The 229,318-nt window shown below is 54.9% G+C and carries 225 protein-coding genes, 3 tRNA genes, 4 rRNA genes and 1 riboswitch (1 of these 233 cut by a window edge); of the genes, 147 read left to right on the forward strand and 85 right to left on the reverse strand.

All coding sequences use genetic code 11. The annotated features are described in order from the left end of the window. Positions 1-105: 105 nt before the first annotated feature. The 9 genes from dgcN to AAGR08_RS00045 all read left to right on the forward strand — a co-directional run bounded on the left by dgcN (position 106) and on the right by AAGR08_RS00045 (position 10,410). Positions 106-1,113, forward strand: a complete 1,008-nt coding sequence (gene dgcN, locus AAGR08_RS00005; RefSeq protein WP_345827807.1) for an N-acetyltransferase DgcN — start codon at positions 106-108, stop codon at positions 1,111-1,113. A 1-nt stretch (position 1,114) separates the two neighbouring features. Next, positions 1,115-2,080: an N-acetyl-D-Glu racemase DgcA gene (gene dgcA / locus AAGR08_RS00010; protein WP_345827809.1), complete on the forward strand. Its 966-nt coding sequence runs from the start codon at positions 1,115-1,117 to the stop codon at positions 2,078-2,080. Between the two features lie 18 nt (positions 2,081-2,098). Continuing rightward, complete coding sequence (locus tag AAGR08_RS00015; RefSeq protein WP_345827811.1) at positions 2,099-3,961, forward strand: ABC transporter ATP-binding protein; 1,863 nt, start codon at positions 2,099-2,101, stop codon at positions 3,959-3,961. A 21-nt stretch (positions 3,962-3,982) separates the two neighbouring features. Next, a complete protein-coding gene (locus AAGR08_RS00020) occupies positions 3,983-5,524 on the forward strand; it encodes a glutathione ABC transporter substrate-binding protein (RefSeq protein WP_345827813.1) in 1,542 nt (513 codons plus the stop codon). A 119-nt stretch (positions 5,525-5,643) separates the two neighbouring features. Beyond that, positions 5,644-6,573 carry an ABC transporter permease subunit gene (locus AAGR08_RS00025; protein ID WP_345827815.1) on the forward strand — a complete coding sequence of 310 codons (930 nt, stop codon included), beginning with the start codon at positions 5,644-5,646 and terminating at the stop codon, positions 6,571-6,573. Then, a complete protein-coding gene (locus AAGR08_RS00030; protein WP_345827816.1) occupies positions 6,573-7,457 on the forward strand; it encodes an ABC transporter permease subunit in 885 nt (294 codons plus the stop codon). The genes AAGR08_RS00025 and AAGR08_RS00030 overlap by 1 nt, the downstream gene beginning before the upstream one ends. Before the next feature lie 2 nt (positions 7,458-7,459). Beyond that, positions 7,460-8,518 (forward strand): P1 family peptidase, encoded by a 1,059-nt coding sequence (locus tag AAGR08_RS00035; RefSeq protein ID WP_345827817.1) that lies wholly within the window; start codon positions 7,460-7,462, stop codon positions 8,516-8,518. A gap of 86 nt (positions 8,519-8,604) precedes the next feature. Next, complete coding sequence (locus AAGR08_RS00040) at positions 8,605-9,426, forward strand: M55 family metallopeptidase (protein ID WP_345827818.1); 822 nt, start codon at positions 8,605-8,607, stop codon at positions 9,424-9,426. Between the two features lie 147 nt (positions 9,427-9,573). Next, on the forward strand, positions 9,574-10,410 hold the full coding sequence (locus tag AAGR08_RS00045; RefSeq protein WP_345827820.1) for a fumarylacetoacetate hydrolase family protein: 837 nt from the start codon (positions 9,574-9,576) through the stop codon (positions 10,408-10,410). A 76-nt stretch (positions 10,411-10,486) separates the two neighbouring features. Here the strand turns inward: AAGR08_RS00045 and AAGR08_RS00050 are convergent, their stop codons facing one another. The 6 genes from AAGR08_RS00050 to AAGR08_RS00075 all read right to left on the reverse strand — a co-directional run bounded on the left by AAGR08_RS00050 (position 10,487) and on the right by AAGR08_RS00075 (position 17,163). Further along, entirely contained in the window at positions 10,487-11,998 is a 1,512-nt protein-coding gene (locus tag AAGR08_RS00050) for a serine hydrolase domain-containing protein (RefSeq protein WP_345827821.1), read from the reverse strand. Further along, positions 11,995-12,735 carry an ABC transporter ATP-binding protein gene (locus AAGR08_RS00055; protein ID WP_345827823.1) on the reverse strand — a complete coding sequence of 247 codons (741 nt, stop codon included), beginning with the start codon at positions 12,733-12,735 and terminating at the stop codon, positions 11,995-11,997. Before AAGR08_RS00055 ends, AAGR08_RS00050 begins: the two co-directional genes overlap by 4 nt. 98 nt (positions 12,736-12,833) lie before the next feature. Next, the gene (locus AAGR08_RS00060; RefSeq protein WP_345827824.1) at positions 12,834-13,661 is read right to left on the reverse strand and encodes an ABC transporter ATP-binding protein; all 828 of its coding nucleotides are present in this window, start codon (positions 13,659-13,661) and stop codon (positions 12,834-12,836) included. Next, entirely contained in the window at positions 13,662-14,561 is a 900-nt protein-coding gene (locus tag AAGR08_RS00065; protein ID WP_097095698.1) for an ABC transporter permease, read from the reverse strand. It abuts the gene before it with no gap. Beyond that, positions 14,558-15,568: an ABC transporter permease gene (locus tag AAGR08_RS00070; protein WP_345827826.1), complete on the reverse strand. Its 1,011-nt coding sequence runs from the start codon at positions 15,566-15,568 to the stop codon at positions 14,558-14,560. Before AAGR08_RS00070 ends, AAGR08_RS00065 begins: the two co-directional genes overlap by 4 nt. After that, the gene (locus AAGR08_RS00075; protein ID WP_097095700.1) at positions 15,568-17,163 is read right to left on the reverse strand and encodes an ABC transporter substrate-binding protein; all 1,596 of its coding nucleotides are present in this window, start codon (positions 17,161-17,163) and stop codon (positions 15,568-15,570) included. Before AAGR08_RS00075 ends, AAGR08_RS00070 begins: the two co-directional genes overlap by 1 nt. 188 nt (positions 17,164-17,351) lie before the next feature. On the opposite strand from AAGR08_RS00075, the gene AAGR08_RS00080 reads away from it, so the two are divergent. Further along, positions 17,352-18,407, forward strand: a complete 1,056-nt coding sequence (locus tag AAGR08_RS00080; RefSeq protein WP_345827829.1) for a dipeptidase — start codon at positions 17,352-17,354, stop codon at positions 18,405-18,407. A gap of 2 nt (positions 18,408-18,409) precedes the next feature. Further along, the gene (locus AAGR08_RS00085; protein ID WP_345827831.1) at positions 18,410-19,324 is read left to right on the forward strand and encodes a LysR family transcriptional regulator; all 915 of its coding nucleotides are present in this window, start codon (positions 18,410-18,412) and stop codon (positions 19,322-19,324) included. Between the two features lie 86 nt (positions 19,325-19,410). Here the strand turns inward: AAGR08_RS00085 and AAGR08_RS00090 are convergent, their stop codons facing one another. After that, complete coding sequence (locus AAGR08_RS00090) at positions 19,411-20,763, reverse strand: MFS transporter (protein WP_097095703.1); 1,353 nt, start codon at positions 20,761-20,763, stop codon at positions 19,411-19,413. Between the two features lie 173 nt (positions 20,764-20,936). Then, positions 20,937-21,839 carry a GntR family transcriptional regulator gene (locus AAGR08_RS00095; RefSeq protein WP_345827833.1) on the reverse strand — a complete coding sequence of 301 codons (903 nt, stop codon included), beginning with the start codon at positions 21,837-21,839 and terminating at the stop codon, positions 20,937-20,939. 135 nt (positions 21,840-21,974) lie between these two features. Here AAGR08_RS00095 and AAGR08_RS00100 point away from each other — a divergent pair, with 135 nt between their 5' ends. The 3 genes from AAGR08_RS00100 (at position 21,975) to AAGR08_RS00110 (ending at position 24,595) form a co-directional block, all read left to right on the forward strand. Beyond that, positions 21,975-23,003, forward strand: a complete 1,029-nt coding sequence (locus AAGR08_RS00100) for a zinc-binding alcohol dehydrogenase family protein (RefSeq protein WP_345827835.1) — start codon at positions 21,975-21,977, stop codon at positions 23,001-23,003. A 145-nt stretch (positions 23,004-23,148) separates the two neighbouring features. After that, positions 23,149-23,224: riboswitch (Fluoride riboswitch) on the forward strand. An 89-nt stretch (positions 23,225-23,313) separates the two neighbouring features. Then, on the forward strand, positions 23,314-23,691 hold the full coding sequence (gene crcB, locus AAGR08_RS00105) for a fluoride efflux transporter CrcB (RefSeq protein ID WP_097095706.1): 378 nt from the start codon (positions 23,314-23,316) through the stop codon (positions 23,689-23,691). Positions 23,692-23,797: 106 nt separating this feature from the next. Continuing rightward, positions 23,798-24,595, forward strand: a complete 798-nt coding sequence (locus AAGR08_RS00110; protein ID WP_345827837.1) for a sugar phosphate isomerase/epimerase family protein — start codon at positions 23,798-23,800, stop codon at positions 24,593-24,595. Here AAGR08_RS00110 and AAGR08_RS00115 read toward each other — a convergent pair. The 3 genes from AAGR08_RS00115 to AAGR08_RS00125 all read right to left on the reverse strand — a co-directional run bounded on the left by AAGR08_RS00115 (position 24,592) and on the right by AAGR08_RS00125 (position 27,148). Beyond that, positions 24,592-25,197 carry a prolyl oligopeptidase family serine peptidase gene (locus tag AAGR08_RS00115; protein WP_097095708.1) on the reverse strand — a complete coding sequence of 202 codons (606 nt, stop codon included), beginning with the start codon at positions 25,195-25,197 and terminating at the stop codon, positions 24,592-24,594. The two genes, AAGR08_RS00110 and AAGR08_RS00115, sit on opposite strands and share 4 nt — an antisense overlap. 11 nt (positions 25,198-25,208) lie before the next feature. Next, the gene (locus AAGR08_RS00120; RefSeq protein ID WP_345827840.1) at positions 25,209-26,150 is read right to left on the reverse strand and encodes a glutathione S-transferase family protein; all 942 of its coding nucleotides are present in this window, start codon (positions 26,148-26,150) and stop codon (positions 25,209-25,211) included. Between the two features lie 98 nt (positions 26,151-26,248). Continuing rightward, on the reverse strand, positions 26,249-27,148 hold the full coding sequence (locus AAGR08_RS00125; RefSeq protein WP_345827842.1) for a LysR family transcriptional regulator: 900 nt from the start codon (positions 27,146-27,148) through the stop codon (positions 26,249-26,251). A gap of 264 nt (positions 27,149-27,412) precedes the next feature. On the opposite strand from AAGR08_RS00125, the gene AAGR08_RS00130 reads away from it, so the two are divergent. Beyond that, complete coding sequence (locus tag AAGR08_RS00130; RefSeq protein ID WP_097095711.1) at positions 27,413-28,537, forward strand: GNAT family N-acetyltransferase; 1,125 nt, start codon at positions 27,413-27,415, stop codon at positions 28,535-28,537. Here the strand turns inward: AAGR08_RS00130 and AAGR08_RS00135 are convergent. Further along, complete coding sequence (locus tag AAGR08_RS00135) at positions 28,534-30,366, reverse strand: ABC transporter ATP-binding protein (protein ID WP_345827843.1); 1,833 nt, start codon at positions 30,364-30,366, stop codon at positions 28,534-28,536. The two genes, AAGR08_RS00130 and AAGR08_RS00135, sit on opposite strands and share 4 nt — an antisense overlap. A 64-nt stretch (positions 30,367-30,430) precedes the next feature. Here AAGR08_RS00135 and AAGR08_RS00140 point away from each other — a divergent pair, with 64 nt between their 5' ends. Continuing rightward, entirely contained in the window at positions 30,431-30,925 is a 495-nt protein-coding gene (locus AAGR08_RS00140; RefSeq protein WP_345827844.1) for a GNAT family N-acetyltransferase, read from the forward strand. A gap of 73 nt (positions 30,926-30,998) precedes the next feature. On the opposite strand, the gene AAGR08_RS00145 is transcribed toward AAGR08_RS00140, so the two are convergent. The 4 genes from AAGR08_RS00145 to AAGR08_RS00160 all read right to left on the reverse strand — a co-directional run bounded on the left by AAGR08_RS00145 (position 30,999) and on the right by AAGR08_RS00160 (position 35,919). Continuing rightward, positions 30,999-33,449, reverse strand: a complete 2,451-nt coding sequence (locus AAGR08_RS00145) for a DUF2235 domain-containing protein (protein WP_345827845.1) — start codon at positions 33,447-33,449, stop codon at positions 30,999-31,001. After that, positions 33,437-34,012 (reverse strand): DUF3304 domain-containing protein, encoded by a 576-nt coding sequence (locus AAGR08_RS00150; RefSeq protein ID WP_345827847.1) that lies wholly within the window; start codon positions 34,010-34,012, stop codon positions 33,437-33,439. The genes AAGR08_RS00145 and AAGR08_RS00150 overlap by 13 nt, the downstream gene beginning before the upstream one ends. Positions 34,013-34,130: 118 nt before the next feature. Continuing rightward, on the reverse strand, positions 34,131-34,706 hold the full coding sequence (locus tag AAGR08_RS00155) for a DUF3304 domain-containing protein (RefSeq protein ID WP_345827848.1): 576 nt from the start codon (positions 34,704-34,706) through the stop codon (positions 34,131-34,133). A 298-nt stretch (positions 34,707-35,004) separates the two neighbouring features. After that, the gene (locus tag AAGR08_RS00160; protein ID WP_345827849.1) at positions 35,005-35,919 is read right to left on the reverse strand and encodes a sugar ABC transporter substrate-binding protein; all 915 of its coding nucleotides are present in this window, start codon (positions 35,917-35,919) and stop codon (positions 35,005-35,007) included. Positions 35,920-36,342: 423 nt separating this feature from the next. On the opposite strand from AAGR08_RS00160, the gene AAGR08_RS00165 reads away from it, so the two are divergent. The 8 genes from AAGR08_RS00165 to AAGR08_RS00200 all read left to right on the forward strand — a co-directional run bounded on the left by AAGR08_RS00165 (position 36,343) and on the right by AAGR08_RS00200 (position 46,923). Next, entirely contained in the window at positions 36,343-37,725 is a 1,383-nt protein-coding gene (locus AAGR08_RS00165; protein ID WP_345827850.1) for an MFS transporter, read from the forward strand. Between the two features lie 164 nt (positions 37,726-37,889). Next, the gene (locus AAGR08_RS00170; RefSeq protein ID WP_345827851.1) at positions 37,890-39,053 is read left to right on the forward strand and encodes an HD-GYP domain-containing protein; all 1,164 of its coding nucleotides are present in this window, start codon (positions 37,890-37,892) and stop codon (positions 39,051-39,053) included. Positions 39,054-39,161: 108 nt separating this feature from the next. Continuing rightward, complete coding sequence (gene kdpF / locus AAGR08_RS00175; RefSeq protein WP_099686964.1) at positions 39,162-39,251, forward strand: K(+)-transporting ATPase subunit F; 90 nt, start codon at positions 39,162-39,164, stop codon at positions 39,249-39,251. After that, positions 39,251-40,930, forward strand: a complete 1,680-nt coding sequence (gene kdpA, locus AAGR08_RS00180; RefSeq protein ID WP_097095719.1) for a potassium-transporting ATPase subunit KdpA — start codon at positions 39,251-39,253, stop codon at positions 40,928-40,930. The genes kdpF and kdpA overlap by 1 nt, the downstream gene beginning before the upstream one ends. Positions 40,931-40,937: 7 nt before the next feature. Beyond that, entirely contained in the window at positions 40,938-42,986 is a 2,049-nt protein-coding gene (gene kdpB, locus AAGR08_RS00185) for a potassium-transporting ATPase subunit KdpB (RefSeq protein WP_345827854.1), read from the forward strand. Between the two features lie 11 nt (positions 42,987-42,997). Next, the gene (gene kdpC / locus AAGR08_RS00190) at positions 42,998-43,567 is read left to right on the forward strand and encodes a potassium-transporting ATPase subunit KdpC (protein ID WP_097095721.1); all 570 of its coding nucleotides are present in this window, start codon (positions 42,998-43,000) and stop codon (positions 43,565-43,567) included. A 119-nt stretch (positions 43,568-43,686) separates the two neighbouring features. After that, positions 43,687-46,359, forward strand: coding sequence for a two-component system sensor histidine kinase KdpD (gene kdpD, locus AAGR08_RS00195; RefSeq protein ID WP_097095722.1), 2,673 nt, complete (start codon positions 43,687-43,689; stop codon positions 46,357-46,359). Between the two features lie 54 nt (positions 46,360-46,413). Further along, a complete protein-coding gene (locus tag AAGR08_RS00200; protein WP_097095723.1) occupies positions 46,414-46,923 on the forward strand; it encodes a TIGR00645 family protein in 510 nt (169 codons plus the stop codon). Positions 46,924-47,026: 103 nt separating this feature from the next. On the opposite strand, the gene AAGR08_RS00205 is transcribed toward AAGR08_RS00200, so the two are convergent. After that, the gene (locus tag AAGR08_RS00205) at positions 47,027-47,959 is read right to left on the reverse strand and encodes a LysR family transcriptional regulator (RefSeq protein WP_345827856.1); all 933 of its coding nucleotides are present in this window, start codon (positions 47,957-47,959) and stop codon (positions 47,027-47,029) included. A gap of 92 nt (positions 47,960-48,051) precedes the next feature. On the opposite strand from AAGR08_RS00205, the gene AAGR08_RS00210 reads away from it, so the two are divergent. The 4 genes from AAGR08_RS00210 to AAGR08_RS00225 all read left to right on the forward strand — a co-directional run bounded on the left by AAGR08_RS00210 (position 48,052) and on the right by AAGR08_RS00225 (position 52,174). After that, entirely contained in the window at positions 48,052-49,260 is a 1,209-nt protein-coding gene (locus AAGR08_RS00210) for an MFS transporter (protein ID WP_097095725.1), read from the forward strand. Between the two features lie 54 nt (positions 49,261-49,314). After that, positions 49,315-50,664: a sodium:proton antiporter gene (locus AAGR08_RS00215; protein ID WP_097095726.1), complete on the forward strand. Its 1,350-nt coding sequence runs from the start codon at positions 49,315-49,317 to the stop codon at positions 50,662-50,664. Positions 50,665-50,690: 26 nt separating this feature from the next. Further along, positions 50,691-51,038, forward strand: a complete 348-nt coding sequence (locus AAGR08_RS00220; RefSeq protein ID WP_097095727.1) for a hypothetical protein — start codon at positions 50,691-50,693, stop codon at positions 51,036-51,038. 239 nt (positions 51,039-51,277) lie between these two features. Then, positions 51,278-52,174: an alpha/beta hydrolase gene (locus AAGR08_RS00225; protein WP_097095728.1), complete on the forward strand. Its 897-nt coding sequence runs from the start codon at positions 51,278-51,280 to the stop codon at positions 52,172-52,174. Positions 52,175-52,242: 68 nt separating this feature from the next. On the opposite strand, the gene AAGR08_RS00230 is transcribed toward AAGR08_RS00225, so the two are convergent. Together AAGR08_RS00230 and AAGR08_RS00235 are read right to left on the reverse strand one after the other, a co-directional pair. Beyond that, positions 52,243-53,160 carry a bestrophin family ion channel gene (locus tag AAGR08_RS00230; protein WP_345827858.1) on the reverse strand — a complete coding sequence of 306 codons (918 nt, stop codon included), beginning with the start codon at positions 53,158-53,160 and terminating at the stop codon, positions 52,243-52,245. 95 nt (positions 53,161-53,255) lie between these two features. After that, positions 53,256-54,158 carry a LysR family transcriptional regulator gene (locus tag AAGR08_RS00235; protein WP_345827859.1) on the reverse strand — a complete coding sequence of 301 codons (903 nt, stop codon included), beginning with the start codon at positions 54,156-54,158 and terminating at the stop codon, positions 53,256-53,258. A gap of 95 nt (positions 54,159-54,253) precedes the next feature. Between AAGR08_RS00235 and AAGR08_RS00240 the strand changes: the two genes are divergently transcribed. Then, positions 54,254-55,075: an SDR family oxidoreductase gene (locus AAGR08_RS00240; RefSeq protein WP_345827860.1), complete on the forward strand. Its 822-nt coding sequence runs from the start codon at positions 54,254-54,256 to the stop codon at positions 55,073-55,075. Between the two features lie 160 nt (positions 55,076-55,235). Then, complete coding sequence (locus AAGR08_RS00245) at positions 55,236-56,252, forward strand: NAD(P)-dependent alcohol dehydrogenase (protein WP_345827861.1); 1,017 nt, start codon at positions 55,236-55,238, stop codon at positions 56,250-56,252. Positions 56,253-56,324: 72 nt separating this feature from the next. Here AAGR08_RS00245 and AAGR08_RS00250 read toward each other — a convergent pair whose 3' ends face one another. Continuing rightward, positions 56,325-57,257, reverse strand: a complete 933-nt coding sequence (locus tag AAGR08_RS00250; protein WP_345827862.1) for a nucleoside recognition family protein — start codon at positions 57,255-57,257, stop codon at positions 56,325-56,327. 353 nt (positions 57,258-57,610) lie between these two features. Between AAGR08_RS00250 and dinD the strand changes: the two genes are divergently transcribed. Next, positions 57,611-58,468, forward strand: a complete 858-nt coding sequence (gene dinD / locus AAGR08_RS00255) for a DNA damage-inducible protein D (protein WP_345827864.1) — start codon at positions 57,611-57,613, stop codon at positions 58,466-58,468. A gap of 106 nt (positions 58,469-58,574) precedes the next feature. Here dinD and gorA read toward each other — a convergent pair whose 3' ends face one another. Beyond that, positions 58,575-59,927, reverse strand: coding sequence for a glutathione-disulfide reductase (gene gorA, locus AAGR08_RS00260; protein WP_345827866.1), 1,353 nt, complete (start codon positions 59,925-59,927; stop codon positions 58,575-58,577). Between the two features lie 249 nt (positions 59,928-60,176). Here gorA and rnz point away from each other — a divergent pair, with 249 nt between their 5' ends. Then, positions 60,177-61,088 (forward strand): ribonuclease Z, encoded by a 912-nt coding sequence (gene rnz, locus AAGR08_RS00265; RefSeq protein ID WP_097095736.1) that lies wholly within the window; start codon positions 60,177-60,179, stop codon positions 61,086-61,088. Here the strand turns inward: rnz and AAGR08_RS00270 are convergent. Together AAGR08_RS00270 and AAGR08_RS00275 are read right to left on the reverse strand one after the other, a co-directional pair. Next, positions 61,085-61,897: a CPBP family intramembrane glutamic endopeptidase gene (locus AAGR08_RS00270; protein WP_345827868.1), complete on the reverse strand. Its 813-nt coding sequence runs from the start codon at positions 61,895-61,897 to the stop codon at positions 61,085-61,087. The genes rnz and AAGR08_RS00270 overlap by 4 nt on opposite strands. Positions 61,898-61,934: 37 nt before the next feature. Next, positions 61,935-62,777: a 23S rRNA (adenine(2030)-N(6))-methyltransferase RlmJ gene (locus AAGR08_RS00275; protein ID WP_097095738.1), complete on the reverse strand. Its 843-nt coding sequence runs from the start codon at positions 62,775-62,777 to the stop codon at positions 61,935-61,937. Positions 62,778-63,087: 310 nt separating this feature from the next. Between AAGR08_RS00275 and AAGR08_RS00280 the strand changes: the two genes are divergently transcribed. From AAGR08_RS00280 to rsmJ, 3 genes are all read left to right on the forward strand, one after another. After that, positions 63,088-63,513 carry a hypothetical protein gene (locus AAGR08_RS00280; protein WP_320204472.1) on the forward strand — a complete coding sequence of 142 codons (426 nt, stop codon included), beginning with the start codon at positions 63,088-63,090 and terminating at the stop codon, positions 63,511-63,513. 216 nt (positions 63,514-63,729) lie between these two features. Continuing rightward, on the forward strand, positions 63,730-65,772 hold the full coding sequence (gene prlC / locus AAGR08_RS00285; RefSeq protein ID WP_345827869.1) for an oligopeptidase A: 2,043 nt from the start codon (positions 63,730-63,732) through the stop codon (positions 65,770-65,772). Positions 65,773-65,780: 8 nt separating this feature from the next. Further along, positions 65,781-66,530, forward strand: coding sequence for a 16S rRNA (guanine(1516)-N(2))-methyltransferase RsmJ (gene rsmJ / locus AAGR08_RS00290; RefSeq protein WP_097095740.1), 750 nt, complete (start codon positions 65,781-65,783; stop codon positions 66,528-66,530). A gap of 194 nt (positions 66,531-66,724) precedes the next feature. On the opposite strand, the gene uspA is transcribed toward rsmJ, so the two are convergent. Then, the gene (gene uspA / locus AAGR08_RS00295) at positions 66,725-67,162 is read right to left on the reverse strand and encodes a universal stress protein UspA (protein WP_097095741.1); all 438 of its coding nucleotides are present in this window, start codon (positions 67,160-67,162) and stop codon (positions 66,725-66,727) included. Between the two features lie 418 nt (positions 67,163-67,580). Here uspA and uspB point away from each other — a divergent pair, with 418 nt between their 5' ends. After that, entirely contained in the window at positions 67,581-67,916 is a 336-nt protein-coding gene (uspB, locus tag AAGR08_RS00300; protein WP_008108136.1) for a universal stress protein UspB, read from the forward strand. 180 nt (positions 67,917-68,096) lie between these two features. Here uspB and pitA read toward each other — a convergent pair whose 3' ends face one another. Continuing rightward, entirely contained in the window at positions 68,097-69,596 is a 1,500-nt protein-coding gene (pitA, locus tag AAGR08_RS00305) for an inorganic phosphate transporter PitA (RefSeq protein WP_141400270.1), read from the reverse strand. 241 nt (positions 69,597-69,837) lie between these two features. On the opposite strand from pitA, the gene AAGR08_RS00310 reads away from it, so the two are divergent. Continuing rightward, positions 69,838-71,022, forward strand: a complete 1,185-nt coding sequence (locus AAGR08_RS00310) for an NAD(P)/FAD-dependent oxidoreductase (RefSeq protein ID WP_345827872.1) — start codon at positions 69,838-69,840, stop codon at positions 71,020-71,022. 74 nt (positions 71,023-71,096) lie between these two features. Then, positions 71,097-71,444 carry a hypothetical protein gene (locus tag AAGR08_RS00315; RefSeq protein WP_097095743.1) on the forward strand — a complete coding sequence of 116 codons (348 nt, stop codon included), beginning with the start codon at positions 71,097-71,099 and terminating at the stop codon, positions 71,442-71,444. Here AAGR08_RS00315 and AAGR08_RS00320 read toward each other — a convergent pair whose 3' ends face one another. Beyond that, positions 71,445-72,140, reverse strand: coding sequence for a cysteine hydrolase family protein (locus tag AAGR08_RS00320; RefSeq protein ID WP_345827874.1), 696 nt, complete (start codon positions 72,138-72,140; stop codon positions 71,445-71,447). A gap of 100 nt (positions 72,141-72,240) precedes the next feature. On the opposite strand from AAGR08_RS00320, the gene AAGR08_RS00325 reads away from it, so the two are divergent. The 6 genes from AAGR08_RS00325 to yfaU all read left to right on the forward strand — a co-directional run bounded on the left by AAGR08_RS00325 (position 72,241) and on the right by yfaU (position 78,302). Beyond that, complete coding sequence (locus AAGR08_RS00325) at positions 72,241-73,242, forward strand: helix-turn-helix domain-containing protein (protein ID WP_097095745.1); 1,002 nt, start codon at positions 72,241-72,243, stop codon at positions 73,240-73,242. A gap of 163 nt (positions 73,243-73,405) precedes the next feature. Further along, positions 73,406-73,975 carry a DUF1640 domain-containing protein gene (locus AAGR08_RS00330; protein ID WP_345827875.1) on the forward strand — a complete coding sequence of 190 codons (570 nt, stop codon included), beginning with the start codon at positions 73,406-73,408 and terminating at the stop codon, positions 73,973-73,975. A gap of 178 nt (positions 73,976-74,153) precedes the next feature. After that, positions 74,154-74,936 (forward strand): IclR family transcriptional regulator, encoded by a 783-nt coding sequence (locus AAGR08_RS00335; RefSeq protein WP_345827877.1) that lies wholly within the window; start codon positions 74,154-74,156, stop codon positions 74,934-74,936. A 13-nt stretch (positions 74,937-74,949) separates the two neighbouring features. Then, entirely contained in the window at positions 74,950-76,152 is a 1,203-nt protein-coding gene (rhmD, locus tag AAGR08_RS00340; protein WP_345827879.1) for an L-rhamnonate dehydratase, read from the forward strand. Positions 76,153-76,201: 49 nt separating this feature from the next. Then, a complete protein-coding gene (locus tag AAGR08_RS00345; RefSeq protein ID WP_097095749.1) occupies positions 76,202-77,488 on the forward strand; it encodes an MFS transporter in 1,287 nt (428 codons plus the stop codon). Between the two features lie 13 nt (positions 77,489-77,501). Beyond that, positions 77,502-78,302 (forward strand): 2-keto-3-deoxy-L-rhamnonate aldolase, encoded by an 801-nt coding sequence (yfaU, locus tag AAGR08_RS00350; protein ID WP_097095750.1) that lies wholly within the window; start codon positions 77,502-77,504, stop codon positions 78,300-78,302. 104 nt (positions 78,303-78,406) lie between these two features. On the opposite strand, the gene AAGR08_RS00355 is transcribed toward yfaU, so the two are convergent. Further along, positions 78,407-78,901 (reverse strand): helix-turn-helix domain-containing protein, encoded by a 495-nt coding sequence (locus AAGR08_RS00355; protein ID WP_097095751.1) that lies wholly within the window; start codon positions 78,899-78,901, stop codon positions 78,407-78,409. A 315-nt stretch (positions 78,902-79,216) separates the two neighbouring features. Between AAGR08_RS00355 and AAGR08_RS00360 the strand changes: the two genes are divergently transcribed. Beyond that, entirely contained in the window at positions 79,217-80,239 is a 1,023-nt protein-coding gene (locus AAGR08_RS00360) for an alpha/beta hydrolase (RefSeq protein ID WP_345827883.1), read from the forward strand. A gap of 45 nt (positions 80,240-80,284) precedes the next feature. Here the strand turns inward: AAGR08_RS00360 and AAGR08_RS00365 are convergent, their stop codons facing one another. The 9 genes from AAGR08_RS00365 to AAGR08_RS00405 form a co-directional block, all read right to left on the reverse strand. Next, on the reverse strand, positions 80,285-81,259 hold the full coding sequence (locus AAGR08_RS00365) for a sensor domain-containing diguanylate cyclase (RefSeq protein ID WP_097095753.1): 975 nt from the start codon (positions 81,257-81,259) through the stop codon (positions 80,285-80,287). A 108-nt stretch (positions 81,260-81,367) separates the two neighbouring features. Then, positions 81,368-82,345, reverse strand: coding sequence for a porphobilinogen synthase (gene hemB, locus AAGR08_RS00370; RefSeq protein WP_345827885.1), 978 nt, complete (start codon positions 82,343-82,345; stop codon positions 81,368-81,370). A 117-nt stretch (positions 82,346-82,462) separates the two neighbouring features. After that, on the reverse strand, positions 82,463-83,968 hold the full coding sequence (proP, locus tag AAGR08_RS00375; RefSeq protein WP_097095755.1) for a glycine betaine/L-proline transporter ProP: 1,506 nt from the start codon (positions 83,966-83,968) through the stop codon (positions 82,463-82,465). Positions 83,969-84,301: 333 nt separating this feature from the next. Further along, the gene (locus AAGR08_RS00380; protein WP_345827888.1) at positions 84,302-85,261 is read right to left on the reverse strand and encodes a D-2-hydroxyacid dehydrogenase family protein; all 960 of its coding nucleotides are present in this window, start codon (positions 85,259-85,261) and stop codon (positions 84,302-84,304) included. Continuing rightward, positions 85,236-86,840, reverse strand: coding sequence for an EAL domain-containing protein (locus AAGR08_RS00385; protein WP_345827890.1), 1,605 nt, complete (start codon positions 86,838-86,840; stop codon positions 85,236-85,238). Before AAGR08_RS00385 ends, AAGR08_RS00380 begins: the two co-directional genes overlap by 26 nt. A gap of 251 nt (positions 86,841-87,091) precedes the next feature. After that, positions 87,092-88,138 carry an AI-2E family transporter gene (locus tag AAGR08_RS00390; protein ID WP_345827892.1) on the reverse strand — a complete coding sequence of 349 codons (1,047 nt, stop codon included), beginning with the start codon at positions 88,136-88,138 and terminating at the stop codon, positions 87,092-87,094. Between the two features lie 224 nt (positions 88,139-88,362). Then, positions 88,363-90,012, reverse strand: coding sequence for an ABC transporter permease subunit (locus tag AAGR08_RS00395; protein WP_345827894.1), 1,650 nt, complete (start codon positions 90,010-90,012; stop codon positions 88,363-88,365). Positions 90,013-90,015: 3 nt separating this feature from the next. Continuing rightward, a complete protein-coding gene (locus tag AAGR08_RS00400; RefSeq protein ID WP_176519146.1) occupies positions 90,016-91,002 on the reverse strand; it encodes an extracellular solute-binding protein in 987 nt (328 codons plus the stop codon). Then, positions 90,980-91,693, reverse strand: coding sequence for an ABC transporter ATP-binding protein (locus tag AAGR08_RS00405; RefSeq protein ID WP_097095760.1), 714 nt, complete (start codon positions 91,691-91,693; stop codon positions 90,980-90,982). The genes AAGR08_RS00400 and AAGR08_RS00405 overlap by 23 nt, the downstream gene beginning before the upstream one ends. Before the next feature lie 228 nt (positions 91,694-91,921). On the opposite strand from AAGR08_RS00405, the gene AAGR08_RS00410 reads away from it, so the two are divergent. Continuing rightward, positions 91,922-93,145, forward strand: a complete 1,224-nt coding sequence (locus tag AAGR08_RS00410; protein ID WP_097095761.1) for an MFS transporter — start codon at positions 91,922-91,924, stop codon at positions 93,143-93,145. Between the two features lie 151 nt (positions 93,146-93,296). Here AAGR08_RS00410 and AAGR08_RS00415 read toward each other — a convergent pair whose 3' ends face one another. Next, the gene (locus AAGR08_RS00415) at positions 93,297-94,112 is read right to left on the reverse strand and encodes a TIM barrel protein (RefSeq protein WP_097097632.1); all 816 of its coding nucleotides are present in this window, start codon (positions 94,110-94,112) and stop codon (positions 93,297-93,299) included. Between the two features lie 424 nt (positions 94,113-94,536). Between AAGR08_RS00415 and AAGR08_RS00420 the strand changes: the two genes are divergently transcribed. Together AAGR08_RS00420 and iolB are read left to right on the forward strand one after the other, a co-directional pair. Next, positions 94,537-96,042: a CoA-acylating methylmalonate-semialdehyde dehydrogenase gene (locus AAGR08_RS00420; RefSeq protein WP_097095762.1), complete on the forward strand. Its 1,506-nt coding sequence runs from the start codon at positions 94,537-94,539 to the stop codon at positions 96,040-96,042. A 24-nt stretch (positions 96,043-96,066) separates the two neighbouring features. Next, entirely contained in the window at positions 96,067-96,882 is an 816-nt protein-coding gene (iolB, locus tag AAGR08_RS00425; RefSeq protein WP_345827899.1) for a 5-deoxy-glucuronate isomerase, read from the forward strand. Positions 96,883-96,975: 93 nt separating this feature from the next. Here iolB and AAGR08_RS00430 read toward each other — a convergent pair whose 3' ends face one another. Together AAGR08_RS00430 and iolC are read right to left on the reverse strand one after the other, a co-directional pair. Further along, positions 96,976-97,821, reverse strand: a complete 846-nt coding sequence (locus tag AAGR08_RS00430; protein WP_097095764.1) for a MurR/RpiR family transcriptional regulator — start codon at positions 97,819-97,821, stop codon at positions 96,976-96,978. 333 nt (positions 97,822-98,154) lie between these two features. Beyond that, complete coding sequence (gene iolC, locus AAGR08_RS00435) at positions 98,155-100,068, reverse strand: 5-dehydro-2-deoxygluconokinase (protein WP_345827901.1); 1,914 nt, start codon at positions 100,066-100,068, stop codon at positions 98,155-98,157. A 548-nt stretch (positions 100,069-100,616) separates the two neighbouring features. Between iolC and iolD the strand changes: the two genes are divergently transcribed. From iolD to iolE, 3 genes are all read left to right on the forward strand, one after another. Continuing rightward, positions 100,617-102,551, forward strand: a complete 1,935-nt coding sequence (iolD, locus tag AAGR08_RS00440; RefSeq protein WP_097095766.1) for a 3D-(3,5/4)-trihydroxycyclohexane-1,2-dione acylhydrolase (decyclizing) — start codon at positions 100,617-100,619, stop codon at positions 102,549-102,551. A gap of 72 nt (positions 102,552-102,623) precedes the next feature. Further along, positions 102,624-103,637: a Gfo/Idh/MocA family oxidoreductase gene (locus AAGR08_RS00445; RefSeq protein WP_097095767.1), complete on the forward strand. Its 1,014-nt coding sequence runs from the start codon at positions 102,624-102,626 to the stop codon at positions 103,635-103,637. Positions 103,638-103,702: 65 nt separating this feature from the next. Then, a complete protein-coding gene (gene iolE, locus AAGR08_RS00450; RefSeq protein WP_097095768.1) occupies positions 103,703-104,599 on the forward strand; it encodes a myo-inosose-2 dehydratase in 897 nt (298 codons plus the stop codon). Between the two features lie 133 nt (positions 104,600-104,732). Here the strand turns inward: iolE and glpD are convergent, their stop codons facing one another. Then, positions 104,733-106,241 (reverse strand): glycerol-3-phosphate dehydrogenase, encoded by a 1,509-nt coding sequence (glpD, locus tag AAGR08_RS00455; protein ID WP_097095770.1) that lies wholly within the window; start codon positions 106,239-106,241, stop codon positions 104,733-104,735. 360 nt (positions 106,242-106,601) lie between these two features. Here glpD and glpE point away from each other — a divergent pair, with 360 nt between their 5' ends. The 5 genes from glpE (at position 106,602) to malQ (ending at position 113,321) form a co-directional block, all read left to right on the forward strand. Further along, positions 106,602-106,928, forward strand: a complete 327-nt coding sequence (glpE, locus tag AAGR08_RS00460; RefSeq protein ID WP_097095771.1) for a thiosulfate sulfurtransferase GlpE — start codon at positions 106,602-106,604, stop codon at positions 106,926-106,928. A gap of 38 nt (positions 106,929-106,966) precedes the next feature. Then, on the forward strand, positions 106,967-107,791 hold the full coding sequence (gene glpG / locus AAGR08_RS00465; protein ID WP_345829944.1) for a rhomboid family intramembrane serine protease GlpG: 825 nt from the start codon (positions 106,967-106,969) through the stop codon (positions 107,789-107,791). Between the two features lie 42 nt (positions 107,792-107,833). After that, complete coding sequence (locus AAGR08_RS00470; RefSeq protein ID WP_008107931.1) at positions 107,834-108,592, forward strand: DeoR/GlpR family transcriptional regulator; 759 nt, start codon at positions 107,834-107,836, stop codon at positions 108,590-108,592. A gap of 183 nt (positions 108,593-108,775) precedes the next feature. Then, positions 108,776-111,181: a maltodextrin phosphorylase gene (gene malP, locus AAGR08_RS00475; RefSeq protein ID WP_345827904.1), complete on the forward strand. Its 2,406-nt coding sequence runs from the start codon at positions 108,776-108,778 to the stop codon at positions 111,179-111,181. Positions 111,182-111,263: 82 nt separating this feature from the next. Next, complete coding sequence (gene malQ / locus AAGR08_RS00480) at positions 111,264-113,321, forward strand: 4-alpha-glucanotransferase (protein ID WP_345827906.1); 2,058 nt, start codon at positions 111,264-111,266, stop codon at positions 113,319-113,321. A gap of 38 nt (positions 113,322-113,359) precedes the next feature. On the opposite strand, the gene nfuA is transcribed toward malQ, so the two are convergent. Together nfuA and gntX are read right to left on the reverse strand one after the other, a co-directional pair. Then, positions 113,360-113,935: a Fe-S biogenesis protein NfuA gene (gene nfuA, locus AAGR08_RS00485; RefSeq protein ID WP_007892316.1), complete on the reverse strand. Its 576-nt coding sequence runs from the start codon at positions 113,933-113,935 to the stop codon at positions 113,360-113,362. Positions 113,936-113,993: 58 nt separating this feature from the next. After that, entirely contained in the window at positions 113,994-114,671 is a 678-nt protein-coding gene (gntX, locus tag AAGR08_RS00490; protein ID WP_345827910.1) for a DNA utilization protein GntX, read from the reverse strand. A 35-nt stretch (positions 114,672-114,706) separates the two neighbouring features. Between gntX and bioH the strand changes: the two genes are divergently transcribed. Further along, entirely contained in the window at positions 114,707-115,480 is a 774-nt protein-coding gene (gene bioH, locus AAGR08_RS00495) for a pimeloyl-ACP methyl ester esterase BioH (RefSeq protein WP_345827911.1), read from the forward strand. Here bioH and AAGR08_RS00500 read toward each other — a convergent pair. Then, a complete protein-coding gene (locus AAGR08_RS00500) occupies positions 115,419-117,146 on the reverse strand; it encodes an alpha-amylase family glycosyl hydrolase (RefSeq protein ID WP_345827913.1) in 1,728 nt (575 codons plus the stop codon). The genes bioH and AAGR08_RS00500 overlap by 62 nt on opposite strands. 127 nt (positions 117,147-117,273) lie before the next feature. Continuing rightward, positions 117,274-119,601, reverse strand: a complete 2,328-nt coding sequence (locus AAGR08_RS00505; protein ID WP_345829946.1) for a Tex family protein — start codon at positions 119,599-119,601, stop codon at positions 117,274-117,276. Positions 119,602-119,791: 190 nt separating this feature from the next. On the opposite strand from AAGR08_RS00505, the gene greB reads away from it, so the two are divergent. Then, positions 119,792-120,280 carry a transcription elongation factor GreB gene (gene greB, locus AAGR08_RS00510; RefSeq protein ID WP_097097636.1) on the forward strand — a complete coding sequence of 163 codons (489 nt, stop codon included), beginning with the start codon at positions 119,792-119,794 and terminating at the stop codon, positions 120,278-120,280. Positions 120,281-120,336: 56 nt separating this feature from the next. On the opposite strand, the gene yjbE is transcribed toward greB, so the two are convergent. Continuing rightward, on the reverse strand, positions 120,337-120,579 hold the full coding sequence (yjbE, locus tag AAGR08_RS00515; RefSeq protein WP_345827915.1) for an exopolysaccharide production protein YjbE: 243 nt from the start codon (positions 120,577-120,579) through the stop codon (positions 120,337-120,339). Between the two features lie 512 nt (positions 120,580-121,091). Between yjbE and ompR the strand changes: the two genes are divergently transcribed. Both ompR and envZ read left to right on the forward strand, forming a co-directional pair. Next, positions 121,092-121,811 carry a two-component system response regulator OmpR gene (gene ompR, locus AAGR08_RS00520; RefSeq protein ID WP_001157751.1) on the forward strand — a complete coding sequence of 240 codons (720 nt, stop codon included), beginning with the start codon at positions 121,092-121,094 and terminating at the stop codon, positions 121,809-121,811. Further along, positions 121,808-123,172 carry a two-component system sensor histidine kinase EnvZ gene (gene envZ / locus AAGR08_RS00525; RefSeq protein WP_097095779.1) on the forward strand — a complete coding sequence of 455 codons (1,365 nt, stop codon included), beginning with the start codon at positions 121,808-121,810 and terminating at the stop codon, positions 123,170-123,172. The genes ompR and envZ overlap by 4 nt, the downstream gene beginning before the upstream one ends. Before the next feature lie 74 nt (positions 123,173-123,246). On the opposite strand, the gene pckA is transcribed toward envZ, so the two are convergent. The 5 genes from pckA to AAGR08_RS00550 all read right to left on the reverse strand — a co-directional run bounded on the left by pckA (position 123,247) and on the right by AAGR08_RS00550 (position 129,316). Continuing rightward, complete coding sequence (gene pckA, locus AAGR08_RS00530; RefSeq protein ID WP_345827922.1) at positions 123,247-124,866, reverse strand: phosphoenolpyruvate carboxykinase (ATP); 1,620 nt, start codon at positions 124,864-124,866, stop codon at positions 123,247-123,249. A gap of 274 nt (positions 124,867-125,140) precedes the next feature. Beyond that, positions 125,141-126,013, reverse strand: coding sequence for an Hsp33 family molecular chaperone HslO (hslO, locus tag AAGR08_RS00535; RefSeq protein WP_097095781.1), 873 nt, complete (start codon positions 126,011-126,013; stop codon positions 125,141-125,143). A gap of 24 nt (positions 126,014-126,037) precedes the next feature. Next, on the reverse strand, positions 126,038-126,439 hold the full coding sequence (gene hslR, locus AAGR08_RS00540; protein WP_097095782.1) for a ribosome-associated heat shock protein Hsp15: 402 nt from the start codon (positions 126,437-126,439) through the stop codon (positions 126,038-126,040). A gap of 13 nt (positions 126,440-126,452) precedes the next feature. Further along, positions 126,453-127,121, reverse strand: coding sequence for a GMP/IMP nucleotidase (yrfG, locus tag AAGR08_RS00545; RefSeq protein ID WP_345827924.1), 669 nt, complete (start codon positions 127,119-127,121; stop codon positions 126,453-126,455). Between the two features lie 53 nt (positions 127,122-127,174). Continuing rightward, entirely contained in the window at positions 127,175-129,316 is a 2,142-nt protein-coding gene (locus tag AAGR08_RS00550) for an intracellular growth attenuator family protein (protein ID WP_097095784.1), read from the reverse strand. Positions 129,317-129,713: 397 nt separating this feature from the next. Here AAGR08_RS00550 and nudE point away from each other — a divergent pair, with 397 nt between their 5' ends. Beyond that, on the forward strand, positions 129,714-130,280 hold the full coding sequence (gene nudE / locus AAGR08_RS00555; RefSeq protein ID WP_345827925.1) for an ADP compounds hydrolase NudE: 567 nt from the start codon (positions 129,714-129,716) through the stop codon (positions 130,278-130,280). 52 nt (positions 130,281-130,332) lie between these two features. On the opposite strand, the gene mrcA is transcribed toward nudE, so the two are convergent. Further along, positions 130,333-132,879: a peptidoglycan glycosyltransferase/peptidoglycan DD-transpeptidase MrcA gene (mrcA, locus tag AAGR08_RS00560; protein WP_097095786.1), complete on the reverse strand. Its 2,547-nt coding sequence runs from the start codon at positions 132,877-132,879 to the stop codon at positions 130,333-130,335. A 149-nt stretch (positions 132,880-133,028) separates the two neighbouring features. Here mrcA and pilM point away from each other — a divergent pair, with 149 nt between their 5' ends. The 12 genes from pilM to trpS all read left to right on the forward strand — a co-directional run bounded on the left by pilM (position 133,029) and on the right by trpS (position 143,010). After that, positions 133,029-133,838 (forward strand): pilus assembly protein PilM, encoded by an 810-nt coding sequence (gene pilM / locus AAGR08_RS00565; protein ID WP_345827926.1) that lies wholly within the window; start codon positions 133,029-133,031, stop codon positions 133,836-133,838. Then, a complete protein-coding gene (locus tag AAGR08_RS00570) occupies positions 133,835-134,380 on the forward strand; it encodes a PilN domain-containing protein (RefSeq protein WP_345827927.1) in 546 nt (181 codons plus the stop codon). Before pilM ends, AAGR08_RS00570 begins: the two co-directional genes overlap by 4 nt. After that, entirely contained in the window at positions 134,373-134,867 is a 495-nt protein-coding gene (locus tag AAGR08_RS00575) for a hypothetical protein (RefSeq protein WP_097095788.1), read from the forward strand. The genes AAGR08_RS00570 and AAGR08_RS00575 overlap by 8 nt, the downstream gene beginning before the upstream one ends. Further along, positions 134,857-135,237 carry a HofP DNA utilization family protein gene (locus tag AAGR08_RS00580; protein WP_345827928.1) on the forward strand — a complete coding sequence of 127 codons (381 nt, stop codon included), beginning with the start codon at positions 134,857-134,859 and terminating at the stop codon, positions 135,235-135,237. The genes AAGR08_RS00575 and AAGR08_RS00580 overlap by 11 nt, the downstream gene beginning before the upstream one ends. After that, positions 135,179-136,438 carry a DNA uptake porin HofQ gene (hofQ, locus tag AAGR08_RS00585; protein WP_097095790.1) on the forward strand — a complete coding sequence of 420 codons (1,260 nt, stop codon included), beginning with the start codon at positions 135,179-135,181 and terminating at the stop codon, positions 136,436-136,438. Before AAGR08_RS00580 ends, hofQ begins: the two co-directional genes overlap by 59 nt. Positions 136,439-136,919: 481 nt before the next feature. Beyond that, complete coding sequence (gene aroK / locus AAGR08_RS00590; protein WP_008107887.1) at positions 136,920-137,441, forward strand: shikimate kinase AroK; 522 nt, start codon at positions 136,920-136,922, stop codon at positions 137,439-137,441. Between the two features lie 39 nt (positions 137,442-137,480). Beyond that, entirely contained in the window at positions 137,481-138,569 is a 1,089-nt protein-coding gene (gene aroB, locus AAGR08_RS00595; RefSeq protein WP_345827930.1) for a 3-dehydroquinate synthase, read from the forward strand. A 64-nt stretch (positions 138,570-138,633) separates the two neighbouring features. After that, positions 138,634-139,671, forward strand: coding sequence for an SPOR domain-containing protein (locus tag AAGR08_RS00600; protein WP_345827931.1), 1,038 nt, complete (start codon positions 138,634-138,636; stop codon positions 139,669-139,671). A gap of 96 nt (positions 139,672-139,767) precedes the next feature. Then, positions 139,768-140,580 (forward strand): adenine-specific DNA-methyltransferase, encoded by an 813-nt coding sequence (gene dam / locus AAGR08_RS00605; protein WP_097095793.1) that lies wholly within the window; start codon positions 139,768-139,770, stop codon positions 140,578-140,580. A 65-nt stretch (positions 140,581-140,645) separates the two neighbouring features. Then, positions 140,646-141,329 (forward strand): ribulose-phosphate 3-epimerase, encoded by a 684-nt coding sequence (rpe, locus tag AAGR08_RS00610; protein WP_097095794.1) that lies wholly within the window; start codon positions 140,646-140,648, stop codon positions 141,327-141,329. Next, a complete protein-coding gene (locus AAGR08_RS00615) occupies positions 141,313-141,990 on the forward strand; it encodes a phosphoglycolate phosphatase (protein ID WP_097095795.1) in 678 nt (225 codons plus the stop codon). Before rpe ends, AAGR08_RS00615 begins: the two co-directional genes overlap by 17 nt. A 15-nt stretch (positions 141,991-142,005) precedes the next feature. Continuing rightward, positions 142,006-143,010 carry a tryptophan--tRNA ligase gene (gene trpS, locus AAGR08_RS00620; RefSeq protein WP_097095796.1) on the forward strand — a complete coding sequence of 335 codons (1,005 nt, stop codon included), beginning with the start codon at positions 142,006-142,008 and terminating at the stop codon, positions 143,008-143,010. Between the two features lie 73 nt (positions 143,011-143,083). Here trpS and cysG read toward each other — a convergent pair whose 3' ends face one another. The 4 genes from cysG to nirB are packed head-to-tail and all read right to left on the reverse strand — an operon-like array spanning position 143,084 to position 148,189. Then, on the reverse strand, positions 143,084-144,448 hold the full coding sequence (gene cysG / locus AAGR08_RS00625) for a siroheme synthase CysG (protein WP_097095797.1): 1,365 nt from the start codon (positions 144,446-144,448) through the stop codon (positions 143,084-143,086). A gap of 43 nt (positions 144,449-144,491) precedes the next feature. Then, positions 144,492-145,295, reverse strand: coding sequence for a nitrite transporter NirC (gene nirC / locus AAGR08_RS00630; RefSeq protein ID WP_345827933.1), 804 nt, complete (start codon positions 145,293-145,295; stop codon positions 144,492-144,494). 30 nt (positions 145,296-145,325) lie between these two features. Continuing rightward, the gene (gene nirD / locus AAGR08_RS00635; protein WP_345827934.1) at positions 145,326-145,652 is read right to left on the reverse strand and encodes a nitrite reductase small subunit NirD; all 327 of its coding nucleotides are present in this window, start codon (positions 145,650-145,652) and stop codon (positions 145,326-145,328) included. Next, on the reverse strand, positions 145,649-148,189 hold the full coding sequence (gene nirB, locus AAGR08_RS00640; protein WP_345827935.1) for a nitrite reductase large subunit NirB: 2,541 nt from the start codon (positions 148,187-148,189) through the stop codon (positions 145,649-145,651). Before nirB ends, nirD begins: the two co-directional genes overlap by 4 nt. Before the next feature lie 287 nt (positions 148,190-148,476). Here nirB and AAGR08_RS00645 point away from each other — a divergent pair, with 287 nt between their 5' ends. Next, a complete protein-coding gene (locus tag AAGR08_RS00645; RefSeq protein ID WP_345827936.1) occupies positions 148,477-149,760 on the forward strand; it encodes a cytosine deaminase in 1,284 nt (427 codons plus the stop codon). A gap of 33 nt (positions 149,761-149,793) precedes the next feature. Here the strand turns inward: AAGR08_RS00645 and tsgA are convergent, their stop codons facing one another. Next, a complete protein-coding gene (tsgA, locus tag AAGR08_RS00650) occupies positions 149,794-150,972 on the reverse strand; it encodes an MFS transporter TsgA (RefSeq protein ID WP_345827938.1) in 1,179 nt (392 codons plus the stop codon). A gap of 262 nt (positions 150,973-151,234) precedes the next feature. Between tsgA and ppiA the strand changes: the two genes are divergently transcribed. From ppiA to AAGR08_RS00675, 5 genes are all read left to right on the forward strand, one after another. Continuing rightward, a complete protein-coding gene (gene ppiA, locus AAGR08_RS00655) occupies positions 151,235-151,807 on the forward strand; it encodes a peptidylprolyl isomerase A (RefSeq protein WP_097095802.1) in 573 nt (190 codons plus the stop codon). A 98-nt stretch (positions 151,808-151,905) separates the two neighbouring features. Then, complete coding sequence (locus AAGR08_RS00660) at positions 151,906-152,076, forward strand: YhfG family protein (RefSeq protein ID WP_097095803.1); 171 nt, start codon at positions 151,906-151,908, stop codon at positions 152,074-152,076. Next, positions 152,066-152,659: a putative adenosine monophosphate-protein transferase Fic gene (locus AAGR08_RS00665; protein ID WP_345827940.1), complete on the forward strand. Its 594-nt coding sequence runs from the start codon at positions 152,066-152,068 to the stop codon at positions 152,657-152,659. Before AAGR08_RS00660 ends, AAGR08_RS00665 begins: the two co-directional genes overlap by 11 nt. A 41-nt stretch (positions 152,660-152,700) precedes the next feature. Continuing rightward, positions 152,701-153,276 carry an aminodeoxychorismate synthase component II gene (locus AAGR08_RS00670; protein WP_097095805.1) on the forward strand — a complete coding sequence of 192 codons (576 nt, stop codon included), beginning with the start codon at positions 152,701-152,703 and terminating at the stop codon, positions 153,274-153,276. An 87-nt stretch (positions 153,277-153,363) separates the two neighbouring features. Further along, a complete protein-coding gene (locus tag AAGR08_RS00675) occupies positions 153,364-154,584 on the forward strand; it encodes an aspartate aminotransferase family protein (RefSeq protein WP_345827943.1) in 1,221 nt (406 codons plus the stop codon). On the opposite strand, the gene AAGR08_RS00680 is transcribed toward AAGR08_RS00675, so the two are convergent. Both AAGR08_RS00680 and crp read right to left on the reverse strand, forming a co-directional pair. Beyond that, entirely contained in the window at positions 154,581-156,659 is a 2,079-nt protein-coding gene (locus AAGR08_RS00680; RefSeq protein WP_097095807.1) for a YccS/YhfK family putative transporter, read from the reverse strand. The genes AAGR08_RS00675 and AAGR08_RS00680 overlap by 4 nt on opposite strands. Before the next feature lie 58 nt (positions 156,660-156,717). Beyond that, a complete protein-coding gene (gene crp / locus AAGR08_RS00685; RefSeq protein ID WP_003852956.1) occupies positions 156,718-157,350 on the reverse strand; it encodes a cAMP-activated global transcriptional regulator CRP in 633 nt (210 codons plus the stop codon). A gap of 304 nt (positions 157,351-157,654) precedes the next feature. Here crp and AAGR08_RS00690 point away from each other — a divergent pair, with 304 nt between their 5' ends. Beyond that, positions 157,655-158,059, forward strand: coding sequence for an OsmC family protein (locus tag AAGR08_RS00690; RefSeq protein ID WP_097095808.1), 405 nt, complete (start codon positions 157,655-157,657; stop codon positions 158,057-158,059). An 80-nt stretch (positions 158,060-158,139) separates the two neighbouring features. Here AAGR08_RS00690 and AAGR08_RS00695 read toward each other — a convergent pair whose 3' ends face one another. The 3 genes from AAGR08_RS00695 to AAGR08_RS00705 form a co-directional block, all read right to left on the reverse strand. After that, positions 158,140-159,009 carry a phosphoribulokinase gene (locus AAGR08_RS00695; protein WP_097095809.1) on the reverse strand — a complete coding sequence of 290 codons (870 nt, stop codon included), beginning with the start codon at positions 159,007-159,009 and terminating at the stop codon, positions 158,140-158,142. Between the two features lie 61 nt (positions 159,010-159,070). Continuing rightward, positions 159,071-159,289, reverse strand: coding sequence for a YheU family protein (locus AAGR08_RS00700; protein WP_097095810.1), 219 nt, complete (start codon positions 159,287-159,289; stop codon positions 159,071-159,073). Next, positions 159,286-160,308 (reverse strand): hydrolase, encoded by a 1,023-nt coding sequence (locus tag AAGR08_RS00705; protein WP_345827946.1) that lies wholly within the window; start codon positions 160,306-160,308, stop codon positions 159,286-159,288. The genes AAGR08_RS00700 and AAGR08_RS00705 overlap by 4 nt, the downstream gene beginning before the upstream one ends. A 60-nt stretch (positions 160,309-160,368) precedes the next feature. On the opposite strand from AAGR08_RS00705, the gene AAGR08_RS00710 reads away from it, so the two are divergent. Then, positions 160,369-160,971, forward strand: coding sequence for a LysE family translocator (locus AAGR08_RS00710; protein WP_345827947.1), 603 nt, complete (start codon positions 160,369-160,371; stop codon positions 160,969-160,971). A 1-nt stretch (position 160,972) separates the two neighbouring features. Here the strand turns inward: AAGR08_RS00710 and AAGR08_RS00715 are convergent, their stop codons facing one another. Further along, positions 160,973-161,953 carry a LacI family DNA-binding transcriptional regulator gene (locus AAGR08_RS00715; protein WP_345827949.1) on the reverse strand — a complete coding sequence of 327 codons (981 nt, stop codon included), beginning with the start codon at positions 161,951-161,953 and terminating at the stop codon, positions 160,973-160,975. 235 nt (positions 161,954-162,188) lie between these two features. Here AAGR08_RS00715 and tauA point away from each other — a divergent pair, with 235 nt between their 5' ends. From tauA to tauD, 4 genes are read left to right on the forward strand one after another with little or no spacing between them, the layout of a single operon-like run. Next, a complete protein-coding gene (tauA, locus tag AAGR08_RS00720) occupies positions 162,189-163,169 on the forward strand; it encodes a taurine ABC transporter substrate-binding protein (RefSeq protein ID WP_097095814.1) in 981 nt (326 codons plus the stop codon). Between the two features lie 10 nt (positions 163,170-163,179). Then, positions 163,180-163,947, forward strand: a complete 768-nt coding sequence (gene tauB / locus AAGR08_RS00725) for a taurine ABC transporter ATP-binding subunit (RefSeq protein ID WP_097095815.1) — start codon at positions 163,180-163,182, stop codon at positions 163,945-163,947. After that, positions 163,944-164,771, forward strand: coding sequence for a taurine ABC transporter permease TauC (tauC, locus tag AAGR08_RS00730; RefSeq protein WP_345827952.1), 828 nt, complete (start codon positions 163,944-163,946; stop codon positions 164,769-164,771). The genes tauB and tauC overlap by 4 nt, the downstream gene beginning before the upstream one ends. Next, the gene (gene tauD, locus AAGR08_RS00735; protein ID WP_345827954.1) at positions 164,768-165,607 is read left to right on the forward strand and encodes a taurine dioxygenase; all 840 of its coding nucleotides are present in this window, start codon (positions 164,768-164,770) and stop codon (positions 165,605-165,607) included. Before tauC ends, tauD begins: the two co-directional genes overlap by 4 nt. Positions 165,608-165,738: 131 nt before the next feature. On the opposite strand, the gene AAGR08_RS00740 is transcribed toward tauD, so the two are convergent. Beyond that, the gene (locus AAGR08_RS00740) at positions 165,739-167,643 is read right to left on the reverse strand and encodes an ABC transporter ATP-binding protein (protein ID WP_345827956.1); all 1,905 of its coding nucleotides are present in this window, start codon (positions 167,641-167,643) and stop codon (positions 165,739-165,741) included. Positions 167,644-167,757: 114 nt separating this feature from the next. Here AAGR08_RS00740 and kefG point away from each other — a divergent pair, with 114 nt between their 5' ends. From kefG to slyD, 4 genes are all read left to right on the forward strand, one after another. Further along, positions 167,758-168,309 (forward strand): glutathione-regulated potassium-efflux system ancillary protein KefG, encoded by a 552-nt coding sequence (gene kefG / locus AAGR08_RS00745; protein WP_097095819.1) that lies wholly within the window; start codon positions 167,758-167,760, stop codon positions 168,307-168,309. Next, positions 168,309-170,111, forward strand: a complete 1,803-nt coding sequence (gene kefB, locus AAGR08_RS00750; RefSeq protein ID WP_097095820.1) for a glutathione-regulated potassium-efflux system protein KefB — start codon at positions 168,309-168,311, stop codon at positions 170,109-170,111. Before kefG ends, kefB begins: the two co-directional genes overlap by 1 nt. A 45-nt stretch (positions 170,112-170,156) precedes the next feature. Then, entirely contained in the window at positions 170,157-170,351 is a 195-nt protein-coding gene (locus AAGR08_RS00755) for a YheV family putative zinc ribbon protein (RefSeq protein WP_007892203.1), read from the forward strand. A 190-nt stretch (positions 170,352-170,541) separates the two neighbouring features. After that, entirely contained in the window at positions 170,542-171,102 is a 561-nt protein-coding gene (gene slyD, locus AAGR08_RS00760; protein WP_222186050.1) for a peptidylprolyl isomerase, read from the forward strand. A gap of 45 nt (positions 171,103-171,147) precedes the next feature. Here slyD and AAGR08_RS00765 read toward each other — a convergent pair whose 3' ends face one another. Next, on the reverse strand, positions 171,148-171,366 hold the full coding sequence (locus tag AAGR08_RS00765) for a protein SlyX (RefSeq protein WP_097095821.1): 219 nt from the start codon (positions 171,364-171,366) through the stop codon (positions 171,148-171,150). A gap of 280 nt (positions 171,367-171,646) precedes the next feature. Between AAGR08_RS00765 and fkpA the strand changes: the two genes are divergently transcribed. The 42 genes from fkpA to AAGR08_RS00975 all read left to right on the forward strand — a co-directional run bounded on the left by fkpA (position 171,647) and on the right by AAGR08_RS00975 (position 195,040). Further along, entirely contained in the window at positions 171,647-172,480 is an 834-nt protein-coding gene (gene fkpA, locus AAGR08_RS00770) for an FKBP-type peptidyl-prolyl cis-trans isomerase (RefSeq protein ID WP_097095822.1), read from the forward strand. Between the two features lie 176 nt (positions 172,481-172,656). Continuing rightward, positions 172,657-173,379 carry a transcriptional regulator gene (locus tag AAGR08_RS00775; protein ID WP_097095823.1) on the forward strand — a complete coding sequence of 241 codons (723 nt, stop codon included), beginning with the start codon at positions 172,657-172,659 and terminating at the stop codon, positions 173,377-173,379. Next, on the forward strand, positions 173,379-173,765 hold the full coding sequence (gene tusD, locus AAGR08_RS00780) for a sulfurtransferase complex subunit TusD (protein ID WP_345827962.1): 387 nt from the start codon (positions 173,379-173,381) through the stop codon (positions 173,763-173,765). Before AAGR08_RS00775 ends, tusD begins: the two co-directional genes overlap by 1 nt. After that, entirely contained in the window at positions 173,765-174,124 is a 360-nt protein-coding gene (gene tusC / locus AAGR08_RS00785) for a sulfurtransferase complex subunit TusC (RefSeq protein ID WP_345827963.1), read from the forward strand. Before tusD ends, tusC begins: the two co-directional genes overlap by 1 nt. A gap of 9 nt (positions 174,125-174,133) precedes the next feature. Continuing rightward, a complete protein-coding gene (gene tusB, locus AAGR08_RS00790) occupies positions 174,134-174,421 on the forward strand; it encodes a sulfurtransferase complex subunit TusB (protein ID WP_345827965.1) in 288 nt (95 codons plus the stop codon). A 126-nt stretch (positions 174,422-174,547) separates the two neighbouring features. Beyond that, positions 174,548-174,922, forward strand: a complete 375-nt coding sequence (gene rpsL / locus AAGR08_RS00795) for a 30S ribosomal protein S12 (RefSeq protein ID WP_006120575.1) — start codon at positions 174,548-174,550, stop codon at positions 174,920-174,922. Positions 174,923-175,018: 96 nt separating this feature from the next. Continuing rightward, the gene (gene rpsG / locus AAGR08_RS00800) at positions 175,019-175,489 is read left to right on the forward strand and encodes a 30S ribosomal protein S7 (protein ID WP_007886246.1); all 471 of its coding nucleotides are present in this window, start codon (positions 175,019-175,021) and stop codon (positions 175,487-175,489) included. Positions 175,490-175,582: 93 nt separating this feature from the next. Further along, complete coding sequence (gene fusA / locus AAGR08_RS00805) at positions 175,583-177,697, forward strand: elongation factor G (protein WP_345827973.1); 2,115 nt, start codon at positions 175,583-175,585, stop codon at positions 177,695-177,697. A 68-nt stretch (positions 177,698-177,765) separates the two neighbouring features. Beyond that, the gene (tuf, locus tag AAGR08_RS00810; RefSeq protein ID WP_097095828.1) at positions 177,766-178,950 is read left to right on the forward strand and encodes an elongation factor Tu; all 1,185 of its coding nucleotides are present in this window, start codon (positions 177,766-177,768) and stop codon (positions 178,948-178,950) included. A gap of 176 nt (positions 178,951-179,126) precedes the next feature. Further along, positions 179,127-179,321 carry a bacterioferritin-associated ferredoxin gene (gene bfd / locus AAGR08_RS00815; RefSeq protein WP_097095829.1) on the forward strand — a complete coding sequence of 65 codons (195 nt, stop codon included), beginning with the start codon at positions 179,127-179,129 and terminating at the stop codon, positions 179,319-179,321. A 93-nt stretch (positions 179,322-179,414) separates the two neighbouring features. Beyond that, on the forward strand, positions 179,415-179,897 hold the full coding sequence (gene bfr / locus AAGR08_RS00820) for a bacterioferritin (RefSeq protein WP_097095830.1): 483 nt from the start codon (positions 179,415-179,417) through the stop codon (positions 179,895-179,897). 321 nt (positions 179,898-180,218) lie between these two features. Next, positions 180,219-180,530 (forward strand): 30S ribosomal protein S10, encoded by a 312-nt coding sequence (rpsJ, locus tag AAGR08_RS00825; RefSeq protein ID WP_006120582.1) that lies wholly within the window; start codon positions 180,219-180,221, stop codon positions 180,528-180,530. Positions 180,531-180,562: 32 nt separating this feature from the next. Next, entirely contained in the window at positions 180,563-181,189 is a 627-nt protein-coding gene (rplC, locus tag AAGR08_RS00830; protein ID WP_097095831.1) for a 50S ribosomal protein L3, read from the forward strand. A 10-nt stretch (positions 181,190-181,199) separates the two neighbouring features. Next, positions 181,200-181,805 carry a 50S ribosomal protein L4 gene (rplD, locus tag AAGR08_RS00835; protein ID WP_007891650.1) on the forward strand — a complete coding sequence of 202 codons (606 nt, stop codon included), beginning with the start codon at positions 181,200-181,202 and terminating at the stop codon, positions 181,803-181,805. Continuing rightward, positions 181,802-182,104 (forward strand): 50S ribosomal protein L23, encoded by a 303-nt coding sequence (gene rplW / locus AAGR08_RS00840; protein WP_007891652.1) that lies wholly within the window; start codon positions 181,802-181,804, stop codon positions 182,102-182,104. Before rplD ends, rplW begins: the two co-directional genes overlap by 4 nt. 17 nt (positions 182,105-182,121) lie before the next feature. Then, a complete protein-coding gene (gene rplB, locus AAGR08_RS00845) occupies positions 182,122-182,943 on the forward strand; it encodes a 50S ribosomal protein L2 (protein WP_007891654.1) in 822 nt (273 codons plus the stop codon). 16 nt (positions 182,944-182,959) lie between these two features. After that, positions 182,960-183,238: a 30S ribosomal protein S19 gene (gene rpsS, locus AAGR08_RS00850; RefSeq protein WP_001138115.1), complete on the forward strand. Its 279-nt coding sequence runs from the start codon at positions 182,960-182,962 to the stop codon at positions 183,236-183,238. A 13-nt stretch (positions 183,239-183,251) separates the two neighbouring features. Beyond that, positions 183,252-183,584, forward strand: a complete 333-nt coding sequence (gene rplV / locus AAGR08_RS00855) for a 50S ribosomal protein L22 (protein ID WP_007891659.1) — start codon at positions 183,252-183,254, stop codon at positions 183,582-183,584. A 17-nt stretch (positions 183,585-183,601) separates the two neighbouring features. Then, entirely contained in the window at positions 183,602-184,300 is a 699-nt protein-coding gene (rpsC, locus tag AAGR08_RS00860; RefSeq protein WP_007891660.1) for a 30S ribosomal protein S3, read from the forward strand. 12 nt (positions 184,301-184,312) lie between these two features. Continuing rightward, positions 184,313-184,723, forward strand: coding sequence for a 50S ribosomal protein L16 (gene rplP / locus AAGR08_RS00865; RefSeq protein ID WP_002438716.1), 411 nt, complete (start codon positions 184,313-184,315; stop codon positions 184,721-184,723). After that, a complete protein-coding gene (rpmC, locus tag AAGR08_RS00870) occupies positions 184,723-184,911 on the forward strand; it encodes a 50S ribosomal protein L29 (protein WP_084938330.1) in 189 nt (62 codons plus the stop codon). The genes rplP and rpmC overlap by 1 nt, the downstream gene beginning before the upstream one ends. Beyond that, positions 184,911-185,165 carry a 30S ribosomal protein S17 gene (gene rpsQ, locus AAGR08_RS00875; protein ID WP_007891663.1) on the forward strand — a complete coding sequence of 85 codons (255 nt, stop codon included), beginning with the start codon at positions 184,911-184,913 and terminating at the stop codon, positions 185,163-185,165. Before rpmC ends, rpsQ begins: the two co-directional genes overlap by 1 nt. Before the next feature lie 169 nt (positions 185,166-185,334). Continuing rightward, a complete protein-coding gene (gene rplN / locus AAGR08_RS00880) occupies positions 185,335-185,706 on the forward strand; it encodes a 50S ribosomal protein L14 (protein WP_006120590.1) in 372 nt (123 codons plus the stop codon). Positions 185,707-185,716: 10 nt separating this feature from the next. Further along, positions 185,717-186,031, forward strand: coding sequence for a 50S ribosomal protein L24 (rplX, locus tag AAGR08_RS00885; RefSeq protein ID WP_097095832.1), 315 nt, complete (start codon positions 185,717-185,719; stop codon positions 186,029-186,031). A gap of 14 nt (positions 186,032-186,045) precedes the next feature. After that, positions 186,046-186,585 carry a 50S ribosomal protein L5 gene (gene rplE, locus AAGR08_RS00890; protein WP_097095833.1) on the forward strand — a complete coding sequence of 180 codons (540 nt, stop codon included), beginning with the start codon at positions 186,046-186,048 and terminating at the stop codon, positions 186,583-186,585. A 14-nt stretch (positions 186,586-186,599) separates the two neighbouring features. Then, positions 186,600-186,905 (forward strand): 30S ribosomal protein S14, encoded by a 306-nt coding sequence (gene rpsN / locus AAGR08_RS00895; protein WP_007891666.1) that lies wholly within the window; start codon positions 186,600-186,602, stop codon positions 186,903-186,905. 32 nt (positions 186,906-186,937) lie between these two features. Then, positions 186,938-187,330 carry a 30S ribosomal protein S8 gene (gene rpsH, locus AAGR08_RS00900; protein WP_007891668.1) on the forward strand — a complete coding sequence of 131 codons (393 nt, stop codon included), beginning with the start codon at positions 186,938-186,940 and terminating at the stop codon, positions 187,328-187,330. A gap of 12 nt (positions 187,331-187,342) precedes the next feature. Beyond that, a complete protein-coding gene (rplF, locus tag AAGR08_RS00905; protein ID WP_176973624.1) occupies positions 187,343-187,876 on the forward strand; it encodes a 50S ribosomal protein L6 in 534 nt (177 codons plus the stop codon). Positions 187,877-187,885: 9 nt separating this feature from the next. After that, complete coding sequence (gene rplR / locus AAGR08_RS00910) at positions 187,886-188,239, forward strand: 50S ribosomal protein L18 (RefSeq protein ID WP_007891678.1); 354 nt, start codon at positions 187,886-187,888, stop codon at positions 188,237-188,239. Between the two features lie 14 nt (positions 188,240-188,253). Next, entirely contained in the window at positions 188,254-188,754 is a 501-nt protein-coding gene (gene rpsE / locus AAGR08_RS00915) for a 30S ribosomal protein S5 (RefSeq protein ID WP_007891679.1), read from the forward strand. A 5-nt stretch (positions 188,755-188,759) separates the two neighbouring features. Then, a complete protein-coding gene (rpmD, locus tag AAGR08_RS00920; protein ID WP_021186404.1) occupies positions 188,760-188,939 on the forward strand; it encodes a 50S ribosomal protein L30 in 180 nt (59 codons plus the stop codon). 3 nt (positions 188,940-188,942) lie between these two features. Then, on the forward strand, positions 188,943-189,377 hold the full coding sequence (rplO, locus tag AAGR08_RS00925; protein WP_097095834.1) for a 50S ribosomal protein L15: 435 nt from the start codon (positions 188,943-188,945) through the stop codon (positions 189,375-189,377). A 7-nt stretch (positions 189,378-189,384) separates the two neighbouring features. Further along, on the forward strand, positions 189,385-190,716 hold the full coding sequence (gene secY, locus AAGR08_RS00930) for a preprotein translocase subunit SecY (RefSeq protein WP_007891686.1): 1,332 nt from the start codon (positions 189,385-189,387) through the stop codon (positions 190,714-190,716). A 32-nt stretch (positions 190,717-190,748) separates the two neighbouring features. Continuing rightward, positions 190,749-190,865, forward strand: a complete 117-nt coding sequence (rpmJ, locus tag AAGR08_RS00935; RefSeq protein WP_004160566.1) for a 50S ribosomal protein L36 — start codon at positions 190,749-190,751, stop codon at positions 190,863-190,865. A gap of 146 nt (positions 190,866-191,011) precedes the next feature. Next, positions 191,012-191,368: a 30S ribosomal protein S13 gene (rpsM, locus tag AAGR08_RS00940; protein ID WP_034830736.1), complete on the forward strand. Its 357-nt coding sequence runs from the start codon at positions 191,012-191,014 to the stop codon at positions 191,366-191,368. A 16-nt stretch (positions 191,369-191,384) separates the two neighbouring features. Next, the gene (gene rpsK, locus AAGR08_RS00945) at positions 191,385-191,774 is read left to right on the forward strand and encodes a 30S ribosomal protein S11 (RefSeq protein ID WP_004160563.1); all 390 of its coding nucleotides are present in this window, start codon (positions 191,385-191,387) and stop codon (positions 191,772-191,774) included. A 31-nt stretch (positions 191,775-191,805) separates the two neighbouring features. Continuing rightward, entirely contained in the window at positions 191,806-192,426 is a 621-nt protein-coding gene (rpsD, locus tag AAGR08_RS00950) for a 30S ribosomal protein S4 (RefSeq protein WP_007891687.1), read from the forward strand. Between the two features lie 25 nt (positions 192,427-192,451). Then, positions 192,452-193,441: a DNA-directed RNA polymerase subunit alpha gene (rpoA, locus tag AAGR08_RS00955; protein WP_007891688.1), complete on the forward strand. Its 990-nt coding sequence runs from the start codon at positions 192,452-192,454 to the stop codon at positions 193,439-193,441. Positions 193,442-193,481: 40 nt separating this feature from the next. After that, positions 193,482-193,868: a 50S ribosomal protein L17 gene (gene rplQ / locus AAGR08_RS00960; protein ID WP_008104728.1), complete on the forward strand. Its 387-nt coding sequence runs from the start codon at positions 193,482-193,484 to the stop codon at positions 193,866-193,868. Between the two features lie 113 nt (positions 193,869-193,981). Beyond that, positions 193,982-194,353, forward strand: a complete 372-nt coding sequence (locus tag AAGR08_RS00965) for a DUF1992 domain-containing protein (protein WP_345828072.1) — start codon at positions 193,982-193,984, stop codon at positions 194,351-194,353. 1 nt (position 194,354) lies between these two features. After that, positions 194,355-194,792, forward strand: a complete 438-nt coding sequence (gene zntR, locus AAGR08_RS00970; RefSeq protein ID WP_345828074.1) for a Zn(2+)-responsive transcriptional regulator — start codon at positions 194,355-194,357, stop codon at positions 194,790-194,792. Between the two features lie 50 nt (positions 194,793-194,842). Beyond that, complete coding sequence (locus tag AAGR08_RS00975) at positions 194,843-195,040, forward strand: ribosome alternative rescue factor ArfA (RefSeq protein WP_097095837.1); 198 nt, start codon at positions 194,843-194,845, stop codon at positions 195,038-195,040. A 36-nt stretch (positions 195,041-195,076) separates the two neighbouring features. On the opposite strand, the gene mscL is transcribed toward AAGR08_RS00975, so the two are convergent. The 5 genes from mscL to def all read right to left on the reverse strand — a co-directional run bounded on the left by mscL (position 195,077) and on the right by def (position 199,820). After that, positions 195,077-195,490: a large-conductance mechanosensitive channel protein MscL gene (gene mscL / locus AAGR08_RS00980; protein WP_097095838.1), complete on the reverse strand. Its 414-nt coding sequence runs from the start codon at positions 195,488-195,490 to the stop codon at positions 195,077-195,079. A gap of 111 nt (positions 195,491-195,601) precedes the next feature. After that, complete coding sequence (gene trkA / locus AAGR08_RS00985; protein ID WP_097095839.1) at positions 195,602-196,978, reverse strand: Trk system potassium transporter TrkA; 1,377 nt, start codon at positions 196,976-196,978, stop codon at positions 195,602-195,604. Between the two features lie 31 nt (positions 196,979-197,009). Then, positions 197,010-198,296, reverse strand: a complete 1,287-nt coding sequence (gene rsmB / locus AAGR08_RS00990) for a 16S rRNA (cytosine(967)-C(5))-methyltransferase RsmB (protein WP_345828077.1) — start codon at positions 198,294-198,296, stop codon at positions 197,010-197,012. A gap of 45 nt (positions 198,297-198,341) precedes the next feature. Then, positions 198,342-199,286, reverse strand: coding sequence for a methionyl-tRNA formyltransferase (gene fmt / locus AAGR08_RS00995; protein ID WP_345828079.1), 945 nt, complete (start codon positions 199,284-199,286; stop codon positions 198,342-198,344). Positions 199,287-199,307: 21 nt separating this feature from the next. Next, entirely contained in the window at positions 199,308-199,820 is a 513-nt protein-coding gene (gene def / locus AAGR08_RS01000; RefSeq protein ID WP_064741579.1) for a peptide deformylase, read from the reverse strand. A 115-nt stretch (positions 199,821-199,935) separates the two neighbouring features. On the opposite strand from def, the gene dprA reads away from it, so the two are divergent. From dprA to aroE, 5 genes are read left to right on the forward strand one after another with little or no spacing between them, the layout of a single operon-like run. Continuing rightward, a complete protein-coding gene (dprA, locus tag AAGR08_RS01005; RefSeq protein WP_345828082.1) occupies positions 199,936-201,060 on the forward strand; it encodes a DNA-protecting protein DprA in 1,125 nt (374 codons plus the stop codon). Continuing rightward, positions 201,032-201,505, forward strand: coding sequence for a DUF494 family protein Smg (gene smg, locus AAGR08_RS01010; RefSeq protein WP_007891699.1), 474 nt, complete (start codon positions 201,032-201,034; stop codon positions 201,503-201,505). Before dprA ends, smg begins: the two co-directional genes overlap by 29 nt. A 27-nt stretch (positions 201,506-201,532) precedes the next feature. Beyond that, positions 201,533-202,087, forward strand: a complete 555-nt coding sequence (locus AAGR08_RS01015; RefSeq protein ID WP_097095843.1) for a type I DNA topoisomerase — start codon at positions 201,533-201,535, stop codon at positions 202,085-202,087. Then, a complete protein-coding gene (gene tsaC, locus AAGR08_RS01020; protein WP_345828084.1) occupies positions 202,084-202,659 on the forward strand; it encodes an L-threonylcarbamoyladenylate synthase type 1 TsaC in 576 nt (191 codons plus the stop codon). Before AAGR08_RS01015 ends, tsaC begins: the two co-directional genes overlap by 4 nt. 3 nt (positions 202,660-202,662) lie before the next feature. Continuing rightward, a complete protein-coding gene (gene aroE / locus AAGR08_RS01025) occupies positions 202,663-203,484 on the forward strand; it encodes a shikimate dehydrogenase (protein WP_345828086.1) in 822 nt (273 codons plus the stop codon). A 9-nt stretch (positions 203,485-203,493) separates the two neighbouring features. Here the strand turns inward: aroE and AAGR08_RS01030 are convergent, their stop codons facing one another. Continuing rightward, positions 203,494-204,048 carry a gamma carbonic anhydrase family protein gene (locus AAGR08_RS01030; protein WP_345828088.1) on the reverse strand — a complete coding sequence of 185 codons (555 nt, stop codon included), beginning with the start codon at positions 204,046-204,048 and terminating at the stop codon, positions 203,494-203,496. A 491-nt stretch (positions 204,049-204,539) separates the two neighbouring features. Between AAGR08_RS01030 and AAGR08_RS01035 the strand changes: the two genes are divergently transcribed. The 7 genes from AAGR08_RS01035 (at position 204,540) to rrf (AAGR08_RS01065) (ending at position 210,116) form a co-directional block, all read left to right on the forward strand. Next, a 16S ribosomal RNA gene (locus AAGR08_RS01035) occupies positions 204,540-206,079 on the forward strand. A gap of 73 nt (positions 206,080-206,152) precedes the next feature. Then, positions 206,153-206,229: transfer RNA gene (locus AAGR08_RS01040), tRNA-Ile, on the forward strand. A 142-nt stretch (positions 206,230-206,371) separates the two neighbouring features. Continuing rightward, positions 206,372-206,447: transfer RNA gene (locus AAGR08_RS01045), tRNA-Ala, on the forward strand. A 201-nt stretch (positions 206,448-206,648) separates the two neighbouring features. Continuing rightward, a 23S ribosomal RNA gene (locus AAGR08_RS01050) occupies positions 206,649-209,553 on the forward strand. Between the two features lie 208 nt (positions 209,554-209,761). Beyond that, positions 209,762-209,877, forward strand: a 5S ribosomal RNA gene (rrf, locus tag AAGR08_RS01055). Positions 209,878-209,891: 14 nt separating this feature from the next. Further along, positions 209,892-209,967: transfer RNA gene (locus AAGR08_RS01060), tRNA-Thr, on the forward strand. Between the two features lie 33 nt (positions 209,968-210,000). After that, positions 210,001-210,116 (forward strand): 5S ribosomal RNA (rrf, locus tag AAGR08_RS01065). The 16S, 23S and 5S rRNA genes sit together here with 3 tRNA genes alongside, the layout of an rRNA operon. Before the next feature lie 172 nt (positions 210,117-210,288). Here the strand turns inward: rrf (AAGR08_RS01065) and AAGR08_RS01070 are convergent. The 15 genes from AAGR08_RS01070 to msrP form a co-directional block, all read right to left on the reverse strand. Beyond that, the gene (locus AAGR08_RS01070) at positions 210,289-211,050 is read right to left on the reverse strand and encodes an amino acid ABC transporter ATP-binding protein (RefSeq protein WP_097095847.1); all 762 of its coding nucleotides are present in this window, start codon (positions 211,048-211,050) and stop codon (positions 210,289-210,291) included. Positions 211,051-211,058: 8 nt separating this feature from the next. After that, a complete protein-coding gene (locus AAGR08_RS01075; protein ID WP_097095848.1) occupies positions 211,059-212,159 on the reverse strand; it encodes an amino acid ABC transporter permease in 1,101 nt (366 codons plus the stop codon). 15 nt (positions 212,160-212,174) lie between these two features. Continuing rightward, positions 212,175-213,353 carry an amino acid ABC transporter permease gene (locus AAGR08_RS01080; RefSeq protein ID WP_345828091.1) on the reverse strand — a complete coding sequence of 393 codons (1,179 nt, stop codon included), beginning with the start codon at positions 213,351-213,353 and terminating at the stop codon, positions 212,175-212,177. A 66-nt stretch (positions 213,354-213,419) separates the two neighbouring features. Then, positions 213,420-214,445, reverse strand: coding sequence for an amino acid ABC transporter substrate-binding protein (locus AAGR08_RS01085; RefSeq protein ID WP_097095850.1), 1,026 nt, complete (start codon positions 214,443-214,445; stop codon positions 213,420-213,422). A 542-nt stretch (positions 214,446-214,987) separates the two neighbouring features. Beyond that, the gene (fis, locus tag AAGR08_RS01090; RefSeq protein WP_007891954.1) at positions 214,988-215,284 is read right to left on the reverse strand and encodes a DNA-binding transcriptional regulator Fis; all 297 of its coding nucleotides are present in this window, start codon (positions 215,282-215,284) and stop codon (positions 214,988-214,990) included. 24 nt (positions 215,285-215,308) lie between these two features. Then, positions 215,309-216,274 (reverse strand): tRNA dihydrouridine synthase DusB, encoded by a 966-nt coding sequence (gene dusB / locus AAGR08_RS01095; protein WP_345828095.1) that lies wholly within the window; start codon positions 216,272-216,274, stop codon positions 215,309-215,311. Positions 216,275-216,585: 311 nt separating this feature from the next. Further along, entirely contained in the window at positions 216,586-217,329 is a 744-nt protein-coding gene (locus tag AAGR08_RS01100; RefSeq protein WP_345828097.1) for a carbonic anhydrase family protein, read from the reverse strand. Positions 217,330-217,506: 177 nt separating this feature from the next. Beyond that, positions 217,507-218,388, reverse strand: coding sequence for a 50S ribosomal protein L11 methyltransferase (prmA, locus tag AAGR08_RS01105; RefSeq protein WP_345828099.1), 882 nt, complete (start codon positions 218,386-218,388; stop codon positions 217,507-217,509). Positions 218,389-218,399: 11 nt separating this feature from the next. Beyond that, positions 218,400-219,845, reverse strand: a complete 1,446-nt coding sequence (panF, locus tag AAGR08_RS01110; protein ID WP_345828101.1) for a sodium/pantothenate symporter — start codon at positions 219,843-219,845, stop codon at positions 218,400-218,402. Further along, positions 219,835-220,077, reverse strand: coding sequence for a YhdT family protein (locus AAGR08_RS01115; RefSeq protein WP_345828103.1), 243 nt, complete (start codon positions 220,075-220,077; stop codon positions 219,835-219,837). The genes panF and AAGR08_RS01115 overlap by 11 nt, the downstream gene beginning before the upstream one ends. 72 nt (positions 220,078-220,149) lie before the next feature. Continuing rightward, entirely contained in the window at positions 220,150-221,499 is a 1,350-nt protein-coding gene (gene accC / locus AAGR08_RS01120) for an acetyl-CoA carboxylase biotin carboxylase subunit (protein WP_007891966.1), read from the reverse strand. 11 nt (positions 221,500-221,510) lie between these two features. After that, on the reverse strand, positions 221,511-221,978 hold the full coding sequence (gene accB, locus AAGR08_RS01125; protein ID WP_097095855.1) for an acetyl-CoA carboxylase biotin carboxyl carrier protein: 468 nt from the start codon (positions 221,976-221,978) through the stop codon (positions 221,511-221,513). 21 nt (positions 221,979-221,999) lie between these two features. Next, complete coding sequence (aroQ, locus tag AAGR08_RS01130) at positions 222,000-222,452, reverse strand: type II 3-dehydroquinate dehydratase (RefSeq protein WP_097095856.1); 453 nt, start codon at positions 222,450-222,452, stop codon at positions 222,000-222,002. Positions 222,453-222,684: 232 nt separating this feature from the next. After that, the gene (gene msrQ / locus AAGR08_RS01135; RefSeq protein ID WP_345828107.1) at positions 222,685-223,287 is read right to left on the reverse strand and encodes a protein-methionine-sulfoxide reductase heme-binding subunit MsrQ; all 603 of its coding nucleotides are present in this window, start codon (positions 223,285-223,287) and stop codon (positions 222,685-222,687) included. Next, positions 223,288-224,292: a protein-methionine-sulfoxide reductase catalytic subunit MsrP gene (msrP, locus tag AAGR08_RS01140; protein ID WP_097095858.1), complete on the reverse strand. Its 1,005-nt coding sequence runs from the start codon at positions 224,290-224,292 to the stop codon at positions 223,288-223,290. 324 nt (positions 224,293-224,616) lie between these two features. Here msrP and csrD point away from each other — a divergent pair, with 324 nt between their 5' ends. The 4 genes from csrD to mreD form a co-directional block, all read left to right on the forward strand. Then, complete coding sequence (gene csrD / locus AAGR08_RS01145) at positions 224,617-226,563, forward strand: RNase E specificity factor CsrD (RefSeq protein ID WP_097095859.1); 1,947 nt, start codon at positions 224,617-224,619, stop codon at positions 226,561-226,563. A gap of 310 nt (positions 226,564-226,873) precedes the next feature. Further along, positions 226,874-227,917: a rod shape-determining protein MreB gene (mreB, locus tag AAGR08_RS01150; RefSeq protein ID WP_007891976.1), complete on the forward strand. Its 1,044-nt coding sequence runs from the start codon at positions 226,874-226,876 to the stop codon at positions 227,915-227,917. Between the two features lie 197 nt (positions 227,918-228,114). Beyond that, positions 228,115-229,149 (forward strand): rod shape-determining protein MreC, encoded by a 1,035-nt coding sequence (gene mreC / locus AAGR08_RS01155; protein ID WP_097095860.1) that lies wholly within the window; start codon positions 228,115-228,117, stop codon positions 229,147-229,149. After that, positions 229,146-229,318, forward strand: the beginning of a protein-coding gene (mreD, locus tag AAGR08_RS01160; protein ID WP_097095861.1) for a rod shape-determining protein MreD. 316 nt of this gene lie beyond the right edge of the window; the window shows 173 of its 489 coding nt (coding positions 1-173); it begins with the start codon at positions 229,146-229,148; its stop codon lies beyond the right edge, outside the window. Before mreC ends, mreD begins: the two co-directional genes overlap by 4 nt.

The raw sequence follows: 229,318 nt of genomic DNA on the forward strand, positions 1-229,318 counted from the left end.
TATAGCCGCAGGTTATACCCCGCTACTAAACAAGCATTCGTCACCTTTTCTTCTGCATGAAATAGTCAGCTCAGGCCCTATAAACCGTCTGAAACGAGAAACATCATGCTGATCCCTCAACCTTATTTACTCTTCCTCGGCGACGTTACCGATCCATTGGCCGCTAAAACCGCGCGCGGCATTCAGGTATGGCGACCCGAGCAGTGCGTTGGCGAAATCAAACTGCCAGGCTGCACCGTTAGCCTTGGCCTCGAAGAACTGGATATCGCCGCCGCCAAAGCGCGCGGCGCCAAAACGCTGGTGCTTGGCACCGCCAATGCCGGTGGTTACCTGCCAACACACTGGCTCGACACGGTGAAAAGCGCCATTGCTGCCGGGATGAACGTCGCCAGCGGCTTGCACCACCGTTTAGTCGATGAACCGGAATTGGTCGCGTTAGCAGAAGCGCAAGGGGTTAAGCTGTTTGACCTGCGCCATATGCGTCCAAAACTGAACGTGGGAAGTGGTAAAAAGCGTACAGGTAAGCGAGTGCTTACTGTTGGCACCGACTGCTCGGTGGGCAAAATGTACACCTCGCTGGCGCTGGAAGCGGCGATGCGCGAACGCGGCATGAAAGCCGATTTCCGCGCTACCGGTCAGACCGGCATTTTAGTGGCAGGCGAAGGGATTGCGATTGACGCGGTGATTGCCGACTTCATCGCCGGTGCGGCCGAAGCATTGTCGCCTGCCAATGATGCCGATCACTGGGATATCGTTGAAGGCCAGGGTTCATTGTTCCATCCCTCTTACGCTGGCGTCAGTATGGGACTGATCCACGGTGCCCAGCCGCATTGGCTGGTGATGTGTCACGAAATGGGCCGTCCGCATATGCGTCATCTGCCGCATCAGCCGATGGTGAGCCTGAAGGATTGTGTCGAAGCCAACCTGCGCGCGGCGCACGTCACCAGCGAGGTTGTGCAACTGGCCGGTTTTGCCATCAACACCTCGAACTACAGCGAACAGGAAGCGCGCGCCTACTGCAGTGAAATCAGCGCTGAATTCGGCGTGCCGGCCACCGATCCGGTGCGATTTGGCATGGCGGATATCGCCGCGCTGCTGCAGGAGCGTGGCTAACATGCGGCGCATGCAGATTGAAGTGCTGGAGCTGCCGCTGGCGCGTCCATTTGCCATCTCGCGCGGCACGCGTACGGCGGTCACAGTGATTCGCGTGACGCTGGAGCAGAACGGCTTCATTGGTCGGGGCGAATGTACGCCAACGCCGCGCTACGATGAAACGCCGGAAAGCGTCAACGCTGAACTGGAAACGCTGCGCGCCGACATTGAAGCGGGCTTGAGCCGCCTCGATCTGCAAAGCCGTTTGTCTGCGGGTGCAGCGCGTAATGCGCTGGACTGTGCGCTGTGGCGCCTGGATGCCGCGCTGGCGAAGCACACGCTGTGGCAACAGTGCGAACGTGCTCAGCCGCCCTCGGTGATTACCGCCGAAACTCTCAGCCTCGATTCCATCGAGAACATGGCCGCCGCCGCTGCCGATGCAGTATCGCGCGGTGCCATCCTATTGAAAATCAAACTTAATCGCGACGAGATTCTTGAAAAAGTCGCGGCGATCCGTCAGGCCGCGCCGCGCGCTACCTTAATCATTGATGCCAATGAAGCCTGGTCGGGCGTCGATCTGCCCAGCCTGCTCAATGCGCTGGTTAGCTACAACATCGCGATGGTCGAGCAGCCGCTGCCGGCGGGCCAGGATCAGGAGCTGCAGCGGTTTGCGCACCCGATTCCAATCTGTGCCGATGAGAGCTGCCACACGCGAGAAGACATCGCGCCGCTGCGCAATCGCTACGAGATGATCAACATCAAGCTGGATAAGTGCGGCGGGCTCACCGAAGCGCTGGCGATGGTGGAAGAGGCGCAGAAGCGCGATATGCGGCTGATGGTGGGCTGCATGCTCGGCTCATCGCTGGCGATGGAGGCGGCGCTGCCGGTGGCGATAGCCGCCGAACATGTCGATCTCGATGGCCCGATCTGGCTGGCCGCCGACAGCTCGCCGTTCCTTTCTTACGCTCAAGGCCGAATCTGGCTGTAACCCGCACGCGGAGCAACGATGACGGACACTTTACTTACCCCCTACGCCGCCAGCGTTGCCGGTTCTGAGCCGGTGCTCGCGATTCAGGATCTCAGCGTCAGTTTTCGCGGCCGCAGCGGCGAGAATCAGGCGCTGAAGGGCATCAGTTTTAACATTCATCAGGGCGAAATTGTCGCCGTGGTGGGCGAAAGCGGCTCGGGAAAATCGGTCACCTCGCTGGCGGTGATGGGCTTACTCGCCGCCTCTGGCCGTATCGATCGCGGCAGCATGCAGTTTCGCGATCGTCAGGGCAAAGCCCATCAACTGGCCAGCCTTACTGAAGCTCAGCGGCGCACTTTGCGTGGCCGTGAGATGGCGATGATTTTTCAGGAGCCGATGACCTCGCTCAATCCGGTATTACGCGTTGGCGATCAGCTAACTGAAGCGCTGCGTGACCACCAGATTTGTGACAAAAGCCAGGCCGAGGCGCGCGCGCGTGAGTTATTACGTCAGGTGCGTATTGCCGATGTGGATCGCGTGATGAAAAGTTATCCGCATTCGCTGTCGGGCGGCATGCGCCAGCGCGTGATGATTGCCCAGGCGCTGGCCTGCGATCCGCAGCTGCTGATTGCCGATGAGCCGACCACCGCGCTGGACGTTACGGTGCAGGCGCGCATTCTGCACATCCTGCGCGACCTGCAGCGCGAGAAGCAGATGGCGGTGCTGTTTATCACCCACGACATGGGCGTGGTGGCCGAAATCGCCGATCGCGTAGTGGTAATGCTGCGTGGCGAAGTGGTTGAGCAGGGCACGGTCAGCGACATCTTCAGTGCGCCGCAGCATCCTTACACCAAAGCATTACTCGCCGCAGTACCGAAACTCGGCGATATGCGTGAACACGCGTGGCCGCAGCGCTTTCCGTTGTTGGGCAGCGAGGCCAACGATCGCAGCGAGCAGCGCACCGCGCGCTACGATGAAACGCCGCTGCTGGATGTGCGTGGTCTGAAAGTGTACTACCCGATTCGCAGCGGCATTTTCTCGGCGCTGACCCATCAGGTGCACGCGGTGGAGCAGATCGATTTCAGCCTGTGGCCGGGCGAAACCCTGGCGATTGTCGGTGAAAGCGGCTGCGGTAAATCCACCACCGGGCGTGCGCTGATGCGGCTGATTAACAGCGACGCCGACAGCATCCATTTTCAGGGCAATGAAATCGCCAACCTGAAAGAGGCACAGTTTCAACCGCTGCGCCGTGAAATTCAGATGGTATTTCAGGATCCCTACGCCTCACTTAATCCGCGTTTGACGGTTGGTTTCACCATTGCCGAGCCGCTGCTGCTGCACGGCATGGTGAAGTCGCTGGACGAGGCCTCGCCGCAGGTCGATGCGCTGCTAAAAAGCGTGGGACTGCTGCCGGAACATGCGCGGCGCTATCCGCACGAATTTTCCGGCGGCCAGCGCCAGCGTATCGCCATTGCGCGCGCTATGGCGTTGAAACCCAAGGTGATCATTGCAGATGAAGCCGTTTCGGCGTTGGACGTGTCGATTCAGGCGCAGGTGGTCAATCTGATGATGGATCTGCAACAGCAAACCGGCGTGGCGTGGATTTTTATTTCGCATGATATGGCGGTGGTAGAACGCATTGCTAACCGCGTGGCGGTGATGTATCTCGGCCAGATTGTTGAGCTCGGGCCGCGCCAGTCGGTGTTCAACCAGCCACAACATCCTTATACCCAACGTCTGCTGGCCTCGGTGCCGGTAGCCGATCCTCAGAACCGGCAACCCCGCACTTTCGAAGAGAGCGACATCCCTTCGCCGCTGCGCAAGGTGGGAGAAACGGTCATCAAACCACGTTATCGCCAGGTTGCTCCGCAACACTGGGTCGCTGACTGTGTTTCGCGCTAACCCTCAATACCAGGAGATTTCATGAACCCGATTTTCCGCCGTACGGCGCTTGCGCTGGGATTGACCCTCTCGCTGGCCGCTGCTGCTCAGGCACAGGATCTGCGCATTTCGATGTATGCCGATATCACCGGCCTCGATCCGCACGATACTTCCGACAACGTCAGCTACTCGGTGCAGAGCGGCATCTTTGAGCGCTTGTTCCAGTTCGATGCACAGATGAAGCTGCAGCCGTGGCTGGCCACCCGCTACACCAGCAACGACAGCGCCACTGAATTTACCCTGACGCTGCGTAAAGACGTCACTTTCCAGGACGGTACGCCGTTTGATGCCGAAGCAGTAAAAGCCAACCTCGATCGCCTCGCCGATCAGAAAAAAGGCCTCAAGCGCAACAGCCTGTACAAGATGATTGAGAAGGTCACGGTGCTGGCGCCGGACCAGGTAAAAATCGAGCTTAACCAATCGTTTGGTGCCTTCATCAACACGCTGGCGCATCCGTCGGCGGTGATGTGGAGCCCGGCAATCCTGAAGCAATATCCGGAAGAAGCGCAGCTGCGCCTGCATCCGGTGGGCACCGGCCCGTTCAAATTCGTCAGCTGGCAGCCGGGTAAAGCTGTCAGCTTAGCGAAGTACGACGGCTACTGGCAGAAGGGCTGGCCGAAGGTGGATAACGTGATCTTCTCGCCAAGTCCGGAAGATGCCACGCGCGTCGCGGCACTAAAATCGGGGCAGGTTGATGCGATCTGGCCGCTGCCGTCGGATCTGATCGCCACCGTGCAGAGCGACAGCAAACTGGCGATCCAGCGCGATCCGAGTATTTACCTCTACTACATGGCGATCAACACCCAGCACAAGCCGCTGAATGATGTCCGCGTGCGTCAGGCGATCAACTACGCCATCGACCGCGATCTGTGGCTGAAAGTGGCTTTTGCCGGCATGGGTAAACCGGCCAGCTCGGCGATTCCGCAAGGCGTGCAGTTCTATCAGAAGCAGAGCGCGCCGAACTATCGCTATGCGCCGGATGAGGCCAAAGCGCTGTTGAAGGAAGCGGGTTATCCGAACGGCCTCGACCTGAAACTGTGGGTCACCAACGCCACCGCCAGCGTGCGTGCCGCGCAGGTGCTGAAAGCGCAGCTGGCAACGGTGGGCATTCGCGCCACGGTCACGCCGATGGATTCTGGCACGCGCAACGCCAAACTGTGGGGCGTGAAAGACCCGAAACAGGCGGAATTTGACCTCTATTACGGCGGCTGGTCCACTTCAACCGGTGATGCCGACTGGGCGCTGCGTCCACTCTATGCCACCGAATCCTGGGTGCCGACCTCTTACAACGTTTCGTACTTCAGCAATGCCGAAGCCGACAAAGCGATTGCCGGAGGTTTAGCCACCGCCGATCCGGCCAAACGTGGCGAGGCATACGCTGAAGCGCAGAAAGTGTTGTGGAAAGAGGCACCGGTGGCCTTCCTCGGCACGCCAGACAATCTGGTTGGCAAGCGCAGCACGCTGAGCGGCGTGTCGATGCTGCCGGATGGCAACTTCCTGTTTAATCAGGCGGCGTTTAAGTAAAGCCCTCACCCTAACCCTCTCCCGCAAGCGGGAGAGGGGACGAATAACTCCCTCTCCCGCTTGCGGGAGAGGGCTGGGGTGAGGGCCAGCGAGCACCATCCCCAAAATAAAGGAACCGCATGTTCGCATACATCATTCGTCGACTGCTGGAGATGATCCCCGTACTGCTGGTGGTCTCGCTGCTGGTCTTCGGCTTCATCAAGCTGCTGCCCGGCGATCCGGCGCGCATCTACGCCGGGCCGGATGCGCCTTTAGCCGCGGTGGAAGCTGCGCGCCAGCATCTCGGACTTAACGATCCGCTACCGCAGCAATACATCAACTGGATCGGCGGCCTGCTGCGCGGCGATCTTGGCGTCACTTATCGCACCCAGCAGCCGGTGCTGGAAGTGATTAAACAAGGCTTTATGCCGACGATGTGGCTGGCGCTGGCGGGTTTTGCCTGGTCGGTGATTCTGGGGTTATTCCTCGGCGTGTTTGCCGCGCTGAAACGCGGTAAATGGCAGGACTGGACGTTGATGAGCGTCGCCGTGGGCGGCATCTCGATGCCGACCTTCTGGCTGGGCCTGCTGCTGATCCAGTTCGTCGCCATGCCGTTTGGCCTGTTTTCGGTCAGCGGCTTCAATCAACCCAGCGACATCGTATTACCTGCCATCACGCTCGGTTCATCGGTGGCGGCGGTGATGGCGCGCTTCACCCGCTCGGCGTTTCTCGAAGTGGCGCAGGAAGATTACGTGCGCACCGCCAAAGCCAAAGGGCTGCGTAATCGGCTGGTGACGTGGAAACACGTGATGCGCAATGCATTGATCCCGGTGATCACCATGCTCGGCTTGCAGTTTGGTTTTCTGCTCGGCGGATCGATCGTGGTCGAAAGCGTCTTCAACTGGCCGGGATTAGGCTGGCTGTTGATCGAGTCGATCAAGGCGCAGGATCAGCCGGTGATCCAGGCGTTAGTGATGCTGTTCGTGTTTGAATTTATTGTGATTAACCTGCTGGTCGATCTGCTGTATGCCGTGGTCAACCCAGCGATTCGCCTGCGACAGGAGCCGTAATGAGTCTGCAATCTCTGCCTGCCCACGCGCAGGAGGCGATCCGTTCGCCGTGGCGTGATTTCCTGCACGCGCTGGTGCGTAATCCGCTGGCGCTGGTCTCCGGCGGTTTTGTGCTGCTGCTGGTGCTGGTGGCCGTCTTCGCACCGTGGCTGGCGCCCTGGGATCCAATGGCACCGGACTGGATGGCGCTGTCATCACCGCCGTCCAGCACGCACTGGATGGGCACCGACGAATTGGGCCGCGATCTCTTCAGCCGCATCATCTTTGGTGCACGCATTTCGCTGTACGTTGGCGTGCTGTCGGTGACGCTCGGCATGATAGTCGGCGTGCTGCTGGGCCTGCTGGCGGGCTATTATGGCCGCTGGATCGATATGCTGATTATGCGCGGCTCCGACGTGCTGTTCGCCTTTCCCGGCATGCTGCTGGCGATTGCGGTGGTAGCGATTCTCGGGCCGGGACTGAATAACGTCATCATTGCGGTGGCCATCTTCAGCGTGCCGGTGTTTGCCCGCATCGTGCGTGCTTCCACGCTGTCGTTAAAGCAGGCGGCGTATGTCGAAGCAGTGCGCTGCGCCGGCGCGCCGGATCGCGTGATTCTGCTGCGCCATATTCTGCCAGGCACGCTCTCGAACGTGATTGTCTATTTCACCATGCGTATCGGTACCAGTATTCTCACTGCTGCCGGGCTGAGTTTTATCGGCCTCGGCCCTGAACCCGATGTGCCGGAGTGGGGCAATATTCTGGCGATGAGCCGCAGCATGATGATGGCTGGCTTGTGGCACGTCAGTGTGTTTCCGGGTCTGGCGATATTCATTACCGTGCTGGCGTTTAACCTGCTGGGTGACGCGCTGCGCGACACGCTCGATCCTAAACTGAAGAGCTAAGTATGGATTTTCAACAACAACAGCGCGATCTGCTGCTGCAACGCTGGCGCAGCGAGCGCCAGCTGGGACAACCGCGCAGCGTTAGCGGTGCCACTAATCGCATCAGCGATGTGCCGGGCGTACGCGTCGGACATTACACGCTGGCGGACGGCGAGCGGCAAACCGGCGTCACCGCTATTGTGCCACCGGGCGACAATCTGTTTACCCAGCCATTGCCGTGTGCGGCGGCGGTGTTCAACGGTTTCGCCAAGCCGGTTGGCCTGGTACAGGTCGAAGAGTTGGGCGTGCTGCAGACGCCGGTTTTGCTCAGCAACACGCTGGCGGTGGGCACGCTATTTACCACGCTGGTGCGCGATGCCATCAGCCGCAACCACGAGCTGGGCCGCAGTTTGCCGACGGTCAATCCGCTAGCACTGGAGTGCAACGACGGCTGGCTGAATGACATTCAGGCGCTGGCCATTACGGAAGCCATGGCGCAACAGGCACTGGATAACGCCACCGCCGATTTTGACCGCGGCAGCGTTGGTGCCGGGCGCGGCATGAGCTGTTTTAGTTTGAAAGGCGGCATCGGCACCGCATCGCGCCTGATTCCGTCGCTCAATGCCACGCTTGGCGTGCTGGTGCTGGCGAACTTCGGCGCGTTGACCGCACTGACGCTGGATGGCGTGCGCCTTGGCGAGATGATTGCGCCGCTGCTGCCGGAACTGACGCCGCAGCGCGATGCCGGTTCCATCATCATTATTATGGCGACCAATGCGCCGCTTGATGCGCGGCAACTGAAGCGCGTCGCCAAACGCGCAGGTGCCGGTTTAGGGCGTTTGGGCAGCTATTGGGGCCACGGCTCGGGCGATATTGCTGTGGCGTTTTCCACCCAGCCCCGGCCACAACCGCCGGAAGAATCCACGCTGGAACCGCTGCTCGCCGCCGCCGCCGATGCCACCGAACACGCGGTGCTGGATGCCTTGCTGAGCGCCGAAGCCGTCACCGGTTTCCGCGGGCATTATCGTCCGTCGTTAAGCGACGTTTTGTATCGATTGGCGCTGTCGTCCCGGTCGGCATAAATGCCGACCCTACAAAAAACACCACAGGCCCGTAGGGTCGCCATTCATGGCGGCCTCTGCTAATAACCGCACGGAACCCCAACCTCATGAAAATCTTCATCTCAGCCGATATCGAAGGCATCGCGGGCGTGATGCGCTCGGAACAGTGTTCACCTGGCCACGCGGAATATCAATTGGCGCGCGGACTAATGGAACAGGAAGTGAATGCCGCCATCGACGGTGCCTTTGCCGGGGGCGCCACCGAAGTGGTGGTGGCCGACAGCCATGCGCAGATGACCAACCTGCGCGCGGAAAATATCGATCCGCGTGCGCGCATGGTGCAGGGCAAACCGCGCGGTTTATCGATGGTGGAAGGCATTGAACAGCAGCCGTTTGATGGCCTGTTCTTTATCGGCTACCACAGCGCGGCGGGCGAGCCGGGCGTGCTGGCGCACACCATCAACGGCCGCGCGTTCTGGCGTATTCACATCAACGGCAAGGTGATGGGCGAAAGCGACATTTATGCGGCCGCGGCGGCTGAACAGGGCACGCCGCTGTGGCTGGTGAGCGGTGACGATCAGCTTAAAGGCTGGATGGCGGAACACTATCCCTCGGTGGATTACGTCTGCGTGAAACGCGCCATCTCGCACACCTGCGCCGAATCCATCAGCCCGCAGGCGGCGCAAAACGCCATTCGCGCAGCGGCGACCGTCGCCGTACAGCGTAAACGGCAGGTCAGCACCACGCGCCTGAGCGCGCCTTATGAGATGCAGCTGCAGGCCAGCAAACCGGTGCTGGCGGATCTGTTCAGCCTGATTCCCGGCGTGACGCGCATTGATGCGGTGACCGTCGGCTATCGCGCGGATGAGATGAACACGCTGATCGGCCTGCTGAGCGCCTTCTCCTATCTGGCGAGCACGCAGTCGTAATTGCGCATTAATGCGCACCCTACGACGTTGCCACATGCAACACGTAGGGGCGCCATTTATGGCGACCGCTAAATCAGCAGGTCGGTCCGCATCTCCTGCTGAATTTTGCTAACCTGCGCGCAATTTATCTATAACAACGAGGCAGTCATGCAGCTCTGCAGTTTTTATCTTATTGACCAGCAAAGAAAAAGTTACGGTATTGTGCAGCAGGAAGGCGTGATTGATATCGGTGCGCGCCTCGGTGCGGACTGCCCGGATCTCAAAACGTTACTGCAACGCGGCGCGTTGAGCGATCTTGATGCCTACCTGGTGCAACCCGTTGATCATCCGTTTAGCGCCATTCGCTTCCTGCCGGTAGTGGAAAATCCGGGCAAAGTGTTCTGCGTTGGCATGAACTACGCCGACAAACGCAAAGAGTTTGCTGAGACGATTGAAGCGCCCACGCTGTTTGTGCGTTTTGCGGATTCGCTGGCGGCGCACGAACAGCCGCTGCTGAAACCGGCCACTACGCAGGAGTTTGATTACGAAGGCGAACTGGCGGTGGTCATTGGCAAAGCGGCCTATCAGGTGAAGGCCGCCGATGCGTTGCAGCACGTTGCTGGCTATAGCTGCTTTATGGACGCCACGGTGCGCGACATGCAGTTTACCTGGTTCACCGCCGGTAAAAACTGGCAGCAAACCGGGGGGTTTGGGCCGTGGATGACCACCGCCGACGAGATCCCTGATCCACAGCAGCTGGCAATTAAAACCTGGCTGAATCAGCGCGAAGTGCAGAACGATACCACCGCCAGCATGGTGCATCCGGTGGCGAAGATCATTGAGTACATTTCAGCGTTCAGCCCGCTGTCGCCAGGCGATGTGATCATCACCGGTTCACCGGGTGGCGTGGGCAAAAAGCGTACGCCGCCGCTGTTTATGTTCCCCGGCGATGAGATTGAAGTGGAGATCGAGAAAATCGGCCGCTTGCGTCACCGCGTGGTCTGAATGCGGTCGCCATTAATGGCGACCCTACGACAGAATCGAGCCGGTCTTGTAGGGTGCGCATTAATGCGCACCTGGTTTAACGGCTAAACCTCACCACCCGGCTGCGGTTCAACATCAACTGCAGCGTGTCGCCTGCGCGCGCAATCACAAAACGCTTCTCCCACGGTCCATCCTGCGCGGTGGCCAGTACGCGATCGCCACCTAACGACTGTAACCGGGCGCGAATCGCCGCCGGACCGATGCCCATCAGCAAGCTATCACCTTCAACCACCAACTCGCTGCGCCACTGCGGCGCGAACCAGCGGCCCTGCAGATTATCGAGGCTGGCTTGGTCGGGCTGCACCGGCACAAAACGTCGTGCGGCATGGCCAATTTCACCGACAATCGCCGCGCCCTCGTGACGCAACTGCATCGGAAAGGTGCTGGAGAGCGATACCGCATCGTCGTGCGCATCATCGCGCCACAGCGTTTCGCCGGCGCCAAGCCAGGTGGCCGTCACGCCCTTGATCTCCAGCCAGTCGGCAGCATTTTCCGCCACATAGAGTCCGGGCGTTAAATCGTGTCCTTTCTCCGGCAATTCGCGATTAAGCAGCGCCGCCATCACGCGCAACACGCTTTCGGAAGTGGTGACATCTTCGCGATTGGCGACCAGCGCCACGCCGATTTTCAGCTCCGGATGCAGCAGAAAATAGCTCTTATAACCGGCGTGCGAACCGCCGTGGCCAAACAGCGTCTGGCTGCCAAGCGTCGAGCTGGTAATGCCCAAACCGTAACCGCTGGTGCGACCATCATTGAGATTGCGCGGTGCAGTCAGGCGCTGCAGCACGCCCGCGCCCGGTCCGCTATCGGCCAGCAGGCTTTGCAGCCAGCGTGTGAGATGATTGAGGCTGCCGGTTACGCTGCCCGAAGCCGAGAGATGCAAACCGGCGCTGGCGAGCTGCCAATGGTCGCCGTTTTGCCAGTAACCCGGCGCTAAACCTGGCACGATATCGAACCAGCTTTCCGGCGCAATCAGGTTGATATCCAGCGGATCGCTGATGTACTGCTGCAGCAAATCGTTGAAGCGTACGCCTTTGGCTTTTAGCGCTTCTTCCACCAGCCGGTAGCCGGTGTTGGTGTAAGAGATTTCGCTGCCGGGCTGATAGTTGAGCTCGCCTTCACGCGCGATAAAATCCAACAGGTCGGCGGCGCGGGTGGCGTTGTACACCGACAATCCCAGCAGCGATAAGGTTTCGCGCACGTCCGGCAGGCCGCTGCTCATGTCCAGCGCCTGGCCAACGGTAATCTGCCCGTTGGCGCCGCTGAGCTGCGGCAGATGCTGCGCCAGCGTGTCATCAAGCTGCAGATAGCGGCGGCCGGGGCCGGTTACCAACGCGGCAAAGATATGTTTGGTGATGGAGGCGAAGCGCACCACGCTGTCGGCGCTGAATGGCGTTTGCTGCGCCAAATCGGCCAGGCCAGCGCAGTGGGTGGCGTGAATCTGCTGCGCATCAAACAGCACGATTGCGCCGCCCGGCGCGCCCGGCTGCTGCCAGCTCTCGGTAATCTGTTGTGCGATATCCGCAGCGTGTTGCCAGTTAGCGGTCATGCCGGTTCCTCCAGCGTCATGCTGAGATCGAAAAGTTGGGCGGTATGCGGATGCTGGATGCGTCGCGCGCGCAGATCGTCGGCGCTCAACTGCTCCACCATCTCGCCGTGCTGCATCACGCCAATGCGCTGACACAGGTGCGTTACCACCGCGAGGTTATGCGTCACCATAATGTAGGTGAGTTTGCGCTCGCTGCGTAGATCGCTGAGTAAATTCAGGATTTCGGCCTGCACCGACACATCCAGCGCGGAGGTAGGTTCATCCAGCAGCAGCACTTCCGGTTCGGCGATCAGCGCGCGGGCAATCGCTACGCGCTGGCGCTGGCCGCCGGAAAGCTGGTGCGGATAGCGGAAACGCACCGCCGCCGGCAAACCCACTTCGCTTAACGCCTGGCTGATGCGCTGCTCGGCGCGATCGAGCTGATGCACCAGCAGCGGTTCGTGCAGGATACGATCGATGGTCTGGCGCGGATGCAGCGAACCAAACGGGTCCTGAAATACCATCTGCACCTGACGATAAAAAGCGCGGCTGCGTTTGGCGCTGAGCTGCATGCCGCCAAACAGCATGCTGCCTTGCCAGTCGGCATTCAGCCCGGCGAGCGCACGCAGAATGGTGGATTTTCCCGAGCCGCTTTCACCCACCAGGCCAAAGCTTTCGCCGTTACCCACCGCAAAGCTGACGTTTTTCACCGCCGTGTGCGCACCGAAGGCGATGTGCAGGTTATCGATTTGAATCATGGATGCTCCGTGCGGGCATGGAAACGGTCGGCATGAATGCCGACCCTACAAAAACGCGCTGAACGATCGTAGGGGCGCCATTCATGGCGACCTGCCAATTATTCCCGCCATGCGGCATCGCGCTGCAATACGGGTAAACGCTCACGCGCATGGCGCAGCGATGGCAAACAGGCCAGCAAACCGCGCGTATAGGGATGCTGTGCCTGCTGCAGTTGCCCGGCGTCGAGCAGCTCGACGATGCGGCCGCCGTACATCACCGCCACACGATCGCAGAAGTGCGACACCAGCGGCAGATCGTGGCTAATCAGGATCAGCCCCATGCCGCGCGCCGACACCAGTTCGTCAATCAACTTAAGGATCTCGGCCTGCACCGTGGCATCCAGCGCGCTGGTGGGTTCATCGGCAATCAGCAGCTCCGGATCGGGTGCCAGCATCATGGCAATCATCACGCGTTGGCCCATGCCGCCCGATACTTCATGCGGATAGCGTTTCGCCACGGCAGCCGGATCGTGAATCTTCACCTGTTCCAGCAGCGCAATCGCCGCCTGCATCGCCGCTTTATGGCTGCCGCCTTTGTGCTCGCGCCAGGCTTCGGCAATCTGCTGGCCAATGGTCATCACCGGATTGAGCGAATACTTTGGGTCCTGCAGGATAAAACCGACGCGCTTGCCGCGAATTTTGCGCATCACTTTCTCGCTGGCACCGCGCAGATCGATGCCATCAAAGCGCAGTACATCAGCGCTGACCTCGGCATTGCCCGGCAGCAGCTGCATCAGGCTGCGCGCGGTGAGCGATTTGCCAGAGCCGCTTTCGCCAACAATCGCAAACTTCTCGCGGCCGACGCTAAAACTGACGCCGCGCACCGCTTCAAAGGTTTCGCTGCGCGAGCGGAAGGCAATGCGCAGGTTACTAATTTCCACCAACATTTAGCGCTCCTTAGGATCCAGCACGTCGCGCAGACCGTCGCCGAGAAAGTTGAACGCCAGCGACGTCAGGAAAATCGCGATACAGGGCATCAGTGGCACCCACCATTCACTGAACAGGAAACGACGCGCGGTGGCGATCATCGTGCCCCATTCCGGTGACGGCGGCTGCGCGCCCATGCCAAGAAAGCCCAGACTGGCGGCGGTGATAATGATGGAACTCATATCCAGCGTGACCCGCACAATCAGGCTCGGTACGCACAGCGGCATGATGTGGCGCAGAATAATGCGCAGCGGCGAAGCGCCGGTCAGGCGGCTGGCGGCGATAAAATCGCTATGACGAAACTGTAAGGTTTCGGCGCGTGCCAGGCGCGCATATGGCGGCCAGGAGGTGAGGGCAATCGCCAGAATCGCGCTCTCCACACCTGGCTTCAGGGCCGCGACAAACGCCAGCGCCAGAATCAAACGCGGGAAGGCGAGGAAGATATCGGTGATGCGCATTAACGCTTTATCGACGAAGCCGCCCGCATAGCCGGCGATGCAGCCAATCAGCAGGCCGAGCGGCGCGGTGAGCAGCACCACAGCGATCACCATGCCGAGCGTGGTGCGGCCGCCGTAGATAATGCGCGTCCAGACATCGCGCCCCAGTTCATCGGTGCCGAGCCAGTGCGCGGCAGAAGGCGCAGCGAGGCGGTTTTCCAGATGCTGCACGCCGGGATCAAAGGGTGTCAGCCACGGCGCAAACAGCGCCAGAAACAGCATTACGCTGATCACCAGCAGGCCGATCATCGCCAGCGGATTGCTGCGCAGGTTGAGCCACAGGCGATAGCGTCGGCCCCACACCGCCTGGCGGCGGTTGGCTGGCGTGTCGTCAAGCAGCCAGTCTCGAGAGAAGAAGATCATTTTACGCGCGGGTCCCAAAGTCGATAGAGAAGGTCAGCCAGCTGGTTGAGCAGCACGTACACGGTGCCGACCAGCAGCGTCGCGCCGACCACCGGATTCATATCGGCGTTCATCAGCGAGGTGGTGAGATATTGACCCAGCCCCGGCCAGGCGAAGACGTTTTCCGTCACTACCGCGCCTTCCAGCAGCCCGGCGTAGGTCAATGCCAGCACCGTCACCAGCTGCACCGCCACGGTGGGAAAGGCATGGCGCCAGATGACCCGGCGCGAGGATAGCCCTTTGGCGCGGGCGGTAATCACGAATTCGCCGCTCAGCGCATTCAGCATAAAGGTGCGCGTCATGCGCGTAATGTAGGCCATGCTGAAGTAGGCCAGAATCAGCACCGGCTGCGCCATGTGCGCCAGCGCATCCCAGAAGGCGTCCATTTCTCCCGCCAGCAGCGAGTCGATGGTGAGGAAGCCGGTCACCTGCGGCACCATATCCTGCCAGATAATGTCCTGCCGGCCGGGACCGGGCGCAATGCCGAGCACCGCGTAGAACACCAGCAGGCTCAACAGCGCCAGCACGAACACCGGCAGCGAATGGCCGGCGAGACAGATCACGCGAATGGTTTGGTCGAGCCACGAACCCTGACGCACCGCCGCCCATACGCCGAGAGGAATACCGATGAGCGCAGCGATAATGATGGCTGCGGTCGCCAGTTCCATGGTGGCGGGGAAGAAGCGCGCGATATCGGTGCTCACCGGATTGGAGGTAAGAATCGATCGGCCGAGATCGCCATGCAGCAGTTGATTGAGGTAGTGACCAAACTGCACGTAAAGCGGCTGATCCAGCCCCATTTCCGTCCGCACGCGCTCCACCACCGATTGTGGTGCGTTATCGCCGACCGCCGCCAGCACCGGATCGGTGGGCATGACGCGGCCGATGAAAAAGGTCAACACCGACAGGCCAAACAGCGTCAGCACCAGGCTTCCCAGGGTGCTGACGATTCTCTTCAGTAACGGCATCAGGCTTTTTTCACCTGCGCATACGGCCACTGCTCCAGCACGGTCATGTGCACATCCGCCAGGCCTTTGCGGGTGGCGACATTCTTGGTCTTCTGCATCATGAAAATGAACGGACTCTTTTCACGCCCCAGCTGCTGGATCTGCTGGTAGAGGGCAATACGTTTTGCCGGATCCGGCTCGTGCAGCGCCTGCTCGGTCAGTTTATTGAACTGTTCATCTGACCAGCTGCAGCGCCACGCCAGGGTACGCGCACGTGCGTTATCGCTGTTGTCGGTGTTGACGCAGAAGGCTTCGGTGTTGGAGTTGGGATCGAAGTAATCGGCGCCCCACACGGTGAGCGCCAGCTGATGCTGACGCGCGCGCATTTTGGTCAGCACCTGGCGGTTTTCGGCGGCGATCAATGACACTTTGATGCCAATCGCGCCCAGCTGGGTCTGAATTGCCTGCGCGATGTCCGGGTAAGGCTGCATCGAGTAGTGATCGAGAGTGATTTCGAAGCCATCCGGATAACCGGCTTCGGCCAGCAGCGCTTTGGCTTTTGCCAGATCGTTGTGGAATGGCGTATCGTCCAGCGCCGCCGGGAAACCGCTCGGCAGGAAACTCTGATGGGTGACAAAACTCATCGACAGAATGTTTTTCTGGATGCTGTCGTAATCCAGCGCCCACTTCAGCGCCTGCCACACCTGCGGCTTTTTCAGATACTGATTATTGGTGTTGCACGACATCAGCATGATGGCCGACAGCGATTGATTCACCAGCGCCACGCTGCTGTCGTTTTTCACCTGCAGCAGCTGTTCGGTGGTGAGGTCATACGCCGCATCGACATCGCCTTTCTTCAGCATCAGCGCCTGCGCCGCTGGGTCGGCGATATGTTTGAGGATCACGCGTTTGATTTTGCTCTGCGCGGCATATTGCGGGCTGAGTTCCAGAATCACCGTTTCGCTGGCATTCCAGGTGCGCAGCGTAAACGCCCCGGATCCGGCACTGTGCTGCTTCAGCCAGCCGTTGCCGAAATCGTTGTTCTGCTGATTCGCCAGACAAGCCTTCTTCGACACGATGCTGCCAACGGTCGCGGACAGGCAGTAAAGCAGGAAAGTTTCTGCCGCTGGCGCACCGAGTTTCATCTCCACGGTGTGGGCATCTTTCGCCGTCACCTGTTGCGTCACGTTATCTTTGGTGAAACCAAACTGGTTGATGATAAACGCCGGGCTCTTATCCAGCTTAACGATACGTTCAATCGAGAATGCGACATCTTCCGCGGTGAGCGGTGAACCATCGGCGAATTTCGCCGCCGGATCGAGATGGAAGGTATACGTGCTGTTATCGCTGCTGACGTCCCAGCTTTGCGCCAGCTGGCCAATTACTTTGTCGGCTTGTTGCGGATCGGGCGTGACTAAACGTTGATACAGGTTGCCGCAGATCTGGCCGCCGGTGGCTTCGAAGCTTTCATGCGGATCGAGGCTGGTGATGTTATCGAGCTGCATCGCTATCACCAGCATGCTGGGTGGCGTGGCGGCGAATGCGGAATTCAGGCTGAGGTAGGAAACAACAGGTACGGCAGTGCATCCTGCAAGAAAACGTCTTCTGGTAACCATGTAAACTCCCAACTGATTGATAATTAAAATAAAAAATTGTTATTTTGCGTTTTTATGTCTTGACTTTCCTGGCGTGCGGGAGGATTAATACCGGCACGAAGCCTTTTGTTTCACACGCCCTTTTTTGGTGCAATTTGCTCCGCCAGCTGGCAGTGCTGCGCTTTCTCCCGAACATGGAACTGAACAACATGTCTGATGCGACAACCTTCACCATTCCGGTTTTTGATGGCCATAACGATGTGCTGAATAAACTCTGGCAGCACCATCAGCCGGACGCAGTTAAGGCATTTTTTACGGGCACCCACAGCGGCCAAATGGACTTCCCGCGTATCCGTCAGGGAAATATGTTAGGTGGCATTTTCGCCACCTGGGTGCCGTCCCACCCTCTGATTGCAAGAAGTGCGCCAGACCTCGCAAATTTTCCGCAGGAAATTATCAGCGCTGCGCGCGACGCCACCTTTTCCATGCTGGCGCTGCTGCTGCGCATTGAGCAGGCCTCAAATGGCCAGGTGAAGATTTGCCGCAGCGTGCGCGATATTCGCCACTGCATGGCTCACAACGTGTTAGCGGTGGTGATGCACGTGGAAGGCGCCGAAGCGCTGGATAGCGATGGCGAGCTGCTTGATATCCTCTACGCCAGCGGTTTGCGTACGCTGGGGCCGCTGTGGAGCCGTCCGAATCAGTTCGGCGACGGCGTGCCGTTCCTCTATCCTTCTTCTCCAGACATCGGCAACGGTCTGACGGCAGCGGGCAAGCAGCTGGTGCGTGACTGTAATCGCCGCCGCATCATGGTCGATCTGTCGCACATGGATGAGAAAGGCTTCTGGCACACCGCCGAAATCAGCGATGCACCGCTGGTGGCGAGCCACTCCAACGCGCATGCGCTAAGCGCGCAGTCACGTAATCTCACCGATCGCCAGCTGGCAGCGATTGCCGAAACCCACGGCTTTGTCGGGGTTAACTTTGCAGTGCCGTTCCTGCGCGAAGATGGCGATCGCCATGCGCCGACCGGCGTTGATGCCATCGTGCGTCACGTCGAGTATCTGCTGGAAAAAGTCGGTGAAGATGGCGTTGGATTTGGTTCGGATCTCGATGGCGCAACCATGCCGGGCGACCTGAAAGACGTGGCCGGATTCCCGCTGCTGGTGCAGGCGCTGGCGGCACGCGGTTATTCACGCGCGCTGCTGGAGAAGATTTGCCACGGCAACTGGCTGCGCGTACTTGAAGCCACCTGGGGCGAATAACCATGCGGCTGCGGCATATTGAAGTGTTTCAGGCGATTGTGCAGACCGGCAGCATCAGTGCGGCGGCGCGCCTGCTTAATGTGTCGCAGCCGAATGTTAGCCGGGTGCTGAATCACGCCGAGCAGCAGCTTGGCTTTGCCCTGTTCGAACGGCGTGCGCAGGGGATGGTTGTTACCGCAGAAGGGCGGCGCTTGCTGCCGGAAGTGGAAGATATCTATCAACGTTTACAGTCGATTACCCAATTGACCGAACAGCTGCGGCGCGGCGAAGGGCAAACGGTGCGCGTTGGCGCCGCGCACGCATTTGGTCAGATGGTATTGGCACCGGCGCTGGTGAACTGGCGACAACAGGCGGCGTCGGTTAGCGTCGAGTTGGTGACCGAGCACTTCAGCACGTTGTGCCGCATGATCATGGATAATCAGCTCGATTTCGCGCTGGTGTTTGGGCAGCAGGTGGAGGCGGACTTACTTGCCGAGCCGCTGTTTCAGTCATCGATGGTGGCGCTGCTGCCGCGCCATCACACCCATCATGAGCCGGTGACGCTGGAGTGGCTGTGCGCCAACAACCTGCTGATGATGCAGAATCAGGATCCGCTGGGTCGGGTACTGCACCGCGCGCTGCGCGATAAGGGGCTGAATCCAGCGGTATCGCTGTCGATCAAAACCTATTCGGTGATTGCCGATATGGTGCTGGCGGGCGGCGGCGTGGGAATTGTTGATCTGTTCACCGCCTGTCGTTATGCCGACCAGCTCAAGCTGCTGCCGGTGGCGCAGCCGCTGCCGTTTGAAGTGATGTTAATCAGTCGCCGCGATCGGCCGCAGTCGCAGTCCACGCTGCAGCTGAAACAGGTGATTCGCAACAAGCTGTGGGAGATTGCCCGGCAGTGTGAATCGCAGTTTTTTACCCGCCCGGCATAACGCCTATTGCTGGTGCGCATAAATGCGCACCCTACAAAACCCGTAGGATCGCCATTCATGGCGACCGTCCTGCATCCGGCTCTGCATCAAATCCCATCTGTAATCGGTTTACGTACCAGCAGCAAATACGCCAGCGCCCCCACCACCGTCACACCGGCGCAAATCATCAACGCCAGGCTAAATGATTTGGTGGTATCCAGCACCCAACCGGTAATCACCGGGGCGAACGAGGCGAACACGAAGCTGGCGAAGTTCTGGATGCTGCCGACCGATGCCGTCATGCGTGCCGTGACGTTGGCGTGAATCAAACCCCAGCACGATGTCCCGGCAAAGTGGATGCAGAACAGCGCCATACCAATCAGCGTCACCGCACTGGTGGTGTCGGTGGCACGGGTGACAAACGCAGTAAACGCGGCGGACAGCAACATGCCGCTGACGATGGAGATCTTACGCACCTTCACTGCATCGTGACCGCGACGCACCAGCGCATCCACCACATAACCGTTCAGCAGCATGCCCGCCGCGCCGAACAGGAAAGGAATCGCCGCCAGTAAACCGGTGCTTTTCAGGTCGAGGTTATAGGTGGATTGCAGATAGCCCGGCAGCCACGCGATATACAGCCACGCGGTGTAGTTGATGCCGCTGAAGCCAATCATCATGCCCCACATGGTGCGCTGCTTGAACAGGCCGCGCCACTCGGCAAAACTCAGCGGTTCCTTGCGTGATGCCACGCTGCCCGCCTGCAAATAGTGAATCTCTTCACCGCTCAGTTTGCTGTTGTCGCGGTCGCGGTACATCAGATACCAGCCGATGGCGAGGAACATGCCCAGCACGCCGATGGTAATGAACATGCCGCGCCAGCCCATGACCATCATCATCGCCGCCAAAATAGGCGGCGCGATGGATAAACCAATCATCGAAGCGGCGTTAAACATGCCCATCGGCATGCCGCGATCTTTGATGTTGAACCAGTCGTTAATCACCTTCACGCCGCACGGGTTCATCGGCGCTTCACCAATCCCCAAACCGATGCGCACGAAAATAAACTGGGTGAAGTTATGCACCAAACCGGCTGCGGCCTGGAACAGCGACCAGAAGAACATGCCAATCGCCAGCATAATGCGTGGCCCTTTGCGATCCAGCAGCGCGCCACACGGCAGCTGTGCCAGGCCGTAAGCCAGGGAAAACGCCGAAAGCAGTAAACCAATCTCGGTCGCGGATAACCCCAATTCGCCGCGGATGGTCATGTTGGCGACCGACAGCGAGCTGCGATCGAGATAGTTGATCATGGCGGCAAACAGCAGCAGCAACATGGCGGTGACCTGAATCTTTTTGATGCGCGGCGAGCGCACTACATCACCGCGTGCCGGGATAAAATCTTGCCCGTCAGCAGCGGGTTGTGGCGCATTTTCGCGACCACGAGCCGAAGTATTTTCCATTGCAACCTCCCGGATGTGAGTACTTATCGTTATGCGTGGATGTGGGATCCTGCGGCAGCGAAACGGTGCTGCCACAACGGATTGACTTCGAGACTAGAAGCAAACCGTTCGGATGTTGCGGAGATGTTTCAGATTCGTGCGGGAGCTAATGCTTTGTGGTTTTTAATCGGTTTTTAATTGTACTGACGAATCGAGCGGATCATCGAGGTCTTGGCTGTACTGAGATGATTATGCAGGGCGCACAGCGCTTCCACATCCTGACGGCTAATCAGCGCGGTGAGAATCGCCATATGCTCCTCCAGCGCCACGATATTGCGCTGCTTGAGATCGGTTTCATCCCACTGATAGTGCGAGTGAAAAATCACTGAAATGATCTCCAGCGATTGATTGAAAAAAGGATTGTTGGCGGCCGAGAGAATCAGCGTGTGCATCTCTTTATCCAGCGCGGCGAAGTGGCGGTAATTGCTGGCGATGGTATCGCGCATCGACCGATGGCGATCGAGCAGATCGCGCGCCTGCATCCAGCGCTCATCCTGAGGAGGTAGATTGAGAAAGCGCGTCAGCGCGTGGGTTTCCAGCATTTCGCGCAGCTCAAACAGATTTTCGGCATAGTTTTGATCGAACTTCCTCATGCGCCACTGACCACGTTTCACCGGTTCCAGCAGGTCATAGCGCATAAAGCGCAGCAAAAATTCGCGCACCACAATCGGGCTCACTTTCACCTGCTGCGCCAGTTGCAGCTCGCTGAAGGTGTCACCCGGCATCAGCTGGCGCTGGTTAATCAGGTTGAAAAAGGTCTGCTCAAACTGCATGGCCTGCTGTTCAATGGGCGGTGTGAGAGCGTTAAAACCGTCTTCATCGCAGGGATCGCGCACAATCACGTAGGTTTCATCCACCTTCTCCAGCACGCCACGCTCATGCAGGTGCTGTAACGTGTAGCGCACCGTCGTGCGGCTGATGTTGAACATCTCAGCCAGCGCCGCCTGCGGTGGCAGCGGCGAACGGATATGCCGTTTGGCAATGCCCTCCAGCATTTGGTTAATCACGTTCTGACGTAGGTTTTGACTGCGGCTCATACGCGTCTCCGGTTTTTTATTAATTAAAAACCATACAAAGCCCAAAAAAAGCGGCTCGCTTCACACTTCCCCCCACGCAAAAACCTACAACTCATGATTTTCGCCATAACTGCGACATCAGCACAGGAGAAACCCATGACAACAATGAAAACGCTGGTGGTCGCCGAGCCGCGCCAGATGGTGTGGCAGCAGCGTACTAAACCGACGCCTGCCGCGAATGAAGTCCTCATCAAACCGATCGCCGCCGGGATTTGCGGCACCGACATTCATGCCTGGGCCGGAAATCAGCCGTTCTTCAGCTATCCGCGCGTGTTGGGGCATGAGCTGTGCGGCGAAGTAGTGCAACTCGGTAGCCAGGCGAGCGGCTTCCGGACAGGACAGCGCGTGGCACTGATTCCTTATGTGGCTTGCCAGCAGTGCGATGCCTGCCTGAGCGGCAAAACCAACTGCTGCGAAAAAATCTCGGTGATTGGTGTGCATCAGGATGGCGGTTTCTGCGAATTCCTTAGCGTGCCCGCCAGCAATTTACTGGCGGTAGATGATGTCGATCCGCAAGCCGCCGCGCTGATTGAACCCTTTGCCATTAGCGCCCATGCGGTACGCCGTGCAGCGGTGGTGGCGGATGAGCAGGTATTGGTGGTGGGCGCAGGGCCGATTGGTCTCGGCGTGGCGGCGATTGCGGCAGCGGCTGGTGCTCATGTGGTGGTGGCGGATACCAGCGAGCAGCGGCGTGCGCATGTGACGGAGAAGCTGGGTGTGGCGACGGTAAATCCGTTGGAAGAGGATTTTGCAACGCAGCTGAAAGCGGAGTTTGGCGGACGCTTAGCCGCCAAAGTGATCGATGCTACCGGCAGCCCGGCAGCAATGAACGGTGCGGTAAAACTGATTCGTCACGGCGGCACCATCGTGTTTGTTGGCCTGCATAAAGGGGATTTGGTGATTCCCGACATCGAGTTCCATAAAAAGGAGGCCACCTTGATGGGCAGCCGCAACGCCACGCTGGAAGATTTCGCCAAAGTTGGCGAACTAATGGCTAACGGTCAGCTTCGTGCCGATATGATGCTGAATCGTCATTATGATTTCTCTACGCTGGCGGAGACCTTTGAAGCCGAGGTCATCAATAATCGCGAACTGATTAAGGGCGTGATTCATTTCAATCGTTGATATTCGCACACACCGTAGCGGCGCAATTTATTGCGCAAAGATGGGTTGGCACTGTGCCTTCATTGATACGCGCGATAAATCGCGCCGCTACAACATTGTGCCTCTTTCACCATATTGTCTGCATTGCTAAGCCAGCGTATTATCTCCCGCCTAAGGTGATGGCGTGCCACCTTCCCCAACCGCCGTTCTGGTCACAGACGGCTGATGACGCCTGACAACACTCGTATCCCTGCGCGGGAGACGGCGGTGTGTCAGGTGTTTTCTGTCCTGCCGCGGCCCTGCGCGTATTTCATTTCAGGAGCTACACACTATGTTGAAGTCGTTACTGGCGGTTATCGTTGGCGGTGCAGTGGGCTGTTCATTGCGCTGGTTAATCTCTTTGCGGTTTAACGCGCTATTTCCCAATTTGCCGCCGGGCACCTTGATGGTGAATCTTGTGGGCGGTTTTATTATTGGTGCCGCGCTGGCGTTTTTTGTCCGTAATCCACAGATCGATCCTTTCTGGAAGTTACTGATAGTTACCGGCTTGTGTGGCGGTTTAACCACCTTTTCCACTTTTTCGGCGGAAATTGTCGGGCTGCTGCAATCAGGTAAATACCTTTGGGCGATGTCGAGTGTCATGGTGCACGTTATCGGTTCTCTGCTGATGACCTTTGCCGGTTTTGCCGTGGTGAATCTGCTGGGATAACCGCCACGCTTGAAATAACTCCTAAGAGGTAGATACTGAACGCCGTTCTGTCCGCGTGACGGACAGAATTTGTCACCGATTATCCGGACGATTAAGGAGCTGATTAATGCGCCGTAACCCCAAATTCCTTAACCTGGTGTTGTTAAACGGTGAACCTGAGGAAAAGCTGCGCGCCGCACGCGCCGCCGGTTTCGACCAGGTGGAGATCTGGCGTGAAGATGTGCAGGCCAGTACGTCGCAGCTCGCAAAGCAGTTGCAGCTGGGTTTCACCAATGTACAGGTGCTACGCGATTTCACCGGTGCGCCGGATCGTGATCGTCAGCAAAAACGCGAAGAACTGCGCCAGTTTATTCAGATTGCTCAGGCCATCGGCTGCGACACCATCCAGGCACCGGCCAGCACGCGCGAAGATTGCGTGGCGGCGCGGATTGATGAAGATTTGCGCTGGCTGGCGTCGGAAGCCGCGCGCTACAACATGCGCATCATGTATGAGCCAATGGCGTGGTGCAGCGTGGATAACACGCTGCCGCTGGCATGGGAACGGCTGCAGCGGCTGGATCAACCGAATATCGGTTTAGTGGTCGATCTGTTCCACATCTGTGCGCCAGGCGGCGATGCGTCGCAGCTGGATGGCATTCCTGCCGATCGTATCTACGAAGTGCAGCTGTGCGACATGGCAGAGATGCCGCCGCAGGATAAAAAGCCGCTCAGCGAGTATGCGCGTCATCAGCGTTTGCTGCCGGGTGACGGCATTATCGAAGTGGAACGCTTTGTCGATAAGCTGAAAAGTGCGGGTTACAGCGGGCCGGTCGGCATTGAAGTGTTTAATGATGAGCTGAAAGCGCAGCCAGCGGACGTGGCTGCGCACAAGGCGTGGCAGGCGTTAAACCGCTACTGGCCTTAATCCTGCAAGCATTGGGCAATAAACCCGGCTGCATCCATCGCGCCCTGCGATGAAATGGTGTGGCCGGTTGCGGCTTCATAACGCGCTTCCACCGTCACGCCCGCCTGCTGCAAACGCTGCGCCGCCGATTCGCTTTCGCTAAACGGAATCACATCATCGGCTTTGCCGTGAATCAGCAGCGCAGGCGTGTAAGGCTGCGGCGTTAAGGCTGCGTCAAACGCCAGACGGCCGGAAAACGCCACCACGCCCGCCAGCGGATAACGGCCAGACGCTAGCGCATCCAGCGCCATAATCGAACCCTGCGAAAAACCCACCAGAATCACTTTATCCCACGCGTCCGCCATGCCGTGTTGCGCCATCAGCTGTTGCAGCGTGGCATCAAAGGCGGCACGCGCGTCGCGTACGCGCGCCGGGCGGTTTTCCGGCGTGATGCCGGTCAGGCTGAACCATTGATATCCCATCGCATGTTCGAACGGGAAGGGCGCATTCGGCGAGGCAAACGCCACATCCGGCAGCAGGCGCGCCCAATGTTCGCCGAGCACCGCCAGATCGTCGCCGCTGCTGCCGACGCCATGTAAAAAAATCACTAACGCTTTTGCCATCGCACTGCTCCTTATAAACCGTAGGCCGTCATATCCGGGCCAACCGGCACAATGCCGTTGGGATTCAGCGCTTTAATCGAATAATAGCCCTGTTTGATATGGTCGATATTCACCGTCTGACGCACGCCCGAAACCGCCAGCATACTCTTCAGATAACGATCGAGCAGCGGATAGTCGCGCAGGCGGCGCAGGTTGCATTTAAACAGGCCGTGATAGGCGACGTCAAAGCGTACCAGCGTGACAAACAGGCGGATATCCGCTTCGGTTACGCGCTCGCCGAGCAGGAAAGTGCGGCCATCCTGCAAACGCAGCTCCAGCTCATCCAGCTGGCTGAACACGTCGTTAAACGCCTGCTGATAGCTCACTTGCGTGGTGGCGAAGCCGGTGCGATAAACGCCGTTATTCAGGCGTGGATAGATCGCTTCATTCAGCGCGTCGATCTCGGCACGCAGATCCTCGGGATAGAGATCGATGCGATCGTCCGCCAGCGCGCCAAAGCCGCTGTTCAGCATGCGCAAAATATCGGCCGACTCGTTATTGACGATGGTGTGCGTCTGCTTGTCCCACAGCACCGGCACGGTGGCGCGCCCGGTGAAATCGGCATCGGCGCGGGTGTAAAGCTCGTGAAGGTATTCGGCTTTGTTGAGCCAGTCGCGATCTGCACCGGGATAATCGCCGAAGCGCCAGCCCTGCGCGCCGAGCTGCGGCTCAACCACCGAAACGCTGATCACGTGCTCTAGTCCTTTCAGGCTGCGCGCCAGCAGCGTGCGTGAAGCCCACGGACAAATCAGCGCCACATAGAGGTGATAACGATGCGGCTCGGCCGCAAATTCGCTGGAGCCATCTGCGCTAATCCAGTGACGAAAACTGGAGGTCTGACGCACAAATCCGCCCTGTTTGTCGGTGGCTTGCACCGGATGCCACTCTGCACTCCACTTACCGTTTACCAGCATAATTTTGCCCCTCTACGTTGATGAAGAGAGCATACAGCTCTGCTGGATAAGTGATAATCCGGGCAAAATGGCTTTCATTGCTTCCATTTTGGAAGGAGTCAGCCGGGCGGATGGTGCTGGAAATGGTTGGCGAGGAAATCGATCAGCAGCCGGATTTTTTGCGCCAGATGGCGCGCCGGCGGATAGAGCGCAAACAGGCCGAGCGGCGGCGTAGCAAACGCTTCCAGCAATGGGACGATATCGCCACGCTGCAGCGCGGATACGGCAATAAAGCCCGGCAGGCGCGCGATGCCTAATCCGGCCATCGCCGCCTGTAAACAGGCTTCGGTATTGGAGAAACAGAGACGACCACGAATCGGCATGCTTACGCTGTCGCCGCACGGTGTAACGAACGGCCAATGCCAGGGATCGCGGAAGTTGGTGTCACTGATACATTGATGCGTCGCCAAATCGCGCCAGTGCTGCGGCGTGCCGTGCTGGAGCAAATAGCCCGGAGAGGCAGCAACGCGAATCGGCACATCGCCGAGGCGGCGGGCGATTAGGCTGCTGTCGTCGAGCTTGCCGATACGGATCGCCATATCAAATCCTTCATCGACGATATTCACTGCGCGATCGGAGAAGTTAACGTCGAGTTCGATCTGCGGATAGTGGCGTGCGAACTCGACCAATACGCTGGAAAGTATCGCCGTGCCGAAAGTGCCTGGAGCGCTGATTTTCAGGCGGCCGGTTGGCGTAGTCGCACTGTCGCGCACTGTGGCATCCAGCGTAGCAAAGGCTTCCAGCAGCGTTTTCACTCGCTCGTAGTAGGCGCGACCGACTTCAGTGGGCGACAGCGCGCGCGTGCTGCGTTTCAACAGCTGCACACCGAGCTCCTGCTCAAGCCGCGAAACCAGCTTTGAGGCCTGGCCACTGCTGGTGCCAAGACGCGCCGCCGCGCCGGCAAAGCTGCCCACTTCCAGCACCGCGACGAACATGCGGTCACAATCGAGTCGATCCATCAAGATTCCAGGTGACGAGAAAATCGTAGGGTGCGGCCTGCGGGTCGCCCGTGTCAAATTGTGCACACGGTCGCCATGAATGGCGACCCTACAAAACGCGTCGGTCCATCGTAGGGGCGCCATTTATGGCGACCTAAAATCAATCAACCGCAGGGCGCGCAACCGGTTAAATACCTCCATTACACATTCAGTGCGCTGCACCTTTTCCCGCGCGGGAAAAACTGTTGAACTAGACTTTCGCTTTCACCTGGCCGGGAGCCGTGAATGTCTTTGTTTCATCTGTCGTCGCTGGCGGAGATTTCTGCTGTCGAGTGGGATGCGCTGTTACCTGACGATCAACCTTTTTTACGCCACGCCTTTCTCCTGACATTAGAAGAGAGCGGCAGCGTGCGGCCGGAAAATGGCTGGCAGCCCGATCACCTGTTATGGCGTGAGAATGGTAGCGTGCGCGCGGCGCTGCCGGGCTATCGCAAACGCCATTCGCGCGGGGAATATGTGTTTGACCATGCGTGGGCGGATGCCTGTCAGCGCGCGGGTATTGCGTATTACCCGAAATGGCTGGGCGCGATTCCGTTCAGCCCGGTGACCGGCGCACGCCTGCTGGGCGATGAAGCGGCGGTGCGAAAACTGCTCAACGCGCTGCCGGATAACCTGTTTGAGCACGGCCTGAGCGGTGCGCATATCAACTTCACCACGCCGTTCGCTAACCAAATCATTGAACAGCAGCCAGATTGGCTGGAGCGCCTTGGTCTGCAGTATCACTGGCATAATAAAGGCTATCGCGATTTCCAGGATTTCCTCGACACGCTGATGTCACGCAAGCGTAAACAGCTGCGCAAAGAGCGTGAACAGGTGATGAACAACGGTTTTGATTTCACCTGGTATCGCGGCGATGAGCTGCGCGAAGATCAGTGGGATTTCATCTACACCTGTTACGCCAACACCTATGCGGTGCGCGGTCAGCGACCGTATCTGACGCGCCAATTTTTTAGCCTGCTGGCAGAACGGATGCCACGTTCGATTCGGGTGGTGATTTCGACGCTGCAGGGCCAACCGGCGGCGATGGCGTTCTGTTTAGTGGATGGCAATACGCTGTATGGCCGCTATTGGGGCTGCCTGGCGGAGTTTGATCGCCTGCATTTTGAAACCTGTTTTTATCAGGGCATGGATTTCGCCATTGCGGAAGGTTTGCAGCGTTTTGATGCCGGTGCGCAGGGCGAGCACAAGCTGGTACGCGGCTTTGAGCCGCACATCACGCACTCGTGGCACTATCTGTCTCATCCCGGGTTGCGTGAAGCGGTAGCCGATTATCTGCAGCAGGAACGGGCAGGGGTGCGCGCCTGGGCGATAGAAGCGCGCGAATCCCTGCCGTATCGACGCGGTGATTAATCCGCGCCGACAAAACCGCCGGTCTGATGCTGCCACAGGCGCGCGTACAAGCCGCCGTGCGCCAGCAGTTCGCGGTGGTTGCCCATCTCGACAATCTCCCCTTTCTCCAGCACCACCAGGCGATCCATCTTCGCGATAGTGGAGAGACGGTGCGCGATGGCGATCACCGTTTTGCCCTGCATCAGTGTTTCCAGGCTCTCCTGAATCGCCGCTTCTACCTCGGAATCGAGCGCGGAGGTGGCTTCATCCATGATCAGAATCGGCGCATCTTTCAGCAGCACGCGAGCGATAGCGATACGCTGACGCTGGCCGCCCGACAGCTTCACGCCGCGTTCGCCAACGTGCGCATCCAGCCCGGTACGGCCTTGCGGATCGGAGAGCAACGGAATGAACTCGTCGGCGCGCGCGCGGATAATCGCCGCCTGCAACTCCGCTTCTGTCGCGTCCGGTCGACCATACAGCAGGTTGTCGCGAATCGAGCGGTGCAGCAGCGAGGTATCCTGGGTGATCATGCCAATTTGCCCGCGCAGGCTCTCCTGCGTCACTTCGGCGATGTTTTGATCGTCAATCACAATGCGCCCGCTGTTGATGTCATACAGCCGCAGCAGCAGATTCACCAGGGTGGATTTACCGGCGCCGGACGGGCCAATCAAACCGATTTTCTCGCCTGGCTTAATGTTGAGATTGAGGCGGTTGATCACCTGACGGCTGCCGCCGTAATCAAAACGCACATCTTCGAAGCGGATCTGGCCGCGCGTCACCTGCATCTTTTTAGCGTTGGGCTCATCCTGCACGCTCAGCGGCTGCGCGATGGTGTTCAGGCCATCCTGTACCATGCCGATATTTTCGAAGATGCCGTTCACTACCCACATGATCCAGCCGGACATGTTCACCAGGCGGATCACCAAACCGGTCGCCAGCGCAATCGCACCTACGCTTATCAGCGACTGGCTCCACAGCCACAACGCCAGCGCCGAGGTGCTGACAATCAGCAGGCCATTCAGCGTTGAGAGCGTGATATCCATGGTGGTTACCATGCGGCTGGCATGCTGGGTTTTGTCGGTTTGCTCCTGAATCGCTTCGCGCGCGTAACGCTTCTCCAGATCGTTATGCGAGAACAGTTTGATGGTGGCGATATTGGTGTAGCCATCGACGATGGTGCCCATCAATTTAGAGCGTGCTTCCGATGACACCACCGAACGCTGCTTGACGCGCGGCACGAAGAAGCTCAGCGATACGCTGTAGGCGACAATCCAGATCACCAGCGGAATCATCAGGCGCCAGTCCGCTTCGGCGAACAGCACCAGCGAGGTCACCGCATAAATCACCACGTGCCAGATGGCATCCACCAGCTGTACCGCCGAATCACGCAGCGAGTTACCGGTTTGCATGATGCGCTGGGCGATGCGCCCGGCAAAATCGTTCTGGAAGAAGTTCAGACTTTGGCGCAGCACGTAGTTGTGATGCTGCCAGCGGATCATGCTGGTCATACTCGGGTTAATGCTTTGATGTACCAGCATGTCGTGTACGGCAATCACCACCGGCCGCAGGATCAGCGCCACAAAGGCCATCCACAGCAGCACCGGCCCGTTATCGCTAAACAGCGTGGCGGGCGTGGAGTGATTAACCAGGTCAATAATGCGGCTGAGATAGCTAAACAGCGCCACTTCAATCAGCGCCTGCGCCAGCCCAACAATCAGCAGCGCGACAAAACTTGGCCAAACCTGACGCAGATAATAGAAGTAAAACGGCCAAACGCTGGAAGGTGGGGAATCGGTTGGCGCATCCTGGAAAATATTGATAAAACGTTCAAAACGACGATACAACATAGAGTCACTCTTCCCAAATTGGTGAGAGTTAACAGCTTAGTGCAAGTGAAAAGGGATTACCGACATGGATTTACTGATTCGCGGTCGTGAACCGGGCGATGCCGCCGCCTACCAGCGTCTTTATAGCCATCCTGATGTGTATCGCTGGACCACGCAGCTGCCGTGTCCTAGCGTGGCGACCTGGGAGAAAAAGTTCGAGAAAATGGATGAGCTGGGGTATATCGGCTTTGTGGCGGAGATTGATGGCGCGATGGTTGGCGAGCTGACGCTATTTGTTGAGCAGCGCCCGCGTACCCGCCACAGCATCAGTTTTGGCATTAGCGTCGATCCGGCTTATGGCGGACGCGGCATCGGTGAAAAACTGATTCGCCACGCCATCGATTACGCCTACAACTGGCTGGGGATAATGCGCATTGAGCTGGAAGTGTTCCACGACAACGAGCGCGCGCTGGGCCTGTATCAAAAGCTGGGCTTCGAGCGCGAAGGCGTGAAGCGCAAAGCCTGCCTGCGCGACGGCGAGTATCACGATATTGTGCAGATGGCGCAGCTACGCTCTTAACCGTAGGGTCGCCATTATGGCGACCTTGCCAAAAAACGCACAAAGTCACCCACTCTTCGCCAATTTAACGATGTCAGGTATTCACTGCTTCCATAGCTCCATCCAACCATCCCGCATCAATTACAGCTTTGATCTTGGCGAATTCCTGTTGTGCAATAGCTGCCTTTTGCTGGGCGACGACAGCACCGGGCTTCTGGGTAAATGCCTGCAGCACTTCAGCGCCAGGGAGTAGGGGAAGCGGTTTGCCTGAAAGGATATCGACAGCCTGTGTCTCCAGAGATACCGCGCCCAACATGCCAGCCATACCAAGTAGTTTGCCTTGTGAGTTTTTCTGGCGAATGATAAATGCGGCGCCGCCTGCAAGCGTGGCAACCCCAACGGCCATGCCAGCGATAATGAGCGGAGACAACGGTTTATTACAATCTTTACCAAAATAAACCATTCGGTATCGGAAGTAGCTGCCCCATGGCTCGCGGGCGCCAAAAGCGTTATGCATGAACCAGGCACGGGAGTCATGTATCTGGTCGTCAAACAGCGAACGAACTAGCCCGCCGGGGAGCATCGCGTCGAGTGTATCTGTCGTTGGGAACAGCACCTTGAGGCGGCTCTCACCGGCAGTCTTCATCCGCAGCCACTCGTCGTATTCATTATCGGTATTCAGTAAAAAGACCGAGTTTTTCAGTGCGTATATGGGCTCGAAATACCATTCCTGGGTATTGTCCGGGCGCAGTCCCTGATATTCATGACGGAACTCGTCGGCACCCTGGCGAAGCTGGGTCTGGCCTAGGGCTGCGTCAAAGTCCTTAGGCCCTTGCGGCATTAGCTTAAACTCGCCTTCATTCATTTTGGACTGCATTTCTTTTCGTTTATCGTTTACTGCTTTCTGCCGGTCTGCCTGTACTTGCTTTGAGGCTTTAAGAACAGCCGGATCGCTGTCGCTGTCCAGCCCGTTGGCGGCGGCATCGATATAAAAACGCTGCGTTTTGTAGGTGCCATTCGCATAGCGTCCGATGCGCCATGCGGTGAGCCAGGCAACCTGCTCCTCTAAGGCTTTTTCCAGGCTTATTTGGGCTGGCTCCGGTTTGTAGCTTGCAGACTGGGCTGAAGTGAAAAGTTCTGCAGCAGGCGAGAGGTTGAGCGTCAGCGTACGCCAGGCGTTGAAGCGTTGAATCAGTTCTGGAGATACCATGTAATCCTGCCGGACATCCTCAGGTATGATACGCCACTGATCATTTTTTAGAATTTCAGGGATTGATTCTAATGGAACCTTTAGCGGTGCCCCTGCGTAAAAGGCAGCGGCGTACATATCATGGAGCGAGATTTGAGAAAGAAGAATGCCATCGTCCGGCCCGTTTGCCTTGCCCTGGTCGCCCGGCGGGTAGCCGCCACCAATGTCGGAGTGCATACCGGGGTATACAACTTCAACGCTGTGGGCTGGCATAGTGCCGTCAGTGCGGCGGATGGAGTCCAGCGGGAAGCACAACCGCTGCTCGTGGGCGGAAACCAAGTGTACACAGCGTTTTATCATGCCGCCGTAGGTTTCTTCATTCGGCAGCTCCTGATTGCCGTCGGCCCATCCCATATGGCCTTGCGCTATCGGTGCCAGATGGGGAACCCCCACCGAGGCCACCGTATCGAGCAGGCCGAGAAATTCTACGCTGAGCGGTATTTTCAGATCGCCAGCCATCAGACATTGCTCTGGCGTGCCCTTTCCGTCTTGTGGTGAAGGGAGTAGCTCGCTGAGCCAGTTGACAAAGGTGCGGGCTGCCGCTGCCCCGCGTGAAAAACCGTAGACATAGAGCTTAATGCCCAGCAACCTGATTTTTCCCGGTTCCGCCGGGTTCAGCGCGACCTTCAGTTTTTCCTGTAAGTCTGGGGCCTTGAGCAGGCGCTGAAACTCTTCATAACGGTTGCTGCTGCCAGTAAAGCCGAAGATAGCCATTGACGTTGCCATGTTCTGCACTGATTTCCAGCATTCACCATCATCAATTTTCGCCAGCCCGGTGGTACGTCGCAGAGCGTCAATTATCCGCAGAAGCCCCCAGTTAATCCTGTCCTCACCCCGCATCGCAAAGGCTAAACCGGTCATACTGAAATCCAGGTCCATTACTTCAGGAAAAGGAGTACCCACGCCGGGCATATAGTATTTGTAATATTTGTTGCCGGCACTTTCCGCGAGGTCCGTTAGCTCTGAATTCCTGCTGCCAAGACCAGCGGCATAGCCCTGGCCTATGGTTGCCCGGAACAGGCGGGCGATATTGGTAGGATGTTTCGGATTGGATATATAGAGGTCGTGATTGAGGTTGTTGCCGGTACCATCAAAAAACAGGCTAATGTGCAGGGTCTTGCAGCAGGGAGGTTCTACGCGGCGGCCTGCTGCCATAGAGAGTTCGTTGTGATATGCCAGCTCCTGACTGTCCTGCTGTCGGTAATTCTTGCCAGCCAGTGCTGCATCTTTGGGCAATCTCCCCAATGCCGGAAACTCTGGCGGATACCAGGTCAGTGCGGTGTTTACTTCGGACATACGGCAGGTTCCTTCATGTTCACAGGTTCTTTGATGGGATAAGCAGGGCTGCCATAACTGGCACAACTGGTTGTTACCTTGATCTGTTCACAGGGGAAGAAGTGGACCGTGATACCGCAGGTTTTTTCAGAAGAGGTGTAGGGAGGAAGCTGAACAACCGCGGAGTGCGTTTTGTTCAGTAATTTAATTTTTTGAAACCATTCTTGCTCTTTTTGGTAATAAGCAACCGCTTCCTGATGCCAGGCTTCTTTGCTTTGCCCCTTTAGAACAGGGGGTTTTGGTCTGGGTATTTCTGGAGCATCACTGGCAAAAGCAATGCCGGTTTCCCATTCTACCCGAACGGTCAATCCTGGTTTCCACGCAGACGGTGACTGATAGCAGCATCCTCCACCACCCCCTTGAAACGGGCCTATAGCATCCAGCCCGGACTGACCATTCACGCTGAAGTGATTAATAGCCCACTTCGTGTGATTTACTGCTTCAATAGTGCCGGCGAAAGCAGGCTGAAAGAATGCGGTCAGCAGCAAGACCCCCGCGATCCCTACAAAAGATTTTATTTTCACAGCCAAATTCCTTTTGCTGGTTGGATGGTTAAAGACGTGTATTTATGTAAATCATTCCGCTTTTCATTAAGTGTGCTAAGTCATAGAAGTTCTGGCGGATACCAGGTTAGTGCGGTGTTTACTTCGGACATACAGCAGGCTCCTTCATGTTCACAGGTTCATTGATGGGATAAGCAGGGCTGCCATAACCAGCACAACTGGTTGTCACCTTGACCTGATCACAGGGAAAGAAGTGGACCGTGATACCGCAGGTTTTTTCAGAAGAGGTGTAGGGAGGAAGCTGAACAACCGTGGAGTGCGTTTTGTTCAGTAATTTGATTTTCTGAAACCATGCAGCTAAATCATTGTTATAAGTTCTTGCTTCTTGCTCCCAAATTTTTTTAGGTTGCCCATGATTCACTGGGGGTTTTGGTCTGGGTATTTCTGGAGCATCACTGGCAAAAGCAATGCCGGTTTCCCATTCAACATGAACGGTCAATCCTGGTTTCCACGCAGACGGTGACTGATAGCAGCATCCTCCACCGCCCCCTTGAAACGGGCCTATAGCATCCAGCCCGGACTGACCATTCACGCTGAAGTGATTGATGGCCCATTTCGTATGATTTACTGCTTCAATAGTGCCGGCGAAAGCAGGCTGAAAGAATGCGGTCAGCAGCAAGACCCCCGCTATCCCTACGGAAGGTTTAAGTTTCACAGCGCAATCCCTTTTGCTTGTTGATTAATTAATGGCCTGTACTTTGTGTGGATTCTGAGAGGGTTTCATTAAGAAATCAAATGATAAAACGGCATGTTGTAGGGGATTACAAAGTCAGGACACTGCTTTGGGCTTTTCATATAAGGTGTTTGTTTTAAGGCTGGTTTACCACCTAACTAGCGATGGGGGAATGGTATAAATCATTTTTATATCAAAAAGTTAAGTAATTCTAGGTTATCTTATCGAGCGTGATTATCCGCGGTTGGCCCAACTGGGCCAACCCTGCATGGGTGTATGGTTACTGGGACTTTTCCACGTACTTCTGCATATTCTCTTTGGTTACCAGCTCGAACGGGATCCACACGTGTGAATCGACTTTCTCGCCTTTAATCAGCTTCTGCGCCACATCCACCGACGCTTTGCCCTGGCCGACCGCATCCTGGAACACCGTCACCTGAATCTTGTCCTGCGACAGCGCTTTCAAACCATCCGGCGTGGCATCAATGCCGCCCACCAGCACTTTTTTGTTGCCCTTTGCCAGCGCCATAGCGGCACCAATCGCCATCTCATCGTTGTTGGCTGCAACAATATCAATCGCTTCATCGTTGCCAAGCCAGTTGTTCATCAGATCCATGCCTTCGTTACGCGCATAGTTGGCGGGCTGCTTCTGCACCACTTTCATGCCGGGATATTTCGCCACCACTTGTTCAACGTCTTTAGTACGTTGCAGCGCGCCGGCATCGGTCAGGTTGCCGATCATGATCGCCACGTTACCTTTGTAATTGGCCATTTTGGCCAGCGCTTCCATCTGCAAAGTGCCGGATTCACGCTCGTCGGAGCCGACAAACACTACGCCCGGCGGCAGCGATTTATCGCCCGGCGTGCGGTTAACGTACACCAGCGGAATTTTCGCCTGCTGCGCCAGCCTGGTGAGCTGCGGCGTACTGGCGGAATCGACTGGATCGACGATGATGGCGTCCACACCTGAGCCGATGAAACTCTGCACCTGGTCGGTTTGGCGGCCAACGTCACCGCGTGCATCTTCAAACTGAATATCGAGTCCGCGCGCTTTAGCTTCTTTATCAATCGACTGGCGAATAATCGTCAGGAAGTTTTGATCGAAGTAGGCCATCGATACGCCAATTTTTTCCGCCAGTGCCGAGGCAGAAACTAAGAGCAGGCCGAGCAACACAATCGCCTTGAGGGTTTTCATCGCAGACTCCAGAGTAAGCTTGTTATTAGAATGAATGTTTCATTGGGATTAAAAATGGCTCAATGAAATCATTTTCAGCCTACGAGTCCGTCAGGCGGCTGACAATCTGCTTGGGCGGATTTTGCAGCTAAGCGCACACTTTGCTGCCAGGCGCGCCCTCCCTTCGCGCGCTCATAGTGTTGATGCGAAGGATTTTCCTAGAACAGGCGCACATTCTGGTGCAAAAGCACGCTGTTCTTGTTGGTTTTGTGCAGCGCCGCACCTCGCCTTGTGGCAGTTGCCAAATCCGATGCCATTTTGCCCGCGCGATTCCGCCATTCGCCCAATGACCGCGGCTGAATTGGCTTCCTATAGTTGCTGAACAGGGGAAATAAAGCGGTATTCCTGCAAGACATCGAGCGCACTCATTAAGGAATTCAGCCCATGCAACAAGCCAATAACCGCAGGCAGAATAGCCACGTACGCGTGTGGATCTTATGCTTGATCCTGTTTCTTTCCGTGGTGGCGTACGCCGACCGTTCGATCCTGTCGATCTCCGGATCGGCGATCAAAGATGAGTTTGGACTTTCGGCGATTCAGCTTGGCCTGATCCTCTCAGCCTTCAGCTGGGCGTATGTGATCGGCCAGATCCCTGGCGGGCTGTTTCTCGATCGCTTCGGCACCAAAAAAGTTTATGGCGTGACGCTGGCGCTGTGGTCGATTTCCACGCTGCTAATGGGCTTTGTGGGAGAGTTCTCCAGCGGCATGACCATGGCGTTAACGCTGATGTTTGCGCTGCGTTTTGCACTGGGCCTGATTGAAGCACCGAGTTTTCCTGCCAATGCGCGCGCGGTGATTATGTGGTTTCCGAGCGCTGAACGCGGTCGTGCCTCGTCGTTATTTGCTTCGGCGCAATATTTTGCCGTGGCCATCTTCTCGCCGCTTTCTGGCTGGCTGGTGTCGCGCTTCGGTTGGGAATGGCCATTCTTTGTGTTGGGCGGCATTGGCGTGTTGGCGGTGTTTGTCTGGATGGGCTTTATGCGCAGCCCGCGCCACCATCCACAGGTATCGGACGCGGAGCTGCGCTATATCGAGCAGGGCGGTGCGCTGGTGGATATTGATGAGGCGCACACCTTAAAAGCCCGGCCGCCGCTGAGCAAAGCGATGTTCAAAACGCTGCTGAGTAACCGCATGCTGTGGTGCGCCTATATCGGCCAATATTGCACTATTGCGCTGAGCTACTTCTTTATCACCTGGTTCCCGATCTATCTGGTGCAGGCGCGCGGCATGAACATTATGGATGCCGGCTTTGCCACCATCGCGCCGGCGCTGTTCGGCTTCCTCGGCGGTATCAGCGGCGGCTATATCTCCGACAAACTGCTGGCGAACGGCTGGAGTTTGTCGTGGGCGCGTAAGACGCCGTATATCGTTGGCATGCTGATGGCCGCATCGCTGATTCTGGCGGCGATTATCCCCAGCAACGTCGGCATTATCGCCATTATGTCCTTCGCCTTCTTTGGCAAAGGCGTGGCGGCAGGCGCGGGCACCTGGACGATTGTTAGCGATACTGCACCGAAAGAAGCGGTTGGCCTGGCAGGTGCGATTTTTAACGGCATCGGCAATATGGCTGGTTTTATCACGCCGCTGCTGTTCGGCATCATCGTCGGTTTAACCGGCAGTTACAGCATCGGGCTGGTATTCGTTGGTGCGCACTGTGTCGTTGCGGCACTGCTGTTCCTGCTGGTGATGGGACCGATTGAACGCGTCGGCGAGGAGCAGGAGACTTCAAGCCAGGTCGCCATGAATGGCGACCCTACAACCCCGTAGGGTGCGCATTTATGCGCACCTGGTCAAAGCCCTTACCGTCGTACGGTGCGCATCGATGCGCACCTCCCCCCACAATCCTCACCAATCGCACAAATCCCTGCTGAAGATTTTTTGTTCAGCTGCCGATATCTCCTTACCACCCACTGATATTAAGGAGCGATATCGTGATAAAGCTGATTAACGTTGACGAACTGCGGCAGGGCATGTTTATCCACAAACTTGAGGTTTGGTGGGTAAAAGATAAGCGCATCCGCAACCAAATGCTGATCACCGATAAACGCCAGATCGCGATGATCCGTAACGAGGGGATCCTGCAGTTGTGGATCGATCTCGATAAATCGGTTCAGGCTCCTGTCGCGCCTATGCCGCAGAAAGCAATTCCGCAAACGCCCTTTTTTCAGGAGATGGATCAAGCGCAAAGTATTTTCAATCAGGGGAAGCCGCAGGTGCTGGCGATGTTTAATGAGGCGCGCATGGGGCAAAGGCTTGACCTTGATTATACCCTTGATCTGGTGGATCAAATTGCCGGTTCGATTACCCGCGAGCCAACGGCATTGCTCAGTGTGGCACGGCTGAAAAATCATGACGATTACACCTATCTGCACTCGATGGCGGTGTGCGGATTAATGATTTCGCTCGGCAAAAAAATGGGCCTGGATGAGCAACAGCTGCGTCGCGTCGGCATGGGCGGTTTGCTGCATGATGTCGGTAAAGCGGCGGTGCCGCTGGAGATTCTCAACAAGCCCGGCAGGCTGAGCGACGAAGAGTTTACCGTGATGCGCCAGCATCCGATTGTCGGCGCGCAGATGTTGATGGAAGCCGATGCCGGTGAAGATCTGCTGGATATCGCGCTGCACCACCATGAAAAATATGACGGCAGCGGCTATCCACACGGCCTGAAAGGAGAGGACATCACGCTGTTTTCCCGCATGGCGGCGGTGTGTGACGTCTATGATGCGGTGACCTCGAATCGCGCGTATCGCAAAGGCTGGACCCCTGCTGAAGCGATGCACCATATGCTGAGCTGGCGCGGCCATTTCGACAACACGCTGATGCATACTTTCGTGCGTACTATCGGGATTTATCCGGTGGGATCGCTGGTACGGCTGGCTTCCGGGCGCGTGGCGCTGGTGGTGCAGGCCGGTGAAAAATCATTGCTGAAACCAAAAGTGCATGTTTTCTGGTCGCTTCACGCTCAACGCGAAGTGAAAGTGGAAGCGCTCGATCTCGGCGACAGCTTCTGCACCGACAGTATTACCGGCGCTGAGGACAGCGGACTGTGGCACAACGTCGATCTGAATCGTATCTGGGCGTTAGAAAGCGCTTAATTTCACACCATTTTTATACTTTATTTACGCCCGTCTCCTGCCTTTTTACCCCTTCTTTATGCCGCGCCGCGCATGCTTGCAGCACTACCAAATCCTCTGGAGGTTGCTGTGAGCGTGGGCGTGATAGCCAGCATCGTGCTGGTGTTTATTCTTCTGGGCTACCTGATTTATGCCCTGCTTAATGCGGAGGCGTTCTGATGGCTGCGAATGCATTCTTGCTGATTGCGGTATTCCTGCTGGTACTGATGGTGCTGGCACAACCGCTGGGTCGTTACCTCGCGCTGTTCGTCGCTGATAAGCCGCTGCTGCCGCGCACCGAACGCGCGCTGTGGCGACTGGCCGGCGCGGACGGCGACGCCATGCGCTGGCCGCACTATCTGCTGGCGATTTTGCTGTTTAACCTACTCGGTTTTGCTGTGTTGCTGCTGATGTTGATGACGCAGGCGGCGCTGCCGCTCAACCCACAGCATCTGCCCAATCTGAGCTGGGATCTGGCGCTGAATACCGCCATCAGTTTCGTCACCAATACTAACTGGCAGTCTTATGCCGGGGAGAGCACGCTGAGCTATTTCAGTCAGATGGCGGGCCTCACGGTGCAGAACTTCCTGTCGGCGGCAACCGGCATCGCGGTGGCGTTTGCGCTGATTCGTGGTTTCGCCAACCGTTCGCTGGCGACGCTCGGCAACGCCTGGCGCGATCTGACGCGCATCACCGTTTACGTGCTGCTGCCGATCAGCCTGGTGATGGCGCTGTTCTTCGTCAGCCAGGGCAGCATTCAAACGTTCGAGCCTTATCACGCGCTCACCACGCTGGAAGGGGCGCAGCAGACGCTGCCGCTCGGACCGGTGGCGTCGCAGGAAGCGATCAAAATGCTTGGCACCAACGGCGGCGGTTTCTTTAACGTCAACTCGGCGCATCCGTTCGAGAACCCGACGGCGCTGAGTAACTTCATCCAGATGCTGAGCATCTTCCTGATCCCGGCAGCGCTCTGTTTCACCTTTGGTCAGCATCTTGGCGATCGTCGTCAGGGCCACATGCTGCTGTGGGCGATGACCATTATGTTCGTGCTGGCGGTGATCACCGTGATGTGGGCCGAACTGCGTGGTAACCCGCACTTCCTGACGCTTGGCGCGGACAGCGCCATCAACATGGAAGGTAAGGAGACGCGCTTTGGCATCCTCAACTCCAGCCTGTTTGCGGTGATCACCACTGCGGCATCGTGCGGTGCGGTGAATGCCATGCATGACTCTTTCACCGCGCTCGGCGGCATGGTGCCGATGTGGCTGATGCAGTTGGGTGAAGTGGTATTCGGCGGCGTTGGCGCGGGTCTGTACGGCATGCTGCTGTTCGTGCTGCTGGGGGTGTTTATCGCCGGGTTGATGATCGGTCGCACGCCGGAATATATGGGCAAAAAGATCGACGTGTGGGAGATGAAGATGACCGCGCTGGCGATTCTGGTGACGCCAACGCTGGTGCTACTCGGTACCGCGCTGGCGATGATGACCGACGCTGGCCGCGCGGGGATGGCCAATCCCGGCATTCACGGCTTTAGCGAAGTGCTGTATGCGGTGTCATCGGCGGCCAACAACAACGGCAGCGCCTTTGCCGGCCTGAGCGCAAACACGCCGTTCTGGAACCTGCTGCTGGGTTTCTGCATGTTGATCGGTCGTTTCGGCATCATCATTCCGGTGCTGGCGATTGCCGGTTCGCTGGCGGCGAAGAAAATTCAGCCGGTGGGCAACGGTACGCTGCCAACGCACGGCCCGCTGTTTATCGCGCTACTGATTGGCACCGTCTTGCTGGTGGGCGCGTTGACGTTCATCCCCGCGCTGGCGCTTGGCCCGGTAGCGGAACATCTGCAACTTATTCAGGGATAACGGAATCATGAGTCGTCAACAACTGGCGCTGTTTGATGCGGCGCTAACGCGCGTTGCCATGCTGGATGCGCTAAAAAAACTCGATCCGCGCGTACAGTTCCGCAACCCGGTGATGTTTATCGTGTGGCTCGGCAGCGTGCTGACCTCGGTATTAGCGGCTGGCATGGCCGTCGGCACGCTCAGCGGCAGCGCTGGCTTTACCGCTGCGGTTGCCATCTGGCTGTGGTTCACCGTGCTGTTTGCTAACTTTGCCGAAGCGCTGGCGGAAGGGCGCAGCAAGGCGCAGGCCAACAGCCTGAAAGGCATCAGCAAAACCAGCGATGCGAAAAAACTGGCCGAACCGCGCCATGGCGCGCAGTGGCACAACGTGGCCGCCGACACGCTGCGCAAAGGCGATGTGGTGCTGGTGGAAGCCGGTGACATCATTCCCTGCGACGGCGAAGTGCTGGAGGGCGGCGCATCGGTGGATGAAAGCGCGATCACCGGTGAATCTGCGCCGGTGATCCGTGAATCCGGCGGCGACTTCTCCTCCGTAACCGGCGGTACACGCATTCTGTCTGACTGGCTGGTGATTCAGTGCAGCGTCAATCCGGGGGAAACCTTCCTCGATCGCATGATCGCCATGGTGGAAGGCGCAAAACGTCGCAAAACGCCGAACGAAGTGGCGCTGACCATTCTGCTGGTGTCGCTGACGATTGTGTTCCTGCTGGCAACCGTCACGCTGTGGCCCTTCTCAGCCTATGGTGGCACGCCCGTCAGCGTGACGGTGCTGGTCGCCCTGCTGGTGTGCCTGATTCCTACCACCATCGGCGGCTTGTTGTCGGCTATCGGTGTGGCGGGCATGAGCCGCATGCTCGGTGCGAATGTTATCGCTACCAGCGGCCGTGCCGTTGAAGCGGCGGGTGACGTCGATGTGTTGATGCTGGATAAAACCGGCACCATCACCCTCGGCAACCGTCAGGCGACGCAATTCCTGCCGGCTCCGGGCGTTAGCGAGCAGCAGCTGGCCGATGCGGCGCAGCTGGCGTCGCTGGCCGATGAAACCCCGGAAGGGCGCAGCATCGTGGTACTGGCGAAGCAGAAATTTAACCTGCGTGAGCGCGATCTGAGCAGCATGGGCGCCAGCTTCATTCCGTTCTCGGCGCAAACGCGGATGAGCGGCGTCAACGTGCAGGATCGCCTGATCCGCAAAGGCGCGGTAGATGCCGTTCGTCGCCATATCGAAGCCAGCAACGGCCGTTTTCCCGCGCAAGTGAACGCTGACGTTGAAGAGGTGGCGCGCGCCGGCGGTACACCGCTGGTGGTGGCTGAAGGTGCACAAGTACTGGGCGTGGTGGCGCTGAAAGATATCGTCAAAGGCGGCATTAAAGAGCGCTTTGCCGAGCTGCGCAAGATGGGCATCAAAACGGTGATGATTACCGGCGATAACCCGTTAACCGCAGCGGCGATTGCGGCGGAAGCGGGCGTTGATGATTTCCTGTCGGAAGCCACGCCGGAAGCTAAGCTGGCGCTGATTCGCCAGTATCAGGCGGAAGGGCGTTTAGTGGCGATGACCGGCGACGGCACCAATGACGCACCGGCGCTGGCGCAGGCCGACGTGGCGGTGGCGATGAATTCCGGTACCCAGGCGGCAAAAGAGGCGGGTAACATGGTCGATCTCGACTCTAACCCAACCAAGCTGCTGGAAGTGGTGCACATCGGCAAACAGATGCTGATGACGCGCGGTTCGCTCACCACTTTCAGTATCGCCAACGACGTGGCGAAGTATTTCGCCATTATTCCGGCCGCGTTTGCCGCCACCTATCCGCAGCTCAACATGTTGAACGTGATGGGGCTGCATTCGCCTAATTCGGCGATTCTGTCGGCGGTGATTTTCAACGCGCTGGTGATTGTGTTTCTGATCCCGCTGGCGCTAAAAGGCGTGAGTTATCGCCCGTTGAGCGCCGCAGCGCTGCTGCGTCGCAACCTGTGGATTTATGGCGCGGGCGGATTAGTGGTGCCGTTTATCGGGATTAAAGCTATCGACCTGCTGCTGACGCTGCTTGGCCTGGCTTGAGGAGAAGAGAAATGAGTCAGTTACGTCCGGCTATTGTATTGTTAATGATACTGACGCTGCTTACCGGCGCGGTGTATCCGCTGCTCACCACCGGTTTGGCGCAGTGGTGGTTCCCGTCGCAGGCCAAGGGTTCGCTGATTGAGCAGGATGGCGCGGTGCGCGGTTCTGAGCAGATCGGCCAGGCCTTTAGCCAGCCGGGCCACTTTTGGGGCCGTCCTTCCGCTACCGGTGATGCGCCTTATAACCCGCTGTCCTCCAGCGGCAGTAATCTGGCCGCCAGCAATCCGGCGCTGGATAAAGCCGTGGCGGAACGCGTCGCTGCGCTGCGCGCGGCGAATCCGCAGGCCGCTAAAGCGGTGCCAGTGGAGTTGGTCACCGCGTCGGCGAGCGGTTTAGATCCTGATATTTCGCCGGAAGCGGCCTTGTGGCAAGCTCCGCGCATCGCCGCCGCGCATCACATGGCGCTGCAAGATGTTGAGGCGCTGATTGCGCGTCAAACCGAGCGCCCGCTGTTGCCGTTTATCGGTGAAGAGACGGTGAATGTGCTGCGCCTGAATATGGCGCTGGATGATTTGCAGTAACAACCGGTCGCCATGAATGGCGACCCTACGCTAATTTTGCGAGATTTTCGTAGGGTGCGCATTCATGCGCACCTGCAAACATAGGCGATTTATCGCGCGGTTTTTACAATGGACGATCGATGAACGACGACATATCTCGCCCCGATCCCGATGCACTGCTGCTGAATCACAGCGACAGCCATCGCGGTAAGCTGAAAATCTACTTCGGCGCCTGCGCGGGCGTGGGTAAAACCTTCGCCATGTTGCAGGAAGCACAGCGCCTGCGCGCGCAAGGCCTCGATGTGTTAGCCGGCGTGGTGGAAACGCATGGCCGCGAAGAGACCGCCGCGCTGCTCAACGGGCTGGCGGTGCTGCCGCGTCGTGCCACCGGGCGTTCGCGTCATGCTGAATTCGATCTTGATGCCGCGCTGGCGCGCCATCCGGCGGTGATTCTGATGGATGAGCTGGCGCACACCAACGTGCAGGGTTCACGCCATCCTAAACGCTGGCAGGACATTGAGGAGCTGCTCGAGGCGGGTATCGATGTCATCACTACCGTCAACGTCCAGCATCTGGAGAGCCTGAATGATGTGGTTGGCGGTGTAACCGGTATTCAGGTGCGTGAAACCGTGCCCGATCCGTTCTTTGATAGCGCCGACGAAGTGGTGCTGGTCGATCTGCCGCCGGACGATCTGCGCCAGCGGTTAAAAGAGGGCAAAGTCTACGTCGGCGACCGCGCCGAGCGCGCCATCGAAAACTTCTTCCGTAAAGGCAATCTGTTCGCGCTGCGCGAGCTGGCGCTGCGGCGCACCGCCGATCGCGTGGATGACCAGATGCGCGCCTGGCGCGATCAGCAGGGCCGCGACAAAGTGTGGCACACGCGTGATGCCATTCTGCTGTGCATTGGTGATGACACCGGCAGCGAAAAGCTGGTGCGCACCGCTGCGCGCCTGGCGGCACGGCTCGGCAGCGAATGGCACGCCGTGTATGTGGAAACGCCTCGCCTCAATCGTCTGCCCGAGGCGCGTCGTCGCGCTATTTTGCGCACGCTGCAGCTGGCGCAGGAGCTGGGGGCAGAAACCGCGACGCTCTCCGATCCTGATGAAGCGCGTGCCGTGCTGCGTTACGCGCGCGAGCATAATCTGGGCAAAATTGTCACCGGACGCCAGCCACAGCGGCGCTGGCGGCGCGACAGTTTTGCTCAACGTCTGGGCGAACTCGGTCCGGATCTCGATTTATTAGTAGTGGCGCTGGACGAACCGGTGCGCGATGCGCCGCATCCGCTCGGTGGCCAGCGTGCCAGCGGTGAAAAATGGCGGCTGCACCTGCGCGGCTGCCTGATGGCGTTGCTGTTGTGCGTGTTGGTTACCACCGTGGGCCGCTGGCTGCTGAAGGAGTTTGATCCGGCCAACGGCGTCATGATTTATCTGCTGGCGGTGGTGCTGGTAGCGCTGCGCTATGGGCGCTGGCCGTCGGTGTTCGCCACGGTGATCAATATCCTCGCCTTTGACCTGTTTTTTGTTGCTCCCACCGGTACCGTCGCGGTATCGGACTTACAGTATCTGGTGACCTTTGCGGTGATGCTGGCGGTGGGCGTGATTGTCGGGAATTTGACGGCGGGCGTGCGCTATCAGGCCAAAGTGGCGCGCTATCGTGAACAGCGGGCGCGCCATCTGTATGAGATGGCGAAATCCCTCGGCAGCGATCTCACGCCGCAGGATATTGCCACCACCAGCCAGCGAATTATTGACGTTACCTTGCAGGCGCGCAGTTTGCTGCTGTTGCCCGATGAACAGGGCGAGCTACAAACCGTGGGCGATACCGCGATTGGCACGCCGCCGGATCTCGCCATCGCCAAATGGAGCTTCAGCAAAGGCCAGCCCGCGGGCGCAGGTACCGATACTTTACCGGCGGTGCCGTACCAGATTCTGCCGCTGAAAAGCGGCAGTCATTGTCGCGGTTTACTGGTGGTTGAGCCGGAAAACCTGCGACAGCTGATGATTCCCGAGCAGCAGCGTCTGCTGGAAACGTTCACCGTACTGATCGCCAACGCGCTGGAGCGTATGGCGCTGTCGCACAGTGAAGCGGCGTCGCGTCTTGCCGCCGAGCGCGAGCAACTGCGTAATGCGCTGCTGTCGGCGCTGTCACACGATCTGCGCACGCCGCTGACGGTGCTGTTTGGCCAGGCGGAAATGCTGATGCTCGATCTCGCTAGCGAACAGTCGAAATATGTGGGACAGGCGAACCAAATTCGCGAGCAGACGCTGAGCACCATTCGCTTAGTGAGCAACATGCTGGATATGGCGCGCATTCAGTCGGGCGGGCTTAATCTGCGCGAAGAGTGGGTGGCGCTGGATGAGGTGATTGGCGGCGCGCTGAGCAGCATGGGACCGTCGCTCAAGGGGCATGAATTTATTCTCGACCTGCCCGAAATGGTCCTGATCAAGGGCGACAGCGCCATGCTGGAGCGCGTGTTTACCAATCTGGTTGAAAATAGCCTGAAATATGCTGGAAATGCCGCGCAGCACGGCATTCGTGCGTGGCGCGAGCGCGATCGGCTGGAGATTGCAGTGTGGGATAGCGGACCCGGCATTGCGCCAGAGAATCTCACGCGCATTTTCGACAAGTTTGCGCGCGGGGATAAAGAGTCAGCGGTGCCCGGCGTTGGGTTGGGTTTGGCGATTGGCAAAACCATTATCGAATCGCATCGCGGGCGCATCTGGGCAGAAAACCGGCCAGAAGGTGGCGCGGTGTTTCGTTTGTCGCTGCCGCTGCCCGCCGCGCCTGAAATTTCTGAAGAGGGACTGAAATAACTTCACATAAGTTCGGTTATACTCGCCCACTTGTCTGTTGATTAATGGGAACTTATGGAACGTTTTATCGAAAACCTGATGTATTCATCGCGCTGGCTGCTGGCTCCGGTTTACATAGGACTTTCATTGGGCCTTTTGGCGCTGACCATCAAATTTTTCCAGGAAATCTTCCACCTGTTGCCGCATGTTTTCAGCATTGCGGAAAACGATCTGATTTTGCTGCTGCTGTCGCTGGTGGATATGACGCTGGTGGGCGGTTTACTGGTGATGGTGATGCTCTCGGGTTACGAGAATTTTGTCTCTAAGCTGGACATCGATGAAGACCGTGAGAAGCTGAGCTGGCTGGGTAAAATGGATTCCGGCTCGCTGAAAAATAAAGTCGCCGCATCGATTGTGGCAATTTCATCGATTCATCTGCTGCGCATTTTTATGGACGCCCGTAACGTCGCCAACGAAAAGCTGATGTGGTACGTGATTATTCACCTGACATTTGTGCTGTCGGCGTTTGTAATGGGCTGGCTGGATAATATGTCGAAGGCGGATAAGCAAGTGGCAAAGATGTAGTTTGGTGCGCGATAGCCCTCTCCCGCAAGCGGGCGAGGGGGCTGACCATGCCGCCATCAGTTCCCTCTCCCACTGGGAGAGGGTTAGGGTGAGGGGAAAACCACTACCGCGTTGCCGGCTGCGTTCCCGCCAGCTTTGGCATCACTTCCCGAATCATCTCGAAAAACTGCCGTAATCGCGCCGGATAATAGCTGGCCCACGGATAGGTCAGCCACACCGGCAGCGGCGGCGCTTGCCACTCTGGCATTAACTGAATCAAATCCCCTTTCGCTAAATCTTCCTGCACCACCCAGGATGACACCACTGCTGCGCCCATCCCGGCCACGGCGGCTTTGCGTACCGCGTACAAACTGTCGCTGGCGAGGCGCGGGGCAATCGCCAGATTCACCGGATGCCCGTCGCTGATACGCTGCAAAGCGATCTCGTTACGATAAAAGCTGGTCAGCGCCAGCCACGGCAGTTGGGTGAGCTGCGATACGTCCTTCACCGGCGGATACGCCGCCAGCAGCGAGGGGGCCGCCACCACAAAGCGCGGCACCTCAGCCAGCAATATCGCCACGATGGATGAGTCGCTCGGCGCACCGACCTGAATCGCGCAGTCGATGTTTTCACTGATGAAGTCCGGCGTGCGGTCATTCAGCGTCCACTCCACCGTTAAGCGTGGATAGCGGTGCAGATAATCAATCAGCGGTTCAATCAGCTGATCCTGACCAAAGGCGTGTGGCGCGCGTACCCGCAGGGTGCCAATGGGATCGTCACTGGCCCCGGTCAGATCATCTTCCAGCGCGTGCCAGGTGGCCAGCAGCTGACGCGCCTGAGCATAACAACGCTCGCCATCATCGGTGAGCTTCAGCGCATGGGTGGTACGCAGAATCAATTTGAGGCCCAGCCGCTGTTCAAGCGCCTGCAGGCGGCGGCTGATAGTGGGCTGGGTGGTGCCCAGCTGCGTCGCTGCCGCTGAGAGCGATCCACTTTCAACAATGCGGATAAAGGTTTGCATCAGTTCGATGCGGTCAACGCTGGAAGGTGTATTCATACGCGCCACGTATAACAGTTCTGTGTTTGAACACTCTACCGCGTATGGCGGCGACGCGCTTTAATAAGCGCACTTTCTCGGGGGAATCCACTATGTCAGCCATGTCATCATCTTCAGTCATCACGGCGGAGAAACTGCCCGCACCGCTGGTCTTTACGCTTGCTGCCGGTGCAGGCCTTAGCGTTGCATCGATTTACTACAGCCAGCCGATGCTGGATATCATCAGCAAACAGTTTAACGTCGGCATTGGCAGCGTTGGCATGGTGCCGATGCTGACGCAGGCGGGTTATGCGCTGGGCATTTTGTTGCTGGCACCGCTCGGCGACCGCCACGATCGTCGCACCATCATTTTAGTCAAAGGCTTGCTGCTGGTTGCCGCTTTGCTGCTGTGCGGCTTTTCAGGGGGGCTGAACGCCTTGCTGATGGCCAGCTTTGTCACCGGCTTAACGGCCACCGTGGCGCAAGATATCGTTCCGGCGTCGGCGGCGTTAGCACCGGAGCGCAGCCGCGGTAAAACCGTGGGCACGGTGATGACGGGATTGCTGGTCGGCATTTTACTTTCGCGCGTGGTGAGCGGCGTGGTGGCAGAGTATTTCGGCTGGCGCACCATGTATATGGTGGCGGCGGTGGCCGTATTGTTAATTAGCGTCGCGCTGTGGCGCGTATTACCGCGCTTCACGCCGGGAACGTCGGTGAGCTACCCGCGTTTGCTGCTGTCGCTGGCGCATTTGTGGCAGCACCATCAAACGCTGCGCCGTGCTGCGCTGGCGCAAGGCTTGTTATCGGTGGGCTTTAGCGCCTTCTGGTCAACGCTGGCGTTAATGCTAAGCGACAAATTCCATCTGGATAGCGCCGTCGCCGGTGCGTTCGGCCTGGCCGGTGCAGCAGGGGCCTTAGCGGCACCGTTAGCTGGCAGCGTGGCGGATCGCATCGGCCCTGCGCGTGTGACGCAGTACGGCGCCACATTGGTGATGGTGTCGTTCGCGCTGATGTTCCTGCTGCCGCTGTTGCCGATGCCGGCACAGCTTGGTCTGATTATCATCAGCACTATCGGTTTTGATTTGGGCGTGCAGGCTACGCTGGTAGCGCATCAAACCCTGGTTTACAGCCTGGCGCCGGAAGCACGCAGCCGTCTTAACGCCTTAATGTTTACCGTTGTTTTCATCGGTATGGCAACCGGCGCGGCGCTTGGCAGCCTGGCGCTGGCACATTGGGGCTGGACCGGCGTGGTAGCGCTCTCCACGCTCGCCGCTGCGCTTGCCCTGATGATTCGCCTTGCGAGCCGCCATCTGAAAAACTGATCGCCTAACATGTGCCAGGCTTAAAGGAAGAATATGATTTAAAAACGGAGCGTTATGAATTTCCTGGCCTGGACCGCTGCCACCGGCGGTCTCTTACTTCTTATGTCACTGGCTTCCGGTTGGATTCACCGTGGGCCCGTGACCTCATTTGGTCTCTATCTGTTCGCCGGCATCCTGTGTGGTCCGTGGATGCTCAACTTGCTGCAAGTCGATATCATCGGTCACGCCAACCTCGCCGCGCACATCACTGAAATTACCATGGCCGCCTCGCTGTTTATCACCGGGCTTAAGCTGCGTTTGCCGCTCAACGCGCATGCATGGCGCATCGGCGTCAGGCTGGCGTTTCCGGCGATGTTGCTGACCGTTGGCAGTATGACGGTGTTGGTGCACTGGATCACCGGCTTTGATTGGGCGCTGTCGCTGGCATTTGGCGCCATTGTGGCGCCGACCGATCCGGTGCTTGCCAGCCTGATTTCGGTGAACGATGCGCGCGATGACGACGCACTGCGCGTGGCGCTCTCCAGCGAAGCGGGCATGAACGATGGCTCAGCGCTGCCGCTGCTGATGCTGGCCATGATCATGCTGCAGCCGGGCGCACTGACGCTCTCTTCATTCGGTGAATGGTTCGCCAAAGATACGCTCTGGGCCATGGGCGGCGGCCTCGGGATTGGCTTCGCATTGGGTTGGTTGATTGGCCAACTGGCAACGCATTTACGCACCGCCAATCAGGATGTGGCACCCAACGATCTGTTCGCCCTTGCGTTGATTGCGTTGAGCTACGCCGCCGCGCAGGCGGTGGATGCGTCGGGCTTCCTCGCCACGTTTGCCGCAGGCGTGGGCTTGCGGCGCGCGGAATTACGCGTGGTGAAGCACTATCCACAAGATGAGATGTCAGAAGAGGAGCGTTTCCTGCCAGCAGAAGCCCGCGTGAATACCGGCCAGCGCCTGGCGCAAGGCAGTAGCGGCATGGTGAAATCGGTCGGGTTGGTGATCGGCGATGCGCTCTCCTTTGGTGATACTATCGAACGCCTGCTGGCGGCGGGCATGATGGTGGTGCTGGGCATTACGCTGGCGCAGCACTGGAATCTCACCGGTATTGGCCTGGCGCTGCTGCTGTTTGTGGTGGTGCGCCCGCTGGCGGTGTGGATCACCACCTGGCGCTGCGACATTCCGCTGATGCGACGGCTGCTGATTGGCTGGCTGGGTATTCGCGGCATCGGCAGTATCAATTATATTGCTTATGCATGGGTGCACGGTATGCGCGGCCCCGAGGCAGAACAGATGGTGGATATGGCGCTGACGTTGGTGGTGTGCAGCATTGTGCTGCACGGCGTGACGGTGACGCCGCTGCTTAACTGGCGTGCCGCCCGCCAGGCCGCCCGCGCAGAGCACAATGAAAACTGATTTATTGGAAATTACTGGAGCCTGTTATGAAAGCGTTATTACTCGCCCTCGTTGGGCTGTCACTGTCCGCCAGCGCGCTGGCCGCCGACGGTGATAATAATCAGGAAGAAAATGTTTATGCCAGCCAGCTGTGTCATTTGGTGAGTAGCGAAAAGAAGACCAGCGATTTGGATGGTTACACCGAGAAAATGAAGTCGCAGCTCGCGGCCAGCCAGTCGTCATCGGCGATACAGCAACCGGAATTTAATGAAGAAATCGCGCAGGAAGTGATTAGCGCCTGGCTGGAGTTGGGCGAGGATGAACGCGGAAAGCTGCGTCACGATCAATCGCAATGTGAGCAAACGGTGATGACCCAGTTCCAGCAGCAAGATTAATAGCCGTCATACTTCAAGCGGCAGCTGCGTTGGCTGCGTTCGTTTACCCCTGTCACGTACTTGCTGCCGCTCGAATTATTTAGGTTATTCGAAAAAGCTCGCGCCTTATCAGGCGCGTTTTTTTATGGCTTTTTTGTATGATTTACGTACATAATCGCCAGCGTTGAAATAAGACACGCATCACATAATGAGATTCAGCTTTTATAGCTGGCATTTTTTGCATACTGACACTGGGCAAGATGATTACACGTCGTCACTTTTTGTTGGCTACCGGAGCAACCGTTCTCTCCATGACCACGGGCAAGCTGTTTGCTCGCGATGACGTCATCCCGCTGTGGCCCGACGATCCGCCAGGCGGCGGCGGCCCTTCAGGTTTGCTTAAAGTGAACAAGTACGGTTCCTGGACCAACATCGTTTCCCCCGCCATTCAGCGTTTCCGCCCGGAAAATCCCAACGGCGAAGCGGTGATCGTCGCTGCGGGCGGCGGCTATCGTTTTATCGGTATGGGGCGCGAAGCCTGGCCAGTAGCGCGCTGGCTGAATGCAAACGGCTACACCGTGTATGTCCTCAGCTACCGTTTACCGGGCGAAAAGTGGCAGGCGGGCAATCTGGCACCGCTGCAGGATGCACAACGGGCGATTCGCCTGGTGCGTTCGATGGAGCGCAAAGTGCACGTGCTGGGCTTTTCTGCCGGTGGGCATCTGCTCGGCATGGCGGCGGCGCGTCCGAATTTCGACTCGTATCCGGCGCAAGATCCGCTGGATCAGGTCACGCCTAACGTCGATAGCGTGGGGTTGATTTATCCGGTGATCACCCTTGAAGCGCCGTATCAGCATACCAACACCCACCTGATGCTGGTTGGCAATAACGCCACGCCAACGCAGGAAGCCAACTGGTCAGTGCAAAACTACGTCACGCGGCACTATCCACCGACCTTCCTTGCGCAGGCCGAAGACGATCACACCTCCAATCCTCATAACACTGAAATCATGCGGGATACCTGTCGCCGCATGCGCGTGCCGGTTGAGCTGATTGAGCTCAGCAAAGGCGGACACGGGTTCGGCCTCGGTAAAGCGGGCACGCCAGCCGCGTTGTGGGATCAGGCTTATGTGCGCTGGCTGGATAATCTGAGTTAACCCTGGTCGCCATAAATGGCGCCCCTACAGATCTGTCGTAGGGGCGCCATTTATGGCGACCAGAAACATCACGTCAAATTAAAATGCGCATCCGGCTGTAACGGTTCCGGTAGCGACCGTTCGCCATTCATCGCTTTCAGATCGCGTGCGATATTAACGCACAGCGCATCAAGCGGCAGATGGTTCGGCGCGGTGCCAAACGGGTGCTCCAGCTCCTCCGCCAGCGCTTCCAGTGACAAAAAGGTGTAGGAGATAAACATCGACACCAGCGGCGTCATCAGGTGCAAATCCGCCACCAGCGCGAACGGCAGCAGCGTGCAGAACAGATACACGGTACGATGCAGGATCAGGCTGTAGGCAAACGGAATCGGCGTGTTGGCGATGCGATCGCAGCCGCCCAGAATGGTGGACAGCTGATTGAGATTTTCATCAATGCTCTGCCAGATAATATCCGATATTTCCCCTTCATCGCGGCGCTGTGCCAGCCAGGTGCTCAAACACAATAAAACCTGCGATGTAGGCATAGGATGATTCAGCACTGCGCTGTGCCAGTTATCGGGGAGCAGGCGCTGCAAATCGGCCTGCACCGGCGTTTTACGCAGGCGGTGTTTCAGGCTCCAGCTAAACGCCAGCAGCAAGCCGGTAAATTCCCGCACCTGTTCTTCACGAATGACGCGAATGCTTTTAATTTGCCGCAGCAGCGAACGCTCGGTGATATGCAAGTTACCCCACAAGTGGCGGGCTTCGATAAAACGCGCATAGCTGGCGTTGTTGCGAAAACCAAGGAAGATGGCGATCGACACCCCGACCAAACTAAAAGGCGCGGTGGTGAGGTGAATGCCGAGGGTCGAATACCACGGATAGCCAAAGATAGCGATCAGCGACATGAGTAGATTGAGCGACAGGCGAAACACGATGTTGCTAAGCACCGAGCCATGCCAGTCAAACAGCCGGATAAACCAGTGTTGATGGGGACGTACGATCATTTTGCGATGGTGTATTTTTTAGGTTTTGTGGCGTTAGGGTACGCCGGTCAGCACGCCGGAATCAACGCCATTGCTGACGCTTTTTTAAGACCGAATCATGAGATGCGCGGCAAGCTGACTTTCAACGCATCAATAAACAATCGCAGCGCCATGGAGTGGTGGCGGTTGGGCGGGAACCACAGCGCAATCCCCGCTGATTGCACTCGCCAATCGGCCAGCAATTCAACCAGCTGGCCGCTGTGCAATGCTTTTTCCACATACAGCGACGGCACGTAAGCAATGCCTAACCCGGCAAGGGCGGCCTGCGCCATCAGCGCGTTGCTGTCCAGCGTGAGCGTGCCGGGCACATCAATTTCGTGCGTTTCTGCCGCCTGCGCATATTCCCAGTGATAACGTTTGCCGCTGGGTAAGCGCTGGCGTATGCACTGCTGCCGCAGCAGATCGCGGGGATGCTTAATCGGCGCGTGCAGCGCCAGGTAAGCCGGTGCTGCCACGGTGACAAACGTCAGCGGACCACCGAGCGGAACCGCCACCATATCCTGCGGTACATCCTCAAGTAGCCTGATTCCGGCATCAAAACCGGCGGCGGTGATGTCCACCAATGCGCCTTGTGCGGCGAAATCGAGCTGGATATCGGGATAACGGGCGCTAAATTCCGCCACTACGTGCTGCAACAGCAAACCGATCGAGGCATCACTGGCGCTGATGCGCAACGTGCCGTAGTGCTGTTGGCGGCTGGCTGAGATGTCGTGCAGCACCTCATCCATCTGATTCAAGAGCGGCGAGAGTCGATCCAGTAGCTGCTGCCCGGCATCGGTGAGCGACACGCTGCGCGTGGTGCGCTGAAACAGCTGAACGCCCAGATTGTGCTCCAGCGTTTTCACCAGATGGCTGAGCGAAGAGCGCTTTAATCCGAGCTGCTCGGCGGCACGACGAAAGCTGCGCTGTTCACCCAGCGTTTTGATGGCTTGCAGCTCGTGCCACGAAGGTCGTTTCATTGGTGGTTTTTCCTCACCGGGTCATACGCGATTAGGTAGATTATCTCCACCAGTAAAGCGATCTACCATCAGGTTTTCAATAGGAGGAGCACAACATGAAAACCTGGTTAATTACCGGCGCCAGCAGCGGGCTAGGTCGTTTGATGAGTGAACGTTTACTGGCGCGTGGCGATCGCGTGCTGGCTTGCATACGTCGCGAACAGGCGATGGCCGATTTGCAGCAAACCTATGGCGAGCAGCTGCAGATTGTTGCGCTGGATCTGGCGCAAACCGATCGTATTGCGCCCACCATTGCGGATGCTTTTAAGGCGGTCGAACGCATTGATGTGGTGGTGAGCAATGCCGCCTACGGCCTGTTCGGCGCGGCGGAAGAGTTGAGTGATGCGCAGATTGATCGCCAGATCGCCACCAATCTTACCGGTTCCATCCAGCTGATTCGCGCCGTCATTCCCCTGTTACGCAAGCAGGGCGGCGGACGTATCGCGCAGATTTCTTCAGAAGGCGGCCAGGTGGCTTATCCCAACTTCAGCCTGTATCACGCCAGCAAATGGGGCATTGAGGGATTTGTCGAGGCGGTGCGTCAGGAAGTGGCCAGTTTCGGCATTGATTTCCTGCTGGTGGAGCCGGGCCCAACGGCGACGAATTTTGCTACAGGATTGGATATCGCTGACGCGCTCGAGGTATACCGCGATAACGCCTCAGGCCAGCTGCGCCGTGCGATTTTATCCGGTGATTTCACCATTGCCGGTGACGCCGGGAAATGCGTAACGGCGATGATTGAGACGCTTGATAAGTCCAGCATGCCGCTGCGCCTGGCGCTTGGCAGCACTGCCTATCAGCACATCGAAGCGGCATTGGAAAGCCGTCTGGCGGAGCTGCGCGCGCAGCGCGATGTGGCATTCGGCGCGGACGTGTAATCGCATAGGATGTTAGGCGGAATCTGCAGATAGCTGCCAAACTCAGCCATTATGCATTTTGCCCGGTGCGCATGAATGTGCACCCTATAACGGTCAGAGTAGGGTCGCCATTTATGGCGACCAATCCGCTCAATCCTATGACTCAAGGAGACGTTCTAACATGCAAGCGATGATCCTGAAGTATCCCGGCGGCTTAGAAAACCTGCAGCTGATCGATCTTGCCGATCCCGGCAAACCTGGCGCGGGAGAGATCCGTGTAGCGATCCACGCTACGTCGCTGAACTTCCACGATCTGCTGGTGGCGGATGGATCGATACCTACCGCCGATGGCCGCATTATGATGGCGGACGGCGCAGGCGTGGTGGAAGAGGTGGGCGCGGGCGTTACTGAATTTAAGCCGGGCGATCATGTGGTGTCATGCTTCTTCCCGCAGTGGCAGGATGGGTTGCCGTTGAGCCAGGTGGGCAATTTCACTCAAACGCCGGGCGACGGTGCGCACGGCTTCGCTGCCGAGGTGGTGGTACGTCCGGCGCAGCACTTCACGCTGGCACCGCGCGGTTGGCGGCATGCAGAAGCGGCGACCATCACCACGTCGGGGCTCACCGCATGGCGTGCGCTGGTGGGCGATGCGCAGATCAAAGCGGGTGATACGATCGTTACGCTCGGCACCGGTGGAGTGTCGATTACCGCGTTGCAGATCGCTAAATCAATGGGTGCCCGCGTGATTGTTACTTCCTCCTCCGACGAAAAGCTGGCGCGCGCGCGTGAGCTGGGTGCCGATGCGGGCATTAACTATCGCAGCACGCCGGAGTGGGGCAAAGCGGTACAGCAGTTAACCGATGGCCAGGGCGCGGATGTGGTGATTGAACTTGGCGGTCCTGGCACCATGGCGCAGTCGATTGAGGCGGTGCGTGTTGGTGGGCATATCGCGCTAATTGGCGTCCTTACCGGCTTTGAAGGCGTGATCCCCACCTCATTATTGATGGCAAAACAGGCGCGTATTCAAGGGCTGATTGTCGGCCATCGCCGCCAGCAGCAGGATTTTGTCCGCGCACTGGAGCAGAACGATATCCGGCCAGTGATCAGCGATAGCTACGGTTCACTGAGCGATCTCCCGGCAGCGTTTAAGCATCAGCAGAGCGCGGGACATTTCGGCAAAATTACGGTGGAGTGGTAAAACCATAACCACCGTGAAGTAGCATGTTATTGATCACAGGGTGCTGAAGAGGATATTCAGCGCCATGAAGACTCAGAATAGGATGGCGTGTACCGTAGCACGCAGGGCGATACCGAGCAGAATGCCGGGAACGGCGAAGCGGAACAGGCGCGGGAAGCGGCTTGAAAGGCCAAGGAAAATACCAATGCCGGGCAGATCGAAGGTTTGAATCAACAAACCTGCCGAGGCGTTGATGTTATGGGCGCTGTATAAGCCTTTCTCCACCAGTCCCGCCACCACGCCGTAATAGGCGGTGCCGCCCGCCAGGCATTTTGTCAGCGCTGGAAGAATGTAGACGTCGGAAATGTGCAGCTTATCCAGCAGCGGCGAGAGCAGGCGCGTCAGCATTTCGATGCCGCCCGCTTCTTTTAAAATACCCACCACCGATAACGAAATAATCAACATCGGCAGTGAACCCATCGCCAGGCGAATGGCATCGGAACCGGCGCTGTTTATGATGCCAATCAGCCCGATTTTGCTTTCTTGATGGGTGACGGCTTCATCCTCGTTGAGCAGCGCGGCATCAGAGAGTTTGCGGCCAAAAAGGTGATAGGTGGCTGCCGCCGCGAGTACGCCACCGCAGATGGAGACGATCAGCGCCGTGCTCCAGTGCAATCCCGCCGGAATCAGTGGATAGAAGGTACTGGCCTGGCCCATGGCAAATAACATTGCCAGCGTGGCAGCCATATGACGATCCGAAGTGCCGCGCTTTTCCATAATCGCCAGCGCCGCCAGCGGGGCGGCAAAACTGACGAAATTAAGCTGAATCATGGCAAAAAAAGCCAGCCCGGTAATACCGAACGGTTTTAATAGCGGCGTGGCATGCCGCACCACAAAATCCAACAGACCTTTGACTTCCAGATATTTCATGATGAATAACATCACTACCATAATGGGAATTAAGGTGTAGAGCGCAACGTCCACTGAGGCTTTTCCCGCAGACATAATGATATCGATAATATTCATGCCAGATTCAGACCTGTGTTCACACCGTTGTCCCCGAAAAAATATTTAAATAGGCAAAGTAGTGCCTAAAGACGTTCAGTGACACACCAACCTCAATGAATGCACCTTCCGTAGCGACGCAATTCATTGCGCGATAAATCGCGCCGCTACGGAATATGCGCTATGAGATATCGGTATTCATATGTCGAGTGAAAAAGCATTAAGCAAGGGGCTGCCCGTAAAGGAATAAATCTTATCCGTTACGTGGATGGTTGAGTAGTGAATAAACAAGACAGGTCTGCTACCGAACTAGACTTAAGCTGTGCAGTTTGATCCGCTGAGTGAGATGCGGACATGAATTATAGGGGGAACATATGGAAAATAGTCACATTCAAATGCTAACCGATGCTTTTGAAGGTTGCTCCCAGCAAACTGATACTGGCGTGGAGTTCTGGTTAGCGCGAGATGTGCAACATCTGCTGGGATATAGCAAATGGGATAATTTTCAAAGCGTGATTTTGAAAGCCAAAACGGCTTGCGAGATTTCAGGTCATGAGGTGCTGGATCATTTTGCCGACGTCGGGAAAATGATCGAACTAGGCAAAGGGGGGCAGCGCGAGATTGATGATGTCATGCTTACGCGTTATGCATGTTATCTGATTGCTCAAAACGGCGATCCCAGAAAGCAGGAGATTGCATTCGCCCAGACTTACTTCGCAATGCAGACCCGTAAAGCTGAACTGATTGAACGTAGGCTGTTAGAAACTGAGCGAGTGCAGGCGAGGAAAAAACTCAGTGGAACAGAAAAAGAACTTTCAAATGTTATTTACGAACAAACGGGTGGAAGCCAGAATTTTGCCCTTATCCGAAGTAAAGGCGATTTCGCACTGTTCAACCGAAGCACACAAGTTATGAAAGCACAGTGGAATGTGCCAGAAAGTCGTCCTTTAGCTGATTTCGCACCAACCATTATTTTAAAGGCCAAGGATTTCGCAACAGAAATTACTATTCATAACGCCAGAACGCTACAGATGAAAAGTGAGCAGCAAATATCGGGTGAGCACGTTAATAATAACGAAGCAGTAAGAGAAACATTACTCAATCGCGGCATTAAACCAGAAAGTCTACCGGCTGCTGAAGATGTCAAAAAAGTTGAGCGTAGGTTGGCTTCCGCTGAAAAGAAATCACTCATCAAACCTGACAAGCTCGAGAAAGAGGGTGGGGACGATTAAAACTGATTCTTGAAAAAGCACCGAATTAAAATTTACTAAACATCAGGATGTTTCATCATCCTGATGTTTTCTTAAAAATATCTGTCCGATTTGAATAAACCGAATATTAACGCATCGTCACAAATTCTTCGGACGCGGTGGGGTGAATCGCCACGGTATTATCGAAGTCTTTCTTGGTGGCGCCCATTTTCAGCGCTACCGCGAAGCCTTGCAGCATCTCATCCATGCCGTTGCCGATACCGTGAATGCCGACAATTTTCTCATCCGCACCTACGCACACCAGTTTCATACGGCACGGCTGGCGATGTTGGGTGACAGCGGTATACATTGCGGTGAAGGAGGATTTATACACCTTCACCTGATCGTCGCCGTACTGCTCGCGCGCCTGCGGTTCGGTCAATCCTACGGTACCAATCGGTGGATGACTGAACACCACGGTCGGCACGTTGCTGAAATCCAGATGCTCATCCGGCTTGTTGTTAAACAGGCGCTCAGAAAGACGACGACCTGCCGCCACCGCAACCGGCGTTAATTCAACCGCACCGGTGTTATCACCAACTGCATAAATGCCTTTGACGTTCGTGTTCTGGAACTTATCAACGTTGATATAGCCCTTGTCGTTGAGCTTCACGCCGGTTGCCGCCAGATTGAGATTATCGGTTGCCGGTTCACGGCCAATTGCCCACACCAAACAATCCACGGTTTGCTCGTGACCGCTTTCCAGCTGCAGCGTCAGGCTGCCGTCGGCGTTTTTAATCACCGCTTTCGGAATCGATTCGGTGTGCAGCGTTGGACCTTCTGCCTGCATCACCTCAACCAACGTATCGACAATCAGCGGATCGAAGCTGCGCAGCGGCGCATGCTTACGTACAAACAGGTGGGTTTCTGCGCCCAGCGCATTCACCACGCCGGCCAGCTCCACGGCGATGTAACCCGCACCCACAACCGCCACGCGCTTCGGCAATGCATCCAGTTCAAAGAAACCATCAGAGTCGATACCGTATTCCGCGCCCGGCACGTTGGGATGGCTTGGACGACCGCCGGTGGCGATGAGGATGTGATCGGCGGTGAGGGTTTCGCCGTTCACTTCCACGGTATTGGCATCGATAAAGCGCGCGAAGCCTTTGATCACTTCAACCTTATTTTTACCCAGCACGTTATCGTATGAGCTGTGGATGCGATCGATGTAGGCGCTGCGGTTTTTCACCAGAATTGACCAGTCAAAACGATTTACCGTGGTATCGAAACCATAATCTGGCCCATAAAGATGAATAGCCTCAGCGATTTGCGCCGCATGCCACATCACCTTTTTCGGTACGCAGCCGACGTTGACGCAGGTGCCGCCCAGCTCTTTCGCTTCAATCAGCGCGCACTTCTGGCCGTGCATCGCGGCACGGTTAATCGAGGCGATACCGCCGCTGCCGCCGCCGATGGCGAGGTAGTCAAAATGTCTGGTCATCCGTTATGTCCATCTGTTGGAAGAAAATTGGCATAGAGTTTAACGCTTGAGGCGTGAGGCGCGCAAAGATTGCACCTATGAATGTAATAGGGTTGAATCCCGAAACCCGCCATACTTCAAGCCGCAGGCGCGTTGGCTGCATCCTTTAACCCCAGTCACATAGTGAACTATGCTCCTGGGGATTAAAGGATTTGCCGCCTTCCTACAACATGAATTATGACGGGTGCTACTCGTCAAAAGGAAATGAATATGCAACTGACTTTTCTCGGCACCGGCGGCGGTGCGCCCAGCCTGCAACGTAATGTCACCGCGATTGCGCTGACGCTGTCGAAACGCGGCGAAACCTGGCTGTTCGACTGCGGTGAAGCAACGCAGCATCAGTACATGCGCTCGGCGCTCAAGCCGGGCAAGCTGGAAAAAATCTTTATCACCCATCTGCACGGCGACCACATCTTTGGCCTGCCGGGATTGCTCACCAGCCGTTCGATGGCGGGCATCCTTGATCCCATGACGGTTTACGGTCCCAAAGGTATTCGGCAATTTATTGAGACGGCGCTCAGCTTAAGCGGCTCATACACCTCTTATCCGCTGGAAATTGTCGAGATTGAAGCCGGTTTGGTGCTGGATGATGGCGAGTTCCGCGTCACCGCCTGGCCGATGAATCATGTGATTGAGTGCTACGGCTATCGCATTGAGCAGCACGACAAGCCGGGCTTCCTTGATGCGCCACGCCTCAAAGCCGAAGGCGTACCGCGCGGGCCGTGGTATCAGGATTTGAAAGCGGGCAAACGCATCCAACTGGACGATGGTCGGGAAATCAACGGCGCGGAGTATCTGGGGCCGGCCACCAAAGGTAAAGTGTTGGCGATATTTGGCGATACTGCGCCCACCGAGGTCGCGCTGCAGCTGGCCGCCAACGCGGATGTGATGGTGCATGAAACCACGCTGGAGGCGGCGCTGGTTGAAAAAGCCAACGGGCGCGGCCACTCAACTACCGTTCAGGCGGCTGAAGTGGCAAAACAATCAGGAGCAAAGCGGATGATCGCCACGCATTTCAGCTCGCGCTATCTGTCAAAGGATCGGGAGAAACTGCTGGCGGAGTGCCAGTCGGTGTTTGCTGCGACCGAGCTGGCACATGATTTCGCGGTATTCGAGGTTTAGTGCTGTAACGCCGGGTAGGTGAAAAACAGCAGATGCGTCATGTTGAACAGGAAATGGACGCCGGTGGCGACCCACAGGCGTCCACTCCATTGCCACGCCAGACCGTAAATCAGCCCGGCCAGGGTGGCGAAAATCATCAGTAACGGCCCGCCGGGAAAGTGTGCCAGGCCGAACAGCAGCGACGTCAGCAACAATGCAGCTACGGCACCGATGTGTTGGCGCAAACGCTGTTGCAGATAGCCGCGAAAGAATGCCTCTTCCGCCAGCGCAACGAAGAACACGTTCGCCAGCACAAAACTGCCCAACCATTCCGGCCAATGGGGTTCAACGGCCAGGCCACCCAACTGCACCGCGACATAGAGCAGCAGCGGAATCGCCGCCAGCAGCGCCAGCCACAATATCTTGTAGCGCGGCGGAGCGGCCTTAGTGCGAAACAGCTGCGGCAAACAGATGAGCAACACAAACGGAATCAGCGCCTTATCGAAGTTATATGAGAAGCTGAAGGGCGCACTAAGCGGTCCGGCCTGCACATCTTCTACCTGACGCGGATTGTTGAAACCGGGGAAAAAGTGCAGAAACAGCCCGACGGCAATGGCAACGAGCAGGGCTTCGCTGACCAGCTGAATCCAGCGTGCGCTGTTTTCGACGCGAACCCACGCGATAACGGCGATGGCGCCGAGTAGCGTCATCGCCGGCCAATCCAGCACATCCTGAAACAAACCCAGAATAGTGGCCAGCGTGAGCAGCAGTACGGAAAAACGTTTGGCGGGCGACAGCATAGCAAGCGCGCCAGCCAGAATGATCCACATGGTAATTGTCCTTGTTGGCTGACGGCGCTACGCGAACCTACTCTGGCACGATTTGCGTGACGCTGAAGTGACCGGTACCAGCAGGTACCAGCTTCTGATGCAGCCACGGCAGCAGCTCTTCCATTTGCGCTTTCAGCTTCCACGGCGGGTTAATCACGATCATGCCGGAAGCCGTCATGCCGCGCTGATCGCTGTCTGGACGCACTGCCAGCTCAATTTGCAGAATGTTGCGGATATTGGTGGCCTGCAGGTCCTTGATCATGTGTTTGATCTGTTGACGCATGACAACCGGATACCACAGGGCGAACACGCCGGTGGCGAAACGCTTGTGGCCTTCCTGAATACCTTTCACCACATCCTGATAATCGCTTTTCATCTCATACGGTGGATCGATGAGAATCAGACCGCGGCGGCTCAGCGGCGGCAGCTTGGCTTTCAGCTGCTGGTAACCGTCGCCACGCGCTACGCGCGCGCGGGCATCTTTGCTGAACTCGGTGCGCAGCAGCGGATAATCGCTGGAGTGCAGCTCGGTCAGCTCCATTTTGTCCTCTTCGCGCAGCAGGAAGCGGGCAATTAACGGTGAGCCGGGATAATACTTTAAGGTGCCATGCGGATTAAGGTTACGCACCGCCGAGAGATACGGCTTCAGCAGCTCAGGCACATCCGGCTGCTGCCAGATGCGGCCGATGCCTTCCAGATATTCACCGGTACGCTCGGCGTGCTCACCGCTGAGCAGGTAACGTCCGGCACCAGCATGCGTATCCAGATAGAGAAAAGGTTTTTCCTTCTCCATCAGAGCGGTGAGGATCAGGCTTTCAACGGTATGTTTCAGCACGTCGGCATGGTTGCCGGCATGAAAACTGTGGCGATAACTCAGCATAAAAAAGAGGGGTCCGCGGTTGGATCAAAGGGAGTCTATACATCGTGTGTGGCGCGATTATAGCCGCGCTGGGTAAAAATTGCTGACGTTTCGTGGGTGATTTAAGTTTTATGACCAGGTGTCGTTATAGCGGCTTGCGATGCGTTTTGTTGTGGGAAATTTTTGCCATGCCATTGTCCAGTACGCGAATTTTCGCTGCAATTCAACGCGCCGAAGTGAAATGCCAGGTGTTTCTGGCAGGAGATTTTTTTGCTTAAAGCACCTTTAACAACTTCTGGTGAAAATGATGAATAAAATAACGGGTGTCGCAATGGCAAGTCTGTTGGCACTTACCGGCTGCGCGAAACCACAACCCGTGCAAAGCCTGGTCACGCCGCCTGCTGCGGCAGCACAGCCTGTTGCGCAAAATACTCCAGTAGGACAAGAGACATCCGTTGTGGTCTCACCGTCCGCTCAACCTGAGGCTGCGCCATTGACCGATGGCCTTTCAGGCAACATGGAGCAGTGCCGTAAAGAGCTGGATGCTATGCGTCTTTATAGCAAGGTGTCATATGCCAATTTCAATGCGGAACTGCAGAAAATTGACGCACAAACCCATAAATATTTGCAAATTAAACAATCGATTGGCGCAGATATTAATGATTTAGTGATGCCACGTTATCAGTTCCAGGCGCGTGAGTTGTGCTTCCGTATTAAAAATCGTCTATCACAACTGATTATTCGTCAGGCTGGCTAACACCTGCATTGATTGCCCGTTGTCGGTGTGGATAGCGCTATGCAACGCGATTCCTATCCCTCTTCGCTCAAATACGCTTCAGCTCGCCTTGTGGCGAGCTTTTCTTCGCCGGTCCATCCTTAGCGGCATTGATTTTCATGCTATCAAGCCGCATGTTAGGTAGATTGCGTCGCGCGAGTACTCGCGCCTCAACTCCATCATGAAAGGACTGCGCTTATGACCAATCCGTTACTCACGTCTTTTACGCTTCCCCCGTTTTCTGCCATCAAACCTGAACATGTGGTTCCTGCGGTTACCGAAGCGCTGAACGACTGTCGTGCCGCGGTAGAACGCGCTGTGGCGCAAGGCGCGCCTTACACATGGGAAAATCTGGTACAGCCGCTGGCTGAAGTTGACGATCGCTTAGGTCGCCTGTTCTCGCCGGTTAGCCATTTAAATTCGGTGAAAAATAGCCCGGAACTGCGTGAAGCTTACGAACAAACGCTGCCGCTGCTGTCTGAGTACAGCACCTGGGTTGGCCAGCACGAAGGTTTGTACCAGGCATATCGCAACCTGAAAGAGGGCGAGAGCTACGCGGGCCTTGATACTGCGCAGCAGAAAGCGGTGGATAACAGCCTGCGTGATTTCGAGCTGTCCGGTATCGGTCTCGATAAAGAGAAACAGAAGCGCTATGGCGAAATCGCTGCGCGCCTGTCCGAGCTGGGCTCGACTTACAGCAACAATGTGCTCGACGCCACCATGGGCTGGAGCAAGCTGGTGACCGATGAAGCCGATCTTGCGGGTATGCCGGAGAGCGCGCTGGCTGCAGCCAAAGCGCAGGCTGAAGCCAAAGAGCAAGAGGGCTGGCTGCTGACGCTGGATATTCCAAGCTATTTGCCGGTGATGACCTATTGCGATAACGCCGCGCTGCGTGAAGAGCTGTACCGCGCCTATTCAACCCGTGCTTCCGATCAGGGCCCGAATGCCGGCAAATGGGATAACGGCCCGATTATGGCGGAAGAGCTGGCGCTGCGCCACGAACTGGCTCAGCTACTGGGCTTCGACTCCTACGCTGACAAATCGCTGGCCACCAAAATGGCGGAAAACCCGGCGCAGGTGATTGAGTTTCTTACCGATCTCGCTAAACGCGCACGTCCGCAGGGTGAAAAAGAGCTGGCTCAGCTGCGCGCTTTCGCCAAAAAAGAGTTCGGCGTCGACGAAATGAATCCGTGGGATTTGACCTACTACGGCGAAAAACAGAAACAGCATCTCTACACCATTAGCGACGAGCAACTGCGCCCGTATTTCCCGGAAGCGCGTGCGGTGAGTGGCCTGTTTGAGGTGGTAAAACGCATTTACGGTATCACCGCGAAAGAGCGTAAGGATGTGGATGTTTACCATCCGGATGTACGCTTCTTCGATCTGTTCGATGAGAGCGGCGAGCTGCGCGGCAGCTTCTATCTCGATCTCTATGCGCGCGAACACAAGCGTGGCGGGGCGTGGATGGACGACTGCGTTGGCCAGATGCGTAAAGCCGACGGCAGCCTGCAGAAGCCGGTGGCGTATCTAACCTGTAACTTCAATCGCCCGTTACAAGGCAAACCGGCGCTGTTCACCCATGATGAGGTGATCACGCTGTTCCACGAATTTGGTCACGGCCTGCATCATATGCTGACGCGCATCGAAACGCCGGGCGTATCTGGCATCAGCGGTGTGCCGTGGGATGCCGTCGAGCTGCCGAGCCAGTTTATGGAAAACTGGTGCTGGGAGCCGGACGCGCTGGCATTTATCTCCGGCCATTACGAAACCGGCGAACCGCTGCCGAAAGAATTGCTGGATAAAATGCTGGCCGCAAAAAACTATCAGGCGGCGCTGTTTATCCTGCGTCAGCTGGAGTTCGGCCTGTTCGATTTCCGTCTGCACACCGAGTTTAACCCGGCGAAAGGCGCGCAAATCCTTGAAACGTTGCGCGAAGTGAAAAAGCAGGTTGCCGTGGTGCCAAGCCCGGAATGGGGACGTTTCCCACACGCCTTTAGCCATGTGTTCGCGGGCGGCTACGCTGCCGGCTACTACAGCTATCTGTGGGCCGACGTGCTGGCGGCCGATGCCTATTCGCGCTTTGAAGAAGAGGGCATCTTTAATCGTCAGACCGGGCAATCGTTCCTCGATAACATCCTGACGCGCGGCGGCTCTGAAGAGCCTATGGAGCTGTTCAAGCGCTTCCGTGGCCGCGAGCCGCAGTTGGATGCGATGTTGGAACATTACGGAATTCAGGGATAAACCGGCTTGTGAAAATTGGTTTAATCGATGAAACAGGCGCCGGAGACGGCGCCTTATTACATTTGGCGCAGCGCTGGGGTTTGCAATCAGACCAACAGGCAACGATGGCGCTGGTTTTAACGTCTGAGCACCTTGAGCTGCGTAAGCTGGATGAGCCGAAACTGGGCGGCATCTTTGTCGATTTCGTGTCAGGTGCCATGGCGCATCGGCGCAAGTTTGGTGGCGGTCGTGGCGAAGCGGTAGCGAAAGCGGTGGGCATCAAAAGTGGCTATCTGCCTGATGTGATTGATGCAACCGCAGGTTTAGGACGCGATGCCTTTGTGCTGGCGTCGCTCGGCTGCCGTGTGCGCATGCTCGAGCGGCATCCGGTGGTAGCGGCGTTGCTGGAGGATGGATTGCGCCGTGGCTATGAGGATGCGGAAATCGGCGGCTGGCTGCGTGAGCGGCTCACGCTACTGCACGTGGTGAGCCAGCAGGCGCTCAGTGATATCACGCCTGCACCGGATGTGGTGTATCTCGATCCGATGTATCCGCATCGGCAGAAAAGCGCGATGGTGAAGAAAGAGATGCGCGTGTTTCAGTCGCTGGTGGGGCCCGATGAAGATGCCGATGCGCTGCTGGAACCGGCGCGGCAGCTGGCGAAGAAGCGTATCGTGGTGAAACGTCCGGACTACGCGCCGCCGTTAGCAGGCGTGGTGACGCAAGATGCGGTGGTGACCAAAAGCCATCGTTTTGATATTTATCCGCCGCTGGTGTAGATCGTGCGGTATTGAAAAAGGTCGGCATGAATGCCGTAATGCTCGTCAGTCAAGCATGAATCGGTCACCATGAATGGTGACCCTACGTGGATATCGCCGGGTTTTCGTAGGGTGCGCATTCATGCGCACCTGCATAAACAGGCATTTTTTTGCTTAAGTGAGCGGCATTACGGCATGAATGCCGACCCTACGGTTTACTCTTCGTCTTCATCGCGCAGCGGCACGATCAACATGTCGATATGCACGGTATTAATCAACTGGCGCGCTGATGACATCAGTTTGCTCCAGAAGTCCTGATGGTGACCACACACCACCAAATCCACATCATATTTCTTAATCGCGTCCACGAGCACCTGGCCAAGATCGCCGCTGCCGCTCAGCGTTTCACTGATCGGATAGCCGGCATTGATCGAAAGCGCTTTCAGTGCGGTGTGCGTCTCTTCAGAGATGCGTTTTTGCATGTCGCCCAAGTTAACGTCAATCAGCCCGGTGTACAGGTCAGAATAGTTAACATCAACGTGGATCAGCGAGATTTTCGCATCGTAAGGGCGGGCCAGCGAAACGGCTTTATCGACTAACAACTGGCTTTCCGGGGAAAGGTCTACTGCAATCAGGATGTGTTTATAAGCCATGATAAAACTCCTTCTCAAGATTTGGGGGCGATCTTCCTGCTTTCACGGTAGGCGATGTCCTTTGCGCCAAACGGCGATGAAGCGCCACCAACCATAGTTTCAGCCTTGCAGGCGGTTCTTGTTATGCCCTGAGTATAGCCAGAGTTGTTAACAAATGCTGCAAGCGAAAGTTCGCTTGTGAGGAAGATCAAGCGTTATCGGGTTTTTCACTCGCACTGAACGAAAATCATCGCTGGAAAAAAATTGAACAGATCTCCTACACTGAAAATAAGTGCCACAGCGGTATGCGTTGCGCACTCAGGTTCGCATAACAACAATGCAATCGGAATCATTCAGTGGCTGGTTTATTTCCCGTGCGGCGTCTACAGCAATTCCCCGCTGCGTTTGACGTCGTTGCGGCTCCAGCCGGGAGGGGAACATGATCAGCACTATCGCGCTTTTTTGGGCTCTGTGTGTGGTTTGTCTGGTGAATATGGCGCGCTACTTCTCTTCTTTGCGCTCACTATTGGCCGTTTTGCGCGGTTGCGATCCGCTGTTATATCAATATGTGGATGGCGCGGGTTTCTTTACTTCACACGGTCAGCCGAGCAAGCAGGTGCGGCTGGTGCGCTATATCTGGGAAAAGCGCTATCACGATCATCATGACGACGAATTTATTCGCCGCTGCGAACGCGTGCGCGGGCAGTTCGTGCTGACCAGCGGGCTCTGTTTTTTGGTGGTTGTCAGCCTGATTGCGATGGCAATCTGGCAATAAATAACGGCAATAAATAACGGCAATAAAAAAGGGCGACATCGCTGTCGCCCCCATACCCGTCATACTTCGAGTTGCAGCTGCGTTAGCTGCGTGTGTTCACCCCAGTCACTTACTTCAGTAAGCTCCTGGGGATTCACCCACTTGCTGCCTTCCTGCAATTCGAATTATTTAGGGTATCCATCAAATTAATTTCAGTGCAATCCAGTAAAGCGAACCCGACAGCAAAATACACACCGGCAGCGTGAATACCCACGCCATGGCGATATTTTTGATGGTGCGACTCTGCAATCCACCGCCATCGACCAGCATGGTACCGGCCACCGACGACGACAGAATGTGCGTGGTGGAAACCGGCATACCGGTGTAACTGGCCACGCCAATCGACAGCGCGGCCGTCACCTGCGCTGACATACCCTGCGCGTAGGTCATGCCTTTCTTACCGATTTTCTCACCGATAGTGGTAGCCACGCGACGCCAGCCAATCATGGTACCGATGCCCAGTGCCAGTGCAACGGCAACAATAATCCAGATAGGCGCGTACTCAATGGTGCCCAGCAAATCGCCTTTCAGCTTGTTGAGGAAGCGCTTATCGTCGGCGCTGGTTTCCGGCAGCTTGGCGACTTTATCTACGGTGTCTGAAACGCACAGCAACAGACGACGCATTTGACCGCGTTGATCAACCGACAGCTGATCGTAGCTCTGCAAGTTATTCAGCAGCAGCTGCGCACGATCGATGGCCTGCAACGCGCGGCTGCTATCGCAATGGAACTCCTGCGGGCCGCCGACTGACTCTTCCGGCGTTGGCACAACAGGCGGTGCAAGCTGCACCATATGCGCCAGCGAGTCGTTATGTTGCTGATAATACTGTTCCAGATGGTTTACCGCGTCGCGCGTGCGCGTGATGTCATAACCTGATGCATTCAAATTCACCACAAAGCCCGCCGGCGCCACGCCGATCAGCACCAGCATAATCAGACCAATGCCTTTCTGCCCATCATTCGCGCCGTGTGAGTAGCTCACGCCAATCGCTGAAACGATAAGAGCAATGCGCGTCCAGAACGGTGGCTTTTTCTTGCCATCAATTTTTTCACGATCGGCGGGTGTCATGTGGATGCGCGAACGCTTAGTGGTTCCGCTCCAGTAACGACGCAGCAGGAAAATCAGGCTGCCTGCAATCACCAAACCGACAATCGGCGAAAGAATCAGGGACAGGAAGATATTGATGACTTTCGGCAGGTTGAGTGCATCAACCACCGAGGTGCCGGTCATCAGGGCGTTGGTGAGCCCAATACCGATGATAGCGCCAATCAATGTGTGAGAACTGGACGCCGGCAAACCTAAATACCAGGTGCCAAGGTTCCAGATAATCGCGGCGAGCAGCATGGAGAAGACCATGGCGAGGCCGTGGGCCGAACCGACATTCAACAGCAAATCGGTCGGAAGCATGTGAACGATGGCATAAGCCACGCTCAATCCACCAAGCAAAACACCTAAAAAGTTGAAAACGCCAGCCATGACAACCGCCAGTTGCGCCCGCATCGCACGGGTGTAAATGACAGTCGCAACCGCGTTAGCAGTGTCGTGAAAACCGTTGATTGCTTCGTAAAACAATACAAACAGCAGAGCAAGAATCAGTAACAGGCTGGTACTGAGGTCGAGACCAGCAAACAGATGTAGCATAAACGTTACGCCATTTTGGGAGGACATGAACGCGGCGCATTATCTGCGACAACGTGCGCGATATGAAAGAAAAATATAGCTCTTTATTGTCTTAAATTTGTCATCCACCCTAAAAATTAAGGTGAAACCATCTATAAATTAGCGAGTTACATTATGACACATTTACGGCATTTTTTTGACCCTAGCGCTGAAAGCCACAGATCTCTACAATCAGCGCCTTTCAGGCAAGGCGGATAAAGCAGTGGAAAAGTTTGACGTTATCATTATTGGTGCAGGCGCAGCCGGCATGTTCTGCGCGGCGCAGGCAGGGCAATTGGGCCGTCGCGTGCTGCTGCTGGATAACGGCAAGAAAGCGGGGCGCAAAATTTTGATGTCGGGCGGTGGCCGCTGCAACTTCACCAATATGCACACTGAGCCGGCGGCGTACCTGTCGCACAATCCCCACTTCTGCAAATCGGCGCTGGCGCGTTATACCCAGTGGGATTTCATCGATCTGGTCATTCGCCATGGCATTGCCTATCACGAGAAAACCCTCGGCCAGCTGTTCTGCGATGATTCGGCGCAGCAGATTGTCGATCTCTTGCTGAAAGAGTGTGAAGCCGGGCAGGTGAGCGTGCGCTTACGCAGTGAAGTGTTGAGCGTGGAGCGCGATGACAACGGCTACACTTTGCAGCTTAATGGCGCGGCGGTGCAGGCTGAAAAACTGGTGATTGCCAGCGGTGGACTCTCAATGCCGGGATTGGGTGCCACACCGTTCGGCTACAAAGTCGCCGAGCAGTTCGGCCTGAAAGTGTTCCCCACGCGTGCGGCGCTGGTGCCTTTCACGCTGCATAAACCCTTGCTGGAGCAGCTTAATACCCTTTCCGGCGTGGCATTGCCCACGACCATTACGGCACAGGACGGCACCTTATTTAAAGAAGCGATGCTGTTTACCCATCGCGGTTTGTCGGGCCCGGCCGTGTTGCAAATTTCCAGTTACTGGCAGCCTGGCGAATTCGTCACCATTGATTTGTCACCGGCCACCTCGCTGGATGATTTTATTCATGTGCAGCGCGAGGCTCATCCTAATCTTAGCCTGAAAAACAGCCTGGCAAAGATTCTGCCAAAACGGCTGGTGGAAGTGCTGCAGGAACTCAAGCAGATTCCCGACGTCACGCTGAAACAGCTGAATAGCAAGCAGCAGAGCGAGCTGGTTAACACATTGCATCATTGGCGCGTGCAGCCGAACGGCACCGAAGGCTACCGTACCGCTGAAGTGACGCTGGGCGGCGTGGATACCACGCAGCTATCGTCAAAAACCATGGAAGCACGCGATGTGCCGGGGCTGTTCTTTATTGGTGAAGTGGTGGATGTCACCGGCTGGCTGGGCGGCTATAACTTCCAGTGGGCGTGGAGCTCGGCTTGGGCGTGCGCGCAGGCGCTTTAATGCGTGCTGAATAGGCCGCACGCACGCAATCTGCTACTATCGCGCGCTTTACTCTTCAGCGGGTGATGCCCTTCATGTTAAAAATCAAATTTCTTCTGCCGTTGCTCATTGTTATCAGCGCCGCTGTTTGGTGGCTGATGCCGCACTACAGTGACGAAGATAAAGGCTACTACATCGCCATGTTCTGTACGCTGACGCACGACGGGCGCGGGAATACGCCGAAGGACATGCAGCAAATTATCGAAGGTAGCAATTCCGATTACGCGTTGCAGAAGATTCACTTCCAGGCGGGGTTGGCCGAACATCTGCAAACCATTTGGCAGGATTTGTCGCCAGAACAGCAGCAGCAGGCGCGGCAGGAAAGCCTGTCCTGCCGCCGTTTATTATCAGAGAAACTGTTACCGGGCCAGCCGGTGCAGTAATTAGTTTACCGGCAGCGCGAGAACCTGGTCAGTGGTTTTAATCTCCGCGAACACATCGGCAACACCCGCCAGTGCCGCCTGCTGCAACACATTATGATCGACCACCTTGTTATCCCAGGTCGCCAGATCGCGTGTGGCCGTGGCATCTTCCGGAATGATGACCGCGTAGCCGAGCGGCACCGCATCACGCGCGGTGGATGAGACGCACATATGGGTCATCAGGCCGGTAACGATCAGCTGCTTGATACCCAGTGTATCCAGCTGTTGCTGTAGATCGGTGCCAACAAATGAACTTGGTGTGGCTTTGCCGATCACGCGGTCTTCTTTGCCCGGCTGCAAATCTTTATGGAACTCAGCGAAACGGCTTCCTTTCGCAAACAGCGGGCCATCGGCTTCCCCTAAATGCTGGACGAAGAACACCGGCATATTGTTTTTGTGAGCGAACTCGACGATGCGTTTGCTGTTTTGCAATGCCTTCATACCATCAGGTATCGGCATTTTCCCGCCTGGAAAATATTCGTTCTGGATATCAATGACGATCACCGCCGTCTGCTTTGCAATGAGCGCCGTTGTCGCCGTGGCACCGCTCATGGTGCGAATCGTCGGGGCTTTACTTGCCTGACGTTCGTCAGCAAATACATTGCCGGAAATCGCCATGGCCAGTGCTAAGGTTCCTGAAGCTAAAATATTTTTCATGAGTAATAATCCTGTAATGATGTCGTGGTTAGTGAAGACTCGTGCGGCTTCCGATGGGATGCAGTATGGCGATTTCGTCGTGAGTGAAGGAGTACAGTGGATGACAAATAGCGTTCAATTTGCGCCAAAAACGCCAGGCGCGGCATCGCCGATTAAGGTGGGCATCGTGGTGTTCGACGACATCATCCCTTTCCATCTTTCTGTGCCCTGCGCGGTCTTTGAGAAAGCGGAACAGGACGATGGCTCGCTTTGCTATCAATTGATGATCTGCGCTACGCATCCCGGTCCGTTAAAAACCAACAGCGGTTTTTCGATTGTTGCCGAACATGGACTCGCACAACTCGCCGATGTCGATATGGTGGTGGTGCCGAGCTGGAGCGATCCGGCGGTACAACCTCCTCCAGCGTTACTGCAGGCTTTACAACAGGCCGCGCAGCGGGGCGCGCAAGTGGTAGGTCTGTGTCTTGGCGCCTTTGTGCTTGGTGCCGCTGGTTTGCTCAGTCAGCGTCGCGCTACCACGCATTGGCGCTGGATGGCGGATTTCGAACGCCTCTATCCCGACGTGGCGATTGACCGCGACGTGCTCTATATCGACGAAGGGCAGATTGTGACGTCGGCAGGTACCGCGGCGAGTATTGATTGCTGTCTGCATTTAGTGCGCGAGCAGTGCGGCGTCGATGTGGCCAATAGCGTCGCACGTATGCTGGTGGTGCCGCCGCATCGGCAGGGCGGACAGGCGCAGTATATTGAGCAGCCGGTGTATCACTCCGCGGGCAACGATCGCTTTATGTCAGCGCTGAGTTGGGCAACGGAAAACCTGCAGCAGGCGCTAACGCTCGAGCAGCTGGCAGAGAAAGCGCTGATGAGCCGCCGCAGTTTTACCCGCCGCTTCAACCAAACCACCGGTGGCTGTTTTAGCGCTTGGTTAGTGAATCAACGCCTGGCCCTGGCACAGCGTTTTCTGGAGAAAACCGATCAACCGGTGGAGTTGATTGCTGAAAAAGCCGGATTCTCCTCACCGCTGATGCTGCGCCGTCATTTTAAGAAGCAGCTGAATACCTCCCCACTACAATATCGCAAAACCTTTCGCGGCAGATCCTGATGAACATTTTGCGAGCTCTCTCGCATCCCATTGCACGTTACTTGTTGTACTAATTGATATTTTTCGCGGTTCAGCGCAAAATATAAACAGTCACATGGTGCAATAATTGCTCGCTGGGCATGATGTCTGACAGACGCGTCACATCAACTCAGGAGCTTCACGGATGACACTCGCGATGATGAATACTCATAAAGCTTTTAAAGCGTTGCAGCTGGCTGGCGTCAGCGATCAACAAGCTGAAGCGATGGTTGAAATCTTTACTGAAATGCAGCAGGACAATGCGCTGTCACGCGCGGATTTGATGAAGGCTGGAGAAGGGATTTCCGGGAGTATCAAAGAGCTGGATCTTCGTCTTAGTGCCGCAATTAAAGAGCAAGACATTCGGCTGAGTGGAGTAATTAAAGAGCTAGATATTCGGCTGAGTGGAGCAATTAAAGAACTGGATGAGCGGCTGAGTGGAGCAATTAAAGAACTGGATGATCGGCTGAGTAAAGCCATCAAAGAGCTGGATCATCGATTGAGCGGTGCAATACAGGAGCTGAACACGAGCCTGTTCGCAGTTGAAACGCGGCTCAACGCGATGGAAAAAGATATTGGTGAACTTAAAGCTGATGTCAAACAACTGAAAGCCGACGTCTCTGCATTAAAAACCGACATGCGCTGGATCAAACGCTTACTGATGGTAATGGCCACCACCATGGTGATCGCGGCAGTTAAATACATCTTCTCGTAAATTTTCGCGCGCTGGGGTGTTAAGTACAGTCGGCTGTACTCGCAGCGCGGCGCGATTCACATTCCCGCACTCGCACGGCCTGCATACCTTCTCTACACCCGGTAATTTGATGCGGCGCACACTTATGGCCGCCTAAAACCACAACACTGCCCTCCAGATAATCAGACTGGAGTCCAGCATGTTGGAAGTTACGCCTGTTCCCGCCCTGACGCGCGCTATTGCCATTCTCAACTTTATTGCGCAGCACGGACCATGTAGCGCCGCTGAGATTATAGAAACGCTGGCACTGCCTAAAAGCAGTGCCTATCTGCTGTTCGCCGAACTGAAGAAACAGCGTCTGATCACTGTCGATCGCAACAACAACTACTGCCTGTGGACGCGACTGGTGGAGCTGGCAGGACACGCTCTGCACAACATGGATATTCGCGATATCGCGCGTCCACGCCTCACCCGACTGATGCAGCAAACCAATCTGCTGTGCCACCTCGGCATCCTCGAAGGCGGCCATGCCTGTTACATCCTCAAGCTCGAATCGGCTGCCACTATCAGCGTGCGATCGCACGAAGGTAAAAGTCTGTCGCTCTATCGCTCGGGCATTGGTAAATGCCTGCTCGCCTGGCAACGCCCCGAAGAGCAGGAACGCATCATTAGCGACATACGTTTTGTTGCCGTGACGCCAACGTCGCTGCGCAACGCCGACGCTTTGCGCACTGAGCTGGCACGTATACGCCGTCAGGGCTGGAGCTTTGATAACGGTGAAGATTATCCCGATGTGCGCTGCGTGGCGGCGCCGATTTTCAATGCCCGCGAGCAGTTGGTCGCCGCCATTTCACTGGTAGGCACCCGCCTCGACATTGATGACGACAAGCGCGATTACCTTGCAGGCCTGGCGATTGCCTGCGCCCGCGATATTTCACGACTGCTGGGCTGGCGAAGCCCAACGGAAAAACAAGCCTCGTAACCAGGAGAAGAACATGTCCCTACCCAAGATTAAAACCGTTCGCGCCTACTTTGCGGGTGGCGCTACCGCCGATAAAGCCGCTGCCGGCGGCGATTATCACGATCAAGGTGCCAACCACTGGATTGACGACCATGTCGCCACGCCAATGAGCAAATATAAACAGTACGAGCAGTCACGGCAGTCTTTCGGTATCAACGTGTTGGGCACGCTGATTGTTGAAGTGGAGGCCGATAACGGGCAAACCGGTTTTGCCATTACTACCGGCGGCGAAATGGGCTGCTTTATCGTTGAAAAGCATCTGAACCGCTTCCTGGAAGGGCGCTGCGTTAGCGATATCAAACTGATTCATGACCAGATGATGAATGCCACTATGTATTACGCTGGCTCGGGTGGCCTGGTAATGAACACCATTTCGTGTGTTGATTTGGCGCTATGGGATTTGTTCGGCAAAGTCACCGATCTGCCGGTTTACAAACTGCTGGGCGGCGCGGTGCGTGATGAGCTGCAATTCTACGCCACCGGAGCACGTCCGGATCTGGCGCAGAAGATGGGCTTTATCGGCGGCAAAATGGCGGTGCAGTGGGGCCCGCACGATGGCGACGAGGGAATTCGTAAAGAGGTGGCGCGCATTGCCCACTATCGTGAGGCCTGCGGCGCGGATTTCTGGCTAATGCTCGATTGCTGGATGAGCCAGGACGTGAACTTCGCGACCAAACTGGCGCATGCGTGCGCGCCGTATAACGTGAAGTGGCTAGAAGAGTGCTTACCGCCGCAGCAGTTTGAAGGTTATGCCCAGCTGAAACAGCAAGCGCCGCACGGCATGTTGATCACCAGCGGCGAACACCACGGCACCTTGCAATCGTTTCGTACTCTGGCAGAAACCGGTATCGATATTTTGCAGCCGGATGTCGGCTGGTGTGGCGGCCTGACCACGCTGGTTGAGGTGGCGGCGCTGGCTAAATCACGCGGTCAACTGGTGGTGCCGCATGGCTCCTCGGTTTACTCGCATCACGCTGTCATTACCTTCACTAACAGTCCCTTCAGTGAATTCCTGATGACCAGCCCAGATTGCAGCACCCTGCGTCCGCAGTTCGATCCGTTGTTAATCAACGAACCGGTACCGGTAAAAGGCCGTATACATAAATCGGTACTGGATAAGCCTGGCTTCGGCGTGGAGCTTAATCGCGATGGTCTGAAACGTCCTTATCAACACTAATTGCACCGGCTGCGGTTAAAAGCCGCAGCCCTTTGTGAGGGCTTGCCCAATGGATAATCTGGTGCTTAGCGCGGTGAAGAAGAACCGCGCCCGTCTCATTCCCTTCATGTTAATGCTCTACGTGCTGGCGTTTCTCGATCGCGCCAATATCGGCTTTGCCAAAGAGGCTTATCAACTCGATACCGGCTTAAGCAATGAAGCCTTCGCCTTAGGGGCCGGGATTTTCTTCGTGGTATATGCGCTGCTCGGCGTGCCGGCCAATTTGCTGATGCGACGTTTTGGAGCCCGCAGCTGGATTGGCGGAACCACGCTGTTGTGGGGATTTCTCTCGGCGGCGATGGCGTTTGCCGATACCGAAGCCAAATTTCTGCTGGTACGCACCTTGCTCGGTGCCGCGGAAGCAGGATTCTTTCCTGGCATGATCTATCTGACTTCGCTGTGGTTCCCACAACAGCAGCGTGCCAGCGTGATGGGCCTGTTTTATATGGGGGCGCCGCTGGCGCTGACGCTGGGATCGCCACTCTCGGGTGCGCTGCTGGAAATGCACGGCGTGCTGGGGCATCCGGGCTGGTTCTGGATGTTCATCATTGAAGGATTATTGGCGGTAGCCGCCGGTATTTTCACCTTTAGTTACATTGATGACACGCCAGCTAAAGCGCGCTTTCTCAGTGCTGATGAAAAGCAGGCGCTGCGGCGTCAGCTTGAAAATGAGGAGCAGCAAAAGCCCACCTCGCATCTGCGCGATGCGCTGCGTAATGGGCGTGTCTGGCAGCTGGCGATCATCTACATGACCATTCAGATTGCGGTGTATGGCCTGATCTTCTTCCTGCCTTCACAGGTCGCCGCGTTGCTAGGTACTAAAGTCGGCTTTCTCGCCTCGCTGGTGGCCGCAATTCCCTGGGTTGCGGCGCTGTTTGGTACCTGGTTAATTCCGCGTTATTCCGATCGCAGCGGTGAACGGCGTCGCATTGCCGCGTTCACTTTGCTGGCTGCGGCCGCGGGTATTGGTCTTTCCGGCTTAGTCTCGCCGTTGTTGGCCATCGTTGCACTTAGCGTGGCGGCGGTGGGTTTCATTGCGGTACAGCCGGTGTTCTGGACCATGCCGACACAGCTGCTTTCCGGTACCGCGCTGGCGGCCGGCATCGGCTTCGTCAATTTGTTTGGTGCCATTGGCGGATTCCTTGCGCCGTTGATTCGCGTTAACGCAGAGATGCAATTCAACAGCAGCAGTGCCGGATTATTGGCGCTGGCGCTGATCGCCGCCGTCGGCTCAATAATTATTCTCAGCCTGAAAGTGGAACGTCAGTTGCCACAGTCTCAGCAGGCAAGCCATTGAATGAGGAGGAAGTATGCAGGATCCGTTAAAGAATCCCTTTAAAGCCGGGTTGGCCAAAGGCGAAACGCAGATAGGTTTGTGGCTTAGCAGCACATCGTCTTATCTGGCCGAAATTGCCGCGACCAGCGACTACGACTGGTTACTGATTGATGGCGAACATGCGCCTAATACCGTAAAGGATCTTTATCATCAGCTGCAGGCCATTGCGCCTTATCGCAGCCAGCCGGTGATTCGCCCGGTGGAATGCCAGACTGCGCTGATTAAGCAGGTATTGGATATTGGCGCCCGCACGCTGCTGGTGCCCATGATCGATACTGCCGAGCAGGCACGGGCGCTGGTCAAGGCGACGCGTTATCCACCTGATGGCACGCGCGGCGTGGGGGCCGCAGTGGCGCGTGCGGCTCGCTGGGGACGTGTGGAAAATTATATGGCGCGCGCCAATGACGAGCTGTGCTTGCTGATTCAAGCCGAGAGTAAAACCGCCATTGAAAATCTGGATGCTTTACTGGAAGTCGACGGGGTGGATGGCATATTTATCGGACCGGCGGATCTCTCCGCTTCATTGGGCTATCCCGATAATGCCAGTCATCCTGAGGTACAGAAGATTATTGAGCAAAGTATTAAACGCATCCGCAGCGCAGGAAAAGCCGCGGGCTTTCTGGCAGTGAATCCCGCCATGGCCGAACGTGCCATCAGTTGGGGAGCCAATTTTGTTGCGGTCGGCGTTGATACCATGCTTTACACCGAGGCGCTGGATAATCGGTTAGCCCATTTTAAAAATATCTTAATCGCACCGAATAAATCGAACTACTAAATGAAAACGGATGGTGCGCCATCCGTTTTTTGATCGAATAATGCGTAACGTTGACGAATAAAGATAGAGGCATGCCAAAAGGCGTTAATAAATCCGGGAATGGTTTAATAGCGAATTGCACAGCTAATGCGAGGCGGGAATTTCTCATTACGCTTCACGGGAGTGAGGATCTCTTTGTTATTTTCCGTCGCATCAAATCCTTTCTGCCGACAGATTGCGCAGGGATCGCTACTTTCGCGCAGCGCTTGCTGTGCTTCGGCACCAAGCTGTCGTTTGCGGCAAGAAAGCGGCGTGCAGCCTAATACGTGTTTAAAAGATCGAGTGAATGATTGCTGACTTTCAAAATGGTATTTCACTGCCAGGCTGATTATCGGTGCATTGCTGTATTTCAAGTCATTGATACAGTGTGCAAGCTTCTTTTTGCGAATATAGCGAGCCAGCGTTTCATTGTGATAGCGCGCAAATATTTTCTGCAAATACCATTTGGAATAGCCAGATTTCAATGCGATATCATCGATGCTTAAACGTTGATCCAGATTGGCCATAATCCATTCGGTCACCGAATCAATAACCCCTTCATTGTATTTTTGCTGTGTCATCATCATCCTCCATAAACACTTATAGAGTGTAATTTAATTAATCTTTCCAATCTGCAATTAATGTAAAGTTTTCTTATAATTTGGCTGTTTTATTATTTGTCATCAAGACCGGTCTTGTTTTTCGTGAAGCTAAACGTTTTTATGTTGTGGTGATGTTGAATAGATAATGTAATAACGGAGGTTATTATTAACTCAAATTCTGCATCGTCTGGTCATATTTAACAGTAAAGCCGAGGGGTACTGCGGCACACTCCATCAATACTTAACCATGATTTACGTGCCAGACTGAAGGTTTTCACGTTAAGGAGTGGCAATATGGGGTTTCGTTTCAAGCCAAAACAGTCACTTGCCGTGGTGCTGGCATCGGCCGCGTTATGCGGGGCAGCGCCTGCTTTGGCCGCTAATGTGTATGGTGAACAGCTGGAAGGTTTTCGTTATCCCTTTCCACTGCAGCACTTTACCTTCTCTTCGCAGCAGCAGACGCTGAGCATGGGTTACATGGACGTCAAGCCAACGCATCAGGCGAACGGTGAAACCGTGGTGCTCATGCACGGCAAGAACTTCTGCGGTGCAACCTGGGATGACACCATTAAAGCGCTGAGCCAGCAAGGCTACCGCGTCGTCGCGCCGGATCAGATAGGTTTCTGTAGTTCAACCAAACCGGCTAACTACCAATATACCTTCCAGCAATTAGCACAAAACACCCATCAACTGCTGCAGCAGCTCGGCATCAATAATGCCGTGATTGTTGGGCATTCCACTGGCGGCATGCTGGCAACCCGCTATGCGCTGATGTATCCGCAGCAAACGCAGAAACTGGTATTGGTTAACCCTATCGGTCTCGAGGATTGGAAAGCGAAGGGCGCACCGTGGCGCTCGGTGGATCAATGGTATCAGCGCGAACTCAAGCTGGATGCGGCGGGCATTAAGAAGTATGAGCAACAGACTTATTACAGCGGCCAATGGAAACCCGAGTATGACAAATGGGTCGATATGCTGGCTGGATTAAACAGTGGACCGGGCCATAACAAGGTGGCGTGGAACTCGGCGCTACTTTACGACATGATTTTCACTCAGCCGGTTTATTACGAGTTTAAAGATCTTAACGTGCCGACCACATTGATGATTGGCACCGCCGATACCACGGCGATTGGTAGCGATATCGCGTCGCCAGAAGTGAAAGCTAAACTGGGGCATTACAATGTGCTGGGCAAGCAGGTGGCGAAGATGATCCCAGGCGCTCGCCTGATCGAATTCCCCGGCATGGGACACGCCCCACAAATGGAAGAGCCGCAGAAGTTTAATCAGACGTTGCTCGAGGATTTAGCACGCAAATAGTGGTCGGCACGCAACCTGCAGGTCGCTATCATGGCGACCTGCTTGTCACGAGCTGAACTTCTTTTTGCCGTTTTTAGCGGCATACATCCGCTCATCACTGCCTTCCAGCAGCTGTTCCAGCGATTGTGGCTGGTCGGGATCAAACTCGACAATGCCCGACGAGAAGTGCAGCGCGTAGCGGCGATCCAAATTCTGGGTTTGCTGTTGCAGGAAACGGTCAAAGCGCGCCAGCACCTGTTCCGCATCGGCTTGCTGTAAGCCGTTGAACAACACCACAAACTCATCGCCCCCTAAACGGGCGAAGATATCCGCATGGCGGAAGCTCACTTTCATGGCATCGGCGAAATCCATCAGCGCCCGATCGCCTTCGCGGTGGCCTAGCGTATCGTTGATAACTTTGAAGCGGTCGAGGTCGAGGAAGGTGAGGCTCGCCGGTAATTGCTTCAGCTGGCACTCATTCAGCGCCAGTTGGCCCAGCGTCATAAAGCCGCGGCGATTAGTAATTTGCGTCAGTTCATCGGAGGTAGCGGTTTGAAAGGCCACTAATTCTGCTTCGGCCATGGCGGCCAAATCGCGCAGCGTATGGATATCGTCCGCATTAAACTGGCGAGCGTGGTGATCAATCAAACACAGCGTGCCGACTTTAGCGCCTGCTGGCGTACGCAGCGGACAACCGGCATAAAAGCGTATCGGGTTGTCGTCATCTTTTACCAGCGGGTTATCATGGAAGCGCTCATCTTCGAAAGGATTTTCTACAACCATTACATCATCTTGCAGAATAGCGTGGCCGCAGAACGAGGTACTACGCGGAGCCGTTGCTGCGCTCGTCCCGGCAATAGATTTGAACCATTGGTGATCCTCTTCCAGCAGGCTGACAAGCGCTACCGGCACGCCAAACAGACGACGGGCAAGACGGGTTAAACGGTCGAAACGCTCTTCTGCCGGGGTATGCAGAATGTTGAGCGCACGTAACTGGGCCAAACGATGTGACTCGTCCGCAGGCAGTGCAGGTGCTTTCATCGCGTTACTCTTATTTAATTATGGAATGACGACAACACTGGTGTCTTGCCACACAGGCAGAAAGCGCCTGACAACGACTGCGATAATCGTTGCCAAGCGTAACGATTATCAGAGCACTTTTTGCTCGGCGAGATCAAGGGCAAAGTAGCTGAATATGAGATCGGCACCAGCACGTTTAATCGCGCCAAGGCTCTCAAGCACCACATTGCGTTCGTCGATGGCACCGGCCTGCGCCGCGAATTTGATCATCGCGTACTCACCGCTTACCTGGTACGCCGCCAGCGGCAGCGTGGTGCGCTCGCGGATATCACGCAGGATATCAAGGTAGGCTCCGGCCGGTTTGACCATCAGGGAATCAGCGCCTTCCGCTTCATCAATCAACGACTCGCGAATCGCTTCGCGGCGGTTCATCGGGTTCATCTGGTAAGTCTTACGATCGCCTTTCAGCGCCGTGCCTGCCGCTTCACGGAACGGGCCGTAGAAGGAGGAAGCGAACTTAGTGGAGTAAGACATGATCGCGGTATCGGTGAAACCCGCGGCGTCCAGCGCCTGACGGATCGCTTTTACCTGGCCATCCATTGCGGCAGAAGGGGCGATAAAGTCGGCACCGGCATGCGCGGCGACCACTGCTTGCTTACCGAGGTTGATCAGCGTTTGGTCGTTATCGACGCCGTGATCGCACAGCACGCCGCAGTGGCCATGGCTGGTGTACTCGCAGAAGCAGGTGTCGGACATCACGATCATTTCCGGCACGGTGTCTTTGCAAATACGCGACATACGCGCCACCAGGCCGTTCTCATTCCATGCATCGCTACCGGTGGCATCGGTATGGTGTGAAATGCCGAAGGTCATCACGGAGCGAATGCCCGCTTTAGCAATACGTTCGATCTCATACGCCAAACGCTTTTCTGGAATACGCATCACGCCCGGCATGGCGTTAATCGGCACGTAGTCATCTACGCCTTCTTCGACGAAGATCGGCAGCGCCAGATCGTTCAGGCTCAGGTGAGATTCCTGGAACATTTCACGCATTGAGGCGCTTTTACGCAGCCTTCTTGGGCGCTGGATAAGGTTAAATTCAGACATGCTCTACAACTTATGCAGGTTAAAAAAGTGGCGATAGTTTACCCCTTTTCGTGGCTGCGGATGAAGGATTGTGTGCGGAAACGAAAACTCCCGCCGGGCGGCGGGAGTGGGGGAAGATTACTCGTTGATGTCCGGATGCTGCTGCACCAGGTTTTTACGTTTCGCCTCAAGTTTGGCGATCTCGTCATCAATATCTTCGATTTTCTGCTCGATGTTGTCGTGATGCTCCTGCAGGATTTCACGCGCCTCTGCCATGTCGGAAGCCGCCGGTGTTGCGCCGCGCAGCGGCTTGTTGGCGGTCTCTTTCATGTAGATACCGGTGATTAAACCAATCACTGCCACGACCATCAGGTAGTAAGCCGGCATATACAGATTATTGGTGGCTTCCACCAGATAGGCGGTCAGCGTTGGCGTCAAACCGGCCACCAGTACCGAAATGTTAAACGCGCTCGCCAGTGCACTGTAGCGGATGTGCGTTGGGAACATTGCGGGCAGCGAAGAAGCCATCACACCGGTAAAGGCGTTGAGGATCACCGCCATCAGCAGCAGACCAGCAAAAATCAGGCCCAGCACGCCGCTATTGATCAACATAAAGGCCGGAATCGCGAAGATGAACAGCGCGATGCTGCCGATGATCACAAACGGACGACGACCGAAACGGTCACTCAGCATCCCCATTACCGGCTGCACAAACAGCATACCCATCATGATGGCGATGATAATCAGCACACCGTGATCTTCCGAGTAGTGCAGATTATGCGACAGGTAGCTCGGCATGTAGGTCAGCAGCATGTAGTAGGTCACGTTGGTGGCGATCACCAGACCGATACAGGCCAGCAGGCTTTTCCAGTGTTTGGTCGCAATCTCTTTGAAAGAGACTTTCGGGCCGTCGCGCAGACCTTCGCGGTCACCCTGTTCCAGGTTATCAACGTGCTGCTGGAACGCCGGGGTTTCTTCCAGCGCATGACGCAGGTACAAGCCGATAATACCGAGCGGCAGCGCCAGGAAGAACGGCAGGCGCCAGCCCCATTCGAGGAACTTCTCTTCACCAATGATGGTGGAGATCAGGACGACGACACCCGCGCCCAGCACAAAGCCCGCAATGGAGCCGAAATCGAGCCAGCTACCCATAAAGCCGCGCTTACGGTCCGGCGAGTATTCCGCGACGAAGATCGATGCGCCGGTATATTCTCCGCCGACCGAAAAGCCCTGGGCCATTTTCGCCAGCAGCAGCAGCACCGGTGCCCAAATGCCGATAGAGGCATAGGACGGTATCAGGCCGATACAGAAGGTACTGATCGACATGATGACAATGGTTATGGAAAGGATTTTTTGGCGACCGTATTTGTCACCCAACATACCGAAGAACAGGCCGCCCAGTGGACGAATCAGGAACGGTACCGAGAAGGTTGCCAGTGCGGCAATCATCTGAATACCTGGCGTGGCATCCGGGAAAAAGACTTTACCCAGTGCGTAAGCCACAAAGCCATAAACACCAAAATCAAACCACTCCATCGCGTTGCCCAGAGACGCGGCGGTAATGGCTTTACGTAAACGGGCGTCGTCGATAATCGTGACGTCATCCAGCCCAATAGGTTTTACACGCTTCCTACGTAGTTTCATGAGGTTACCCTGTATTGGAATTCGAAAAATCCTCAACGCTGCGGACTCAATTAAAGCGAACAGTCCGCGGCGTTGAGAAAATTAAAGCATAGCCGTGAAAAAGCGTTTTCCCCTAGCCTGCCGCAGCAATTATTAGGGAGGTAATGATTGCCAACCGCGACAGAGTATACCGATTTTGTGTGATATTTGTCATGTTTCCGCCATTAACTGTCTATTTTTTAGCTAATGCTGTGGTGTATCTGCTGAATAAACGCGCAAGTAAAGCCACCAAAACCGCCCAATGCGTACGGCTAAAAAAGATCATTAATAGAGGGATTAACTAGCGACTGGCGATCAAAGCAGTGAACGCAGCGGCGCGGCCGTCAACCATCCCTGAATATCTTCTACCGCCTGGGTAAAGTAAGTCCGGTAATTGCTGTCAGCTACATAGCCGAGATGCGGGGTTGCCAGCACGTTGGGCAAGTGGCGCAAAGGATGATCCGCAGGGAGCGGTTCCTGTTCAAACACATCCAATCCCGCACCCGCCAGCTGACCCGACTGCAACGCACTGATCATCGCCTGTTGATCGACAATGCCGGCACGCGACGTGTTAATCAGCAGCGCGCCAGGCTTCATCTGCGCCAGCGCATCGGCATCAATCAGATGGCGCGAGCGATCGCTAAGCACCAGATGAATCGACACCACATCACTTTTAGTGAGCAGCGCCGTCAGCGACGGCATGGGTTCTGCACCACACTCTGCTGCGCGTTCCGTGGTTAAATTCTGGCTCCATGCACAAACGTGCATGCCAAATGCCTGCGCGACCCTGGCCATCTCGCCGCCAATTTTTCCAAGTCCGACCAAGCCCAGCGTTTTGCCCTGCAGGCTGATGCCTAAGGTATGTTGCCACGCACCGTTACTGCGCAGCGTCTGATTCTCAGGCACGATATGGCGCGCCAGGCCGAGCAACAATCCCCAGCTGAGCTCCATGGGCGCGGCGCTGCTGCTGGCGGTACCGCACACGGCGATATAACGCTCGGCGCAGGCGTCTAAATCGATTGCGGCGTTACGCATGCCGGAAGTGACCACCAGTTTCAGATTGGGCAGGCGGCCAATCAGCTCGGCGCTCAGCGGCGTGCGCTCACGCATTATTACCAGAATATCTGCATGGGCGATGTGCTTAACCAATTCATCCTGGTCGGCGTAATGTTCAGAAAGGGAAGTGGTATAAACCAGCGGTTCAAGCGAGGCCCAATCGGCAAGCGTTAGGGCGACGTTCTGATAATCATCAAGAATGATGCAGTTCAGGCTCATGGTGTTCCTCAACAAGAAGCGGTTTGTGCCCTTGCTCGCTGAGCCAGGCACGCAGCTGGTCATTATCCATCGGACGGGCATAATAATAGCCCTGAATAAATATCACGCCACGCTGCTGCAGATACGCAAATTGCGTCGCGGTTTCTACACCCTCGCCAAGCACATCCAGTTCCAGCTTATGGCATAGGTTGATAATCGCATCCAGCACCGGCGTCTCAACGTCTAACCCCTCAATGGCATTGATAAAGCCGCGATCGATTTTCAAATAATCCAGCGGGAAGGTGAGCAGATAGGTCAATGAACAGTGGCCGGTACCGAAATCGTCGATCGCCACCTTCATACCCTGCGCCCGTAAATGACGCAGTTTGCGTGCCACCATTTCACCGTCTTCAATCAGGCTGCGTTCGGTCAGCTCCAGCGTAATGCATAGCTGTTTATGTTTGATGCGCGCCGCAAACTGCTCAATATCAGCGATAAAGTCTGGATGCTGCAAATGTTCAGCGGCCAGATTTAGTCCAATATGGAAGCCGGCTTCCACCTGCCAGCTCTGAATATCTTCCGCCATCAGCTCCAGCAGGTGCTGCGTCAACGGCACAATCATTCCTTCGGCTTCGGCGGCGCTGATAAAAATATCGGGGCGAATCATCTCACCGTTCGGCAGCTGCCAACGCAATAGCGCCTCCGCACCGGCACATGCCTGAAATTTATTGCTGTAAACCGGTTGATAATGCACCGAAAACTGGCGGCCACGAATGGCACGGCGAATCTCGTCACGCCATGAAATACGCCGACGCAGCCAGTTGGCCGTCAGGATCATCAGCAGAATCGAGAAAATTGCCGCCATGGGCAGGAAGATAAACAGCGCCTGGCGCCAGGCTTTAAGCAGCTCGGAAGCGGGTACCGTAACGTTGACGCTGATGGGATAGCGGCTGGATTCGGTCTGATAAGATTCGCTTTTCAGATACAACTCGGGGGACGTGTCGCTGGGCCCGCTGCCGATCACCGCGCCGCCGCTAAATTGCAGGCTCATTTGATAACCCCGCGATTCACCGATAGCGTGCATGAAATCCATCAAATACTGGCCGTCAATCACCGCCCAAAAACCGCTGGTATCAGGAAGCTGCCGCACAAAAACCACGGCGGGACGCGTGGGCACACCCACCGTGCCGCGCACCGAAACGCTCCACCAGGCTTTGCCGGTAATCGGCGGCGGCTGCATCATCATTTCGGCCAGCGTGCCGTGGGCCAGACCGAACGCGGAGGAACAGCTGATGTCGTCGCCATTCAGCATGCCGATGGAGCGAAAATAGGGGTTGAGCGTGCCGGCGCGCTGCAGCTTATCCTGAATCTGCGCGCAGGGCTGATTGTGGTACTGGCGCAGCTCGGTGATCATATCCCAGGCGTTGTCGCTCATCTTTTCAGCCTGCGTCAACAAGGTGTTGGCCGTTAAAATCTGCTGCTGACTGACCGTGTGGCGCGCTTCGATTGCGGTGCAAAGGATGCCGAGCACCAGCGGTAATAACCCGGCGCAGACAATTAATAGCCAGCCAAAATCGCGATGTCGTTTTTGCGGAAGCACCAGACATTCCTCGGTCGGTTAAAGCAGTTAAAAGCAGGCAAACAGCGGCGTCAGCAGCATACCACTTTCATCGGGCGCTGCATGTTAGCGATTTAAGAATTAACCGATCTGATACAGGTCAATGATCAATCCCGCTTTGCGTTTAATGATCATCTTTTGCCGCTGTTGGCATGTCGCAGCGGCAAAATCGCTATGCCTCGATGTTAGGCAAGCATATTGACCTGAAAATGAGGAATGAAAATGTGCAGCGGTTATCGCGCCCGCGATCCCGGCCGGCCGTTGCCCAGCATAATCGCCAACCGGCTGCCGCCCGGCGTGGTTTCCATCAAAATTTTGGTCACGCTGGTGAGCGGCACCGACAGCAACATGCCCACCGGGCCCAGCAGCCAGCCCCAGAAAATCAACGACAGAAACACCACCAATGTCGACAGTCCCAGTCCACGCCCCATCAGTCGCGGCTCCAGCATATTGCCGAATACCATATGAATGGCACTAAACAGCGCGGCCACCAGCATGGCGTCATAAATATTGTTCAGCACCAGCGCCTGAATAAACGGCGGGATACCCGCGATGATGGGCCCAATATTAGGGATAAAATTAAGGATGAAGGCCACTACGCCCCAGAACAGCGCGAACTTCACGCCGAGCAGCAGCAGCGACAGCCAAACGGCGACGCCGGTTATCAAGCTCACCAGGGTTTTCAGCGCCAGGTAGTGCGTCACGCCTTTCAACGCGCGGTGCAAACCGGCAATGCGGATCTGCGGATTGACCATCGCATTACGCATTTTGTACGGCAGATGGCGCACTTCAAACAGCATAAACACCACGGTAAGAATCAGCAGCAGCACGTTGGTCATTGCGCCGGAGAGCTGAGTGAGTAGCGTGGTGGCCATGTTCATAATGACGTTGGGGTCGAGACGCGCGGCAAGCGCATCGGTGGAAATATTGATGTGAAAACGCCCGGCGAAGTGCTGAACCACCGCGAGCTTCTGTTCGAGCAGGGTGCGGATTTGCGGGTAGGTATCACTGAAGTCGCTGGCTGAGCTGGCGAGCACCGCCACCAACAGCAGCAGCACGATGAAAATCACCGTGATCACCAGCGTAATCGCCAGGCTGCGCTTTACGCCGCGCCGCATCAGCATCGTCACCAGCGGGTTGAGCACAATCGCTAAAAAGCTGGCCAGCAAGAAGGGCACCAGAATGTCCGAGGCGGCGCGAATGCCCGCCAGAATAATCACCAGCATCGCCAGTTTTACCAGGATGTTCTGGCCAATTTTTTCCTGTAGCAGGTTGTTCATGCTCTCTCCTGAGACATTTTTTCTCAGGAAAGTGTAGCTGATGAAAAATAACTCTCTGTATTTTAAGACAAACAGAAAAAAGGTTTCCAGGTGCGCATGAATGCGCACCCTACGATATCCGCATCGTTTCATTGTAGGGTCGCCATTTATGTGCGCATGAATGCGCACCCTACGAAATCCGCACCGTTTCATTGTAGGGTCGCCATTTATGGCGACCGCTATCATCAGCGACGCTGACGCTGCATCAGCGCGGTGGCGGCAAGCATCAGACTGAGGCTGGCGAGCAGCGTCAGCGTGGCCATCGCCATCCCTTGCCCGACCGAACCCTGCTCGAACTGACGCCAGATAAAGATCGCCACGGTTTGCGTGCCCGCCGGTGCCAGCAGCAGTGAGGTCACCAACTCGCGTGATGCTACGGCAAACACCATCATCATAGCCGCCAGCAGGCTGGGTGCCACCAGCGGTAATACGATCAGGCGCAGCGCCTGCAGGCGTGATGCACCATGAACGCGGGCGGCAGGTTCCAGCGTCGGTGCCAGCTGGCGCAATGCGCTACTGACATAACGCACCGGCCACGGCAGCAGCAAACAGCTGTACGAAAGCAACAGAATACCAAGGGTGTTATAGGGCGAAACCGGCCAAAACCCGCGATTCCACAGCAGAATCAATCCTACGCCGACCACCACGCCCGGCATTGCCGCAGGCAGCAGCGCCAGGCCATCCATCATGGCGAGCAGGCGAGTTTTGCCTTCCGATACGCGCCAGGCGATAAGAAAACCGAGCGCGCCGGTCAACATTGCCGCCCCGAGCGCCAGTCCGATGCTGGTGGAGAAGGCTGCCAGCGCATCGCCTTGTTGGCTAAACAGCGCGCCAAAGTGACGCAGCGTCAGGTTGTTGAGCTGTAATCCGCCGGAGAGAGTATTTAGCAGGCCGCTCAACGCCATAGCACCCAGCGGCAGCACCACCGCCAGCAGCAGCGTGAGCACAAACGGCAGCAGCAGCACTATCTGCCAGCGACCGGCATGCGCCAGCTCCTGGGTAACCGGCTTGCCGCTCACCGCCGTCACATCGCTGCTGCCGGTGAGTTTGCGTTGCAGCAACCACGCTGCGAGCGCCACCACACTTAGCATCAGCGACAATAACGCTGCGCCGGGCAGATCGATCGGCCAGTCGGCAAGTTTGGTTTCAATCCCCACGGTCATCAGCGTCAGCTTTGCCTGCGTGCCGAGTGCCGCGGGCACGCCGTACTCTTCAATCGCCAGCGTAAACGCCAGCAGTACGCCGCCCGCCAGCGCCGGTAAGGTAAGCGGCAAGGTGATGTGCCAGAAACCGCGCCATGCCGATGCGCCATGCACGCGCGCCACCCAGGCGAGACGCTGTCCGCTGGCCATCAGCGAGCGTGACACCGCGAAATAGACCACTGGGAAGATGTTTAGCGTCATCACCAGAACCATGCCGCTGCTGCTAAACAGCAGGCTGGCGAAATTGATGCCGGTGAGTTGTTCGATATAGCCGTTGCGTTGCAGCGCCAGCGTCCATGACAGCGCCGCGATATAGGGCGGCGTGAGAAAGGGGATCAGAAACAGCAGATCCCACAGCGCCGCGCCCGGCAGACGGAACAGGCCGCGCACTGCGCCGAGCGGCAAACCCAGCAGCAAGCTGCACAGCGCTACGCCGCCGCCGATTTTCAGCGTGCCCAGCCCCATGGATAGCAGCTGTGGATCGTTCAGCAGTGTCGGTAACGTGCTGAAGGCGTCACGCCAGCTGCCTGCGCTGAAGTGTGGAAACAGCGCCTGCAGCACGATAAACAGCAGCGGCAGCGCCACCAGCAGCAGCAACGCCAGCAGAATCAATCCGTTCAGGGCACGCGACATCGCTTACTGCCCGAACAGCGCGCCGAAGCGCTTCAGTACCGCCGCGCGCTCGCTGCTGCCGTTCTGCTGGGTGGGTAACAGCTTAATTTCGGTAAACAGCGGGCGCTGCGCTTTGATATCGGTGCGTGCCGGCATCAGCCAGGCTTTCGCTACCTGCTCCTGACCTGCATCCGAAAGAACGTAATCAATAAAGGCTTTGGCATCATTGGCGTGCTGGCTGCTTTTCAGGATCATCATCGGACGCGGCGCCACCACGGTGCCATTTTCCGGGAAGATCACTTTCACGCTCTCGCCCTGCGCAATGTTGTTATAGGTGACGTAATCGACCGCGCCAAACACCGCCGCCCTGGCGCCTTGCAGCACCGGCGTGACCGCCTGCGCGTTCGGGCCGCTCATTATCATGCCGTTGGCTTTCAGCTGGTCAAACAGCTGCCAGGCTTTTTCGCCTTCGCTGTTTTGCAGGCCAATCAGCAGATCGAGTGATGCGCCCGAGAGAGCCGGATCCGGCGTGGTGACTTTATCTTTAAAGGCGGGGGCGGTGAGATCCTGCCAGGTCTTCGGCTCTGGCGTATTGCTTTGCGTATTCCACACGATGCCCAGCGCGGAAATGCCCTGCGCCACGTAATCAGCGGTTTTGAACTGCTCTGGCACCTTCGCCGCGTTGGCGCTGTTAAACGGCAGCAACCAGCCGCGCTGCTGCAGATCTTCTGCGGTATCCCACGAAGCCGAGATCAGCACGTCGGCCTGCGGATTGGCCTGTTCAGCCTCCAGACGTGCCATCACTTTGCCGGTCGTGGCCTGGAAAATATTCACTTTAATACCGGTCTGTTTTTCAAATCCGGCGGCGAGGCTTTTCGACAGCGAACCCGGACCGGCGGTATACACCGTCAGCGCCTGGGCATCGTTGATCATCATAGCGGAAGTCAACATCATCGCGCTGATGGCTCCTTTCTGGCTGATGGCTCGTTTAACTGACTTGAGAGATGGCATTGCGGTCCCCTGAGAGGTGAGTAACGGAAACAATCTGGCCCTGCGCCAGGTGAATGATGCGATCTGCCAGCGTGTTGGCTTCCTCGCGGTCGTGCGTAACGTAAACAGCGGTGATGCCCGCGGCGCGCAGCAAATCCGCCATGGTATGAACCAGGGTTTCGCGCAGGTCGCGGTCAAGGTTGGACAGCGGTTCGTCGAACAGCAAAATCGCCGGTTTCGCCACCAACGCGCGCGCCAGCGCCACGCGCTGCTGCTGGCCGCCGGAGAGCAGCGCCGGTTTACGATCGCCAAAATCAGCCAGACCAACCTGCGCCAGGGCGGCATCGGCCTGTTCACGAGCGGCAGCTTTGCTGATGCCGCGCATGCGCAGCGGGAAGGCAACGTTTTGTGCCACCGACATATGCGGCCACAGCGCATAATCCTGGAACACCATGCCGAGGTTGCGCTTCTCTGGGGCATCGCAGTGATGTGCCGATGCGACGCAGCGTGCGCCAATCCACAGCTCGCCTTCTGTCGGTTGCAGCAAGCCCGCCAGCAGTTTTAGCAGCGTGCTTTTGCCACAGCCGCTTGGGCCGAGCAGCGCAAGGATTTCGCCGGCGGGAATGGTCAGGGAGAGATCGTGCAGAATAGTCAGGTTACCCACTGACCATCTGAGATTTTTCAGTTCAATAGGCAGCGCGGCATGCGTCATCGGCCACCTCCCTTGCGAGAGTGGGCGTCAGGCACGCGCGCCTGCGTAGAAATCAGGAGCGTCATCAGATTTTCATCCTCTTTGGGATTTGATGACGGCGAGTCTACGAGGGCGATATGACGAAATGATGACCATAAACCTGGGCATTCCACTGATGCGCAGCGCGGCAAAAGGCGTATAGTTATCCTTCTGTTATAAAAATTCCGTCACCCACGAGCGCAATTACTCATGCCTGACCTGCCCGCCGCCGCACCTGAACACGGCCGTTTTCGCCTTAACTTACTGATTCTCTCCATCGTGAAGTTCAACTTTGCCAGCTATCTCACCATCGGTTTGCCGCTGGCGGTGCTGCCGGGTTTTGTCCATGACGGGTTGGGTTATAACGCCTTTTGGGCGGGATTAGTGATTAGCCTGCAATACATCGCCACGCTGCTGAGTCGCCCACACGCCGGGCGCTATGCCGATGTGTGGGGACCGAAAAAGGTGGTGGTGATTGGGCTGGTGGGCTGCTTGCTGAGCGGTATCTGTATTCTTTTATCGGCGCTGAGCGATGGGCAGGGCGTGCTGAGTCTGGTGTTGCTGTGCCTCGGCCGCGTGATTTTAGGCGTGGGTCAAAGTTTTTCTGGTACCGGAACTTCGCTGTGGGGCGTGGCGCGTGTCGGCTCGCTGCATATCGGCCGGGTGATTTCCTGGAACGGTATCGTCACTTATGGGGCGATGGCGATTGGTGCGCCGCTCGGCGTCGTGATCTTCCGTAGCGGCGGTTTACTGCTGCTCTCCAGCATCATCATCGCTATTTGTCTGTTAGCCATTGCGCTGGCATTGCCGCGAGCAGCGGTGAAAGGCAGCAAAGCCAAGCCGCTGCCGTTTCGTGATGTGCTGAGCAAGGTGTACGGTTTTGGTCTGATTCTGGCGATGGGCTCTGCCGGATTCGGCGTTATCGCCACTTTTATCACGCTGTTTTATCAGGATAAAGGCTGGGACGGGGCGGCTTTCGCGCTGACCATGTTCAGTGCCGCGTTCGTCGGTACGCGCCTGCTGTTTCCCAACGCCATCAATAAACTGGGCGGGCTGCGCGTGGCGAGTATCTGCTTTGCGGTGGAGGCGATTGGCCTGTTTCTGGTGGCCGGTTCGTTTGATCCGTGGATGGCGAAGACGGGGGCATTCCTTACTGGCGCCGGTTTTTCTCTGGTGTTCCCGGCAATTGGCGTGGTGGCGGTGAAAGTGGTACCGCAGCAGAATCAGGGCAGCGCGCTCGCCACCTATACCGCGTTTATGGATTTGTCGCTGGGGATTACCGGCCCAATTGCCGGTTTCATCATGAGCTATGCCGGCGTGTCGTTGGTCTATTTTCTTACCGCGCTGCTGGTGTGTTTAGCGCTGTTTTGCACGCTGCGCATGATCAAAAGAATGCCGGAAACCGCCGCAGCAGAGATCAAAGAGAATGCGTAGTTGGCGGTCGCCATAAATGACGACCCTACAAAACCCGTAGGGTGCGCATTCATGCGCACCGGGACTTTCAGATGTATGTGGTATAAAAAAAGGGCCTCCGACCGAGGCCAACACTAGCAAAAGTGTCTAAGAGACACAGATAAGGGTTCGTTTAGGCTTGCAGCAATTCAATGCTGTGGCGTATCTGGCGTTCAATCTCTGCGGTGTCCCACTTCTCCAGCGTCGATGAAAACGGCTCAAACGCGTAGAGTCCTTTGTAGCCGAGTATCTCCAGACGTTTTACCTGCGCCACGCTGTTCAGCACATCACGGTCGCTGAGCATAATGCGCTCTTCATCGGTTAACTGCGCGGTCGGTCGGGTATCTTCCACGCCAGACAAGTGCACAAGGCCAATATGATTAACATCGATCTCCTGCGGGAACTCATTCTCCGCGTTTTCATACAGGTGATGATGGAAGGTATCGAGCAGCACCTTAAACGGGACTTTGGCTTGCTGAATCAACTTCTGTACTTGCACCGCTGAACGCAGCGAACTCACCGGGAAGCCCAGCGGTTCCACTAATCCCTGAATGCCATATTTTTCAAAGCGCGGTGCGAGCACCTGCAGCGCTTCAAGCGTCTGCTGCGGCGATATCTCAATCCCTTCATTCAGCGGACACATCACCAGCGCTTTTGCGCCAATAGCTTGCGCTTCCTGAAGTAGCGCTTCGGCTTTTGCCAGCAGCGCATCATCGGCACGGTTAAACGGGTAGAGCGCATTAATCGTGACGATCTCAATCTCATACTTATCCGCCAGCGCCCGCAGCGCTGCCGCGCTAAGATCATCGGTCACCTTACCGCTCGGCATGTCATTACGTAGCTCAACCTTATTCAATCCTAAACGCTGTACCAGCTGAAAGAAGGCTTCCAGCGAAAGCGTGGGGGCAATTTTACGGTTAATACAGAAACGGGTTGGATCGATGGCCATTTGCGGCTCCTGTAGGGTGATGCGGATAAGATGCAGCAAAGAAAACATTTATTTCATTGTTATTGAATTATGAAATATCAGATATTGGATCTGTCTCGCAAAAATTTCATATTTCGTTTCGCGTTGTATGTTGTGACTGGATTTGCGGCACAAATTCTGTCCACTCAGCGGCTTAGTGTGCCGCGTTTTCAGCCGCGGAAAAATGCCGGTACGTCAGCGCTGCAGGCTGGTTTACAGCCGCTTGAAAACCGCCAGCGAAAAAATGCGATCCATGCCGCTAAAAGGAAATTTTCCAAAAAGAAGTATTTGAAAAATTTATTTCATTGCTATAGCTTCATAGCACGCTTTAAGTATTGCCTGCTCACGCAGCGTTGCGGTTTGAACCGGCTGTCTGCAGGGAACTTCACATCTAAGAGGCAACGACATGACTATCGTAGGAAACTTTATCGGCGGAAAAATTACCCATAGCGCCAGCAATGAAACCATTCCCGTGTACGATCCGGCGACCGGCAAAGTGGTGCGCGAACTGACGCAGAGCACCGCGGCGGAAGTGGAAAAAGCGATTGAAGTCGCCCATGCTGCGTTCCCGGAATGGTCGAAAACCGCGCCGCTGCGTCGTGCCCGTGTGATGTTCAACTTCAAAGCCCTGATGGAAAAACACCGCGATGAGCTGGCGGCACTGATTGTTTCTGAGCACGGTAAAGTGTGGTCAGATGCGCTGGGTGAGTTGACGCGTGGTATTGAAGTGATCGAGTTTGCCTGCGGTATTCCGCATCTGATTAAAGGTGAAAACTCACCCAGCGTGGGCACCGGCGTTGATAGCTACTCGCTGATGCAACCCGTGGGCGTGGTGGCGGGTATCACGCCATTCAACTTCCCGGCGATGGTGCCACTGTGGATGTTCCCCATCGCGCTGGCGTGCGGCAACACCTTCATCCTCAAGCCACCGGCGCTGGATCCCTCAGCCTCGGTGCGTATGGCCGAACTGCTGAAAGAAGCGGGCCTGCCAGATGGTGTGTTCAACGTGGTGCACTCGTCTAACGAAGATGCCGAGCAGTTGTATAAAGACCCGCGCATCGCGGCAGTCAGCTTCGTCGGTTCTTCCGGCGTGGCTGAGCATATCTACAAAACCGCCAGCGCCCACGGTAAACGTGTTCAGGCATTCGGCGCGGCAAAAAACCACGCTATCGTGATGCCAGATGCCGATCTTGATGCCACCGTGAACGCCATTATGGGCGGCGCGTTTGGCTCTGCTGGTGAACGCTGCATGGCGCTGCCGGTGGTGGTGGCGGTGGGCGACGATACGGCTGACAAACTGATTGCACGCCTGACGCCGCTGATTAAAGCGCTGCGCATCGGCCCGGGAATTCAGAAAGGTGCCGAAGAGAATGAAATGGGGCCGGTGGTTTCTGCCGCGCACCAGAAGAAAGTGCTGGGCTATATCGATAAAGGCGAGCAGGAAGGCGCGAAGCTGGTGGTTGATGGTCGCGGTGTTGAGGTAGCAGGTCACGCTGAAGGTTACTACGTGGGCGGCACCCTGTTTGATAACGTGACTTCAGACATGACCATCTGGCGCGAAGAGATCTTCGGGCCGGTATTAAGCATCATGCGTTCTACAGATTTCGATAGCGCGCTGCAGCTGGTTAACAGCCATGAGTTCGGCAACGGTAGCGCCATCTTTACCAGCAACGGTCACACCGCGCGCGAATTCGTACAGAACGTGGAAGCGGGCATGGTAGGCGTTAACGTACCGGTTCCGGTACCGATGGCGTTCCACAGCTTCGGCGGCTGGAAGCGTTCGGTGTTTGGTGCGCTGAACGTGCATGGTCCAGACGGCGTGCGTTTCTACACCCGCATGAAAACCGCCACCGTGCGTTGGCCGAGCGGCCAGCAAACCGTCTCTGAGTTCAGCATGCCGACGCTGGGCTAATCTCGCTCAACCAGGAGGAACAGGATGTCTCTGATTTCGAAAGCGCAAAAACCCGACAGCAACGGTCGTATTCAGCACGTCACGCCTGAGAGCGCGGGCTGGGAATACGTAGGCTTTGATGCCTACCTGCTGAAAAAAGGGCAGCGCCTGACGCTGAGCAGCGGTGATAAAGAGCTGTGTCTGGTGCTGGTGGCGGGCTTTGCATCGGTAAAAACCCGCCATGCGGAGTTCCCACATCTCGGTAAGCGTCTGTCGCCGTTTGAGCGCATTCCGCCGTACTCGGTGTATGTGCCGCATAACGATGAAGTGGAAGTGTATGCGGATAGCGATCTGGAGCTGGCGGTGTGTAATGCACCAGGCAGCGGTAATCTGCCGGCGCGCCTGATTGCCCCGGAAGATGTGGGCGTTGAGCAGCGTGGTAAAGGCCGCAACCAGCGTCTGGTGCACAACATTCTGCCGGATAACAAAGAAGCCGACAGCCTGCTGGTGGTGGAAGTGTATACCGACGAAGGCGCGACCAGTTCGTACCCTAGCCACAAGCACGACCAGAAAAATAGCCCTGACGAAACCTATCTGGAAGAAACCTACTATCACCGTTTCGATCCTGAGCCAGGTTTCGCCATGCAGCGTGTTTATACCGACGACCGTTCGCTCGACGAGTGCATGGCGCCGTATAACCATGATGTGGTGACGGTGCCGCGCGGCTATCATCCGGTGGCGACCATTGCCGGTTACGATAATTACTATCTCAACGTGATGGCGGGGCCAAAACGGTTGTGGAAATTTACCTGGGAGAAAGATCATGCCTGGGTGAATAGCGATAAGTATCCGCGTTCGTAGGGGGCGCATTTATGCGCACCAACGTTAAAAGGGCAGCCACATGGCTGCCCTTTTTGTTGGCTGGTCGCCATGAATGGCGACTCTACGAAGAGATTATTCGTTAATAACGTTGTTATTCAGCGCTAACGATACGGCGAGCGTCTGCGCCAGACACAGCGATGCCACCTGCGAACGGAAGCCATCCACCTGCGCTTCACGCACCACAAAGCACACATCGCTGAAGGCGGCCAGCGGGCTGACCTGGCTGTCGGTGATGGCGATCAGATGCGCGCCACGCTTGGCACCCAGCTCAACCAACTCCACCGCTTCACGCGCGTAAGGCGAATAGCTGATGGCAATCACCACGTCTTTAGGATTCACCATACTGAGCTGCTCGGTAAACATGCCGCCAAGGCCATCGATCAGGAACGCACGACGCTCCAGATGGCGCAGCGCGTACACCAGATAAGAAGCCACGCTGAACGAGCGGCGCAGGCCGATAATGTAGATGTTCTCCGCTTCATCGAGCATTTTCACCGCGCGGTTGAGCTGGTCCGGATTCACCTGCATCGCCAGCTGTTGCAGCGCCTGACTGTTCACCATGGTAAAGACGTTGAGAATTTCAGCCGGGCTCTCGGGTGAGCTGGCGCTGTCGTCGGTGGCGGTTTGGCGGAACAGACGTGCACGCTCGGTATAGTTAACCGTTTCTTCCATCAGATGCTGGCGGAAAACCTGTTTCATTTCATTGAAGCCGCTGAAGCCAAAAGCGTTGGCAAAGCGGATCAGCGTGGAGGGTGGCACATCAGCATGCTGCGCAATGGAGGCAACGGTATCAAACGCAATGCTGTTGCTGTTATCAAGGATATAACGAGCCACCTGCTTCAGGCGTTTACTCAGCGTCTCATAGCGACGACGGATATCGTCCTGTAACAGGGTAAGTTGTGTTGGATTATTGGTCATTACTTCGGCCCGCTAAAAAAGAAAATATGGCTGGATAATGAGCGCTATAGTACCAGATGGATGGAAAATTTCATTCGTTTGACATCTTCGTGACGCTTATTTCATCGGTTTATGAATTGCCTCACAGAATGTGCATGTTTTCCCCTCACCCTAACCCTCTCCCGCAAGCGGGCGAGGGAACCTATCGAGTGAAAGTCGAGGAATGCATTCGGTCCGCAAAATCGCAGAGGACAGTTCCTTCTCCCGCCAGCGGGAGAAGGTTAGGATGAGGGCCAACGCGCACAATGCAAAAAAAGCGGCCATCGGCCGCTTCTTTGATACTAATTCAACAGCTTAACCGCGCACCGCGCGCCAGTAGCCGATCAGGCGCAGATAATTGCCTTTCACGGTTTCGATCAGCGCCTTGTCGTCCAGTTCGCCCTGCAGCCACTGGCGTGACGGCTGGCCGAAGATAGTGCGACCTACCGCAAAACCTTTCACCCATGGCGCTTGCGCCGCCGCCGCAAAACCGGCTTTCAGCGTCTCTTCTGGTGCATCCAGACCCAGTAGCAGAATGCCGCGGCAGTGCGGATCGTTTTGCTCGATCAAGCCGCTGATGGACTGCCAGCTCTCCGCGGACAGCGGCGGCAGTTTCCACCAGTCCGGCTGAATACCCAGGCTGTAGAAGTGGCCCAGCATATCGTAATAGTAAGACTCTTTCCGGTCCGGATTACTTTCCGGCAGAATCACTTCCAGCAGCAGTTCGTGACCGCTTTTATTGCAGCCTTTCCACACATCCAGCACCAGATCATCCTGCTCTTTACGCAGTTCCGCGCTGTCATGCGGATGGTAGAACACCAGGCATTTCACTACGTGTTCGGCCGGCCAGTCGACCAGCTGCGAACCAATATTACCGTGCTCGAGGCGCAGCGGGCGGGAACTTGGCAGCTCGATGGGACGACCAATCCACCAGTTTTTACCGGTAATCGCGTTCAGCGCTTTCTGGCCATAGGTGGTATCCGCGAGGATGCCGCTTTTCTGATGCAAACCTGCCTCGTTTGCCGCTTCTTCAGCGGCGCGCAGCAGCAGCAGTTTCAGCTGTGGAATGCGCTCTTCGCTGACGCCCGCTTCGCGCGCCATATCGGCCAGCTGCTTGCGGTGGTCAAAGGCGAACACATTCAGCTCGGGCCACTGCTGCTTACGTGTCGTCACGCGGTGTAAATGATTCAGGCGTGGATCGAGATCCGGGCGCTTCACGTCGTTATCGCGGCGAAGGAAATCATCCAGCTCTTCTTTGGTTGGCATCGCTGGCGCGCAGCCGTGGCGGGAAACCACCAGTGCCCCACAGGCGTTTGCGTAACGGCATGCCTGCTCCCAGCTTTCGTCGTTTAGCCAGCCGCGCAGCAGGCCAGACATGAAGGCATCGCCCGCGCCAAGTACATTCAGCACTTCCACGCGTACGCCGCTCTGTAATGTGGTCTGTTCCCAGCTATCTGGGATCTCGCCCTCAAATACCACGCAGCCCAGCGGGCCACGTTTGCACACCAGCGTTGCCTGGCTCGATTTACGCACGTTTTTCAGCGCGGTCAAGGTATCGGTGCTGCCACCGGCAATATGAAACTCTTCTTCCGTTCCCACCACCAAATCGAAATAGTGCAGAACTTCCTGCAACTGTTGCGTTACTTCGCCCGATTCAATGAAACGCGTTTCACCGTCGCCGAGTGAGGTCAGGCCCCACAGGACCGGGCGATAATCGATATCCAATGCGGTACGCAGCCCGTTACGTCGGGCGATATCCAGCGCCTTCAACACTGCGGCACGGGTTTGCGGGTGTGACAAGTGCGTGCCGGTAACGGCGACCGCACGTGAGGAGGTGATAAACTCTTCTTTAATATCTTCCGGCACCAGGCCCATATCGGCGCAGTTATCACGGTAGAAAATTAGCGGGAAGGTCTCTTCATCTTTAATCCCAAGAATCACCAGACCCGTTAGGCGATGCTTGTCCGTGATCAAACCGTCGGTGTTGCAGCCTGCCCGCTGCAGCTCTTCACGTAAAAAGCGGCCATTATGCTCGTCACCTACGCGCGCCAGCATGGCAGACTTCAGGCCCTGAATAGCCGTGCCGTAGGCCACGTTGCCAGAAGATCCACCCAGATATTTATTGAAGCTGGTCATATCTTCCAGACGTGATCCAATTTGCTGACCGTAGAGGTCGACGGCGATGCGTCCAATACAAATCACATCAAGCCGCTTCTGTTGTGTACTCATACCTATTGTTTCCTTCTGTGATAAGCAGACACTGCGGGCGCTGCCGCCCATCATCGAGCGCTTTGCTTCCGGGTTCTCAAGGTGCCTGATTGGCTTTTACGCAGTATGAGGAATAAAAATTCCAAACACAATATGAAATGAAACGTCCGTCGCGATTTTGTGAGCCAGGTAAAACTCTGACAAAGGTGTAATACAGCAGGTGTTAAGCGCTGAATTCCAGCGATACTCGGGCTTGTGAGCCAGGTCTCAGGAAAAGAGCGATAAATCAAGGAAGCTACTGAAGTGAAATGAAATTTCGTTATGGCCGTTAAATAACCTTTTACCGTTCCACTTTCCTCCCTTTGCTCGCCCTGAAAGCGTTCGTTTCATCGCTGAATTTGATCTCTATCGCAAAATGAAATGTTTCTTCTGTAATCGTATTTAATGAAAAAAATATTTGTTTATAATCGCCACACGTTTCACTTAATCCGCGGGCGCCGTAAGCGGCAGTTGTTACCCGAACCGCGATGTACCTCACCACAGGTACCAGCATGTAAAGGAAGAAGCATATGGGCACAATCAGACTCACCACGGCACAGGCGCTGGTAAAATTTCTGGATAACCAGTACCTGAACGTTGACGGCGTGGAAACCAAATTCGTGAAAGGCATTTTTGCCATTTTCGGTCACGGTAACGTGCTGGGATTGGGCCAGGCGCTGGAGCAGGATAGCGGCGATCTGGTGGTGCATCAGGGCCGTAATGAGCAGGGCATGGCGCACGCGGCGATTGGGTTTGCCAAACAGTCGCTGCGTCGTCAGATTATTGCCTGTACTTCTTCCGTTGGACCAGGTGCTGCCAACATGATCACCGCCGCCGCCACGGCCACGGCCAACCGCATTCCTTTACTGCTGCTGCCGGGCGATGTGTTTGCTACGCGCCAACCCGATCCGGTATTGCAGCAGATCGAACAGAGCCACGATCTCAGCATCAGCACCAACGACGCGTTTCGCGCGGTGAGCAAATACTGGGACCGCGTAAGCCGCCCAGAGCAGCTGATGACCGCGTGCATTAATGCCCTGCGCGTACTGACCGATCCAGCCGAAACCGGCGCGGTAACCCTCGCGCTGCCGCAGGACGTACAGGCTGAAGCCTGGGATTTCCCGGAATACTTCTTCCAGAAGCGGGTGCATCGTCTGGATCGCCGTTTGCCCACGGCTGCACAGTTGGGCGATGCGTTGGCGCTGATTGCGCGTAAACACAAGCCGCTGATCGTTGTCGGTGGCGGTTTGAAATACTCCGACGCCGGTGATGCGCTGCTGAAATTCGCCGAGCGCTTCAACATTCCTTTTGCCGAAACCCAGGCCGGTAAAGGCACCATCGTTTCCGATCATCCTTTGAATGTGGGCGGCGTGGGTGAAACCGGCTGTCTGGCAGCGAATCTGCTGGCGAAAGAGGCCGATCTGGTGATTGGCATCGGTACGCGTTACACCGATTTCACCACCGCCTCAAAATGGATTTTCCAGAATCCGGACGTCAGCTATCTGAATCTTAATGTCAGCAACTTTGATAGCTACAAGCTGGATGCGGTACAGCTGCTGGCGGATGCGCGTGAAGGTTTAACGGCGCTGGAAAGCGGGCTGAAAGGGTTTGAAAATCATTGGGGCGACCAGATTGAACTGTCGCAAAGTAAACTGCTGAAAGAGACGCAGCGCGTTTATGCCGCGACCTATAACAGCGACGATTTCATTCCTGAAATCGCCGATCACGCCGATCGTGAAGCGTTGTTTGCCGAGTTCGAACGCCTGACGCAATCGGTGCTGACGCAGAGCAGCGTGCTGGGCACCTTAAACGAGCAGCTCCCAAAGGATGCGGTGATTGTGGCTGCAGCGGGCAGTCTGCCGGGCGATCTGCAACGCGTGTGGCGCACCAAAGATTACAACTCGTACCACGTTGAGTACGGCTACTCCTGTATGGGCTATGAAGTGAACGCCGCGCTGGGCGTGAAGCTGGCGCAGCCGCAGCGTGAAGTTTACGTCATGGTCGGCGACGGTTCGTTCATGATGCTGCACTCCGAGCTGGTCACCTCGATTCAGGAAGGGGCCAAAATCAACGTCGTGCTGCTGGATAACATGACCAACGGTTGTATTAACAACCTGCAGATGGAGCACGGCATGGACAGCTTCACCACCGAGTTCCGCTTCCGTAATCCGGAAGGCGGCAAGCTGGATGGCGGCTTTGTGCCGGTGGACTTTGCGGCGATTGCCGGCGGTTACGGCTGCAAAACCTATCGCATCACCACGCTGGAGCAGCTGGAAGCGGCGCTGATTGATGCGCAGAAGCAGACGGTTTCAACGCTGTTCGACATCAAAGTGCTGCCAAAAACCATGGTGCACAAGTACTTCAGCTGGTGGCATGTGGGCGTGGCGCAAACCTCAACCTCGACCCGCACGCAGGAAGTGGCCGACAACCTTAACGTGCATATCGAACAGGCGCGTAAGTACTAAATCCTCTTTAAGGCCGGGGTTCTCCGGCCTTGTTTATCTTAATGTATCCGAACGAACTCTACAGGTGTAATTATGACGCTAAAACTCGGTGTAATTGGTACCGGTGCAATTGGTCAGGAACACATTCGTCGCTGCAATAACGTCTTGCAGGGTGCGAAAGTGGTGGCGGTTTCTGATATCAACGTGGAAGGTGCGCGTGCGGCGCTGCAACGTCTGAATATCGAAGCCGAGGTGTATCAGGATGGCCATCAGGTGATCAACTCGCCCGAAGTTGATGCCGTGCTGGTGACTTCCTGGGATCCGACCCACGAAGAGTTCACGCTGGCCGCCATTGCTGCGGGCAAACCGGTGTTCTGTGAGAAGCCGCTGGCGCTGAGCGCGGAAGGCTGCCGTCGCATTGTCGATGCGGAGATCAAACACGGCAAACGTCTGGTGCAGGTGGGCTTTATGCGCCCGTACGATTCCGGCTATCGCGCGCTGAAAAAAGTGATTACCGACGGTGAAATCGGTGAACCGTTAATGCTGCACTGCGCGCACCGCAACCAGAGCGTTGGCGAGAATTACACCACCGACATGGCGATTACTAACACGCTGATTCACGAGCTGGATGTGCTGCGCTGGCTGACGGAAGACGATTACAAAACCGTGCAGGTGGTGTTCCCGCGTACCACGTCGAAATCCCACGCCAAACTGAAAGATCCGCAAATCGTGCTGTTCGAAACGCAGAAAGGCATCCGCATTGATGTCGAGATTTTCGTCAACTGTGCATACGGCTACGACATCCAATGTGAAGTGGTGGGTGAAGAGGGCATCGCGAAACTGCCTGAGCCTTCGGCGATTCAAACGCGCAAAAACGCGCGCCTCGGTACACCCTTGCTGACGGATTGGAAAGATCGCTTCATCGATGCCTACGACGTTGAGCTGCAGGCGTTCATTAATGACGTGAAGAGTGGCGAGCTGACCGGTCCTTCGGCCTGGGATGGCTTTGCTGCCTCCGTGGCCGCCGATGCCTGCCAGAAAGCGCAGAACAGCGGTGCGATTGAGCCGGTTACCATGCCGCCACGTCCGGATTTCTACGCTAAATAACTGAGCCGTTTGCGCATAATCTCCGGCGGCTAAGGGCCGCCTCTGAGTGGATCAGGGAACTGAAGATGAACCAAGACAACGTAAAACTGGCGATTGCGCCAATCGGTTGGACCAACGACGATATGCCGGAGCTGGGCAGTGAAAACACCTTCCAGCAAACCGTCAGTGAAATGGCGCTGGCAGGCTTTACCGGTAGCGAAGTGGGCAGCAAATACCCGCGCGATCCGGCGATCCTTAAGCCAATGCTGGATATCCGTGGTATTCAGATTTGTAACGCGTGGTTCAGCACTTTCTTTGCCAACGGCGACAAAGCAAAAACCATCGACGAATTCACCAATCACATGAATTTTCTGTATGAGATGGGCGCGCGCGTGATTGGCTGCTCTGAGCAGAGCAAAAGTATTCAGGGCACCACGCTCGCCGTGCTGGAGCAGAAGCCGATTTTCACCGATGAAGAGTGGCGATTGACGGCGGAAGGCTACAACGAGTTGGCCGAGATCGCCGCGCAGAAAGGTATGCGCTTAACGCTGCACCATCACATGGGCACCGGTATCCAGACCCCCGCCGAAATCGATCGCTTTATGGAATCGACGAATGAGAATGTCGGCCTGCTGTATGACACCGGCCACATCTATTATTCCGAAGGTTCCCAGCAGGCGATGCTGGACGTGCTGACCAAATATCTGCCGCGTATTTTCCACGTGCATCTTAAAGACGTGCGCGACAGCGTGGTTGCGGAAGTGCGCGAAAAATCGTTGTCGTTCCTCGATGGCGTGAAGAAGGGCACCTTTACCGTGCCGGGCGACGGTGTGATTGATTTCAAGCCGGTGTTCAAAATCCTCGATGATTACGGCTATAAAGGCTGGATGGTGGTGGAAGCTGAACAGGATCCGGCGCTGGCTAACCCGTTCGAATATGCGGTGAAAGCGCGTAAATATATTCGTGAGAATGCGGGGCTTTAAGTTTAACGACGCGCAATAAATTGCGGCGCTACAGCAATGTGCATGCATTTGTAGCGGCGCGATTTATCGCGCTGAATGGCATAAAAAAAAGCCGTGATCCTCTGCAGGATAACGGCCTTTTATTTGGCTCGGATTATGACGCCAACGACAGCGCCGGTTTCTGCGCGTTGACCGCCAGCCATTCGCGAATACGCGCCTGTTCCGCTTCGCTCAGCCACATACCTTGTTTGGTACGACGCCAAATTGCATCATCCAGCTCGCGCACCCACTCGTTTTTCACCAGATATCGCAGCTCGGCTTCGTAGAACTCATGCCCAAAGTTCTCACCCAAATCATCAATGCTCTTCGCGCCTTCCAGCAGCACTTCGGTACGGCTGCCGTAAGTGCGGGCAAAGTGACGCGCCATGCCTTCGCTGATAAACGGATAGCGACGACGCAGGCCCGCGGCGTAATCTTCACGCGTACCGGAGAAATCACCACCCGGCAATACCGCGCTTTTGGTCCAGGCCGGGCCAATATTCGGGTAATACTTGGTCAGTTTCTCCAGCGCGTGCTCCGCCAGTTTGCGATAGGTCGTCAGCTTGCCGCCGAACACCGACAGCAGCGGCGCCTGACCATTGTCGTCATGCACATCCAGCGTGTAGTCGCGGGTGATGGCCTGCGGAGAATCCGATTCATCATCGCACAGCGGGCGCACGCCCGAGTAAGTCCAGACGATGTCATCTTTGCTCAGCTGCTGCTTGAAGTGTCCGTTAAACACTTTCAGCAGGTAGCTGATTTCATTGTCATCGATCTTCACGTTTTTCGGATCGCCTTTGTACTCCACGTCGGTAGTACCGATGATGGAGAACTCATCCATCCACGGAATCACAAACACGATACGGTTGTCTTCGTTTTGCAGGATATAGGCCTGCTTTTCGCGATGGACGCGCGGCACCACAATGTGACTGCCCTTGATGAGGCGAATGCCGTACGGCGATTTCAGCTTCAGGCCGTCGTCGAAGAATTCTTTCACCCACGGACCGGCGGCATTGACTAAACCTTTCGCGCGCCAGGTGTACGTTTTGCCGCTATCAATATCTTCGGCCTCCACCATCCACAAACCGCCTTCGCGCCAGGCGCGGGTCACGCGGGTACGCGTGCGCACTTCGCCGCCCTGTTTCTCCACTTCCTGCGCGTTGAGCACCACCATGCGTGCATCATCGACCCAGCAGTCAGAATATTCGAAACCGCGCGTGATTTCCGGCTTGAGGGCCGAATCCGCGCCAAAACGCAGGCTTTTACTGCCCGGCAGCGTAGTACGTTTGCCCAGGCGGTCATACATGAACAGGCCCATGCGGATCATCCACGCCGGGCGCAGGTGCGGACGATGCGGCAGACGGAAGCGCATTGGGAAAGCGATATGCGGTGCCATCTTCAGCAGCACTTCACGCTCGGCTAAGGCTTCGCCTACCAGGCGGAATTCATAGTGTTCAAGGTAGCGCAGGCCACCGTGAATCAGCTTCGAGCTGTTGGAGGAGGTTGCACAGGCCAAATCCCGCGCCTCCAGCATCAGCACCGACAGTCCGCGTCCTGCAGCGTCCACTGCAATGCCGGCTCCGTTAATGCCGCCGCCGATCACGATCAGGTCTTTGGTTTCCACGTCATCTCCTCCGATGTTCGGAATAGTTCTAAAATGTTCGTTTTCGAGCGTAATAATAATCGGAAACCAACATCGATGCCAGCGGTTAACTGAATAAAAACATTTTTGCGTGATATAGCTAACATTCCGACAGGAAAAAAATCACATAACCACAGGACTTGTCAGGTTATCGCGACCGATTCTCAGGTTAAACTAGGCGCTAATTGTGTAATGCTTGGTAGTTAAGACGGTTAGGTCGTCATAAATGGCGCCCCTACAACCTCCGCATCGAGCAGTCGTAGGGGCGCCATTTATGGCGACCTGGCACCAACACCGGCGATTTTATCAACCGCTAATTGTGACGAAGTAATGAGAGACACCATGGAAACCTTCGAGTGTATTAATGTCCTGCAGGCGCAAGAGCATCTGGCACAAGGTGCGCAGCTGGTGGATATCCGCGATCCGCAAAGCTTTATGATGGGCCATGCCGCCGGTGCGCAGCATCTCACCAACGACAACCTGGCGGACTTTATCGCCAAAGCTAATCAGGATTTACCGGTACTGGTAATGTGCTATCACGGTAATAGCAGCAAAGGCGCGGCGCAGTTCCTGCTGGGCCAGGGATTTAACGCTGCATACAGCATTGACGGCGGATTTGACGCCTGGCGGGCGGCATTCCCGGCGCAGGTTGCTATCGGCGACGCGTAAGCCCATCGCATAAGCATAAGGAAGGAGAGCACCGCATGATGCGCATCACCCAGTTTAATAATCCGCGCATGGCGCAGGCGTTTGTCGACTACATGGCGACGCGCGGCGTAACGCTACGTATTGAACGCGAAAGCCACTTTGTCATTATGTTGGATGACGAAAGTAAGCTTGAGATGGTCGAAAACGAACTCGCGCAGTTTGTGCGCGATCCCAACCATCCACGCTATCTGGCTGCCAGCTGGCACAGCGGCAATACCGAAAGTGGTTTGCGCTACGAGCGCACCAACCTCTGGGGCAACATTCGGGAACGCGCAGGTCCGCTCACCATGACCATCATGATTGCCTGCATCGTGGTGTTTATTCTGATGCAGATCGTCGGCGATGATGTGGCGTTGGACTGGCTGGCGTGGCCGGCGGATTCGTCGCAATATTTCCAGGTGTGGCGCTGGTTCAGCCATGCGCTGCTGCACTTCTCGCTGCTGCATATCCTCTTCAACCTAATGTGGTGGTGGTATCTCGGCGGTGCGGTTGAAAAGCGCCTTGGCAGCGGCAAGCTGTTTGTGATTATGCTGATATCCGCGCTGTTAACCGGCTGGATGCAGGCCAAGTTTAGCGGCGTGCTGTTTGGTGGCTTATCTGGCGTGGTGTATGCGCTGATGGGATACTGCTGGCTGCGCGGTGAGCGCGATCCCGACAGTGGCATTTACCTGGAACGCGGCCTGATGGGCTTCGCGGTGGTGTGGTTGGTCATTGGTTTTTACGGCGCATTTGGTCTGGCGATTGCCAATGCGGCGCACGTTACCGGTTTGCTGGTGGGTCTAGCGATGGCCTTTGTTGATACGCGCAAGATCGCGCGTCGTTAGCAGTAGCAATAAAAAAAGCGGCTACGAGCCGAGGAGAGAGATGTGAAGCAGACGCAACGTCATGACGCCATTATCGATCTGGTCCGGCGTCAGGGATATGTCAGCACGGAAGAGCTGGTGGATCACTTTGAGGTCAGCCCGCAAACCATTCGGCGCGATCTGAACGATCTGGCCGATCAAAACAAAATCATGCGTCATCACGGTGGAGCGGCGCTACCGTCCAGCTCCGAGAACACCGCCTGGCAGGATCGTAAGATGATGTGGTCAGCGGAGAAAGCGCGCATCGCCGAGCGGGTAGCGAGCCAAATTCCCGATGGCGCCACGCTATTTATCGATATCGGCACCACGCCGGAAGCGGTGGCGCATGCGCTGCTTAATCACAACAATCTGCGCGTTGTGACCAACAACCTCAACGTGGCGATTCTGCTGATGGCGAAACCGGATTTCCGCGTAATCATCGCCGGTGGTGAAGTGCGCACGCGCGACGGCGGCATCATGGGCGAAGCGACGCTGGACTTCATCTCACAGTTCCGCCTCGATTACGGCATTCTCGGCATTAGCGGCATTGATATGGACGGTTCATTGCTGGAGTTCGATTATCACGAGGTCCGCACCAAACGTGCCATTATCGAGAATTCGCGCTGCGTAATGCTGGTGGTGGATCACTCCAAATTTGGCCGTAATGCGATGGTTAATCTGGGTAATATGAGCCTGATTGATTACATGTATACCGATCAAAGCCCGCCCGCTAGCGTGCTGAAAGTGATTGAACAGCACGAGGTTCATCTGGAACTTTGTTGATGTTGCATAACCCGGTCGCCATGAATGGCGGCCCTACGATGTAGCGTGCGCATTTATGCGCACCGTTTTTTTTCTTAACACGCGCATTTCCCTGTCGCTTTTTTCCGCCCCCGCAGCTTTACTTATCCATTCACCTCTTGCGCTCGCCCCGGCTTTACCGTTAACGGACACGAAGGGATTGATATGTCGCAGCAAAAATTCAATAAAACACGTTTCGACGCCGCACTGACTCGTCATTGGCAACACCTTGGACTCGCTTCCGCCCAGCAAATGACGCCGCACCAATGGTGGCAGGCGCTGAGCAGCGTGCTGGCGGAAATGCTGGCCACGCAGCCGCCCGCGCCGCCAAAGCAAGGACAACGCCACGTCAATTATTTGTCGATGGAGTTTTTGATTGGTCGCCTGACGGGCAACAACTTGCTCAATCTTGGCTGGTACAACGACGTGCAGGCCGCGCTGGCGGAGCATCACATTGAACTGAGCGAGCTGCTGGAAGAGGAGATCGACCCCGCGCTCGGCAACGGCGGATTGGGGCGCTTAGCCGCCTGCTATATGGATTCGATGGCCACCGTCGGCCAGGCTGCGATGGGCCACGGCCTCAACTATCAATATGGTTTGTTTCGCCAAACCTTCGAAGATGGCCAGCAACGAGAGGCACCGGACGACTGGCAGCGTGATCGCTATCCGTGGTTCCGTTATAACGCCGCGCTGGATGTACAGGTCGGTATCGGCGGGAAGGTGAAAGAAAACCACGACGGCAGCATTATTTGGCGACCTAACATCCTGCTGAAAGGAGAAGCCTGGGATCTGCCGGTGGTGGGCTATCGTAACGGCATTACGCTGCCGCTGCGATTGTGGAAAGCCAGTAGTGCGCAGCCGTTCGATCTCACGCTATTCAATAACGGCCAATTCCTGCAGGCCGAGCAGCAAGGCATTGAGGCCGATAAGCTGACCAAGGTGCTCTATCCCAATGATAATCATGCGGAAGGTAAACGCCTGCGTTTAATGCAGCAATATTTTCAGTGCGCCTGTGCGGTGGGCGATATCCTGCGCCGCCACCATCTCGCCGGGCGTGCCATCCGCAGCTTGCCCGATTTTGAAGTGATTCAGCTGAACGACACGCATCCGACTATCGCTATTCCAGAGATGCTGCGCGTATTGCTGGATGAACATCAACTGAGCTGGGATGATGCCTGGCATATCACCAGCCGTACTTTTGCCTATACCAATCACACATTGATGCCCGAAGCGCTGGAGCGCTGGGATGAGCGATTGGTGCGCGACGTGCTGCCGCGCCATATGTTAATTATCAAAGAGATTAATCGCCGCCTGAAGAAAAGGGTGAAGAAGCAGTGGCCGGATGATAAAGCGATGTGGCACAAGCTGGCGGTGGTGGCGGAAGGTCAGGTGCGCATGGCGAATTTGTGCGTGGTGAGCTGCTTCGCGGTGAACGGCGTCGCGGCGCTGCACTCCGAGCTGGTGGTAAAAGATCTGTTTCCGGAATATCACCAGCTGTGGCCAAACAAATTCCACAACGTTACCAATGGCATTACGCCGCGCCGCTGGTTAAAGCAGTGTAATCCGCTATTGTCGACGCTGATTGATGACAACTTGCAGGTGGAGTGGGCGAACGATCTTGATGCGCTGGCATGGCTCGCACCGTTTGCCAAAAAGAAAGCGTTTCGCCAGCAGTTCCGCACCATTAAGCAGCAGAACAAGCTGCGCCTAACGGTGTATATCAAACGTGTTACGGGCATTGATATCAATCCGGAAGCGCTGTTCGATGTGCAGATCAAGCGGCTTCATGAGTACAAACGCCAGCACCTCAGTTTGCTGCATATGCTGCACTGCTATCGCCAGCTGCGAGATCATCCCGATAACCCCGATTTCGTGCCGCGCGTGTTTATCTTTGGTGCCAAAGCGGCGCCCGGCTATTACCTCGCCAAAAATATCATTTATGCCATTAACCACGTGGCGCAGGTGATCAACAACGATCCGTGCGTTGGCGATCGTCTGAAAGTGGTGTTTATTCCGGATTACCGCATTACCGCGGCGGAGTTGATCATTCCAGCTGCCGATCTCTCTGAGCAAATTTCTACTGCCGGTTACGAGGCTTCCGGCACCGGCAATATGAAGCTGGCGCTCAACGGTGCGCTGACTATTGGCACGCTGGACGGTGCCAATGTGGAGATTGCGCAAGCGGTGGGCGAGAAGAATATCTTCATCTTCGGCAATAGCGTGGAGGAAGTGAAGGCGCTAAAGGCGGGAGGCTACAGCCCGAAAAAGCTGCGTAAACAGAATCCTTATCTGGATGGTTTGCTGAAAGAGCTGGAGAAGGGCAAGTTCAGCGAGGGCGATAAGCACGCATTTGACCTGATGTTGCAGAGCCTGACGAAGGACGGCGATCCCTGGCTGGTGCTGGCTGATTTCGATGCCTATATTGCCGCGCAGCAGCAGGTAGAAGCGTTGTGGAAAAATCAGGATGCCTGGACGCGCGCGGCGATCATGAATACCGCGCACACCGGCCGCTTTAGTTCTGACCGCTCAATACGTGATTACCAGCAGTTGATTTGGCAGGCGGCAAGATAATCGATATTCCGGTCGCCATGAATGGCGACCCTACCAATTCCGTAGGGTGCGCATTTATGCGCACCTTGTTGAAGGAGAAAGGATGACGCTCAATAAGTTGGATCAGGCGGCACAGGATGCAGGCATTGCGCTGCGCTTTATCAACGCGCATGGCGAGCCTGAAACCATCAGCGATACCACCAAACGCGCGCTGCTGGCGGTAATGGAAACGCCCAGCGGCAAAGCGCCACCGCTGCCGCCGGTGCAGGTGTTTGCCGCCCGCGCCAAACGTCAACTCACGCCGCAGGGCCGCGGGGCGTTTTCCTGGCAGCTTGAAACCGAGCAGGGCAAACAGTTCAGCGGAGATGTGCAGGGCGGCGAAGTGCTCACGCTGCCGCCGCGCCTGCCGCAGGGCTATCATCAGCTGACTCTGCATAAAGGCCGCCAGCAGTGGCAAACGCGCATCATCATTGCGCCGCGGCGCTGCTATCTGCCCGAACCGCTCGAGCAGGGCGAAAAACGCTGGGGCGCGCTGGTGCAGCTCTATACGCTGCGTTCAGAAAATAATTGGGGCATTGGCGATTTCGGTGATTTGAAGTTGATGCTGGAACAGATTGCTGCACACGGTGGCGATTTTGTTGGCCTCAATCCGCTGCACGCGCTCTATCCGTCACTGCCGGAACATGCCAGCCCGTACAGTCCAACCTCGCGGCGCTGGCTTAACGTGTTGTATATCGACATCAATCAGCTGGAGGATTTCCAACACAGCAAAGAGGGCCAGCGCTGGTGGAAAAGTGCCAAAACGCGCAAAGCACTCGAGCGCGCGCGCGCCAGCGAGTTTGTTGATTACAGCGCGGTCGCCGAGCTGAAATTAGCCGCGCTGCGTTTTGCCTGGCAAAACTATCAGCCACGCGCAGCAGACGACGCCGATTTCCAGCAGTTTATCCTTGAGGGTGCCGGGCATTTACGCTATCAGGCCGCCTTTGATGGCATTCTCGCCGAGCGCAGCCAGCAGCACCCCGATGAATGGGGATGGGCAAACTGGCCGGAAGGCTGGCGCAATGCGTTGTTGCCTGAGGTTCAGCAGTGGTGTGCTGAGCATGAAGCGGAGATCCAGTTCTGGAGCTGGCTACAATGGCTGGCGCAGCAGCAGTTCGCTGCCTGCTGGCAGCGCAGCCAGCAGCTCGGCATGGCGGTAGGTTTGTACCGTGATTTAGCGGTCGGCGTGGCGCAGGGCAGCGCAGAAACCTGGCAAGATCCGGAACTCTACAAGCTTGGCGCATCGGTGGGCGCACCGCCGGATCGCCTCGGACCGCAGGGGCAAAACTGGTGTTTACCGCCGCTCGATCCGCATGTGATGCGCGCGCGCGGTTATCAGCCATTTATCGACCTGCTGCGCGCCAATATGCGCGACTGCGGCGCATTGCGTATCGATCACGTCATGGCGCTGCTGCGATTGTGGTGGATTCCCTACGGTGAAAGTGCCGATAAGGGGGCTTATGTGGCGTATCCGGTGCACGATCTGCTGGCGATCCTCGCGCTGGAGAGTCAGCGCCATCGCTGCATGGTGATCGGCGAAGATCTTGGCACAGTACCGCAAGAGATCGTCAGCCTGCTGCGCAACAGCGGCATTTTTTCCTGGAAAGTGTTGTTCTTCGAGCAGCACGGTGATGGCAGCTATCGCCAGCCGCAGGAGTATCCACGTCAGTCGATTGCCAGCGCCAGTACGCATGATTTACCAACGTTAGGCGGGTTCTGGCATGCAGATGATTTAACGCTGGGTGACAAGCTGGGTATCTATGCTGGCGACGGCGTGCTGCAATCTCTCCAGCAACAGCGGGTGAAGCAAAAGCAAGCGCTGCTGGATGCACTGCATCAGGCTGGGTCGCTGCCTGCACGCAGCGGCAAGCGAGCTGATGGTTTGGCTTTATCTCCTGCGCTGACGTTGGCGTTTCACCGTTATTTGGCGTGCACCCATAGCGCACTACTTGGGTTGCAGCCGGAAGATTGGCTCGGCATGTCTTCGCCGGTCAATGTACCGGGCACAGTTAATGAATATCCTAATTGGCGTCGCAAGTTGAATGCCACGCTGGAAACGATGTTTACGCTTGAGGTGCAGAAGGTATTAAAAGTCGTAAATGAAGGGCGGAAAGCGGAGTAAAAACGCGCGGCAGCATCGGGTTGCTGCCGCGTGCTAAATCAGTAGTACGAGTGCTCACCGCGTTGGTGCTCGGTTAAATCGCGTACGCCTTTCAGCTCAGGGAAGGCTGCCAGCAGCTCTTTCTCGATGCCATCTTTCAGAGTGACGTCGATCATCGAACAACCGTTACAGCCGCCGCCAAATTGCAGAATGGCGATGCCGTCATCGGTGATTTCCATCAGCGATACGCGACCGCCGTGGCCTGCCAGCTGCGGGTTAATCTGCGCTTGCAGCAGATATTCCACGCGCTCCACCATTGGCGCATCGTCAGAGACTTTACGCATTTTGGCGTTCGGTGCTTTCAGCGTTAGCTGAGAGCCGAGATTATCGGTGACAAAGTCGATTTCAGCGTCATCAAGGTATGGCGCGCTCAGTTCATCCACAAAGGCGGACAGTTTTTCGAACTTAAATTCCGTATCGGAAGCTTCTACTGCATCGGGTGGGCAGTAAGAAACACCGCATTCTGCGGTTGGCGTACCCGGATTAATGACGAATACGCGAATCTGCGTGCCATCTTCTTGTTTGGACAGCAATTTTGAGAAGTGCTCTTGCGCAGCATCAGTAATAACGATCATGGCGATTGCTCAATAGTTGACTAAATTACTTGGTTATAATACGCCCAACACCGACGCTCTACAAGGTACGGCACAGGCAACCAATGTGTACGCTGGCCGCGCCGTGCGCCAGCAGGATACGGCTAATTTCCGCTACGGTACTTCCGGTCGTCACAACATCGTCGATAAGCAGGATATGGCGCCCGCGCACCGGCATTTCAAGACAAAAGGCGCCGCGCAGGTTCTTTTTACGTGCGCTGGCGCTCAATGAGTGCTGCACCGCACCGTGGCGTAGACGTCGTATGCCTTCGCGATATTCACAGTTCAACCAGCGCGCCAGCGGTTTTGCCAGCAGCGCGGCCTGATTATAACCGCGTTGCCAGGCACGACGACGATGCAGCGGTACGCTCAACACCAAATCTACCCGCGGAAGCCGGTTATCACGACGCATTGTTAACAATTTTAACAAAATCAGCCGCGCCAGCATCACCCTGAGTGCGGTTATGCGAGAAAACTTCAGCTGGTGTACCCAATCGCTTAGCGGCGGCAGGTAATCGCTCACGCAGCTCAGGCTTTGCCATGGCGGTGGATGACGAAGGCAACGGCCGCATGCTTGCATGCCAGTGGCCGGTAATCCACAGCGTGGGCAGAGTGCAGGCAGACGCGGAATCTGTTGCACACAGCGGCTGCATAATCCGTGGCTGGCGATGCGCAGCGGCAAGCGGCATAGCCAACAGAGTACCGGCATTGGTAGCATAGCGACCTCCTTTTCACTTTTCCGGAGTGTAACCGATGAGTTCGCTTTACTGGCACACCACAGGCACGGGCGATTGCGATCTTGTGCTGCTGCACGGCTGGGGTTTGAACGCCGAAGTGTGGCAAAACATAGTTCCACGACTCAGCTCGCAATTTCGCCTGCACCTGGTGGATCTGCCGGGCTTTGGCCGCAGCCAGGGATTTGGAGCGCTGACCTTAGCGGAAATGGCGCAACAGCTACTGCCACAATTACCGCAGCGTGCGGTGCTGATGGGCTGGTCGCTGGGCGGATTAGTCGCCAGTCAGCTGGCCTTAACCCACCCCGATCGTGTTACAGCACTGATTAGCGTGGCATCGTCGCCGTGCTTTACCGCACGTGATGCGTGGCCGGGCATCAAGCCCGAGACGCTACAGAATTTCCAGCAGCAGCTGAGCACGGATTTCCAGCGCACCGTGGAGCGCTTTCTGGCACTGCAAACCATGGGCACCGAACATGCGCGGCAGGATGCGCGTCAGCTGAAAGAGGTGGTGCTTTCGCAACCCATGCCATCGGTAGAAGTATTAGCGGGCGGACTGGAGATTCTGCGTCAGGACGATCTGCGTGCTGCGCTCGACGATCTTAACCTGCCGTTTCTGCGTATTTACGGTTATCTCGATGGGCTGGTGCCGCGTGGTATCGCACAGCAACTGGATACACGCTGGCCATCTTCTTCATCGGTGGTAATGGAAAAAGCGGCGCATGCGCCTTTTATCTCCCATCCGGATGCTTTCTGTCAGCAGATGCTGAATTTTGTCCGCGCAGCCACATAAACTGCCACGCAGCCAGCGTTATTGACTGGCTGCCATCCAGCTTCTCCCCGCTAATGAGATCCTGCACCTGTCGTGCCAGCGGCAGCTGTGTGGTTACGTCATGGTTGCTGAGGTTAAACACGCACAGTAAGCCGTCGCTATCGGGTTTATGGCGACGCAACACCAGCAAGGTATTCTCGCTCTCCAGCAGCGTCATCGGATTATCGGGATGAAACGCCGGCTGCCGCGTGCGCAGCTGAATCAGCGCGCTGAGGCGTTCAAATACCTGCTGGCGCAGCGGATTGCCGCCGCTAATCCACGCTTCCATGTCGCGCAGGCTGTACTTCTCACGGTTGATGGCGCGGTTGTGACCGGCGGCCCGCACGCCTTCGTTATCGTTACGTGAGCCAAGAATGCTTTGAATGTATATCGCCGGTACGCCGGGAAATGACAGCAGAATGGCATGTGCCAGCAGGAAACGGCGCAGGCGCGTATCGTCGTCGTCGTTCTGTTGATTGAGAGCATCGAAATAGGTGACGTTAATTTCGTAAGGACTGGTGGTGCCGTCGGCGTTATTTTTATAAGAGACCAGCGCGCCCTCTAACGCCAAATCGCGTACCAGCGCCACAATCTCCACTTCCGACAAAATGCCGCGCGCGGGATTCAGCCCAATGCCGTCGTGCGAGGCGAGAAAGTTAAAGAAGGTGGTGGTGCCGCCGCCTAAATCCAGCGTGTTGGCCCACTGACGCAGCGCACGCGCCGATCCCGAGTGAATGGCATGCAGCACCAGCGGCGGCAGCGAAAACTGATACACCATTTGCGCTTCATCTTTGCCGTTGCCGAAATAGCTGATGTTGTCTTTGTGCGGCACGTTGGTTTCGGTGACGATCACCGTGCCGGGCGCCACTTCATTAGCGATAGCGCGAAATAGCTTCACCAGCTGATGCGTTTTCGGCAGGTGAATGCAGGTAGTGCCAGGCGTTTTCCACATGTAGCCAACGGCGTCGAGCCGCACATAATCCGCGCCTTTGATCAGGTAATCGAGCAGCACGTCGACCATGCGAATTAACACTTCCGGGTTGGCGAAGTTGAGGTCGATTTGATCGGCGCTGAAGGTGGTCCAGATGTAGCGCGTCTCGCCGTTGGCCATCTCAAACGGCGTTAACAAGGGTGAAGTGCGCGGGCGCGTGACGGCGCTAAGATCGCTAGCGGGCGGCATGCTGATAAAGAAATCATCCCAGCCGGGATCCTGCGCGAGGAAGTGGCGAAACCACAGGCTGTGCGCCGACATGTGATTGCAGACAAAATCGAACATCAGGCGAGTTTCGCTGTGCAGCGCGCTGATGTGTTGCCAGTCGCCGCAGATCGAATTGACCTGGTGATAGTCGATAACTGAGAAGCCATCATCTGATGAATAGGGGAAGAACGGCAGCAGATGCACCAAACTAAAGGTGGATTGCAAATGCTGCTGATAAAAGCGTGAGAAGCTGGCGAGCGTCGGTTGCTCCGGTTCGCGGAACTGATCGGCGTAGCTGATCAGCACCACATCTTTCTCATCCCAGTGCGGCTTGCGCGGCAGTTTTACCGTATCGCGCGCGGCACGAATATGCGAAAGCAGACGCTCGCGCGCTGCGACAGGAAAGCTGCCCTGGTAAATGTCATCGAGTAAGGCGTTGATAATGTCCATTGAATCGCTGGGCCACGCGGGAGGTCATTTTTTCTCACAGAATTTTTAGCGTAGTTGGGCGAGGAGATTTATCAAGGCTTATGCGCGCGGAGATCGCGTTATCTCCGCGCGTTTTTAGGGCAGGAACTTAACGTTTTTTACCGAAGGCTGCGGCCAGCGCATCGCCCATCGCGCTATTGCCTGCGGACGAGCTAGCTGGTTTGCCACGGCCTTTGTTGGTAGCCGCTGGGCGCGCGGTTTCTTTGCCTGCGCTGCGGTTGCCACGCGCATTGCTTTCACCGGGTTGCTCATCCAGACGCATGGTCAGCGCGATACGTTTACGCTGCATATCCACTTCCATCACCTTCACTTTGACGATGTCACCGGCTTTCACCACCTGGTGCGGATCCTCGACGAACTTGTCGGAGAGGGAAGAGATGTGCACCAAACCATCCTGATGCACGCCGATATCGACGAATGCGCCAAAGTTGGTAACGTTGGTCACCGCGCCTTCCAGTACCATGCCAGGCAACAGATCGTTGAGCGTTTCCACGCCTTCCGCAAACTGCGCGGTTTTAAATTCAGGGCGCGGATCGCGACCCGGTTTTTCCAGCTCTTTGATGATGTCCGTCACGGTCGGCAAGCCGAAGCGCTCATCGGTGAATTCGCGTGCGTTAAGATCGCGCAGGCTGCCTGGATTGCCCATCAATTCATTTAGCGCCTGTTCGGTGGCGGCCAGAATGCGCTCGACCAGCGGATAAGCTTCCGGGTGCACCGTTGAAGCATCCAGCGGGTTATCGCCATGGTTGATGCGCAGGAAGCCGGCGCACTGCTCAAAGGCTTTCGGACCCAAACGGCTCACTTTCAACAGCTGCTGACGATTCTGGAAGCGACCGTTCTCATCGCGCCAGCTGACAATATTCTGCGCCATCATGCGGGTTAAGCCTGCTACGCGCGTCAGCAGCGCCACAGAGGCGGTGTTGAGATCGACGCCCACGGCGTTTACGCAGTCTTCCACCACCGCGTCCAGCTTCTTCGCCAGCTGGCTTTGGCTGACGTCATGCTGATATTGGCCCACACCGATGGATTTCGGATCGATTTTCACCAGTTCAGCAAGCGGATCCTGCAGGCGGCGTGCAATGGAAACCGCGCCACGAATCGAGACGTCGAGATCCGGGAACTCCAGCGCGGCCAATTCCGACGCGGAGTAAACCGATGCGCCAGCTTCGCTGACGATCACTTTTTGCGCTTTGATCTGCGGGAACTGTTTTTGCACGTCAAGGAAGAAGCGTTCGGTTTCGCGTGAAGCGGTGCCGTTACCAATTGCCACCAGTTCAACCTGATGCTTGGTGCACAGCGCCGCAACGGCCGTGGCGGCTTTCGCTGCCTGGCCGGTGTGCGGATAAATGGTGTCGGTGGCGACCAGCTTACCGGTGGCATCCACCACCGCGACTTTAACACCGGTACGCAAGCCCGGATCAAGGCCCATGGTGGCGCGCATGCCCGCCGGTGCGGCCATCAGCAAATCGTGCAGGTTACGCGCAAATACGTTGATGGCTTCATCTTCAGCGCGCTCACGAAGGGTGCCCATCAATTCGGTTTCGAGGTGCAACAGCACTTTGATGCGCCACGTCCAGCTCACCACCGCTTTGCGCCAGCTGTCTACCGGGGCGTTATTCAGGCGCAGGTTGAGGTGTTCGGCAATCAGCGTTTCGCCATAGCTTTCACGCGGGGCTTCTTCGAATTGTGGATCGGCATTCAGCGACAGTTGCAGCACGCCTTCATTGCGTCCGCGGAACATGGCCAGCGCGCGGTGCGACGGCACGCCGCTCAGCGCTTCGTGGTGATCGAAGTAGTCGCGGAATTTCGCGCCTTCCTCCTCTTTGCCTTCCACCACGCGTGATACTACATGCGCATTTTTCCACAGATAGTCACGCACTTTCGCCAGCAGCGTGGCGTCTTCCGCAAAGCGTTCCATCAGGATGTAGCGTGCGCCATCGAGCGCGGCGCGCACGTCGGCGACGCCTTTGTCGGCGTCAACGTAGCCAGCGGCCAGCTGCTCGGGAGCCTGCGACGCATCCTGCCACAGCGTTTCCGCCAGCGGCTCAAGCCCGGCTTCAATGGCGATCTGTCCACGCGTGCGACGCTTCTGCTTATACGGCAGGTAAAGATCTTCCAGCTCGGTTTTATTGAGCGTGCCGTTGATGGCGGTGGCAAGTTCAGGCGTGAGTTTGCCCTGTTCGTCGATAGATTTCAGAATCGACTGGCGGCGATCGTCTAATTCGCGCAGGTAACCAAGGCGGCTCTCCAGCTGACGCAGCTGGGTGTCGTCCAGCCCGCCGGTTACTTCCTTACGATAACGTGCGATAAACGGCACGGTGTTCCCTTCATCAAGTAAGCGTACGGCGGCATCAACCTGGTCGGCGCGTGCCTTCAGCTCACTTGCGATAATCTGGCTCAGTGAATCTTTCATCATCATTAACAATGCTTAAACAGGGTTAGAAAATAGGGGACAGTTATACGGGCTGAGGGCGAAAATTGCCAGCCGCAGGCCGGTGAATCCGTCTTTTTCTGAATGCAGCGCGCACATCCTGGCCTGCGTCTTGATGGTGGCGACGCTGTCGCTTATTGTTAGCCTCTTTGCTGTGAATAAACGCGTTGACGTCATGAAAACCCAACTGATTACCCGCGAAGGCTATAACAAGCTGCGCGCAGAACACGACCATTTGTGGAACGAAAAGCGTCCCGAAATTACCAAAATTGTCTCCTGGGCGGCTAGCCTGGGCGATCGCTCAGAAAACGCCGATTACACCTACAACAAGCGTCTGCTGCGCCAGATCGATCGCCGGGTACGCTACCTGCGTAAATGTCTCGCCGATCTGAAAATCGTCGATTACGCGCCGCAGCAGGAAGGCAAAGTGTTTTTTGGTGCCTGGGTGCAGGTGGAGAACGAGCAGGGCGATGTGAAACGTTTCCGCATTGTCGGGCCGGATGAGATTTACGGCGAGACGATGAAAGAGTACATCTCGATCGATTCGCCCATGGCGCGCGCGCTCATCAAGAAAGAAGTGGATGATGAAGTGCTGGTGAATACGCCGGAAGGGCAGAAGCTGTGGTTTGTGAACAGCATTGATTATGTGAAGGATGCGCCTTAAAGATAGGGCGCTGGTCGCCATGAATGGCGACCCTACGACGGATGTGCGCGTACGTGTTATTTGCCTGGCGCGGTCGTGGTGGTGGTTGAGGTACCACTGCTACCTTTATCGCCGCCGCCCATGGTGGCCAGGGCCACGCCGAGCAATGCACCAACGGCGCCGATACCAATAGCGTCAGAATTACCTTTCGCGGTGGTGGATGCCTGCGCGCCAGCCGCTTCGCCCGCGCTGGTAGCAGCCTGAACCTGAGTGATGCTGGTCAGCATCAGTGCGCCCAGCAGAATAACGGTTTTTTTCATCTTTCTTTCTCCACATGAACTCAATAACGGCAGGTACGACTGCAGTGTCGGAGATCGTGTTGTGATAAGAAAGAGGGGTTTATTGCCTGATTTATCTAGCTTTATTTAACGCTGGTCTTGTTTTTTTCCACTGTGGAATTATTCCGAGAGCAGATGTGCGGTACAAAGGACAGACGCGAGATTTTATGCTGCCTTTGACGCAGTACAGAGATATTCTGCACCGCAACCTTAAGTCAAATCACGCTGAATGCCGTTCTGGCCGCGATTTAATGTGTAATATTCCAGTAACAGAAAGAAAAAGCGCCGAATTTTCAGATAAGCGCTAAGCGGCTTGAAAGCACAGATAAAAAACGCGAAGCGAAGCGCATTTCAGGGCTAAAAATAAATATAAGCTGCTGTTTAATATGCTTTGTAACAATTTCGGCTAGAATATAAACCATTAATGACTGTCACACTGGGGCCTCTTTTTTTAACAATATTGGCTCAGGCAATGGCGCCTTTGGGAGTTGAACATGCAAGAGAACTACAAAATTCTGGTCGTCGATGACGATATGCGTCTGCGTGCGTTGCTGGAACGCTATCTCACCGAGCAGGGCTTTCAGGTGCGTAGCGTTGCCAACGCCGAGCAAATGGATCGACTGTTAACCCGTGAATCCTTCCATCTGATGGTGCTCGACTTAATGCTGCCGGGCGAAGATGGTTTGTCTATCTGCCGTCGTCTGCGCAGTCAAAGTAACCCCATGCCGATCATTATGGTCACTGCAAAAGGTGAAGAAGTGGATCGTATTGTGGGTCTGGAAATCGGTGCGGATGACTACATTCCTAAACCGTTTAACCCACGTGAGCTGCTGGCGCGTATTCGTGCCGTGCTGCGTCGTCAGGCCAATGAACTGCCAGGCGCGCCTTCGCAGGAAGAAGCGGTTATCGCTTTCGGTAAGTTCAAGCTGAATCTCGGTACCCGCGAAATGTTCCGCGAAGATGAGCCGATGCCGCTAACCAGCGGTGAATTTGCCGTGCTGAAAGCGCTGGTGAGCCATCCACGTGAGCCGTTATCACGCGATAAGCTGATGAATCTGGCGCGCGGTCGCGAATACAGTGCGATGGAACGCTCCATCGATGTGCAGATTTCTCGTCTGCGTCGTATGGTGGAAGAAGATCCGGCGCATCCACGCTATATCCAGACCGTTTGGGGTCTTGGCTACGTATTCGTTCCGGACGGCAGCAAAGCATGAGGCGATTGCGCTTCTCACCCCGCAGTTCGTTTGCCCGCACCTTGTTATTGATCGTTACCTTGCTGTTCGTCAGCCTGGTAACGACCTATCTGGTGGTGCTCAATTTCGCCATTCTTCCCAGTTTGCAGCAGTTCAATAAGGTTCTCGCGTACGAAGTGCGTATGTTGATGACCGATCGGCTGCAGCTGGAAGATGGAACTCAGTTGGAAGTGCCTCCGGCTTTCCGACGCGAAATTTATCGTGAGCTGGGCATCTCGTTGTATACCAACGCGGCGGCGGAAGAGAGCGGTTTGCGCTGGGCGCAGCATTACGAATTCCTCAGTGAACAGATGGGCCAACAGCTGGGTGGCCCCACCGATGTGCGCGTTGAAGTGAATAAGAACTCGCCGGTGGTGTGGCTGAAAACCTGGCTGTCGCCGGATATCTGGGTGCGCGTACCGCTCACTGAAATCCATCAGGGCGACTTCTCACCGCTGTTTCGCTACACGCTGGCGATTATGCTGCTGGCGATAGGCGGAGCCTGGCTGTTTATCCGCATCCAAAACCGACCCCTGGTCGATTTAGAACATGCGGCGTTGCAGGTGGGGAAAGGCATTATTCCACCACCGCTGCGCGAGTATGGCGCATCTGAAGTGCGTTCGGTGACGCGTGCGTTTAACCAAATGGCGGCCGGCGTGAAGCAGTTGGCCGACGACCGTACCTTGCTGATGGCTGGTGTCAGTCATGACTTGCGTACGCCGCTGACGCGTATCCGCCTTGCCACCGAAATGATGGGTGAGCAGGATGGTTATCTGGCGGAGTCGATCAACAAAGATATCGAAGAGTGCAACGCTATCATCGAGCAGTTCATCGATTATCTGCGCACCGGGCAAGAGATGCAGACCGAACGTGCCGACCTGAACAGCGTGCTGGGTGAAGTGGTTGCGGCAGAGAGCGGCTACGAGCGTGAAATTGAGAACGCGGTGATGTCCGAAGATTTAATGCTGGATATTAACCCGCTTTCGATTAAGCGCGCGCTGGCGAATCTGGTGGTCAATGCGGCGCGTTACGGTAACGGTTGGATTAAGGTTAGCAGCGGCAAAGAGCTGAACCGCGCGTGGTTCCAGGTGGAAGATGATGGTCCGGGCATTAAGCCGGATCAGCTACAGCATCTGTTCCAGCCGTTTGTGCGCGGCGATAGCGCACGCAGCACCAGCGGCACCGGCCTCGGTCTGGCAATTGTGCAGCGTATTATTGATGCGCACGACGGTTCGCTGGAGATTGGTGAAAGCGATCGCGGTGGATTACGTATTCGCGCGTGGTTGCCGATCCCCGAAGGCAGCGGCAGTACTGCGGTGGTGAGTATTAATCATAGTGTCTGATGCCAGGTGCGCATGAATGCGCCCCCTATCGGTGGATTTGTAGGGTGGGCATTTATGCCCACCTGGGTTTCACATCACAGCTGCGGACCCGCCTGCACCAGCGCTTTCCCCGCCTCGTTATCCGTGTACTTCTCAAAGTTAGTGATAAAGCGCTGCGCCAGATCCTGCGCGGCTTGTTGCCAGGCGGCTTCTGTCGGCCAGCTGCGGCGCGGATCGAGAATGGCACTCTCCACCTGCGGTAAACTTTTCGGCATCTGCAGGTTGAACACCGGCAGCGTTTCGGTCTCAACATCATCCAGCTCACCGGCCAGAATCGCGTTGATGATGGCGCGCGTGTCTTTCAGCGAGATACGCTTGCCGCTGCCGTTCCAGCCGGTATTTACCAGATAGGCCTGCGCACCGGCCGCTTCCATACGCTTTACCAGCACATCGGAATATTGTGTGGGATGCAGCGTCAGGAAGGCCGCGCCGAAGCAGGCGGAGAAGGTGGGCGTCGGCTGCGTTACGCCGCGCTCGGTGCCGGCCAGTTTGGCGGTAAAGCCCGAAAGGAAGTGATATTGCGTCTGCTCCGGCGTTAAGCGTGAAACCGGCGGCAGCACGCCAAAGGCATCGGCGGTGAGGAAAATCACCCGCTTCGCATGGCCCGCTTTTGAAACCGGCTGCACGATATTCTCGATATGCTCAATTGGGTAGGAGACGCGGGTATTTTCGGTCTTGCTGCCGTCGGCATAATCAACGCTGCCATCGGCGCGAACCACCACGTTTTCCAGCAGAGCATCACGACGGATGGCGCGATAGATTTCCGGCTCCGCCTGCTCAGAAAGATTGATGGTTTTGGCGTAGCAGCCACCTTCAAAGTTGAACACGCCATCGTCATCCCAACCGTGTTCGTCATCGCCAATCAGCTGGCGATCCGGATCGGTCGACAACGTGGTTTTGCCGGTGCCGGACAGGCCAAAGAATACCGCCACGTCGCCCGCTTTGCCGACGTTCGCCGAACAGTGCATCGACGCGATGCCCTTCAGCGGCAGCAGGTAGTTCATGATAGCGAACAGACCTTTCTTCATCTCGCCGCCGTACCAGGTGCCGCCAATCAGCTGCATGCGCTCGGTCAGGTTGAAAGCAACGAAGTTTTCGGAGTGCAGACCCTGCGCCTGCCAGTCCGGATTGGTGCACTTTGCCGCGTTCATCACCACGAAATCCGGCTTGAAGTCTGCCAGTTCTGCTTCGCTCGGACGAATAAACATATTTTTGACGAAGTGCGCCTGCCATGCGACTTCCATTACGAAGCGCACGCTCAGGCGCGTGTCGGGGTTGGCACCGCAGAACGCATCAACCACAAACAGACGTTTGCCGGAAAGCTGCTGCGTGCAGCGATCTTTCAGCGCCTGCCAGGTTTCCTGTGACAGCGGCTGGTTATCATTTTTGCCGTTGCCGACATCGTTCCACCACAGCGTGTCGCGCGTGGTGTCGTCTCGTACGATGTATTTATCTTTGGGCGAGCGACCGGTGAAGATGCCGGTATCCACGGCAATCGCGCCGCTCTGCGTCAGAATGCCTCGCGCATAACCTTCCAGCTCTGGGCGAGTTTCTTCCTGAAACAGGGTGTCGAAATCAGGGTTGTACACCACTTCGGTGGTGCCGCTGATGCCCATAGAGGCGAGGTCTTGCGATGTCAGGCCGTTAACGCGCATGTGACTGCTCCTTTAATCGGTATCTGTTACTGCGTATTTTTATGGGGGATTCTGCCTCCTGCCGCGCATAGCCGCGCAGGGCAGATCGCGCGCAGTGTACTCTTATGAGCACAGCGGAAAAGAGAAGATAGTCAGAAATGCGAGCTGGAACGTGACAAGTAGAGAAATCTGCCACTTATGTAATTAAAGTCAGCGTTATTTAGCTAATAACCGTGATAAATGATAGGGATACGTTCAGAAGGAAATGCGGGCGGATAAACCGCCCGGCAGGGAATTAATGCACTTGATCGCTATTGTTGGTTGGCGCGTTACGAATGGCAGCAATATCTACCGCATCGTAAACATAGTGCGAACCACAGTAGTCGCAGTGCATGTCGATTTTGCCATCTTCTGCGAGGATTTCGTCCACTTCTTCAACCGGCAGCGTATTCAGCACCTCGCCGCAGCGCTCGCGTGAGCAAGTGCATTTGAAGCTTACCGGTGATGGATCAAACACCGTGGCTTCTTCCTGATGATACAGGCGCCACAGTACGTCGGTGGCAGGCAACTCAATCAGTTCTTCGCTTTTTACGGTTTCGGTCAACGTGGCGAGGTGATTGAAATCATCCAGGCTTGGTTCTTGCGCAGGCAGTACCTGCAGCAAAATGCCCGCTGCGCCTTTTTCGCTGGTGCGGATAAACAGGCGGGTTGGCAGCTGTTCTGAACGCATGAAGTAATCTTCCAGGCAGCCTGCCAGGGTATCCGCTTCCAGACCCACCACGCCTTGATAACGTTCACCTTTCTCTGGTGAAATCGTGATCACCAGATAGCCGTTACCCACCATCTCTTTTAGGCTGCTATGAGGTGCGATCTCGGCATCTTCTTTCACCTGCGCCACGCCACGCAGCTCCTGGCGGTTGTTACCGTTGATCACTGCCAGCGTCAGCGGGCCATCGCCCTGCAACTGCACGGTGATATCGCCATCAAACTTCAGCGTAGCGGTTAGCAAGCTGGTGGCCACCAGCAGTTCGCCCAGCAAGGTTTTTACCGGCTCGACGTAGTCGTGATTTTTGATCATTTCACGCCAGGTTTCCGTCACGTTAACCAGCTCGCCGCGCACGGCGACATTTTCGAACAGGTAACGGTGCAGTTGATCGTTTGCAGACATAGTGTTTCTCACGTTGGGGGCGCGTTATTTATCGCCCGACAATTTAAACTTCATCAGATCGCGGCGCTCTTTCTTATCCGGGCGGCGATCGGGGTGCGGCATGGTTAACGCATTCATCTTGCGCGCTAGTGCGGTTTTCTCACGCTTTTCGATACTGGCGTCGGTTTCGGCATACAGCGTTTGCGCTTCAGTTGCAGGACGACGTTGATCGGTGACCGCGGTGATCACCACGGTGCGTTCGTCATTGCCCTGGCGCAGCGTCAACTCGGCGTTTAGCTCCACTAATTTGCTGGGCTTGCTGCGCTGACCGTTGTAATGCACTTTGCCGCCTTCCACCATTTCGCGCGCCAGCGCACGCGTTTTGTAGAAGCGTGCGGCCCACAGCCATTTGTCGAGGCGGACGCCTTCGCTGATTTTTTCTTTCATTGCGGCTCCTGCTTTAACGCAGCGTCTCACACAGTTGACGATAATCTCGTACCGCCGGATGACGCTGGAAAGATTGATCGGGCCGACCGGAATCCGGATTGCTGACGCCTAAGCACCAGCGAATGCCCCAGCTTGTCGCCGCATCCAGAATCGCTTCGCTGTCATCAATGAATAGCGTGCGCGAACTATCAAACGCGGTGTGCTGCTGGACGGCCTGCCAGAGACGCGGATCCTCTTTCGGATATCCAAAGGTATGGGTAGAAAGTAATAAATCAAGGTGGGCAGCTAATCCGGTCTGCTCCAGCTTCACATCAAGATTATAAGGATGCGCATTGGTTAACAAAATGGTGCGTTTGCCGGCGGCGCGCAGCGCCTGCAGCAGCGGCAGGGTATCTTCACGCATCGCCGCGCGCTGGCGCTTTTCCAACGTCATGGCACGAATATCCAGCGCCAGCTCCTGCGACCAGTAATCGAGACAATACCAGTTTAGCGTATGCACCACGGCCTGATACTTCTGCTGAATAAGCTGATGCGCTTCGCTCAGCGTGATAGCGCGCTCACGGCTCAGCGTTTCAGGAACGTGTTCCAGCCAGAAGTGACGATCGAAAGCGAGATCGAGTAGCGTGCCGTCCATATCCAGCAGCACGGTATCAATCTCTGACCAGTTAAGCGTAACCTGCATTTTCGTTCTCGCCGCAAAAAAGTGGGCGACAGGGTAGCACAGAAGGGGAGGGCTCAGAACAGCGAGCGCACGCTCTGCATCGTGTTCAGATTGTGGTTGAAGCACTTGTCGTAATACTGCTGGATTTCGGCCATACGCAGACGATTACGATGAATGCGACGCAGCGCCAGCAAGCCGTTGATGACCGCGCTGGCAATCAGCACCAGCATCAGCAACGCGGTGCCTAAATAGCGCCATTGCGCCATGGCATCCGGCTCATTATGCAGTGCGATATGGCGCGTGCCGTTGGCATCGGTGGTAATGCTGGTGATGATGCCGCTGGCGGCGAAAGGCGTATGCAGCAGCATTTCCGACATGCGCTGTAGCTCGCGCCACTGCGAGGGGGCGTCAAGATCAAACAGCGATACTGATGGCTGCGGCTGCGTCACCATCTGGCGGCCTTCATCACTGATAATCAGGAAGCCACCCGGCGGCGGGCTATTGAGATTTTCCGCAGCGCGACGCGTTTCACGCGAGAAGAAGGTTGACGTCGCGGTGTTGACCAGGTTTTCCAGCGCTTCCGCACTTACCGGGCGCAGCAGCACGTTCATGCCATTAAGTTTGCCGGAATCTGCGCGGTGGATCAGCGAATCCCAATCTTTGGCGTTACCGAGGTTCACCAGCGCATTTTTCAGGCGCACGCAATCCTGTTGCTGGCTGCACAGCTCTTGCGTTTTCAGTACGAGATCGGAGAAATCATCCAGCAGAATCATGCCGGATTTTTGAATTGCCGAGGCTAGCTGCGGATTAAGTTTTGGATCGGTATTGGTTTCCGGATGCAGCTGGCGCGTGGTGGTATCAAGCAGCGCCGCGGCTTTATCGATAATATCGGACTGCGGCAGGGGCAGCGCAGGCGCGTTGTTCCAGTAAATGGCTGAGCAGTCGAACGGCATGTAAGCGTAGCTGCGGTTGCTTTGATAGTTACCTGGCACCGAACACATGCCGGTACCGCCGACTTTCAGGCTGTCACCAATGTGTAAGGGCAGGGCATTGAGTTTGTCTACGCTGTTGACCTCAATGCTTTCAGTGCCTTTCACCCATGCAAAGCTGAGTTTGAGCGGCATGCTGAGGGGAATCCAGGTAAAGAGCATTACCAGCACCAGCAGCGAACCGCACGCCAGCACCAGATTTTTACGCCAGCGCTGTACCGGGAAGTTACGCACTTCGTCCTGCAGTGACAGGAAACGCCCCTGACGCACCACCTGACGATTAAGGTACATCTCCACATCGGTGGTCTGGCCTAAATCATGCGCCACATAAGGCTGCCAGTGCGCGGGGTAGATGAGATCGATAATGCCGAGGGAGATATTGCTCTGCTCCTGGTTTGATTCCCCGAACAAGCCCCAGCGCTTTGGCGCACCGCGCAGACAGTGCACGTCGCGCAGGCCTTTCGCACCCGGGAAGCGGTAGAGAAACCATAGGCTGACGGCGATCATCAGGCAGCCGAGCACCGCAATCCACACCATTAAGCTGCCGGGCAGCACCAGACTAAGGAAGAACAGCAGGAAAGCGAAACAGATCGCTACCGCTTCGCGCGTGCCGTCTGCGCGAGATAGCTGATACTCTTCGGCGGTCTCTTTGCGCACCTGCAGCAGTTCAACGTTTTCGCTCTCTTCTTTACGAATTGAAGCGTTGGTTGATATAGGGCGCACCAGCGGGGGCAGTGCCGGTTGTTCAATCGCGTAATTCACCAGCGAATGGCCGTTAAGCGAAATCACCAGCGGCAGGGTTTGCGTGCGAATCAGTTCAACGTAGTTTTCATCCGCGATGTACTGCTCCCACAGCGGCGGCAAATGCACTTCTACTTCATCGAGATAGTAGCGCCATTTCTGCGGATCGTCGGTGGAGAGGCCATAGCGTGTAATCGCGCGGGTGACGGGATAAACATTATTGCTCTGCGCGGTGAGCGTTAACGCTTCGGATTCACGCGGCTTCTTTGCGGATCGTGAACTCTGCTGGTCATGCTGTTTTGCCAGTAGCGCAATGTACTTTTCTACCGCGCTGCGTTCTTCATCGGTGAGTTTGCGATTTGGAGGACTGATAAACGGCAGCGGTTTCGCCAACGGCGGACGATGCCGCATAGCGTACCAGTAGCCGATACCTGCAAGTAACGAACAGGCGAGCATGACAGCCAGAATGACAATGTAAGTGCTCATGCTTTGCTCAATCCAGCCAAAAAACTGCCTTCACGTTTACGATGTACTCCCGATGAATCCATCAATACAAGTCAATTTTGGCGAGCAGATGTCATTCTGACAAGGGAAAAGTCAGATAAAATAACGCGCAAAATCATTTAATTATAGTTTGTTAGATTATTCCTTAACGGGATGTTAACGAGCTGCGACTCAATTAAAAATCGGTATTTTCTGAATTTAACAAAACACCGTTGACTTATTGTGAATTTTTAACTTCATAGATAACAAGAAGTTGTTAGTAGCAGTAAGTGGATATGTGTCACCATAGTTTACCTACACGGTGAGTCGCACAATGGTTCGGGCTTAGGTATGCTGGCGTCATCACGTTTCACAGGGTTGTGCTAAGTTTGAGGCTGATATGAAAACCCCCATGAAAAAACCTGACATCCTCAATGTGGAAGCGGTTGCCCGCTCCCGCTTATTCACTATTGAAGCGGTCGACCTCGCTTTCAGCAATGGCGAGCGCCGTGTCTATGAGCGTATGAAGCCTTCCGATCGTGAAGCAGTGATGATTGTGCCAATTATCGGTGATGACGTGATCCTGATTCAGGAATACGCGGTAGGCCTGGAAAGCTACGAACTGGGTTTTCCTAAAGGGCTGATCGATCCCGGCGAGAGCGCATTTGAGGCTGCCGATCGTGAATTGAAAGAAGAGGCGGGATTCGGTGCCACTAAGCTGGAAGCGCTGGGCAAGCTGACCATGGCGCCGTCTTACTTCTCCAGCAAAATGAATATTGTGGTGGCGGAAGGCTTGTACGAAGAGAAGCTGGAGGGCGATGAGCCGGAACCGTTGATTGTCTATCGCTGGCCGTTGAAGAATCTGCTGGCACTGTTGGAAGAACCCGACTTCCGCGAAGCACGTAATGTCAGCGCTCTGTTTATGGTGCGTGAGTGGCTGGTGAAGCAGGGCCGTTTAAGCTATTAACATTGCAGTCTCGTCTAAAAAAGAAAGCCGGCAGATTTGCCGGCTTTTTTGATCAGAACAGTTCGTGGCTTTGGCCATTGTCCATGATGGTAGTGCCGACATCATGAACCGAATATTCCGTTGGCTGCGTACCGTTGATGAAATACTCCTGGCGCGAGTTACCGCCATTGGCCAGTTTGCCGGTACTGCGATCAATATTAACAGTGACCACGCCATCTGGCGGAGTCAGCGGTTGCACCGGTACGCCTTCCAGCGCTGATTTCATATAATCGTCCCACGCAGGTTGCGCACTCTTCGCGCCGCCTTCGTAGCCGGAGATTTGATCCGGAATCGCACCTGACATGGTTGAACGACCCAGTGCGCGTGAATCATCAAAGCCAATCCACACCGACGTGACAACACCCGGGCCGTAACCGGAGAACCACGCATCTTTCGAGCTGTTAGTGGTACCGGTTTTACCTCCGATATCATTACGTTTCAGGTCGCGGCCCGCGCGCCAGCCCGTTCCCATCCAGCCGGGTTCACCAAAGATATTACTGTTCAGCGCGCTCTTGATCAGGAACGACAGTGGCGTATTAATGACGTGCGGTGCATATTGCTGATCGCCACCCGATTGCGGTTGCGCAGGCACCTGCTCAAGTTCTGGCTGCGGCACGGTCTGGTTCTGCGACTGATCGGAGGTGGCAACATTCTCTATGCTCTCTTCATTCAGTGCGACAGACTTTTTCGTGTCGCCATAGATCACCGGCAAGTTGCACTGCGGGCAGGCAATTTTGGGTTTCTCTTCGAAGATCACGCCGCCTTGTTCATTCTCAATCTTAGTGATGAAGTACGGATCGACCAGGAAGCCGCCGTTAGCCATTACGGCGTAGCCGCGCACCACCTGCATTGGTGTGAACGACGCCGCGCCTAACGCTAACGATTCGGTATGCACGATGTTCTGCGCCGGGAAGCCGAAACGCTGCAGATACTCTGCCGCGTAATCAACGCCCATCGCACGCATCGCACGCACCATCACCACGTTTTTCGACTCGCCCAGGCCCTGACGCAAACGAATCGGACCAGCGTAAGTTGGCGGTGAGTTTTTCGGACGCCAGTCGGCACCTGCACCGGCATCCCAGCGCGAAATCGGCACGTCATTCAAAATGGAAGCCAGCGTTAAACCGCGATCCATCGCTGCGGTATACAGGAACGGTTTAATATTGGAACCGACCTGACGCAGCGCTTGTGTGGCACGGTTGAACATGCTCTGGTTGAAGTCGAAGCCACCGACTAACGCGCGAACAGCACCATCTTCTGGATTGAGCGAAACCAGAGCGGAGTTCACCACCGGCACCTGAGCCAGCCACCAGGCATTGTCTACCTTGCGTACCCAAATCTGCTGGCCCGCTTGCAGCACCTGCGTCAGGCTGCGCGGTGTGGGTCCCTGAAGCGTATCCGATTTGTAAGCACGCGCCCATCGCACGCCCGCCATTCCTATGGAAACACTGCTGCCATCTTTCAACGTTGCAGTGGCTTCTTCGGCATTAGCACTGGTAATCACGGCTGCGTTGAGTGGACCGTAAGTAGGAAGATCTTTCAGGGCCTTAAGAATTCGGGTTCTATCCCAACTGGCTTCGCCTGGTTTCCACAGCACATTGGTCGGACCGCGATAGCCGTGGCGCATGTCATATGCCAGCACATTGTTACGCACGGCCTGCTGCGCGGCTTCCTGCAGACGACGGGTGACGGTGGTATAAACCTTATAGCCATCTTCATACGCGCCATCACCGTAGCGCTTCACCATCTCCTGGCGCACCATTTCACTCAAGTAAGGTGCTGAGAACGCGATTTCCGGGCCGTGATAGCTGGCCGTCAACGGCGTGTTGCGGGCTTCGTCATACTGCTGCTGGGTGATGTAGTTTTGATCCAGCATACGCGCCAGCACCACATTACGACGTGAAAGCGCACGCGCGTGAGAATAAAGCGGGTTGAAAGTCGACGGTGCCTTTGGCAATCCGGCAATCACTGCCATTTCGCTCAGCGACAGCTGATCAATCGATTTGCCAAAATAGACCTGCGCTGCAGCGCCAACGCCATAAGCGCGATAGCCGAGATAGATCTTGTTGAGGTACAACTCAAGAATTTCATCTTTGCTTAGCAGCTGTTCGATGCGAATGGCCAGGAACGCTTCCTTAATTTTACGCATCAAAGTGCGTTCCGGACTGAGGAAGAAGTTACGCGCCAACTGCTGGGTAATGGTACTTGCACCCTGCGAAGCATGGCCGGACATCAGCGCGATACTGGCTGCACGAAAGATGCCCACCGGATCAACACCATGATGCTCGTAAAAACGGCTATCTTCGGTGGCAATAAACGCTTTGATGAGTTCAGGCGGCATCTGCTGCAGCGTCAGCGGGACACGACGCTTCTCACCATACTGGGCGATCAGTTCGCCATCTGCGCTGTAAACCTGCATAGGGGTTTGCAGGCGCACATCTTTCAATGTGTTCACATCGGGCAGCTGCGGCTCTATGTATTTGTACAAACCATAAACCGTGCCGGCTCCCAGCAAGATGCAACACACTGCAAGGATCAATAAATACTTTACGAACTTCACCTGAGAATTCCCATCTGTTGTCGTTTGAGCAGTTTATAAGCAACCGCGCGGTAGTATAAAGACAAGCCTGACGCTTTGATATACCCGTCAGACTTGAAGTTGCCCGGGTATTGGAGCTCATTACCTTCAACGATAAGGAGATCGCGCACATGGCTTTTCAGCGCTGGCAAATCGGACTGGACATCCAAAACGGGCAAATCTGTGCCCTTGGCATTGAACGCCGACGTCACGGTTGGCAGTTGCGACATTGGTGGCAACAAACGCTGCCGCAAGATACGTTAAGAAACGGCGTGCTGCAAACCACGCCTGCGTTACTGGATATGTTAGGGCGCTGGCAGCGCCATCTGCCGAAGCGTTACTCACTGCGCGTTGGCCTGCCGCCGCAGCTGGTATTGCAACGCACCTTGCCGCTGCCTGAAACCTCGCTCTGTGAGCCTGCGCTGAGTCGCTATGTAGCGGCTTCCGCGCAACGTCTGTTTCCTGTCGAGCCCGCTTCGCTGTCGCTGGATTACCGTTTGCCGGGTAAAGCCTCGCAGCTGTGTGTCACCGCCGCGCGGCGCGAAGTGATTGCGCAATGGCTGGCTCCCTTGCAGCAGGCGGGCCTGAAACCAGACGTATTCGAGTTGAGCAGTTTGGCGCTCACGCAAATCGCCATGCGCATGCCTTTGCGACATAACCAGCTGCTGATTCATCCGCTCAGCGATCACTGGTTATGGACGCTCGCCGGTGAAAGCACCTCGTCTGGCGCAGCCACTGAACCCCTCACGTTTGCGCTATTGCATGAAACGTTCCCGCAGATGGAAACCGTATTTTGCACATCAACAGCCGTCCTGCCGGAAGAGCAGGTTCAGCGCTGCCAGCCGTTGACGCTGTTGCACTATCTCCAACCACCTTTACCTGCGCAGGAAGGTGATTTTACCGTCGCGCTGGGTTTGGCTCTGCGACCGGAGGATTCATGATGCTGGCGGTCAATTTACTGCCCTGGCGCCTGCATCAGCAGCAGCGCCAGCGAAAACAGAGCATAACGCTGCTGATGCTCACCTTAATGTTGACCTTGTTCATGCTGCTAATGCTGTGGTGGCGCGGGTTCGCTACGCGGCAGCAGCAGTTGGAGCAGCTGATGGATATCACTTTTATCCTTAACGCGCTGCAACAACAGCTGGAAAAGCAGCAATCCCTGCTTCAACAGCGTGAATCATTGCTGCAGACGCAGCGCGCCGAGCAGCAACGACAGGCCCAGCATCGGCGCTGGCAAGGTTTCTGGCAGCAGCTGCCGGAATTGATGCCTGAAACCTTGTGGCTGAACCGACTCGAACGTCGACAAGGGCAACTCATGCTGGAAGGTCAGGCGCAGAGCATGGCGGCCGTGAGTGACTTTCGCCACCAGCTAATGACGCAGCCGCTTTTTTCCAGTGTGAGGCAGGGCGGTGTACAACGGCAGGTCAGCGGCGACTACCGTTTTGCTCTGCATGCACGCGTGCAGGAGTTGGCAGATGAATGATCTCCTGCAGCGCTGGCTGACGCTGACGCTACCGTGGCGCATTGCCGGGGCGATGTTGCCGTCACTGCTGCTCTTCGCGCTGGCGTGGCTCGTGCTGCTTCGTCCGCAGCAGCTAATGCGTGAGGCACAAGAGCGAAAGATTGAGCAGATGGAACAACAGCAGCAACAGCGACAGCAAAAACTGACTTCTCTCCCCAGCATTGCTGCCTTAGAGGCGGAGATAGTTGCGCTGCAACAACCCGTAACGGGCAGCGAAGCACCACAAACTCTGGAAAAAATCGTGGCTGCACGCGGTAAGCAGCTGGAAGCCTGGCAGCCGGACAGCCAGCCACAGCAGCTTCAGCTGCGACTGATTTGGCCGCAATTTTTGCCGCTGTTTAGCGAGTTAGCCAGCACCTCTTTACCCGTGCCGCAACGTTTTCAGCTGCAAGCAGAGCAAGGCGTATTGAACACGCAGTTTTGGCTGGAGAGTGACGATGCGGAGTAGCGGCTTGCTGTTACTGCTATGTACCTCTCTGGCGCTGGCACGCGATCCCTTTCAGCCGCTGACCGAGAACCTATGCCAGGCACCGGCCAGTGCACCGGAAGGCTGGCGCCTGCAAGGCATTGTTGGCGTGCCGCCGCACTACGTGGCATGGCTGATTTCACCGCAAGGTAAAAGCCATCGGCTCATTGAGAACCAGCCTTTTCCGCTGCCGCCCTGGCGAGTGCAGCAGCTAACGGCACACACGCTGGTGTTAAGTGCCGTCCAACGCTGTCCACCTCAGCAAATAACATGGGTAATAAAAGGAGGTTTTTATGAAATGGATGATGGTACTGATGTTGCTGTGCCTAAGCGCGCCGCTGCGCGCCAGTGACGATCGCTTAAGTCTGGTATTTGACGATGCGCCGGTTGAGCGCATTTTGCAGGCGCTAGCGGATTATCAGGAGATTAACTTGCTCATTGCGCCGGGCGTTGAGGGCCGGTTATCGCTGCGGTTAGATAACGTTGATTGGCAACGCGCGCTGGCATTAGTGACGCAGATGGCAAAACTCACCGTCGTGCAGGAAGAAGGCGTGCTGCTGGTCTACCCGGAAAGCTGGCAACAGCTGCAGATACAGCAGGCACAGGCCGAGCGTGAAGAGAAACAGCAACAAACCCCGCTGGAGCAGCAAAGCGTGACGCTGCATTACGCCAGCGCCAGCGATATTTACCGCAGCCTGCAGGCTGAGCCCTCGCTGATGACAGCGCGCGGCAGCGTCACCGTGGACAGTCGCACCAATAGTTTGCTGCTGCGCGATACTGCACAAGCGCTACGTGAGACCGAGCGGTGGATAAAAGCGTTGGATTTACCGCTGGAGCAGGTGGAACTTGCCGCGCATATCGTCACCATCAACGAAGAACATCTGCGTGAACTCGGCGTTAACTGGGGCACATCTCCGGCAGATGTTGTCACTCAGGCGCTGAGAAATCCCCTGTTGGATATTCCATTGGCGGTGGGTAATCCGGCGCTTCGTGCCGGCGTCACACTTGGTCAGGTTAGTGGTGAACTGTTAAACCTGGAGTTAAGCGCGCTAGAGCAGGAGAACCAAATCGAAATTATCGCCAGCCCGCGGCTATTTACCGCCCATCAACAAACCGCCACGATCAAACAAGGTACGGAAATCCCTTATGAGGTGAAGTCTGGCAACAGCGGGGCAACGGCGATCGAATTTAAAGAGGCGGTGCTGGGCATGGAGGTGACGCCCGTGGTGCTGGGTAATGGTCGAATACAGCTCAAATTAAAACTGAGCCAGAATTTACCCGGGCGCAGCGTGAATATTGGCGATAATCAGGTGCTCAGCATCGATAAGCAGGAGATTGAAACCCAGGTAACGCTGCGTGATGGCGAAACTTTAGCGCTCGGCGGTATTTTCCAGCAGCAGCGTACGCAGAGTGCAAAACGCGTCCCCTGGCTGGGCGAGCTACCGCTACTGGGAAATTTGTTCAGCCATCAGACCGACGAACAGAAAAAAAAGGAGCTGGTTATCTTTATTACCCCCAGACTGGTCAGGGAAGCAGCGCTTTCCGCCGGATAAAGCGGAAAATTCGTTCTGTGAAGCCAACTGCGTTGACGCAGGGCAGGAATTAGCTTACAAGGTTTAGCGATTTTCAAAACGGTGTAACGGAACGCGGCAGAATAACCTTCCGAATGACGTCGGTCACAAGCGATACTGGCGTCAAAAGAAATATCTCCAAAATAATTCGAGTTGCAGGAAGGCGTTAAATGAGTGAATTCACAGTGCTTACCCAGGTAAGTGATTAGGGTGAATGACCCCAGCCAGCGGACCTGTAGCGTGAAATAGGATGGATTAGCGGAGGTGCGTTACCGTCTCGCGAACCACAGACCGGTCCTGTTAAGAGGTCGCCGGGGGCAATTTATTCGGTTGCCAAACGGCCATGAGTGTTGAGATAATTTTCCGTCTGACTCTTGTTAACGCTCATGAGGTCTCAGTTCCTGTCCCGCCAGCTATGCTGAACGCGGGGTATCATCAACGAATTCTTAGTAATACCGATAAAATGGCAGAGAAACGCAATATCTTTCTGGTTGGGCCGATGGGTGCCGGCAAAAGCACTATTGGTCGTCAGTTGGCTCAGCAACTCAATATGGAATTTTTCGATTCCGATCAGGAAATTGAGCGACGCACCGGAGCGGATGTAGGCTGGGTATTTGATGTGGAAGGCGAAGAAGGCTTCCGCGATCGTGAAGAAAAGATCATTAATGAGCTGACCGAGAAGCAGGGCATTGTCCTGGCGACAGGTGGCGGCTCAGTCAAATCCCGCGAGACCCGTAATCGTCTCTCCGCCCGCGGTGTGGTCGTGTACCTTGAAACCACCATCGAAAAGCAGCTTGCTCGTACCCAGCGTGATAAAAAGCGTCCGCTGTTGCAGGTTGAATCACCGCCGCGCGAAGTACTGGAAGCGCTGGCAGGTGAACGTAATCCGCTTTATGAAGAGATCGCTGATGTCACTATTCGCACTGACGATCAGAGTGCAAAAGTGGTGGCCAATCAGATCATCAACATGCTGGAAAAGAACTAATCCAGCGCCCTGAGGGCTCAGCAATAGGTATCGGTCATCATGGAGAAGATCACTGTCTCACTCGGGGATCGCAGTTACCCCATCACCATCGCTGCCGGACTGTTTAACGATCCGGCTTCTTTTTGGCCGCTCAAAGCAGGCGACAATGCCATGCTGGTGACAAACCAGACACTGGCGCCGATCTATCTCGAACCTCTGTCAGCGCTCCTTAGCAATGCCGGCGTAAAGGTAGATCAGGTCATTTTGCCTGATGGTGAGCAGTACAAAACGCTGGCGGTCATGGACGAGGTATTCACCGCGCTGCTTAAAAAGCCGCATGGACGAGATACCACGCTGATTGCACTCGGTGGTGGAGTGATTGGTGACTTAACCGGATTTGCCGCAGCCAGCTATCAGCGTGGCGTGCGCTTTATTCAGGTGCCGACCACGTTGCTGTCTCAGGTTGACTCCTCCGTCGGTGGCAAAACCGCGGTCAACCATCCACTCGGCAAAAACATGATTGGGGCGTTCTATCAGCCCGCCTCTGTCGTGGTGGATACGCATTGTCTGGCCACGCTGCCGCCGCGCGAATTAGCGTCCGGTCTGGCAGAAGTGATCAAATACGGCATTATTCTTGATGGCGAATTCTTCCAATGGCTGGAGCATAATCTTGATGCTCTGCTGGCGCTGGATGAAAAAGCCATGGCGTACTGCATCCGCCGCTGCTGCGAGTTAAAAGCTGAAGTGGTTGCGGCGGATGAGCGTGAAACCGGCGTACGCGCACTGCTTAATCTGGGCCATACTTTTGGTCATGCGATTGAAACACACATGGGCTACGGCAACTGGCTACACGGCGAAGCCGTGTCGGCTGGCATGGTGATGGCTGCGCGCACCGCTGAACGTTTAGGGCAGTTCACCTCTGCCGATACCGATCGCATCATCGCGCTGTTGCTGCGTGCCGGTTTGCCGGTGCACGGTCCGGCAAGCATGGCAGCGGAAGATTATCTGCCACACATGATGCGCGATAAAAAAGTGTTGGCTGGCGAGTTGCGTTTGGTGCTGCCTCTCGCTATTGGCCGCTCTGAAGTGCGTGCCGGTGTTGCACATGATATGGTGCTGGCAGCAATTAATGATTGCCAGAAACCCTGATTATTAGAAGTGATGAGTGGTGATGCGGCGTGTGGGAAGCGCGTCGTTTTACGGAGGAGGCTAAATGGATGAGTTCAAACCGGAAGACGAGTTAAAACCTGACGCCAGTGACCGCCGTCCAACGCGGCCACGTAAATCGTCTTCTGCGCCGAAAGTTAAAGTGCCGGTTTCTCGTCAGCATATGATGATGGGCATTGGTATTCTGGTTCTGCTGTTGGTGGTGCTGGGTATCGGTTCGGCATTGACCGGTCCGGATGAGAAGAAACCCGCGACGAATAACGCCAATAGCGGCGCAGCACCTTCTGCCAGTGGCAGCGAAAAGAACATCGATCTCTCAGGTTCGACGTCCATGAGCGGTCAGCAAAACGCCACACCTTCTGCTGAAGGCAGCGCACCGCAAAACACGGCGGGAACGGCTGCACCAGCGGGCAATGATTCCCAGTCCATCTCTATGCCATCGGTTTCTTCAACGCCGACTCAGGCTGCACCCGTGGATACTCCAGCAAATCAACAGCGTGTCACCCTCCCAGGCGATCTGAATACGGCGCTGAATAATCAGCAAGGTTCTGTTGATGCCGCAGCCCAAGGTGCACAGGGCAATAGCTCGCTGCCAACGGCACCGGCAACGGTAAGCGGTAATGGTAAAGCGATGACGCCGCCGGTGATGCATTCGGAAACGCCGTCGCGTAACACCAGTAATGGCGCACGTGAGACGCACGCTGCCAGCAACACGCACAAAGCACCGGCCGCGACCAAACCCGCACCGGTAAAAGAGAGCAAGACGCACACTACGCCGGCGCGCAATGCTGCGCCTGCAAGCAGCAGCGCCAGCAAATCGCTGCCGTCGGGCGGCAATTACACGCTGCAGCTGAGCGGTGCGTCGAAAGAAGAGAGCCTGAATGCCTGGGCGAGAAAACAAAACCTGAGCGGTTATCACGTGTATAAAACCACGCGCAACGGTGAACCCTGGTATGTGCTGGTGAGCGGAGCTTACGCTACGCCAGCCGATGCGAAACGCGCGGTGGCATCGTTGCCAGCAGAAGTGCGTGCCGCGAATCCGTGGGTCAAACCGCTTAGCCAGGTGAAAAAAGAAAGTCAGTAATTGATGTGGGGCCGCGCAGGTGCGGCCCCGTTTAAAGCGCAGAGCTGCTGTCGGTTTCACCACAGCCAATCATTAAGATGTAATAACCACGACAGCATGAAAAAAAATCGCGCTTTTCTGAAATGGGCCGGAGGGAAATACCCGCTCCTTGATGACATCCGTCGTCATTTGCCACAAGGTGATTGTTTAATCGAACCCTTTGTCGGCGCTGGTTCAGTATTCCTCAACACCGATTATGACCGCTATCACCTGGCGGACATCAACGGCGATCTCATCAATCTCTATAACATCGTCAAAACGCGTACTGCGGCGTTCATTGAAGACGCGCGCCAGCTTTTCAATGCCGAAGGTAATACGGCGGAAACCTACTACGCGCAGCGCATCGCATTCAATGCCAGCAAAGATGAATATCAGCGCGCAGTGCTGTTTCTTTATCTTAATCGCCACGGATACAACGGTCTTTGCCGTTACAATCTGCGCGGTGAGTTTAATGTGCCTTTTGGCCGCTACCGTAAGCCGTATTTCCCGGAAGCTGAACTGCTGTGGTTTGCCGAACGGGCGCAAAAAGCGACCTTTGTCTGTGAATCGTACGATGTTACTCTGACTAACGCCCCAGCGGGCTCGGTGGTTTATTGTGACCCACCGTACGCGCCGCTGTCGGCGACAGCGAATTTTACCGCTTACCACACCAACAGTTTTAGCCTGCGTGAGCAGCAACATCTGGCGGAACTGGCCAATAAGCTGGCGCAACAAAACCGCATACCGGTGCTGATTTCTAATCACGATACGGTGCTCACGCGTGAGTGGTACCAGAATGCGGATTTACACGTAGTTAAAGCCCGGCGTTCCATCAGCCGAAGCATAAGTGGTCGCACACAGGTCGACGAACTGCTAGCGCTTTTCCGCTAGCCTGTTTCGTCCGCGACCAAGGCATTACGCCAGCTCCGGCTGGCGCACAAAATTGGGAGAATCGGATGAAACAATTTTTACTGGCCCCTTCAATTCTGTCTGCTGACTTCGCGCGTTTAGGTGAAGACACAGCCAAAGCGCTGGCGGCAGGTGGCGATGTCGTCCATTTCGATGTGATGGATAACCACTACGTTCCCAATCTGACGATGGGGCCGATGGTGCTGAAAGCGCTGCGCGATTACGGTATCACTGCACCTATTGATGTGCATCTGATGGTAAAGCCGGTGGATGCATTGATCCCGGAATTCGCGAAAGCTGGCGCCACCTTCATTACTTTCCATCCGGAAGCAAGCGAGCATGTTGATCGCACGCTGCAGCTGATCAAAGAGCACGGTTGCAAAGCCGGCTTGGTATTTAATCCTGCTACGCCGCTCGACTACCTCGACTATGTTATGGATAAGCTGGATATCATTCTGCTGATGTCGGTGAATCCGGGCTTTGGTGGGCAATCCTTTATTCCCGGCACGCTCGACAAACTGCGCGAAGCGCGTCGCCTGATCGATCAAAGCGGCTACAACATTCGCCTGGAAGTGGATGGCGGCGTGAAGATCGACAACATCGGCCAGATTGCTGCCGCCGGTGCCGATATGTTTGTTGCCGGTTCCGCGATCTTTGGTCACCCGGATTACAAAAAAGTGATCGATGAAATGCGTGGCGAACTGGAGAAAGTTAATGGCTCATTTCACTGATATCCGCGCGCTGGCGTTCGATCTCGACGGAACGCTGGTGGATAGCGCACCGGGTTTGGCGCAGGCGATCGATCACGCGCTGGGCGATCTGCAACTGCCGCCGCCGGGTGTGGCGTTAGCATCAACCTGGATTGGCAACGGCGCGGATGTGATGATGACCCGCGCGCTGACCTGGGCGTTGGGTCGCGAACCGCATGCTGAAGAGCAGCGCGATGCGCGTGCGCTGTTCGATAAGTACTATGCCGAAACGGTGGAAGCGGGCAGCACCCTGTTCCCGCGGGTGAAAGAGACGCTGGCGGCGCTGCAGGCAAAAGGCCTGCCGCTGGCCATCGTCACCAACAAACCTACGCCGTTTGTCGCGCCATTGTTGAAGTCGCTCGGCATTGCTGACTACTTTACCCAGATTATTGGCGGCGATGATGTGATTGTGAAAAAGCCGCATCCAGCGGCCATTTTCCTTGTGCTCGGCCATTTTGGCGTGCTTCCCGGACAATTGCTGTTTGTCGGCGATTCGCGCAATGATATTCTCGCAGCCCAGGCGGCAGGCGTACCGAACATCGGTATGACTTTTGGCTACAACTACGGTGAGCCAATTGCGACCAGCCATCCCGATTTAACTCTCGACTCTTTTGACGAACTTTTGCCCGCTATCGGGCTGTGATTATCAGGACATAACATGAGCAAACCCATCGTTTTCAGCGGCGCCCAGCCTTCCGGTGAACTGACCATTGGCAACTATATGGGTGCGCTGCGTCAGTGGGTGCAGATGCAGGATGATTTCCACTGCATTTACTGCATCGTCGATCTGCACGCCATCACCGTCCGCCAGGATCCGGTTGCGCTGCGTAAAGCCACGCTGGATACGCTGGCGTTGTACCTTGCCTGCGGCATCGATCCGGCGAAAAGCACCATCTTCGTTCAGTCGCACGTGCCTGAACATGCGCAGCTGAGTTGGGTACTGAACTGCTACACCTATTTCGGTGAGCTGAGCCGCATGACGCAGTTCAAAGATAAATCAGCGCGCTACTCGGAAAACATCACCGCGGGCCTGTTTGATTATCCGGTGCTGATGGCAGCTGACATTCTGCTGTATCAAACCAATCAGGTGCCGGTGGGCGAAGATCAGAAGCAGCATCTGGAACTGAGCCGCGATATCGCTCAGCGTTTCAATGCGCTGTACGGCGATGTGTTCAAAGTGCCGGAGCCGTTCATTCCGAAATCAGGCGCGCGCGTCATGTCGCTGCTTGAACCGACCAAGAAAATGTCTAAGTCAGACGACAACCGTAATAACGTGATTGGTCTGCTGGAAGACACCACCGCGGTGGTGAAGAAGATCAAGCGCGCGGTAACAGACTCTGCTGAGCCGCCAGTGGTGCGCTACGACGTCAAAGAGAAGGCCGGTGTTTCTAACCTGCTGGATATTCTGGCGGGCGTAACCGGCAAAACCATTGCCGAGCTGGAACAGGAGTTTGAAGGCAAAATGTATGGCCATCTGAAAGGCGCGGTCGCGGATGCCGTTTCAGGCATGCTGACCGACTTGCAGGAGCGCTATCATCGTTTCCGTAACGACGAAGCGCTGCTGAATCAGGTGATGCGCGATGGCGCAGCGAAAGCCCGCGCGCATGCGCAGGAAACGCTGAAGAAAGTGTACGAAGCGGTAGGTTTTGTCGCACAACCCTAAGCGGTTTGCCGGCGAGAACGCGACGGCGGATCATCATGATCCGCCGTTTTTATTTGTGCGATGGCCTGGTGGTTCAGAACCAGCGTAATTGAGGCCGCAGCGCCACTACGCGACCGACAATAATCAGCGCTGGACTTTCAAACTGCTGCGCCAACGTCGCCAGCTCTGCCAGCGTTGCGGTTTCCACGCGTTGCTGCGGCGTGGTGCCGTTCTGTACGATCGCCACCGGCATAGCGGCATCCATGCCGTGCTGCAACAGCTGCTGTTGGATTTCCGGCGCTTGCGCCAGCCCCATATAGAACACCAGCGTTTGCTGCTCCGCCGCCAGTTTGCGCCATTCAATCTCGCCATGCTGCTGTAAATGGCCCGTCACGAATCGTACGCTCTGCGCATGGTCGCGATGCGTAAGCGGAATGCCGCTGTAGGCAGCACAGCCCGATGCGGCCGTGATGCCCGGCACCACGCTAAACGGAATATGGTGTTGTGCCAGCAACTGCAGCTCTTCACCACCGCGCCCAAAGATAAAGGGATCGCCGCCTTTAAGGCGTACTACGCGTTTGCCGCTTTGAGCCTGTTCGAGTAAAACCTGGTTGATTTGCGCTTGGGGTACGCAGTGATGACCGGCCTGTTTGCCGACAAAGATGCGCTCAGCATCGCGACGTATCAGATTGAGAATCGGTTCTGAAACCAAGCGGTCATACACCACGACATCGGCCTGCTGAATATGCTGCAAACCTTTCAACGTGAGCAATCCGGCATCACCCGGTCCGGCGCCGACCAGCACTACTTCACCTTGCTGCGACAGCGGGGCATCGAACAAGTTATCGACGATGGCATCAGCACGTGGGCGATCGCCATTCGCCAGGGTTTGTGCCAGACGATCGCTCACGAAGAAGCGTTCCCAGAACGCGCGGCGCTGCGCCATGCTGGCAAAGGTGCGCTTCACACGGCCACGCAACGAACCGGCCAGGGACGCCAGCTCTCCGAGATGCTGTGGCAGCATCGCTTCGAGCTTCTCCCGAAGCAAACGTGCCAGCACCGGCGCGCGGCCGCCGGACGAAACGGCAATCATCAGCGGTGAGCGATCGACAATCGATGGCATGATCGCGCTGGCTTCCTGCGGCGCATCCACCAGATTGCAGAAGATGCGACGCTGCTCGGCTGCGAAAGCCACCTGCTGATTGACCGCATCATCATTGGTGGCGGCAATCACCAGCCAGCACGAGTCCAGCCAGCCATCATCAAACGCGCCGGTTAATAAGGTCACCTTTCCCTGTTGTGCCCACTGCTGAAACGCGGGGGAGAAATCCAGCGCGCCAACGTGCAGATCGGCACCGGCATCCAGCAGCAAACGCGCTTTGCGTTCTGCTACATCTCCCGCTCCTACCAGCAAACAGCGTTTGCCCTGCAGGCGGCAAAACAGCGGAAAGTAGTCCATAGCTCATCCTAAAAAAAGCCCGCACGGGGCGGGCTGAAAATGGTTATACCGCTTTGAGCGGCGTGGCTTGCGCTTCGGCCTGTGGACGCTGCGCCAGCGGGGTGGCATACCAATAACCGAGACCCATCAGCACCATGCCGGAGAACATGTTGCCCAGCGTTACCCACAGCAAATTGTGGCCGATGCCGCTCAAAGTGAGGTCCGCATTATGCTGACCAAACCATGACAGTGCAAAGACCGTCATATTGGCTACGGAGTGCTCATAGCCGGAAGCGATAAACGCCAGCAAACACCACCAGATCGCGATGAACTTCGCCGTGCCTTCGGTGCGTAGTGCCATCCAGATTGCCAGACATACCAGCCAGTTACACAGTGCGCCCTTGAAGAACAGCGCCATGGCTGGCTGCGTGGTTTTCGCCAGCGCGGCGCTATGAATTAGCGAGCCAGCATTGGGGAGCAATGGGCCTGCCGCATAGTAATAGATCAGTGCGACCAGCACGGAGCCGATTAAATTCCCCAGCCAGGTTTGCGGCAGTACACACCACATCTGGCCTTGCTTGATGGTGCCGGCTTTCACGCCAATGGTCAGGAACAGGGTATGACCGGTGAACAGCTCGGAACCGGCGATGATCACCAGCGTCAACGCGATCCCGAAGGTGGCGCCCATCAGCAGCGGACGGTAAGCCGGATCGACCAGATTGCCCAAGGTGAAAATCAGGATGATGGCCAAACCAACGTAAGCACCAGCCATCGCCGAGCCGATCCAGAAGGCCAGCGGGCTGTGCTGCGCGGTACGCACAATGCGTGCCGCATTGGCGGCACATTTATTCAGGGTGTCAGTAAACATAGTGACGTCTCATTAAGTAAAGGAATGCGGTCAGGCACAAATCTCAACCCGGCCTTTGCTGACTCGCACCGGATAGCTCGCCACCGAACGTGCTTCGTCTTCCAGGCAGAAGCCATCACTTAGGCGGAAGCGCTGCTTTTTCAGCGGGCTAGCCACCCACAGCGCTTGCTGGTGCTCAGCAATCAGGCCGCGTGATAACACGCTGGCCTGGGCGAAAGGATCGATATTGCTCAATGCGTAGAGCTGTTCATCGTCACGTGGACGGAAGATAGCAATCTGCTGGCCTTTGACCAGCGCACACACGCCGGTCGCAGGCAGGATTTGCTTGAGTTCACACACGGAATGCCACTGGCTCATGCGTCAATCTCCTCAATCAGAGTGACCGCAATGCGCTCGTCGGGACGTGCCGGACGATGCTGCTCGCGTTGGTTAATATGCTGCACCAGCGGATCGCGCTGGTCGCTGTTGATAAAGGTGTTGAAGTGAGCCTGCTGCTGAGGATCTTGCACCGTTGCTGTCCATTCGCAGATCACTTCGCCACGCAGACGTGCCAGTTCGCTCTCCAGCTGCGCATTCAGGCCGAGCTTGTCGTCAACAATGACGCTGCGCAGGTAATCGATGCCGCCATCCATGCTTTCCAGCCACAGCGAAGTGCGTTGCAGGCGGTCGCCGGTGCGGATGTAGAACATCATGAAACGATCGAGATAGCTCAGCAGCGTGTCGCGATCGAGATCGGCAGCCAGCAGATCGGCATGACGTGGTTTCATGCCGCCATTACCGCACACATACAGGTTCCAGCCTTTCTCGGTGGCGATGATGCCGACATCTTTACCCTGTGCTTCCGCGCACTCGCGCGTGCAGCCGGAGACGCCAAATTTCATCTTGTGCGGGGTACGAATGCCTTTGTAGCGGTTTTCCAGCTCAATACCGAAGCCAAGGCTGTCGCCAACGCCAAAGCGGCACCAGACGCTGCCCACACAGGTTTTCGCCATGCGCAGCGCTTTGGCATACGCCTGTCCGGTTTCAAAACCGGCCGCGATCAGCTGCGTCCAGATAGCTGGCAGATCGTCACGCTGTGCGCCAAACAGGCCAATACGCTGCGAGCCGGTGATTTTGGTGTAGAGATTGTACTGACGCGCCACGGTGCCAATCGCCATCAACCCTTCCGGGGTAATTTCACCGCCGGCCGAGCGCGGGATCACCGAGTAAGTCCCATCTTTCTGGATATTGCCGAGGAACAGATCGTTGCTGTCCTGCAGCGGTGCCAGCTGCGGCTTCAGCACGTACTCGTTCCAGCAGGAGGCCAGCAGCGAACCCACGGTGGGCTTACACACTTCGCAGCCGTAGCCCTGACCATATTTGGCCAGCAGCGCGTCAAACGATGTGATCTCTTCCACGCGAATCAGGTGATACAGCTCCTGACGCGAGTAGGGGAAGTGCTCACACAGATGATTGTTAACGTCGATGCCCTGACGGCTCAATTCACCGTTCAGCACCTGCGTAATCAGTGGAATACAGCCGCCGCAGCCGGTACCCGCGCGCGTTTCGGCTTTCAGCGCCGCTACGGTATGGCAACCACCCTGCACGGCTTTGACGATATCGCCTTTACTCACGTCAAAGCAGGAGCAGATTTGCGCGCTATCCGGCAGCGAATCAACGCCCATTACCGGTTTATCGCCGCTGCCTGCCGGTAGGATCAGCCCTTCCGGATTTTCCGGTAGCGGGATGTTATTCAGCGCCAGCTGCAACAGATTGCCGTAATCGCTGGTATCTCCCACCAATACCGCGCCCAGTAATGTGCGGTTATCCTCGCTGACAATCAGGCGCTTATAGATGTTTTTCTGCTCGTCGAGCCACAGGTAGCTGCGCGCACCCGGCGTGCGGCCATGCGCGTCACCAATGCCACCGACATCCACGCCCAGCAGTTTCAGCTTGGCGCTCATGTCTGCACCGGCAAACAGGTTGTCGCGGCCAACCACGGCATCGCTGGCAACCTGCGCCATCTTGTAGCCCGGTGCGACTAAGCCGTAAATACGGTTCTGCCACGCGGCACATTCACCGATCGCATAAATCGCCGGATCGCTGGTCTGACAGCGATCGTCAATGGCGATGCCGCCGCGCTCGCCCAGCGTTAAGTCGCACTGTTTGGCCAGCTTATCCTGCGGGCGAATACCGGTGGAGAAGACGATGAAATCGACATCCAGCGCGCTGCCATCGGCAAACTCCAGCGTTTTGCCACCTGTAGCATGGTGAACAATCTGCTGCGTGTTTTTGCCGGTGTGGACGCCTACGCCCATCTGCTCGATTTTGCGTCGCAGCTGCTCGCCGCCCTGGGGATCGAGCTGTTCCGCCATCAGCACCGGTGCAAACTCAATCACGTGGGTTTCAATGCCTAGATTTTTCAGCGCGCCCGCCGCTTCGAGCCCCAGTAATCCGCCACCAATCACCGCGCCGCGTTTGCTGCGGCGTGAACAGGCTTCAATGGCGTTAAGATCTTCAATGGTGCGATAGACGAAACAGTCGCTGCCTTCCGCGCCTTTGATGGGCGGAATCCATGGATAGGAACCGGTGGCGAAAATCAGCGTGTCGTAATGCACTGCGCGACCGGTATTCGAGTGAATCAGTTTTTCGTCGCGGTTAATGGTGATGGCGCGTTCGCCGAGTAATACATTTACCTGATGCTTCTGATAGTAACCTTCGCGCACCAGCGAGAGTTCTTCAGCGGTGTGATGGGAGAAATAGGCGGAAAGGTGGACGCGATCATAGGCGACCCGGGGCTCTTCACAGAAAACGGTTATCGCAAACTGATTCGATTCATCTTTGTCGATAAGTTCTTCTATAAAGCGGTGGCCGACCATGCCGTTGCCAATGATAACGACACTGTGCTTGCTCATGCTTGCCTCAAAAATTGCGGTATCTGCGCCTACCTTAGCGCGGCGCTTTTGGCGCTTATTGATATGCATCAAGCGCGCCTTTATATACCCATTTAGAGGTATGTAACTGATTTTGAACGAATTAGTTAAGTGGCTTATTTGGTTGATAATTACCCAATCATTTTCTTCGCCGCACATTCCCTCGCGGCGCGATTCATCGCGCAATAAATGGCGCCGCTACGGAATGTGCCCGCGGTGACATTGGTTTTCATGCTAGCTTTAGATTTTGTGTTTTAGCGGAGAACGGCATGGCAAATCCATCACTGAAGTGGATCAACAACCTGCGCGTAGCAGGGCAGCAAGGCTTGTGGCAGATCGAAATCGACAACGGCAAGATTGCGCACCTTCGACCGCAGCCGCCACACACGGTTGAGCAGGCTGATGCGCTGGATGCGGAAGGCGGGCTAGCCAGCGCGCCGTTTATCGAACCGCACATTCACCTCGATACCACGCAAACCGCTGGCGAACCAGCCTGGAATCAATCCGGCACGCTGTTTGAGGGCATTGAACGCTGGGCTGAGCGTAAAGCACTGCTCAGCCATGAAGATGTGAAACAGCGCGCGCAGCAAACGCTGAAGTGGCAAATCGCCAACGGTATTCAGCACGTGCGCACCCACGTTGATGTTTCCGATCCCACGCTAACCGCGTTAAAAGCGATGCTGGAAGTGAAAGCAGAGATGGCACCGTGGATCGATATCCAGATTGTGGCATTTCCGCAGGAAGGCATTCTCTCTTATCCCAATGGTGAAGCGCTATTAGAAGAGGCGCTACGCATGGGGGCAGATGTGGTGGGTGCCATTCCGCACTTCGAATTCACCCGCGAATACGGCGTTGAGTCGCTGCATAAAGCTTTTGCTTTGGCCAATCGCTACGATCGGCTGGTGGATGTGCACTGCGATGAGATCGACGATGAGCAGTCGCGTTTTGTCGAAACCGTGGCGGCGCTGGCGCATCGCGATGGCAACGGCGAACGCGTCACCGCCAGCCACACCACGGCGATGCACTCTTACAACAATGCCTACACATCGCGGCTGTTTCGCCTGCTTAAGCTTTCCAATATCAATTTCGTTGCCAATCCGCTGGTGAATATCCATCTGCAAGGGCGCTTTGATAGCTATCCCAAGCGTCGCGGCATCACGCGGGTGAAAGAGCTGCTGGAGGCCCATATCAACGTCTGTTTTGGGCACGATGACGTGTTCGATCCCTGGTATCCGCTTGGTACCGCCAGCATGCTACAGGTGCTGCATATGGGACTGCACGTCTGTCAGCTGATGGGTTACGAGCAGATCGATAACGGATTGCAGCTGATTACCGCAAACAGCGCCAAAACCCTGCAGCTGGCAAATTACGGTATTCAACCGGGCAACGATGCCAGTTTGATTATTCTGCCGGCAGAGAGTGGATTTGATGCGGTCCGGCGACAGGTGCCGGTGCGTTATTCGCTGCGCAAAGGGATGGTGGTGGCAGCGACGCAGCCAGCCAGCAGTGAGATCTATTTAGCAGAGAAAGAGGCGGTGACGTTTAAGCGCTGAAGAGCAGGGCGGAGCGAACTCCGCCCGTCGAACTTAGTGGGTAACATGGCCGTGCTGGCGATGTTTAGTCACAAAGCCCAGCAGAACACACATCACAAATACCACGGCGTACAAACTGTTGGCGGTTGAGAGTGCCGCATGCGCGCCACCTTTTGCCACGATGGGACCGGTTACCACAAATGTCAGCATGGTGCCGACGGTGCCGCAGGTCAGGATGAAGTTCACCAGCTTCGGTGAAGAGACCTTAGTTTGCAGCGAGCCCAGCGTGATGATGGTGGTGTAAATCGCGCTTGAGCTGAAGCCCAGCGTCATGATGATCCAGTGCAGCATGCTGGCATCGTTGGACGTGACGAACCAGTACATCAAACCGGTTGCCAGTGCCGCGAGCACCATCAGGATGCGCTGCAGATCGAAGAAGCGCAGCACGAAGCTGAAGACCCACATGCCAACCATATAGGCGGTCCAGAAATTACCCACCAGTTGACCGGCAGCGGCAATGTCCATGCCCATCGATTTGGTGGCGTATTCTGGCACCCACGAGATGAAGCCGAGCTGGCCGAGGATGTAGCACAGTGCTGCAATCGACAGGAACAGCACGCCGACGCCCCACTTCTCTTTCTCCACGCCGGGCTTAGCGGCTTCGCTCTTCAATACTGGGAACTCAATGCACAGCGTCAGTACAAAAATCGCGAGATAAATCACGCCGATGCAGGCATAAACCCAATACCATGGCAGCGCGCGCGCCAGCAGGATACCCGCGATGATCGGGAAAATGGTGCCCGCCATGCTGAAGAACGAATCGGTAAACAGCAGACGTGCGCCGCGTTGACGACCATCATAAAGATGAGTGATCAGGAAGGTCCCGATCGACATAGTGATGCCGCTGACCACGCCGAGCACGAACATGCACAGCGAGAACACGGTGAGATCGTGGCTGGTCATCAGGCCGGCGACGGCAAGAATCATCAATACAAAGCCAAAGATCAGCTGGCGCTTCAGCGGCACAATGACCATCAGCCAGGCATTCAGGAACACTGACACCAAAATGCCCGCATTAAGGAAGGTAAAGGTGTTACTCATTTCTGAGATAGGACGCTGGAAATACTGTGCGATATTGTCCAGCACCATACCGGTAACAATCACCAGTGCGCCAGTAAGCGCATAGGAGAAATAGCTAATCCAGGTAAGGCCGAGCCGATTACGGTTTGTCATGTTCTGAACCTGTGAAGCGCCGAGATTGGCAAAAAGTGTCATGAATTGTAAGTGCAACTGTGATCTTAATAAACAACGAGTGAAACAAGCTGGGGATATTTCACTAATAGTGTGATTTTAATCACGCAAATGATTGCGTGGCGGCAAAAGTATGACAATCGCAACATCCACGTAAATATCGGTAAAACGCTGGCTCTTGGATTACTTGCTCTTTACAATCAATCTCGTTTTTGAGCTAGCTCTCCATGGTAAGGAATCTTTCATGCTTAAACGTACTTTGACAGCGGCAGTTGCCCTGTTAGCGCTCTCTTCCGTATCTTCTGCCGCGCTGGCAGCAAAAGGGGATACACATGTGCTGCTCACCACCTCTGCGGGCAATATCGAACTCGAACTGAACAACCAGAAAGCCCCGGTTTCGGTGAAAAACTTCGTTGATTACGTCAACAACGGTTTCTACAACAACACCATTTTCCACCGCGTTATTCCTGGCTTTATGATTCAGGGCGGCGGATTTACGGCGGATATGCAGCAAAAGCAAACTGTTGCGCCGATCAAAAACGAGGCCGACAACGGCTTGCGTAATCTGCGTGGCACCATTTCGATGGCGCGCACCGCAGATAAAGATAGCGCCACCAGCCAGTTCTTCCTCAACGTGGCAGATAACGCCTTCCTCGATCACGGTCAGCGTGATTTCGGTTATGCAGTGTTTGGTAAAGTTGTGAAAGGCCAGGATGTGATTGATAAGATTGCTCAGGTACCGACCAAAGATGTGGGTCCGTACCAAAATGTGCCATCAAAACCGATTGTTATCCTTTCCGCCAAAGTCCTGCCTTAATCGCGAAACGCGCCATTTTTGTTGGGCGCGTTATTGCCCCTCCGGCAAAGCAAAAAATTGCTGCTTATACTTAGGGCTCATTGCCAGCCGGAGGCGCTATGACCAGCAAACTCACCGAGAAACAAAAAGCCACCTTGTGGCAGCAGCAGCGCGCTGCGAGCTATCAAGCCAGTTGTCGTCTGGCCGGATACACATCTACTGAACCCTTGATCGATGCGGAACATGCCGAAGAACGACTTGCGTCGCTGAGGAGGCAATATGGCGGATAACAGCCTGGCGGTGCGCGATCCCTATCTGTGGCAAAACGACAACGTGCTCAAGAATCGCCTCGACATTCACGATGAAGCGCAGCTGCGTAAAGCCGAACTGGCCTTCAGCAGCGCGCGCCTGGCGACGTTAGAACTGGGGCCGCGCAGCATCGGCTTGCCGCGGTTGTGCCATATTCATCGCACGCTATTTCAGGATCTTTATAGCTGGGCGGGAGAGCTGCGCACTATCGATATCTGGCGTGATGAAACGCCCTATTGCCACTGCGAATATATCGAGAAAGAGGGCAATGCGCTGATGCAGGCGTTGGAAGAGGAGCGCGGTTTGGCCGACCTGGCAGTGGAAACCTTTGCGGCACGGATTGCGCACTACTACTGTGAGATTTTCGTCCTGCATCCGTTCCGCGCTGGCAATGGACGCGCGCAGCGTATCTTCTTCGAACAGCTGGCGTTGCACGCCGGGTACCAGCTGGCGTGGGACACGCTCAAGCGCGATGAATGGCGCGCGGCGATCTCGGCGGGCGTCGCCGGCGATCTGGCTCCGCTTACCGCGCAGTTTGCGAAAGTGGTGAGCCCGATTAGCTAAAATGGGTAGAATAGCGCCGCTTTTACTGGCCTGAGGGCGCTATGCTACTGCTAATCGATAACTACGACTCCTTCACCTGGAATCTCTACCAATACTTCTGCGAATTGGGCGCTGATGTGCGCGTGGTGCGCAACGATGCCATTACGCTGCAAGAGATTGAAGCGTTGCCGCTGACGCATCTGGTGATTTCGCCGGGTCCGTGTACGCCGGACCAATCTGGCATCTCGCTTGCCGCTATTCGTCACTTCGCCGGACGTGTGCCGATTCTGGGGGTTTGCCTTGGGCATCAGGCGATCGCTCAGGCATATGGCGCGCAGGTGGTACGCGCGCGGCAGGTGATGCACGGTAAAACCTCGCGCATTCAGCACAGCAATCAAGGCGTGTTCCGCAACCTGAATAATCCGCTGACCGTGACGCGCTATCATTCGCTGATTGTGGCGCGCGATACGCTGCCTGCAGACTTTGAAATTACCGCGTGGAGCCTGCGCGACGGCGAACCGGATGAGATCATGGGCTTCCGCCATCGCACCTTGCCGCTGGAAGGCGTGCAGTTTCACCCGGAAAGCATCCTCAGTGAACAAGGTCACCAGCTGCTGGCTAATTTCCTCAGCGCGTAACTTATATTTGCCATGGTGTGATTTTTTATGCATATTTTGTGATTATAATTTCACACTAGCTCAACAAATAACCCGATGAGGTCGTCAATGGCAGCGGAAAAACTAGCGGTAACCCGGGAAACGTTCGATAACGTAATTTTGCCTGTTTATGCACCTGCGCAGTTTGTGCCGGTTAAAGGCAAGGGCAGCCGAGTGTGGGATCAGCAGGGCAAAGAGTATATCGATTTCTCAGGCGGTATTGCGGTGACGGCATTGGGCCATTGTCATCCGGCGCTGGTGGAGACGCTGAAAACCCAGGGCGAAACGCTGTGGCACACCAGCAACGTGTTCACTAACGAACCGGCGCTGCGTCTGGCGAGTAAACTGATCGCTGCTACCTTTGCCGACCGCGTGTTTTTCGGTAACTCCGGCGCAGAAGCCAACGAAGCGGCCTTCAAGCTGGCGCGCTATTATGCCTGCAAAAAACACAGCCCATTCAAAAGCAAAATTATCGCTTTCCACAATGCGTTCCATGGCCGCACGCTGTTTACCGTGTCGGTTGGCGGGCAGCCGAAATATTCCGATGGCTTCGGGCCAAAACCGGCTGACATCGTGCATGTGCCGTTCAACGATCTCGACGCGGTAAAAGCGGTGATTGACGATCACACCTGCGCCATTGTGGTAGAACCGATTCAGGGCGAAGGCGGCGTGGTACCGGCTACGCAGGAATTTATGCAGGGCCTGCGTGCGTTGTGCGACGAACATAATGCGCTGCTGGTATTAGATGAAGTACAGAGCGGTATGGGCCGCAGCGGTAAGCTGTTCAGCTACGAGCATTACGGCATCAAGCCCGATATCCTGACCACCGCGAAAGCGCTGGGCGGCGGATTCCCGGTAAGCGCGATGTTGACCACCAATGACATTGCGGCAGTGATGGCGCCGGGCGTGCACGGCACCACATACGGCGGCAATCCGCTGGCCTGCGCGATTGCGGAAACCGCGCTGGATATCATCAATACTCCGGAAGTGCTGGAAGGTGTGGAAGCGCGCCGCCAGCAGTTTGTGGAAGCGCTGCAGGCCATCAACAGTAAATTCGCTATCTTCAGCGAGATTCGTGGCAAAGGTCTGCTGATAGGTGCCGCGCTGCAGCCGCAGTTCGCCAGCAAGGCGCGCGACATCCTCAATGCTTCTGCTGCGGAAGGGCTGATGATTCTCACCGCCGGGAGCGATGTGATTCGTTTAGTGCCGTCGCTGGTGATTGAGCCAACCGACATCGCCGAAGGCATGACGCGTTTCGCTACGGCGATTGAAAAGGTGCTGGCCGCTTAATCCGCTTTTGGGCGTAACGCCTTGAGCCAGCGGCCATGATGCGGTCGCTGGCTCCACGCCAGTGAAGAGATAGTGTGCATGACGTTAAGGTGCTGCAAAATCCGCTTCACGTGCTGTTCGACAATCGTTACCGGCCCTTCGTTAAGATTCTCCGGCGCTTCCAGAATATTGCTGTCGTTGCCCGGCCCGTCATACGCCAGCCGCTGCTGACAGCGCTGCAGCGCGATTTCACAGGATTGCAGATACCGTTCCGCCAGCTTCGACGTCAACATGGTGTGCTCGCGCGCGAGAATCGTCATGGCGTTGATGTGCTCAACGATAAACTGGCTGTGCGTCACCCACATGCGCATGTCTTGCAAATATTGCAGGTTGAAGCCGGGCTCGCTCGACGCCTGGTTCAGGGAGTTGAACAGCGCATTGTGCGCCTGATTGACCTTTATGCGCTGATAAGCCAGCTTTTCCGGCGCCTGTTCCGGTCCGAGCAGCAAGCGCAGTGCGTCCTGATAAGCTTCCAGCGCATCGTGCGCATTTTTACGCAGCAGCCCGCTTTGCCACTGTGGCCATAGCCAAATCATACCGGCGAAAGCAATCAAACAGCCCATTAGCGTGTCCATCATGCGCGGCAACAAGAATTGCGCGCCGTTGAGCGATAGCAGCTGCAGTGAATACACCGCGGTGACGGTGAAGCCAATCATCGACCAGCCGTAATATTTCCGCGTGATCAGATAGCTCGCCAGCGTGATGCCCAGCATAAATAGCAGAGTGATCGACTCCGGCACCGCCAGCCGCAGCGAGGCGGCGGCAATCAGCAAACCGGCAAAGGTGCCCAGCGCACGGTGCTGAATACGCACGCGCGTGGCGCTGTAGCCGTTCTGGCTGACGAACATGATGGTCATCAGAATCCAGTAAGGTTTAGGAATGTTGAAGAACAGCGCCAGTGCGCTACCAAACATCAGCATTACGGCAAAGCGGGCCGCGGTGCGTAACGCGGTAGATTTGAATGATAAATAGCTGCGCAACGCTGGCAATAGCGGTAAGCGGCGCTGACGATCGGCCATGAGATCGCGCGTGTAAAGCGGCTTCTGCGTGCGCAATACGCGGGCGATGCGGCTGAAGTGATAGAGGCAGAAGTTGCCAACCGGGTTATCCGGATGCTGACGGGCAATTTTCTCCAGCGCACCCAGCTGTTTCTCCATGTGAAAACGATCCGGCAGCTGATGATAGAGAATTGCATCAGCCAGCACGCGCAAACGTGCGGAGATGATTTTGGCGTTCCAGCGGATCACCGCTTCAGCGTGGCTCTCCTCCACCAGTTTCTGTACCTCTTCGGGCTGATGCAGACTGACCGAGATGTGTTCCTGCAAATCCAGCGCCACCTGGAAGGCGCGCGTCAGGCGCTTGTGACTGTTATCGCGGCTGGCCGACAGCATATGCATTTGCTGGTAACAGGTAGTGATGAGATCGACCGCTTTCTGCTGGCGCGCCAGCAGCGGCGGTAACGCTTTTTCCGGATCGGTCAGCTGTGTCAGTAAGGTGTATTTGGCATCGCAATAATCCGCCAGCTCGCGAAACAGCAGGCTGAGCGATTCACGCATCGGCTGCTCTTTCCACAGCCAGAACCAGAACCAGTTGAACAAGCCGTACCACAGCGTACCGCCAATATAGAGCAGCGGCGGCACCCATATCGGCATGCGCCCAACCAGGCTGAGCGTAAAGATAGCAGCGATTAAGGTGGCGGGCAGCAGGCGTGCATGCAGCGGGCCGATTTCGCCGGTCACGCCGATCAGCAGCGGCAGCGCCAGCAGGATCAACGGCAGCGGAATCTGGTAAGCGGTCAAAATTTGCATCAGGAAGCTGCCGGTGGCAAACAGCGAACCACCCACAATCAAGCGTTTGAAAAAGCGTTTGTGCGGCGTATCCAGACCCGCCATATTGCAGCAGGCAGGCACTAACGAGAACAGCAGACCTTTTTGCAGATCGCCAAACAGCCAGCCGAGAGCCACAGGCAGGCACAGCACCAGCGTTTGCCGCAGTGCATAGTTAACTTCAGGATGATAGATGATTCGGCGCCACATCAGCTCATCGCAAATAGAAACGGCGCGATGTTGCCATCACGCCGTGGGTGAGAAGAAATTAGCGGGTGCCGTAGACGACGATGGTTTTACCGTGTGCAGAGATCAGGTTCTGATCTTCCAGCATTTTCAGGATACGACCCACGGTTTCGCGTGAGCAGCCCACGATCTGACCAATCTCCTGACGGGTGATTTTAATTTGCATGCCGTCTGGGTGAGTCATCGCATCTGGCTGTTTAGCCAGATTAAGCAGCGTTTGCGCGATACGTCCTGTTACGTCAAGGAAAGCAAGGTTGCCCACTTTCTCTGATGTCACTTGCAGACGACGCGCCATTTGCGACGAAAGTCGCATTAAAATATCCGGGTTTACCTGAATCAGCTGACGGAATTTTTTGTAGGAAATTTCAGCCACTTCACAGGCAGACTTCGCACGCACCCAGGCACTACGTTCCTGGCCTTCTTCGAAAAGACCGAGTTCGCCGATGAAATCTCCCTGATTGAGGTAGGAGAGAATCATCTCTTTGCCTTCTTCATCTTTAATCAGTACCGCTACGGAACCTTTCACGATGTAGTACAGCGTTTCCGCTTTCTCACCCTGATGGATGAGCGTGCTTTTGGACGGATATTTGTGAATATGGCAATGGGACAGGAACCATTCGAGTGTAGGGTCTGTTTGCGGTTTGCCGAGAACCATTCGCTATTATCCTCTGTTGTAATCGTGCCCAAAATACAGGGGGCATTTTTTCCCTGTCAGGCGGTTTAATCGTCGAGCGTTTCCAGTAATGGAAAAATTATTCCGGGTCATTCTTAAGCTACGCTTTTGATTCTTCCCGCCTTCGTCTGTAACGACGAAAATATTTTCAGCACTGTTTGTAGCACAGCTTTTGCGAGCTGTCTTGTGTTGTCTCGCTTCAGCAAACGGGGGAATAGTCTGGATTGCTGTTTATCAGGTGAAAGCGTACTCTGGCGGCAAAACCGCCGCTTCAGGAGAAAGAATCATGCAGGCACGAGTGAAATGGGTGGAAGGTCTTACCTTTCTCGGAGAATCCTCATCCGGACATCAGGTGTTAATGGACGGGAATTCCGGTGATAAAGCGCCAAGTCCAATGGAGATGGTGTTAATGGCAGCAGGGGGTTGCAGCGCCATTGATGTGGTCTCGATTCTGCAAAAAGGGCGCAGCGATGTGGCCGATTGCGAAGTGAAACTCACCTCTGAACGCCGCGAAGAAGCACCGCGTATTTTTACCCACATCAACCTGCATTTTATTGTCAGCGGCAAAGCGTTGAGTGATAAGGCGGTTTCCCGCGCGGTTGATTTGTCAGCGGAAAAATATTGCTCGGTGGCGATCATGCTGGGCAAAGGCGTGGAAATCACCCATAGCTATGAAGTGATCGAACGTTAATGCTTCCAGGTGCGCATTAATGCGCACCCTACAAAACGCGCTCATTTCGTAGTGTCGCCATTAATGGCGACCTATCACTCTTATTCAATCCGCTTCCCTTCAATCAGTCGTTGCACCAGCGGCAGCATAATCAGCTCCATTGCTAATCCCATTTTCCCGCCGGGTACCACCAGCGTATTAATGTGGGAGATAAACGATCCCTGAATCATCGCCAGCAGATAGGGGAACGCAATCCCTTCTAAGCCACGGAAATGGATCACCACGAAGCTCTCATCCAATGACGGGATTTCCCGTGCGGCAAACGGATTTGAGGTATCGACGGTCGGCACGCGCTGGAAGTTAATGTGCGTGCGCGAGAACTGTGGCGTGATGAAGTTAATGTAATCCTCCATCGAACGCACCACTGAATCCATTACCGCTTCGCGTGAATGGCCGCGCTCGCCGGTGTCGCGCACCAGCTTCTGAATCCACTCGAGATTAACAATCGGCACCACGCCAACCAACAGATCAACATGTTCTGCCACATTCTGCTGCTGCGTGACAACGCCGCCGTGCAGGCCTTCATAGAACAACACATCGGTGTTTTCCGGCAGCGGTTGCCACGGCGTGAAGGTGCCCGGAACCTGATTCCACGGTACCGCTTCATCATAGGTATGCAGATATTTACGCGATTCGCCCAGCCCGGTTTTACCGTAGTGTTTGAATGTCTGCTCTAACAGGCCGAAGTCATTCGCTTCCGGGCCGAAATAGCTAATATGGCGACCAAGGTCGCGCGCCTTACGGATCGCCATGTCCATTTCTGGACGCGTGTAGCGATGGAAACTGTCGCCTTCGACTTCCGCCGCATGCAGATTCAGCTGCTGGAAAATCTTGCGGAAGGCGAGGCTGGTGGTAGTGGTTCCGGCGCCGCTGGAACCGGTGACGGCAATAATTGGATGCCTGGCTGACATAACAGAGCTCCCTGTGAAGTCCGGCGATGAGCATTGTTACCACGAATTGCCGCTGGGTGCATCAGCCGCGAAATTCACCCTTCGGCATGATGTTGATGGATTCATGCAGCTCCGACCATACCAGCACCACGTCGCCGCGCTCCAGCTGACGGCGCACGTCGGCCACTTTTTGCATCAGGCTTCGTTCCTGCTCGCCGTAATCGGTGCCTTCGCGCAGCACGAACGTTTCAATCAGGTTTTCCAGCGTTTCTGCTTCTAGTTCTTGCCACGGAATAATCACAATTGCACATCCAGATAAGTTGAGAGCCAGTCGGGCACGCGCTGTTCTAGCCACATTTTCGGTTTGAGTAAGGTGCCACCCACAAAACCTACGTGGCCGCCTTGCTGCGTCAGTTGATATTGAATGGAGGCTGACAGCTGCTCAGGGCGCGGGATCACAGCATCGGTCATAAAAGGATCGTCTTGTGCATGGATGATCAGCAGCGGTTTGCGTACGCCGGTCAGCAGCGGCATGGCGCTGGCACGTTGATAATAGTCGTTGGCATCAACAAAACCGTGCGCGCGAGCGGTTATTGCATCATCAAATTCACGCAGACGGCGAAAAGCGCGCAGCTGGCTGAGATCGACCGGCAGCGTGCCGGGCCAGGCATGTAATTTGCGCGTGGCGTTCTTTTTCAGCTGCGTCAGTAAATAGTGTTGATAGAAACGTGAGAAGCCGACATCCAGCTTGGTGCTGCATGGTTCCAACGCCAGCGGTGCCGAAATGGCGATGGCAGCATCGATGGGCACATCATTACCTTGCATGCCCAGCAGGCAAGCCAGCATGTTACCGCCCAGCGAAACGCCAACCGCAGCGGTCGGTACGGTTCCCCATTCACGCCGCAGCCAGTGCAGGAAATAGGTGGCGTCCTCGGTTTCACCGGAGTGATAGATGCGCTCCAGGCGATTCGGCTCGCCGCTACAGCCGCGAAAGTGCATGACCACCGCCAGCCAACCACGCGCCTGGCACGCCTGCATCAAGCCATGCGCATAAGGGCTGCGGAAACTGCCTTCCAAACCGTGAAACATCACCATGCGCGGCTTGTGACGTGCCTGCGCCGGATCTTCGCTCCACGCTAAATCAACAAAATCACCGTCGGGCAGGTCAAGACGCTGCCAGTGCGGGCGTAGGGTAACGCGGCGGCGTAAAATGCGCGGCAGCAGCGTTTGCAGATGCGCGTTAGTGAATCCGCGCAGTGGTTTAAAGCGCTCGCCGCTGGGGCGATCAAAATAGCTTGGGTAAAGGCTTGTCTGATGCATAAGTCGCTGATAGCTTCGATGGGTTGTTCGCTTTACTGGGTGAGGAGCACCCGAATATACATGGAACTGAGTCTTTTTTTATCAATGTTAGGTTTTCTTTGGGTCGCAGCCATCACGCCCGGGCCCAATAATATGTTACTTACCGCCTCTGGTGCTAATTTTGGCTTCCTGCGCACCATACCGCTGCTCATTGGTATCATGATTGGCATGCAAGTCATGTTGCTGATGGTGGCATTTGGCATCGGCAGTCTTATCCTGCTTTATCCCTCACTACATCTGATCCTGAAGATTGCCGGTAGCCTCTATCTGCTGTGGCTGGCGTGGAAAATCGCCACCGCTGAATATGAAAAGCTGGAAACCGATGACGTCAATGTGAAGCAGATGCCGTTCTGGCAAGGCGGCTTGTTGCAGTTGATCAATCCGAAAGCCTGGCTGATGGCGCTGGGTGCGGTTGCCAGCTTTAGCCTTGCTGGTAGCCAATATCTTCATTCAGTGGTGGCGATTAGCATCGGCATGGCGATGGTAAACGTGGTCTCTGGCGTGATTTGGATGGGCTTTGGTTCGCTGATTGGACGTCTGCTGCGCAGCCCGCGCGCATGGAAAATCTTCAATCTGGCAATGGGCTTGCTTACCGCCGCCTGCGTGTTGCTGATCTGGCGCTGAGTTAACTGGAAGCGCGCTCGACGCGCTTCCAGGGTAACACCTCATGCACCACCGGCGAGTTTGGCTGGCGAATCCGATTCAATAACAGTTGTACGCTACGCGCGCCCATGCGATTCATCGGCTGCTCGATGGTCGTCAGCGGCGGATTCAGACTGCTGGTAAAGTTGATGCCATCAAATCCCACCACCGCTAAGTCTTCTGGCACGCGCAAACCCGCTTCCAAAGCCGCATGAATCACGCCAACCGCCAGCACATCCGAAACCGCAAACACCGCATCAGGGCGCTCAGGCAGCGTTAGCAGTTCGCGCAACGCCGCGCTGCCCGCGTCGCACGAAACGTTTTCCGCATAGGCCACGCTGCCCCAATTAAGGTCCAGTTTTTCCAGTGCATTGCGATAGCCCTCTTCACGCTGATGTGAATAGAGGTAGCGCATATCGCAGTTCACCAGCGCAATACGCCCGCGGCCTTTGCTCGCCAGGTAACACACGGTTTCGAATGCGGCTTCTTTATTATCAATCGCCACGCTGGATGCCGCGATTGAGGGATCGTATTCGGCACACTGCACCCAGGGAGCATCGCCAATCAGCTCTTTCAGCTCTTGCAGGCACGCCGCCGCATCCATGGTGATCACGCCATCCACCACTTTACCGGTCAGCAGCGCAATGTAGGCCGCTTCGCGCCGCAGCTGCGATCCGGAGTTGCACAGCAGGATGTGATAGCCCTGCGCTTCGGCTTCGGCCTCAATGCCCTGAACCACGCGGGAGCAGAACGGATTGGTAATGTCGGGAATCAGTACCAGCAGCATATGGCTTTGAGCAGTGCGCAATTGTCGCGCCAGTAAATTTGGCTGGTAATCACAAATGTCGATGGCCGCGAGCACTTTGGCGCGCGTATCCGGACGCACGCCGGGATTGTGGTTCAAAACCCGTGAAACCGTGGCTTTTGACACACCCGCTAAGTGCGCGACTTTCTCAATCGACATGGATTAGGACCGTTTGTAGGAGATGAGGAAAAATGAGAAGTCTATCAATATCACAGTCCTAATGTGAGCGCGTGACATATTTATCATTTCGCCTGTTCTTTGTATTTGCGCTTTTTGCATAGGCTTGCCCGATGTTGATCTAAGAACGGATCGTCATTAGGGATAATTTTTAATTCCTTTATGAAACTACTGTCGCTGGAGAAACTGCCCTCACAAAAACACATTGGGGTGAGTGATGATGGCAACGAAAAAAACAATAACGGCGGTGGCTGCGGCTTTGGCCCTGATGGCGTTCCAGGCGCAGGCGGTCAATGTCACCGTGGCGTATCAAACGTCGGCTGAACCGGCCAAAGTGGCACAGGCAGATAACACCTTCGCCAAAGAGAGCGGCGCGACGGTTGACTGGCGTAAATTCGATAGCGGTGCCAGCGTGCTGCGTGCGCTGGCGTCGGGCGACGTTCAAATCGGTAATATCGGCTCCAGCCCGCTGGCTGTCGCCGCCACGCAAAAACTGCCGATTGAAGCTTTCCTGCTGGCCTCCCAGCTCGGTAACTCCGAAGCGCTGGTAGTGAAGAAAACCATCAAGGATCCCAAAGATCTGATCGGCAAGCGCATCGCCGTGCCCTTCATCTCTACCACCCATTACAGTTTCCTCGCCGCGCTGAAACATTGGGGCATCAAGCCTTCGCAGGTGACGTTAGTGAATCTGCAGCCACCGGCGATTATTGCCGCCTGGAAACGCGGTGACATTGATGGCGCCTACGTGTGGTCTCCGGCGGTAAATGAGCTGGAGAAAGATGGCAATGTCCTGACCGACTCTTCGCAGGTGGGCAAATGGGGCGCACCAACGCTGGACGTCTGGGTAGTGCGTAAAGATTTCGCGCAGCAGCATCCGGAAATCGTCACCGCCTTTGCGCGCAGCGCCGTTGAAGCGCAGCAGGCTTACATCGCGAATCCAGATCAATGGCTGAAGCAGCCAGACAATTTGAGCAAGCTGGCGCGCCTGAGCGGCGTTCCTGAAGGGGATGTGCCGGTGCTGGTAAAAGGCAACACGTACCTGACTGCGCAACAGCAGGTCGAGCAGCTCGGTAAGCCGGTAAACAAAGCGATTGTTGATACCGCAAACTTCCTGAAAGAGCAGGGCAAAGTACCTGAGGCCGACAGCGATTACAGCAGCTTCGTCACCACGCGATTCGTTGCACCCTTAGCGAAATAACGGAGGCCGTATGCTCAACATCACCCATCTCAATGCGCGTTACGCCGGTCAACCCGCGCTGCAGGATATCAATCTGCAGCTGGGCAGCCGCGATCTGCTGGTGGTGCTGGGCCCCTCCGGCTGTGGCAAAACCACGCTGCTGAATCTCATCGCCGGCTTTCTGCCGCTTGAATCCGGCAGCATTACGCTGGATGGCAAAGCGGTGCAAGGGCCGGGCGCCGAGCGCGGCGTGGTGTTTCAAAATGAAGGTTTGCTGCCGTGGCGTAACGTGATTGATAACGTTGCGTTCGGCTTGCAACTGGCGGGGATGGCGAAGGCGGAGCGCCATAACATTGCACGCCGTTTAATCCGCAAAGTAGGACTTGAAGGTGCAGAGAAGCGTTTTATCTGGCAGCTCTCTGGGGGTCAACGTCAGCGCGTGGGCATTGCGCGTGCGCTGGCGGCTGATCCTCAGCTGCTGCTGTTAGATGAGCCGTTTGGCGCGCTGGATGCGTTTACCCGTGAACAGATGCAAACCCTGCTGCTGACGCTGTGGCGTGATACCGGCAAGCAGATTCTGTTGATCACCCATGACATCGAAGAAGCGGTGTTCCTTGCCAGTGAATTAGTTCTGCTGTCACCCGGCCCGGGCCGCGTAGTGGAACGCCTGAAGCTCGATTTTGGCCAGCGCTTCGCCGCCGGGGAACCGTGCCGCGCTATTAAATCCGACCCGGCGTTTATCGAACGTCGGGAATATGTGTTGAATCAGGTCTTTTCCCAGCGCGAGGCATTCCTATGAGTGCGGTGATTGATGAGAAAACCCAAACGCGTCGTCGCAGACTGCGCTGGCCATTTTCCCTCCAGTTCTCTCTCAGTTTGCTGAGCGTAGGCGTGCTGCTGTTGCTGTGGTGGGGCATCACGACGCTCGGTTTAATTGCGCCGCTGTTTTTACCGCCGCCGCAGGTGGTGCTGCAAAAACTGATATTAATTGCCAGCCCGCAAGGCTTTATGGACGCTACGCTTTGGCAGCACTTAGGTGCCAGCCTGGCGCGTATGCTGGTGGCGCTATTCTTTGCCGCGCTGATTGGCATTCCGGTTGGTATTGCGATGGGTTTGAGCCCCTCGATTCGCGGCCTGCTGGATCCGCTCATTGAGCTTTATCGTCCGGTGCCACCGCTGGCGTATCTGCCGCTGATGGTGATTTGGTTCGGCATCGGCGAAACCTCAAAAATTTTACTGATTTATCTGGCGATTTTCGCCCCGGTGACGTTATCGACGTTGGCGGGGGTGAAGAATGCGCAGCAGGTGCGAATTCGCGCTGCGCAGGCGCTGGGTGCCTCGCGCTGGCAGCTGCTGCGTTTTGTGATTCTGCCCGGCGCGCTGCCGGAAATCCTCACCGGCTTGCGGATTGGTCTCGGCGTAGGTTGGTCAACGCTGGTCGCGGCCGAACTGATTGCCGCTACGCGCGGGCTCGGCTTTATGGTGCAGTCGGCCGGTGAGTTTCTCGCCACCGATGTGGTGCTGGCCGGTATCGCCGTAATTGCCCTGATTGCCTTTGGCTTAGAACTGGGTCTGCGCGCGTTGCAGCGCCGCCTGACGCCCTGGAATGGAGAACAGCAATGAACGAACGTCTTACTTTTACCGCTCTGGGCCCGTATATCGGGGCGCAGGTCAGCGATGTCGATCTCAGTCGTCCGCTGAGTGATGCCCAGTTTGAGCAGCTTTATCACGGCCTGCTGCGCCATCAGGTGCTTTTCTTGCGTAATCAGGTGATTACCCCTGAGCAGCAACGTGCGTTGGCGATTCGCTTTGGCGATCTGCATATCCATCCGGTTTATCCACATGCCGAGGGTGTGGAAGAGATCATTGTGCTGGATACGCATCAGGACAACCCGCCGGATAACGACAACTGGCACACCGATGTCACCTTTATTGAAACGCCGCCGGCAATTGCCATTCTGGCTTCGAAGCTGCTGCCAGCAAGCGGCGGTGACACTTTGTGGTCTAGCGGGATTGCGGCGTATGAAGCGCTGTCTGAGCCGTTTAAGCAGCTGTTAAGTGGATTACAGGCGGAACACGATTTTAAAAAGTCGTTCCAGGAGTACAAATACCGCAAAACGGAAGAGGAGCACCAGCGCTGGCAGCAGGCGGTGGCGAAAAATCCGCCGGTGCAGCATCCGGTGATTCGCACGCATCCGGTCAGCGGACGCAAAGCGCTGTTTGTGAACGAAGGTTTTACTACGCGTTTGCTGGGACTGAGCGAAAAAGAGAGCGAGGCGATTCTCAACTTCCTGTTCTGGCACACCGCTAAGCCTGAGTTTCAGGTGCGCTGGCGCTGGCAGGAGAATGATGTGGCGATCTGGGATAACCGCGTAACGCAACATTATGCGAACGCGGATTATTATCCAGCGCGGCGGGTGATGCATCGCGCGACGGTGATGGGGGATAAGCCGGTTTAAGGCTGGCCCTCACCCTAACCCTCTCCCGCAGGCGGGAGAGGGAATGTTTAGGTGGTGCTCTGTATTGAATTTATGCTCGATCGGCTCCCTCTACCGCTTGCGGGAGAGGGCTGGGGTGAGGGCGTCGTACATCACTGTGCCAGCATCTGCTCCAGCTGTTCCTGCGCATCGAGCCATGCCATTTCGACCTCTTCCAGCGCGGCCTTACTTTCTGCCTGACGCTGCAATGCCACATTCAAATCGGCTTTGCGGCTCTGATCGTAAATCGCGCTGTCGGCCAATTGCGCTTCAGCATCGCTCAACTGGCTCTGCCACTTCGCCATCTGCTTCTCAAGCTTCTCGATCTCTTTACGCAGCGGCTGGGTTTGCGCGCGCAGTTCAGCGTCGCGGCGCTTCTGATCTTTACGGGATTGCGCGCTATTGCCGTTATCCTGCTTCGGCGCGGCATCCTGTTGTGCCTGCTGCTTCTGCACATCGCTCAGCCACTGCTGATAATCTTCCAGATCGCCCTCAAACACATCGACCTTGCCGTCATGCACCAGATAAAGATCGTCGGTGGTGGCGCGCAGCAGATGACGATCGTGCGATACCACCATCAGCGCGCCTTCAAAATCAATCAGCGCTTCGGTCAGTGCCTGACGCATATCCAGATCGAGGTGGTTAGTCGGTTCATCGAGCAGCAGCAGGTTCGGACGCTGCCAGACAATCAGGGCCAGCACCAGACGCGCTTTCTCACCGCCGGAAAAACGTTCAGTGATTTCGCTGACTTTATCGCCCTGGAAGCCGAAGCCGCCCAGATAGTCGCGCAGCTGTTGTTCGAGCACTTTCGGCGCAATGCGGGACAAATGTTGCAGCGGTGATTCATCGGCACGCAGATACTCCAGCTGATGCTGAGCGAAGTAGCCAAGCTTGATACCTTTCGCCAGGCCAACTTTGCCATCCAGCGCTTCTAATTCGCCCGCTAACAGTTTAATTAGCGTCGATTTACCCGCGCCGTTACGGCCCAGCAGGCCAATGCGTGAACCTGGCACCAGGTTGAGTTTGATGGCGTCAAGAATGATACGCTCGCCATAACCGGCGGTGACTCTTTCCATTTTCAGCAACGGATTCGGCAAACTTTCCGGCGCGCGGAAGCTGAAGCTAAACGGGTTGTCGACGTGCGCGGGCGCAAACAGCTCCATGCGCTCGAGCATTTTAATACGGCTCTGCGCCTGCTTAGCTTTGGTCGCCTGAGCGCGGAAGCGGTCGATATACTTCTGCAGGTGCGCCACTTTTTCCTGCTGGCTCTGGAACAGCGCCTGCTGTTGCGCCAGTTTGGCGCCGCGCTGACGCTCGAACGAGCTGTAGTTACCGGTGTATTCGAACATCGTCTGCTGTTCGATGTGGATGATCTTATCCACCACCGGATCGAGGAAGTCGCGGTCGTGCGAAATCAGCACTAACGTGCCTTCATAGCTTTTCAGCCAGCGTTCCAGCCAGATTACGGCATCGAGATCGAGGTGGTTAGTCGGTTCATCCAGCAGCAGCAGATCGGAACGGCACACCAGCGCCTGGGCAAGGTTGAGGCGCATACGCCAGCCACCGGAAAAATCGCTCACCGGCCGCATTAATTGTTCCTGGCTAAAGCCCAAACCGTGCAACAAGCTGGAGGCGCGAGCAGGTATGCTCCACGCCTGAATGGCATCGAGCCTGCCGTGCAGCAGCGCGATAGCGTTGCCATCGTTGCGCGCATTGGCATCGGCCAATTCAGATTCAAGCTGACGATATTCGCGGTCGCCATCGATAACATAATCCAGCGCGGGTTTGCTCAGCGCCGGGGTTTCCTGGTTGACCCACGCCAGCGCCCAGTTGCTGGGGAACGTGGCGTTGCCGGCATCGCTGCTGATTTCGCCCTTGAGCAACGACAGCAGCGTCGATTTGCCGCAGCCGTTTTTGCCCACCAGGCCGACTTTCTGCCCAGGGTTGATGGTGGCCGTTGCGTTATCCAGCAGCACGTTGGTGCCGCGGCGAATTTGTAGTGCTGAAAAGACAATCATAAGCGCCGTATCGTCAGAATATGTTAATTTGTCGGCAACATAATTCGATAATGTTTGTTGCGTCGAGCATGGTAGCGGAATTCCTGTGCCGTGACGACGCTTTGGAGGGGAACGATGTCGCAGCCACCCAAAATTTTGCTGCTTTACGCCCATCCGGAATCACAGGATTCGATTGCTAATCGGGTTTTGCTGCAGTCGGCTATGGAACTGGACCACGTCACGGTGCACGATTTATACGCCCACTATCCGGATTTTTTTATTGATATTCACTATGAGCAGCAGCTGCTGCGCGAGCATCAAATCATCGTCTTCCAACATCCACTTTATACCTACAGCTGCCCGGCGCTGCTGAAGGAGTGGCTAGATCGCGTGCTGTCGCGCGGTTTTGCCAGCGGCCCGGATGGCAATGCGCTGGAGGGCAAATACTGGCGCAGCGTGGTGACCACTGGCGAACCGGAAGCGGCTTATCATCATAGCGGTCTGAATCGTTATCCGATGAGTGACATTATGCGTCCCTTTGAGCTGACGGCGCAGATGTGCCGTATGCACTGGATGACGCCGATGGTGATTTACTGGGCGCGACGCCAAACGCCAGAAGTGATGCGTAATTTCGCGCGGGCATATGGCGACTGGCTGGCTTCACCGCTGCCGCAAGGAGGGGTGTGATGGAAGGCGAAACGTTACTCACGGCCGGCGTGATCTATCTGGTTGCGGCTGTGCTGATCGTGCCGATTGCGGCGCGTCTCGGCATTGGTGCGGTGTTGGGCTATCTGCTGGCGGGGATTGCCATCGGTCCGTGGGGCCTGGGTTTCATCAGCGACGTTGAGGAGATTTTGCACTTCTCCGAACTTGGCGTGGTGTTCCTGATGTTCATTATCGGCCTTGAGCTGAATCCCTCGAAACTCTGGTCGCTGCGCCGTTCAATATTTGGCGTGGGCGCGGCCCAGGTGCTGATCTCGGCGGCGATCCTGGGGGGATTGTTGTGGCTCACCGACTTTAGCTGGCAGGCGGCAGTGATTGGCGGGATTGGTCTGGCCATGTCATCGACAGCCATGGCGCTACAGCTGATGCGTGACAAAGGCATGAACCGCAGTGAGTCTGGTCAGCTCGGCTTCTCGGTGCTGCTGTTCCAGGATTTAGCGGTGATTCCGGCATTAGCGTTGGTGCCGCTGCTGGCAGGCGGCGACAGCGGTCACGTTGACTGGCTGAAAGTGGGCATGAAGGTGCTGGCGTTTGCCGGAATGCTGATTGGTGGTCGCTATCTGTTGCGTCCCATCCTGCGTTTTATTGCGGCATCCGGCGTGCGTGAAGTGTTTACCGCAGCGTCGCTGTTGCTGGTACTGGGATCGGCGCTGTTTATGGACGCGCTCGGCCTGTCGATGGCGCTGGGTACCTTCATCGCGGGTATTCTGTTAGCGGAAAGTGAATATCGTCACGAGTTGGAAGTCGCCATCGAACCGTTCAAAGGGCTGCTGCTGGGGCTGTTCTTTATCTCAGTAGGCATGGCGCTCAACCTTGGCGTGCTTTATACCCACATCGTTGAAATTCTGCTGGGCGTGGTGATTCTGGTCGCGGTGAAAACGCTGGTGCTGTATGTGCTCGCGCGCATTTATGGCTTGCGCAGCTCAGAGCGTCAACAGTTTGCCGGCGTGTTAAGCCAGGGCGGCGAGTTTGCCTTTGTGCTGTTCTCTGCGGCATCTTCAGCGAAGATGTTTAGCGGCGACCAAATGCCGCTGCTGCTGGTGACGGTAACGCTCTCCATGATGACCACGCCGCTGCTGATGAACGCCATAGATCGTTTACTCGCGCACCGCTTTAACGAGCCCGATGAGAATGCCGAGAAGCATTTTGTTGAGGACGATCAGCCACAGGTGATTGTGGTTGGCTTTGGGCGTTTTGGTCAGGTAGTGGGTCGTTTGTTGATGGCTAACAACAAACGCATTACGGTGCTGGAGCGCGATATCTCTGCGGTGAGCCTGATGCGTAAATATGGCTATAAGGTTTACTATGGTGATGCCACCGAGCTGGAGATGCTGCGTGCAGCTGGCGCGGAGAATGCACAATCCATCGTCATTACTTGTAACGATCCGGAAGATTCGATGTCCATCGTACACCTGTGCCAGCAGCATTTTCCGCAGCTGGAAATTCTGGCGCGCGCGCGTGGTCGTGTTGAAGCACACGAACTGCTGCAGGCAGGGGTTACGCTGTTCTCGCGTGAGACTTTCTCCAGTGCGCTTGAGCTGGGACGCAAGACGTTGATTTCGCTAGGGATGCATCCGCATCAGGCGCAGCGCGCGCAGCAACATTTCCGCCGTCTGGACATGCGTATGCTGCGCGAACTGGTGCCGAGCCACGATGACAGCGCGCAGGTTTCGCGTGTGCGTGAAGCCCGACGTGAGTTAGAGGATATTTTCCAGCGCGAAATGCAGCACGAAAAACGCCAGTTTGACGGCTGGGATGACGAGTAGATCTATACTTAATTTATCCGTTCCTTAACGACGGCAGGAAACAGTATGCGTAAACAATTTATTGCCGGTGCGGTTTGCCCGCACTGCCAGGAGAAAGACACGTTAGCATTGTGGCGTGAAAACAATGTTGATGTGGTGGAGTGCGTCGAGTGCGGCCATCAGATGCGTGAAGCCGATAAGCAAGTGCGCGATCAGGTTCGCAGCAATGAGCAAGTGATCGGCATTTTTCATCCTGAGTAGCGCATTGGCTCAGCTTTTTTTAAGCTTGAACTTACAGCGGGATTGAATTCCGCTACAATCGGCGCCATTAACGCTGAGCAGTATGTCACGACACAATTGGCATCCTCAGTCTTGAACCTTTCTGGTTGGTTATTGCACGCAAAATTGACCAATGGGACGGGATCTTAGTTCTCAACGGTTAGGAGATATCATGAAAGTAGCAAAAGACCTGGTGGTGAGCCTGGCGTATCAGGTTCGTACCGAAGACGGTGTGTTGGTTGACGAGTCACCGGTGAGTGCACCGTTGGACTATCTGCACGGTCATGGTTCCCTGATTTCTGGTCTGGAAAAAGCGCTGGAAAATCATGATGTAGGCGATAAGTTTGACGTGCATATCCCGGCAAATGACGCTTACGGTCAGTACGATGACAACCTCGTACAGCGCGTACCAAAAGACGTGTTTATGGGCGTTGACGAACTGCAGGTGGGCATGCGCTTCCTGGCAGAAACCGATCAGGGCCCAGTACCGGTTGAAATCACCGAAGTTGAAGATGAGCACGTTGTGGTTGATGGTAACCACATGCTGGCTGGTCAAAATCTGAACTTCAATGTGGAAGTTGTCGCGATTCGCGCAGCAACCGAAGAAGAGCTGGCGCACGGCCACGTGCATGGTGCAGATGGTCATCATCATGATCACGACCACGACCACGATCATGGTCACGATCACGGCCAGGGCGGCTGTGGCACTGGCGGTTGCGGCTGCAGCCACTAATCAGTGTAACGCTTTGCGAGGCCACCTTTAGGTGGCCTTTCTTTTTTAATAATGCGGCGGGGGTGTTTCTTCTGATTGCGACGCGATCATCGACGGTGCGCTATCCTTCACCTTATCCACTAACAGACGAACCTGCTCGCGCAGTCTTATCATCTCCAGCTCATGCTGAACCACGGTCTGATTGAGCTGATCGATGGTGTATTCCTGAAAAGCCAGTTTGCTTTCCAGCGCCTCGAGGCGTTGTTCCCATTCTATTGATTGCATGATCTTTCCTCATCTGCCGGTACGACGCGTTAAGCTGTTTCGGGCGTGATTCTACGGCCTTTGGCTTCAGAATCACCTGATATTTTACCTTTAAGTGGCATACTGCATTGAAAAGCCGCATAGCGCCTATATCTCTGATGAAACTTCCTGAAGCAAAAAAGGTCGGAGGTTGACCGGGTAATTACATTGTGGGAGTGTTCGCCGCTGCCACGTAAAGTTATAGTGTGGGCCTCAGTCCGCAATGATTCCCGAGGTGAGAGGCTTCGGTTTTGGAGAAAGGATGAAATCACTGTTTAAAGTCACATTGTTAGCTACCACCATGGCTGTCGCGCTGAATGCACCGCTGGCTATGGCAGCAGAAACTGCCGCAGCTCCAGCAGCAGATGCTGCACAGGCCGCGCCGCAAGCACCAAAAAATGCTGCTTTCAAAAATGAAGACCAGCAGTCAGCTTACGCGCTGGGCGCTTCCCTTGGTCGCTACATGGACAACTCTCTGAAGGAACAAGAGAAACTGGGCATCAAGCTGGATAAAGATCAGTTGATCGCAGGTGTTCAGGACGCATTTGGTGGCAAAAGCAAACTCTCTGATCAAGAGATCGAGCAAACCCTGCAGGCCTTTGAGGGTCGCGTAAAAGGCGCCGCTCAAGAGAAGATGGAAAAAGATGCGAAAGAGAACGCAGATAAGGGTTCAGCTTACGCAGATAAATTTGCCAAAGAAAAAGGCGTGAAGAAAACCGAATCTGGCCTGCTGTATCAGGTAGAGAAAGAAGGTACCGGTAACGCACCAAAAGACAGCGACACTGTCGTAGTAAACTACAAGGGTACGCTGATTGACGGTACTGAGTTCGATAACTCTTATACCCGTGGCGAGCCGCTGTCGTTCCGTCTGGATGGTGTGATTCCAGGCTGGACCGAAGGTCTGAAGCACGTGAAGAAAGGCGGCAAGATCAAGCTGGTGATCCCACCGAATCTGGCTTATGGCAAAAATGGTGTTCCGGGTATTCCGGCAAACTCCACGCTGGTGTTCGATGTTGAGCTGCTCGACATCAAACCGGCGCCGAAAGCCGACGAGAAAGCGCAGGCTCCGGTCGCAGCCGATCAGAAAGCGCAGTAATTTGCACTTGCTGTATGACGCCGCCTCCGGGCGGCGTCTTTTATTTGGAAGAGGCACAGTAAAGGTGTGGCATAAGCGGGCGACATTTGCCAGACTAGCGCCTGCATAACTATCACCATATGAGTCTGCCCCAAAGCTGTCGAGACAGGCTCCAGCCATTTAGGGTAATGTCTTCGATGTCTAATCCATTCAATCCCGGTGAACTGACTGACTTCGATTTACTGGAGCAGCGTCCGTTCGAGCAAGCCGATTTCGATATCCTCAAATCTTACGAAGCCGTTGTTGATGGCCTTGCGATGCTGATTGGCTCGCACTGCGAAATCGTGCTGCATTCTCTGGAAGATTTGAAATGTTCAGCCGTGCGCATCGCTAACGGTGAACACACCGGCCGCAAGGTGGGCTCGCCGATTACCGATTTGGCACTGCGTATGCTGCACGATATGCATGGCGCAGACAGCAATGTTTCCAGAGCCTACTTCACACGCGCGAAAAGCGGCGTGCTGATGAAATCGGTCACCATCGCAATTCGTAATCGTCAACAGCGCGTGATTGGCCTGCTGTGTATCAACATGAACCTTGACGTGCCGTTCTCGCAGATTATGTCGACCTTTATGCCACCGGAAATGCAGCAGGTTGATTCCAACGTTAATTTTGCCAGCTCGGTAGAAGACCTGGTCATGCAAACGCTAGAGTTCGCGATTGAAGAAGTGAGCGCTGACCGTAACGTCTCTAACAATGCGAAGAATCGCCAGATCGTGCTCAATATGTATGAAAAGGGCATCTTCGATATTAAAGATGCGATCAACCAAGTTGCCGATCGCCTCAATATCTCGAAGCATACGGTTTACCTCTATATCCGCCAGTTCAAAAGCGGTGATTTTCAGGGGCAGGATCGCTAATGCGCTACACCTTGCTGGTTACCGGACCTGCCTACGGCACCCAACATGCCAGCAGTGCGTTGCTGTTTGCACGTGCGCTGGTGCAGGCTGGGCATCAGCTTGAGAGCGTGTTCTTCTATCGCGAAGGCGTGTTGAACGCCAACCAGTTGAGTGCACCAGCCAGCGATGAGGTCGATATGGTGCGTGAATGGCAGCAGCTGAGTAGTGAAAGGGGTACCGCACTGAATATCTGCGTAGCGGCCGCGTTGCGCCGTGGTGTAACCGATGCGCAGGAGGCGACGCGCCTGCAACTGCCGGGCAGTAATTTGCAGCCGGGATTTGAACTGAGCGGTTTGGGTGCCCTGGCGGAAGCCGCGCTTCGCTGCGATCGGCTGGTGCAATTCTGATGAACCGTGTCGCTTTTCTCTTTACTCAGGCTCCGCACGGCAGTAGCGCCGGCAGGGAAGGGCTTGATGCTGTGTTGGCCACAGGTGCGTTAAGTGAAGACATCGGCCTGTTCTTTATCGGTGATGGGGTAATGCAACTGAATCCTGGTCAGCAGCCCGAGCAGATACTGGCGCGCAACTATATCGCCACTTTTGGCGTACTGGCGCTGTACGATATTGACCAGTGTTATGTTTGTGCTGATTCGCTGCAGGCGCGTGGACAAAGTCTGACTGCGGAGCGCGTGCTGGCCGCTGAGGTGCTGGACGCCGCAGCGCTTCGCGCGAAGCTTGCTACTTATCATCGTATTATTCGATTCTGAGAACCAATCATGCTCTTCACGCTGCTGCAATCTCCCTGGCAATGCGACATTGATAGCCTGCTGCTGCTATTACAGGAAGGTGACGATCTGCTTTTATTACAGGATGGCGTGACTGCGGCTCTTGCAGGCAGCCAGATGTTAGTCAAGCTCAATGCCACGCCGGCCATGCTGTGGGTGTTAGAAGAAGATGTGGTGGCGCGCGGCCTGGTTGAGCGAATTTCGACCAAAGTAGCACGTTTGGACTATACTGGTTTCGTTGCCTTGACAGCGAAGCATCAACAACAAGTGGCCTGGTAAGAGCGAAAACCTGGTTATTTCTTGACACCCTTTTGACACAGCCCTAAAATTCTGCCTCCTCGTAGTAATACGAGGCGATTTATTACGTGTTTACGAAGCAAAAAGCTAAATCCCAGGAGCTATTTAATGGCAACAGTTAACCAGCTGGTTCGCAAACCACGCGTACGCAAAGTTGCAAAGAGCAACGTGCCTGCGCTGGAAGCTTGCCCGCAGAAACGTGGTGTTTGTACTCGTGTGTACACCACCACCCCTAAAAAACCAAACTCAGCACTGCGTAAAGTTTGCCGTGTGCGTTTGACTAACGGTTTTGAAGTTACCTCCTATATCGGTGGTGAAGGTCATAACCTGCAGGAGCACTCCGTGATCCTGATCCGTGGCGGTCGTGTTAAAGACTTGCCAGGTGTGCGTTACCACACCGTTCGTGGCGCGCTGGACTGCTCAGGTGTTAAAGACCGTAAGCAGTCACGCTCCAAATACGGCGTGAAGAAGCCAAAGGCTTAATGGTTCTCCGTTAAGTAAGGCCAAACGTTTTAACTTAAATGTCAAACTAAACTCGTAGAGTTTTGGACAATCCTGAATTAACAACGGAGTATTTCCATGCCACGTCGTCGCGTCATTGGTCAGCGTAAAATTCTGCCGGATCCTAAGTTCGGATCAGAGCTGCTGGCTAAATTTGTAAATATCCTGATGGTAGATGGTAAAAAATCTACTGCTGAATCTATCGTCTATACCGCGCTTGATACCCTGGCTCAACGCGCTGGTAAAGATGGCCTGGAAGCGTTCGAGGTTGCTCTCGAAAACGTGCGTCCGACTGTCGAAGTTAAGTCACGTCGCGTTGGTGGTTCTACCTACCAGGTTCCAGTTGAAGTCCGTCCGGTTCGTCGTAATGCCCTGGCAATGCGTTGGATCGTAGAAGCTGCTCGTAAACGCGGTGATAAATCTATGGCTCTCCGCCTGGCGAACGAACTTTCTGATGCTGCAGAAAACAAAGGTACTGCAGTTAAGAAACGTGAAGACGTTCACCGCATGGCAGAAGCCAACAAGGCGTTCGCACACTACCGCTGGTAACAGCAACGTAGTTGTTATTAACCCAGCGGGCGTCCCAGTGACTCACCTGCTGGGCTTTTTTAACTTAGAACGTCTAAGAAACAGAGGAATCAAATGGCTCGTAAAACACCCATTGAGCGCTACCGTAACATCGGTATCAGTGCGCACATCGACGCCGGTAAGACTACAACTACCGAACGCGTTCTGTTCTACACCGGTGTAAACCACAAAATCGGTGAAGTTCATGACGGCGCAGCAACCATGGACTGGATGGAGCAGGAGCAGGAACGTGGTATTACCATTACCTCTGCTGCGACTACCTGTTACTGGTCTGGTATGGCTAAGCAGTTTGAACCACACCACGTAAACATCATCGACACCCCGGGACACGTTGACTTCACCATCGAAGTTGAGCGTTCTATGCGTGTGCTTGATGGCGCAGTAATGGTTTACTGTGCAGTTGGTGGCGTTCAGCCACAGTCTGAGACCGTATGGCGCCAGGCTAACAAATATAAAGTTCCACGCATTGCGTTCGTTAACAAAATGGACCGCATGGGTGCTAACTTCCTGAAAGTTGTTGATCAGATGAAAACGCGCCTGGGTGCAAACCCAGTCCCACTTCAGCTGGCTATCGGCGCAGAAGAAAAATTCACCGGTGTTGTTGACCTGGTGAAAATGAAAGCGATCAACTGGAACGATGCCGATCAGGGCGTCACCTTCGTTTACGAAGATATCCCAGCGGATATGCAGGAACTGGCTGAAGAATGGCGTGCGAATCTGGTTGAAGCCGCAGCTGAAGGTTCTGATGAGCTGATGGAGAAATTCTTCGGCGGTGAAGAGCTGACAGAAGAAGAGATCAAAACTTCTCTGCGTAAGCGCGTGCTGAAAAACGAAATCATCCTGGTAACCTGTGGTTCTGCATTTAAGAACAAAGGTGTTCAGGCGATGCTGGATGCGGTTGTTGAATACCTGCCAGCACCGACTGACGTTACCGCGATTAACGGTATGCTGGACGACGGTAAAGATACTCCGGCTGAACGTCACTCTGATGACAATGAGCCGTTTGCTGCACTGGCGTTTAAAATTGCTACCGACCCGTTTGTAGGTAACCTGACCTTCTTCCGCGTTTACTCTGGTGTGGTTAACACTGGTGACACCGTGTTCAACCCGGTTAAGTCAAACCGCGAACGTCTGGGCCGTATCGTACAGATGCACGCCAACAAACGTGAAGAGATCAAAGAAGTTCGTGCGGGCGATATCGCCGCGGCGATCGGCTTGAAAGACGTGACCACTGGTGACACCCTGTGTGATCCAGACAACGTCATCATTCTTGAGCGCATGGAATTCCCTGAGCCAGTAATCTCTATCGCTGTTGAGCCAAAAACCAAAGCTGACCAGGAAAAAATGGGTCTTGCTCTGGGCCGTCTGGCTAAAGAAGATCCATCATTCCGCGTATGGACTGATGAAGAATCTAACCAGACCATCATCGCCGGTATGGGTGAGCTGCACCTCGACATCATCGTTGACCGCATGAAGCGTGAATTCAACGTTGAAGCGAACGTCGGTAAACCTCAGGTAGCTTATCGCGAAGCGATTCGTACTAAAGTTACCGATATCGAAGGTAAACACGCCAAGCAGTCTGGTGGTCGTGGTCAGTACGGTCATGTTGTTATCGACATGTACCCGCTGGAACCAGGTGTGAACCCGAAAGGTTACGAATTTGTCAACGATATCAAGGGCGGTGTGATTCCAACTGAATACATCCCTGCGGTTGATAAAGGTATCCAGGAGCAGCTGAAATCAGGTCCACTGGCTGGTTATCCGGTAGTTGATCTGGGTGTTCGTCTGCACTTCGGTTCATACCATGATGTCGACTCCTCTGAGCTGGCGTTTAAACTGGCCGCTTCTTTGGCCTTTAAAGATGGCTTTAAGAAAGCGCAGCCTGTTCTGCTTGAGCCAATCATGAAGGTTGAAGTAGAGACTCCGGAAGAGAACACCGGTGACGTTATCGGTGACCTTAGCCGTCGTCGTGGTATGCTCAAAGGACAGGAATCTAACGCTACTGGCGTTCAGATCCATGCTGAAGTTCCGCTGTCTGAAATGTTCGGATATGCAACCCAGCTGCGTTCTCTGACCAAAGGCCGTGCTTCTTACTCCATGGAGTTCCTGAAGTACGATGATGCGCCGAACAACGTCGCTCAGGCCGTTATTGAAGCTCGTAGCAAATAAGCTACGGTTTAAAAATGTTAACTGATGCCTTCATGAATCATGAAGGCACAACGTAAGGAATTATCGCCATGGCGAAAGAGCAATTTCAGCGTAACAAACTGCACGTAAACGTGGGCACCATCGGTCACGTCGACCACGGTAAAACCACCCTGACTGCAGCAATCACTACCGTTCTGGCTAAAACCTACGGTGGTAAGGCAAGCAAATTCGATGAAATCGATAAGGCGCCAGAAGAGAAAGCTCGTGGTATCACCATCAACACTTCTCACGTTGAATATGAAACCCCGACTCGCCACTATGCGCACGTTGACTGCCCAGGCCACGCCGACTATGTGAAAAACATGATCACCGGTGCTGCGCAGATGGATGGCGCAATCCTGGTTGTTGCTGCGACTGACGGCCCTATGCCTCAGACCCGTGAGCACATCCTGCTGGGTCGTCAGGTTGGCGTTCCTTACATCATCGTGTTCCTGAACAAGTGCGACATGGTTGATGACGAAGAGCTGCTGGAACTGGTTGAAATGGAAGTACGTGACCTGCTGTCAGCATATGACTTCCCAGGCGACGACACTCCAATCGTTCGTGGTTCTGCTCTGAAAGCGCTGGAAGGCGACGCTGAGTGGGAAGCTAAGATCATTGAGCTGGCTGAGCATCTGGATACTTACATCCCAGAGCCAGTACGTGCAATCGACCTGCCGTTCCTGCTGCCAATCGAAGACGTATTCTCAATCTCTGGCCGTGGTACCGTTGTTACCGGTCGTGTTGAGCGCGGTATTGTTAAAGTGGGCGACGAAGTTGAAATCGTTGGTATCAAGGCGACTGTTAAGTCTACTTGTACCGGCGTTGAAATGTTCCGTAAACTGCTGGACCAGGGTCAGGCAGGCGAGAACTGCGGCGTTCTGCTGCGTGGTATCAAGCGTGAAGACATCCAGCGTGGCCAGGTTCTGGCTAAGCCGGCTACCATCAAGCCGCATACCAAGTTCACTTCAGAAGTGTACGTTCTGTCTAAAGATGAAGGCGGCCGTCATACTCCGTTCTTCAAAGGCTACCGTCCACAGTTCTACTTCCGTACCACTGACGTGACCGGCAACGTTGAGCTGCCAGAAGGCGTTGAGATGGTAATGCCAGGCGACAACGTTCAGATGACCGTTGAGCTGATCCACCCAATCGCGATGGATGAAGGCTTGCGCTTCGCTATCCGTGAAGGCGGCCGTACTGTTGGTGCGGGTGTTGTTGCTACAATTATCGCTTAATTGCGTTAATGTCGGAGGCTGCTAAGGTAGCCTCCGCGGCACAAAAGAGAGCACTTAGGTGCTCTTTTTTTTACCTGAAATTTGAGTTATGACTAAATCCACATAAAAGGCAGGTTTGAAATAAAAACAATTCTCATTTACAATTTGATCATAAATTGTACGGGAGTCCGCAGTAAATGTACGTCTGCTTGTGTAATGCCGTGAGTGATAAAACCCTCCGCGAAGTGGTTCGCCGCTATCAACCTAAATCCATGCAGCAGCTCCGCCAATTAGTGCCGATTGGTAAGCAGTGTGGAAAATGTGTGCGCTTTGCTCGGGAAATTATGGAAGATGAACTGCAAAACGTACCACCGTATAAAGAGATAGCCTGACACACCTGGCAATAACCACAATAACTGTCGCGTTTTTTTGACTTCCCTCTATCCGCATCTACGATTTATGTAGTTGGAAGCGGAGGAAGCAAAATGAAGGGCGACGGTAGAATCATAAGTTATCTCAATAAATTGCTGGGGAATGAGCTGGTTGCAATTAATCAGTACTTCCTTCATGCGCGTATGTTTAAGAACTGGGGTTTAACACGCCTCAACGATGTTGAGTATCACGAGTCAATCGATGAAATGAAGCATGCCGACAAGTACATCGAACGCATCTTATTTCTGGAAGGCATTCCTAACTTGCAAGATCTCGGGCGATTACGTATTGGTGAAGACGTCCCGGAAATGCTGCAGTCTGACTTAGCATTAGAACTTGAAGGCGCAAAGGATTTGCGCGAAGCAATAGCATATGCGGACAAAGTTCATGATTATGTCAGCCGGGACATGATGATTGAGATTCTCACGGAGGAGGAAGGGCACATCGATTGGCTGGAAACGGAACTCGAGCTAGTGCAAAAAATCGGTTTGCAAAACTATCTTCAGTCTCAACTAAAAGAACAAAACGAACATTAGACTTATGTTGAACAAGCTATGTCTCGTCAGCCCGCGGCAATTAAAACGATTGTCGCGGGTTTTTTCGTCTTCAAAACGAGAATGATGTGGTTAAAAACACAACACGGGTTGCTTCCTAAGCTGATTTACGTATAATGCGCGGGCCTGCCGATATTGGTGCGGCGCGATTCGAGCAGAATCGCAGGGGATAGCTGTCTATGTATCGCCTGACAATACTCCCAATTGTGGAGTTATATGCTGAACGATTACACTCCTCCATCAATCGTAATGGATGCGGGTAGTAATTCTTTTCGTTTATAAAATGTTTGGAGCCTTGGTCTCATGTCGAACCAAAGAATCCGTATCCGTCTTAAAGCGTTTGATCATCGCCTGATCGATCAATCAACCGCGGAAATCGTTGAGACTGCCAAGCGCACTGGTGCGCAGGTACGTGGTCCGATCCCGCTGCCAACCCGCAAAGAGCGTTTTACCGTTCTGATCTCTCCGCACGTTAACAAAGACGCGCGTGATCAGTACGAAATCCGCACTCACAAGCGTCTGGTAGACATCGTTGAGCCAACTGAAAAAACCGTTGATGCTCTGATGCGTCTGGATCTGGCTGCCGGTGTTGACGTGCAGATCAGCCTGGGTTAATCAGGTCATCGAGCGATTGAGAGGTTGATACAATGATTGGTTTAGTCGGTAAAAAAGTGGGTATGACCCGCATCTTCACTGAAGATGGCGTTTCAATCCCAGTAACCGTTATCGAAGTTGAAGCAAACCGCGTTACTCAGGTCAAAGGCCTGGACAACGATGGTTACCAAGCTATCCAGGTTACCACCGGTGCTAAAAAAGCAAGCCGTGTGAGCAAGCCTGAAGCAGGTCATTTTGCTAAAGCTGGCGTTGACGCTGGCCGTGGTCTGTGGGAATTCCGCACCGAAGGTGAAGAGTTCTCTGTTGGCCAGAGCATCAGTGTTGAAATTTTCGCTGACGTTAAAAAAGTAGACGTTACCGGTACCTCTAAAGGTAAAGGTTTCGCAGGTACCGTTAAGCGCTGGAACTTCCGTACCCAGGACGCTACACACGGTAACTCCTTGTCACACCGCGTTCCGGGTTCTATCGGTCAGAACCAGACTCCGGGCAAAGTGTTCAAAGGCAAGAAAATGGCTGGTCAGCTGGGTAATGAGCGCGTAACCGTTCAGAGCCTGGAAGTAGTACGTGTTGACGCTGAGCGCAACCTGCTGCTGGTCAAAGGTGGCGTCCCGGGTGCAACTGGGTGCGATCTGATTGTTAAACCAGCTGTGAAGGCGTAAGGGGATAGCAATGGAATTAGTACTGAAAGACGCGCAGAGCGCGCTGACTGTTTCCGAAACTACCTTCGGTCGTGATTTCAACGAAGCGCTGGTTCACCAGGTTGTTGTTGCTTATGCCGCAGGTGCTCGTCAGGGTACTCGTGCGCAGAAAACTCGTGCTGAAGTAACTGGTTCAGGCAAAAAGCCTTGGCGCCAGAAGGGTACCGGCCGTGCGCGTTCAGGTTCTGTTAAGAGCCCGATCTGGCGTTCAGGTGGCGTGACCTTCGCTGCGCGTCCGCAGGACCACAGTCAAAAAGTTAATAAAAAGATGTACCGCGGCGCGCTGAAAAGCATCCTGTCCGAACTGGTACGTCAGGACCGTCTGATCGTTGTCGAGACGTTCTCTGTAGAAGCGCCTAAAACTAAGCTGCTGGTACAGAAACTGAAAGACATGGCGCTGCAAGATGTGCTGATCATCACCGGTGAACTGGATGAGAATCTGTTCCTGGCTGCGCGTAACCTGTACAAGGTTGACGTGCGTGATGCAGCGGGCATCGACCCAGTTAGCCTGATCGCCTTCGACAAAGTCGTTATGACTGCGGAAGCAGTTAAGCAAGTTGAGGAGATGCTGGCATGATCCGTGAAGAACGTCTGCTGAAAGTAGTGCGTGCACCGCACGTATCAGAAAAAGCATCTACTGCGATGGAAAAAACCAATACCATCGTTCTCAAAGTTGCTAAAGACGCGACCAAAGCAGAGATCGTTGCTGCTGTTGAGAAACTGTTCGAAGTAGAAGTTAAAGACGTAAACACCCTGGTCGTTAAAGGGAAAGTTAAGCGTCACGGACAGCGTATCGGTCGTCGTAGCGACTGGAAAAAAGCTTACGTCACCCTGAAGGAAGGCCAGAATCTGGACTTCGTCGGCGGCGCTGAGTAAGTCGGAGGAGAAAGACAATGGCAGTTGTTAAATGTAAACCGACATCTCCGGGTCGTCGTCACGTAGTTAAAGTGGTGAACCCAGAGCTGCACAAGGGCAAACCATTTGCCCCGCTGGTAGAAAAAAACAGCAAATCCGGTGGTCGTAACAACAATGGTCGTATCACTACCCGTCATATCGGTGGTGGTCACAAGCAGGCTTACCGTATTGTTGACTTCAAACGCAACAAAGATGGTATCCCAGCAGTTGTTGAGCGTCTTGAGTACGATCCGAACCGTTCTGCGAACATCGCACTGGTTCTGTACAAAGATGGCGAGCGCCGTTACATCCTGGCCCCTAAAGGCCTGAAAGCCGGCGATCAGATTCAATCTGGCGTTGATGCTGCGATTAAAGCAGGTAATACCCTGCCGATGCGTAACATCCCGGTGGGTTCTACCGTTCATAACGTAGAAATGAAGCCAGGCAAAGGCGGTCAGATTGCTCGCTCAGCCGGTACTTACGTGCAGATCGTTGCGCGTGAAGGTTCCTACGTTACCCTGCGTCTGCGTTCAGGCGAAATGCGCAAAGTTGAATCCGAATGTCGTGCAACTCTCGGCGAAGTCGGCAACTCTGAGCACATGCTGCGCGTACTGGGTAAAGCTGGTGCAACCCGTTGGCGTGGTGTTCGTCCTACCGTTCGCGGTACCGCGATGAACCCAGTCGATCACCCGCACGGTGGTGGTGAAGGTCGTAACTTTGGTAAGCACCCGGTAACTCCGTGGGGCGTTCAGACCAAAGGTAAGAAGACCCGTAGCAACAAGCGTACTGATAAATTTATCGTACGTCGCCGTAGCAAATAATTTTAGAGGATAAGCCATGCCACGTTCTCTCAAGAAAGGTCCTTTTATTGACCTGCACTTGCTGAAGAAGGTAGAGAAAGCGGTGGAAAGCGGTGACAAGAAGCCCCTGCGCACTTGGTCCCGTCGTTCAACGATCTTCCCTAACATGATCGGTTTGACCATCGCTGTCCATAATGGTCGTCAGCACGTTCCTGTCTTTGTTTCCGACGAAATGGTCGGCCACAAACTGGGTGAATTTGCACCGACACGTACTTATCGCGGCCATGCTGCAGATAAGAAAGCCAAGAAGAAATAAGTAGGAGGAAGAGATGGAAACTATTGCTCAACATCGCCATGCTCGTTCTTCTGCTCAGAAGGTTCGCCTGGTGGCAGACCTGATTCGCGGTAAGAAAGTGTCGCAGGCTCTGGATATTCTGACCTACACCAACAAAAAAGCTGCTGTGTTGGTTAAGAAAGTCCTGGAATCTGCCATTGCGAACGCCGAACACAACGATGGCGCTGATATCGACGATCTGAAAGTCGCGAAAATCTTCGTAGACGAAGGCCCAAGCATGAAGCGCATTATGCCGCGTGCGAAAGGTCGTGCAGATCGCATCCTGAAGCGCACCAGCCACATTACTGTGGTTGTGTCCGATCGCTGAGACTCTGGAGACTAGCAATGGGTCAGAAAGTACATCCTAATGGTATTCGCCTGGGTATTGTAAAACCATGGAACTCTACCTGGTTTGCGAACACCAAAGAATTCGCTGACAACCTGGACAGCGATTTTAAAGTCCGTCAGTTCCTGACTAAGGAACTGTCTAAAGCGTCTGTATCTCGTATCGTTATCGAGCGTCCGGCTAAGAGCATCCGTGTGACTATTCACACTGCTCGCCCGGGTATCGTTATCGGTAAGAAAGGTGAAGACGTAGAAAAACTGCGTACGGTCGTCGCGAAAATCGCTGGCGTTCCTGCACAGATCAATATCGCCGAAGTCCGTAAGCCGGAACTGGACGCTAAATTGGTTGCTGATAGCATCACTTCACAGCTGGAGCGTCGTGTGATGTTCCGTCGTGCTATGAAGCGTGCTGTACAGAACGCAATGCGTCTGGGCGCGAAGGGTATTAAAGTTGAAGTCAGCGGCCGTTTGGGCGGTGCCGAGATCGCACGTACCGAATGGTACCGTGAAGGTCGCGTACCGTTGCACACACTGCGTGCAGACATTGACTACAACACCTCTGAAGCGCACACCACTTATGGTGTAATCGGCGTTAAGGTATGGATCTTCAAAGGCGAGATCCTGGGTGGTATGGCTGCTGTTGAACAACCGGAACCGGCTGCTCAACCTAAAAAGCAGCAGCGTAAAGGCCGTAAGTAAGGAGAGTCGCTGATGTTACAACCAAAGCGTACGAAATTCCGTAAAGTGCACAAAGGCCGCAACCGTGGTCTGGCGCAAGGTACGGATGTCAGCTTCGGTACTTTCGGTCTGAAAGCTGTTGGCCGTGGTCGTCTGACTGCTCGTCAGATCGAAGCAGCACGTCGTGCTATGACCCGTGCAGTTAAGCGTCAAGGTAAAATTTGGATCCGTGTATTCCCGGACAAACCAATTACCGAGAAGCCGCTGGAAGTGCGTATGGGTAAAGGTAAGGGTAACGTGGAGTATTGGGTTGCCCTCATTCAACCGGGTAAAGTCCTGTATGAAATGGACGGCGTTCCGGAAGAGCTGGCCCGTGAAGCCTTCAAGCTGGCAGCAGCAAAACTGCCTATCAAAACCACCTTTGTTACTAAGACGGTGATGTAATGAAAGCAAATGAGCTGCGTGAAAAAAGCGTTGAAGAGCTGAACACTGAGCTACTTAACCTGCTGCGTGAGCAGTTTAACCTGCGCATGCAAGCAGCATCTGGCCAACTTCAGCAGACCCATCTGTTGAAGCAAGTGCGCCGTAATGTTGCACGTGTTAAGACTTTACTGACTGAGAAGGCGGCGTAATGACCGATAAAATCCGTACTCTGCAGGGTCGTGTTATTAGTGACAAAATGCAGAAATCTGCAGTTGTTGCTATCGAACGTGTCGTGAAACACCCGATCTACGGTAAATTCATCAAGCGTACGACTAAGCTGCACATCCATGACGAGAACAACGAATGCGGTATTGGTGACGTGGTAGAAATCCGCGAAACTCGTCCGCTGTCTAAGACTAAGTCTTGGACGCTGGTTCGCGTTGTAGAGAAAGCGGTTCTGTAATAGAATCCGCTTCCTCTAAAAAATAAAATGAACGGCTCGTCTGAGCCGTTCATTTTTTCTACCCATGTGCGAGAACCGGTGTTATAATGCCGCGCCCTCAATTATGGGGCTTTTTAACGACCTGAGGTTTGGGTCCCGAAGTAGTAGTTGACATTAGCGGAGCACTAAAATGATCCAAGAACAGACTATGCTGAACGTCGCCGACAACTCCGGTGCACGTCGCGTAATGTGTATCAAGGTTCTGGGTGGCTCGCACCGTCGCTACGCAGGCGTCGGCGATATCATCAAAGTGACCATCAAGGAAGCAATTCCTCGTGGCAAGGTGAAAAAAGGTGATGTCCTGAAAGCGGTAGTGGTGCGCACCAGGAAGGGTGTTCGTCGCCCGGACGGTTCTGTCATTCGCTTCGATGGTAATGCATGCGTTATTTTAAACAATAACAGCGAGCAACCTATCGGTACGCGTATTTTTGGGCCGGTAACTCGTGAACTTCGTACTGAAAAGTTCATGAAAATTATCTCTCTGGCACCAGAAGTACTCTAAGGAGCGAGCAATGGCAGCGAAAATCCGTCGTAACGACGAAGTTATCGTGCTTACCGGCAAAGACAAAGGTAAACGCGGTAAAGTAAAGAATGTCCTGACTTCTGGTAAGGTCATCGTTGAAGGTATCAACCTGGTTAAGAAACATCAGAAGCCGGTCCCGGCCCTGAACCAACCAGGCGGCATCGTTGAAAAAGAAGCTGCTATTCAGGTTTCTAACGTTGCACTCTTCAATGCGGCAACCGGCAAGGCTGACCGTGTAGGCTTTAGATTCGAAGACGGCAAAAAAGTCCGTTTCTTCAAGTCTAATAGCGAAACTATCAAGTAATTTGGAGTAGTACGATGGCGAAACTGCATGATTACTACAAAGACGAAGTAGTCCAGAAACTCATGACAGAGTTCGGCTACAATTCTGTCATGCAAGTCCCTCGGGTCGAGAAGATCACCCTGAACATGGGTGTTGGTGAAGCGATCGCTGACAAGAAACTGCTGGATAACGCAGCAGCAGACCTGGCAGCAATCTCCGGTCAAAAACCGCTGATCACCAAAGCACGCAAATCAGTTGCAGGCTTCAAAATCCGTCAGGGCTATCCGATCGGCTGTAAAGTAACTCTGCGCGGCGAGCGCATGTGGGAGTTCTTTGAGCGTCTGATCACTGTTGCTGTACCTCGTATCCGTGACTTCCGTGGTTTATCTGCGAAGTCTTTCGACGGTCGTGGTAACTACAGCATGGGCGTTCGTGAGCAGATCATCTTCCCAGAAATCGATTATGACAAAGTCGATCGCGTTCGTGGTTTGGATATTACCATTACCACTACTGCGAAATCTGATGATGAAGGCCGTGCTCTGCTGGCTGCCTTTGACTTCCCGTTCCGCAAGTAAGGTAGGGTTACTTAATGGCTAAGCAATCTATGAAAGCACGCGAAGTTAAGCGTGTGAAATTAGCAGACAAGTTCTTCGCTAAGCGTGTTGAACTGAAAGCGATCATTTCTGATGTGAACGCGTCCGACGAAGACCGTTGGGATGCCGTTCTCAAGCTGCAGAGTCTGCCGCGTGATTCCAGCCCTTCACGTCAGCGTAACCGCTGCCGTCAGACAGGTCGTCCGCACGGTTTCCTGCGGAAGTTTGGGTTGAGCCGTATCAAGGTCCGTGAAGCCGCAATGCGCGGTGAAATCCCGGGTCTTAAAAAGGCTAGCTGGTAATTGTCACCATTTGAATCACGGGAGTAACACAGATGAGCATGCAAGATCCGATCGCGGATATGCTGACCCGTATCCGTAACGGTCAGGCCGCGAACAAAGTTGCGGTCTCTATGCCTTCCTCCAAGCTGAAAGTGGCAATTGCCAACGTGCTGAAGGAAGAAGGCTATATTGAAGATTTTAAAATCGAAGGCGACATCAAGTCTGAGCTGGAAGTAACACTTAAGTATTTCCAGGGCAAGGCTGTGGTTGAGAGCATTCAGCGTGTTAGCCGTCCAGGTCTGCGCATCTATAAGAAAAAAGATGAGCTGCCAAAAGTAATGGCTGGTCTGGGCATCGCTGTAATCTCTACCTCTAAAGGTGTCATGACTGATCGTGCAGCGCGCCAAGCTGGTCTTGGTGGCGAAATTATCTGCTACGTAGCGTAATCGGAGGATAAAATGTCTCGTGTTGCAAAAGCACCTGTCGTTGTTCCTGCGGGCGTAGAGGTAAAACTCAGCGGTCAGGAAGTTTCGATCAAAGGCAAAAACGGCGAGCTGACTCGTACTATCAACAGTGCTGTAGAAGTTAAGCATGCAGACAACGCCCTGACTTTCGCTCCACGCGAAGGTTTTGCGGATGGTTGGGCACAAGCAGGTACTGCTCGTGCGCTGCTGAACGGCATGGTTATCGGTGTTACCGAAGGCTTCACCAAGAAGCTGCAACTGGTTGGTGTTGGTTATCGTGCAGCTGTTAAAGGCAACTCTGTGAGCTTGGCCCTGGGCTTCTCTCACCCTGTTGACCATGCACTGCCGGCCGGCATCACTGCTGAATGTCCAACTCAGACTGAGATCGTGCTGAAAGGCGCTGATAAACAGCTGATTGGTCAGGTTGCAGCTGATCTGCGCGCCTACCGTCGTCCTGAGCCTTACAAAGGCAAGGGTGTTCGTTACGCCGACGAAGTCGTGCGTACCAAAGAGGCTAAGAAGAAGTAAGGTAACACTATGGATAAGAAATCTGCTCGTATCCGTCGTGCGACCCGTGCACGTCGCAAGCTCAAAGAGCTGGGTGCTACTCGCCTGGTGGTACATCGTACCCCGCGTCATATCTACGCACAGGTGATCGCCCCGAACGGTTCCGAAGTTCTGGTTGCTGCTTCTACTGTAGAAAAAGCTATTGCCGAACAACTGAAGTATACCGGTAACAAAGACGCCGCTGCAGCTGTAGGTAAAGCTCTGGCTGAGCGCGCTGTTGAGAAAGGCATCAAAAATGTCTCTTTCGACCGTTCCGGGTTCCAATATCATGGTCGTGTCCAGGCACTGGCAGATGCTGCCCGTGAAGCTGGCCTTCAGTTCTAAGGTAGAGGTCTAAGATGTCAAACATCGAGAAACAAGCTGGCGAACTGCAGGAAAAACTGATCGCGGTAAACCGTGTATCTAAAACTGTAAAAGGTGGTCGTATTTTCTCCTTCACCGCACTGACTGTAGTGGGTGATGGTAACGGCCGCGTTGGTTTTGGTTACGGTAAAGCGCGTGAAGTTCCAGCAGCGATCCAGAAAGCGATGGAGAAAGCCCGTCGCAATATGATTAACGTCGCGCTGACTCACGGCACCCTGCAGCACCCTGTTAAAGGTGCTCACACGGGTTCTCGTGTGTTCATGCAGCCGGCTTCTGAAGGTACCGGTATCATCGCCGGCGGTGCAATGCGCGCCGTTTTAGAAGTCGCTGGAGTACATAACGTTCTGGCTAAAGCGTATGGTTCTACTAACCCGATTAACGTGGTTCGTGCAACTATCGATGGCTTGGGCAATATGAATTCTCCGGAAATGGTCGCTGCCAAGCGTGGTAAATCCGTTGAAGAAATTCTGGGGTAATCACGATGGCTAAGACAATTAAAATTACACAAACCCGCAGTTCAATCGGCCGCCTGCCTAAGCACAAAGCGACTCTGGTTGGCTTGGGTCTGCGTCGTATTGGCCACACCGTAGAGCGTGAAGACACGCCTGCAGTACGCGGTATGGTTAACGCGATTTCCTACATGCTTAAAGTGGAGGAGTAAGAGATGCGTTTAAACACTCTGTCTCCGGCCGAAGGGTCTAAACACGCTACTAAGCGTCTGGGTCGTGGTATCGGTTCTGGCCTCGGTAAAACTGGTGGTCGTGGTCACAAAGGTCAGAACTCTCGTTCTGGCGGTGGCGTACGTCGCGGTTTCGAGGGTGGTCAGATGCCTCTGTATCGTCGTCTGCCGAAATTCGGTTTCACCTCTCGCAAAGCAATGATCACCACAGAAGTTCGTCTGTCTGATCTGGCGAAAGTTGAAGGCGGTATTGTTGACCTGAATACGCTGAAAGCGGCCAATATTATCGGTGTTCAGATTGAATTCGCGAAAGTGATTCTCTCTGGTGAAGTTTCTGCACCGGTAACGGTTCGCGGTCTGCGTGTCACCAAAGGTGCTCGTGCTGCAATCGAAGCTGCTGGCGGTAAAATCGAGGAATAAGTAGCAGATGGCAAAGCAACCGGGATTAGATTTTCAAAGTGCCAAAGGTGGCTTTGGTGAACTGAAGCGCAGACTGTTGTTTGTAATCGGTGCACTCATTGTCTTCCGCATTGGCTCTTTTATTCCAATCCCCGGTATCGATGCCACTGTACTTGCCAAACTGCTTGAGCAACAGCGTGGCACCATCATTGAAATGTTTAACATGTTCTCTGGTGGTGCTCTCAGTCGTGCCTCAATCTTCGCGCTGGGTATTATGCCGTACATTTCGGCCTCTATTATTATCCAGCTGTTAACGGTGGTTCATCCGGCGTTAGCTGAGATTAAGAAAGAGGGTGAAGCTGGTCGTCGTAAGATTAGCCAGTACACTCGCTATGGCACACTGGTTCTGGCTGTATTCCAGTCGATCGGTATTGCTACCGGTCTACCGAATATGCCTGGAATGCAAGGACTGGTAATGAATCCAGGCTTTGCATTCTACTTTACCGCTGTTGTAAGTCTGGTTACCGGGACGATGTTCCTGATGTGGCTGGGTGAACAGATTACTGAACGAGGTATCGGCAACGGTATCTCGATCATTATCTTCGCTGGTATCGTTGCGGGTCTCCCGCCGGCCATTGGCCATACCATCGAGCAAGCGCGGCAAGGTGACCTGCACTTCCTTCTGTTGCTGTTGGTTGCAGTTCTAGTATTTGCAGTGACGTTCTTTGTTATTTTCGTAGAGCGTGGCCAGCGCCGCATTGTGGTCAACTACGCTAAACGTCAGCAAGGTCGTCGTGTATATGCTGCACAGAGCACACATTTACCGTTGAAAGTGAACATGGCGGGCGTAATCCCAGCTATTTTTGCTTCCAGCATTATTCTGTTCCCAGCGACCATAGCATCATGGTTCGGGGGCGGAACCGGTTGGAACTGGCTGACAACAATTTCGCTGTATTTGCAACCAGGACAGCCGCTTTATGTGCTACTCTATGCGACTGCAATCATCTTCTTCTGTTTCTTCTATACGGCGTTGGTATTCAACCCACGTGAAACAGCAGATAACCTGAAGAAGTCTGGTGCATTCGTACCGGGAATTCGTCCGGGAGAGCAAACGGCGAAGTATATCGATAAAGTAATGACACGTCTGACCTTAATCGGCGCATTGTATATTACGTTTATCTGCCTGATCCCGGAGTTCATGCGTGATGCTATGAAAGTTCCATTCTACTTTGGCGGTACATCACTGCTCATTGTAGTGGTCGTCATCATGGACTTTATGGCTCAAGTGCAAACTCTGATGATGTCGAGTCAGTACGAGTCTGCATTGAAGAAAGCTAACCTGAAGGGCTACGGCCGTTAATTCGGGTGCTTGAGAAGTTACGGAGAGTAAAAATGAAAGTTCGTGCTTCCGTCAAGAAATTATGTCGTAACTGCAAAATCATTCGCCGCGACGGTGTCGTACGTGTGATTTGCAGCGCCGAGCCAAAGCATAAACAGCGCCAAGGCTGATATTGTCACATATTTTTCTTGCAAAGTCGGGTTGAGCTGGCTAGATTAGCCAGCCAATCTTTTGTATGTCGATGCGTTACCATTTGAGTATCCTGAAAACGGGCTTTTCAGCATGGGACGCATTTGTTTAATTATAGGAGTGCATAGTGGCCCGTATAGCAGGCATTAACATTCCTGATCAAAAACATACCGTGATCGCATTAACTTCGATCTTCGGTATCGGTAAGACCCGTTCTAAAGCCATCTGCGCTTCAACGGGTATCGCTGAAAATGTTAAGATCAGAGAGCTGTCTGAAGAACAAATTGAACAGCTGCGTGAAGCAGTTGGTAAATTCGTTGTTGAAGGTGATCTGCGCCGTGAAATCACCCTGAGCATCAAGCGTCTGATGGACCTTGGTTGCTATCGTGGTTTACGCCATCGTCGTGGTCTGCCAGTTCGCGGTCAGCGTACTAAGACCAATGCACGTACCCGTAAGGGTCCGCGTAAACCGATCAAGAAATAATCGGGGTGAGTAAATAATGGCAAAGGCACCAGTTCGTGCACGTAAGCGTGTAAGAAAACAAGTCTCAGATGGCGTGGCTCATGTCCATGCATCTTTTAACAACACCATCGTTACCATTACTGATCGTCAGGGTAACGCACTGGGTTGGGCAACCGCCGGTGGTTCCGGTTTCCGCGGTTCACGTAAATCTACTCCGTTTGCTGCCCAGGTAGCTGCAGAGCGCTGTGCAGAAGCAGTGAAAGATTACGGTATTAAGAATCTGGAAGTTATGGTTAAGGGTCCAGGTCCAGGCCGCGAATCAACAATTCGTGCTCTGAACGCTGCTGGTTTCCGCATCACTAATATTACTGATGTGACTCCAATCCCTCACAACGGTTGTCGTCCGCCGAAAAAACGTCGCGTTTAACGCCCGTTTTTAGGTTAGTTGGAGAAAGAAAATGGCAAGATATTTGGGTCCTAAGCTCAAGCTGAGCCGTCGTGAGGGTACCGACTTATTCCTTAAGTCTGGCGTTCGCGCGATCGATACCAAGTGCAAAATTGAACAACCACCTGGTCAGCATGGTGCGCGTAAACCGCGTCTGTCTGACTACGGCGGCCAGTTGCGTGAAAAGCAAAAAGTTCGTCGTATGTACGGCGTGCTGGAGCGTCAGTTCCGCAACTACTATAAAGAAGCAGCACGTCTGAAAGGCAACACAGGTGAAAACCTGCTGGCTCTGCTGGAAGGCCGTCTGGATAACGTAGTTTACCGTATGGGCTTTGGCGCCACTCGTGCAGAAGCACGCCAGCTGGTTAGCCATAAATCTATCCTGGTGAACGGCCGCGTTGTTAACATCGCTTCTTATCAGGTATCTCCGAATGATGTCGTAAGCATCCGTGAGAAAGCCAAACAGCAATCTCGCGTGAAGGCCGCTCTGGAGCTGGCTGAGCAGCGTGAAAAGCCCACCTGGCTGGAAGTTGATGCTACTAAGATGGAAGGTGTGTTCAAGCGTATTCCTGAACGTACCGATCTGTCTGCGGACATTAACGAACACCTGATCGTCGAGCTTTACTCTAAGTAAAGCTTAGTACCAAAGAGAGGACACAATGCAGGGTTCTGTGACAGAGTTTCTAAAACCGCGCCTGGTAGATATCGAGCAAGTGAGTTCGACGCACGCCAAGGTGACCCTTGAGCCGTTAGAGCGTGGCTTTGGCCATACTCTTGGTAACGCACTGCGCCGTATTCTGCTTTCTTCCATGCCGGGTTGCGCGGTGACCGAGGTTGAGATTGATGGTGTGCTTCATGAGTACTCCACCAAAGAGGGCGTACAGGAAGATATCCTGGAAATCCTGCTTAACCTGAAAGGGTTGGCGGTAAGAGTTCAGGGCAAAGATGAAGTTATCCTTACTCTGAATAAATCTGGCATTGGCCCTGTGACTGCAGCCGACATCACCCACGACGGTGATGTTGAAATCGTCAAGCCGCAGCATGTGATCTGCCATCTGACCGATGAAAACGCATCTATTAGCATGCGTATCAAAGTTCAGCGTGGTCGTGGTTATGTGCCGGCTTCTGCCCGAATTCATTCGGAAGAAGATGAGCGCCCAATCGGCCGTCTGTTGGTTGACGCTTGCTACAGCCCTGTAGACCGTATTGCCTACAATGTTGAAGCAGCGCGTGTAGAACAGCGTACCGACCTGGACAAGCTGGTCATCGAAATGGAAACCAATGGCACAATCGATCCTGAAGAGGCGATTCGTCGTGCGGCGACCATCCTGGCAGAACAACTGGAAGCTTTCGTTGACTTACGTGATGTACGTCAGCCGGAAGTGAAAGAAGAGAAACCAGAATTCGATCCGATCCTGCTGCGCCCTGTTGACGATCTGGAATTGACTGTCCGCTCTGCTAACTGCCTTAAGGCAGAAGCTATCCACTACATCGGTGATCTGGTACAGCGTACCGAGGTTGAGCTGCTTAAAACGCCTAACCTGGGTAAAAAATCTCTTACCGAGATTAAAGATGTGCTTGCTTCACGTGGTTTGTCTCTGGGCATGCGCCTGGAAAACTGGCCACCGGCAAGCATTGCTGATGAATAACCGGATCACAGGTTAAGGTTTCACTGAGAAGGATAAGGTCATGCGCCATCGTAAGAGTGGTCGTCAACTGAACCGCAACAGCAGCCATCGTCAGGCTATGTTCCGCAACATGGCTGGTTCTCTGGTTCGTCATGAGATCATTAAGACGACTCTGCCGAAAGCCAAAGAGCTGCGCCGCGTAGTTGAGCCGCTGATTACTCTTGCCAAGACCGACAGCGTAGCTAATCGTCGTCTGGCATTCGCCCGCACTCGTGATAACGAGATCGTGGCAAAACTGTTTAACGAGCTGGGCCCGCGTTTCGCGAGCCGTGCCGGTGGTTACACTCGCATTTTGAAGTGTGGCTTCCGTGCTGGTGACAACGCTCCGATGGCTTACATCGAGCTGGTTGATCGTCCAGAAGCTCAAGCAGAAGCTACTGCAGAGTAATTTGTAGTAACGTAAAAGACCCGCTTCGGCGGGTTTTTTATTGTCCGTAATTCCTTTCCATTTCCTCCTCTTTCGCTATGCTGTTGGCAGATATCACCGTCTGGGGTTCACTTATGTGGCTAATCGATCAACTTGTTGAGCAGCACATCCGCGAGGCTCAGGAAAAAGGTGAGCTGAGCAATCTGCCCGGTGAGGGTGCACCTTTACATTTAGAGGATGATAGCGGAGTGCCGGTAGAACTACGCACTGCTTATCGCCTGTTGAAAAATTCCGGCTATTTGCCCCCGGAACTGGAGATGCGTCGCGAAGCATTAGCACTTCATGATTTGTTGCGAGAATTAAATTCAGATAATGAAAAAGCGCGGGAATTATCGAAACGTTTAACGCTGCTTGAAATAAAACTTCACCAGGCTGGAATCAGTACCGACTTCCTGCACGATGAATATAGCGACGTTATTCATCAACGTTTGCAGCAGGAGGAATAGCATGTATCGGATCGGCCAGCTGGCAAAAATGGCGGATGTTACGCCCGATACCATCCGCTTTTATGAAAAACAGCAGATGATGAATCACGAGGTACGTACCGAAGGTGGCTTTCGTCTTTACAACGAGGACGATTTACAACGCCTGCGTTTTATTCGCTATGGACGTCAACTCGGATTTAGTCTGGATTCAATCCGCGGTCTTTTGTCGATCCGCATCCATCCAGAACATCATACCTGCCAGGAATCAAAAGCCATTGTTGCGAAGCGTTTGGACGAAGTGAATGGCATGATCGCAGAATTGCAGACGATCCAACGATCGTTGCACCGTTTAGCCGAAACTTGCTGCGGTGATTTGCATAGCAGCGCCTGCTGTTCAATTCTGGAAGCCCTGGAAAAGGGTGAAGAGCCTCATCCTGAAATTTGTTGCAGCAAGGATTGAGTTTTGTAATGAAAGGAATATAGTTGCGCCGTTACTAATCGGAGGACAAGATGAGCCGCTATCAGCATCAAAAAGGTAAAATCAAGGATAATGCACTTGAAGCACTGCTACATGATCCGCTGTTTCGTCAGCGTATTGAAAAGAATGAGAAAGGAAAGGGCAGCTATCAACGAAAAGACAAACACGCAAAAGGGCGTAACTGGGAGGCCAGTGATAAGCAGAAAAGTTTATCACTGGCCTTCTGCTAACAATCAAAAAAGCCGCCTAATTCAGGCGGCTTTTTATCATAATTTTTCTTGATTATTTTGCTTTAACAGATCGCGAATTTCAGTAAGCAGTAACTCTTCATTCGTTGGCTTTGGTGCAGCCTTTTCAACTTCTTTTTTCTGATACAGCTTATTCATTACTTTAATTGCCAGGAAGATGGCAAAGGCAACAATCACAAAATCAAAAACGGTCTGAATAAAATTACCGTACTCCATAACCACTGCCGGGATATCACCTTCTGCAGGTTTTAATACCCATTTAAACTGTTTGAAATCGACGCCGCCAATCAGCAAGCCAAGGGGTGGCATAATGATGTTAGCGACTAATGAGGATACAATCTTGCCGAAAGCGGCACCAATGATCACACCGACAGCCAGATCTACTACGTTCCCGCGCATTGCAAAATCACGAAACTCTTTGAATAAACTCATTGTTATCTCCTTGCCTTGGCCAATTGCTAAAGTCTAACAAACCTTCGCGCAATTGCCATTATAACAACGGATTAAGCGTAATTTTTGGCTGCGGGCCAGAACCCGCAGTATTTAGAGGAAGAAAGGACTCGGCTGGAAAAGACGCTCAACATCCGGGACAAATTTCTTATCTGTCAGGAACATAATTACATGGTCGCCTTGTTCTACACGTACATTATCATTTGCAATGATGACTTCATCACCGCGGACAACGGCACCAATTATCGTTCCGGGTGGTAGTTTAATATCTTCTATTAACCGTCCAACCACGCGCGAAGTGGTTTCATCGCCGTGTGCGATGGCTTCGATAGCTTCAGCAATGCCGCGACGTAGTGATGAGACGCCGACAATATCGGCTTTACGAACATGGCTCAATAAAGCGGAGATAGTGGCTTGTTGTGGAGAGATCGCAATGTCGATCACGCTTCCTTGCACCAGATCTACATAGGCGCGGCGCTGGATCAGCACCATTACTTTTTTAGCCCCCATTTTCTTAGCCAGCATTGCTGACATAATGTTGGCTTCATCATCATTGGTAACGGCAATGAAGAGATCGACCTGATCAACATGCTCTTCGGCCAGCAGTTCCTGATCCGAAGCATCGCCATAAAAAACAATGGTATCGTGTAGACGTTCAGCCAGTTCTGCCGCGCGTTGTTGATTGCGCTCAATTAACTTCACGCTATATTGTTTTTCCAGACGCTGCGCCAGGCCAAAGCCGATATTGCCGCCACCAACCAGCATGATGCGTTTATAAGGTTTTTCCAGGCGCTGCATCTCGCTCATTACCGCGCGAATATGCTGACTCGCTGCAATAAAGAACACCTCATCGCCGGCCTCTACGATAGTGGAACCTTGCGGGCGAATCGGACGATCCTGGCGGAAAATGGCGGCGACACGAGTATCAATATGCGGCATATGCTCACGCATGATAGATAAAGGGTTTCCTACCAGCGGGCCACCGTAATAAGCTTTTACTACCGCAAGGCTCACTTTGCCTTCGGCAAAATTGACTACCTGAAGCGCGCCTGGATACTGGATAAGACGATAGATGTTATCAATAACCAACTGTTCCGGAGAAATCAGATGATCAATAGGTACTGCTTCAGGCACAAACAATTTCTCAGCATCGCGTAAATATTCTGCCGCACGGATCCGCGCGATGCGGTTTGGCGTATTAAAAAGTGAATAGGCAATCTGGCAAGCCACCATATTGGTTTCGTCGGAGTTGGTTACCGCCACCAACATGTCGGCATCTTCGGCACCCGCTTCGCGCAGGATTCGTGGGTGTGAACCATGGCCATGTACAACGCGCAGGTCAAATTTGTCTTGCAGCAGTCGCAGTCGGGCCGCATCGCTATCAACTACCGTAATATCGTTGTTTTCCCCCACCAGATTTTCTGCGAGAGTTCCGCCGACCTGACCGGCGCCGAGGATAATGATTTTCATGGCTTAGATGCTCTCGTCAGAGTGTGCCGCACTATTTTTTTATCAGCTTAGCGTAGAAGAAGCCGTCACCGCCATCGACGGTTGGGAATACCTGCCAGCCATTGATTTGTCCTTGTGGGATTGCCTCTGCTACGGCATCACCGTGTGCCGCTAAAAAGGCACTGATTTGCTGATGGTTCTCTTCAGGCAGGATTGAACAAGTGGCGTAAATCATTGTGCCGCCGGACTTCAGGCGTGGCCAAACGGCCTCGAGAATTTCACGCTGCAAATTCGCCAGCTCAGAAATATCTCGATCGCGTCGCAACCACTTGATGTCTGGATGGCGGCGAATAACGCCAGTGGCTGAGCAAGGTGCATCCAGCAAGATGCGATCAAACTGCCTGTCGCCACACCACTCTGCCGGTGTACGCCCGTCCCCCTGGCGCACCTCGGCCTGCATACCCAAGCGTTGCAGATTTTCATGCACGCGGAGCAAACGTTGCTGATCAATATCGACGGCTAATACTTTTGCCTGCGGGGCAATTTCAAGAATATGTGTGGTTTTGCCCCCTGGCGCGGCGCAGAGATCGAGAATGGATTCACCATCCTTAGGCTCAAGCAGCAGCGCGCAACGTTGTGCCGAGAGATCCTGCACCGTCACCCAGCCTTGTTCGAAACCTGGCAGATGGCTAACTGGAGCGGGAAACTCAAGACGCAAGGCATCGGATGCGTCGCCCGCGAAAGCCACTTTCTCTTCTGCCTGCAGTAACGCCAGCCAGGCATCGCGATCGTGATGCTGGCGATTGACGCGTAGCCACATCGGCGGCCTCTGATTGTTTGCTTCAACAATGTGCTGCCACTGTTCTGGCCATGCCGCCTGCAGACGTTTCAATAACCAGCCGGGATGCCAGTAACGTTGTGTACCTTGATCGACTTCGGCTAGCAGTGTTTCCTGCTGGCGCTGGAACTGGCGTAGTACGCCATTGAGTAGGCCTTTCAAATTTGCGCGCTTAAGAGCTTCAGCACCCGCAACGGTTTCTGCCAGAGCTGCATGCGCAGGTACACGGGTGTAGACCAACTGATAAAGCCCCACCATCAGCAAATAATGCAACACACGCTGTTTACCGGTTAAGGTGCGCTCCATCAATTTACCAATTAAGGCTTCCAGCTGTGGCAATGTGCGCATCACGCCGAAGCACAGCTCTTGCAGCAGTGCGCCATCTTTATCGGATAACGTTTTTTGCGCACCAGGCAAAACAGCGCTAAGCGATTCGCCTTTATCCACAACGCGTTCGATGAGTTGCGCGGCCAGGCTACGCAGGTTGATTGTCTTTTTCATTTTCATTTATCAAACAAAAAGCCCGGTTTAACCGGGCTTGGAGGATCAGGCCAAAACAGTTCCAGGAGTGAACCATTCACGGCGCGAATTTAGCAGGTCCTGTGCGGACATGGCTTTTTTACCGGCAGGTTGGAGTGACAGTAGATTGAGCACGCCATCGGCTGTCGAAATCTGAATACCCTGTTTATCGGCATGCAGTATCTCACCCGGTTGTTTATTTTGATGCGGCAAAACGCTTGCCTGCCACACCTTTACCGGCTGTTCATCCACCATGAAGTAGCTCATTGGCCATGGATTGAAGGCACGGATACAACGTTCCAACTGCACAGCAGAAAGCGACCAGTCGAGGCGCGCCTCCTCTTTGCTCAGCTTTTCCGCGTAAGAGACTAGCGCTTCATCTTGCACTTCAGGCTGAGCCTGACCACTTGCCAGCAAATCCAGCGTTAACAGCATGCCCTGTGGACCGAGCTGTGCCAGCTTTTCATAGAGTGAAGCGCTCGTGTCTTCCGCGGTAATTGGACAAGAAAGCTTATGCAGCATGTCACCGGTATCGAGGCCAACATCCATTTGCATGATGGTCACACCGGTTTCATTGTCCCCAGCCCAAAGAGAACGTTGAATTGGGGCGGCACCGCGCCAGCGCGGCAAAAGCGAACCGTGCACATTAATACAACCCAGGCGCGGCATTGTCAGCACTGCTTTCGGCAGGATCAAACCATATGCGACAACCACCATAATGTCGGCCTGCAGATCGGCAACCAGCTGCTGATTCTCTTCAGGCTTCAAGGATTTCGGTTGATACACTGGCACATCATGTGCCTGTGCCAGCACTTTTACTGGACTCGGTGTGAGTTTATTTCCGCGTCCGGCAGGACGATCGGGCTGGGTAAAGACACCAATAACCTGATGCTCAGAAGCAAGCAGCGCGTCAAGATGACGCGCTGCGAAGTCAGGTGTACCGGCAAAGATAATTTTGAGCGGTGCAGACACAGTTTAACCTTCTATTCGCGCTTAATCTTCGCGTGCGTTAAGGCGGGCCAACTTTTCCAGTTTCTGTTTAATACGCTGACGTTTAAGTGGCGACAGATAATCAATGAAGAGTTTGCCATCAAGATGATCGATTTCATGCTGGATACAAATCGCCAGCAGGCCATCGCTTTCAAGCTCAAAGCTTTTACCATCGCGATCCTGCGCACGCACTTTAACCCATTCAGCCCGCGGTACAAACGCGCGTTGCTCAGGGATAGAAAGGCAGCCTTCTTCAATCCCGGTTTCACCGCTTTTCTCTAGCAATTCCGGGTTGATGAGCACCAAACGCTCGTCACGATTTTCAGAAACATCAATCACAATGATGCGCTGATGAATATCAACCTGAGTCGCCGCTAAGCCAATACCTTCTTCGGCGTACATGGTTTCGAACATGTCGTCGACAATACGCTGAACGTCTGCGTTTACGGTAGCCACCGGCGCAGCGATTTTGCGAAGGCGATCATCAGGGAAATGTAATACCTGCAAAACTGACATAAATATCCAGATCTGTATGCGTTGAAGAAAAGATTACTGCCTCATATTGTAGACTTTTTGATGCCCGATTGACAGCATTGCACCGCATGATAGCGCGGCTGACAGGGAGTTTGGCATGGAGAAAATTGAATGGATGCTTAGGTTGGCGAATGTCAAAGGATTAAGCAGCCAGCTTGTCAGACATTTAGCCTTGGCGCTGCAGGATAGTGCCCCTGTTGATGATGGTCTCTTGTCAGATCATGGATTGAGCGAAATGCAGCGGCAACAGTTTAGGGAGCTATGTCCGCGCCAATTAGAAAGAACGTATTTATGGCTCGAGCATGAAGAGCATCATTTAGTTGCCTGCATAGATGAAGATTATCCTTCGGCGTTAACGGAAATCAGCCGACGTCCATCATTACTGTATGTCGCCGGAAGTGTGAATGCTCTGCAAACACCGCAACTGGGCGTGGTGGGGAGCCGTCATTGCACCCATTATGGCAAACAATGGGGAAGCTGGTTTACTCAGCAATTGGCGCTAAGTGGATTAACTATTACCAGTGGTTTAGCTCGCGGCATTGATGGCGTGGCGCATCGAGCTGCGTTAGAAGCACAGGGCAAAACCGTGGCGGTGTTGGGGAGTGGTCTGCAACATATCTACCCTAAAAGCCATCAATCGCTGGCGCGAGAAATCATTAGCAGTGGCGGCGCACTGATTTCTGAATTCCCACTTGATATGGCCCCGCATGCGGTCAACTTTCCTCGACGTAATCGTATCATCAGTGGTTTGAGCTTGGGGGTGTTGGTGATAGAGGCCTCGCTGAAAAGCGGTTCGTTAGTTACAGCACGCTATGCTTTGGAACAAAATCGTAACGTTTATGCGTTACCCGGTTCGCTTGGCAATCCGGGTAGCGAAGGAACACACTGGCTTATCCAGCAAGGGGCGCTTCTGGTGGCGCACCCCAACAATATTCTTGAGGACTTACATTCAACGCTGCAATGGTTGCCCGATAGCACTTCAGAAACAATATATTCACAAGACAGTGACGATGTTCCATTGCCATTTGCAACTGTGTTGGCTAACGTAGGTGATGAGGTTACACCTGTTGACGTCGTCGCTGAACGTGCCGGCCAACCTGTGCCAGTTACCGCAGCCCATTTGCTGGAGCTGGAGTTAGCAGGATGGATCGCAGCTGTACCCGGCGGCTATGTCCGATTGAGGAGGGCATGCCATGTTCGACGTACTTATGTACTTGTTTGAGACATATATCCACAACGAAGCTGAAATGCGCGTTGATCAGGATAAATTGACCGATGACTTAACCGACGCCGGTTTTCATCGTGAAGATATCTACAATGCGTTGAATTGGCTTGAACGGTTAGCGGATTATCAGGAAGGCTTGGTTGCGCCTGTGCTCATGGCAAACGATCCGCTCTCCATGCGAATCTACACGGAAGAGGAAAATCAGCGTTTAGATGCCGAGTGTCGCGGTTTTATTTTGTTCCTGGAGCAGGTTCAGGTGCTGAATATGGAAACGCGCGAGATGGTCATCGAACGTGTAATGGCCCTCGATACCCTGGAATTCGATCTTGAAGATCTCAAATGGGTGGTGTTGATGGTGCTGTTTAACATTCCAGGATGTGAAAACGCCTATCAGCAAATGGAAGAACTGTTATTCGACGTCAATGAAGGTATGCTGCATTAATAATCTTCGATTAATGCAACCGGTAATATGAGTAAATCAGCACTATTCTCCGTGCCTAAACACGATCCCTGCCCCGCTTGCGGGGCAGAATTAGTTATACGCTCCGGCAAACACGGTCCTTTCCTGGGGTGTGTCAATTATCCAACCTGTGATTACATTCGTCCGCTGAAGAGCCATGGCGATGGGCACGTTGTTAAAGTGCTGGAAGGACATGCCTGCCCGAAATGTGGTGCAGACAAAGTTCTGCGGCAGGGACGCTTTGGCATGTTCATTGGTTGTAGCCACTATCCCGAGTGCGATTACACAGAAACCATCGACAAGCCTGATGAAACAGCCATTGCTTGTCCGCAATGTCAGAGCGGTAAACTCGTACAGCGTCGCTCGCGATATGGCAAAACTTTTCACTCGTGCGATCGCTATCCAGATTGTCAGTTTGCAATTAATGCAACGCCGATTGAAGGTGTTTGCCCGCATTGTCAGTTCCCCTTATTAATAGAGAAGAAAACCGCACAGGGCATGAAGCGCTTTTGCGCCAGCAAACGCTGCGGTAAGCCAATCGTTCAGGACCAAGAATCATCATGAAGCCAAGTCAGTATTTAGCAGGAAGCCTCGATTTTTGTATTGAGCAACTCCAGCAGCAGGAAGTTATCGCTTACCCAACCGAAGCCGTATTCGGCTTGGGCTGCGATCCCGATAGCGAAAATGCCGTAATGGCGCTTCTGGCGCTCAAGCAGCGTCCAGTCGATAAAGGCCTTATTCTGATTGCAGCTGATTACGCGCAACTTGAACCTTACATCGCCGATCGTGAACTTACTGTACTTCAGCGCGAACGTATGTTTGCGAGCTGGCCCGGCCCGGTGACTTATGTGGTGCCCGCGTCGCCACACACGCCGCGCTGGCTCACTGGACGATTTGATTCACTGGCAATCCGCGTTAGCGATCATCCTGATGTCCAGGCTTTATGCCGTGGTTTTGGTAAACCGCTGGTTTCGACCAGTGCCAATCTTTCCGGTGAGCCGCCTTGTCGTAATGTGGAAGAAGTTGCCCAGCAATTTGGTGCTGAGTTTCCAGTATTACACGCTGAAACCGGTGGACGCCTGAATCCTTCTGAGATCCGCGACGTTATTAGCGGTGAACTTATTCGCCAGGGTTAATTTATGAAAAACTTTGCCGTTTTTGGTAATCCCATTGCCCACAGCAAATCACCTTTTATCCATAGCCTCTTTGCTGAGCAAACCGGCATTGATCATCGATATGGCAGTGAGTGTGCACCCTTAGAGGGTTTTCCCCAGTCGATCACAGACTTCTTTGCGAATGGTGGTAAAGGGGCCAATGTCACACTGCCTTTCAAACAGCAGGCATGGGAATTTGCGGATGAGCTTAGCGAACGCGCGGCATTGTCCGGGGCGGTGAACACATTAAAGAAAGATGCGCAGGGCAAGATCTTTGGTGATAACACGGATGGTATTGGTTTGCTAAGCGATCTGGAACGCTTGCAGATGATCCAGTCGGACGATCGTATCCTGCTGGTGGGGGCCGGTGGTGCAGCGCGAGGCGTGATCCTACCGCTTCTCTCTTTTGGATGTTCATTAGTGGTGGTGAACCGCACGGTTGAACGTGCCGAGCAGCTGGCAAATATTTTCCAGCATAACGGGGAAATCAAAGCGGCCAGCTTCGAGCAATTAGCGGGTCAGCAATTTGATCTGATCATTAATGCGACTTCAAGCGGTGTCGATGGCAAGGTGCCGGCGTTAGCTGCATCGCTTATTAATCCACAAACGCGTTGCTATGACATGTTTTATCAACAGGGGTTGACGCCATTTCTACAGTGGTGCCAGCAGCAGGGCGCACAGCAGCTGGCAGATGGTGTTGGCATGCTGGTGGGACAAGCCGCTCATGCTTTCCAACTGTGGCATGGCGTGATGCCAGAGATCACGCCAGTGATTACCACGCTAAAGCAGGCGATGCAGCAGCGATAAATTTGACGATCAAGAATGGACTTTGCTTTCCTGATCGAGATACTCATTCTTCCAACTCACGTAATTGTTGGATGAATAGAGCAGCCCGGCGATTTCAGCTTCACTCAGCGGTCGTACTTGTTTAACCGGGCTGCCCAAATAGAGGTAGCCACTCTCCAGTCGTTTGCCTGGCGGCACCAAACTACCAGCGCCAATCATCACATCATCTTCAACAATTACACCATCCAGCAGAATCGATCCCATACCAACCAGTACACGATTTCCGATAGTACAGCCGTGCAACATCGCTTTATGGCCCACCGTCACGTCTTCGCCAATGATTAGTGGGAAACCTTCCGGATTGCTGGTGGATTTATGCGTGACGTGCAGTACGCTGCCGTCCTGGATATTGCTTCTTTTACCAATCATCACTTTATTCACGTCACCGCGAATCGCTACCAGCGGCCAAATGCTGACGTCATCGGCGAGCTGTACTTCACCCACCACCACGCTGCTGCTATCGATCATTACGCGATCGCCGGCTTGCGGAAAATGGTTCTTATAAGGTCGTAGGGCTATAGACATGATCTTCTCCTTTTACATTTTTACCCAAGCCTGCGGTTTAAAAGCCGGATAAACAAGATGATTTTTGAACAGATCGCTCGCGATCGCAGCGAAAAGAATGAAAACTCGCCAGTCGATTAAAAAGATCGAAAAAAGGGGTTGTGCAAAAAATTCGGATCCCTATAATGCGCCACCACTGAGACGGCAAAGCGGCAACGCAGGCGGCTCAGCAGGGAGTGAAGAAATTCATCCCGCCGGATGAAAACGCTGAAAAAAGTGTTTGACTCTGAAGAGGGAAAGCGTAATATACGCCACCTCGCGACAGGCGGTTAACCCGCTGCTCGCAACGCTCTTTAACAATTTATCAGACAATCTGTGTGGGCACTCGCAGGATTGATATCAGCGTCTCCGGACGCAACAAAATATCAAGTCTCACGAGTGAACACATAATGAAATTCATTATGACGTTTTACAGATGAGCATCGCTGCACTTGTTGCAGCAAATCAAACTTAAATTGAAGAGTTTGATCATGGCTCAGATTGAACGCTGGCGGCAGGCCTAACACATGCAAGTCGGACGGTAGCACAGAGAGCTTGCTCTCGGGTGACGAGTGGCGGACGGGTGAGTAATGTCTGGGAAACTGCCCGATGGAGGGGGATAACTACTGGAAACGGTAGCTAATACCGCATAACGTCGCAAGACCAAAGTGGGGGACCTTCGGGCCTCACACCATCGGATGTGCCCAGATGGGATTAGCTAGTAGGTGGGGTAATGGCTCACCTAGGCGACGATCCCTAGCTGGTCTGAGAGGATGACCAGCCACACTGGAACTGAGACACGGTCCAGACTCCTACGGGAGGCAGCAGTGGGGAATATTGCACAATGGGCGCAAGCCTGATGCAGCCATGCCGCGTGTATGAAGAAGGCCTTCGGGTTGTAAAGTACTTTCAGCGGGGAGGAAGGCGGTGAGGTTAATAACCTTACCGATTGACGTTACCCGCAGAAGAAGCACCGGCTAACTCCGTGCCAGCAGCCGCGGTAATACGGAGGGTGCAAGCGTTAATCGGAATTACTGGGCGTAAAGCGCACGCAGGCGGTCTGTCAAGTCGGATGTGAAATCCCCGGGCTTAACCTGGGAACTGCATTCGAAACTGGCAGGCTAGAGTCTTGTAGAGGGGGGTAGAATTCCAGGTGTAGCGGTGAAATGCGTAGAGATCTGGAGGAATACCGGTGGCGAAGGCGGCCCCCTGGACAAAGACTGACGCTCAGGTGCGAAAGCGTGGGGAGCAAACAGGATTAGATACCCTGGTAGTCCACGCCGTAAACGATGTCGACTTGGAGGTTGTTCCCTTGAGGAGTGGCTTCCGGAGCTAACGCGTTAAGTCGACCGCCTGGGGAGTACGGCCGCAAGGTTAAAACTCAAATGAATTGACGGGGGCCCGCACAAGCGGTGGAGCATGTGGTTTAATTCGATGCAACGCGAAGAACCTTACCTACTCTTGACATCCAGCGAACTTAGCAGAGATGCTTTGGTGCCTTCGGGAACGCTGAGACAGGTGCTGCATGGCTGTCGTCAGCTCGTGTTGTGAAATGTTGGGTTAAGTCCCGCAACGAGCGCAACCCTTATCCTTTGTTGCCAGCGGTCCGGCCGGGAACTCAAAGGAGACTGCCAGTGATAAACTGGAGGAAGGTGGGGATGACGTCAAGTCATCATGGCCCTTACGAGTAGGGCTACACACGTGCTACAATGGCGCATACAAAGAGAAGCGACCTCGCGAGAGCAAGCGGACCTCATAAAGTGCGTCGTAGTCCGGATCGGAGTCTGCAACTCGACTCCGTGAAGTCGGAATCGCTAGTAATCGTAGATCAGAATGCTACGGTGAATACGTTCCCGGGCCTTGTACACACCGCCCGTCACACCATGGGAGTGGGTTGCAAAAGAAGTAGGTAGCTTAACCTTCGGGAGGGCGCTTACCACTTTGTGATTCATGACTGGGGTGAAGTCGTAACAAGGTAACCGTAGGGGAACCTGCGGTTGGATCACCTCCTTACCTGAAGATACCTTCCCGCGAAGTGCTCACACAGATTGTCTGATAGAAAGTAACGAGCAGAAAAAACCTCTACAGGCTTGTAGCTCAGGTGGTTAGAGCGCACCCCTGATAAGGGTGAGGTCGGTGGTTCAAGTCCACTCAGGCCTACCAAATTTCTTCTCATGCTGCGTTAAAGCGCCGCTCGTATAGTGAACTATACGTCGCGACACTTTGCCCTGCCTGAAAAGAAATTACCGTTTGTGAAAACGGGACTCCTGGTGAGTGGTAGTAGCGGTCTCTGCAGTAACTGTATGGGGCTATAGCTCAGCTGGGAGAGCGCCTGCCTTGCACGCAGGAGGTCAGCGGTTCGATCCCGCTTAGCTCCACCATTACAGTGACTCAAAACAATACTTCAGAGCAAACCGGAAACGGTGTGCTGCGAAGTATTATGCTCTTTAACAATCCGGAACAAGCTGAAAATTGAAACGACGTGTTGGTTCATTTCTCCGTAATAAGAAATGAATAACAACATGTTCGAGTCTCTCAAATGCTTGCAGTCCCAAGCGTTGCAAAACGCCTGTGGGTTGTGAGGTTAAGCGACTAAGCGTACACGGTGGATGCCCTGGCAGTCAGAGGCGATGAAGGACGTGCTAATCTGCGTAAAGCGTCGGTAAGGTGATATGAACCGCTACAGCCGACGATGTCCGAATGGGGAAACCCGGTGCACTCAGTGCATCATCGCAACATGAATACATAGTGTTGCGAGGCGAACCCGGGGAACTGAAACATCTAAGTACCCGGAGGAAAAGAAATCAACCGAGATTCCCCCAGTAGCGGCGAGCGAACGGGGAGCAGCCCAGAACCTGAATCAGTTTGTGCGTTAGTGGAAGCGTCTGGAAAGTCGCACGACACCGGGTGATAGTCCCGTACACGAAAGTGCACAGATTGTGAGTTCGAAGAGTAGGGCGGGACACGTGGTATCCTGTCTGAATATGGGGGGACCATCCTCCAAGGCTAAATACTCCTGACTGACCGATAGTGAACCAGTACCGTGAGGGAAAGGCGAAAAGAACCCCGGCGAGGGGAGTGAAACAGAACCTGAAACCGTGTACGTACAAGCAGTGGGAGCCTCTTTATGGGGTGACTGCGTACCTTTTGTATAATGGGTCAGCGACTTATATTCTGTAGCAAGGTTAACCGTATAGGGGAGCCGCAGGGAAACCGAGTCTTAACTGGGCGTTAAGTTGCAGGGTATAGACCCGAAACCCGGTGATCTAGCCATGGGCAGGTTGAAGGTTGGGTAACACTAACTGGAGGACCGAACCGACTAATGTTGAAAAATTAGCGGATGACTTGTGGCTGGGGGTGAAAGGCCAATCAAACCGGGAGATAGCTGGTTCTCCCCGAAAGCTATTTAGGTAGCGCCTCGTGAACTCATCTCCGGGGGTAGAGCACTGTTTCGGCTAGGGGGCCATCCCGGCTTACCAACCCGATGCAAACTGCGAATACCGGAGAATGTTATCACGGGAGACACACGGCGGGTGCTAACGTCCGTCGTGAAGAGGGAAACAACCCAGACCGCCAGCTAAGGTCCCAAAGTCATGGTTAAGTGGGAAACGATGTGGGAAGGCACAGACAGCCAGGATGTTGGCTTAGAAGCAGCCATCATTTAAAGAAAGCGTAATAGCTCACTGGTCGAGTCGGCCTGCGCGGAAGATGTAACGGGGCTAAACCATGCACCGAAGCTGCGGCAGCGACACTATGTGTTGTTGGGTAGGGGAGCGTTCTGTAAGCCGTTGAAGGTGGCCTGTGAGGGTTGCTGGAGGTATCAGAAGTGCGAATGCTGACATAAGTAACGATAAAGCGGGTGAAAAGCCCGCTCGCCGGAAGACCAAGGGTTCCTGTTCAACGTTAATCGGAGCAGGGTGAGTCGACCCCTAAGGCGAGGCTGAAAAGCGTAGTCGATGGGAAGCAGGTTAATATTCCTGCACTTGGTGTTACTGCGAAGGGGGGACGGAGAAGGCTAGGTTATCCGGGCGACGGTTGTCCCGGTTTAAGCGTGTAGGCTGACACCTTTGGTAAATCCGGGGTGTCTTAAGGCTGAGGCGTGACGACGAGCCACCACGGTGGTGAAGTAACTGATGCCCTGCTTCCAGGAAAAGCCTCTAAGCTCCAGGTAACACGAAATCGTACCCCAAACCGACACAGGTGGTCAGGTAGAGAATACCAAGGCGCTTGAGAGAACTCGGGTGAAGGAACTAGGCAAAATGGTGCCGTAACTTCGGGAGAAGGCACGCTGGCGCGTAGGTGAAGGGACTTGCTCCCGGAGCTGAAGCCAGTCGAAGATACCAGCTGGCTGCAACTGTTTATTAAAAACACAGCACTGTGCAAACACGAAAGTGGACGTATACGGTGTGACGCCTGCCCGGTGCCGGAAGGTTAATTGATGGGGTTATCCGTAAGGAGAAGCTCTTGATCGAAGCCCCGGTAAACGGCGGCCGTAACTATAACGGTCCTAAGGTAGCGAAATTCCTTGTCGGGTAAGTTCCGACCTGCACGAATGGCGTAATGATGGCCAGGCTGTCTCCACCCGAGACTCAGTGAAATTGAAATCGCTGTGAAGATGCAGTGTACCCGCGGCAAGACGGAAAGACCCCGTGAACCTTTACTATAGCTTGACACTGAACATTGAGCCTTGATGTGTAGGATAGGTGGGAGGCTTTGAAGCGTGGACGCCAGTCTGCGTGGAGCCAACCTTGAAATACCACCCTTTAATGTTTGATGTTCTAACGTAGGCCCGTAATCCGGGCTGCGGACAGTGTCTGGTGGGTAGTTTGACTGGGGCGGTCTCCTCCCAAAGAGTAACGGAGGAGCACGAAGGTTGGCTAATCCTGGTCGGACATCAGGAGGTTAGTGCAATGGCATAAGCCAGCTTGACTGCGAGAGTGACGGCTCGAGCAGGTGCGAAAGCAGGTCATAGTGATCCGGTGGTTCTGAATGGAAGGGCCATCGCTCAACGGATAAAAGGTACTCCGGGGATAACAGGCTGATACCGCCCAAGAGTTCATATCGACGGCGGTGTTTGGCACCTCGATGTCGGCTCATCACATCCTGGGGCTGAAGTAGGTCCCAAGGGTACGGCTGTTCGCCGTTTAAAGTGGTACGCGAGCTGGGTTTAGAACGTCGTGAGACAGTTCGGTCCCTATCTGCCGTGGGCGCTGGAGAATTGAGGGGGGTTGCTCCTAGTACGAGAGGACCGGAGTGAACGCACCACTGGTGTTCGGGTTGTCATGCCAATGGCACTGCCCGGTAGCTAAGTGCGGAAAAGATAAGTGCTGAAAGCATCTAAGCACGAAACTTGCCCCGAGATGAGTTCTCCCTGACTCCTTGAGGGTCCTGAAGGGACGTTGAAGACTACGACGTTGATAGGCCGGGTGTGTAAGCGCAGCGATGCGTTGAGCTAACCGGTACTAATGACCCGTGAGGCTTAACCTTACAACGCCAGAGGCGTTTTGGTGAGAGAGACCAGAGATTTTCAGCTTGTTTTACCGGATAAAGAATTAGCAGAAACGAAAGATTTTGCGCTGAGGCGAGGCGCCGACCGAGACGATGAGAGGGAGCATACTGAAGTATGTGACCGAACAGCGCGAGGAAGAGCAACGCGGCATCAGTGAAAAATAGTCGTTTCGTGCACCAAGATTTGCCTGGCGGCTGTAGCGCGGTGGTCCCACCTGACCCCATGCCGAACTCAGAAGTGAAACGCCGTAGCGCCGATGGTAGTGTGGGGCCTCCCCATGCGAGAGTAGGGAACTGCCAGGCATCAAATTTAGCGTGCTGATATGGCTCAGTTGGTAGAGCGCACCCTTGGTAAGGGTGAGGTCCCCAGTTCGACTCTGGGTATCAGCACCAGTTACAGGCATGAGTTCGGTTTAAAAGAATTTGCCTGGCGGCTTTAGCGCGGTGGTCCCACCTGACCCCATGCCGAACTCAGAAGTGAAACGCCGTAGCGCCGATGGTAGTGTGGGGTCTCCCCATGCGAGAGTAGGGAACTGCCAGGCATCAAACACAGAAGCCCTGAACATTTGTTCAGGGCTTTTTTGTATGCGCAAATCAACGTGAACGACGTGTGACGTGTAATGTAGCGATTTCACAGTGGCGAAAACGCTGGTACTGAACATAAAAAAGCCTCTGCACCAGGCAGAGGCTTATTCGTGTCTAACTCGTTAAATATTAATGAATAACCTGAGATAAAAACGCCCGTGTGCGCTCGGAACGTGGGTTTGCAAAGAACTCCAGCGGCGGCGCCTCTTCCACTATTTCACCGCGATCCATAAAGATCACCCGATCCGCCACGGTGCGCGCAAAACCCATTTCATGGGTTACGCATAGCATGGTCATGCCATCTTCTGCTAAGCCAATCATCGTATCGAGCACTTCTTTTACCATCTCTGGATCGAGCGCAGATGTTGGCTCATCAAACAGCATAATCTTCGGTTTCATACAGAGTGAACGGGCAATTGCCACACGTTGCTGCTGACCACCAGAAAGTTGGCCAGGAAACTTATGCGCATGCTCAGCGATGCGCACCCGCTGCAAGTAGTGCATGGCTAACTCTTCGGCTTCTTTCTTCGGCATTTTACGCACCCAAATTGGTGCCAGCGTACAGTTTTGCAGCACAGTAAGATGCGGAAAGAGATTGAAATGCTGGAACACCATACCCACTTCGGTACGAACACGTTCAATATTGCGCACATCCTGATTCAGATGGATACCATCAACCACGATGCGCCCTTGCTGATGCTCTTCCAGATGGTTAATGCAGCGGATGGTGGTCGATTTGCCCGACCCAGAAGGTCCGCACAGCACGATACGTTCGCGAGGTTTTACCTGCAGATTAATATCTTTTAGTACATGGAATTGGCCGTACCATTTATTCACGTTTTCAAGTGTAATCATCATGGCATCAGCCGCATTAGTCATAGTTTGTGTCATGTTAAACCTCAGTGCGATGCACGCCCGGTGTGAAAACGCTTCTCCAGATACTGGCTATAGCGCGACATGCTAAAACAGAAAATCCAGTAAACCATGGCAGCAAAGACATAGCCTTCCGTCGACATCCCCAGCCAGGTTGGGTCAACGGTGGCTTGCTGCACACTACTGAAGAGATCGAATAGGCCGATAATGATCACTAAGCTGGTATCTTTAAACAGCGCAATGATGGTATTCACCAGCCCAGGAATGGTGAGCTTGAGCGCCTGCGGTAAAATCACCAACGCCTGCATTTTCCAATATCCTAACGAAAGCGATTCAGCCGCTTCATACTGGCCCTTAGGCAATGCCTGCAAACCGCCACGCACCACCTCCGCGACATAAGCGGACTGGAACAAAATGACACCAACCAACGCGCGCACCAGTTTGTCGATAGTGGTGCCCTCCGCCATAAACAGCGGTAGCATCACCGAAGACATAAACAGCACGGTAATCAGCGGTACGCCGCGCCAGAACTCAATGAAAATGACTGATAATGTGCGCACTACCGGCATTTCGGAACGGCGTCCCAGCGCCAGTAAAATACCTAACGGCAATGCGCCAGCGATTCCTACTGAAGCGATTATCAGCGTTAACGTTAAGCCGCCCCACTGGCGGGTTTCTACACGCTCTAAACCGAAGTATCCACCGTACATCAAGAACCAAACCACGATCGGATATACCACTGCCCAACAGGCGATATAACGGCCGCGGCGCGGCATTGCTTTGATAAACATCGGAATAATGGATAGCAAACCGAGCACCAGCGATAAATTGATGCGCCAGCGTAGCTCATGCGGATACAGCCCATACATAAACTGGCCAAAACGCGCATGGATGAACACCCAACAAGCGCCTTCTTTGGTGCAGTCCGCGCGCGTCTCGCCAATCCAGTTGGCTTGAAAAACCAGCCAGTTCAATGCCGGTGGGATCACATTCCAGATGAGCCAGATGCTGAACAGCGTCAGCAGCGTATTCAGCCAGCTGGAGAACAGATTTTTGCGCGCCCAAAGCCAACCCTTGCTGAGCGGATTGGTCGGAATCGGTGGGGTTTCGTGTGTGGTTATAGACATAATGATCCCGTTCTCTTAACGCTCAACCAGCGCAATTTTGCGATTGTAGAGGTTCATCAGCAGCGAAATGATCAGGCTGATAATCAGGTAAACCGCCATGGTAATCGCGATGGTCTCAATCGCCTGCCCGGTTTGGTTCAGCACGGTGCCGGCAAACAGCGAGACCATATCTGGATAACCGATGGCGGCCGCCAATGATGAGTTTTTCACAATATTGAGATACTGACTGGTGAGGGGAGGAATGATCACCCGCATCGCCTGCGGAATAATAACCTGACGCATGGTGACGGGATTAGGCAAGCCAAGTGAACGTGCCGCTTCATTTTGACCATGTGGTACCGACTGAATCCCTGAGCGAATCACTTCGGCGATAAACGAAGAGGTATAGACCGACAGCGCCAACGTTAATGCGGCGAGTTCGGGGATCATCACGAAGCCACCGCGGAAATTAAATCCGCGCAGTTCCGGTACATCCCAATGCATCGCAGCGCCGAACAAGGTATGCGCAATCAGCGGCAGCAAAACAATTAACCCCACCGCAGCTGGCCAGGTACGGCGAAGTTGCCCGGTTTTAAGCTGATGTTTACGCTTGAAGCGGAACAGAGCTACGCAACACAGTACCGCCAGCGCTAGCGCGATCAGGAACGGCCAGGTACCGGGCGCGTATTCGGGCCAGGGAATATACAAACCTCGATTACTGACGAATGCGACATCAAAGGCATTCAATGCCTGACGGGGGCCGGGCAGATTACGCAACACCGCAAAGTACCAGAAAAAGATTTGTAGTAGCGGTGGGATATTACGGAACGTCTCGATATAAATGTTGGAAAGCTTACGCAGCAGCCAGTTCTCGGACAGACGTGCAAGGCCGATAGCAAAGCCCAGGATAGAGGCAAACACAATACAAAGCGCGGAAACCAGCAGGGTATTGGTTAACCCCACCATAAATACGCGGGCGTAGGTGTCGCCTTCAGAGTAATCGATCAGGTGTTGGACAATGCCAAAACCGGCACTGCGATCAAGAAATCCGAAGCCGGAAGTAATGCCACGATTGGCCAGATTGATTACCGTGTTGTGAATTAAATATCCCACCACAGCAAGCACGGCCACAATCGCGATGATCTGGTAAAGCCAGGCGCGAACCGTAGGATTACCGAACGAAAAATCCCTCTTTACGGTTGGGCGTTGCGACATGTTAAAACCTCAGTGAAGATTACGCGTGGGCACCGCAGGATGCGGCGCCCGACTGGCAGGACTGAATTAGCGAACGGGAGGAGCGTACTGGATGCCGCCCTGATTCCAGAGCGCATTCTGGCCACGCGCGATTTTCAGTGCGCTGTCTTTACCAACGTTACGATCGAACACTTCCTGATAGTTGCCGACTTGTTTAATGATGTTGTAAGCCCACTTATTATCGAGCTTCAGGTCTTTACCGAAGTCGCCTTCTGCACCTAACAGGTGAGCCATATCAGGAGTGGTAGGTTTAGCGGCCATGTCATCAACATTTTTCGAGCTGATGCCCATCTCTTCAGCGTTCAACATCGCGTACAGCGACCATTTCACGATGGTGAACCAATCGTCATCACCGCGGCGAACGACTGGGCCCAGCGGTTCTTTAGAGATAACTTCGGGCAGTACCACGAAATCGTCTGGCTTGCCGAGTTTGATGCGCAGCGCATACAGCTGTGACTGGTCAGAAGAGAGGGTATCGCAGCGACCGCTGTCGAGCGCCTTAGCGGATTCGTCAGAACGATCAAAGGTTACTGGCGTATATTGCATTTTGTTGGCTTTGAAGTAGTCAGCCACGTTGAGCTCGGTATCGGTACCAGCCTGAATACATACGGTTGCACCATCCAACTCTTTAGCACTTTTCAGGCCGGCTTTCTTGTGGGTCAGGAAACCGATGCCGTCGTAATAGTTCACGCCAGCAAACAGGAAGCCCATACCGCCATCGCGGGAAGACGTCCAGGTGGTGTTGCGCGACAGGATATCCACTTCACCAGACTGCAGTGCAGTAAAGCGCTCTTTAGCGGTCAGCGGAGTATATTTCACTTTGGTTGCGTCACCAAATACGGCAGCGGCGGCCGCTCGACATACATCCACATCGATACCGGTGAATTTGCCGTTGGAGTCAGCGTAAGAGAAGCCCGGCAGGCCATCGCTGATGCCGCATTGTACAAAACCTTTTTTCTTAATGGCATCCAACGTGGTGCCAGCGTGCGCTTGTTGAGCAACAGCGAATAGCGAAGCTGCAGCGACCAGGGTGGAAAGCATCATCTTTTTCATAAAGCATCCTGTGTGGCGATATCGTGTGTTGTTATGTTTGCACGCACTTTACTGTGCGCTTTTTTATGTCTGTGGTGGTTAGCCATCCACAACTCTGCAAACCTGATGCCAGGTTTGCAGAATCCTGAATTCTCTGGAAAGATCTTTTAATAAACGGAAGCACTCAGAATATTCTGGCTAATATGGCGCACCAAAAGGCAGCATGACGAGACGACACGATCACAAATAGTGCAAAAAGTTTCACTATGTGGAAGCAGTGTGAGCTAACGCTCAGGATAGAATGTATACGTTGACGTGCTTACGGTTGAACCGGTTGATGATCACAGGGAAAGCGGCCTGCAGAGCAAGAAGAGCAGGAATATGCGGGTGACGATGAACGAATGATGAGTCGCTAAGAGGGAGGAAATATCACCGATGCGATTGCAACTATCGTTACCATTATGGTGACAATTGTTTCATGCGTTGTTAACGTTATGCAATCATCATTCAGCGCAAACAAAAACGCCAGCCCTAAGGCTGGCGTTATCGCAGCAACGAACAAATTAGTTCATGCCGTATTTTTTCAGCTTCTTACGCAGAGTACCACGGTTGATACCCATCATCAGAGCTGCACGGGTCTGGTTGCCACGGGTGTACTGCATCACCATGTCCAACAGAGGCTGCTCAACTTCAGCCAATACCAGCTCATACAGATCACTCACATCCTGACCATTCAGTTGAGCAAAGTAGTTCTTTAATGACTGTTTTACCGAATCACGCAGTGGCTTTTGTGTCACCTGATCCTGAGAGTTAACGGTAGAAACGGTGAGTACGTCAGAATTTACGCGTTGTTCGAACATAGTTCTATCAGCTCTTTATTTCGTTTACGCAAGATTTTCGAAGTATGCCTCCAACGCCTCCAGCTGTTCGCTGGCATCCTCTATGGCGTTGAATGTGCGCCGAAACTGGTCATCAGGAGCACTTTCCTGCAAATACCAGGAAACGTGTTTTCGGGCAATACGGTATCCTTTGCGCTGACCGTAAAAGTCGTGCAGCTCCCGTATATGTCCAATCAGCATTTGCTTGACTTCAGCCATCGGCTTCGGTGCCAGCAGCTCCCCTGTGTCCAGATAATGCTGGATTTCCCGGAAGATCCACGGTCTTCCCTGAGCGGCACGGCCAACCATAAGAGCATCGGCTCCGGTATAGTCGAGCACCGCTCTGGCTTTATGCGGGTCAGTAATGTCACCATTCGCGATAATTGGAATGGAGACGCTCTGCTTAACTGTCCGAATGCTGTCGTATTCAGCAAATCCCTCAAACAAACAGGCGCGTGTGCGGCCATGAATGGTGAGAGCCTGAATGCCACAGCGTTCAGCCAATTGGGCAATCTCTACACAATTACGATTTTCTTTGTCCCAGCCGGTGCGAATCTTCAGCGTAACCGGTACATCCACTGCATTCACTACCGCGGTGAGAATCGACTCCACCAGTTGCGGATGTTGCAGCAGCGCTGAACCTGCCATCTTACGATTCACTTTTTTGGCCGGGCAGCCCATGTTGATATCGATAACCTGCGCGCCAGACGCCACATTAATGCGCGCGGCAGCAGCCATCTCATCAGGATCGCAACCGGCAATCTGCACGGCACGAATACCGGGCTCGTCACTATGCACCATACGCAAACGGGATTTGTCACTGGCCCAAACTTCCGGGTTAGATGACAGCATCTCGGAGACAGTCATACCGGCACCGTTCTCAAAACACAGGGTGCGAAATGGCTTATCGGATACTCCGGCCATAGGCGCAGCAATGAGTCGATTACGTAGCTGATGATGTCCAATGCGCATGAAAAAGAAGTGACCCTAACTGTTCGCAAGGCGGCGTATATTACGCATTTTTTCAGGAAGATGAAAGGCCAAACTTTGAACAATTCGCCGTTAAAGATCAAGGAAATCGGGCTTATAGGCTGCTTAGCGCTTATAAATACCTTTAATTCATGCACTTAAAAAAATATGCTGAAATTGTGAACAAAAGTTTTTCTAAAAACATGAGGAAAATCACAACATAAAAACCGCCACTTCTGGTAATTAGCCAAAGAAATGACGGCAATGTGATTATTAATTGAGCTAATTTAAAGGGGGATTGAGTACATCAACCCTCATTCTACAATCTGACGGCCATGTAATGGTTGCAGGGGGCGATTGTTACTGTGTTTCAAAGCCCGCTTAAAGGCGTCGAGCTGAGATTGAGACAGCATCACTGGCTGCTTCATTACTAGCCAGCGCAAACCCTCGGTACAAGGTGGCGTGGTAAGCGATCCGCTGAAGCGATAATAGTGGCGATCTTCCGGGAAAAGCGGCTTTAAATCCATACGCTCTTTCACCGCCACTTCCTGATTTTCCTGCATAGGCATGGCGGCGAGAATCGGATTCAGAGCCGTATTCTCTTTACCAACCTCAAACATCACGGCAATGACAGCCAACTCACCTTCATCATTGGCATGGACGAAATGCGCTTCGAGCGGGTAAGAATGGCCATCGATCTGGTTTTCACTCGGGGTGTGAAAGTGATACTGCATGAGATGGAAGGTTTCCCCGTCCAGTGTGAAGTCATCTTCATCTTTAACGTTCACCTGCAAAGTATGGCCGTTGTTCACCAGTTTTTCTGCTGCGGTGTGAAACTCCAGACTCAGTGGTGGCAGGTGGCCTGCAACGGTATCGCGGATATTAATCGGTGACTGAAACTTACCCTTATGGCAGGTTTGGTAATCCAGGCTCAGATCGCCCCAATGTTGCGGGCCCGCTTGGCCTTCATAGCTCCAGTGTGGAACAGAGTGAGGCACTGCGGCATGAGTAGCCATACTGAAAAACAGTACTGCGGCAAAGAAAGGGGTGGTTTTCATTCTCAATCTCTAACAAAGGGTACCGGCAAGCGGCGTGCAGTAGATAATACGTAGCACTACGAGAATGAAAACCTTGCAAAGCGGATTAAGGCAAAAACCAGACGAGGCTTAATCCTTAAACTATCAATTGGTTACATGCATGCCAGCGTATGCGTCTGGCATGCCTGACGCTGGGATTTAGCGACGTATGCCGGTGATGCGGCACCACTCTTCTTTCTCCGCTACCGGATCAAGATCGAACTGTTCCTCATAGGCTTCACACACGCCTGCCGCCTGGCTGGCTAGCACGCCCGATAAACCAAGATGACCACCCGTTTTCGGCAGCACGCTAATCAGTGGCGCCAACTCACGTAGCGGGCCTGCAAGGATGTTGGCGACCACGACATCCGCTTGTAGATTATCCGGTTGCTGGTGCGGCAGATAGAGTGCCAAACGCTCAGATACACCATTACGCTCGGCGTTATCGCGGCTGGCCTGAATGGCCTGTGGATCGATATCGATACCAATCGCCTGCGCGGCACCTAATTTCAGTGCGGCGATGGCAAGAATGCCGGAGCCACAGCCAAAATCGATCACCGTCTTGCCTTGCAGATCGAGCCCGTCGAGCCAGGTTAAACACAGCGAGGTAGTGGGATGGGTGCCCGTACCGAACGCCAGGCCCGGATCCAGCATCACATTGACGGCATTAGGATCGGGTACATCGCGCCAGCTTGGGCAGATCCATAAACGCTCACCGAAGCGCATTGGGTGGAAATTATCCATCCATTCGCGCTCCCAGTCTTTATCTTCGATCTGCTCGATCTTGTGACGGAATGCGGATCCTAGCAGCGGGTGCTGGCTCAGCTCAGCCACTACATCGCTCATCTCGGTTTCGGCGTTGAACAGGCCGATGACATCGGTATCACCCCACAAGAGCGTTTCACCTGGCAGCGGCTCATAAACCGGATTGTCATGCGTGTCCTGGAAAGTGACCGATACGGCACCCACATCCATCAGCGCATCGCTTAAGGTTTCGGCGTTAGCGCCGGTGCTGTTAATTTTGATTTGAATCCAAGGCATAGCGTTTCTCTTTATTCCAGTGCCGCAGCGCGTGCTTCGGGCGTGCGGCCAAACAGATTACCTACCAGGAAGGCCAGCAGGCTTAAGATCAGGGAAGGAACGATCGGATGGAAACCCCACCATTCAATATTCAGGCTGGCTAACAGCGTGTAGCAACTGGCACCGACCAGCATGCCGCTGATCGCGCCGGTTGAGTTGGCTCGTTCCCAGTACAAGCCCAGCACCAGCGGCCACAGGAATACCGCTTCAAGTCCACCAAATGCCAGCAGATTTAACCAGATAATCATATCCGGTGGATTCCACGCCGCCAGCAGCAGCAGAACGCCGAGCACAAACGTGATGGTGCCTGATAACATGCGCAGCCGCGCCTCGTTTTCACTCTGTTGCGGCGCAATACGCAGGTAGAGATCTTTGATTAGCGTAGCGGAGGATTGCAGCAGCTGCGCATTAATGGTCGACATAATAGCCGCCATCGGTGCTGCCAGAAAGACGCCTGCAGCCATCGGCGGTAGCACGGTGATCATCAGTGTGGGTATCACGCGATCGGGAATGGTGAGATCGGGCAAAATCACACGTCCCAGCGCACCAGCCAGATGCATGCCGAACATCAGGATCACCACCACGATGGTGCCAAGCACAATGCCGCGATGCATGGCTTTGCTGTCTTTATAAGAGATACAGCGCACGGCGGTATGCGGCAGGCCAATCACACCAAAACACACCAGCACAGCAAAGGAGCTGAGGAAGGTAGGGTTGATGACATTGCCGACGCCTTCCGGCGAAGTTAACTGCGGATCGATGTTGTGCAGTTTGGTTACCGCGCTTTCCAGCCCACCTGCATGGTGGATCACCGCAAAAAGCAGCAGGAAGGTACCAATCAACATCACCAGGCCTTGCATGGCATCATTCAATACGCTGGCGCGGAAGCCGCCGAAAGCCGTATAGAGCGCGATGGTGCCGCCAAAGATCAGCAGGCCAGTGTCGTAAGGAATGCCCGCCGCCGTCTCCAGCAGACGTGCACCGCCGATGAACTGCACGGTCATCGCGCCGATAAACGCCACCAGCAAACTCAGGCTAGAGAGCCAGATCAGCAGCGTACTGCCATAGCGGCCATACAACATATCGTTGAGCGTGACGGCATTATAGCGTCGCGCCAGAATCGCGAACTTCTTCCCCAGCACACCGAGCGAAAGCCAGACGGCGGGCACCTGAATCATCGCCAACAGGACCCAACCAAGGCCATATTTATAGGCAGCACCTGGGCCGCCAATGAATGAACTGGCGCTAATGTAGGTGGTGGTGATGGTCATGGCCAGCACAAAGCCGCCCATTGAACGGCTGCCGAGGAAGTATTCACTCAGGAAGTTGCCCTGACGCTGTTTGCGCATGGCAAATACCGACAGCGCGGCAATCAGCACCAGATAGGCCAGAAGTGGAAGGATGATTTCAGAGTCCATCGTTATCCTCCAGCGACATGTCGCGGAATAACACGCGCACCATCAGCCAACACAACACGATAAATAGCAGGGGAGCAAACATGCAGGAGAGCTCGAACCACCACGGTAAGCCAAAGAAGCCAATGTCATTGCCACCCAGCCAGGCAGACAATCCCCATACGGCGAGGTAGGCCAGCGTCAGATAAAACGACCAGCGCGCCTCTTTGTTCGCTTGCAAAAAACGCCAATCCATTATGCAACCTCAAAGGCAACAAAAATGAAAAAGGCCGGAGTTAACCGGCCTCTGCTTTGCTCTGCGCTGCAATTACTTCTCTTGCAGGCCGAGTTTCTTCTCCAGATAGTGGATGTTCGTCCCACCTTGCTGGAAGTTTTCATCGGACATGATTTTCATCTGCAGCTCAATGTTGGTCTTGATGCCGTCGATGATCAGTTCCGCCAGCGCATTCTTCATGCGCGAGATTGCCACGTCACGATTTTCACCGTAGGTAATCAGCTTACCAATCATGGAATCGTAGTACGGTGGCACGCTGTAACCGGCATAGATATGCGATTCCCAACGTACGCCAAAGCCGCCCGGCGCGTGGAAACGGGTGATCTTGCCCGGACTTGGCAGGAAGGTGTTGGGATCTTCGGCGTTGATACGGCACTCCACCGCATGACCGCGAATGATCACATCTTCCTGTTTAATCGACAGCGGCTGACCAGCAGCAATGCGCAGCTGCTCTTTGATCAGATCCACGCCGGTGATCATCTCGGTCACCGGATGTTCAACCTGAATACGGGTGTTCATCTCGATGAAGTAGAACTCACCGTTTTCGTACAGGAATTCAAAGGTACCCGCACCGCGATAGCCGATATCAATACAGGCTTTGGAGCAGCGCTCGCCGATATAGCGACGCAGTTCCGGCGTGATGCCCGGCGCTGGTGCTTCTTCGACGACTTTCTGGTGACGACGCTGCATTGAGCAGTCGCGTTCAGCCAGATAGATAGCGTTGCCCTGGCCGTCGGCCAGCACCTGAATTTCGATATGGCGCGGATTCTCGAGATACTTCTCCATATAAACCATGTCGTTGTTGAAAGCCGCTTTGGCTTCCGCTTTCGTCATGTTGATGGATTGCTCAAGATCCTTGTCGCTGCGCACTACGCGCATACCGCGACCGCCGCCGCCGCCAGAGGCTTTGATGATCACCGGATAGCCGATGCGCTTAGCGAAGGCACGGTTTTTTTCCATGTCGTCGGTCAGCGAGCCATCCGATCCTGGTACGGTAGGTACGCCAGCTTTCTTCATGGCGGTGATAGCAGACACTTTGTCGCCCATCAGGCGAATGGTGTCGGCTTTTGGACCAATGAAGATAAAGCCAGAGCGCTCAACCTGCTCGGCGAAATCGGCGTTCTCAGAAAGGAAGCCGTAACCCGGGTGGATAGCAACCGCGCCGGTAATTTCGGCGGCAGAGATCAGTGCCGGGATGTTCAGATAGCTTTTGACCGAAGGTGGCGGGCCGATGCAGACGGTTTCATCTGCCAGCAGCACGTGCTTCAGGTCACGGTCCGCGGTTGAGTGGACGGCAACAGTCTTGATGCCCAGCTCTTTACAGGCACGCAGAATGCGCAACGCGATCTCACCACGGTTAGCAATGACAATTTTATCCAGCATGCTTCGCCTCGTTATTCGATGATGACCAGCGGCTCGTCAAATTCAACCGGTTGGCCGCTTTCGACCAGGATCGCCTTCACAACGCCGGATTTGTCGGCTTCGATCTGGTTCATCATTTTCATCGCTTCAACGATGCACAGGGTGTCGCCAGCATTCACTTTCTGGCCGACTTCGATAAAGGCTTTCGCATCCGGGCTTGGGGTGCGATAGAAGGTGCCAACCATCGGCGAACGCACGATGTGGCCACTGATTTCTGGTTTAGCGGCTTCAGCGGCAACCGGTGCTGCTGGTGCAACGGCAGTCGCCAGCGCAGGTTGCTGCATCATTGGCGCAGCGTAAGCCTGCTGCATCATCGGGTAGCCGGTATTTGCAGGTGAACGGCTGATACGAACGGACTCTTCGCCCTCGGAGATTTCCAGCTCGGAGATGCCAGACTCTTCAACCAGTTCGATCAGTTTCTTAATTTTACGAATATCCATGAGTGTGGTTCCGTACTCTGTTTAATTGGAATGTGACAGGCGTTTTACTGCCGTTTGTAAAGCCCAAGAGTATCCATCAGCGCCAAGTCCACAGATGACGCCGGCAGATACATCGGAAAGATAGGAGTGATGTCGGAACGGCTCGCGTGCATGCACGTTAGAGAGATGCACCTCAATAAAAGGAATACTAACCGCCAACAGGGCATCACGCAGTGCAACACTGGTATGCGTGAACGCAGCAGGGTTGATGATGATGTAATCCACATTACCGCGTGCTTCGTGGATACGATCAATCAACTGAAACTCTGCGTTCGATTGCAAATGACTCAATTTCACATGGTGCTGATCGGCCTGCTGCGTCAGATCGTCGACGATTTGCGTCAGCGTAGTATGACCATACTTATCAGGCTCACGCGTTCCCAGTAAGTTAAGATTGGGACCGTTCAAAAGCAGTATGTGAAATTTGTGCGCCATCTTGCTGCTATCTCCTGCAATCAGTAAGGCATCGCGTAAAATACCGCGACATCTTTCGTTTGTCACCCTTGCGGATGAAAAAGAAGACTTCGCCTGCAATAAAGCCGGGCATTATATCCGTTTCGTCGACATTCGCAGCAAAATACTGGTCTTATCTGCGAAGTTGATCGGATGTGGCCCGAAGGCCACACGTTTTAACAGATATCGCGGGAGGAACACAACCTTGCGGGGACTATCTATGGAGAAGTTTACGCAACTTATTGTAACGCCACGCTAACAGCCCAATGGCCAGTACGGCGTAAATCACGGGCTGTGGCGACAGCACTTTCACGGACCACAAATAGTGAATGGGGGCGAGGATCGCGACAAGATAGATGCCATTGTGCAGCGTTTGCCAGCGACGGCCGAGCTTGCGTTGCATGCGTTGAAATGAAGTGACTGCGAGGGCAAATAACATCACCCAGCTGATCATGCCCAGTAACAGATAAGGGCGTGAAACGATCTCGCTACCGAGTAGACGCAGATGATCGTAGCCCAGTTCCAGCAAGTAATAGCTGGTTAGATGCAAGCTCGCCCAGGCAAAACACCACACCCCGAGTAAGCGCCGGGTACGGATCAATAACGGCTGTTTAAGATAGCGTGTGAGCGGGCTGACCAGCAGCGTGGCTAACAGTAATTTCAGCGCCATTCTGCCGGTAAAATGTTGGATGTCTTTCGCCGGATCGGCGCTTAGCCATCCCTGGCTCGCGGCCATAAAAAGGTAAACAAACGGCAGAAAAGCGGCCAGATGCAGCACGACTTTTAACGCTGTGATGTGGCGTAAAGTGAGGCGCACTTAATAGTTCTCCCGTAGGTCCAGGCCGCGATACAACGAAGCCACCTCTTTCGCATAGCCGTTAAACAGCAGCGTCGGTTGGCGATCGACCTTCAAAATCCCGCCCGCACCGATGAAGCGTTCAGTGGCCTGCGACCAGCGCGGATGATTAACATGCGGGTTCACGTTGGCATAGAAACCGTACTCATTGGCAGCGATCTGGCTCCATGTGGTAGGTGGACGATCGTGCGTCAGCGTGATTTTCACGATCGATTTAATGCCTTTGAAACCATATTTCCACGGCACCGTCAGACGAATCGGTGCGCCATTCTGCGGCGGCAGCGCCTTGCCATACACGCCGGTGCTGAGCAGCGTCAACGGATGCATCGCTTCATCCAGACGTAAACCTTCAACGTAGGGATAATCCAGCCCACCGCCGATAAAGCGATCTTTCTGCCCCGGCATTTGGTCTGGCGCATACAGCGTTTCAAACGCGACGTAGCGCGCGTTACTGTTCGGCTCAACCAGCTTCAATAATTTGTTCAATTCGAAGCCAACCCACGGAATCACCATCGACCAGGCTTCAACACAGCGCATACGATAAATGCGCTGTTCCATGGCGAAGCGCTTGAAGATGTCATCCATATCCAGCGTCATCGGTTTGGCGACTTCGCCTTCAATGCGTAGCTGCCATGGATCGGTTTTCAGCGTACCGGCGTTGGCCGCAGGATCGGCTTTATCCAGACCAAATTCGTAGAAGTTGTTATAACCTGAGACCTTATCAAACGGCGTCAGCGGCAAATCCGCCTGCCATTCAGCCGGTTTAGTAAACTGCAAATCTTTGCCTGCTGGCGCCGGCGGGCGATCGTTACCTTTAAACCAGCCCAGCACATCGGCGTGTGCTGTACCTGGCAAACTGGCTGCCGCGGCACCTAATCCTAGTGCTTTCAGCACCTGACGGCGGCGCATATTAAAGACGCTTTCTGGCGTGACGTCGGCTTCTGTGAGCAAGTGCTTCAGGTTCATGACGCTCTCCTGCGAATAATGAATTGTGGTTAGCATGCTTAACTTCAGCGTTGGGCGCTAACTTACTGGTCAAAATGTGAAATTTCCTGGTTCTGCCACGCCTTTGAGAATAAGACGAAAAGGCCCACGTCAAAGTCAGGTCATCGAGGATTGACGCTATACTCGCGCCGAAGCGCTTATCGAGCTCAGTTCAGCGCTATTTTGATGCGAGTCTGGCGCTGAATCACACAGTGATCTGTGTTATTTTGCTCAGGTTTGCGCCAATGGTAAGAGTGGCGTCGACGGATTAACACCGTTCATAACCGCAGTAATGCAGGCACAGGGATGCGATTAACAACTAAATTTTCTGCGTTTATTACATTATTAAGCTTACTGGCAATGCTTCTGATGCTGGTGGGCTGCGCTTTTAGTTTTATTTGGCTATCGCAGCAACGCGTGGAAACGCGCATGCATACGCTAGCGGTTGAAGTTGATAAAGCGCTGGCGACACAATCGCCGCAAGAATTAACGCAGTGGCTGACGCGCATGATGCCCGTGGTGAATGCCGAACAGATGCAATTGATCAATGGCGAGACACTCGTGTTCAGTTTAGCCCGCCATGAAAATCCGATGCTGGAAGATGAGCCTAATCGCTTTGTTCAGTTCGATTTGCCGCTAAAGCATTCGCCCGGGCTCGAACTTCGTATCGTAGTGCTTGATCCCGCAAAAACCTGGTTCCGTTCTTTTACGGGTGCTTACACGCTGATTGTGCTACTCACCGTGGTGGGCATCATGTCTGCGCTGCTGGTGATGACCCATCGTTGGCTAAATCGTCGCTGGCATAATATGGAGCAGTTAGAAGCGCGGGCCGAACGTATTCTGGCCGGTGAGCGCACAACGCGCAGCGACGCTATTGATGAGTGGCCGCCAAAAGCCAGCCGCGCTATGGATGCATTACTGGGTGATTTAAAAGAAGCAGGCGAACAGCGGTTACGTATTGATACCTTAATTCGTACTTTCGCGGCGCAAGATTCGCGCACGGGTCTGAACAATCGTTTGTTCTTTGATAACCAGCTCGCGACCTTGCTTGAAGATCAGGAAGATGTCGGTACTCATGGGGTTGTCATGATGGTACGCCTGCCGGATCTCGATACGCTGCACGAAACGCTCGGCCCCACGCTGGTGGAAGAGTACCTGTTTGATCTCATCAATATGCTCTCTACGTTTGTGCTCAGGTATCCGGGGGCATTGTTGGCTAGATATTTTCGTAGCGATTTCGCCGTATTGCTGCCGCATCGTACCCTGAAAGAAGCCAACAGCATCGCCGATCAGCTGATCAATGCCGTCGACTCGCTGCCACCGATGCGCATGGTTGACCGCGACGATTTAATTCACATTGGCATCAGCGCGTGGCGCAGCGGACAAAGCGTGGCGCAGGTGATGGAAAATGTAGAAATGGCAACGCGACGCGCGGCATTGCAAGGTGGCAATAGCTGGTCGGTCGGTGAAGGGAATACGCTGGATATGGGACGCGGCAGCGTGCGCTGGCGCACCTTGCTGGAGAATACGCTGAATCGCGGCGGCCCGAGGTTATATCAGAAACCAGCACTGCTATTGGATGGGAAAGTCCATCATAGAGAGTTGCTGGCGCGGGTGTATGACGGCGATAAAGAAGTGGTTTCGGCCGAATTCATGCCGCTGGTGCTGCAGCTAGGCATGACCGATAGCTGGGATCGCCAACTTGTTACGCGTATTGCTGCCCTCTCTGAGATGTGGCCCGATGAAACGCTGGCCTTGCCGGTCAATCTCGATTCACTTTTGCAGCGGCCTTTCCAGCGCTGGCTGCAAAAACTGCTGTTGCAGTGCAGCAAATCGCAAAGAAAACGTTTTTTATTTGAACTTGCAGAGGCCGACGTTTGTCAACACCTCAACCGTTTAGTACCGGTTTTCCATATGTTAACCGCATTTGGCTGTCGTATTGCGGTGGATCAGGCGGGTTTGACGGTGGTGAGCAGCGCTTACATCAAGCAGTTCCCAATTGAGGTGATCAAGCTCGCGCCGGGTTTAGTGCGAAATATCGAACGGCGCACTGAGAACCAGCTGTTCGTGCAGAGTCTGCTGGAAGTGTGTAAGTCGTCGCCGACGCAGGTTTTCGCGGCGGGCGTACGTACCAGCGCGGAGTGGCAAATGCTGTCAGGCTTGGGCGTTTCAGGCGGGCAGGGCGATTTCTTTGCCCCTTCACTGCCGGTCAACAGTAATGTGAAAAAACACTCACAACGTTATCGGATTTAAACCTTCAGCCTGCGACGTGCAGGCTGAAGGCTGTTTATCTCGCTTATTTGTGCCGGAACGCGCGATCCTGGCGGCTGGAAATGTTAGATTTTATGTCGAAATTACCCCGCAATTCCTGAGGTAATTTGGGTTAATGTGGCGTGTTAACGCCATTTAACGGCGGCGAAAGACGAGACTATCAGGCCAAAAAATTAATCAGCGTATTTTTTCACCGAAGCAGAACGTTTTTGCGCCTTGTAGCGGCTTCGCGTGGTTGGTAAAGTAGGCGGATTTTATTTTCCGCCCCCAGCTTGCAGGATTATCCCTTAGTATGTTTAAAAAATTTCGTGGCATGTTTTCCAATGACTTGTCCATTGACCTGGGTACCGCGAATACCCTGATTTACGTGAAAGGACAAGGCATCGTGTTAAACGAGCCTTCAGTGGTTGCTATTCGTCAGGATCGTGCCGGCTCCCCAAAGAGCGTAGCGGCTGTCGGTCATGACGCTAAGCAGATGCTTGGCCGTACGCCGGGCAATATCGCTGCTATCCGTCCTATGAAAGATGGCGTTATCGCCGACTTCTTCGTCACTGAAAAAATGCTGCAGCACTTCATTAAGCAAGTGCATAGCAACAGCTTTATGCGTCCAAGCCCACGGGTGTTGGTCTGCGTACCCGTTGGCGCGACCCAGGTAGAGCGTCGTGCCATCCGCGAATCTGCACAGGGTGCAGGCGCGCGCGAAGTCTTCCTGATTGAAGAACCAATGGCTGCGGCGATTGGTGCGGGTCTGCCCGTTTCTGAAGCCACCGGTTCAATGGTTGTCGATATCGGTGGTGGTACCACTGAAGTGGCGGTGATCTCACTGAACGGCGTGGTTTACTCCTCTTCTGTACGCATTGGTGGTGACCGCTTCGATGAAGCTATCATTAATTATGTGCGTCGCAACTACGGTTCACTGATTGGTGAAGCCACTGCGGAACGCATTAAACATGGTATTGGTTCGGCCTATCCTGGTGATGAAGTGCACGAGATTGAAGTGCGCGGTCGTAACCTCGCCGAAGGTGTGCCGCGCGGCTTTACGCTGAACTCGAATGAGATTCTGGAAGCCCTGCAGGAGCCGCTGACCGGTATCGTGAGCGCGGTGATGGTTGCACTGGAACAGTGCCCGCCAGAGCTGGCTTCAGACATCTCCGAGCGCGGAATGGTGCTGACGGGCGGCGGTGCGCTGCTGCGCAACCTTGATCGTCTGCTGATGGAAGAGACCGGTATTCCGGTGGTCGTTGCAGAAGATCCGCTGACTTGCGTAGCGCGCGGCGGCGGTAAAGCGTTAGAAATGATCGACATGCATGGCGGCGATTTGTTCAGCGAGGAGTAATTCCTCAACGGCTGAGACCCTGATCAAATTGCGCAGGGAATAGCGCCTATACCCAAAATTATTCGAACGCGACTAAAGTTTGAAGGATGAGGGATATACGCTGACGCTGCGCACGACGGCGTGATGCGTCCAGCCCTGGAGGCGTTGGTGATTTAAACTAACGCTTCTTCCCTGATGTCGAGGAATACGCAGAATTTATGAAGCCGATTTTTAGCAGGGGGCCTTCCCTGCAGTTGCGCCTCTTTCTGGCAGTCATTGTGGCTATCGCGATTATTATCGCCGATAGCCGCGTGAGCTCCTTTTCCCAGATTCGCAACTACCTGGACACGTCGGTCAGTCCATTTTATTTTTTGGCCAACGGGCCACGACAACTTCTTGACGGCGTCTCTGATACGTTGGCTTCACGCCAGCAATTAGAGCTGGAAAATAAAGCGCTGCGCCGTGAGCTCTTCCTGAAAAACAGTGACCTGCTGATGCTGGGGCAATACAAGCAGGAAAACGCACGTCTGCGCGAACTGCTCGGCTCGCCGTTGCGTCAGGATGAGCACAAGATGGTGACCCAGGTCATTTCAACCGGTACCGATCCTTACACCGATCAGGTGGTCATCGACAAAGGCAGCGTAAACGGCGTTTACGAAGGCCAACCGGTGATCAGTGATAAAGGCGTGGTGGGGCAAGTCGTTGCCGTCGGTCAGGTAACCAGTCGCGTATTGCTGATTTGCGATGCTTCCCATGCGTTGCCGATTCAAGTGCTGCGTAATGATATTCGTGTCATCGCGGCCGGTAACGGTTGTAGTGAAGATCTGCAACTTGAGCATCTGCCGGGCAATACCGATATTCGTGTGGGCGATGTGCTGGTGACCTCTGGCCTTGGCGGACGTTTCCCGGAAGGTTATCCGGTTGGCGTGGTCTCCTCGGTTAAAGTGGATACACAACGTGCTTACACGGTGATTCAGGCGCGTCCGGCCGCCGGTCTGCAACGTCTGCGCTATTTGCTGCTGCTGTGGGGTGCGGATCGTAACGGCTTAACACCGATGGCGCCGGATGAAGTCCACCGCGTCGCCAACGAGCGTTTAATGCAGATGATGCCGCAGGTTCTCCCGCCTGCTGGTGAAATGGGACCGCCCGCACCGGATATGATGCAGCCCGCTCAGCAAATGGGGCCGCCGCAACCCGCTAATAGCAGTCGTTCGCAAGGGAATTCTGCGAACACACGCGGAGGCCAGCCTTGAGTCGATATCGCAGCCAGGGCCGATGGGTTATCTGGCTGTCCTTCCTAATTGCCCTCATCCTGCAAATCATGCCGTGGCCGGAACAAATCTATATGTTCCGGCCTTCATGGCTCTTACTGATCTTAATTTACTGGGTGCTGGCGCTGCCGCATCGGGTTAATGTCGGTAC

Source organism: Pantoea sp. BRR-3P, assembly GCF_039621635.1.
Classification (GTDB): Bacteria; Pseudomonadota; Gammaproteobacteria; order Enterobacterales; family Enterobacteriaceae; genus Pantoea; species Pantoea floridensis.

Coding starts and splice junctions, on each gene's coding strand:
- dgcN (WP_345827807.1), top strand. CDS start 106: ATGCTGATCCCTCAACCTTATTTACTCTTCCTCGGCGACGTTACCGAT.
- dgcA (WP_345827809.1), top strand. CDS start 1,115: ATGCGGCGCATGCAGATTGAAGTGCTGGAGCTGCCGCTGGCGCGTCCA.
- AAGR08_RS00015 (WP_345827811.1), top strand. CDS start 2,099: ATGACGGACACTTTACTTACCCCCTACGCCGCCAGCGTTGCCGGTTCT.
- AAGR08_RS00020 (WP_345827813.1), top strand. CDS start 3,983: ATGAACCCGATTTTCCGCCGTACGGCGCTTGCGCTGGGATTGACCCTC.
- AAGR08_RS00025 (WP_345827815.1), top strand. CDS start 5,644: ATGTTCGCATACATCATTCGTCGACTGCTGGAGATGATCCCCGTACTG.
- AAGR08_RS00030 (WP_345827816.1), top strand. CDS start 6,573: ATGAGTCTGCAATCTCTGCCTGCCCACGCGCAGGAGGCGATCCGTTCG.
- AAGR08_RS00035 (WP_345827817.1), top strand. CDS start 7,460: ATGGATTTTCAACAACAACAGCGCGATCTGCTGCTGCAACGCTGGCGC.
- AAGR08_RS00040 (WP_345827818.1), top strand. CDS start 8,605: ATGAAAATCTTCATCTCAGCCGATATCGAAGGCATCGCGGGCGTGATG.
- AAGR08_RS00045 (WP_345827820.1), top strand. CDS start 9,574: ATGCAGCTCTGCAGTTTTTATCTTATTGACCAGCAAAGAAAAAGTTAC.
- AAGR08_RS00050 (WP_345827821.1), bottom strand. CDS start 11,998: ATGACCGCTAACTGGCAACACGCTGCGGATATCGCACAACAGATTACC.
- AAGR08_RS00055 (WP_345827823.1), bottom strand. CDS start 12,735: ATGATTCAAATCGATAACCTGCACATCGCCTTCGGTGCGCACACGGCG.
- AAGR08_RS00060 (WP_345827824.1), bottom strand. CDS start 13,661: ATGTTGGTGGAAATTAGTAACCTGCGCATTGCCTTCCGCTCGCGCAGC.
- AAGR08_RS00065 (WP_097095698.1), bottom strand. CDS start 14,561: ATGATCTTCTTCTCTCGAGACTGGCTGCTTGACGACACGCCAGCCAAC.
- AAGR08_RS00070 (WP_345827826.1), bottom strand. CDS start 15,568: ATGCCGTTACTGAAGAGAATCGTCAGCACCCTGGGAAGCCTGGTGCTG.
- AAGR08_RS00075 (WP_097095700.1), bottom strand. CDS start 17,163: ATGGTTACCAGAAGACGTTTTCTTGCAGGATGCACTGCCGTACCTGTT.
- AAGR08_RS00080 (WP_345827829.1), top strand. CDS start 17,352: ATGTCTGATGCGACAACCTTCACCATTCCGGTTTTTGATGGCCATAAC.
- AAGR08_RS00085 (WP_345827831.1), top strand. CDS start 18,410: ATGCGGCTGCGGCATATTGAAGTGTTTCAGGCGATTGTGCAGACCGGC.
- AAGR08_RS00090 (WP_097095703.1), bottom strand. CDS start 20,763: ATGGAAAATACTTCGGCTCGTGGTCGCGAAAATGCGCCACAACCCGCT.
- AAGR08_RS00095 (WP_345827833.1), bottom strand. CDS start 21,839: ATGAGCCGCAGTCAAAACCTACGTCAGAACGTGATTAACCAAATGCTG.
- AAGR08_RS00100 (WP_345827835.1), top strand. CDS start 21,975: ATGACAACAATGAAAACGCTGGTGGTCGCCGAGCCGCGCCAGATGGTG.
- crcB (WP_097095706.1), top strand. CDS start 23,314: ATGTTGAAGTCGTTACTGGCGGTTATCGTTGGCGGTGCAGTGGGCTGT.
- AAGR08_RS00110 (WP_345827837.1), top strand. CDS start 23,798: ATGCGCCGTAACCCCAAATTCCTTAACCTGGTGTTGTTAAACGGTGAA.
- AAGR08_RS00115 (WP_097095708.1), bottom strand. CDS start 25,197: ATGGCAAAAGCGTTAGTGATTTTTTTACATGGCGTCGGCAGCAGCGGC.
- AAGR08_RS00120 (WP_345827840.1), bottom strand. CDS start 26,150: ATGCTGGTAAACGGTAAGTGGAGTGCAGAGTGGCATCCGGTGCAAGCC.
- AAGR08_RS00125 (WP_345827842.1), bottom strand. CDS start 27,148: ATGGATCGACTCGATTGTGACCGCATGTTCGTCGCGGTGCTGGAAGTG.
- AAGR08_RS00130 (WP_097095711.1), top strand. CDS start 27,413: ATGTCTTTGTTTCATCTGTCGTCGCTGGCGGAGATTTCTGCTGTCGAG.
- AAGR08_RS00135 (WP_345827843.1), bottom strand. CDS start 30,366: ATGTTGTATCGTCGTTTTGAACGTTTTATCAATATTTTCCAGGATGCG.
- AAGR08_RS00140 (WP_345827844.1), top strand. CDS start 30,431: ATGGATTTACTGATTCGCGGTCGTGAACCGGGCGATGCCGCCGCCTAC.
- AAGR08_RS00145 (WP_345827845.1), bottom strand. CDS start 33,449: ATGTCCGAAGTAAACACCGCACTGACCTGGTATCCGCCAGAGTTTCCG.
- AAGR08_RS00160 (WP_345827849.1), bottom strand. CDS start 35,919: ATGAAAACCCTCAAGGCGATTGTGTTGCTCGGCCTGCTCTTAGTTTCT.
- AAGR08_RS00165 (WP_345827850.1), top strand. CDS start 36,343: ATGCAACAAGCCAATAACCGCAGGCAGAATAGCCACGTACGCGTGTGG.
- kdpA (WP_097095719.1), top strand. CDS start 39,251: ATGGCTGCGAATGCATTCTTGCTGATTGCGGTATTCCTGCTGGTACTG.
- kdpB (WP_345827854.1), top strand. CDS start 40,938: ATGAGTCGTCAACAACTGGCGCTGTTTGATGCGGCGCTAACGCGCGTT.
- kdpC (WP_097095721.1), top strand. CDS start 42,998: ATGAGTCAGTTACGTCCGGCTATTGTATTGTTAATGATACTGACGCTG.
- kdpD (WP_097095722.1), top strand. CDS start 43,687: ATGAACGACGACATATCTCGCCCCGATCCCGATGCACTGCTGCTGAAT.
- AAGR08_RS00200 (WP_097095723.1), top strand. CDS start 46,414: ATGGAACGTTTTATCGAAAACCTGATGTATTCATCGCGCTGGCTGCTG.
- AAGR08_RS00205 (WP_345827856.1), bottom strand. CDS start 47,959: ATGAATACACCTTCCAGCGTTGACCGCATCGAACTGATGCAAACCTTT.
- AAGR08_RS00210 (WP_097095725.1), top strand. CDS start 48,052: ATGTCAGCCATGTCATCATCTTCAGTCATCACGGCGGAGAAACTGCCC.
- AAGR08_RS00215 (WP_097095726.1), top strand. CDS start 49,315: ATGAATTTCCTGGCCTGGACCGCTGCCACCGGCGGTCTCTTACTTCTT.
- AAGR08_RS00220 (WP_097095727.1), top strand. CDS start 50,691: ATGAAAGCGTTATTACTCGCCCTCGTTGGGCTGTCACTGTCCGCCAGC.
- AAGR08_RS00225 (WP_097095728.1), top strand. CDS start 51,278: ATGATTACACGTCGTCACTTTTTGTTGGCTACCGGAGCAACCGTTCTC.
- AAGR08_RS00230 (WP_345827858.1), bottom strand. CDS start 53,160: ATGATCGTACGTCCCCATCAACACTGGTTTATCCGGCTGTTTGACTGG.
- AAGR08_RS00235 (WP_345827859.1), bottom strand. CDS start 54,158: ATGAAACGACCTTCGTGGCACGAGCTGCAAGCCATCAAAACGCTGGGT.
- AAGR08_RS00240 (WP_345827860.1), top strand. CDS start 54,254: ATGAAAACCTGGTTAATTACCGGCGCCAGCAGCGGGCTAGGTCGTTTG.
- AAGR08_RS00245 (WP_345827861.1), top strand. CDS start 55,236: ATGCAAGCGATGATCCTGAAGTATCCCGGCGGCTTAGAAAACCTGCAG.
- AAGR08_RS00250 (WP_345827862.1), bottom strand. CDS start 57,257: ATGAATATTATCGATATCATTATGTCTGCGGGAAAAGCCTCAGTGGAC.
- dinD (WP_345827864.1), top strand. CDS start 57,611: ATGGAAAATAGTCACATTCAAATGCTAACCGATGCTTTTGAAGGTTGC.
- gorA (WP_345827866.1), bottom strand. CDS start 59,927: ATGACCAGACATTTTGACTACCTCGCCATCGGCGGCGGCAGCGGCGGT.
- rnz (WP_097095736.1), top strand. CDS start 60,177: ATGCAACTGACTTTTCTCGGCACCGGCGGCGGTGCGCCCAGCCTGCAA.
- AAGR08_RS00270 (WP_345827868.1), bottom strand. CDS start 61,897: ATGTGGATCATTCTGGCTGGCGCGCTTGCTATGCTGTCGCCCGCCAAA.
- AAGR08_RS00275 (WP_097095738.1), bottom strand. CDS start 62,777: ATGCTGAGTTATCGCCACAGTTTTCATGCCGGCAACCATGCCGACGTG.
- AAGR08_RS00280 (WP_320204472.1), top strand. CDS start 63,088: ATGGCAAGTCTGTTGGCACTTACCGGCTGCGCGAAACCACAACCCGTG.
- prlC (WP_345827869.1), top strand. CDS start 63,730: ATGACCAATCCGTTACTCACGTCTTTTACGCTTCCCCCGTTTTCTGCC.
- uspA (WP_097095741.1), bottom strand. CDS start 67,162: ATGGCTTATAAACACATCCTGATTGCAGTAGACCTTTCCCCGGAAAGC.
- uspB (WP_008108136.1), top strand. CDS start 67,581: ATGATCAGCACTATCGCGCTTTTTTGGGCTCTGTGTGTGGTTTGTCTG.
- pitA (WP_141400270.1), bottom strand. CDS start 69,596: ATGCTACATCTGTTTGCTGGTCTCGACCTCAGTACCAGCCTGTTACTG.
- AAGR08_RS00315 (WP_097095743.1), top strand. CDS start 71,097: ATGTTAAAAATCAAATTTCTTCTGCCGTTGCTCATTGTTATCAGCGCC.
- AAGR08_RS00320 (WP_345827874.1), bottom strand. CDS start 72,140: ATGAAAAATATTTTAGCTTCAGGAACCTTAGCACTGGCCATGGCGATT.
- AAGR08_RS00325 (WP_097095745.1), top strand. CDS start 72,241: ATGACAAATAGCGTTCAATTTGCGCCAAAAACGCCAGGCGCGGCATCG.
- AAGR08_RS00330 (WP_345827875.1), top strand. CDS start 73,406: ATGACACTCGCGATGATGAATACTCATAAAGCTTTTAAAGCGTTGCAG.
- AAGR08_RS00335 (WP_345827877.1), top strand. CDS start 74,154: ATGTTGGAAGTTACGCCTGTTCCCGCCCTGACGCGCGCTATTGCCATT.
- rhmD (WP_345827879.1), top strand. CDS start 74,950: ATGTCCCTACCCAAGATTAAAACCGTTCGCGCCTACTTTGCGGGTGGC.
- AAGR08_RS00345 (WP_097095749.1), top strand. CDS start 76,202: ATGGATAATCTGGTGCTTAGCGCGGTGAAGAAGAACCGCGCCCGTCTC.
- yfaU (WP_097095750.1), top strand. CDS start 77,502: ATGCAGGATCCGTTAAAGAATCCCTTTAAAGCCGGGTTGGCCAAAGGC.
- AAGR08_RS00355 (WP_097095751.1), bottom strand. CDS start 78,901: ATGACACAGCAAAAATACAATGAAGGGGTTATTGATTCGGTGACCGAA.
- AAGR08_RS00360 (WP_345827883.1), top strand. CDS start 79,217: ATGGGGTTTCGTTTCAAGCCAAAACAGTCACTTGCCGTGGTGCTGGCA.
- AAGR08_RS00365 (WP_097095753.1), bottom strand. CDS start 81,259: ATGAAAGCACCTGCACTGCCTGCGGACGAGTCACATCGTTTGGCCCAG.
- hemB (WP_345827885.1), bottom strand. CDS start 82,345: ATGTCTGAATTTAACCTTATCCAGCGCCCAAGAAGGCTGCGTAAAAGC.
- proP (WP_097095755.1), bottom strand. CDS start 83,968: ATGAAACTACGTAGGAAGCGTGTAAAACCTATTGGGCTGGATGACGTC.
- AAGR08_RS00380 (WP_345827888.1), bottom strand. CDS start 85,261: ATGAGCCTGAACTGCATCATTCTTGATGATTATCAGAACGTCGCCCTA.
- AAGR08_RS00390 (WP_345827892.1), bottom strand. CDS start 88,138: ATGAACAACCTGCTACAGGAAAAAATTGGCCAGAACATCCTGGTAAAA.
- AAGR08_RS00395 (WP_345827894.1), bottom strand. CDS start 90,012: ATGTCGCGTGCCCTGAACGGATTGATTCTGCTGGCGTTGCTGCTGCTG.
- AAGR08_RS00400 (WP_176519146.1), bottom strand. CDS start 91,002: ATGCCATCTCTCAAGTCAGTTAAACGAGCCATCAGCCAGAAAGGAGCC.
- AAGR08_RS00405 (WP_097095760.1), bottom strand. CDS start 91,693: ATGACGCATGCCGCGCTGCCTATTGAACTGAAAAATCTCAGATGGTCA.
- AAGR08_RS00410 (WP_097095761.1), top strand. CDS start 91,922: ATGCCTGACCTGCCCGCCGCCGCACCTGAACACGGCCGTTTTCGCCTT.
- AAGR08_RS00415 (WP_097097632.1), bottom strand. CDS start 94,112: ATGGCCATCGATCCAACCCGTTTCTGTATTAACCGTAAAATTGCCCCC.
- AAGR08_RS00420 (WP_097095762.1), top strand. CDS start 94,537: ATGACTATCGTAGGAAACTTTATCGGCGGAAAAATTACCCATAGCGCC.
- iolB (WP_345827899.1), top strand. CDS start 96,067: ATGTCTCTGATTTCGAAAGCGCAAAAACCCGACAGCAACGGTCGTATT.
- AAGR08_RS00430 (WP_097095764.1), bottom strand. CDS start 97,821: ATGACCAATAATCCAACACAACTTACCCTGTTACAGGACGATATCCGT.
- iolC (WP_345827901.1), bottom strand. CDS start 100,068: ATGAGTACACAACAGAAGCGGCTTGATGTGATTTGTATTGGACGCATC.
- iolD (WP_097095766.1), top strand. CDS start 100,617: ATGGGCACAATCAGACTCACCACGGCACAGGCGCTGGTAAAATTTCTG.
- AAGR08_RS00445 (WP_097095767.1), top strand. CDS start 102,624: ATGACGCTAAAACTCGGTGTAATTGGTACCGGTGCAATTGGTCAGGAA.
- iolE (WP_097095768.1), top strand. CDS start 103,703: ATGAACCAAGACAACGTAAAACTGGCGATTGCGCCAATCGGTTGGACC.
- glpE (WP_097095771.1), top strand. CDS start 106,602: ATGGAAACCTTCGAGTGTATTAATGTCCTGCAGGCGCAAGAGCATCTG.
- glpG (WP_345829944.1), top strand. CDS start 106,967: ATGCGCATCACCCAGTTTAATAATCCGCGCATGGCGCAGGCGTTTGTC.
- malP (WP_345827904.1), top strand. CDS start 108,776: ATGTCGCAGCAAAAATTCAATAAAACACGTTTCGACGCCGCACTGACT.
- malQ (WP_345827906.1), top strand. CDS start 111,264: ATGACGCTCAATAAGTTGGATCAGGCGGCACAGGATGCAGGCATTGCG.
- nfuA (WP_007892316.1), bottom strand. CDS start 113,935: ATGATCGTTATTACTGATGCTGCGCAAGAGCACTTCTCAAAATTGCTG.
- gntX (WP_345827910.1), bottom strand. CDS start 114,671: ATGCTACCAATGCCGGTACTCTGTTGGCTATGCCGCTTGCCGCTGCGC.
- bioH (WP_345827911.1), top strand. CDS start 114,707: ATGAGTTCGCTTTACTGGCACACCACAGGCACGGGCGATTGCGATCTT.
- AAGR08_RS00500 (WP_345827913.1), bottom strand. CDS start 117,146: ATGGACATTATCAACGCCTTACTCGATGACATTTACCAGGGCAGCTTT.
- AAGR08_RS00505 (WP_345829946.1), bottom strand. CDS start 119,601: ATGATGAAAGATTCACTGAGCCAGATTATCGCAAGTGAGCTGAAGGCA.
- greB (WP_097097636.1), top strand. CDS start 119,792: ATGAAAACCCAACTGATTACCCGCGAAGGCTATAACAAGCTGCGCGCA.
- yjbE (WP_345827915.1), bottom strand. CDS start 120,579: ATGAAAAAAACCGTTATTCTGCTGGGCGCACTGATGCTGACCAGCATC.
- ompR (WP_001157751.1), top strand. CDS start 121,092: ATGCAAGAGAACTACAAAATTCTGGTCGTCGATGACGATATGCGTCTG.
- envZ (WP_097095779.1), top strand. CDS start 121,808: ATGAGGCGATTGCGCTTCTCACCCCGCAGTTCGTTTGCCCGCACCTTG.
- pckA (WP_345827922.1), bottom strand. CDS start 124,866: ATGCGCGTTAACGGCCTGACATCGCAAGACCTCGCCTCTATGGGCATC.
- hslO (WP_097095781.1), bottom strand. CDS start 126,013: ATGTCTGCAAACGATCAACTGCACCGTTACCTGTTCGAAAATGTCGCC.
- hslR (WP_097095782.1), bottom strand. CDS start 126,439: ATGAAAGAAAAAATCAGCGAAGGCGTCCGCCTCGACAAATGGCTGTGG.
- yrfG (WP_345827924.1), bottom strand. CDS start 127,121: ATGCAGGTTACGCTTAACTGGTCAGAGATTGATACCGTGCTGCTGGAT.
- AAGR08_RS00550 (WP_097095784.1), bottom strand. CDS start 129,316: ATGAGCACTTACATTGTCATTCTGGCTGTCATGCTCGCCTGTTCGTTA.
- nudE (WP_345827925.1), top strand. CDS start 129,714: ATGAAAACCCCCATGAAAAAACCTGACATCCTCAATGTGGAAGCGGTT.
- pilM (WP_345827926.1), top strand. CDS start 133,029: ATGGCTTTTCAGCGCTGGCAAATCGGACTGGACATCCAAAACGGGCAA.
- AAGR08_RS00570 (WP_345827927.1), top strand. CDS start 133,835: ATGATGCTGGCGGTCAATTTACTGCCCTGGCGCCTGCATCAGCAGCAG.
- AAGR08_RS00575 (WP_097095788.1), top strand. CDS start 134,373: ATGAATGATCTCCTGCAGCGCTGGCTGACGCTGACGCTACCGTGGCGC.
- AAGR08_RS00580 (WP_345827928.1), top strand. CDS start 134,857: ATGCGGAGTAGCGGCTTGCTGTTACTGCTATGTACCTCTCTGGCGCTG.
- hofQ (WP_097095790.1), top strand. CDS start 135,179: ATGAAATGGATGATGGTACTGATGTTGCTGTGCCTAAGCGCGCCGCTG.
- aroK (WP_008107887.1), top strand. CDS start 136,920: ATGGCAGAGAAACGCAATATCTTTCTGGTTGGGCCGATGGGTGCCGGC.
- aroB (WP_345827930.1), top strand. CDS start 137,481: ATGGAGAAGATCACTGTCTCACTCGGGGATCGCAGTTACCCCATCACC.
- AAGR08_RS00600 (WP_345827931.1), top strand. CDS start 138,634: ATGGATGAGTTCAAACCGGAAGACGAGTTAAAACCTGACGCCAGTGAC.
- dam (WP_097095793.1), top strand. CDS start 139,768: ATGAAAAAAAATCGCGCTTTTCTGAAATGGGCCGGAGGGAAATACCCG.
- rpe (WP_097095794.1), top strand. CDS start 140,646: ATGAAACAATTTTTACTGGCCCCTTCAATTCTGTCTGCTGACTTCGCG.
- AAGR08_RS00615 (WP_097095795.1), top strand. CDS start 141,313: ATGGCTCATTTCACTGATATCCGCGCGCTGGCGTTCGATCTCGACGGA.
- trpS (WP_097095796.1), top strand. CDS start 142,006: ATGAGCAAACCCATCGTTTTCAGCGGCGCCCAGCCTTCCGGTGAACTG.
- cysG (WP_097095797.1), bottom strand. CDS start 144,448: ATGGACTACTTTCCGCTGTTTTGCCGCCTGCAGGGCAAACGCTGTTTG.
- nirC (WP_345827933.1), bottom strand. CDS start 145,295: ATGTTTACTGACACCCTGAATAAATGTGCCGCCAATGCGGCACGCATT.
- nirD (WP_345827934.1), bottom strand. CDS start 145,652: ATGAGCCAGTGGCATTCCGTGTGTGAACTCAAGCAAATCCTGCCTGCG.
- nirB (WP_345827935.1), bottom strand. CDS start 148,189: ATGAGCAAGCACAGTGTCGTTATCATTGGCAACGGCATGGTCGGCCAC.
- AAGR08_RS00645 (WP_345827936.1), top strand. CDS start 148,477: ATGGCAAATCCATCACTGAAGTGGATCAACAACCTGCGCGTAGCAGGG.
- tsgA (WP_345827938.1), bottom strand. CDS start 150,972: ATGACAAACCGTAATCGGCTCGGCCTTACCTGGATTAGCTATTTCTCC.
- ppiA (WP_097095802.1), top strand. CDS start 151,235: ATGCTTAAACGTACTTTGACAGCGGCAGTTGCCCTGTTAGCGCTCTCT.
- AAGR08_RS00660 (WP_097095803.1), top strand. CDS start 151,906: ATGACCAGCAAACTCACCGAGAAACAAAAAGCCACCTTGTGGCAGCAG.
- AAGR08_RS00665 (WP_345827940.1), top strand. CDS start 152,066: ATGGCGGATAACAGCCTGGCGGTGCGCGATCCCTATCTGTGGCAAAAC.
- AAGR08_RS00670 (WP_097095805.1), top strand. CDS start 152,701: ATGCTACTGCTAATCGATAACTACGACTCCTTCACCTGGAATCTCTAC.
- AAGR08_RS00675 (WP_345827943.1), top strand. CDS start 153,364: ATGGCAGCGGAAAAACTAGCGGTAACCCGGGAAACGTTCGATAACGTA.
- AAGR08_RS00680 (WP_097095807.1), bottom strand. CDS start 156,659: ATGTGGCGCCGAATCATCTATCATCCTGAAGTTAACTATGCACTGCGG.
- crp (WP_003852956.1), bottom strand. CDS start 157,350: ATGGTTCTCGGCAAACCGCAAACAGACCCTACACTCGAATGGTTCCTG.
- AAGR08_RS00690 (WP_097095808.1), top strand. CDS start 157,655: ATGCAGGCACGAGTGAAATGGGTGGAAGGTCTTACCTTTCTCGGAGAA.
- AAGR08_RS00695 (WP_097095809.1), bottom strand. CDS start 159,009: ATGTCAGCCAGGCATCCAATTATTGCCGTCACCGGTTCCAGCGGCGCC.
- AAGR08_RS00705 (WP_345827946.1), bottom strand. CDS start 160,308: ATGCATCAGACAAGCCTTTACCCAAGCTATTTTGATCGCCCCAGCGGC.
- AAGR08_RS00710 (WP_345827947.1), top strand. CDS start 160,369: ATGGAACTGAGTCTTTTTTTATCAATGTTAGGTTTTCTTTGGGTCGCA.
- AAGR08_RS00715 (WP_345827949.1), bottom strand. CDS start 161,953: ATGTCGATTGAGAAAGTCGCGCACTTAGCGGGTGTGTCAAAAGCCACG.
- tauA (WP_097095814.1), top strand. CDS start 162,189: ATGATGGCAACGAAAAAAACAATAACGGCGGTGGCTGCGGCTTTGGCC.
- tauB (WP_097095815.1), top strand. CDS start 163,180: ATGCTCAACATCACCCATCTCAATGCGCGTTACGCCGGTCAACCCGCG.
- tauC (WP_345827952.1), top strand. CDS start 163,944: ATGAGTGCGGTGATTGATGAGAAAACCCAAACGCGTCGTCGCAGACTG.
- tauD (WP_345827954.1), top strand. CDS start 164,768: ATGAACGAACGTCTTACTTTTACCGCTCTGGGCCCGTATATCGGGGCG.
- AAGR08_RS00740 (WP_345827956.1), bottom strand. CDS start 167,643: ATGATTGTCTTTTCAGCACTACAAATTCGCCGCGGCACCAACGTGCTG.
- kefG (WP_097095819.1), top strand. CDS start 167,758: ATGTCGCAGCCACCCAAAATTTTGCTGCTTTACGCCCATCCGGAATCA.
- kefB (WP_097095820.1), top strand. CDS start 168,309: ATGGAAGGCGAAACGTTACTCACGGCCGGCGTGATCTATCTGGTTGCG.
- AAGR08_RS00755 (WP_007892203.1), top strand. CDS start 170,157: ATGCGTAAACAATTTATTGCCGGTGCGGTTTGCCCGCACTGCCAGGAG.
- slyD (WP_222186050.1), top strand. CDS start 170,542: ATGAAAGTAGCAAAAGACCTGGTGGTGAGCCTGGCGTATCAGGTTCGT.
- AAGR08_RS00765 (WP_097095821.1), bottom strand. CDS start 171,366: ATGCAATCAATAGAATGGGAACAACGCCTCGAGGCGCTGGAAAGCAAA.
- fkpA (WP_097095822.1), top strand. CDS start 171,647: ATGAAATCACTGTTTAAAGTCACATTGTTAGCTACCACCATGGCTGTC.
- AAGR08_RS00775 (WP_097095823.1), top strand. CDS start 172,657: ATGTCTAATCCATTCAATCCCGGTGAACTGACTGACTTCGATTTACTG.
- tusD (WP_345827962.1), top strand. CDS start 173,379: ATGCGCTACACCTTGCTGGTTACCGGACCTGCCTACGGCACCCAACAT.
- tusC (WP_345827963.1), top strand. CDS start 173,765: ATGAACCGTGTCGCTTTTCTCTTTACTCAGGCTCCGCACGGCAGTAGC.
- tusB (WP_345827965.1), top strand. CDS start 174,134: ATGCTCTTCACGCTGCTGCAATCTCCCTGGCAATGCGACATTGATAGC.
- rpsL (WP_006120575.1), top strand. CDS start 174,548: ATGGCAACAGTTAACCAGCTGGTTCGCAAACCACGCGTACGCAAAGTT.
- rpsG (WP_007886246.1), top strand. CDS start 175,019: ATGCCACGTCGTCGCGTCATTGGTCAGCGTAAAATTCTGCCGGATCCT.
- fusA (WP_345827973.1), top strand. CDS start 175,583: ATGGCTCGTAAAACACCCATTGAGCGCTACCGTAACATCGGTATCAGT.
- tuf (WP_097095828.1), top strand. CDS start 177,766: ATGGCGAAAGAGCAATTTCAGCGTAACAAACTGCACGTAAACGTGGGC.
- bfd (WP_097095829.1), top strand. CDS start 179,127: ATGTACGTCTGCTTGTGTAATGCCGTGAGTGATAAAACCCTCCGCGAA.
- bfr (WP_097095830.1), top strand. CDS start 179,415: ATGAAGGGCGACGGTAGAATCATAAGTTATCTCAATAAATTGCTGGGG.
- rpsJ (WP_006120582.1), top strand. CDS start 180,219: ATGTCGAACCAAAGAATCCGTATCCGTCTTAAAGCGTTTGATCATCGC.
- rplC (WP_097095831.1), top strand. CDS start 180,563: ATGATTGGTTTAGTCGGTAAAAAAGTGGGTATGACCCGCATCTTCACT.
- rplD (WP_007891650.1), top strand. CDS start 181,200: ATGGAATTAGTACTGAAAGACGCGCAGAGCGCGCTGACTGTTTCCGAA.
- rplW (WP_007891652.1), top strand. CDS start 181,802: ATGATCCGTGAAGAACGTCTGCTGAAAGTAGTGCGTGCACCGCACGTA.
- rplB (WP_007891654.1), top strand. CDS start 182,122: ATGGCAGTTGTTAAATGTAAACCGACATCTCCGGGTCGTCGTCACGTA.
- rpsS (WP_001138115.1), top strand. CDS start 182,960: ATGCCACGTTCTCTCAAGAAAGGTCCTTTTATTGACCTGCACTTGCTG.
- rplV (WP_007891659.1), top strand. CDS start 183,252: ATGGAAACTATTGCTCAACATCGCCATGCTCGTTCTTCTGCTCAGAAG.
- rpsC (WP_007891660.1), top strand. CDS start 183,602: ATGGGTCAGAAAGTACATCCTAATGGTATTCGCCTGGGTATTGTAAAA.
- rplP (WP_002438716.1), top strand. CDS start 184,313: ATGTTACAACCAAAGCGTACGAAATTCCGTAAAGTGCACAAAGGCCGC.
- rpmC (WP_084938330.1), top strand. CDS start 184,723: ATGAAAGCAAATGAGCTGCGTGAAAAAAGCGTTGAAGAGCTGAACACT.
- rpsQ (WP_007891663.1), top strand. CDS start 184,911: ATGACCGATAAAATCCGTACTCTGCAGGGTCGTGTTATTAGTGACAAA.
- rplN (WP_006120590.1), top strand. CDS start 185,335: ATGATCCAAGAACAGACTATGCTGAACGTCGCCGACAACTCCGGTGCA.
- rplX (WP_097095832.1), top strand. CDS start 185,717: ATGGCAGCGAAAATCCGTCGTAACGACGAAGTTATCGTGCTTACCGGC.
- rplE (WP_097095833.1), top strand. CDS start 186,046: ATGGCGAAACTGCATGATTACTACAAAGACGAAGTAGTCCAGAAACTC.
- rpsN (WP_007891666.1), top strand. CDS start 186,600: ATGGCTAAGCAATCTATGAAAGCACGCGAAGTTAAGCGTGTGAAATTA.
- rpsH (WP_007891668.1), top strand. CDS start 186,938: ATGAGCATGCAAGATCCGATCGCGGATATGCTGACCCGTATCCGTAAC.
- rplF (WP_176973624.1), top strand. CDS start 187,343: ATGTCTCGTGTTGCAAAAGCACCTGTCGTTGTTCCTGCGGGCGTAGAG.
- rplR (WP_007891678.1), top strand. CDS start 187,886: ATGGATAAGAAATCTGCTCGTATCCGTCGTGCGACCCGTGCACGTCGC.
- rpsE (WP_007891679.1), top strand. CDS start 188,254: ATGTCAAACATCGAGAAACAAGCTGGCGAACTGCAGGAAAAACTGATC.
- rpmD (WP_021186404.1), top strand. CDS start 188,760: ATGGCTAAGACAATTAAAATTACACAAACCCGCAGTTCAATCGGCCGC.
- rplO (WP_097095834.1), top strand. CDS start 188,943: ATGCGTTTAAACACTCTGTCTCCGGCCGAAGGGTCTAAACACGCTACT.
- secY (WP_007891686.1), top strand. CDS start 189,385: ATGGCAAAGCAACCGGGATTAGATTTTCAAAGTGCCAAAGGTGGCTTT.
- rpmJ (WP_004160566.1), top strand. CDS start 190,749: ATGAAAGTTCGTGCTTCCGTCAAGAAATTATGTCGTAACTGCAAAATC.
- rpsK (WP_004160563.1), top strand. CDS start 191,385: ATGGCAAAGGCACCAGTTCGTGCACGTAAGCGTGTAAGAAAACAAGTC.
- rpsD (WP_007891687.1), top strand. CDS start 191,806: ATGGCAAGATATTTGGGTCCTAAGCTCAAGCTGAGCCGTCGTGAGGGT.
- rpoA (WP_007891688.1), top strand. CDS start 192,452: ATGCAGGGTTCTGTGACAGAGTTTCTAAAACCGCGCCTGGTAGATATC.
- rplQ (WP_008104728.1), top strand. CDS start 193,482: ATGCGCCATCGTAAGAGTGGTCGTCAACTGAACCGCAACAGCAGCCAT.
- AAGR08_RS00965 (WP_345828072.1), top strand. CDS start 193,982: ATGTGGCTAATCGATCAACTTGTTGAGCAGCACATCCGCGAGGCTCAG.
- zntR (WP_345828074.1), top strand. CDS start 194,355: ATGTATCGGATCGGCCAGCTGGCAAAAATGGCGGATGTTACGCCCGAT.
- AAGR08_RS00975 (WP_097095837.1), top strand. CDS start 194,843: ATGAGCCGCTATCAGCATCAAAAAGGTAAAATCAAGGATAATGCACTT.
- mscL (WP_097095838.1), bottom strand. CDS start 195,490: ATGAGTTTATTCAAAGAGTTTCGTGATTTTGCAATGCGCGGGAACGTA.
- trkA (WP_097095839.1), bottom strand. CDS start 196,978: ATGAAAATCATTATCCTCGGCGCCGGTCAGGTCGGCGGAACTCTCGCA.
- rsmB (WP_345828077.1), bottom strand. CDS start 198,296: ATGAAAAAGACAATCAACCTGCGTAGCCTGGCCGCGCAACTCATCGAA.
- def (WP_064741579.1), bottom strand. CDS start 199,820: ATGTCAGTTTTGCAGGTATTACATTTCCCTGATGATCGCCTTCGCAAA.
- dprA (WP_345828082.1), top strand. CDS start 199,936: ATGGAGAAAATTGAATGGATGCTTAGGTTGGCGAATGTCAAAGGATTA.
- smg (WP_007891699.1), top strand. CDS start 201,032: ATGTTCGACGTACTTATGTACTTGTTTGAGACATATATCCACAACGAA.
- AAGR08_RS01015 (WP_097095843.1), top strand. CDS start 201,533: ATGAGTAAATCAGCACTATTCTCCGTGCCTAAACACGATCCCTGCCCC.
- tsaC (WP_345828084.1), top strand. CDS start 202,084: ATGAAGCCAAGTCAGTATTTAGCAGGAAGCCTCGATTTTTGTATTGAG.
- aroE (WP_345828086.1), top strand. CDS start 202,663: ATGAAAAACTTTGCCGTTTTTGGTAATCCCATTGCCCACAGCAAATCA.
- AAGR08_RS01030 (WP_345828088.1), bottom strand. CDS start 204,048: ATGTCTATAGCCCTACGACCTTATAAGAACCATTTTCCGCAAGCCGGC.
- AAGR08_RS01070 (WP_097095847.1), bottom strand. CDS start 211,050: ATGACACAAACTATGACTAATGCGGCTGATGCCATGATGATTACACTT.
- AAGR08_RS01075 (WP_097095848.1), bottom strand. CDS start 212,159: ATGTCTATAACCACACACGAAACCCCACCGATTCCGACCAATCCGCTC.
- AAGR08_RS01080 (WP_345828091.1), bottom strand. CDS start 213,353: ATGTCGCAACGCCCAACCGTAAAGAGGGATTTTTCGTTCGGTAATCCT.
- AAGR08_RS01085 (WP_097095850.1), bottom strand. CDS start 214,445: ATGAAAAAGATGATGCTTTCCACCCTGGTCGCTGCAGCTTCGCTATTC.
- fis (WP_007891954.1), bottom strand. CDS start 215,284: ATGTTCGAACAACGCGTAAATTCTGACGTACTCACCGTTTCTACCGTT.
- dusB (WP_345828095.1), bottom strand. CDS start 216,274: ATGCGCATTGGACATCATCAGCTACGTAATCGACTCATTGCTGCGCCT.
- AAGR08_RS01100 (WP_345828097.1), bottom strand. CDS start 217,329: ATGAAAACCACCCCTTTCTTTGCCGCAGTACTGTTTTTCAGTATGGCT.
- prmA (WP_345828099.1), bottom strand. CDS start 218,388: ATGCCTTGGATTCAAATCAAAATTAACAGCACCGGCGCTAACGCCGAA.
- panF (WP_345828101.1), bottom strand. CDS start 219,845: ATGGACTCTGAAATCATCCTTCCACTTCTGGCCTATCTGGTGCTGATT.
- AAGR08_RS01115 (WP_345828103.1), bottom strand. CDS start 220,077: ATGGATTGGCGTTTTTTGCAAGCGAACAAAGAGGCGCGCTGGTCGTTT.
- accC (WP_007891966.1), bottom strand. CDS start 221,499: ATGCTGGATAAAATTGTCATTGCTAACCGTGGTGAGATCGCGTTGCGC.
- accB (WP_097095855.1), bottom strand. CDS start 221,978: ATGGATATTCGTAAAATTAAGAAACTGATCGAACTGGTTGAAGAGTCT.
- aroQ (WP_097095856.1), bottom strand. CDS start 222,452: ATGGCGCACAAATTTCACATACTGCTTTTGAACGGTCCCAATCTTAAC.
- msrP (WP_097095858.1), bottom strand. CDS start 224,292: ATGAACCTGAAGCACTTGCTCACAGAAGCCGACGTCACGCCAGAAAGC.
- csrD (WP_097095859.1), top strand. CDS start 224,617: ATGCGATTAACAACTAAATTTTCTGCGTTTATTACATTATTAAGCTTA.
- mreB (WP_007891976.1), top strand. CDS start 226,874: ATGTTTAAAAAATTTCGTGGCATGTTTTCCAATGACTTGTCCATTGAC.
- mreC (WP_097095860.1), top strand. CDS start 228,115: ATGAAGCCGATTTTTAGCAGGGGGCCTTCCCTGCAGTTGCGCCTCTTT.